The organism is Burkholderia sp. LK4 (assembly GCF_001043615.1).
Taxonomy (GTDB): Bacteria; Pseudomonadota; Gammaproteobacteria; order Burkholderiales; family Burkholderiaceae; genus Burkholderia; species Burkholderia cepacia.
In genome coordinates this window covers 1-230,686 of sequence record NZ_LDUL01000047.1, presented here as the reverse complement: position 1 = coordinate 230,686, position 230,686 = coordinate 1, and the positions used below count along the sequence as shown (strand labels likewise).

Annotated in this window: 200 protein-coding genes, 8 pseudogenes and 2 riboswitches (1 of these 210 cut by a window edge); of the genes and pseudogenes, 122 read left to right on the top strand and 86 right to left on the bottom strand. The window is 66.1% G+C overall.

The annotated features are described in order from the left end of the window. The 4 genes in view from VK92_RS24520 to VK92_RS24505 are tightly spaced (at most 35 nt apart) and all read left to right on the top strand, a layout consistent with a single transcriptional unit that may run on beyond the window. On the top strand, positions 1 to 563 hold the 3' end of the coding sequence (locus VK92_RS24520) for a type VI secretion system Vgr family protein (RefSeq protein WP_048027326.1). It extends 2,218 nt beyond the left edge of the window; the window shows 563 of its 2,781 coding nt (coding positions 2,219-2,781); its start codon lies beyond the left edge, outside the window; its stop codon occupies positions 561 to 563. Positions 564 to 598: 35 nt separating this feature from the next. Then, a complete protein-coding gene (locus VK92_RS24515; RefSeq protein ID WP_048027324.1) occupies positions 599 to 2,536 on the top strand; it encodes an esterase/lipase family protein in 1,938 nt (645 codons plus the stop codon). Continuing rightward, positions 2,533 to 3,570, top strand: a complete 1,038-nt coding sequence (locus VK92_RS42575) for a T6SS immunity protein Tli4 family protein (protein WP_063778365.1) — start codon at positions 2,533 to 2,535, stop codon at positions 3,568 to 3,570. The genes VK92_RS24515 and VK92_RS42575 overlap by 4 nt, the downstream gene beginning before the upstream one ends. Positions 3,571 to 3,581: 11 nt before the next feature. Further along, positions 3,582 to 3,869 (top strand): PAAR domain-containing protein, encoded by a 288-nt coding sequence (locus tag VK92_RS24505; RefSeq protein ID WP_048027322.1) that lies wholly within the window; start codon positions 3,582 to 3,584, stop codon positions 3,867 to 3,869. Between the two features lie 51 nt (positions 3,870 to 3,920). Here VK92_RS24505 and VK92_RS24500 read toward each other — a convergent pair whose 3' ends face one another. Together VK92_RS24500 and VK92_RS42015 are read right to left on the bottom strand one after the other, a co-directional pair. Continuing rightward, complete coding sequence (locus VK92_RS24500; RefSeq protein WP_231616477.1) at positions 3,921 to 4,175, bottom strand: H-NS histone family protein; 255 nt, start codon at positions 4,173 to 4,175, stop codon at positions 3,921 to 3,923. A 116-nt stretch (positions 4,176 to 4,291) separates the two neighbouring features. Then, on the bottom strand, positions 4,292 to 4,459 hold the full coding sequence (locus VK92_RS42015; RefSeq protein WP_155648237.1) for a hypothetical protein: 168 nt from the start codon (positions 4,457 to 4,459) through the stop codon (positions 4,292 to 4,294). On the opposite strand from VK92_RS42015, the gene VK92_RS24495 reads away from it, so the two are divergent. Next, the gene (locus VK92_RS24495) at positions 4,458 to 5,909 is read left to right on the top strand and encodes a DEAD/DEAH box helicase (RefSeq protein ID WP_048027318.1); all 1,452 of its coding nucleotides are present in this window, start codon (positions 4,458 to 4,460) and stop codon (positions 5,907 to 5,909) included. The genes VK92_RS42015 and VK92_RS24495 overlap by 2 nt on opposite strands. Positions 5,910 to 6,073: 164 nt before the next feature. After that, positions 6,074 to 6,673 carry a DJ-1/PfpI family protein gene (locus tag VK92_RS24490; protein ID WP_048027316.1) on the top strand — a complete coding sequence of 200 codons (600 nt, stop codon included), beginning with the start codon at positions 6,074 to 6,076 and terminating at the stop codon, positions 6,671 to 6,673. Between the two features lie 178 nt (positions 6,674 to 6,851). Here the strand turns inward: VK92_RS24490 and VK92_RS24485 are convergent, their stop codons facing one another. Continuing rightward, positions 6,852 to 7,067 (bottom strand): hypothetical protein, encoded by a 216-nt coding sequence (locus VK92_RS24485; RefSeq protein WP_034196292.1) that lies wholly within the window; start codon positions 7,065 to 7,067, stop codon positions 6,852 to 6,854. Between the two features lie 202 nt (positions 7,068 to 7,269). Here VK92_RS24485 and VK92_RS24480 point away from each other — a divergent pair, with 202 nt between their 5' ends. Then, positions 7,270 to 7,584: a hypothetical protein gene (locus tag VK92_RS24480; RefSeq protein WP_042972813.1), complete on the top strand. Its 315-nt coding sequence runs from the start codon at positions 7,270 to 7,272 to the stop codon at positions 7,582 to 7,584. Between the two features lie 14 nt (positions 7,585 to 7,598). Here VK92_RS24480 and VK92_RS24475 read toward each other — a convergent pair whose 3' ends face one another. Then, positions 7,599 to 8,504 carry a helix-turn-helix domain-containing protein gene (locus VK92_RS24475; RefSeq protein WP_048027315.1) on the bottom strand — a complete coding sequence of 302 codons (906 nt, stop codon included), beginning with the start codon at positions 8,502 to 8,504 and terminating at the stop codon, positions 7,599 to 7,601. Between the two features lie 272 nt (positions 8,505 to 8,776). Here VK92_RS24475 and VK92_RS24470 point away from each other — a divergent pair, with 272 nt between their 5' ends. Continuing rightward, the gene (locus VK92_RS24470) at positions 8,777 to 9,724 is read left to right on the top strand and encodes a GlxA family transcriptional regulator (protein WP_048027745.1); all 948 of its coding nucleotides are present in this window, start codon (positions 8,777 to 8,779) and stop codon (positions 9,722 to 9,724) included. Positions 9,725 to 9,816: 92 nt separating this feature from the next. Here VK92_RS24470 and VK92_RS24465 read toward each other — a convergent pair whose 3' ends face one another. The 6 genes from VK92_RS24465 to VK92_RS24440 form a co-directional block, all read right to left on the bottom strand. After that, on the bottom strand, positions 9,817 to 10,302 hold the full coding sequence (locus VK92_RS24465) for a YybH family protein (RefSeq protein WP_021156588.1): 486 nt from the start codon (positions 10,300 to 10,302) through the stop codon (positions 9,817 to 9,819). Between the two features lie 124 nt (positions 10,303 to 10,426). Continuing rightward, the gene (locus VK92_RS24460) at positions 10,427 to 11,281 is read right to left on the bottom strand and encodes a DJ-1/PfpI family protein (protein ID WP_048027744.1); all 855 of its coding nucleotides are present in this window, start codon (positions 11,279 to 11,281) and stop codon (positions 10,427 to 10,429) included. A 151-nt stretch (positions 11,282 to 11,432) separates the two neighbouring features. Then, complete coding sequence (locus VK92_RS24455; protein ID WP_042972815.1) at positions 11,433 to 12,179, bottom strand: SDR family oxidoreductase; 747 nt, start codon at positions 12,177 to 12,179, stop codon at positions 11,433 to 11,435. A 340-nt stretch (positions 12,180 to 12,519) separates the two neighbouring features. Beyond that, positions 12,520 to 13,365, bottom strand: a complete 846-nt coding sequence (locus VK92_RS24450) for an MBL fold metallo-hydrolase (RefSeq protein WP_048027313.1) — start codon at positions 13,363 to 13,365, stop codon at positions 12,520 to 12,522. Positions 13,366 to 13,394: 29 nt separating this feature from the next. After that, positions 13,395 to 13,721, bottom strand: coding sequence for a hypothetical protein (locus VK92_RS24445; protein WP_048027311.1), 327 nt, complete (start codon positions 13,719 to 13,721; stop codon positions 13,395 to 13,397). A gap of 7 nt (positions 13,722 to 13,728) precedes the next feature. Further along, positions 13,729 to 14,271 (bottom strand): hypothetical protein, encoded by a 543-nt coding sequence (locus tag VK92_RS24440; protein ID WP_048027310.1) that lies wholly within the window; start codon positions 14,269 to 14,271, stop codon positions 13,729 to 13,731. Positions 14,272 to 14,437: 166 nt separating this feature from the next. Here VK92_RS24440 and VK92_RS24435 point away from each other — a divergent pair, with 166 nt between their 5' ends. The 10 genes from VK92_RS24435 (at position 14,438) to VK92_RS24390 (ending at position 27,042) form a co-directional block, all read left to right on the top strand. Further along, positions 14,438 to 15,391 (top strand): LysR substrate-binding domain-containing protein, encoded by a 954-nt coding sequence (locus tag VK92_RS24435; RefSeq protein WP_048027308.1) that lies wholly within the window; start codon positions 14,438 to 14,440, stop codon positions 15,389 to 15,391. Between the two features lie 665 nt (positions 15,392 to 16,056). After that, positions 16,057 to 17,148 (top strand): triacylglycerol lipase, encoded by a 1,092-nt coding sequence (locus tag VK92_RS24430; RefSeq protein ID WP_048027743.1) that lies wholly within the window; start codon positions 16,057 to 16,059, stop codon positions 17,146 to 17,148. A 643-nt stretch (positions 17,149 to 17,791) separates the two neighbouring features. Then, complete coding sequence (locus VK92_RS24425) at positions 17,792 to 19,285, top strand: MFS transporter (RefSeq protein WP_053077832.1); 1,494 nt, start codon at positions 17,792 to 17,794, stop codon at positions 19,283 to 19,285. Between the two features lie 9 nt (positions 19,286 to 19,294). Next, on the top strand, positions 19,295 to 19,882 hold the full coding sequence (locus VK92_RS24420; protein ID WP_048027307.1) for an isochorismatase family protein: 588 nt from the start codon (positions 19,295 to 19,297) through the stop codon (positions 19,880 to 19,882). A 58-nt stretch (positions 19,883 to 19,940) separates the two neighbouring features. Beyond that, complete coding sequence (locus VK92_RS24415; RefSeq protein ID WP_027792762.1) at positions 19,941 to 21,104, top strand: quinone oxidoreductase family protein; 1,164 nt, start codon at positions 19,941 to 19,943, stop codon at positions 21,102 to 21,104. A gap of 102 nt (positions 21,105 to 21,206) precedes the next feature. Next, the gene (locus tag VK92_RS24410) at positions 21,207 to 22,445 is read left to right on the top strand and encodes a CaiB/BaiF CoA transferase family protein (RefSeq protein ID WP_122982890.1); all 1,239 of its coding nucleotides are present in this window, start codon (positions 21,207 to 21,209) and stop codon (positions 22,443 to 22,445) included. Further along, on the top strand, positions 22,442 to 23,314 hold the full coding sequence (locus VK92_RS24405) for an HpcH/HpaI aldolase/citrate lyase family protein (protein WP_021156600.1): 873 nt from the start codon (positions 22,442 to 22,444) through the stop codon (positions 23,312 to 23,314). Before VK92_RS24410 ends, VK92_RS24405 begins: the two co-directional genes overlap by 4 nt. Further along, positions 23,311 to 24,804 carry an MmgE/PrpD family protein gene (locus tag VK92_RS24400; protein ID WP_053077831.1) on the top strand — a complete coding sequence of 498 codons (1,494 nt, stop codon included), beginning with the start codon at positions 23,311 to 23,313 and terminating at the stop codon, positions 24,802 to 24,804. Before VK92_RS24405 ends, VK92_RS24400 begins: the two co-directional genes overlap by 4 nt. Then, positions 24,801 to 25,820 (top strand): cyclase family protein, encoded by a 1,020-nt coding sequence (locus tag VK92_RS24395; RefSeq protein WP_048027303.1) that lies wholly within the window; start codon positions 24,801 to 24,803, stop codon positions 25,818 to 25,820. The genes VK92_RS24400 and VK92_RS24395 overlap by 4 nt, the downstream gene beginning before the upstream one ends. Before the next feature lie 292 nt (positions 25,821 to 26,112). Further along, a complete protein-coding gene (locus VK92_RS24390; protein ID WP_048027736.1) occupies positions 26,113 to 27,042 on the top strand; it encodes a LysR family transcriptional regulator in 930 nt (309 codons plus the stop codon). A gap of 16 nt (positions 27,043 to 27,058) precedes the next feature. On the opposite strand, the gene VK92_RS24385 is transcribed toward VK92_RS24390, so the two are convergent. The 3 genes from VK92_RS24385 to VK92_RS24375 all read right to left on the bottom strand — a co-directional run bounded on the left by VK92_RS24385 (position 27,059) and on the right by VK92_RS24375 (position 30,738). Continuing rightward, positions 27,059 to 28,525, bottom strand: a complete 1,467-nt coding sequence (locus VK92_RS24385; protein WP_048027302.1) for an MmgE/PrpD family protein — start codon at positions 28,523 to 28,525, stop codon at positions 27,059 to 27,061. Positions 28,526 to 28,569: 44 nt separating this feature from the next. Further along, positions 28,570 to 29,652, bottom strand: a complete 1,083-nt coding sequence (locus VK92_RS24380; protein WP_048027300.1) for a porin — start codon at positions 29,650 to 29,652, stop codon at positions 28,570 to 28,572. Positions 29,653 to 29,835: 183 nt separating this feature from the next. Next, complete coding sequence (locus VK92_RS24375) at positions 29,836 to 30,738, bottom strand: HpcH/HpaI aldolase/citrate lyase family protein (RefSeq protein ID WP_048027295.1); 903 nt, start codon at positions 30,736 to 30,738, stop codon at positions 29,836 to 29,838. Between the two features lie 242 nt (positions 30,739 to 30,980). Between VK92_RS24375 and VK92_RS24370 the strand changes: the two genes are divergently transcribed. The 7 genes from VK92_RS24370 (at position 30,981) to pntB (ending at position 39,945) form a co-directional block, all read left to right on the top strand. Then, a complete protein-coding gene (locus VK92_RS24370; RefSeq protein WP_048027293.1) occupies positions 30,981 to 31,745 on the top strand; it encodes an IclR family transcriptional regulator in 765 nt (254 codons plus the stop codon). Between the two features lie 92 nt (positions 31,746 to 31,837). Beyond that, on the top strand, positions 31,838 to 33,118 hold the full coding sequence (locus VK92_RS24365) for a CaiB/BaiF CoA transferase family protein (RefSeq protein WP_048027291.1): 1,281 nt from the start codon (positions 31,838 to 31,840) through the stop codon (positions 33,116 to 33,118). Positions 33,119 to 33,191: 73 nt separating this feature from the next. Continuing rightward, positions 33,192 to 34,211 (top strand): cyclase family protein, encoded by a 1,020-nt coding sequence (locus VK92_RS24360; protein ID WP_048027289.1) that lies wholly within the window; start codon positions 33,192 to 33,194, stop codon positions 34,209 to 34,211. A 91-nt stretch (positions 34,212 to 34,302) separates the two neighbouring features. Continuing rightward, on the top strand, positions 34,303 to 35,775 hold the full coding sequence (locus VK92_RS24355; protein ID WP_063778364.1) for an MFS transporter: 1,473 nt from the start codon (positions 34,303 to 34,305) through the stop codon (positions 35,773 to 35,775). Further along, entirely contained in the window at positions 35,753 to 36,337 is a 585-nt protein-coding gene (locus VK92_RS24350; protein ID WP_081071767.1) for a chloramphenicol phosphotransferase CPT family protein, read from the top strand. The genes VK92_RS24355 and VK92_RS24350 overlap by 23 nt, the downstream gene beginning before the upstream one ends. 589 nt (positions 36,338 to 36,926) lie before the next feature. Beyond that, complete coding sequence (locus VK92_RS24345; protein WP_048027287.1) at positions 36,927 to 38,519, top strand: Re/Si-specific NAD(P)(+) transhydrogenase subunit alpha; 1,593 nt, start codon at positions 36,927 to 36,929, stop codon at positions 38,517 to 38,519. Between the two features lie 13 nt (positions 38,520 to 38,532). Beyond that, on the top strand, positions 38,533 to 39,945 hold the full coding sequence (gene pntB, locus VK92_RS24340; protein ID WP_027792749.1) for a Re/Si-specific NAD(P)(+) transhydrogenase subunit beta: 1,413 nt from the start codon (positions 38,533 to 38,535) through the stop codon (positions 39,943 to 39,945). Positions 39,946 to 40,381: 436 nt separating this feature from the next. On the opposite strand, the gene VK92_RS24335 is transcribed toward pntB, so the two are convergent. Both VK92_RS24335 and VK92_RS24330 read right to left on the bottom strand, forming a co-directional pair. Next, positions 40,382 to 41,005 (bottom strand): ABC transporter ATP-binding protein, encoded by a 624-nt coding sequence (locus VK92_RS24335; protein WP_048027285.1) that lies wholly within the window; start codon positions 41,003 to 41,005, stop codon positions 40,382 to 40,384. Between the two features lie 11 nt (positions 41,006 to 41,016). After that, positions 41,017 to 42,336, bottom strand: a complete 1,320-nt coding sequence (locus VK92_RS24330) for a DUF6136 family protein (protein ID WP_131723225.1) — start codon at positions 42,334 to 42,336, stop codon at positions 41,017 to 41,019. 197 nt (positions 42,337 to 42,533) lie between these two features. Here VK92_RS24330 and VK92_RS24325 point away from each other — a divergent pair, with 197 nt between their 5' ends. The 4 genes from VK92_RS24325 to VK92_RS24310 all read left to right on the top strand — a co-directional run bounded on the left by VK92_RS24325 (position 42,534) and on the right by VK92_RS24310 (position 47,086). Beyond that, positions 42,534 to 43,073, top strand: a complete 540-nt coding sequence (locus VK92_RS24325) for a tetratricopeptide repeat protein (RefSeq protein ID WP_226233671.1) — start codon at positions 42,534 to 42,536, stop codon at positions 43,071 to 43,073. Positions 43,074 to 43,187: 114 nt separating this feature from the next. Continuing rightward, a complete protein-coding gene (locus tag VK92_RS24320; protein WP_048027283.1) occupies positions 43,188 to 43,637 on the top strand; it encodes a GNAT family N-acetyltransferase in 450 nt (149 codons plus the stop codon). Between the two features lie 137 nt (positions 43,638 to 43,774). Beyond that, entirely contained in the window at positions 43,775 to 45,193 is a 1,419-nt protein-coding gene (locus tag VK92_RS24315; protein WP_021156619.1) for an HD domain-containing phosphohydrolase, read from the top strand. Positions 45,194 to 45,271: 78 nt separating this feature from the next. After that, positions 45,272 to 47,086: a histidine kinase gene (locus VK92_RS24310; protein ID WP_048027282.1), complete on the top strand. Its 1,815-nt coding sequence runs from the start codon at positions 45,272 to 45,274 to the stop codon at positions 47,084 to 47,086. Here the strand turns inward: VK92_RS24310 and VK92_RS24305 are convergent. From VK92_RS24305 to VK92_RS42010, 3 genes are read right to left on the bottom strand one after another with little or no spacing between them, the layout of a single operon-like run. Then, a complete protein-coding gene (locus VK92_RS24305) occupies positions 47,049 to 48,752 on the bottom strand; it encodes a cobaltochelatase CobT-related protein (protein ID WP_048027281.1) in 1,704 nt (567 codons plus the stop codon). The two genes, VK92_RS24310 and VK92_RS24305, sit on opposite strands and share 38 nt — an antisense overlap. A 4-nt stretch (positions 48,753 to 48,756) precedes the next feature. Beyond that, complete coding sequence (locus tag VK92_RS24300; RefSeq protein ID WP_048027279.1) at positions 48,757 to 49,959, bottom strand: ATP-binding protein; 1,203 nt, start codon at positions 49,957 to 49,959, stop codon at positions 48,757 to 48,759. A 30-nt stretch (positions 49,960 to 49,989) separates the two neighbouring features. Next, entirely contained in the window at positions 49,990 to 50,250 is a 261-nt protein-coding gene (locus VK92_RS42010; protein ID WP_131723224.1) for a hypothetical protein, read from the bottom strand. Between the two features lie 175 nt (positions 50,251 to 50,425). On the opposite strand from VK92_RS42010, the gene VK92_RS24295 reads away from it, so the two are divergent. Next, positions 50,426 to 51,001, top strand: a complete 576-nt coding sequence (locus VK92_RS24295) for a GNAT family N-acetyltransferase (protein ID WP_226233673.1) — start codon at positions 50,426 to 50,428, stop codon at positions 50,999 to 51,001. A 273-nt stretch (positions 51,002 to 51,274) separates the two neighbouring features. Here VK92_RS24295 and VK92_RS24290 read toward each other — a convergent pair whose 3' ends face one another. Continuing rightward, on the bottom strand, positions 51,275 to 52,504 hold the full coding sequence (locus VK92_RS24290; RefSeq protein WP_081070064.1) for an ATP-grasp domain-containing protein: 1,230 nt from the start codon (positions 52,502 to 52,504) through the stop codon (positions 51,275 to 51,277). A 43-nt stretch (positions 52,505 to 52,547) separates the two neighbouring features. Next, positions 52,548 to 53,492, bottom strand: coding sequence for a hypothetical protein (locus VK92_RS24285; RefSeq protein WP_048027277.1), 945 nt, complete (start codon positions 53,490 to 53,492; stop codon positions 52,548 to 52,550). A 167-nt stretch (positions 53,493 to 53,659) separates the two neighbouring features. Between VK92_RS24285 and VK92_RS24280 the strand changes: the two genes are divergently transcribed. Next, positions 53,660 to 54,535: a LysR family transcriptional regulator gene (locus tag VK92_RS24280; RefSeq protein WP_048027276.1), complete on the top strand. Its 876-nt coding sequence runs from the start codon at positions 53,660 to 53,662 to the stop codon at positions 54,533 to 54,535. A gap of 96 nt (positions 54,536 to 54,631) precedes the next feature. Here the strand turns inward: VK92_RS24280 and VK92_RS24275 are convergent, their stop codons facing one another. Then, on the bottom strand, positions 54,632 to 55,900 hold the full coding sequence (locus VK92_RS24275) for an ATP-grasp domain-containing protein (protein ID WP_027792737.1): 1,269 nt from the start codon (positions 55,898 to 55,900) through the stop codon (positions 54,632 to 54,634). Positions 55,901 to 55,951: 51 nt separating this feature from the next. Beyond that, on the bottom strand, positions 55,952 to 57,385 hold the full coding sequence (locus tag VK92_RS24270; RefSeq protein WP_048027274.1) for an MFS transporter: 1,434 nt from the start codon (positions 57,383 to 57,385) through the stop codon (positions 55,952 to 55,954). A gap of 436 nt (positions 57,386 to 57,821) precedes the next feature. Between VK92_RS24270 and VK92_RS24265 the strand changes: the two genes are divergently transcribed. Together VK92_RS24265 and VK92_RS24260 are read left to right on the top strand one after the other, a co-directional pair. Then, positions 57,822 to 58,940 carry a TauD/TfdA family dioxygenase gene (locus tag VK92_RS24265; RefSeq protein ID WP_048027273.1) on the top strand — a complete coding sequence of 373 codons (1,119 nt, stop codon included), beginning with the start codon at positions 57,822 to 57,824 and terminating at the stop codon, positions 58,938 to 58,940. A 109-nt stretch (positions 58,941 to 59,049) separates the two neighbouring features. Next, positions 59,050 to 59,988 carry an ABC transporter substrate-binding protein gene (locus VK92_RS24260; RefSeq protein WP_048027270.1) on the top strand — a complete coding sequence of 313 codons (939 nt, stop codon included), beginning with the start codon at positions 59,050 to 59,052 and terminating at the stop codon, positions 59,986 to 59,988. A gap of 28 nt (positions 59,989 to 60,016) precedes the next feature. On the opposite strand, the gene VK92_RS43095 is transcribed toward VK92_RS24260, so the two are convergent. The 6 genes from VK92_RS43095 to VK92_RS24225 form a co-directional block, all read right to left on the bottom strand. Next, complete coding sequence (locus VK92_RS43095; protein ID WP_082163756.1) at positions 60,017 to 60,907, bottom strand: AidA/PixA family protein; 891 nt, start codon at positions 60,905 to 60,907, stop codon at positions 60,017 to 60,019. Between the two features lie 65 nt (positions 60,908 to 60,972). Continuing rightward, the gene (locus VK92_RS24245; RefSeq protein WP_027792733.1) at positions 60,973 to 61,476 is read right to left on the bottom strand and encodes an inclusion body family protein; all 504 of its coding nucleotides are present in this window, start codon (positions 61,474 to 61,476) and stop codon (positions 60,973 to 60,975) included. A 296-nt stretch (positions 61,477 to 61,772) separates the two neighbouring features. Next, entirely contained in the window at positions 61,773 to 62,156 is a 384-nt protein-coding gene (locus VK92_RS24240; protein ID WP_048027268.1) for a GtrA family protein, read from the bottom strand. Between the two features lie 15 nt (positions 62,157 to 62,171). Then, positions 62,172 to 63,215: a glycosyltransferase family 2 protein gene (locus VK92_RS24235; RefSeq protein WP_021156627.1), complete on the bottom strand. Its 1,044-nt coding sequence runs from the start codon at positions 63,213 to 63,215 to the stop codon at positions 62,172 to 62,174. A gap of 24 nt (positions 63,216 to 63,239) precedes the next feature. Beyond that, positions 63,240 to 64,619: a glycosyltransferase family 87 protein gene (locus VK92_RS24230; protein ID WP_048027266.1), complete on the bottom strand. Its 1,380-nt coding sequence runs from the start codon at positions 64,617 to 64,619 to the stop codon at positions 63,240 to 63,242. Beyond that, positions 64,616 to 65,857 (bottom strand): glycosyltransferase family 87 protein, encoded by a 1,242-nt coding sequence (locus VK92_RS24225; RefSeq protein WP_048027264.1) that lies wholly within the window; start codon positions 65,855 to 65,857, stop codon positions 64,616 to 64,618. The genes VK92_RS24230 and VK92_RS24225 overlap by 4 nt, the downstream gene beginning before the upstream one ends. Before the next feature lie 1,053 nt (positions 65,858 to 66,910). Here VK92_RS24225 and VK92_RS24220 point away from each other — a divergent pair. The 15 genes from VK92_RS24220 to VK92_RS24150 all read left to right on the top strand — a co-directional run bounded on the left by VK92_RS24220 (position 66,911) and on the right by VK92_RS24150 (position 79,847). Further along, positions 66,911 to 67,102: a Flp family type IVb pilin gene (locus VK92_RS24220; protein ID WP_021156631.1), complete on the top strand. Its 192-nt coding sequence runs from the start codon at positions 66,911 to 66,913 to the stop codon at positions 67,100 to 67,102. 140 nt (positions 67,103 to 67,242) lie between these two features. Further along, on the top strand, positions 67,243 to 67,425 hold the full coding sequence (locus VK92_RS24215) for a Flp family type IVb pilin (RefSeq protein ID WP_021156632.1): 183 nt from the start codon (positions 67,243 to 67,245) through the stop codon (positions 67,423 to 67,425). Positions 67,426 to 67,516: 91 nt separating this feature from the next. Next, on the top strand, positions 67,517 to 67,723 hold the full coding sequence (locus tag VK92_RS24210) for a hypothetical protein (RefSeq protein ID WP_048027263.1): 207 nt from the start codon (positions 67,517 to 67,519) through the stop codon (positions 67,721 to 67,723). Between the two features lie 28 nt (positions 67,724 to 67,751). Beyond that, positions 67,752 to 68,291 (top strand): A24 family peptidase, encoded by a 540-nt coding sequence (locus VK92_RS24205; RefSeq protein ID WP_048027262.1) that lies wholly within the window; start codon positions 67,752 to 67,754, stop codon positions 68,289 to 68,291. Positions 68,292 to 68,323: 32 nt separating this feature from the next. Next, positions 68,324 to 69,724 carry an ATP-binding protein gene (locus VK92_RS24200; RefSeq protein ID WP_048027259.1) on the top strand — a complete coding sequence of 467 codons (1,401 nt, stop codon included), beginning with the start codon at positions 68,324 to 68,326 and terminating at the stop codon, positions 69,722 to 69,724. A gap of 35 nt (positions 69,725 to 69,759) precedes the next feature. Next, complete coding sequence (gene cpaB / locus VK92_RS24195; RefSeq protein ID WP_042972805.1) at positions 69,760 to 70,599, top strand: Flp pilus assembly protein CpaB; 840 nt, start codon at positions 69,760 to 69,762, stop codon at positions 70,597 to 70,599. 97 nt (positions 70,600 to 70,696) lie between these two features. Then, complete coding sequence (locus tag VK92_RS24190; RefSeq protein WP_048027258.1) at positions 70,697 to 72,625, top strand: type II and III secretion system protein family protein; 1,929 nt, start codon at positions 70,697 to 70,699, stop codon at positions 72,623 to 72,625. A gap of 20 nt (positions 72,626 to 72,645) precedes the next feature. Further along, on the top strand, positions 72,646 to 72,942 hold the full coding sequence (locus tag VK92_RS24185; protein WP_021158151.1) for a hypothetical protein: 297 nt from the start codon (positions 72,646 to 72,648) through the stop codon (positions 72,940 to 72,942). Between the two features lie 26 nt (positions 72,943 to 72,968). After that, positions 72,969 to 74,234, top strand: coding sequence for a pilus assembly protein TadG-related protein (locus tag VK92_RS24180; RefSeq protein ID WP_048027257.1), 1,266 nt, complete (start codon positions 72,969 to 72,971; stop codon positions 74,232 to 74,234). Positions 74,235 to 74,246: 12 nt separating this feature from the next. Next, the gene (locus VK92_RS24175; RefSeq protein WP_048027255.1) at positions 74,247 to 74,780 is read left to right on the top strand and encodes a TadE/TadG family type IV pilus assembly protein; all 534 of its coding nucleotides are present in this window, start codon (positions 74,247 to 74,249) and stop codon (positions 74,778 to 74,780) included. After that, a complete protein-coding gene (locus VK92_RS24170; RefSeq protein WP_048027253.1) occupies positions 74,777 to 75,220 on the top strand; it encodes a TadE/TadG family type IV pilus assembly protein in 444 nt (147 codons plus the stop codon). The genes VK92_RS24175 and VK92_RS24170 overlap by 4 nt, the downstream gene beginning before the upstream one ends. Positions 75,221 to 75,242: 22 nt before the next feature. Continuing rightward, entirely contained in the window at positions 75,243 to 76,451 is a 1,209-nt protein-coding gene (locus VK92_RS24165) for an AAA family ATPase (protein WP_048027251.1), read from the top strand. A gap of 18 nt (positions 76,452 to 76,469) precedes the next feature. Continuing rightward, a complete protein-coding gene (locus VK92_RS24160) occupies positions 76,470 to 77,837 on the top strand; it encodes a CpaF family protein (protein ID WP_021158146.1) in 1,368 nt (455 codons plus the stop codon). A 33-nt stretch (positions 77,838 to 77,870) separates the two neighbouring features. Further along, positions 77,871 to 78,848 carry a type II secretion system F family protein gene (locus tag VK92_RS24155; RefSeq protein WP_048027249.1) on the top strand — a complete coding sequence of 326 codons (978 nt, stop codon included), beginning with the start codon at positions 77,871 to 77,873 and terminating at the stop codon, positions 78,846 to 78,848. Positions 78,849 to 78,884: 36 nt separating this feature from the next. Beyond that, positions 78,885 to 79,847 (top strand): type II secretion system F family protein, encoded by a 963-nt coding sequence (locus VK92_RS24150; protein ID WP_048027247.1) that lies wholly within the window; start codon positions 78,885 to 78,887, stop codon positions 79,845 to 79,847. 340 nt (positions 79,848 to 80,187) lie between these two features. Here VK92_RS24150 and VK92_RS24145 read toward each other — a convergent pair whose 3' ends face one another. The 5 genes from VK92_RS24145 to VK92_RS24125 all read right to left on the bottom strand — a co-directional run bounded on the left by VK92_RS24145 (position 80,188) and on the right by VK92_RS24125 (position 85,093). Continuing rightward, entirely contained in the window at positions 80,188 to 81,144 is a 957-nt protein-coding gene (locus tag VK92_RS24145) for a SphA family protein (protein WP_048027724.1), read from the bottom strand. 36 nt (positions 81,145 to 81,180) lie between these two features. Next, the gene (locus VK92_RS24140) at positions 81,181 to 81,708 is read right to left on the bottom strand and encodes a flavin reductase family protein (protein WP_021158142.1); all 528 of its coding nucleotides are present in this window, start codon (positions 81,706 to 81,708) and stop codon (positions 81,181 to 81,183) included. A 5-nt stretch (positions 81,709 to 81,713) separates the two neighbouring features. After that, complete coding sequence (locus VK92_RS24135) at positions 81,714 to 82,952, bottom strand: styrene monooxygenase/indole monooxygenase family protein (RefSeq protein ID WP_048027246.1); 1,239 nt, start codon at positions 82,950 to 82,952, stop codon at positions 81,714 to 81,716. A 64-nt stretch (positions 82,953 to 83,016) separates the two neighbouring features. After that, positions 83,017 to 83,805 (bottom strand): SDR family oxidoreductase, encoded by a 789-nt coding sequence (locus VK92_RS24130; protein WP_048027245.1) that lies wholly within the window; start codon positions 83,803 to 83,805, stop codon positions 83,017 to 83,019. 40 nt (positions 83,806 to 83,845) lie between these two features. Next, a complete protein-coding gene (locus VK92_RS24125; protein WP_048027244.1) occupies positions 83,846 to 85,093 on the bottom strand; it encodes a dienelactone hydrolase family protein in 1,248 nt (415 codons plus the stop codon). Positions 85,094 to 85,445: 352 nt separating this feature from the next. On the opposite strand from VK92_RS24125, the gene VK92_RS24120 reads away from it, so the two are divergent. Together VK92_RS24120 and VK92_RS24115 are read left to right on the top strand one after the other, a co-directional pair. Beyond that, complete coding sequence (locus tag VK92_RS24120; RefSeq protein ID WP_048027242.1) at positions 85,446 to 86,471, top strand: AraC family transcriptional regulator; 1,026 nt, start codon at positions 85,446 to 85,448, stop codon at positions 86,469 to 86,471. A 347-nt stretch (positions 86,472 to 86,818) separates the two neighbouring features. After that, positions 86,819 to 88,999, top strand: a complete 2,181-nt coding sequence (locus VK92_RS24115) for a TonB-dependent siderophore receptor (RefSeq protein WP_048027241.1) — start codon at positions 86,819 to 86,821, stop codon at positions 88,997 to 88,999. A 22-nt stretch (positions 89,000 to 89,021) separates the two neighbouring features. On the opposite strand, the gene VK92_RS24110 is transcribed toward VK92_RS24115, so the two are convergent. After that, the gene (locus tag VK92_RS24110; protein ID WP_042973870.1) at positions 89,022 to 89,828 is read right to left on the bottom strand and encodes a response regulator transcription factor; all 807 of its coding nucleotides are present in this window, start codon (positions 89,826 to 89,828) and stop codon (positions 89,022 to 89,024) included. A 1,143-nt stretch (positions 89,829 to 90,971) separates the two neighbouring features. On the opposite strand from VK92_RS24110, the gene VK92_RS24105 reads away from it, so the two are divergent. From VK92_RS24105 to VK92_RS24085, 4 genes are all read left to right on the top strand, one after another. Then, positions 90,972 to 95,306, top strand: a complete 4,335-nt coding sequence (locus tag VK92_RS24105; protein ID WP_048027239.1) for a YadA-like family protein — start codon at positions 90,972 to 90,974, stop codon at positions 95,304 to 95,306. 526 nt (positions 95,307 to 95,832) lie between these two features. Next, positions 95,833 to 96,747, top strand: a complete 915-nt coding sequence (locus VK92_RS24100; RefSeq protein WP_053077830.1) for a hypothetical protein — start codon at positions 95,833 to 95,835, stop codon at positions 96,745 to 96,747. A 321-nt stretch (positions 96,748 to 97,068) separates the two neighbouring features. Continuing rightward, positions 97,069 to 97,476 (top strand): VOC family protein, encoded by a 408-nt coding sequence (locus VK92_RS24090; RefSeq protein WP_027792704.1) that lies wholly within the window; start codon positions 97,069 to 97,071, stop codon positions 97,474 to 97,476. A gap of 237 nt (positions 97,477 to 97,713) precedes the next feature. Beyond that, entirely contained in the window at positions 97,714 to 98,463 is a 750-nt protein-coding gene (locus VK92_RS24085; protein WP_048027719.1) for an SDR family oxidoreductase, read from the top strand. Positions 98,464 to 98,497: 34 nt separating this feature from the next. Here the strand turns inward: VK92_RS24085 and VK92_RS24080 are convergent, their stop codons facing one another. Next, positions 98,498 to 99,028: a toxin gene (locus tag VK92_RS24080; protein ID WP_048027235.1), complete on the bottom strand. Its 531-nt coding sequence runs from the start codon at positions 99,026 to 99,028 to the stop codon at positions 98,498 to 98,500. A 402-nt stretch (positions 99,029 to 99,430) separates the two neighbouring features. On the opposite strand from VK92_RS24080, the gene VK92_RS24075 reads away from it, so the two are divergent. The 5 genes from VK92_RS24075 to VK92_RS24060 all read left to right on the top strand — a co-directional run bounded on the left by VK92_RS24075 (position 99,431) and on the right by VK92_RS24060 (position 108,040). Then, complete coding sequence (locus VK92_RS24075) at positions 99,431 to 100,645, top strand: MFS transporter (RefSeq protein ID WP_231616476.1); 1,215 nt, start codon at positions 99,431 to 99,433, stop codon at positions 100,643 to 100,645. Between the two features lie 98 nt (positions 100,646 to 100,743). Further along, positions 100,744 to 100,947 carry a hypothetical protein gene (locus tag VK92_RS42005; protein WP_131723223.1) on the top strand — a complete coding sequence of 68 codons (204 nt, stop codon included), beginning with the start codon at positions 100,744 to 100,746 and terminating at the stop codon, positions 100,945 to 100,947. A 337-nt stretch (positions 100,948 to 101,284) separates the two neighbouring features. Further along, entirely contained in the window at positions 101,285 to 102,982 is a 1,698-nt protein-coding gene (locus VK92_RS24070) for a M4 family metallopeptidase (RefSeq protein ID WP_048027233.1), read from the top strand. A 571-nt stretch (positions 102,983 to 103,553) separates the two neighbouring features. Beyond that, positions 103,554 to 105,656 carry a putative bifunctional diguanylate cyclase/phosphodiesterase gene (locus tag VK92_RS24065; protein ID WP_048027232.1) on the top strand — a complete coding sequence of 701 codons (2,103 nt, stop codon included), beginning with the start codon at positions 103,554 to 103,556 and terminating at the stop codon, positions 105,654 to 105,656. A 53-nt stretch (positions 105,657 to 105,709) separates the two neighbouring features. Then, complete coding sequence (locus tag VK92_RS24060; protein ID WP_048027230.1) at positions 105,710 to 108,040, top strand: putative bifunctional diguanylate cyclase/phosphodiesterase; 2,331 nt, start codon at positions 105,710 to 105,712, stop codon at positions 108,038 to 108,040. A gap of 204 nt (positions 108,041 to 108,244) precedes the next feature. Here the strand turns inward: VK92_RS24060 and VK92_RS24055 are convergent, their stop codons facing one another. Both VK92_RS24055 and VK92_RS24050 read right to left on the bottom strand, forming a co-directional pair. Further along, on the bottom strand, positions 108,245 to 108,784 hold the full coding sequence (locus tag VK92_RS24055) for a DUF4303 domain-containing protein (RefSeq protein ID WP_048027229.1): 540 nt from the start codon (positions 108,782 to 108,784) through the stop codon (positions 108,245 to 108,247). 24 nt (positions 108,785 to 108,808) lie between these two features. Continuing rightward, the gene (locus VK92_RS24050) at positions 108,809 to 109,105 is read right to left on the bottom strand and encodes a hypothetical protein (RefSeq protein ID WP_053077829.1); all 297 of its coding nucleotides are present in this window, start codon (positions 109,103 to 109,105) and stop codon (positions 108,809 to 108,811) included. A 32-nt stretch (positions 109,106 to 109,137) separates the two neighbouring features. Here VK92_RS24050 and VK92_RS24045 point away from each other — a divergent pair, with 32 nt between their 5' ends. Further along, a complete protein-coding gene (locus VK92_RS24045) occupies positions 109,138 to 110,322 on the top strand; it encodes a WG repeat-containing protein (protein ID WP_165589097.1) in 1,185 nt (394 codons plus the stop codon). An 83-nt stretch (positions 110,323 to 110,405) separates the two neighbouring features. On the opposite strand, the gene VK92_RS24040 is transcribed toward VK92_RS24045, so the two are convergent. Continuing rightward, positions 110,406 to 112,517, bottom strand: coding sequence for a radical SAM protein (locus VK92_RS24040; protein ID WP_048027227.1), 2,112 nt, complete (start codon positions 112,515 to 112,517; stop codon positions 110,406 to 110,408). 616 nt (positions 112,518 to 113,133) lie between these two features. Between VK92_RS24040 and VK92_RS24035 the strand changes: the two genes are divergently transcribed. Then, positions 113,134 to 113,322, top strand: a complete 189-nt coding sequence (locus tag VK92_RS24035; RefSeq protein ID WP_021158119.1) for a hypothetical protein — start codon at positions 113,134 to 113,136, stop codon at positions 113,320 to 113,322. 117 nt (positions 113,323 to 113,439) lie between these two features. On the opposite strand, the gene VK92_RS24030 is transcribed toward VK92_RS24035, so the two are convergent. Continuing rightward, positions 113,440 to 115,584, bottom strand: a complete 2,145-nt coding sequence (locus tag VK92_RS24030; RefSeq protein ID WP_048027226.1) for an FAD-dependent oxidoreductase — start codon at positions 115,582 to 115,584, stop codon at positions 113,440 to 113,442. A gap of 426 nt (positions 115,585 to 116,010) precedes the next feature. Continuing rightward, positions 116,011 to 117,033: an ABC transporter substrate-binding protein gene (locus VK92_RS24025; protein ID WP_048027224.1), complete on the bottom strand. Its 1,023-nt coding sequence runs from the start codon at positions 117,031 to 117,033 to the stop codon at positions 116,011 to 116,013. Positions 117,034 to 117,171: 138 nt separating this feature from the next. Beyond that, positions 117,172 to 117,293, bottom strand: a riboswitch (guanidine-I (ykkC/yxkD leader). Between the two features lie 434 nt (positions 117,294 to 117,727). Continuing rightward, a riboswitch (guanidine-I (ykkC/yxkD leader) is annotated at positions 117,728 to 117,861 on the top strand. 57 nt (positions 117,862 to 117,918) lie between these two features. Between VK92_RS24025 and VK92_RS24020 the strand changes: the two genes are divergently transcribed. From VK92_RS24020 to VK92_RS23925, 22 genes are all read left to right on the top strand, one after another. After that, positions 117,919 to 118,674: an urea amidolyase associated protein UAAP1 gene (locus VK92_RS24020; RefSeq protein ID WP_048027222.1), complete on the top strand. Its 756-nt coding sequence runs from the start codon at positions 117,919 to 117,921 to the stop codon at positions 118,672 to 118,674. An 11-nt stretch (positions 118,675 to 118,685) separates the two neighbouring features. Then, positions 118,686 to 119,342 carry an urea amidolyase associated protein UAAP2 gene (locus tag VK92_RS24015; protein ID WP_027792692.1) on the top strand — a complete coding sequence of 219 codons (657 nt, stop codon included), beginning with the start codon at positions 118,686 to 118,688 and terminating at the stop codon, positions 119,340 to 119,342. Continuing rightward, complete coding sequence (uca, locus tag VK92_RS24010) at positions 119,339 to 122,944, top strand: urea carboxylase (protein WP_048027220.1); 3,606 nt, start codon at positions 119,339 to 119,341, stop codon at positions 122,942 to 122,944. Before VK92_RS24015 ends, uca begins: the two co-directional genes overlap by 4 nt. Then, positions 122,941 to 124,800: an allophanate hydrolase gene (atzF, locus tag VK92_RS24005; protein WP_048027218.1), complete on the top strand. Its 1,860-nt coding sequence runs from the start codon at positions 122,941 to 122,943 to the stop codon at positions 124,798 to 124,800. The genes uca and atzF overlap by 4 nt, the downstream gene beginning before the upstream one ends. A gap of 64 nt (positions 124,801 to 124,864) precedes the next feature. Then, on the top strand, positions 124,865 to 125,839 hold the full coding sequence (locus tag VK92_RS24000) for an ABC transporter permease (RefSeq protein WP_048027216.1): 975 nt from the start codon (positions 124,865 to 124,867) through the stop codon (positions 125,837 to 125,839). A gap of 45 nt (positions 125,840 to 125,884) precedes the next feature. After that, a complete protein-coding gene (locus VK92_RS23995) occupies positions 125,885 to 126,799 on the top strand; it encodes an ABC transporter ATP-binding protein (RefSeq protein ID WP_048027214.1) in 915 nt (304 codons plus the stop codon). 312 nt (positions 126,800 to 127,111) lie between these two features. Beyond that, positions 127,112 to 127,384, top strand: coding sequence for a hypothetical protein (locus tag VK92_RS42000; RefSeq protein ID WP_131723222.1), 273 nt, complete (start codon positions 127,112 to 127,114; stop codon positions 127,382 to 127,384). 697 nt (positions 127,385 to 128,081) lie between these two features. Beyond that, positions 128,082 to 129,167, top strand: coding sequence for a GlxA family transcriptional regulator (locus VK92_RS23990; protein ID WP_375141172.1), 1,086 nt, complete (start codon positions 128,082 to 128,084; stop codon positions 129,165 to 129,167). Positions 129,168 to 129,733: 566 nt separating this feature from the next. After that, positions 129,734 to 129,904 carry a hypothetical protein gene (locus VK92_RS41995; protein ID WP_021158107.1) on the top strand — a complete coding sequence of 57 codons (171 nt, stop codon included), beginning with the start codon at positions 129,734 to 129,736 and terminating at the stop codon, positions 129,902 to 129,904. A gap of 87 nt (positions 129,905 to 129,991) precedes the next feature. Next, positions 129,992 to 131,068: a sugar transferase gene (locus tag VK92_RS23985; protein WP_048027212.1), complete on the top strand. Its 1,077-nt coding sequence runs from the start codon at positions 129,992 to 129,994 to the stop codon at positions 131,066 to 131,068. 189 nt (positions 131,069 to 131,257) lie between these two features. Further along, positions 131,258 to 132,433: a polysaccharide biosynthesis/export family protein gene (locus VK92_RS23980; protein WP_048027211.1), complete on the top strand. Its 1,176-nt coding sequence runs from the start codon at positions 131,258 to 131,260 to the stop codon at positions 132,431 to 132,433. Next, on the top strand, positions 132,430 to 132,864 hold the full coding sequence (locus tag VK92_RS23975; RefSeq protein ID WP_042973863.1) for a low molecular weight protein-tyrosine-phosphatase: 435 nt from the start codon (positions 132,430 to 132,432) through the stop codon (positions 132,862 to 132,864). The genes VK92_RS23980 and VK92_RS23975 overlap by 4 nt, the downstream gene beginning before the upstream one ends. Positions 132,865 to 132,918: 54 nt before the next feature. Continuing rightward, a complete protein-coding gene (locus VK92_RS23970; RefSeq protein WP_048027208.1) occupies positions 132,919 to 135,156 on the top strand; it encodes a polysaccharide biosynthesis tyrosine autokinase in 2,238 nt (745 codons plus the stop codon). A gap of 63 nt (positions 135,157 to 135,219) precedes the next feature. After that, positions 135,220 to 136,452: a lipopolysaccharide biosynthesis protein gene (locus VK92_RS23965; RefSeq protein WP_048027207.1), complete on the top strand. Its 1,233-nt coding sequence runs from the start codon at positions 135,220 to 135,222 to the stop codon at positions 136,450 to 136,452. A 28-nt stretch (positions 136,453 to 136,480) separates the two neighbouring features. After that, entirely contained in the window at positions 136,481 to 137,680 is a 1,200-nt protein-coding gene (locus VK92_RS23960) for a capsular polysaccharide export protein, LipB/KpsS family (RefSeq protein WP_048027205.1), read from the top strand. Position 137,681: 1 nt separating this feature from the next. Then, complete coding sequence (locus VK92_RS23955) at positions 137,682 to 138,212, top strand: serine O-acetyltransferase (protein WP_048027204.1); 531 nt, start codon at positions 137,682 to 137,684, stop codon at positions 138,210 to 138,212. Next, entirely contained in the window at positions 138,209 to 139,183 is a 975-nt protein-coding gene (locus VK92_RS23950; RefSeq protein WP_048027202.1) for a glycosyltransferase, read from the top strand. Before VK92_RS23955 ends, VK92_RS23950 begins: the two co-directional genes overlap by 4 nt. 54 nt (positions 139,184 to 139,237) lie before the next feature. Then, the gene (locus VK92_RS23945) at positions 139,238 to 140,320 is read left to right on the top strand and encodes a glycosyltransferase (RefSeq protein ID WP_048027713.1); all 1,083 of its coding nucleotides are present in this window, start codon (positions 139,238 to 139,240) and stop codon (positions 140,318 to 140,320) included. 93 nt (positions 140,321 to 140,413) lie between these two features. Next, entirely contained in the window at positions 140,414 to 141,259 is an 846-nt protein-coding gene (gene kdsA, locus VK92_RS23940) for a 3-deoxy-8-phosphooctulonate synthase (RefSeq protein ID WP_048027200.1), read from the top strand. After that, positions 141,256 to 141,807, top strand: a complete 552-nt coding sequence (locus tag VK92_RS23935; RefSeq protein ID WP_048027199.1) for a KdsC family phosphatase — start codon at positions 141,256 to 141,258, stop codon at positions 141,805 to 141,807. The genes kdsA and VK92_RS23935 overlap by 4 nt, the downstream gene beginning before the upstream one ends. Continuing rightward, the gene (gene kdsB / locus VK92_RS23930; protein ID WP_048027198.1) at positions 141,791 to 142,606 is read left to right on the top strand and encodes a 3-deoxy-manno-octulosonate cytidylyltransferase; all 816 of its coding nucleotides are present in this window, start codon (positions 141,791 to 141,793) and stop codon (positions 142,604 to 142,606) included. Before VK92_RS23935 ends, kdsB begins: the two co-directional genes overlap by 17 nt. After that, positions 142,584 to 143,519: a KpsF/GutQ family sugar-phosphate isomerase gene (locus VK92_RS23925; protein ID WP_042973858.1), complete on the top strand. Its 936-nt coding sequence runs from the start codon at positions 142,584 to 142,586 to the stop codon at positions 143,517 to 143,519. Before kdsB ends, VK92_RS23925 begins: the two co-directional genes overlap by 23 nt. A gap of 61 nt (positions 143,520 to 143,580) precedes the next feature. Here the strand turns inward: VK92_RS23925 and VK92_RS23920 are convergent, their stop codons facing one another. The 4 genes from VK92_RS23920 to galU all read right to left on the bottom strand — a co-directional run bounded on the left by VK92_RS23920 (position 143,581) and on the right by galU (position 147,807). Further along, positions 143,581 to 144,708: a sialidase family protein gene (locus VK92_RS23920; protein ID WP_048027197.1), complete on the bottom strand. Its 1,128-nt coding sequence runs from the start codon at positions 144,706 to 144,708 to the stop codon at positions 143,581 to 143,583. 80 nt (positions 144,709 to 144,788) lie between these two features. Continuing rightward, a complete protein-coding gene (locus VK92_RS23915) occupies positions 144,789 to 145,982 on the bottom strand; it encodes a hypothetical protein (protein WP_042973881.1) in 1,194 nt (397 codons plus the stop codon). A gap of 311 nt (positions 145,983 to 146,293) precedes the next feature. Continuing rightward, positions 146,294 to 146,893 (bottom strand): phosphatase PAP2 family protein, encoded by a 600-nt coding sequence (locus VK92_RS23910; protein ID WP_048027195.1) that lies wholly within the window; start codon positions 146,891 to 146,893, stop codon positions 146,294 to 146,296. 29 nt (positions 146,894 to 146,922) lie between these two features. After that, the gene (gene galU / locus VK92_RS23905) at positions 146,923 to 147,807 is read right to left on the bottom strand and encodes a UTP--glucose-1-phosphate uridylyltransferase GalU (protein WP_021158092.1); all 885 of its coding nucleotides are present in this window, start codon (positions 147,805 to 147,807) and stop codon (positions 146,923 to 146,925) included. Between the two features lie 356 nt (positions 147,808 to 148,163). Here galU and VK92_RS23900 point away from each other — a divergent pair, with 356 nt between their 5' ends. Both VK92_RS23900 and VK92_RS23895 read left to right on the top strand, forming a co-directional pair. Then, positions 148,164 to 148,397, top strand: a complete 234-nt coding sequence (locus tag VK92_RS23900; protein WP_048027193.1) for a flagellar transcriptional regulator FlhD — start codon at positions 148,164 to 148,166, stop codon at positions 148,395 to 148,397. A gap of 106 nt (positions 148,398 to 148,503) precedes the next feature. After that, the gene (locus VK92_RS23895; RefSeq protein WP_021158089.1) at positions 148,504 to 148,812 is read left to right on the top strand and encodes an H-NS histone family protein; all 309 of its coding nucleotides are present in this window, start codon (positions 148,504 to 148,506) and stop codon (positions 148,810 to 148,812) included. 365 nt (positions 148,813 to 149,177) lie between these two features. Here VK92_RS23895 and VK92_RS23890 read toward each other — a convergent pair whose 3' ends face one another. Next, a complete protein-coding gene (locus VK92_RS23890) occupies positions 149,178 to 149,561 on the bottom strand; it encodes a hypothetical protein (RefSeq protein WP_048027708.1) in 384 nt (127 codons plus the stop codon). A 249-nt stretch (positions 149,562 to 149,810) separates the two neighbouring features. On the opposite strand from VK92_RS23890, the gene VK92_RS23885 reads away from it, so the two are divergent. From VK92_RS23885 to VK92_RS23855, 8 genes are all read left to right on the top strand, one after another. Next, positions 149,811 to 150,251 carry an Hsp20/alpha crystallin family protein gene (locus VK92_RS23885; protein ID WP_048027191.1) on the top strand — a complete coding sequence of 147 codons (441 nt, stop codon included), beginning with the start codon at positions 149,811 to 149,813 and terminating at the stop codon, positions 150,249 to 150,251. Positions 150,252 to 150,266: 15 nt separating this feature from the next. Further along, positions 150,267 to 150,674 carry an Hsp20/alpha crystallin family protein gene (locus VK92_RS23880; protein WP_048027189.1) on the top strand — a complete coding sequence of 136 codons (408 nt, stop codon included), beginning with the start codon at positions 150,267 to 150,269 and terminating at the stop codon, positions 150,672 to 150,674. Between the two features lie 152 nt (positions 150,675 to 150,826). Beyond that, positions 150,827 to 150,997, top strand: a complete 171-nt coding sequence (locus tag VK92_RS23875; protein ID WP_231616475.1) for a hypothetical protein — start codon at positions 150,827 to 150,829, stop codon at positions 150,995 to 150,997. Positions 150,998 to 151,016: 19 nt separating this feature from the next. Beyond that, positions 151,017 to 151,580 carry an Hsp20/alpha crystallin family protein gene (locus VK92_RS23870; protein ID WP_048027187.1) on the top strand — a complete coding sequence of 188 codons (564 nt, stop codon included), beginning with the start codon at positions 151,017 to 151,019 and terminating at the stop codon, positions 151,578 to 151,580. 67 nt (positions 151,581 to 151,647) lie between these two features. After that, positions 151,648 to 151,890 (top strand): hypothetical protein, encoded by a 243-nt coding sequence (locus tag VK92_RS23865; protein ID WP_048027186.1) that lies wholly within the window; start codon positions 151,648 to 151,650, stop codon positions 151,888 to 151,890. Between the two features lie 411 nt (positions 151,891 to 152,301). Continuing rightward, entirely contained in the window at positions 152,302 to 152,775 is a 474-nt protein-coding gene (locus tag VK92_RS43550) for a transposase (protein ID WP_442854672.1), read from the top strand. 194 nt (positions 152,776 to 152,969) lie between these two features. Beyond that, complete coding sequence (locus VK92_RS23860) at positions 152,970 to 153,998, top strand: hypothetical protein (RefSeq protein ID WP_048027185.1); 1,029 nt, start codon at positions 152,970 to 152,972, stop codon at positions 153,996 to 153,998. A gap of 121 nt (positions 153,999 to 154,119) precedes the next feature. Beyond that, positions 154,120 to 154,305 (top strand): hypothetical protein, encoded by a 186-nt coding sequence (locus VK92_RS23855; RefSeq protein ID WP_048027707.1) that lies wholly within the window; start codon positions 154,120 to 154,122, stop codon positions 154,303 to 154,305. Positions 154,306 to 154,484: 179 nt separating this feature from the next. On the opposite strand, the gene VK92_RS23850 is transcribed toward VK92_RS23855, so the two are convergent. Further along, positions 154,485 to 154,799: a hypothetical protein gene (locus VK92_RS23850; RefSeq protein WP_021158081.1), complete on the bottom strand. Its 315-nt coding sequence runs from the start codon at positions 154,797 to 154,799 to the stop codon at positions 154,485 to 154,487. Positions 154,800 to 155,037: 238 nt separating this feature from the next. Between VK92_RS23850 and VK92_RS40500 the strand changes: the two are divergent. Beyond that, positions 155,038 to 155,256 (top strand): annotated as a pseudogene (locus VK92_RS40500) (Fic family protein); the annotation flags it as partial. Positions 155,257 to 155,619: 363 nt separating this feature from the next. Here the strand turns inward: VK92_RS40500 and VK92_RS23840 are convergent. Next, positions 155,620 to 156,558, bottom strand: coding sequence for a response regulator (locus VK92_RS23840; RefSeq protein WP_048027182.1), 939 nt, complete (start codon positions 156,556 to 156,558; stop codon positions 155,620 to 155,622). A 244-nt stretch (positions 156,559 to 156,802) separates the two neighbouring features. On the opposite strand from VK92_RS23840, the gene VK92_RS23835 reads away from it, so the two are divergent. After that, the gene (locus VK92_RS23835) at positions 156,803 to 157,276 is read left to right on the top strand and encodes an acyl-CoA thioesterase (RefSeq protein ID WP_048027180.1); all 474 of its coding nucleotides are present in this window, start codon (positions 156,803 to 156,805) and stop codon (positions 157,274 to 157,276) included. Between the two features lie 13 nt (positions 157,277 to 157,289). Here the strand turns inward: VK92_RS23835 and VK92_RS23830 are convergent, their stop codons facing one another. Continuing rightward, positions 157,290 to 158,732: a sensor histidine kinase gene (locus VK92_RS23830; protein ID WP_042973854.1), complete on the bottom strand. Its 1,443-nt coding sequence runs from the start codon at positions 158,730 to 158,732 to the stop codon at positions 157,290 to 157,292. A gap of 1,081 nt (positions 158,733 to 159,813) precedes the next feature. On the opposite strand from VK92_RS23830, the pseudogene VK92_RS23820 reads away from it, so the two are divergent. Together VK92_RS23820 and VK92_RS23815 are read left to right on the top strand one after the other, a co-directional pair. Continuing rightward, positions 159,814 to 159,909, top strand: a pseudogene (locus VK92_RS23820) (transposase); the annotation flags it as partial. Positions 159,910 to 159,999: 90 nt separating this feature from the next. After that, a pseudogene (locus tag VK92_RS23815) lies at positions 160,000 to 160,305 on the top strand (transposase); the annotation flags it as partial. Positions 160,306 to 160,451: 146 nt separating this feature from the next. Here the strand turns inward: VK92_RS23815 and VK92_RS23810 are convergent. The 4 genes and pseudogenes from VK92_RS23810 to tnpA all read right to left on the bottom strand — a co-directional run bounded on the left by VK92_RS23810 (position 160,452) and on the right by tnpA (position 162,923). Then, a complete protein-coding gene (locus tag VK92_RS23810) occupies positions 160,452 to 160,898 on the bottom strand; it encodes a hypothetical protein (RefSeq protein WP_048027176.1) in 447 nt (148 codons plus the stop codon). Between the two features lie 246 nt (positions 160,899 to 161,144). Next, a pseudogene (tnpC, locus tag VK92_RS23805) lies at positions 161,145 to 162,142 on the bottom strand (IS66 family transposase); the annotation flags it as partial. 29 nt (positions 162,143 to 162,171) lie between these two features. Then, positions 162,172 to 162,519 (bottom strand): IS66 family insertion sequence element accessory protein TnpB, encoded by a 348-nt coding sequence (gene tnpB / locus VK92_RS23800; protein WP_048027174.1) that lies wholly within the window; start codon positions 162,517 to 162,519, stop codon positions 162,172 to 162,174. Next, positions 162,516 to 162,923 (bottom strand): IS66-like element accessory protein TnpA, encoded by a 408-nt coding sequence (tnpA, locus tag VK92_RS40495; protein ID WP_048027172.1) that lies wholly within the window; start codon positions 162,921 to 162,923, stop codon positions 162,516 to 162,518. The genes tnpB and tnpA overlap by 4 nt, the downstream gene beginning before the upstream one ends. 72 nt (positions 162,924 to 162,995) lie before the next feature. On the opposite strand from tnpA, the pseudogene VK92_RS23790 reads away from it, so the two are divergent. Next, a pseudogene (locus tag VK92_RS23790) lies at positions 162,996 to 163,346 on the top strand (integrase core domain-containing protein); the annotation flags it as partial. A 158-nt stretch (positions 163,347 to 163,504) separates the two neighbouring features. Here the strand turns inward: VK92_RS23790 and VK92_RS23785 are convergent. From VK92_RS23785 to VK92_RS23775, 3 genes are all read right to left on the bottom strand, one after another. Beyond that, on the bottom strand, positions 163,505 to 164,383 hold the full coding sequence (locus tag VK92_RS23785; protein WP_048027168.1) for a hypothetical protein: 879 nt from the start codon (positions 164,381 to 164,383) through the stop codon (positions 163,505 to 163,507). 71 nt (positions 164,384 to 164,454) lie between these two features. Further along, positions 164,455 to 165,570 (bottom strand): porin, encoded by a 1,116-nt coding sequence (locus VK92_RS23780; protein WP_048027166.1) that lies wholly within the window; start codon positions 165,568 to 165,570, stop codon positions 164,455 to 164,457. A gap of 76 nt (positions 165,571 to 165,646) precedes the next feature. Further along, positions 165,647 to 167,158, bottom strand: coding sequence for a PTS transporter subunit EIIC (locus VK92_RS23775; RefSeq protein WP_053077827.1), 1,512 nt, complete (start codon positions 167,156 to 167,158; stop codon positions 165,647 to 165,649). Positions 167,159 to 167,512: 354 nt separating this feature from the next. On the opposite strand from VK92_RS23775, the gene murQ reads away from it, so the two are divergent. Together murQ and VK92_RS23765 are read left to right on the top strand one after the other, a co-directional pair. Further along, positions 167,513 to 168,409, top strand: a complete 897-nt coding sequence (gene murQ / locus VK92_RS23770; RefSeq protein ID WP_048027164.1) for an N-acetylmuramic acid 6-phosphate etherase — start codon at positions 167,513 to 167,515, stop codon at positions 168,407 to 168,409. Positions 168,410 to 168,464: 55 nt separating this feature from the next. Continuing rightward, positions 168,465 to 169,271, top strand: a complete 807-nt coding sequence (locus VK92_RS23765) for a GntR family transcriptional regulator (RefSeq protein ID WP_081082856.1) — start codon at positions 168,465 to 168,467, stop codon at positions 169,269 to 169,271. A 78-nt stretch (positions 169,272 to 169,349) separates the two neighbouring features. On the opposite strand, the pseudogene VK92_RS23760 reads toward VK92_RS23765, so the two are convergent. Together VK92_RS23760 and VK92_RS23755 are read right to left on the bottom strand one after the other, a co-directional pair. Then, a pseudogene (locus VK92_RS23760) lies at positions 169,350 to 169,457 on the bottom strand (MoaD/ThiS family protein); the annotation flags it as partial. Positions 169,458 to 169,572: 115 nt separating this feature from the next. Next, positions 169,573 to 171,147: a spinster family MFS transporter gene (locus VK92_RS23755; RefSeq protein ID WP_231616473.1), complete on the bottom strand. Its 1,575-nt coding sequence runs from the start codon at positions 171,145 to 171,147 to the stop codon at positions 169,573 to 169,575. Positions 171,148 to 171,608: 461 nt separating this feature from the next. On the opposite strand from VK92_RS23755, the gene VK92_RS42560 reads away from it, so the two are divergent. Together VK92_RS42560 and VK92_RS23745 are read left to right on the top strand one after the other, a co-directional pair. Continuing rightward, on the top strand, positions 171,609 to 171,971 hold the full coding sequence (locus VK92_RS42560) for a hypothetical protein (protein WP_048027161.1): 363 nt from the start codon (positions 171,609 to 171,611) through the stop codon (positions 171,969 to 171,971). Positions 171,972 to 172,027: 56 nt separating this feature from the next. Further along, positions 172,028 to 173,272 (top strand): aromatic ring-hydroxylating oxygenase subunit alpha, encoded by a 1,245-nt coding sequence (locus VK92_RS23745; RefSeq protein WP_053077824.1) that lies wholly within the window; start codon positions 172,028 to 172,030, stop codon positions 173,270 to 173,272. A 137-nt stretch (positions 173,273 to 173,409) separates the two neighbouring features. Here the strand turns inward: VK92_RS23745 and VK92_RS23740 are convergent, their stop codons facing one another. Genes VK92_RS23740 through VK92_RS23730 form a run of 3 tightly spaced genes read right to left on the bottom strand, consistent with a single transcriptional unit; the run spans position 173,410 to position 177,459 of the window. Beyond that, complete coding sequence (locus tag VK92_RS23740) at positions 173,410 to 175,044, bottom strand: GMC family oxidoreductase (protein ID WP_048027159.1); 1,635 nt, start codon at positions 175,042 to 175,044, stop codon at positions 173,410 to 173,412. Positions 175,045 to 175,047: 3 nt separating this feature from the next. Then, positions 175,048 to 176,544 (bottom strand): aldehyde dehydrogenase family protein, encoded by a 1,497-nt coding sequence (locus tag VK92_RS23735; RefSeq protein ID WP_048027157.1) that lies wholly within the window; start codon positions 176,542 to 176,544, stop codon positions 175,048 to 175,050. A gap of 21 nt (positions 176,545 to 176,565) precedes the next feature. Then, positions 176,566 to 177,459, bottom strand: a complete 894-nt coding sequence (locus tag VK92_RS23730) for an MBL fold metallo-hydrolase (protein ID WP_048027156.1) — start codon at positions 177,457 to 177,459, stop codon at positions 176,566 to 176,568. 521 nt (positions 177,460 to 177,980) lie between these two features. Between VK92_RS23730 and VK92_RS23725 the strand changes: the two genes are divergently transcribed. The 3 genes from VK92_RS23725 to VK92_RS23720 all read left to right on the top strand — a co-directional run bounded on the left by VK92_RS23725 (position 177,981) and on the right by VK92_RS23720 (position 180,691). Further along, on the top strand, positions 177,981 to 179,282 hold the full coding sequence (locus VK92_RS23725; RefSeq protein ID WP_063778363.1) for a methyl-accepting chemotaxis protein: 1,302 nt from the start codon (positions 177,981 to 177,983) through the stop codon (positions 179,280 to 179,282). A gap of 17 nt (positions 179,283 to 179,299) precedes the next feature. Further along, entirely contained in the window at positions 179,300 to 179,635 is a 336-nt protein-coding gene (locus VK92_RS43545) for a hypothetical protein (RefSeq protein WP_442854671.1), read from the top strand. Between the two features lie 276 nt (positions 179,636 to 179,911). Then, complete coding sequence (locus VK92_RS23720) at positions 179,912 to 180,691, top strand: enoyl-CoA hydratase/isomerase family protein (RefSeq protein WP_048027154.1); 780 nt, start codon at positions 179,912 to 179,914, stop codon at positions 180,689 to 180,691. Between the two features lie 28 nt (positions 180,692 to 180,719). Here the strand turns inward: VK92_RS23720 and VK92_RS23715 are convergent, their stop codons facing one another. The 6 genes from VK92_RS23715 to VK92_RS23690 form a co-directional block, all read right to left on the bottom strand. Further along, complete coding sequence (locus VK92_RS23715) at positions 180,720 to 181,712, bottom strand: LysR family transcriptional regulator (protein ID WP_048027152.1); 993 nt, start codon at positions 181,710 to 181,712, stop codon at positions 180,720 to 180,722. A gap of 289 nt (positions 181,713 to 182,001) precedes the next feature. Next, entirely contained in the window at positions 182,002 to 183,183 is a 1,182-nt protein-coding gene (locus VK92_RS23710; RefSeq protein ID WP_048027150.1) for a CaiB/BaiF CoA transferase family protein, read from the bottom strand. A gap of 18 nt (positions 183,184 to 183,201) precedes the next feature. Continuing rightward, on the bottom strand, positions 183,202 to 185,154 hold the full coding sequence (locus VK92_RS23705) for an AMP-binding protein (RefSeq protein ID WP_048027148.1): 1,953 nt from the start codon (positions 185,152 to 185,154) through the stop codon (positions 183,202 to 183,204). A 15-nt stretch (positions 185,155 to 185,169) separates the two neighbouring features. Further along, the gene (locus tag VK92_RS23700) at positions 185,170 to 186,375 is read right to left on the bottom strand and encodes an acetyl-CoA C-acetyltransferase (RefSeq protein ID WP_048027146.1); all 1,206 of its coding nucleotides are present in this window, start codon (positions 186,373 to 186,375) and stop codon (positions 185,170 to 185,172) included. A 95-nt stretch (positions 186,376 to 186,470) separates the two neighbouring features. After that, entirely contained in the window at positions 186,471 to 187,220 is a 750-nt protein-coding gene (locus VK92_RS23695; protein ID WP_048027144.1) for an SDR family NAD(P)-dependent oxidoreductase, read from the bottom strand. A gap of 24 nt (positions 187,221 to 187,244) precedes the next feature. Further along, a complete protein-coding gene (locus VK92_RS23690; RefSeq protein ID WP_048027142.1) occupies positions 187,245 to 188,120 on the bottom strand; it encodes a MaoC/PaaZ C-terminal domain-containing protein in 876 nt (291 codons plus the stop codon). Positions 188,121 to 188,360: 240 nt separating this feature from the next. On the opposite strand from VK92_RS23690, the gene VK92_RS23685 reads away from it, so the two are divergent. From VK92_RS23685 to VK92_RS23655, 7 genes are all read left to right on the top strand, one after another. Further along, positions 188,361 to 189,512: an acyl-CoA dehydrogenase family protein gene (locus VK92_RS23685; protein ID WP_048027140.1), complete on the top strand. Its 1,152-nt coding sequence runs from the start codon at positions 188,361 to 188,363 to the stop codon at positions 189,510 to 189,512. Positions 189,513 to 189,755: 243 nt separating this feature from the next. Then, entirely contained in the window at positions 189,756 to 189,950 is a 195-nt protein-coding gene (locus VK92_RS23680; protein ID WP_048027138.1) for a hypothetical protein, read from the top strand. Positions 189,951 to 190,223: 273 nt separating this feature from the next. Continuing rightward, positions 190,224 to 193,742: a pyruvate carboxylase gene (locus tag VK92_RS23675; protein WP_048027136.1), complete on the top strand. Its 3,519-nt coding sequence runs from the start codon at positions 190,224 to 190,226 to the stop codon at positions 193,740 to 193,742. Positions 193,743 to 194,189: 447 nt separating this feature from the next. Continuing rightward, positions 194,190 to 195,059, top strand: coding sequence for an IclR family transcriptional regulator (locus VK92_RS23670; RefSeq protein WP_053077836.1), 870 nt, complete (start codon positions 194,190 to 194,192; stop codon positions 195,057 to 195,059). 7 nt (positions 195,060 to 195,066) lie between these two features. Further along, a complete protein-coding gene (locus VK92_RS23665) occupies positions 195,067 to 195,855 on the top strand; it encodes an IclR family transcriptional regulator (RefSeq protein WP_048027134.1) in 789 nt (262 codons plus the stop codon). 104 nt (positions 195,856 to 195,959) lie between these two features. Further along, positions 195,960 to 196,673, top strand: coding sequence for a nitroreductase (locus VK92_RS23660; RefSeq protein WP_048027132.1), 714 nt, complete (start codon positions 195,960 to 195,962; stop codon positions 196,671 to 196,673). A 125-nt stretch (positions 196,674 to 196,798) separates the two neighbouring features. After that, on the top strand, positions 196,799 to 197,212 hold the full coding sequence (locus VK92_RS23655) for a YybH family protein (protein WP_048027130.1): 414 nt from the start codon (positions 196,799 to 196,801) through the stop codon (positions 197,210 to 197,212). Positions 197,213 to 197,259: 47 nt separating this feature from the next. Here the strand turns inward: VK92_RS23655 and VK92_RS23650 are convergent, their stop codons facing one another. Further along, positions 197,260 to 198,147 carry an alpha/beta fold hydrolase gene (locus VK92_RS23650; protein ID WP_231616472.1) on the bottom strand — a complete coding sequence of 296 codons (888 nt, stop codon included), beginning with the start codon at positions 198,145 to 198,147 and terminating at the stop codon, positions 197,260 to 197,262. A 573-nt stretch (positions 198,148 to 198,720) separates the two neighbouring features. Between VK92_RS23650 and VK92_RS23645 the strand changes: the two genes are divergently transcribed. Next, on the top strand, positions 198,721 to 199,344 hold the full coding sequence (locus tag VK92_RS23645) for a TetR/AcrR family transcriptional regulator (RefSeq protein WP_048027126.1): 624 nt from the start codon (positions 198,721 to 198,723) through the stop codon (positions 199,342 to 199,344). 51 nt (positions 199,345 to 199,395) lie between these two features. On the opposite strand, the gene VK92_RS23640 is transcribed toward VK92_RS23645, so the two are convergent. The 5 genes and pseudogenes from VK92_RS23640 to VK92_RS23625 all read right to left on the bottom strand — a co-directional run bounded on the left by VK92_RS23640 (position 199,396) and on the right by VK92_RS23625 (position 205,085). Further along, the gene (locus VK92_RS23640) at positions 199,396 to 200,307 is read right to left on the bottom strand and encodes an alpha/beta fold hydrolase (protein WP_082163754.1); all 912 of its coding nucleotides are present in this window, start codon (positions 200,305 to 200,307) and stop codon (positions 199,396 to 199,398) included. Between the two features lie 234 nt (positions 200,308 to 200,541). Beyond that, the gene (locus VK92_RS23635) at positions 200,542 to 201,651 is read right to left on the bottom strand and encodes a porin (RefSeq protein WP_048027123.1); all 1,110 of its coding nucleotides are present in this window, start codon (positions 201,649 to 201,651) and stop codon (positions 200,542 to 200,544) included. Positions 201,652 to 202,415: 764 nt separating this feature from the next. After that, positions 202,416 to 203,237 carry an SDR family NAD(P)-dependent oxidoreductase gene (locus VK92_RS23630; protein WP_165589096.1) on the bottom strand — a complete coding sequence of 274 codons (822 nt, stop codon included), beginning with the start codon at positions 203,235 to 203,237 and terminating at the stop codon, positions 202,416 to 202,418. Between the two features lie 102 nt (positions 203,238 to 203,339). Next, positions 203,340 to 203,495 (bottom strand): annotated as a pseudogene (locus VK92_RS43540) (aldehyde dehydrogenase); the annotation flags it as partial. Between the two features lie 150 nt (positions 203,496 to 203,645). Next, complete coding sequence (locus tag VK92_RS23625; RefSeq protein WP_048027120.1) at positions 203,646 to 205,085, bottom strand: MmgE/PrpD family protein; 1,440 nt, start codon at positions 205,083 to 205,085, stop codon at positions 203,646 to 203,648. Positions 205,086 to 205,405: 320 nt separating this feature from the next. Between VK92_RS23625 and VK92_RS23620 the strand changes: the two genes are divergently transcribed. The 8 genes from VK92_RS23620 (at position 205,406) to VK92_RS23585 (ending at position 215,624) form a co-directional block, all read left to right on the top strand. Then, a complete protein-coding gene (locus VK92_RS23620; RefSeq protein ID WP_048027118.1) occupies positions 205,406 to 206,218 on the top strand; it encodes an enoyl-CoA hydratase/isomerase family protein in 813 nt (270 codons plus the stop codon). Between the two features lie 61 nt (positions 206,219 to 206,279). Beyond that, positions 206,280 to 207,170, top strand: a complete 891-nt coding sequence (locus tag VK92_RS23615) for an SMP-30/gluconolactonase/LRE family protein (RefSeq protein ID WP_048027116.1) — start codon at positions 206,280 to 206,282, stop codon at positions 207,168 to 207,170. Positions 207,171 to 207,199: 29 nt separating this feature from the next. Next, positions 207,200 to 208,690 (top strand): aldehyde dehydrogenase family protein, encoded by a 1,491-nt coding sequence (locus VK92_RS23610; protein WP_048027114.1) that lies wholly within the window; start codon positions 207,200 to 207,202, stop codon positions 208,688 to 208,690. Positions 208,691 to 208,725: 35 nt separating this feature from the next. Further along, entirely contained in the window at positions 208,726 to 210,201 is a 1,476-nt protein-coding gene (locus tag VK92_RS23605) for an aldehyde dehydrogenase family protein (protein WP_231616471.1), read from the top strand. A 43-nt stretch (positions 210,202 to 210,244) separates the two neighbouring features. After that, on the top strand, positions 210,245 to 211,315 hold the full coding sequence (locus VK92_RS23600; RefSeq protein WP_048027112.1) for a zinc-dependent alcohol dehydrogenase family protein: 1,071 nt from the start codon (positions 210,245 to 210,247) through the stop codon (positions 211,313 to 211,315). A gap of 36 nt (positions 211,316 to 211,351) precedes the next feature. Then, positions 211,352 to 212,761, top strand: coding sequence for an MmgE/PrpD family protein (locus tag VK92_RS23595; protein ID WP_048027111.1), 1,410 nt, complete (start codon positions 211,352 to 211,354; stop codon positions 212,759 to 212,761). A gap of 89 nt (positions 212,762 to 212,850) precedes the next feature. Continuing rightward, positions 212,851 to 214,140 carry an MFS transporter gene (locus VK92_RS23590; RefSeq protein ID WP_048027110.1) on the top strand — a complete coding sequence of 430 codons (1,290 nt, stop codon included), beginning with the start codon at positions 212,851 to 212,853 and terminating at the stop codon, positions 214,138 to 214,140. Positions 214,141 to 214,199: 59 nt separating this feature from the next. Then, entirely contained in the window at positions 214,200 to 215,624 is a 1,425-nt protein-coding gene (locus VK92_RS23585) for an MmgE/PrpD family protein (protein WP_048027109.1), read from the top strand. 162 nt (positions 215,625 to 215,786) lie between these two features. Here the strand turns inward: VK92_RS23585 and VK92_RS23580 are convergent, their stop codons facing one another. The 6 genes from VK92_RS23580 to VK92_RS23555 all read right to left on the bottom strand — a co-directional run bounded on the left by VK92_RS23580 (position 215,787) and on the right by VK92_RS23555 (position 221,683). Then, positions 215,787 to 216,638, bottom strand: coding sequence for an HpcH/HpaI aldolase/citrate lyase family protein (locus tag VK92_RS23580; RefSeq protein ID WP_048027108.1), 852 nt, complete (start codon positions 216,636 to 216,638; stop codon positions 215,787 to 215,789). Positions 216,639 to 216,641: 3 nt separating this feature from the next. Next, positions 216,642 to 217,832, bottom strand: coding sequence for a CaiB/BaiF CoA transferase family protein (locus VK92_RS23575; protein ID WP_048027107.1), 1,191 nt, complete (start codon positions 217,830 to 217,832; stop codon positions 216,642 to 216,644). A 10-nt stretch (positions 217,833 to 217,842) separates the two neighbouring features. Further along, positions 217,843 to 218,700 carry an FAS1-like dehydratase domain-containing protein gene (locus tag VK92_RS23570; RefSeq protein WP_048027106.1) on the bottom strand — a complete coding sequence of 286 codons (858 nt, stop codon included), beginning with the start codon at positions 218,698 to 218,700 and terminating at the stop codon, positions 217,843 to 217,845. 79 nt (positions 218,701 to 218,779) lie between these two features. Next, positions 218,780 to 219,724, bottom strand: coding sequence for an electron transfer flavoprotein subunit alpha/FixB family protein (locus VK92_RS23565; protein ID WP_048027105.1), 945 nt, complete (start codon positions 219,722 to 219,724; stop codon positions 218,780 to 218,782). Positions 219,725 to 219,740: 16 nt separating this feature from the next. Then, positions 219,741 to 220,490: an electron transfer flavoprotein subunit beta/FixA family protein gene (locus VK92_RS23560; protein ID WP_048027103.1), complete on the bottom strand. Its 750-nt coding sequence runs from the start codon at positions 220,488 to 220,490 to the stop codon at positions 219,741 to 219,743. A 20-nt stretch (positions 220,491 to 220,510) separates the two neighbouring features. Next, a complete protein-coding gene (locus VK92_RS23555; protein WP_048027101.1) occupies positions 220,511 to 221,683 on the bottom strand; it encodes an acyl-CoA dehydrogenase family protein in 1,173 nt (390 codons plus the stop codon). Between the two features lie 112 nt (positions 221,684 to 221,795). On the opposite strand from VK92_RS23555, the gene VK92_RS23550 reads away from it, so the two are divergent. Next, positions 221,796 to 222,725: a LysR family transcriptional regulator gene (locus tag VK92_RS23550; RefSeq protein WP_048027099.1), complete on the top strand. Its 930-nt coding sequence runs from the start codon at positions 221,796 to 221,798 to the stop codon at positions 222,723 to 222,725. 42 nt (positions 222,726 to 222,767) lie between these two features. Here VK92_RS23550 and VK92_RS23545 read toward each other — a convergent pair whose 3' ends face one another. The 8 genes and pseudogenes from VK92_RS23545 to VK92_RS23510 form a co-directional block, all read right to left on the bottom strand. Beyond that, entirely contained in the window at positions 222,768 to 224,264 is a 1,497-nt protein-coding gene (locus VK92_RS23545; RefSeq protein WP_048027098.1) for a class I adenylate-forming enzyme family protein, read from the bottom strand. 51 nt (positions 224,265 to 224,315) lie between these two features. Next, positions 224,316 to 225,002, bottom strand: coding sequence for a nitroreductase family protein (locus VK92_RS23540; protein WP_048027097.1), 687 nt, complete (start codon positions 225,000 to 225,002; stop codon positions 224,316 to 224,318). Between the two features lie 151 nt (positions 225,003 to 225,153). Continuing rightward, positions 225,154 to 226,320, bottom strand: a complete 1,167-nt coding sequence (locus VK92_RS23535; RefSeq protein WP_048027095.1) for a CaiB/BaiF CoA transferase family protein — start codon at positions 226,318 to 226,320, stop codon at positions 225,154 to 225,156. A gap of 2 nt (positions 226,321 to 226,322) precedes the next feature. Next, positions 226,323 to 227,561, bottom strand: coding sequence for a CaiB/BaiF CoA transferase family protein (locus VK92_RS23530; protein WP_048027094.1), 1,239 nt, complete (start codon positions 227,559 to 227,561; stop codon positions 226,323 to 226,325). 132 nt (positions 227,562 to 227,693) lie between these two features. Beyond that, entirely contained in the window at positions 227,694 to 228,860 is a 1,167-nt protein-coding gene (locus tag VK92_RS23525) for an acyl-CoA dehydrogenase family protein (protein WP_031397798.1), read from the bottom strand. A 25-nt stretch (positions 228,861 to 228,885) separates the two neighbouring features. Further along, on the bottom strand, positions 228,886 to 229,347 hold the full coding sequence (locus VK92_RS23520) for a MaoC family dehydratase (protein ID WP_031397797.1): 462 nt from the start codon (positions 229,345 to 229,347) through the stop codon (positions 228,886 to 228,888). 31 nt (positions 229,348 to 229,378) lie between these two features. Beyond that, positions 229,379 to 230,266, bottom strand: a complete 888-nt coding sequence (locus VK92_RS23515; RefSeq protein WP_048027091.1) for an HpcH/HpaI aldolase/citrate lyase family protein — start codon at positions 230,264 to 230,266, stop codon at positions 229,379 to 229,381. A 206-nt stretch (positions 230,267 to 230,472) separates the two neighbouring features. Continuing rightward, positions 230,473 to 230,686, bottom strand: a pseudogene (locus VK92_RS23510) (TetR/AcrR family transcriptional regulator); the annotation flags it as partial.

Sequence of the window (230,686 nt, the reverse complement as noted above, 5' to 3'; positions counted from 1 at the left end):
TCAGTGGCGAGAACACGCATCTGGGAAGCGGGAAGTCACTGATCGTTGCGGCCGCAGAAAAGATCAGCCTGTTCGTTCACAAGGCCGGCATGAAGCTGTTTGCTGCGAAAGGGAAGGTCGAGATCTCGGCCCACACCGACGACGTGCGCGTGAACGCCGGGAAAGAAGTGAACGTGAAAGCCAAGCGCATCGTGCTCGATGCCGACGAGATCTGGATCAAGGCCGGCGGATCGTACACGCAGTGGTCGGCGTCCGGGATCGAGGACGGCACGCAGGCCGGCCGCACGATCAAGTCGGCGTCCTTCAGTCGGCAGGGGCCGAGCTCGGTGGCCCAGCGAATGAACAGTATGCCGACGGCCAGGTTCAACGACCCGTACGTATTGCGTGATCGCATCACCGGCGAGGTGCTTAAAAACCATCCGTACGAGCTGATTCGTGGCGACGGGACAAAGTTGTCCGGGACGACGGACGAGCTGGGGCAGATCACCGAGCAGAAGAGCGAGGATATCGAGAAGCTGGCGGTACGCGCATTACGGCGCCGGCCGAGCGGTGCTGCTGAGTGAATTCGACAACCGACACGCGAAATAGAACAACGACGATGACTGACAACACGAACGATTCCGCCGGCGGTTCGCCGTTCAGCGATAGTGCAGAACAGGATGTCGTGCGGGTGACCAGCCGCACCGACAAGGACGGCGCGTCGGTCGGGCACTTCACGTTGACGCCGGCGAGCGATACGCGGCAAAAGGAGTTGCTGTGCGACGTCCGTCCGATCATGCCGGTGATCTTCCTGCCGGGCGTGATGGGCTCCCCATTGGTCAACAAGGAGACCGGGGACCCGATCTTTTTCCCACCGAACACGGACGGCATGTTGGGTGACTTTGGGGCACTGCCGGCGCTGCTCGGCATGTGGTTCAAGGGCGCATCCACGCGAGAGACGCGATACGACCCGACCAAGGCAGTCGTGACACCGCTCGGACCTGTTCGTGCGGGCAAGGTCCGGAAGGACGATAGCGAAGACCAGTATGTCGACGAAGCCGAGGCACTCCGACGTGGCTGGGGTTCGGTCTACCGGTCGAGCTACCAGCCGATGCTGGCTTGGCTCGAGGAGCAGCTCAACGAGCCCCGATGCATGGGGAAGAACAAAGGCGCGTGGATCGAGACCGATCCTGACGGCAAGGACTGGACGCTCAAGCCCTTGTTGGGCACCGAGCCCGCCGACTATGGTGCGACGGGCGTGGGTGAGCAAGGCCGGGGGCAGGCGATCACCGAAGACTCGGAAGTCTTCAAACGATTCCTGAAGTACCGCTACCGGGTGTATGCGATCGGCTACAACTGGCTGCAGTCGAATGAACAGTCGGCGAAGGACGTGATCGAGGGATTGACCTTCACGGACAAGAAGAGCGGCAAGACGGCGCGGCTGATGGGGATCAACGAGATCATCGCCGAGAACGACAGCGGCAAGGCGATCATTCTCACCCACTCGATGGGTGGCCTGGTCGCCCGTATGGCTGTCGCGATGCACGGTGCCGAGGGCCTGATGCACGGCGTATTCCACAACGTGCTGCCGGCGACCGGCGCACCGATCGCGGCAAAACGATTTCGCACGGGTGGCGGCAATGAGGGGTTGCTGAACGGGTTCATCAACGGCGCGCTGCTCGGCAGCAACGCGGACGAATTTGTTGCAGTGGCGGCGAACGCGCCTGGCCCGCTGGAACTGCTGCCGATGCCGGACTACCACAACGGAAAGGCGTGGTGGATATTCTCGCAGCTGAACGGTACCCCGGTAATGACGTTGCCCAAGAATGGTGACGCCTATAACGACATCTTTACAAATCCAAACTGGTACGGGTTGGTTCCAAGGCAGTCTACTGGGCTACTTGATCCAGCAGGCATCGTAAAAGAGCGGCTTGGCGCAGACGCCAAAGATAACGACGTCTTCGAAAATTTTGCGGCGACAATGTTTTCCGTTGTGAACAATCAGCTAGAAATCAAGGATTCGTATCACCGAAAGACGTATCTCTCATATGGGGACGGCGCCCTGGTAGCAAAGGGGGCGGTGGACTCGAGCGAGGACGGCCATAAAAGCAAGACGGAGAAAAGCAAAAAACTAGATGACTTGCTGGCGTGGGGTACTGTGATCTGGAAGGGTAATGTGCCGCCGGGTGTGACAGAAGAAGAGTTGAAATCCGCCCGATTTTTGAGCGACTCGCACCGAGGGACGGTACGCGTGCATCTGGATAATCGCAACGTTACCATCGAGTTTGAGGTACAGAAAAAACCTGTATTGCCGGACGGAAGCAAAGTCCCGGATCCGGAAAAGAACGGTATCGTGCCGGGAGACGGAACTGTGCCGGTTTGGTCTGCCGAATCGCCTGCACGTAGTGCAAGTGGCGGAGCGGCTAAGGGTGTCCAAATGATATTCGATCAAGGGGGCTATGTGCACCAGGAAAGCTACAACCATCCGTGGGCACGTTGGGCGTTACTTTATAGTATTGTCCAGATTGCGCAGGACGCACCGGAGCCGAAGAATTGAACCGAATTCGCCATCTTGTACTTCTGGTAGCAGCCCTCTCGGCCTGCTCATTGACCTTTGCGAATGAACTCATCATGACGAATCCATTATTGTCCAAGTCGCGACCCTGGTGCATCGGGCGCTTCGTGTTCGACCGACCAATTTCCAGTGAGTTGACAAATCAAGAGTACAAATTTCGCGGAGAAAAATTGGAGACACAACACAACGCGTCGATGATCAGTTATCAAGCCAAGATCGATGCGTTGGAAAAAGAGTATCGAACGAAAAAGAGATTCGATCCGTCAGATCCGAATGACAAGATGGGGCATGCTTGGCTCGAAAAAGCGTTCTCTCCAAAAAAAGATTCGATGGTTTTCGTCTACCAAAAGGGCGTGGCAAAGGTAGCAAAATTACCGTTCGATACGGAAGGATACATCTACGAGAATTCGACGTTATTTCATACGGTAGGTCGAATTGGTTCAGCTGCGATTGGACGTGCCGAAGATATTTATAACGACACGTATCGGCGAATCAAAGCGCGGGAAAACTGGACGGTTCCGACCGAATCGGGATTTTGCTTTGACGGAGGACTGGTCACGGGGGCATCGACCTATAGCGAAGAAGTAACACAATCGCTTGCCTTGCTGCCTGGAAGGCCTGCGCTACTTGTCATCGAAATGCGAGATTCTGTCAGTTCGGATCAGGGGCGCCCGCTAACCAAGACGCTTCCGGACCTACGCGCGAAGATGGACCAGATATCGAGCGGGAGCTACCGGATCTTGCGACAAGGAAAGCGCACAGTGGCCGGTATGGACGCCGAGGAAGTGCTGTTCGCGTTGAAGGAAGGCGAAGTTACATCTTATCGGTTCTACCTGCTTGCGCCGGGCGATCCGAGCACCTTGGCGAAGCCGCATACGGCCATTCAATTGCTGCTCGGCGCGAGCAGCCCGAACTTGTCACCTGAAGAGGCGACCTCGCCGGTCGATGAGGCAGGCGCACTGCAAACCTGGGAGACGTTGTTGAACAGCCTGCACCTGCGGCCGGGCGCGGTCTAAACGGGGCCGCCATGCGACGCTTCGACATCGTGAAAGGCGACACGACGACGGTGGGCGGCATCGTCCAGGGCGGGGACCATTCGGATCTGATCGGCGGCCGAGAACAAGCCTACGAGCATGATCCGGTCTGGTGTCCCGTCTGCAAGACGCTCGGAAAGATTTCAACCGATGGCCCGCGGATTTCCACGACCGGACCGGATGGTCGGCAGGCAGCGTTAAGCGACGATCTATGCGTGTGCGCATGCCCGACACCGCCGAAACTCGTGGCGTCGCAATCGACGTCGTACATCGACGTGTAGAACAGGGAAACGGGATCTCGACGGGGTACGCTGGCCAGCTCGGACAATCTCTCAGACTTGCGAATCGCGCTCCGGCCACCAGGGCTGCGGTTGCCCACGATCGACCAGCAGCGCGTCGAGACCCTTGCCTTCGATCCACTTCGGCTTGGGGCCGTAGCCGGACCACGATTTGCCTGACTTCGGGTCGCAATACTTTGCCGGCGCCCTGTGCTTTTTCTTCTGGCTGCCGATGTAGCCCAACGCGCTGAGGATTTCTTGCTGCGTAATTCCCCGTTGCTTTACCTGTTCCTCGAGGTTCGAAAGCACGCTTTTCTTTTCCGAACGCCGGCCCCACAGCGCTCATCGCTACCAACCTCCGGCCACGGTCCGTCGAGCGTGGCTGGATTCCGACAATATCGACGCGAGACTCACAGCCTGATTGGCTACGGAATCCCGCCGCAGGTCAAGGCTGGAATCGCTTTTTGCGTTGCGCCCGTGGCGGCTTCCGGTTTGCCGTGTCGTGCCGCGTCGCGGGCTTCCGGCCGGGCGCGGCGGGCCTTGATCCGCCCGGCAAACGCTAGAATTGCGGTTTTAGCCCGGAATACGTCCATGTCTTTTGCCTCGCTCGGCCTGATCGATCCCTTGTTGCGTAACCTGCAGGACCTCAACTACCAGGCTCCTACGCCGGTGCAGGCCAAGGCGATTCCTGCCGTGCTCGGCGGCAAGGACGTGATGGCCGGGGCCCAGACGGGCACCGGCAAGACGGCGGGTTTCGCGCTGCCGCTGTTGCAGCGGCTGGTGCAGCACGGCCCGGCGGTGTCCAGCAACCGCGCGCGCGTCCTGGTGCTGGTGCCCACGCGGGAACTCGCCGAACAGGTGCTGCAAAGCTTCATCGCTTACGGCAAGGGCCTCGACCTGCGATTCCTGGCCGCGTACGGTGGCGTGAGCATCAACCCGCAGATGATGAAGTTGCGCAAGGGCGTGGATGTGCTCGTGGCCACGCCGGGCCGGTTGCTGGATCTCAATCGCCAGAACGCGGTGCAGTTCGATCAGGTGCAAACGCTGGTGCTGGACGAAGCCGACCGCATGCTGGATCTCGGCTTCGCGCGCGAACTGAACGCCGTTTTTGCCGCGTTGCCCGCCCAGCGCCAGACGCTGCTGTTCTCGGCCACGTTCAGCGACGAGATCCGCGCGATGGCGGCGAGCATTCTGCGCGGCCCGGTCAACATCAGCGTCAGCCCGCCCAACGCCACGGCCAGCAAGATCAAGCAGTGGGTGGTGCCGGTGGACAAGCGCAACAAGCCCGACCTCTTCATGCACCTCGTGGCCGAGAACAAGTGGGAGCATGCGCTGGTGTTCGTCAAGACGCGCAACGGCGTCGATTACCTGGCGGCCATGCTGGACGAAGCGGGTTATGCGGTCGACACCATCCACGGCGACAAGCCGCAACCCGCGCGCTTGCGCGCACTGGAGCGCTTCAAGACGGGCGAAGTCCAGATGCTGGTCGCCACCGACGTGGCGGCGCGCGGGCTCGATATCGACGATTTGCCGCTGGTGATCAACGTCGATCTGCCGATCGTCGCGCAAGACTATGTGCACCGGATCGGCCGTACCGGGCGCGCGGGCGCCAGCGGCGTCGCGGTGTCCCTGGTGTGTGCCGACGAAGCGCCGCAACTGGCCGCGATCGAAGCGCTGATCCGGCAAACGCTGCGTCGTGAAGAAGAGCCGGGTTTCGAGGCCGAACACCGCGTGCCGGAAACCAGCGCGACGGGTCAGATCATCAAGAAACCGAAAAAGCCGAAGAAGCCGAAAGTGCAGCAGGCGGCGCCCGTTGCCAGGCCGGTGGCCGGTAAAAAGCCGCGCCCGCCAGCGCAAGGTGGGGAAAGCAGGCACAAGCCTGCGGCGGCGCACGCAAAGCCGGCCGGTAACGAACCGGATTACACCATCGGCAGCCCGTTCAGCGTGCAGAAACCGCGCGGCAAACCGGCGGGCAAGCCGGCTGCGGGATCGCGCAAGCCGGCCGGCAAACCCGCCGGTGGCCGTGGCAAGCGGCAGCCTTGACGTGTCGGGACGAGTCACGCCGGTCATTGAACCTGGCGGGCGGTTCCGGGCCCGCCGGCCGCTTCAAGGAGGTTGCATCGACGGGGTGAATCCGGCGTAACGCCAGGCCGTTCGCGTCGGCGATCTGGCAATATGCACCGACGGACTTCAGACACGGGCACCCCATGCACATCGCGATTCTGACCTTTCAGGGCTTCAACGAACTCGATTCCCTCATCGCACTGGGCGTGCTCAATCGCATCAAGAAGCCCGACTGGCGGGTCACGCTTTCATGCCCGGAGTATTTCGTCACATCGATGAACGGGGTGACCGTGCAGGCGCAGTCGACATTGGCCGACGCCTGCACGGCGGATGCCGTCATTGTCGGGAGCGGCATTCGAACCCGGGAAGTCGTCAACGACGCGACGCTGATGGAGCAGTTGAAACTCGATCCCGCCCGGCAACTGATCGGTGCCCAGTGTTCTGGCACGCTGGTTCTGGCCCGGCTCGGCTTCCTCGACAACGTCCCGGCCTGTACGGACCTCACGACCAAACCCTGGGTAGTCGAGGCGGGCGTCGAAGTCCTCAATCAGCCGTTCTTCGCTCGAGATAACGTCGCGACGGCAGGCGGCTGTTTTGCTTCGCAATACCTGGCCGCGTGGATCATCGCGCGCCTCGAGGGCGAGGAAGCCGCGCGCAGCGCGCTTCATTACGTTGCGCCGGTCGGGGAGAAGGATGAGTACGTTTCCCGTGCGCTGACGAACATCACGCCTTATCTGCCGTAATGCGATAAAAAATCGCACTGCGTTCATCGCGGTCATGCGGTGTTCGCGATGGCGGTTTCTCCGGCGCCCTCGGTTCGCAATCGCGTTGCCGGCGGCAGCCGTGATTTCCGTTTTCCCTTGCTTGCGGGTTCGGATACCACCGAATCGGGAAGCGTGATCGGGGCCCGATCCGCGAGGTTCAATGCACGTCATTTGCGACGATGGACGCCAACGCTCGAGCGCCGTCGTGCTGGGCCGTGTCTTCAGTGGAAAAGATGTGGTGACTGAATGCGATCAGTTTGAAGCCGGACCCCGTGGGACGAGGGACGGTGATACCCCAGTGCCAGCCACCGTCCTGCTGGAACACGTGAAGGGCAGGGGGGGCCTGATTCAGTGCTGATGAAAAAGTCGTCATGGCGTGCTCTCCCGTCATGGGGCGACTGCTGGGCAACGACATCGGATGCGCGAACCCAGTCTACGAGCACTTTTGCTGCAGCGCAATATCCGGATGACGCGAACATGCCGATGTGCGGCGCGCCACAATTTTGAAATACAAATATGCAATGTCGTCGATGGCTGGCATATTGATGTGACGATTAAGAATGTTCGGAGGCTTCATGGACCGCAGTTCGCTTGTGTGGGCGGGGGTACCGCATAACAGCGATGGCGTCGTGTTTCAGGCTCGGGTCGGCCGCGGGCTTCAGCGCTTTCATGTTTCCCGGTTGATCCTCGAGAAGGCATGCGACCTCGAGCGACTGGCATCCGATGCGCGGCAGCTCGAATGCTTTTACGAGCATCTGGCCCCGATCCTGGCAGTCGCCCGGAAGACGCGCTCGAATGCGAAAGCCGATACGGTTTCGCTGAAGGTTTCCGATTTTGCCCGAACGGGCAGCGTGCGTGCCGGGCAGGATGCCCGGGCGGGGATGCGATGAGTATCGCGGGGGCCTCAGATGTTGTCCGCGCGCCAACGACGCGGTGACACGCCGGTAACGCGCGTAAATGTCCTGGTGAAGTGGCTCTGATCCGCGAAGCCGCAGATATCCGAGATCATGTGCAGCGGCATGGATGACGTGCGCATGTACGTGATTGCGCGCTCGATGCGCTGATTGATCAGCCAGCGATGGGGCGGCAACCCGGTCGTCTGATGAAAGGCTTTGACAAAGTAGCCGCGAGACAGGCCGCACGCTTTGGCGACATCGGCAATCGTGACGTTCCCGGTCAGGTGCTCGAGGAGAAACCCTTTCGCCATTCGCTCCTGCCACGCCGTGAGCTTGCCCGTCGACTTCTCCCGCCGCTCGCTGACGCCACCGTACTGGCGCGCGACATGTGCCTGAAAGGCGAGCGCGACGTGGTCGACGAAGAGCTGGGAGGCATGCCCAGGCTGCGCCAAAGCGGGGAGCAGGGCCTGGCCCAGGCGATGAATGATCGGGTCCACCTTGCTCAAATGCGGTGGCAGGTAAAGCTGCGGCCGCTGCCTGCCCCCGAGTTCATCGACTGTCTCCTCCAGCGTTCGGCGGGGGAGGTGAAAATGGATGCAGTCGAACGTTCCCTTCAGGTCGGAAACCCATCTGCGATCGAGGTCATGGATCGTGACGGTTCCTGCTTGATAAGGGACGAAACGAGCGACACGTCCGTCGAGCCACAATTCCTGTTCGCCGAACGCGCGCAATTGCAACACGACGAGATCGGCGTCTTCCAGTTCGTATGGCGCGGTTCGGCCAATATCCCTGCGAGATGTCTTCAGCCGACTGATGCTGACCTGTGAGTGCGGCAACGTCTGCGTGACGACGCTTTGCCTGAGGTCGGCCGGCATGAAATCCGATGATGCGTTGTCCGACTGTGCGGCAGTCATAAGTCCGCGGGAACGTGAAGAATGGGGCGGCGAAGTATATCAAAGCAAAATTTGGCTGGTGTGCGTCGTATGTCGCCGATGTAGTGGCAGAGCGTGAATACGGCGTGATGTGGGCCGCGCTCTTGCCCCGGCCGGGTCGATATCGGCGATTGGACATACGGACAATCGATCAGCGCGTAAAGGACGTTTTTCCCTCGTTTCAGGCGGTATGTCGTTATTTGAGGGTTCCGGATAAAATGCGACTTTCCGGGTTTTCAGTTAGCGACTTCGTCATGCATCGAATCGGATTCTTCGTTTGCCGTGGCTACGATGTGCTCGATCTGGGTGGGCCGCTGTCGGCCTTCAATCAGGTGGCCACCGCGGCGGGCCACACGCCCTATGATCTCCAGGTCATCTCGCAGTCCGGCGGCCCGGTTCCCGGCAATACGGGCGTTTCGATCGAAACGCGGCCGATCGGACGGCGTACGTTCGACACCGTCATTTTCGTGGGCGGGGAGATCGAGCCGATGCGGGCTCAGGAGAACATCGCCGCTGCCAGGAAACTCGGCGCCCGCGCCTCGCGGGTGGCAAGCGTGTGTACGGGGGCGTTTCTGCTGGCCGAAACCGGCTTGCTGGATGGCGTAAGAGCCACGACGCACTGGCTGTACGCGGCCCAGTTGCAGTCGCGCTTCCCGCGCACCCGGGTCGAAGGCGACAGTATCTATATCGAGGAGGGCCGCATCTGGACGTCGGCGGGCATCGCCTCCGGAATCGACCTGGCGCTCGGCATGATTGAACGGGATATGGGTGCGGAGATTGCGCGTGCCGTCTCCCGGTATCTGGTCGTTCCGTATCGCCGACCGGGCGGCCAGTCCCAATTCTCGGCGATGTCGCAGATGGAGCCGGAATCGGACCGGATCCGCATCGCGCTGAATTTTGCCCGGGAGCACCTCGCCGAAGCGTTGCCGGTCGAACGGCTCGCCGATGCCGCACGATTGAGTGTGCGGCAGTTCGGACGCGCATTTCGCCGGGAAACCGGTGAAACACCTGCCAAGGCGGTCGAGCGCCTGCGAGTCGAAGCGGCGCGGCTGCGCCTGCAGAGTGGTAGCGAACCGATCGAGCAGATTGCGCTGGCGGTAGGGTTCACCGATCCGGAGCGGATGCGCAGGGCCTTCATCAAACTGCATGGGCACCCGCCGCAAGCGATTCGACGCGAGAGCCGATCGAACGGCGCGCGCTGATCGGCTGCCGGCCGATCAGCGCATTGCCCATGAATGTCCGTCTGACGGATCAGTCGTGCTTCGTGCAGGTCATGATCCGTTTCGCCGGATGCTCATTGGTCGTTCGTCGGCAGCGGACCGTAATCGTTCCACATGTCGCGATGCAGTTTCCACGCGCCGCCTTGCTTCAGAAAGACGAGCGTCTGCTTGCCGCGGTATTTGAGCTTTCCGTCGTGGTCATGGATCTCCGTATCCGAAACCTCGGTCACGACCCGGTCGTTGCCGTAGAACTCGTAGTTGCTGAACGATACGGTGACAGGCTTCGATCCGGCATACCCTTTGGTAAGGTATTCGGTGATCGCGCGGCTCCCCGTTACCTTGTCGCCGCCGGGCGGCAAGAGGGTGCCGTCGCGGGTATAGAGGCGACCGATTGCTTCGTAGTCGCCTCGCGCGAAGGCATCCGCCCATCGTGCATTCTCGGCTTTGATGGCCGCTTCGGGCGGATGTTGCGAACCACCGGCAGATGCCGGCGTTGCAAACGCGAAAAAGGTGACGCAGGCTGCTGCAAGTGCGGTAGCGAAAGTACGATTCTGTTGCATCGGGTGATTTCCGGTTATAGCTCGAATTGAGAGGACTACGAAAATTGACAGGGCGGGCGGGCAATGCGGGAGCCGGTGATCATCGAGGCCTGCGGATGACCCGCGCACATTGCCTGCCCATGTTTCACCGAACGCCTGGAATGCGTGCGAGCCCCTTGGAGGCGCCGGGCAGTTCCTTGTCGACCATCGCGACGACTTCCGGCCGCGCGTCCCGCGGATGGCCCGAGTGGAACGGCGGCGCGGGATCGTATTCGATCACGAGTTGCGTGAATTCGGCCGCCTGTCGGCCGCGCAGCTTCTCCGCCACGCGAAGCGCGAAGTCGATGCCCGCCGTCACGCCGCCGCCGCTCATGAACCGGCCGTTGTCGTCTTCCACGAAGCGGTCGGGAACGGGAATCGCGCCATATTCGGCCAGCTTGTTGACGAAGGCCCAATGGCACGCGCTTCGCTTGCCCTTGAGCACGCCCGTTGCGGCGAGCACCAGCGATCCGTTGCAGACCGACGTAACGTGCCTGGCGCTTTCCGCCAGGCGCCGGATCTGCGCCTGATACGCGGGTTGCATCGGCGCCGTCAAATTGGACCCGCCGGGGACCAGGAGCACGTCCGTCTTGTCGATGTCGGCCAGCCGCTCGGTCTTGCCGTACACGACGCCGAATTCGAGCGTCACGTTGCCGCCATCGAGGCTCGCGTAGCGAACGTTCGTATTCGGCAGCCGATGGAAGATCTCGCTGGGGCCGGCGAAGTCGAGCAGCGTCCCGCCGTCGTAGTTGACGATCAGGATGTTGAGCGGTTCATTCGGCGCAAGTTCGCCCTTGCTGCCGGCCTGCGCAAGAGCAGGGGTGGTATGCGCGAGCAACGCGCTGCCGCCCAGGATGGCGCCGAGGGTGGCGGCGCCCCCCAGCTTGAGGGCATCGCGGCGCGAACGGCCCGCTCTCGTGAGCGGTGTTCCGGAAGCATTGTTTTCGCTACGGTCGGTCAAGATCGTTTCTCCTTGCACTTCGGCCCCTCTGCGGGCGCAACCAGATTGGGCCGGATTGAATGGCCGCCGCGACGAACGGCGTGGCGGACGTGAGATCGGGATGGGGAGAGCCCGGATGATTTGCAGGGCTCAGGCATTGCGCGCCGCAGGCTTAAAGCTGCGAAGCGCCGCCATCGACGACCAGTTCGGTGCCGACGACATACGACGATTCGTCGCTGGCGAGATAGAGCGCCGCGTACGCGATGTCCATCGCGTGGCCCATGCGGCCCACCGGAATGGTTTCGGCGAATTCGGCCTTGCGCTCGCGAACCCATTCGTCGGGCATGCCCCATTTGGTGAGCAGCGGAGTGTCGATCACACCGGGCGCGATCGCGTTGAAGCGGATCTTGCGGTCGAGAAACTCGTAGGACCAGCTGCGGGCGAGCGATCGTACGGCGGCTTTCGCTGCCGCGGTCAACGAGATGCCATGCTTGCCGGTCTGCGCGACGAACGATGTATTGAGAATGAACGAGGCGCCTGGCCGCAGGTCCGGCAGCACCGCCTGAAGCGTGAACACCACGCCCTTGACGTTGATGTCCATGATCTCGCCATAGAGCGCGTCGTCGATGTCGTTGACCGCGGACGGGAACGCCCAGCCTGCGTTCGCGAATACGACATCCAGGCCGCCGAACGTCTCCTTGACCTCGGCGGCAATCGCCCGCATGTCGTCGAGCGAACGGACGTCGCCCTTGAGAACGAGCGCATGCTCGCCAAGCTCGGCCTTCACGCGCTCGAACACTGTGTCATCGCGGCCCGTCACCGCTACGCGGGCACCTTCCGCAATGAACAGCTTCGCGGTTGCGAGGCCGATGCCGCTGGTACCACCAGTGATCAACACTGACTTGTCTTTAAGCCTCATCTTCTGCTCCATTTTTACGTCGTGACTGATCAGGCCGAAGGCTTCAAACGCGATTGCGTCTGTGTGCCTTTTCCGGCTCGATCTTCCACGTGCAGTATGGAACGCGAGGCGTATGGCGCAAAGGTCGTATAACCCTCAAAAAGCGCCACTCGGTTAAAACGGGTGAATAACGCGGCTCGGTGTTTGGCGGGGGCAATGCCCGTTCGCACGCTTCATGTGGGGTCTCGCTGGCGGCGAGTGGCGTGTGGAGCAGGCGTGCGCGAAGGTCGGACGCGCAGTGGTCGCGATGCGGATGTCCGAGCGGTCGCGGCGAGTGGCCGGTATCTGGAGGCCGTCTGCTTCACTCCTTGCGCTCATAGCGCAAACGGTATCCCCCATTCATTCGCTCGATGCGTGCGAACCCGTGTTCCCCCAGATGCATGCCGGCGATCAACAGCCCCTCCGAACTGACCTGGTCCAGAAGCCGTGACCGCGTAGCAGCGGCCAACGACGCATCGTGATCGAAGGCAATCGACACCTCCGGTCGCTGAATCTGGATATGCGGGAAATGCACCACGTCTCCCCACACAAGAAGCCCCTGATCGCGGGATTCAAGCACATATCCGGTATGTCCATCGGTGTGCCCCGGTATCGGCAGTGCGTCGATGCCGGGGAGCACTTGCCCGTCGTCGAAAAGACGAAGCCGGTCGCCATAAGCATCGAACACCCGACGCGCCACCGCGAAATTTCCGCGTGCCCGTTCGCTGGCGCGACTCAGATTCCCGTCGTCCTGCCAGAACCCGACCTCGCGTCGCTGCACGACCAGTTCCGCATTCGGGAACGCGATCTCTCCTGCACCGTTCACGAGCCCCCCGACATGGTCGGGATGCGCGTGGGTCAGCAGGATGGTGTCGATCGCGGCGGGCTCGATACCGGCAAGCGCGAGGTTCGTCCCGAGTTGGCCGCCCCATTGCCTGAACCCGCCCGCCCCGGCATCGATGAGCACGGTGCGGCCCGCGCCGCGTACGACGTAGCAATTGATGTGCACGGCTTCTGGCGCGTTCTGCCCGGCATCGCGTTGCATGTTCGACGCGTCGGCCGGATCGATATTCGACAGAAAGTCGAGACTCGCGGTGAGGTAGCCATCGCTGATGGCGGTAATCGTGAAATCCCCGACTTGCTGGCCGGGAAAGGTAAGCGTAGCCATCGTGCTTCTCCGGATCGGCGAATGGTGGGTTAGTTGCGGGCGTGAATGTTCGACGCGGTGTAAGCAAAACACCGAATGCGCGCGGTGAGGCCGGTGCGCTGGACGATCGCACGATCCAGCGCTTCCATGAACCGGTCCATGACCGCCGACGTGCGGGGCGTGCCGGCGCGATACCGAATGTCCGCGTAGACAGGATGCCCATGCCCGTGCAGCACCGGCTGAAAAATGACGTGGACGTTCCTGAGCTCGGCGCCGAGCACATGCGTACAGAGCTCGACGCAGTCGCGCGACAGCTCGGCAAGATTTTCGTCAGCGGGCATTCGCTGTGCATCGATCGAGAAAGTGACGTTCGGCATCGTGGGCTTACTCCTGGGCAGTCGAAAGGGCGCGTGCGCTCGTCAGTTGCTCCGTCGTCGGCGCATAAAGGTGAATGCCTTCCGCGCGCTCCTCGACAAGCGGCACGCTGTTGCGCGGCACGACGGCGAGCCAGCGTCGTGCCGGAAACTGCTCCAGCGCGACGGCTTGCATGGCCAGCGGGTCGAGGCCCAACCGGATCAGCGGATCAGGGCCGCCGGCGCACAGCGCGAGGCGTTCGCCTTCCGCCACCGCCGGGGCCAATCCGATATCGCTATAGAGATTGCGATGCCAGTCGGTGATGTGCTGCTGCCATTTCGCAAAATTGCCGCCGCCTTTCCGGCGATATTCGTCGCCGGTCAGCACATCGAGACCGTCGATCGTGTGAATCGCCAGATAGACAGGGCAACCGCTGCCGATCGCCTTGAACCGCTGCGACGTGTGAAACCCCGTCACGGAGATCAGGGCAGGCAGCTTTTCAAGGCTGTAGAAGTCGTTCCATTCGGCTTCGCTGTCGACGTCGGCGAAGCTGCATTCCACGGTGTAGATCATCGGATCGTCCTTTGAGCAAGATGCACGTCCCTCGGCGGGCGCTTGATGGTCAGTGCAGTAACGTAATGCTAAGCTCGCATTTGCACCCCATAAAACGAAATAAAGTCAGCCTTCAGTGATATTTGCTCAAGCTGACGTCGAACCCACCCTGACCGGCGAGCCACACATGCCCCGCAAGATCCCGAGCAATTCCGCGCTGCAGGCGTTCGAAGCCGCGGCCCGACACGGCAGCTTTGCCCGAGCCGCTGATGAACTCGCCCGAACCGAGGGCGCCGTCAGCCGTCAGATCGGCCGGCTGGAGGCGTTCCTGGGTGTCACGCTGTTCGAGCGGATCGGCAACCGGGTACGGCTGGCACCGAACGGTGCGCGGTACGCGGTGCAGGTTCGCGAGATTCTGGATCGGCTGGAACGGGACAGCCTGTACCTGATGGGGCAGCCTGTCGAAGGCGCGAGCATCGATATCGCGGCCATTCCGACCTTCGCCACGCGCTGGCTGATCCCCCGGCTGAAACACTTTCAGGACCGGCATCCGAACGTCACGGTCCATATCGCCGAGCGCATGGAACCGTTCCTGCTGGCCGGGAGCGGTTTCGATGCCGCCATCCATTTCGAGCATCCGGCATGGGCTGGAATGCATCTGCATCCGCTGCTGGAGGAAGTGCTGGTGCCCGTGTGCAGTCCGGCGTTGCTGGCGGACGCCGGGGCGAACCCGTCGCTGGACGCATTGCCACGCCTTCACCGGCGGCAGAACCCGGACGCGTGGCAGGCCTATGCGCAGGAGTCCGGCATCGTGCTGGGCAACTCGGCGATTGGCGCGCGCTACGATCTCCATTCGATGCTGATCGAAGCGGCGCTCGCGGGCCTGGGTGTCGCGCTGGTGCCGCGTCTTTACGTCGACGCGGAGCTCGAGCAAGGGCGGCTGGTCGCACCCTGGCCGGCGGGCAAGTCCGTCACGAAAAACTTCTGCCTCGTCCTGCCCGAACCGATCGAACTGGCCCAGGGGCCGTTGCAGGCGTTCGCGACGTGGATGCTGAATGACGCGCCGGGCCTGGCACCGCACGGTAGCGCCCGACGCACGCCGCGAGTCAGACGTCAGCGCGGTGCTTCCTCTCCACGTTGATTCGCCGCACGCAGGCCGCGATCAGGTACGCCGCGCTCGGCGAGACACCGCCTGCCGAATGCTCCCGTCAGTCGGGCGTATGCGCCCAACCGACGGGCCTGCAAAGCCCCAGGACCGACAGTGCTGCCGGCACTGAAAACCGGTTCCACCCGCGCCACGCGGGTTCTTCCACATGATCGTTTGGTCTCCTTCGCATCCTTGATGACCAATGCTCCATGACGGCAACGCGATAAGGCACGTCCGGCGGGTCGAGGTGCCGGTGCGGTTGTGGCATCCGGCGTTGCGGTCTCCGGTGGCCGGATACGTGTGATCCGCGTGGTGCTTGTCGGTGCAAAGCCGCAACGGCCGGGATCACAAGACGTCGAGGAAGATCGATGGATCTAGTGGTTGATGCACCCGTTGTCAACTGACTGGAGGGCCCTGTCTAACAACCTGCACAGCGTTGTTGAACGTGATTCACTTCGCGTGCTGGTGCGAAAACGTTCGTTTGTGTTCGTTTTTATTCGTTTTCCGGCAACGGAGTCCGTCGTGCCGAGCCGTCGAGTGGGGTACGGCCGACATCCCGCGCGCGGGCGACGCTTCAGTGCCGGAAGCGTCGCTGCATCAGCGATTTCCGCATCCTCATCCTCGAGCAACTGACATGTACGTAAAAAATGGAGAGCAAGATGAGCAGATCGATACGAGCGAAGGCAGTGGCGACCGTGGTGGCGCTCGCCATGAACGCGGCCCCGGCCGCGAGTGTTGGAACCGTTCTGTCGCTGGCCGGCACACAGGCCGCTTCCGCCGCGACGACCGCCGTTGACGACTACGCGGCGACCCGGTACCCGATCATTCTCGTGCACGGGCTGACCGGCACCGACAAGTACGGTGGCGTCGTCGAGTACTGGTATCGCATTCCGGAGGACCTGCGGGCGCACGGTGCGGCGGTATACGTTGCCAACCTGTCCGGCTTCCAGAGCGACGATGGCCCGAGCGGGCGTGGCGAGCAATTGCTTGCGTTCGTGAAGCAGGTGCTCGCGGCAACGGGCGCGCAGAAGGTGAATCTGATCGGCCATAGCCAGGGCGGCCTGACATCGCGTTATGTTGCGTCCGTTGCGCCGGAACTGGTCGCGTCGGTAACGACGATCAGTACCCCGCACTGGGGCTCGCAATTCGCCGACTTCGTCCAGCAACTGTTGCAGACTGACCCGACCGGCCTGTCGTCGACCGTGCTCGGCGCATTCGCGAATGCGCTCGGCACGTTGACGAGCAGCAACTTCAATACGAACCAGAATGCGATTCAGGCGTTGTCGGTGCTGACGACGGCAAAGGCCGCCGCATACAACCAGAAATTCCCGAGCGCCGGTCTCGGTGCGCCGGGCTCGTGTCAAACCGGCGCGCCAACGGAGACTGTCGGCGGCAATACGCACCTGCTTTATTCGTGGGGCGGCACGGCGATCCAGCCGACAGCGACGGTGGCCGGCGTGACAGGGGCCGTCGATACGAGCGTGAGCGGGGTCACCGATCCGGCGAACGCGCTCGATCCGTCGACGCTGGCACTCCTCGGCAGCGGCACGGTGATGATCAATCGCAGCGCAGGTCCGAACGACGGCGTCGTGTCGCAATGCAGCGCGCGGTTTGGCCAGGTGCTCGGCACGTATCACTGGAATCACACCGATGCGATCAACCAGATCCTCGGCGTGCTCGGCGCGAATGTGGAGGATCCGGTTGCGGTAATCCGCACGCACGCGAACCGGTTGAAGAATCAAGGCGTGTAATCGATGACAGGGAGCAAGCGCGGCATCGCGCGACGCCGGCATGTCCGGTGTCGCGCCTGCCGTGATCGAGCGGATCGTCGTGTATCGAGCGATTTCTTTGGCGCGTCGTCGATAACGGTCACCAGGGCGTGGCTTATCCGTGCTTCAGCGCGGTCGAAACGCGCTTCATCCCAGAACCGTTCCAGAGGCGTCGGCGCGCTGTCGTGACAGCGATCGGCCATGCTGCCGCGTCGGTCTCGAACGCGTCAGGATCTCAACCCTGCTGGCGCAGGGCGCAACGACATCGATTACCCCGCACTCGCGGGTGTGGTGCCGGTCTAGAGCCACCGCTCTGAATTCCCGTTGCGCCGCCGCATAAAACGAACATCAGTCGTTGGAAGTACACGGGGAAAATCGCTTCGTACTCCAACTGAAAAATCCGTCTCGATCCGAGAGTATGACCGTCCAGCAAGGAATGCAGGGCGTTTGACGATTTCATTCCCGGCTCGCCGGCGACACGCTCGATCATCGCGGTTCGCGATCCGCATTCAAGCGACGAATGTGTGCATCGCAACAATCCATTTCATTCACGGCAATCGTAACGGTAAGGTGAACGCACGTTCGAATTTGATCGAGCGATGCGAAACCACCCTGTGACGATGCCATGACAACGAACCGCGATCGACCTGCCAAAGTGTCAGCCCCGACTTCCGGTGAAACGCCGGCAGGCGGCAATGCGCGTACGGCGGGCCCGCGCCTGCCGGCCAGGCTGGTGGGCCCGATCGTGCTCGGCACGCTGCTCAACGCGCTGAACTCGTCGATGATCGCGGTCGCGCTCGTCAGCATCCAGCAGGCGTTCAATCCGCACGGGCATGAACGCATCGACACCATGTGGCTCGTGTCGGGCCTTTATCTCGCGACGGCCGTCGGCCAGCCGACGATGGGGCGGCTCGCCGACCGGTTCGGCGCGAAGCGGATCTTCTGCATCGGCCTCGCGATCGTATTGATCGCATCCGCGCTCGCGCCGTTCGCGCCGTCGCTCGGGTGGCTCATCGCGTCGCGCGTCGCGCTCGGCATCGGCACGTCGGCCGCGTATCCGGCCGGCATGGCGATGATCCGCACGTGGTCGCAGCGGCACGCGAACGGCGCGACGCCGACGGGCGGGCTCGGCGCGATCTCGGTGGCGGCACAGGTGGCCGTCGCGTTCGGGCCGCCGCTCGGCGGCGCGCTCGTGCAGTTCGCGGGCTGGCGCGCGATCTTCTGGATCAACGTGCCGATCGTGCTGCTCGCGTTCGTGCTGGCGTGGCTGTGGATTCCGGCCGACGTCGTCCCGCGCGGCGCGCAGCAACGCCGCACGCTGCGGGGCACGCTGAAGGAACTGGACCTGCCGGGCATCGTGCTGTTCGTCCTGACGCTCGCGAGCCTGCTGCTGTTCCTGCAATCGGTCACGCACGATCCCGACTGGCTGCTGCTCGTCGCGACGCTGGTGCTGTGCCCGGTGCTGGTCGGGCACGAGCGGCGGGCCGCGACGCCGCTGATCGACATCCGCATGCTCGGCGACAACCGTGCGCTCACGAGTACGTACCTGCGTTGCGTCGGCACCTACGCGGTGTTCTACGCGATCTTCTATGCGCTGCCGATGTGGCTGCAGGAGGCCAAGCACCTGTCCGCCGCCGACGCCGGCCTCGTGATGCTGCCGGTCGCGGGGATCGGCACCGTGGCGACGATGCTCGCGACCCGCCTCGCACACCGTCACGGCTCGCGGCCGGTGCTGATCATCGGTTCCGCGATGCTGTGCGTCGGCAGCGTCGTGATGAGCCTGCTCACCAGCGCGATGCCGGTCTGGTCGATCGTACTGCTATCGATCGTGTTCGGCGTGCCGAACGGCTTCAACAATCTCGGCAACCAGGCCGCGCTCTACCAGAGTGCGCCGCACGACCGGATCGGCACCGCCTCGGGGCTGTACCGCACTGCGCAGTATGTCGGCGGCAGCCTGTCGTTTGCGCTCGTCGGGCTGGCGCTCGGCCATCCGGCGAGCGATCGCGGCCTGCGCGAGCTGGCCATCGTCCTGGCGGTCATCAGCGTGCTGCTGCTGCTCAACGCAGCGTCGAGCCGGCACCTGGATACCGCCGCTTCTTCCATCCCCCAACAGAAGTGAGGTTTTGACATGTCCACTCCGACGCTCAATCGCACGGTCGCCCTGGTCGCCATCGACCTGCAGAACGGCATCGTGTCGCTGCCGGTCGTGCCCTGCAGCGGCGCGCAGGTCGTGGCGAAGACGGTCGAGCTCGCAACCGCGTTCCGCGCGTTGAAGCTCCCCGTGATCTACGTGCACACGAGCTACCAGCCGGACGGCGGCGTCGCGCTGAAGGTCAGGACGGATGCGCCGTCGGCGCCGCCGAATCTGGACCCCGAATGGAGCGCGTTCGCGCCGGCGCTCGGCGTCGGGCCGTCCGACATCGTCGTGACGAAGCACCAGTGGGGCGCGTTCACCGGCACCGACCTCGACGTGCAGCTGCGCCGGCGCGGCATCACGGACATCGTGCTGACCGGGATCGCAACCAACATCGGCGTCGAATCGACGGCGCGCCAGGCATACGAGAACAACTACAACGTCGTCGTCGTCAGCGACGCGGTCAGCACGTCGTCCACCGACGCGCAGACCTTCGCGCTGACGCAGATCTTCCCGAAGCTCGGGCAGGTCGCCGCGACGGCCGACGTGGAGGCGGCACTGAAGCAGGCGTATTCGCGCTGAACGAAGCGGCGTGTTCGGCGTGCACCATTCAAACAGAGTCATTTAACGAGGCATGACGATGATCAAGACCGATGCATGGGTTCTCTACGCAGGACCGGAACCGAGCAGGAAGCAGGCGCCCGTGGCGGGCGAACTGCGTCGCGAGACCTTCGAATTCTCCGATCTGGAAGCCGACGAGGTGCTGGTCGAGCCGCTGTACGGATCGTGGGAGGCGAACCTCGACCACGCGCTGTCGCGCAATCCGGTCGACATCTGCCGGCAGCGCCGCGAGGACAAGATCGTGCTCGGCAACGGTGCGCTGGTGCGCATCGTCGAGCGCGGCAGCGGCGTGAAGACGCTGAAGGAAGGCGAGATCTGCATGGTGATGCCGTTCGGCAAGCGCGACGAATACGGGTTCGCCGAGCTCGTCTACGCATACGACGCGCCGGGTACGATCGGCGTGATGGCGCAGCGGACCAAGATGCGCGCCGACAACCTCGTGGCGGTGCCGACGGACAGCCGGCATTCGCTGCTGCAATGGGCGACGTATGGCCGCTACTTCACCGCGTGGGACAACTGGAAGGTGGCGTCGACGTGCTGGCGCTCGCAGCTGCCGGACGTCGATCCGGCCGACTACCTGGTGTTCGGCTGGGGCGGCGGCACGACGCTCGCCGAACTGCAGCTCGCGAAGCGCGAGGGTTTTCGCGTCGCGATGACGGCGAGCAACGACCGGCGCCTCGAGGAGCTCGCGAAGCTCGGCATCACGCCGGTCGATCGCCGCAAGTTCCCGAACCTCGCGTATGACGACGAGCGCTACAAGACCGATCCGGAGTACCAGGCGAGCTATCGCGAGTCGGAGCGCGTGTTCGCGGAGACGATCGCGGAGCTGAGCGGCGGCCGCGGCGTCGCGATCTTCCTCGACAACCTCGGCGGCGCACTGTATCGCGCGACGATGCGCGTGGTCGGCCGTACGGGTATCGTCACGACGGTCGGCTGGAAGACCGGGATGCGCCTGTGGAACCTGCGCGCGACGGAATGCATCAACCGCCGCCTGCACATCCACACGCACGCGTGGCGCTACGACGACAGCATCACGATCCGCGATTTCCAGGAAACGAGCGGCTGGATCGGCGAGGAGCCGACCGAGATCTTCGATTTCGACGAGGTGCCGAAGCTCGCGTCCGACTACCTGAACGGGAAGATCCAGACGTATTTCCCGATCTACCGGATCAACGCCGTCTGAGCGGCAGGTCGCGCGCCGCGCCCGCATCGCTGCAAGACGATTAGTCATGCAGATGATGTCGGTGTGCGGCGCGCCGTGCAATCCATCTGACTGGAGAACGGCATGGCCACTGTGGAAATGGGGGGCGTCGACACCGGTGCGGCGTCGGACGCGTCCAAACCGGCGCCGCTCGACGGCATTCGCGTGATCGACGCCGCGACGTTGTTCGCGGGGCCGCTCGCGGCGACGATGCTGGCGGACTACGGCGCCGACGTGATCAAGGTCGAGCATCCGGACGGCGATCCGGCGCGCAAGTACGGCGCGCGTCGCGACGACGTGCCGTTGTGGTGGAAGGTGCTCGCGCGCAACAAGCGGGCCGTCACGCTGAATCTCGGCACGGCCGACGGCCAGCGGATCTTCCGCGAAATGGCGGCGCAGGCGGACGTGGTCGTCGAGAATTTCCGGCCCGGCACGCTCGAACGCTGGGGGCTCGGTTACGACGTGCTGTCCGCGATCAACCCGCGGCTCGTGCTCGTGCGGGTGACGGGCTTCGGGCAGTTCGGCCCGTATGCGAGCCGCCCCGGCTTCGGGACGCTGGCCGAGGCGATGAGCGGGCTCGCGTCGGTCACCGGCGAGGCCGACGGGCCGCCGCTGCTGCCGTCGTTCCCGCTCGCGGACACCGTCGCGGGGCTGAACGCCGCGTTCGCGATCATGACGGCGCTGAAAGCGCGCGAGCACACCGGGCGCGGCCAGGTCGTCGATCTCGCGATCATCGAGACGATGCTTGCCGCGATGGGCGCGCAGGTCGCGAGCTACGACCAGACGGGCCGGGTGCCCGAGCGCACCGGCAATCGTTCGCCGAACAATTCGCCGCGCGGGGTGTACCGCACGTCGGACGGCAAGTGGGTCGCGCTGTCGACGTCGGCGCACAGCATCGCGGAGCGCGTGATGCGCCTCGTCGGCCGTGCGGACCTGATCGACGAACCCTGGTTCGCGAACGGCGCCGAGCGCGCGAAGCATGCGGACGAACTGGATGCGGCGGTCGGCGGCTGGATCGAGCAGCGCTCGCGCGACGACGTGATCGCCGAGTTCGAGCGCGCGCAGGCGGCGGTCGCGCCGATCTACGACGTTGCCGACGTGCTCCGCGATCCGCAGTACGCGGCGCTCGGCTCGGTCGTATCGGTGCCCGATGCGGAGCTCGGCGCGTTCCGCACGCACAACGTGCCGTTCCGGCTGTCCGACACGCCCGGCGCGATCCGCTGGGGCGGGCCGGCGCGCGGCACGCACAACGACGAAGTATTCGGCGCATTGGGGCTGGAGCGGCACGAGATCGCCGATTTGACCGAACGGGGCATTGTATGAAAACCAGCGCAACCTACCGCAGTTACCTCTACGTGCCCGCGCACAAGGCGCAGGTGGTGGACAAGGCGTATGCAAGCGAGGCCGATGCCATCGTGCTCGACCTCGAGGATGCCGTGCCGGCCAGCCACAAGGCCGAAGCACGCGAGGCGGCCGCCGCGATTCTCGCGGAAGGCCCGCCGAAGCCGACCTACGTGCGGATCAACCCGATCGGCAGCCCGTGGTGTCGCGACGACGTCGACGCGATCGCGCAGCCGGCGCTGCAGGCGCTGCGGCTGCCGAAATGCGACCTGCCGCAGCATATCCAGGAAGTGGCGGGCTGGCTCGACGCGCTCGGCAGCGAGGCGGGCATCCAGATCCTGATCGAGTCGGCGTACGGCGTCGAGACGGCTTACCAGCTCGCGACCGCGTCGCCGCGGCTCGAACGGATCGGGCTCGGCGAGAGCGACCTGCGCGCGGACCTGCAGATCGGCGTCGACAACTTCACGCTCGAGGTGTGCCGCGCGCGCTGCGTCGTGGTGTCTCGCGCGGCGGGGCTCGCCGGGCCGATCCAGACCGTCTATCACACGCTGCCCGATCTCGACGGGCTGAGGGAATCGACGTTGCGCGCCAAGTCGATGGGGTTCCTCGGCCGCTTCGCGATTCATCCGTCGCAGCTCGCGGTGATCAACGAGGTGTTCACGCCGTCGGAAGACGAGATCCGCGCAGCCGAGCGGGTGCTCGAGGCGGTCGATGCGGCAGCGGGCAAGGCCTCGGCGTCGTCGGTCTTCGTGCTGCCGGACGGCCGCGTGGTCGCGCCGCCGCTGATCGCCAACGCGCGCGTGACGCTCGCGCTCGCGAACAATCTTCGACTCAGTGGGGCACTGGCATGAGCACACCCGAGACGCTTTCCGCTCCGGCGGCCGCCGCCGATCCGGTGGCACCGGCCCGGCCCGCGCCGCCCGACGGCATCGTCGGCGCGCTCGGCCGCTTTGCGGCGGAGGTGCGCGCCGGAGGGCTGGAATACCGGCTGCGCGTCGAGGCCGCCGCGCGCGTGCTCGACGTGGTCGGCAACAGCCTGATCGCGCACGACGAACCGGTCGTGCAGTCGGTGCTGCAGGTCGCACGGCGCTGGGCGGGCACCGGCCCGGCGAGCGTGATCGGCGCGCCCGACCGGTTGCCGGCCGCGAGTGCCGCGCTCGTCAACGGCACGCTCGCGCATGCGATGGACTTCGACGATTCGCACATGCTGTCGGTGCTGCATCCGAGCGCGTCGGTGATTCCGGCCGCGCTCGCCGCCGCGCAGGCGAGCGGCGCGTCGGGTGCGGCGCTGCTCGATGCGATCACGGTCGGCACCGAGGTGTGCATCCGGCTGGGCGTCGCCGCCTACAACGAGCGGCTCGGCAATTCGGTGTTTTTCGAGCGCGGCCAGCACGCGACGTCGATCTGCGGCACGGTCGGCGCGGCGGCGGCCGCGGCGATGCTGCTCGGGCTCGATGCCGCGCAGATCGCGGCGGCGCTCGGCATTGCCGCGAGCATGGGCGCGGGCCTGCTCGAAGCGAACCGCACCGGCGGCTCGGTGAAGCGGATCCACTGCGGCTGGGCGGCGCATGCGGGCGTGAGCGCGGCGGAACTGGCGGGCGCGGGCGTCACCGCGCCGCCGACCGCGCTCGAAGGCCGCTTCGGCTTCTTCCACGCATGGTGCGGCGACCTCGCCGACGTCGACGCGGTACTGCGCGACCTGGGCGACGAATGGGAGACGAGCCGGATCATCTTCAAGCCGTATCCGTGCAACCACTTCACGCATCCGGGCATCGACGCGGCGCTGCAACTGAAGGCCCAAGGCGTGACGGCGGACGACGTGGTGTCGGCCGAGCTGCGGGTCGCGACGTCGACGCTGCGTACGATCGGCGAGCCGGCCGAGTTGAAGGCGAATCCGCCGAACGGTTATGCGGCGGCGTTCTCGGGGCCGTACACGGTCGCGGCGGCGCTGCTCGGCGGCGGCGGGCTCGGCGTCTGGTTCGACGATTTCGACGATGCGCTTGCGCGGGACCCCGCACGGCGCGCCCTGGCCGCGAAGGTGCGTTGCGTGGCCGATCCATGGTGCGATGCGCGCTTTCCGCATTTCCTGCCGGCCGTGCTGCGCGTCGAGCTGCGCGACGGGCAAGTGCGCGAAGCGTGGATCGAGTCGAGCAAGGGCACGAATTCGCGGCCGCTGACCGAGCAGGAACTCACCGCGAAATTCGTGCTGGCGGCGAGTTCGGCGCTCGGCATGGAGCGTGCGCTCGCGCTGCGCGACGCGGTACGGTCGCTCGCCGACGATGCGCCGCTCGATGCGCTCGCGGCGCTGACGTCGGGCATTGAAGGAGGACACCGATCTTGAATGCACCCCGCTGGAAAAAGCGGCCGCCCGGCTCGAACTGGGGCGACTTCGGTCCCGACGATCAGAAGGGGCGGCTGAACTGGCTGACGCCGGACAAGGTGCGGCAGGGCGCGGCCGAAGTGCGGGAGGGGCTGTCGTTCTCGCTGAGCCTGCCGCTCGACGTGCCGCGCGGCGGCGGGCTGAACGCGCGGCGGCGGCCACCCGCGATCATGCCGGCGCTGCTCGGCGACAAGCCGTATTTCGGTTATCGCGCGGACGAACAGGTTGCGAACGCAACCGATGTGGTCTGCGACGATTCGTTCTGCATGCACTCGCAGTTCTCGACGCAATGGGACGGCCTGTCGCACGTGGGCGGCGTGTTCGACGCGGACGACGACGGCGTGCCTGAAATCGTGTTCTACAACGGCTTCCGGATGGGTGAGCATCTGCGGGTGCCGCAAGAGGGCGACGCGACGGGCGGCGCGCACGCGCTCGGCATCGAGGTGATGGCGCAAACGGGCGTGCAGGGGCGCGGCGTGCTGATCGACCTGCGGCGTCATTTCGGCGACGCGCGCACGAAGGTCGGCTTCGCGGAACTGATGCAGGTGATGGAGGCGGACCGCGTGCAGGTCGAGCGCGGCGACATCGTCTGCATTCACACCGGCTTTGCGGATCTGCTGCTGAACGACGACGGCGGATCGCCGGCGACGGTCGCGAGCGCGTGCGTGCTGGACAGCGGCGATGCGCGGCTGCTGCAATGGATCGACGAATCGGGGCTGGCCGCGCTCGTGGCCGACAACCATGCGATCGAGGAACGTCCGCAACATGCGCAGCCGCTCGCGCAACCGGGCGCGCTGATGCCGCTTCACGAACTGTGCCTGTTCAAGCTCGGCATTCACCTCGGCGAGCTGTGGCACCTGACGCCGCTCGCGAACTGGCTGCATGCACACGGCCGGAACCGGTTTCTGCTGACCGCGCCGCCGCTGCATATCCGCGGCCTGGTCGGCGCACCGGCGAATCCGGTCGCGACCGTTTGAGCTTGCGGGCGGCCGCCGGGGCGGCGTTCGCCCGCATTTTTTTGCAATGCGACCTTTTTTCAAAAATCGCGAATCAAATGACCGATTGGTACGGTATCCGGAAGAATCGACGCGAAACGGACCAACTAATTTAAAAAATTAACCAATACCGCTCGATACCTAAAAATATAGATACGTCAAGATTGGACTATTCTTGTGCATTGCACTAAATATCAGGGGATTGCTCCGATTGCGGAATTTTTCAATCGCAATCGGAGGCGGTGTTTAACCTGTTTAGTGGATGGTCGCAAACATGAATCTACGTTCGATCGATCTGAACCTGCTGGTCATACTCGATGCGCTATTGACGGAGAAACAGGTCACCCGGGCCGGCCAGAAGGTCGGCCTCACGCAGCCGGCCGTCAGCAACGCGCTGGCGCGGCTGCGGTTCCTGTTCAAGGACGAGATCCTGGCGCGCACCGCGGTCGGCATGGAGTTGACGCCGCGCGCACAGGCGCTGGCGATGCCGATTCGACAGATCATGCAACAAATCGAGGAATTATTTGAATCGGATTATCAATTCAATCCTTTTACGTCCGAGCGCCATTTCACGTTGCGCATGTCGGATCTCACCGAATTGCTTTTGCTGCCGGCTCTGCTGCGCTGCATGCGCTTGACCAGCCCGAATATCGGCATGGACGTCGTGCACATGAGTGCCGCCAAGACCGCCGACGCACTCGAATCCGGGCTGCTCGACCTGGCGATCAGTGCCGGCCTCGAACATTCGGGCGCGCTGTCGTCGCAAATCGTGTTTCATGACCGGATGGTCTGCGTGATGAGCCGCAGCCATCCGGAAGCGGGCATGCCGCTGACGCTCGAACGGTTCCTCGCGCTCGACTTCCTCAACGTGACGATCAATCCGGTCGACCACAGCCTGGTCGACAACCTGCTTGCGAACATGAACTGCACGCGGCGCATCGCGCTCAACGTGCCGCACTGGCTCGTCGTGCCGAACATGCTGGATGCGCTGCCGTACGCGGTGATCATGTCGGAGCGGCATGCGCTGAGCCTCGACGACGCGCGGCTCGTGATCCGCGACCTGCCGCTCGCGATGGAGCCCGTCGCGTGGTCGCTGTACTGGCACCGGCGCTACGACGGCAGCAACGCGCACGCGTGGCTGCGCAGCCGCATCGTCGAGGTCGCGGAAGCGCTCGAACGGCACGGCGTCGCGGCGGAAGCTTAGGGTTCGTTCACGTCGGTCAGCCGACGACGAGCAGCGGCGGCAGCGTCGCGATGTCGGGCTGCTCGTCGAGCCGCCACAGGTAATCGAGCGCCGCGCGGATCTGCGCCGGGCTCCAGTGCCGCCGGCAGTTCTTCGTGAACTTCGCGTCGTAGTCGTCGCGCCGCATCGGCCGCGTCGGCGAGCCGGGCAGGTCGTCCACCTGCTTCGTGCAGGTCGACCCGTCTTCGCACACGGCCGTCACCCGGTTCGGCGCGTGCGCGGGATAGCGGGCGGTCAGCGCCGGGTCCTCGCGCACCGTGATCCGCTCGATCAACGCGCGCAGCGCCGGATCGTGCAGCGCGTCGGGCCGGTAGCTCTCGGTCGTGATGTCGCCGTCGAGCATCGCGCGCGCGACGATGTACGGCAGGCTGTGATCGGCGGTCTCGTGCGTCGACGGCGCCCATTTTTCGCGGTCGCGGCCGGCCGTCACATAACCGACTTCGGTCGTGTCGATCTCGATGCGCCGGATGCGGCGCAGGTCGCCGACCTGCGCGGCGACGTCGAGCGCGGCCGGAATCGCGGTCTGCGTGAGCCCTTGCGCGGGATAGAACTTCACGAAGCACTTGCCGATCCGGAACGCGCCGCCGCGCCCGCCGAATTCGCGCGTGTCGACGGCGAACGGCCCGGACACCTGCGGAAAGAATCCCGCCATGCCTTCGAAGATCGGCGCGGGGCCGGTCAGCCCGGCGCGCGCGAGCTGCGTCGAGAACACCGCGTTGCGCGCCGCGTCCGCATCGGCGAGCGCCTTCCAGTTCGACAATTCCTGGACGCGCGTCTGGTTCAGCGCGAGATGGCTGTTGATCGACAGGTTCACCGCCTGCACCAGCTGCGGCGCGGGCATGCGCATCAGCTTGCCCGCGGCGAGCGCGACGGCGGGCAGGCTGTAGCACGTGTGGTCCCAGCCGCGCGGGCTGATCGCGGCGGCGTCCATCAGCCGGCACGCGATCTCGTAGGCGATCGCGATCGACAGGATCAGGTCGCGGCCGTTTGCGTGCTGCGCTTCGGCGACCGCGAGGCACGCGGACATGTTGTCGCTCGGATGGCCGGTCTCCTTGCCGGCGTACGCGTCGTTGAAATCGTAGTAGCGCAGTGCGGTGCCGGTCGCGAACGCGGCGAGATCGGGGCTCGTGCGCTGGTTCGTGCCGACGATCGTCGACACGCCGCCCGGCGACGCGAGCGCCGCGTCGCGCGCGATGCGTACCGGACGTTCGTCGTGCGCGGCGATCGCGCAGCCGAGCGCGTCGATCAGGTGCGCCTTGATCGTCTCGATCGTCGCGGCGTCGAGGTCGCGATACTGCAGCCCGGCCGCGTAGTCGGCGAGCTGCTGCGCGAGATCGGGGCGGCCGGGGGCGGCGGCAACCGGCAGCGCGCCGGCGCGGGCGTGGGCGAACGGCAGCGCGAGCGCCGCGCCGGTCAGCGTGGAAAGGAAGTGGCGGCGGTTCATTGTGCGAAGACTCCGAAGGTTCCTGAAACTGGGGAGAGGCGAGGTCAGAACAGCTTGCGCAGGCCGAGTGCCACGCCCGCACTGCTGGCGCGGTCGCCGGCCAGCGTGTAGTGGAGGAAGTTGTAGTTGTAGTTGTCGAAATCGAGCGCGGCGCGGCGCGCGTAGCCGCCCGCCAGGTACAGCGTGACGGCTTTCGACAGGAAGTAGTTCAGCTGCAGCGTGACCTGCTGCGGGTTGGCCGGGTGCGGCGCGGGTGTCTGCGCGTTCGGCGCATTCTGCGCACGGATGTCCTCGTAATAGAACGCGCCGACCGCCTGCAGGTAAGGGGTGATCGCGTAGCGCACGCCGGCCCACCAGAACGTGTAGCGCGTCACGACCGACGGCGCGGCGACGCCGCTCTGGCCGTACGTGACGCCGGCCAGCAGCTGCGCACGTCCGACGGACGCGATCGCGGCGGCGGCGTAGCGGCGGAAATGCGCGAAGCCGCCCGGCTGCGGGGTGTTGACGTTGTCGAACGCGGCGGCGAACGAGAATGCGCCGCCGGCATAGTCGAAGCCGGCGCCATAAGCGGCGTTCGACTGGAACGCGCCGGGCGTGCCGCCGAACGAATAGTGCGTTTCGAGCGTCAGCGGGCCGATCTTCGCCAGATACTTGGCGACGTTGTTCTCGCGGAAGTTGACGCCGACGATCGCGCCGGCCGGCTCGTACAGCGTCGAGTACGCGCCCGTCGGCGAATAGCGCTCCATCACGTCGAACAGCGTCGTGTACTGGTGGCCGAGCCGCAGCGCGCCCCAGCGCTCGTGCTGCAGCCCGACCCATGCGGAGCGGTCGAAGCCGCCCGCGCCGGTGCCGGTACCGTTGTTCAGGTTGATGCCGCTTTCGAGCCGGAACGCGGCCTGCCAGCCGCCGCCGAGGTCCTCGACGCCCTTCAGGCCCCAGCGCGAGCCGCTCTTGCCGCCCGACGCCATCCGCACGAGCGATGCCGACGACTTGTCGCCGGGCGCGGCCTGATGGGTGAGGAATTCCGTATAGATGTCGGCCACGCCATACAGCGTGATCGTGCTCTGCGCGCAGGCGCCGGCCGATACGAGGCCCAGTCCGCACAGTGCGGACATCCGCTTGCCCATGGTTTGTCTCCTTCCAGGGTTTGTTTTTGTTTGAGTTCGGCGCCGCGCCGGTCGAGCGGTGCGGCGGTACTGCGGGGCGACGCTATCCGGGCCGGGTGGCGAACGGACGGCATCGTGACGGGACGCGTGCGCGCACCGCGCGACACGCGCATGGACGCGCGGCGATGAAGGGCGGTGCCCGCATTACCGGGGCACGCCGTCGGCGCGTGCCTGTACCGCCGCGTGACGCGCGAGCACGCGCTTCGCGCGGGCGACGCCGGGCGCGTCGACCATCCGGCCGTCGACGCGCAGCGCGCCGCGCCCGTTCGCGCGTGCGTCGTCGTAGGCGGCCAGCACCGCGTGTGCGTCGCGCACCGCGGCGTCGTCGGGCCGGAACGCACGGTTGAGCGCGCCGACCTGCAGCGGGTGGATGCAGGTCGCGCCTGCATAACCGAGCTCCGCGGACGCGCGAGCGATGCGCTCGAACGCGTCGAGATCGCGCAGTTCGTCGAGGCCGCCGATGAGGCCGAGCGGCAGGATGCCGGCGGCGCGCGCGGCGATGATCAGCAACTGTTTCGGCACGCGCAGCACATCGGCGCTCGCGCCGCTTTCGCAGTTCAGCGCGAAGTCGCCGCCGCCCAGCATCATCGCGACGACGCGCGGCGACGCCTGCGCGATCCGGTCCATTGCCTGGAACGCGCGCGGCGTTTCGACGATCGCGACGATCCGCGTGCGGCCGGGCAACGCGCCGGCTTCTTCTTCGAGCGCGGCCAGCAGTTCGTCGATCGCCTCGATGTGCGAGCCGCCGCGCACCTTCGGCAGCACGACGCCGTCCACGCCGGCCCGGACGGCCGCGCGCAGGTCGGGCACGAGCAGGTCGAGCGGGCCGTTGGCGCGCACCAGCAGGTCGCGGCCCGGCGCGCGCAGCGCCGGCACGGCGTCGGCCAGCCCGTCGCGGGCGGCCGCCTTGCATGCGGGCGGGACGCTGTCCTCGAGATCGAGGACCAGCGCATCGGCGTCGCTCGCGGCGGCCGATGCGACGAAACGGGGGACGTGCGCGGGGACGTACAGCAGCGAGCGCCAGACGGGTTGTGACGATGAATTCATCTACGGTCTCATAAAATGAAAGTCACTTTCATTTTTGTGGTGGATGACCGCATTCGTCAAGATTATCGTTAACGCCTAGTATCAAGGAACATTGCAGGATGATGACCGAACGAAGCTGTGCGGATTCATGTTGATGTCATCGACGATCTGCGTATAATGAAAGCGACTTTCATTTTTCGATGCCGGCCGCCGTAACGTGGCACCGACCTGACACGAACGGCCCGGCATCGCACGAGGTGGACATGAACAAGGTGGAGACAAGCAGTCCGGCAGAGGGCGGCGTGGCCGCGGTCAACCGCGCGCTGACCGCGCTGCTGGCGTTCGGCAACGCGCCAGGCGGGCTGATGCTCGCGCAGGTGAGCGAGGAGACGGGGCTCAACATGAGCACGCTGTTGCGGATGTTCGAGTCGCTCGAGCAGTTCCGCTTCATCAAGCGCCTGCCGGACGGGCGCTATGTGTTGGGGCCCGCCGTGTTCCAGCTCGGGATGATGTATCGCGAGTCGTTCCAGCTGCGCGAGTACGTGATGCCGATCCTGTCGAGACTGTCGGCGGAAACCGGCGAGACGGCCGCGTTCTACGTGCGTGAAGGCGACCAGCGCGTGTGCCTGTTCCGCATCCAGGCGCAGCGCTCGGTGCGCACGCACCTGCGCGAGGGCGACCGCTTCCCGCTCGACGTCGGCGCGGCCGGGCGTGTGCTGCTTGCGTTCAGCGGCACGCGCGGCGGTGACTACGAGAAGACGGCCGAGCAGGGCTACGCGGTATCGATCGCCGAGCGTGATCCGGAAAGCGCGGCGATCGCGTGCCCGGCATTCGGCGTCGGCCGCGTGCTCAGCGGCGCGATCTCGCTCGGCGTGCCGCGTTACCGCTTCAACAAGAAGGTGCTGGCCGACTACCTGCCGCGCGTGCAGGCGGCCGCCGCCGAGCTGACGCATGCGCTCGGCGGCGATCTGCCCGCTGCCGGCGCGGCATTTCGCGCGGCCGACCAGCTCGGCGCGCTGCTCGAGTAGCGCCGCGCGCGGCTGAGCGCGCCTCGAAGGCCGCCTCGAAGTCCGCCTTGCAGTCCGCCTCGCACGACGCATACACCAACCAGGAGACAAGCATGTTCGTTACCGACCCGCAGGCCGCTCACGCGGCCGGCGCGCACCGTCGCGCGTCCACCGGCCCGATTCATCCGAAACCGTTCGACGCCGGCGCGCAGGGGCCGCTCGCGGGCGTGCGCGTCGTCGACCTGTCGCGCCTGATGGCCGGCAACATGCTGAGCGTGCAGCTCGCCGATTTCGGCGCGGACGTCGTGAAGGTCGAGAGCGAGCGCGGCGATACGCTGCGCGCGGTCGGGGCGGGCGGGATCAGCACGAACTGGAAGGTATACGGGCGCAACAAGCGCAGCGTGTGCGTCGACCTGCGCGCGCCCGAGGGCATCGATATCGTCCGCCGGCTGGTGCGCGACGCGGACGTGTTCGTCGAAAGCTTCAAGCCCGGCGTCGCCGAGAAGATGGGGCTCGGCCCGGACGACCTGCTCGCGATCCGTCCCGAGCTGGTGATCGCGCGGATCTCCGGCTGGGGGCAGACCGGGCCCTACCGTCACAAGCCGGGCTTCGGCACGCTCGCGGAAGGCTATGCGGGGTTCGCGGCGATCAACGGCTTCGCCGATCGCGAGCCGGTGCTGCCGCCGATGTTCCTCGGCGACATGACGGCCGGGCTGTCCGGCGCGATCGCCGTGCTGGTCGCGCTGCATGCGCGCGACGCGCACGGCGCGGCGGGGCAGGTGATCGACGTGTCGCTGTTCGAGCCGCTGCTGTCGATCCTCGGCCCGGCCGCTGCGAACTACGTGATGACCGGCAAGATCAAGGAACGCACCGGCAGCCGCTCGTCGAACACCGCGCCGCGCAACGCGTATCGGGCCCGCGACGGCAAGTGGCTGTGCCTGTCGAGCTCGACGCAGGCGATGGCCGAGCGGCTGTTCCGCGCGATCGGCCGCGCGGAGCTGATCGACGATCCGCGCTACGCGACCAACGTGCAGCGCGTGCAGCACGCGGAGGCGCTCGATGCGATCGTCGGCGAATTCATCGCCGCACGCGATCTCGCTGACAATCTCGCGTTCTTCGAAGAAGCGGGCGTGACGGTCGGGCCGATCCAGGATATCGCGCAGATCGTTCAGGATCACTACGTGATCGAGCGCGAGGCGCTCGTCGAGCTGCCGGACGACGACGTCGGCAGCCTGCCGATGCACAACATCACGCCGCGCCTGTCGGCCACGCCCGGCACGTTTCGCCGGCCCGCGCCCGCGCTCGGCGAGAACAATCGCGAGATCCTGCTGCCGCTGCTCGGCGAACGCGAATACGAGCGGCTCGCGGGGCTGGGCGTGATCCGCACGCGGTAGGCGCGACGTGCGATGTGCGATGCGGCCGCGAAGGACGGCCGCCGCACCCTGGACATTGCATGGAGGAGACACCATGGAACCACGCTGGACCCATCGGCCGCCCGGCTCGAACTGGGGAGATTTCGGCCCGGACGATCAGAAAGGGCGCCTGAACTGGCTGACCGCCGACGCGGTGCTGCGCGGCGTCGCGGAGGTGCGCGAAGGCCGCGTGTTTTCGCTGAGCCTGCCGCTCGACGTGCCGCGCGGCGGCGGGTTGAACGCACGGCGCCGGCCGCCGGCGATCATGCCGGCGCTGCTCGGCGACAAGCCGTATTTCGGCTATCGGGCGGATGAACAGGTTGCGAACGCAACCGATGTCGTCTGCGACGATTCGTTCTGCATGCATTCGCAGTTCTCGACGCAGTGGGATGCGCTGTCGCACGTCGGCTCGCTGTTCGATCCGGCGGGTGACGGCGAGCGGGCCCGCGTGTTCTACAACGGCTACCGGATGGACGAGCACATCCAGGTGCCCGAAGCGGGTGCGCCGCGCGGCGGCGCGCGTGCGCTCGGCATCGAGGTGATGGCGCAGACGGGCGTGCAGGGGCGCGGCGTGCTCGTCGACCTGCGGCGCCACTTCGGCGACGAGCGGCGCAAGATCGGCTACGCGGAGTGGATGGCGGTGCTGCGCGCGGACGACGTGATCGTCGAGCGCGGCGACATCGTGTGCGTGCATACGGGCTTCGCCGATCGCCTGCTCGACGCCGACGCGCGCGGCGAGTCCGGCGCGCCGGACGTGTGCTGCGTGCTCGACGGCAACGACGCGCGCCTGCTCGAATGGATCGACGCGTCGGGGCTCGCCGCGCTCGCGGCGGACAACCACGCGGTCGAGGAGCGGCCGCGCGATGCGCGGGCGCGCGAGCGGCCCGGCGCGCTGATGCCGCTGCACGAGCTGTGCCTGTTCAAGCTCGGCATTCACCTCGGCGAGCTATGGCACCTGACGCCGCTCGCCGACTGGCTGCACGCGCACCGGCGCAACCGCTTCCTGCTGACCGCGCCGCCGCTGCACCTGCGCGGGCTCGTCGGGTCGCCGGTCAATCCGGTCGCCACCGTATGAACGCCGGCGCCGCGCGCATGCCGCGCCGGCGCCGGGTGTGCCGCTTCGCCGCTTCGCGCAGGCCGCGCGGGCGGATCATCGAGGAATCGCCATGTCTCATTCCCATGCGGCGTCGATCGCCGCCCGCATCGACCGCCTGCCCGCGACGGCCACCATCTGGACGCTCGTGCTGTTTCTGAGCGTCGGCGGGTTTTTCGAGGTCTACGACCTGTTCCAGATGACCTATCTGCCGCCCGGGCTGATCCGCGACGGCATCTTTCACGCGGGCTCGCACGGCGTGCTCGGCATGTCGGACCAGGGCGCGCTCGGCGCGGCGACGTTCGCCGGGCTGTTCGTCGGCGAGATGTTCGTGTCGCGTCTCGCGGATCGCTTCGGACGGCGCGCGCTGTTCACCGGCGCGCTGCTGCTCTACACGGCGGCGAGCCTGGCGATGTGCGTGCAGACGCATGCGCTCGGCATCCTCGTGTGCCGTTTCATCGCGGGCTGCGGCATCGGCGCGGAGCTGATCACGATCGGCGCGTTCCTGACCGAGCTGGTGCCGAAGGCGGTGCGCGGCCGCGCGTTCGCGCTGTGCTTCGCGGTCGGCTATCTCGCGATGCCCGTGCTGGCGCTGGTGTCGTGGTTATGGGTGCCGCACGATCCGCTCGGCATGTCGGGATGGCGCTGGGTCGTGCTGTTCGGCGGCAGCGGCGCGGTTTTCGTCTGGTGGCTGCAGTCGCGGTTGCCGGAGTCGCCGCGCTGGCTCGCCCACACGGGCCGCGAGGCCGAGGCCGAAGCCGTGCTGCAGCGGCTCGAGCAGGCCGTCGAGCGGGAATCCGGCCGGCCGCTGCCCGCAGTCCCGACGCCGGTCGCGGCGGCCACGGCCAAGGCCACTGCCGCACAGCGCGCGCCGTCGATGTGGGATGCGCGGCATCGCGGCCGCACGACGATGCTGATCGCGTTCAATGCCTTCCTGAGCATCGGTTTCTTCGGTTTCAGCCAGTGGCTGCCGACGCTGCTCGCCGCGCAGGGCGCGAGCGTCACGAAGAGCCTCTGGTATGCGTTCGTGATCGCGTTCGCGTATCCGGTGTCGCCGTTCGTCGCCGGCCTGCTCGCCGACCGGGTCGAGCGCAAATGGCTGATCGTCGCGTCGGCGTTCGGCGTCGCGCTGTTCGGCACCGCGTTCGCGATGTCGGCGCAGGCGCCGTTCGTGATCGCGTTCGGCCTGCTCGTCACGCTGTCCAACACGGTGCTCGCGAGCAACGGCACCGCGTACCAGTCGGAAGTGTTTCCGACCGAGATCCGCGGGCGCGCGCTCGGCTTCGTGCATTCGATCGGCCGCCTGACGGGGATCGCGAGCAGTTTCATCGTCGCGCTGCTGCTCGAACGGGCGGGGGTGCCGGCCGTGTTCGTGCTGATCGGCGGCAGCATGCTGATCGTGATGGTGTCGATCGGCGTGTTCGGGCCGCGCACCAACAACCGGGCTCTGGACGAGATCGCGGACGGCGCCGGGAACGCGGCGGCGTTGCGCGGGCTCGCCGAAGCGCCGACCGGGCGTGTCGATGGGCGGCGAAAATTGGGCTAGCATCCTGATTCATCGCGGCAACCGGGCACCTCGCCCATCGACCATCGCCATGAAACCCGTTGCCGTCGTATTGCACGGCCCGACCAGTGCAGGGAAGAGCAGCCTGGCCAGGGCGCTCCAGCAAGGGTCGGACGTGCCGACGTTTCACGTCTCGCTCGACGCGTTCGTCGAGATGTCGCGCCGACGTGACATGCGATCGGACGAGGAGCTGAATCAGGCGCTGAGACTCCATCAGCTCAACCTGCAGTCGACGCTCGCACGGATCGCGGCCAGCCATTTCGAGATCGTGCTGGATCTCGTGCTCCGGGATCCGGCCGCGCTCGACGCATGCGTTGCCGCGCTGTCGCCGCGTCAGACCTTCGTCATCGGCGTGACGTGCCCGCTCGACATCCTCGAACAGCGCGAACGCGCGAGGCCCGATCGCGGCGAGGGCATGGCCCGCTCCCAGTTCGGGCATCCGGCTTATTCGCGGCCTTACGCGCTGCGCATCGACACGTCGACATGCACGCCGGAAGAAGGCGCGCGCCGCATCCGTGCCCACGTCGACGCGCAGCGCGAGTGATCGTCGTCGCGCTCGATCGTGACAGGCCGCGTTCTCCCTTAAACTCGCCGGCAACGAATGTCATCGGCCACGCGGATGATGTCGTTCGCACGCGACAAATCGCATTGTGCGGAGAAACGGGACATTCGCGATGAAACCGATTCCGAAGCGTTTGTGCCGATAACCGGTTTTTCATGTTTCGAACGGATTGAAAGCGAATTTCAAGCGGATTTATGCGCCGACAGGCCATGGGGAGCGGTTCCAGCGGGTAAACGCCAGGTTATGGGCCCGCCGTGTCCAGACAGGGGATTCATGGATTGAATGCGCGCCGATTCAAAATATAAATTTCGGAAAGACTTTGGCACGGGATATGCTTCGCAGTTCTTATCCGAATGGATCATGCGCCGGCTATTCGTCGGAAAAATCAGGCAGGAGCATGAACATGAACCGCCCGGATCTGACAAGCCGATTGTTTAGAGGATGAACAGTTTGTGAATTCGGCGCGGCAGTGCGAAGCTGCCCGCGGAACAGCGTCGTACACGGATTGAGTTGGGTGACTTGAAACGCAGGCCGTAACTCCTAGCGACGGCCACTACTGACAGTTCAGGATATGACATTACTGATTGGGGTCCCTCTGGAGACGGCCAACGAGGAACGGCGCGTAGCGACGGTTCCCGACGTGGTCGAAAAGCTGATCAAGCTCGGGTTCTCGGTGGCCGTGCAAAGCGGTGCAGGCACCGGCGCGAACTTCAGCGACGACGACTACCGCAAGGCCGGGGCCGAAGTCGTGGCGACGGCCGCCGATCTGTGGGGCCGCGGCGATATCGTCCTCAAGGTGCGCCCGCCGAGCAGCGAGGAAGTCGCGCTGATGCGTGACGGCAGCACGCTGGTCGGTTTCGTCTGGCCGGCGCAGAACCCCGAACTGATGCAGCAGCTGGCCGCGAAGCGGGCCACGGTGCTGGCGATCGATTCCCTGCCGCGCACGCTGTCGCGCGCGCAGAAGATGGATGCGCTCACGTCGATGGCCGGCGTGAGCGGCTACCGCGCCGTCATCGAGGCGGCCCATGCGTTCGGCCGTTACTTCAACGGGCAGATCACGGCCGCGGGCAAGGTGCCGCCGGCCAAGGTGTTCGTCGCCGGCGCGGGCGTGGCCGGCCTCGCGGCCATCGGCACGGCCGCCGGCCTCGGCGCGATCGTGCGCGCCAACGACACGCGCGCGGAAGTGGCCGACCAGGTCAAGTCGCTCGGCGGCGAATTCGTCAAGGTCGACTACGAGGAAGAAGGCTCGGGCGGCGGCGGTTATGCGAAGGTGATGAGCGAAGGCTTCCAGCAGGCGCAGCGCGCGATGTACGCGCAGCAGGCCAAGGATGCGGACATCATCATCACCACCGCGCTGATTCCGGGCAAGCCGGCACCGAAGCTCATCACGGCCGAGATGGTGCAGTCGATGAAGCCGGGCAGCGTGATCGTCGACATGGCCGGCGAGCAGGGCGGCAACTGCGAGCTGACGGTGCCGGGCGAGGCGGTGGTCCGCCACGGCGTGACGATCGTCGGCTACACGGATCTCGCGTCGCGCCTGGCACGACAGTCGTCGACGCTGTACGCGACCAACCTGCTGCGCGTGATCGAGGAGCTGTGCAAGGCGAAGGACGGCACGATCAACGTCGACTTCAACGACGACGCGATCCGCGGCCTCACGGTCATCAAGGAAGGCAACGTGACCTGGCCGCCGCCGCCGATCCAGCAGCCGGTCGCGGCACCGAAACCCGCCACGCCGCCGGTCGCGGCAGCCGCGTCCAAGGGGCACGGACATGGCAGCGGCGCGCCGATGTCGGCGAAGTCGCTCGCCATCACGTTCGCCGTCGGCGCACTGGCGTTCCTGCTGGTCGGCCAGTTCGCGCCGGCCACGTTCCTGTCGCACTTCACGGTGTTCGTGCTGGCCTGCTTCGTCGGCTACATGGTGATCTGGAACGTCACGCCGTCGCTGCATACGCCGCTGATGAGCGTCACCAACGCGATCTCGTCGATCATCGCGATCGGCGCGCTGGTGCAGGTCGCGCCGCCGCTGGGCGAGGCCGCGGCGGAGGGGCGTCCTTCGGGGCTGATCCTCGGCCTGGCGGTGGGTGCGCTGACGCTCACGGCCGTCAACATGTTCGGCGGCTTCGCGGTGACGCGCCGCATGCTGGCGATGTTCCGCAAGTAAGGAGACGACAACAATGACTTCCAACCTGACTACCGTCTCCTATATCGGCGCGGCCATCCTCTTCATCCTCAGCCTCGGCGGGCTGGCGAACCCCGAGACCGCGCGCCGCGGCAACCTGCTCGGCATGATCGGCATGCTGATCGCCGTGCTCGCCACCGTGCTCGGCCCGCGCGTGTCGGCCGAAGGCATTCCTTATATCGTGGCTGCACTGGTCGTCGGCGGCGCCGTCGGCCTCGTCGCCGCGAAGAAGGTGCAGATGACGCAGATGCCCGAACTGGTTGCGCTGATGCACAGCCTGGTCGGTCTGGCGGCGTGCCTGGTGGGTTTCGCGAGCTACATCGATACGTCGGTTCAGTTCACGGGTGCCGAGCACGCGATCCACGAAGTGGAAATCTACGTAGGCATCCTGATCGGTGCGGTGACCTTCGCGGGCTCGGTCATCGCGTTCGGCAAGCTCTCCGGCAAGATCGGCGGCAAGCCGCTGCTGCTGCCGGCACGGCACTGGCTCAACCTCGCCGCGCTGCTGATCGTGATCTATTACGGTCGTGCGTTCCTGCATGCGGAGACGATCCAGGACGGCATGACGCCGCTCATCGTGATGACGGTGGTGTCGCTGCTGTTCGGCGTGCACATGGTGATGGCGATCGGCGGCGCGGACATGCCCGTCGTGGTGTCGATGCTCAACAGCTACTCGGGCTGGGCGGCGGCGGCCACCGGCTTCATGCTCGGCAACGACCTGCTGATCGTGATCGGCGCGCTGGTGGGCTCGTCGGGTGCGATCCTGTCGTACATCATGTGCCGCGCGATGAACCGCAACTTCATCAGCGTGATCGCGGGCGGCTTCGGCACCGGCAGCGGTGCGCCCGCGGCGGCTGGCGCCGGCGCGCAGCCGGCCGGCGAAGTGGTGGCGGTGAGCGCGCTGGAGACGGCCGAGCTGCTGCGCGATGCCAAGAGCGTGATCATCGTGCCCGGCTACGGGATGGCGGTGGCGCAGGCCCAGCACACGGTGCATGAACTCACGAAGGTGCTGCGCGAGAAGGGCGTCGACGTGCGTTTCGCGATCCATCCGGTGGCCGGCCGCATGCCGGGGCACATGAACGTGCTGCTCGCCGAGGCGAAGGTGCCTTACGACATCGTGATGGAGATGGACGAGATCAACGGCGATTTCCCGGAAGCCGACGTGTCGATGGTGATCGGCGCGAACGACATCGTGAACCCGGCCGCGCAGGAAGATCCGGCCAGCCCGATCGCCGGCATGCCGGTGCTCGAGGTGTGGAAGGCGAAGACCTCGATCGTGATGAAGCGCAGCATGGCGTCAGGTTATGCGGGCGTCGACAATCCGCTGTTCTACAAGGACAACAACCGGATGCTGTTCGGCGATGCCAAGAAGATGCTGGACGAAGTCTTCGGGGCGTTGAAGGCCTGACGATCGGCGCGCACGGGCGTGTGGGTGCGCGGGTCGAACGGTCAGCGGCCGTGGTGTCGAACGGCGGGTTGATCGGGGCCCGGCACGCCCGCCATGCGTATCGGGAAGGTCACGGAAGTGCGAGACGGAATCGGGTGTTTCGCACTTCCGGGGAAAAAGCGCGATCGATCGTCTGTGCGCGGATCGACGAACCACGCGATTGATGCCGTTGGAGCGGGCGGCGGCTCCATCATCGGCATGACGATTGCCAGCACGTGGCCGGCCTCCGGAATGGTGCTGGTCGACCGCAGTCCCGTGTGAAGGTGCTATCGCGCGTAACCGCACGAATCAGGCACCAGATCCTTGCCAGCCGCCGATACCGGCGCCTCTCCTCGTCGTTCCTCATGTCACGCAGCCGCGCCGGTGCTTCCCACACGACCGCGCATGACGATGTCGCCTACCCAGCCGCTCCCAGTTCCGCGAAACTGGTGATCCTCGCGTCGCATGCGCGCGCCAGCGCCAGGTCGTGACTCGAAAAAAAGACGGCACGGTCCGCAGCCAACGTCCTGAACAGGTCGACGAGCACCGCACGCGACGCGGCGTCGAGCCCGTTGCCCGGTTCGTCGGCGATCACGACGGTGGGCGCGCCGAGTGTCGTCGCCGTCAGGAACAGTTTCTTGCGCGTGCCGAGCGACATCTGCTCGAAGCGCTTGTCCATATGCGGGGCGAGCCCGAATCGATCGGCCAGCTCGAGCGTGCGGGTGTCGACGACGGTTTTCTTGGCGGCCGCCACGAGATCGAGAAACGCGCGACCGGTCTGGAACGGATACGTCAGGCAATCGTCGGGTACGTACGCCAGCGCGGATTTCGCCGCGAGCGGCGCGGTGCGCAGCGAATGGCCGCCGAGCCAGACCTCACCTTCGTCCGCGTCGATCGTGCCGGCGAGAATGGCGAGCAACGTCGACTTGCCGCTGCCGTTTTCATCGCACAGCGCCACGCACCCGGCGCCGGATGCGAAGTTGAGCCCTTGGAAGATGACGCGCTTGTCGAAGCGCTTGCCGAGATTGTCGAAGCGGAGCATGGATCGGGTAGTCAAACGAAAACTTGCCAGGCCAGCGTGACCCAGACCACGGTCAGCGCGATGCCCAGCAACACGGATTGTCGGGACGCATAGCGTTGCGGCAGATAGTGTAATGCGACGAGCGGTGCGCCCGAACACACGAGCGCCGCCGCCATCCACGATGACAGCACGCCGTGCGTCACCAGCAACAGCGGCGCGACGGCGGCGAACGGCAGCGCCAGCGCGGCAACGGTCAGCCAGTCGGCCCGGCGCTTCGCAAAGGTCGACAGCGGCAACGATTGCATGAAGTGCGACGCATGCAGGTGCGCCGCTCGCAAATCGCGATAGGTCGTCGCCGCGATCAGCATGATGACGGCCTGCGCGATCAGCGTCAGCGGAACGGCGCGCTGGTCGAACCCCCAGAGCGCAAGCAGGAAGCATGTCGAAGCGGTGACCGCACCCATCATCAGGCAGTGCCCGGCGGTGCTCGCGGCGCGGTCCCGCAGGATGCCGACCTGCAGCCTCGCGATGGGCGGCAGCCCGCTCCGGACACGGACGCGGATCGCATCCGCGATACGACGCGAGAACGCCCCCGGCATTTCCGAACGGGCGGCCCGCGCAGGGGCCGTATGCGCAATCGTGAAACCGGCGAGCAACAATGCCACGGTCAGCCACGCGGGACGTAACGCGCCCTCGGCGTGAAAGCCGCCGATCAGGAAGACATTGGCAACGATCAACGCGATTGCATTGCGCAGGTTGCGCGACAGCGCGGTCAATTGCCATCCGAGCGTGATCAGGAACAGGTCGAGAACGAACAGGTAGTTGATCGCCTTTTGCGGCAGGAAGGCGAGCGCGATGGCGGCGGCAAGCACGGGCAGCAGCAGCGGCGTACTCGCGACGATCACGACGATCGTGTCGATGGCGCGACGGCGGCCGTTGGAGACGGGCAAGGACGCGAGGAAGGTGACGAACGGCCCCCCGGTGATCGCACGACGCTGCGCCAGCACCCACAGGATGCCCACGGCTTCGAGCAGGTGCACCCACGCGAACCGCCATTCGATGCCATGCGACGGTGCCAGTGCCGCGAGTACCGGCGCACCCAGAATTCGCGTCTGCGAAAACACCGGCATCGCCGGCAGCAACAGCATGGCCAGCAGGAGCAGCGCCTGCCAATGCCTGCGCAGCAGGTTTGACGTCGCGAGTGCGTACCACCTGAGTCGGCAAGACAACATCGCTTCCAGCTCCCTTTCACCGAGCAAATGAACCCGGCATCCTGCCACGGTGGTCGTCGCGGCACAACTATCCCTGCCTTTGGCGGCCGGGACGGCACGCGCGAGATCGCCGTGCCGCATGAGACACCGACGCCGCGAATCGCCGTGTCGGCCGCGCAAACGGGTGGGGCACGGTGGCACGAGGCCTTCGTCGGCGTGGCATCGGGATTCACGCGCACGACGCCGACGCGGACCGTTCGGCAGATGCCGGACAGGTGCGCGGCAAGTCGAGACACGCGCGTCATACGGCTCGGGTATGCTGGACGAATGCCGGGCGGATGAGCAGGCAGGACCGCAACACGGCACGCCACACCACACGCGATCGCATCGCAACCACCGGCCGCACCGGGCCGATTTCAACTCAGGAACAGGGATTCGACATGGCGGAACTGGACAACGAGCTGTATGAGCGGATCGGCGCGCTGAGCGACGCGGGCGATGCGTTGATGGAAGACGGCGACTACGAAGGCGCGCTGGAGAAATTCCGGGCGGGATTCGACCTGCTTCCCGAGCCGAAAACGAACTGGGAGGCCGGCACGTGGTTGATGGCCGCGATCGGCGACGCGAATTTCCTTCAAGAGGACTACGCGGCCGGGTGCGAGAATCTCGGCCAGGCGATGCACTTCCCGAACGCGATCGGCAACCCGTTCCTGCATCTGCGGCTCGGCCAGTGCCAGTTCGAACTGGGCAATCTCGACCGCGCGGCCGACGAACTGATGCGCGCATACATGGCGGGCGGGCCGGAGCTGTTCGAGGACGAGGATGCCAGGTACTTGCGATTCCTTGCCACGCGTGCGGAAGGCATCGAGACGCCCTGACGCGCGCCGTGCGTGCCGGCCGGCGGCCGGCATCGCGAGCAGGCTTTGGCGGCCGCGTCGCGTCGCGCTGCCCCGCGATGCCGAGCGTTTTCTCCAAGTGCGCACGACTTGCCCATGAACCTGACCTTTCCCCTCGCCATCCGGGCCGATGCCGAAACGCTGGTCGCGATTCGCATCGCCGCGATGCGCGACAGCCTCGAGCGCATCGGCCGCTTCGATCCGCAGCGTGCGCGCGAGCGTTTTCTCGCGTCGTTCGACCCGGCGCTATGCCGCTTCATCGAAGCCGATGGCGTGAACGCGGGTTTCTTCGTGGTTCGGCCGCAGGAAGACCACTGGTTGCTCGACCATCTGTACATCGTGCCCGCGCACCAGGGAAAGGGCATCGGCGCGGCCGTGCTGCAGCGGATCTTTGCCGAGGCGGACGCGCAGCGCGTGCCCGTGCGTGTCGGCGCGCTGCGCGGCAGCGATTCGAACCGTTTCTATGCGCGGCACGGCTTCGTGCAGGCCGACGAAGCGGAGTGGGACATCTACTACGTGCGCGAACCGGGTTCGGCGACGGCGTAGATCGCACATGCCCGTGCGTCGTGACGACGCATGCGGGGTGTGATCCGGGTGAGCGCATCAGCGTTTTCCCGGATATCGAACGCGCGGCGCATGCCGATGAAGCAGAGAGAATATAACTACATGATCCGAGGCCAATCATGACGACATCTGCAACAAACGGACCGAATGCGGTATCGCCTGAAACGACCGGGGCGGCAGCGACATCCGACGACGCGGATGGCGTGCCGTCGATCCTGCTGGTGGACGACGAGCCGAGCGTGCTGTCGGCGCTCCGGCGCGTGTTCCGGCCCGCCGGCTACGAGATCCTGACCGCGGAAAGCGGCGAGGCCGCCCTCGAGGTGCTGGCGTCGACCGAAGTCGACCTGATCGTGTCCGACATGCGGATGCCCGGCATGAGCGGCGCGGAGTTCCTGGCCCGTGCCCGGGCGCTCTACCCGGACACGATGCGCATCCTGCTGACCGGTTATGCGGAGATCGCGTCGGTCATGCAGGCCGTCAACGAAGGCGGCGTCTATCGTTACCTGAACAAGCCGTGGGACGATCACGACCTGCTGCTGACCATCGAACAGGCGCTGGAGCAGCGCCGTTTGCGGCACGAGGCGGCGCGGCTCGCCGCGCTGACGGAAGCGCAGAACGAAGCGCTGCGCCGCTTCAACACGGAACTCGAAACGCAGGTTCGCGCGCGCACCGAGGAACTCGGCCAGACCGTGATGTTCCTCGAAGCCGCGCAGCGCGACCTGAAAAGCAGCTTCACCGCGATGGTCCAGGTGTGCGCGAGCATGATCGAGCTGCGCTGCGGGTCGGCCAGCGGTCACGCGATGCGGGTCGGCGAGATTGCGCGACGGCTCGCGCTGGCCTCCGGGATGAGCGAGCTGCATGCGCAGGATGTCTACTTCGCGGGGCTGCTGCATGGCATCGGCAAGCTGTCGCTGCCGGACGAATTGCTGCACAAGCCGCTCACACGCATGACGGCGGAAGAGCACGGCCTGTTCCAGCAGCATCCGCTGCGCGCACAGATGGTGCTGACGCCGGTCGCGCAATTGCACAAGGTCGCGTCGATCGTGCTGCACCAGTACGAGCGCTTCAACGGGCGCGGCACGCCGGACGGGCTGGCCGGCGACTCGATCCCGCCCGGCTCGCGGATCGTCGCGATCGCGCGCGATTTCGAGGGGCTGCGCAATGGCGACATCGGTGCGCCGCATTCGGTCGAGCAGGCGCTCGACGCAATGCGTTCGCAGGCCGGCGTGCGTTACGACCCGCGCATCGTCGAAAACCTGGTCGAACTGATGCGGGACCCGGCGAGCCTCGGCATCGCGGCGTCCGTCGCGGAGATCAAGTCCGCGCAGCTGCGCGAGGGGATGCAGCTCGCCGACGATCTGCGCACGCATCGCGGCGTGCTGCTGATGACCAAGGGCAGCGTGATGTCCGCACACCAGATCGAGCTCGTGCGCCGCTTCGAGACGCGCGAGGGGACGGCGTTCGACATCCTCGTGCTGGCCGGCCAGGCGGCGAAGCCGGCGCAGGGCGTGCCGAATGCGGGCGCGGCGCCCGCCTGAGCCCGGACGCGCGGCCTGATAGCCGCGGTGCGCATGCGCGCCGCGGCAACGCACTCACCTCGATTCGGGCGCTCGATCATGCACGGCACCTACAATCTTCCGCTCGTCCTGCTGTCGGTCGCGATCGCGACGCTGGCCTCCTATACGACACTCGACCTCGCCGCCTTCATTTCGCTGCTCGACAACCCGAAGCTCAGGCGCATGTGGCTGGGCGGCGGCGCGGCGGCGATGGGGACGGGCATCTGGTCGATGCATTTCGTCGGCATGCTCGCGTTTTCACTGCCGATTCCGCTCGGCTACGCGTTGCCGGATACGGGCGCGTCGCTGGCGATTGCCGTGCTCGTGTCGTACTTCGCGCTGTATGTCGTCACGCGCGCGCGGCTGGGTTGGCGGCGGCTGCTCGCGGGCGGCGTGCTGATGGGCGGCGGGATCGCCGGCATGCATTACGCGGGGATGGCCGCGATGCGCATGGTGCCCGGGATTCGCTACGATGCCGTGCTGTTCGCCGCGTCGATCGGCATCGCGGTGATCGCGTCGACCGCCGCGTTGTGGATCGCGCAGGCGCTGCGCGCGCGGCAGGCGAGCCATGCGACCGCCCGGCGCGTCGGCGCGGCCGTCGTCATGGGCGTCGCGATCACCGGCATGCACTACACGGCGATGGCGGCCGCGCATTTCGCGCCGGACGCGCGATGCGGGGCCGCGAACGGGGTCGACACGCCGTGGCTCGCGACGACCGTCGCGCTGTTTACGACGGGAACCCTGGTCGTCACGCTGTTGCTCAGCCGGTTCGATGCGCGCACAACCTTCCTGCGCGGGATGACCGATACGCTCGAGCGGCTCGTGCGCTTGCGCACCGCCGAACTGGAGCGCGCGCTGCACCGCTACGAACAGACGACGGCAATGCTGCAGCGTACCCGCGAGAACATGGCGACCGAGATCGACGAACGCAAGGCCGCGCAGGCGCGGCTCGAACAGGAGAAGGAGGAGCAGCGGCGCCTGTTGCATGCGCTCGAGGAAACCCACGTGCAGCTGCTGCAGTCGGAAAAGCTCGCGTCGATCGGTCAGCTCGCGGCCGGTGTCGCGCACGAGATCAACAATCCGATCGGGTTCGTCAGCGCGAACCTCAATACGTTGAAGACGTGGGTGCGCAGCCTGCTCGACGTGATCGCCGCGCATGAAGCCGCGCTGCCGCAGCTCGACCCGGCCGCGCGCGATGCGCTGACGGCACTGGGCCGCTCGGCGGACCTCGACTACGTGCGCGGCGAGATCGCGACGCTGATCGACGAGTCGATCGACGGCGCGCTGCGCGTGCGGCGCATCGTGCAGGACCTGCGCGATTTCTCGCGTCCGGCCAGCGACGAGTGGAGCGTGGTCGATCTTCGCGCAGGGCTGGAAAGCACGCTCAACGTCGTCCACAACGAACTCAAGTACAAGGCCGAGATCGTGCGCGACTACGGCGACGTGCCGCTGGTCGAATGCCTGCCGTCGCAGTTGAACCAGGTCTTCATGAACCTGCTGGTGAACGCGGCGCAAGCGATTCCCGAGCGCGGCGTGATCACGATCCGCACGTCGAGCGACGGCGAGCAGGTGTCGATCGCGATCAGCGACACCGGCACGGGCATGACGCCCGACGTCGTCCGGCGGATCTTCGATCCGTTCTTCACGACGAAGCCGGTCGGGCAGGGCACGGGGCTCGGCTTGTCGGTGTCGCACGGGATCGTCGAGCGCCATCGCGGCACCATCGACGTGACGAGCGAGCCCGGGCGCGGCACGACGTTCTGCGTTCGGCTGCCGATCCGGCGGGCCGGTGGAAGCGTGAACCAAAGCACGAACGAGAACGCGGCCGTGGCGGAGGTTAGCGCCGGTCCAGCAGCGTATCGCTCAGGACACTGAACGCCGCGGCCGGCAGCTCGTGCAGATGCTCCACCACGCTGCTGACCGGATAGAACGCTTCGACCGAATCGTCGAGAATCCCGACGCCGATCAGTTCGACGCGCCGCTCGCGCAGCGCGTCGACGCGTGCGCGCAGGTCGGTGCGCAGGATCGCCGGGTTGCCGTCGCCGGTGGCCGGATAACCGTCCGACAGCACCATCAGGATCCGCCGCCGCGCACGCTGCGCCAGCAGCCGTTCGGCGGCCCAGCTCAACGCCTCGCCGTCGGGATTCTCGTGGCCGCATTCGATGCACGCGAGGCCGCTCGGGTTGTCGGAATCGAACCGCTTGTAGACGCGCAGGTCGAGCCGTTCGACGAAGCGGTTGTAGCCGAACGTGTCGCGGCCGGCGTCGATCCAGCGCTGGTAATGCGCGCGCATCGCGGCGTCTTCGACGGAGCTGTAGCCGAGCGCTTCGCACGCGAAGCCGAGCTGCATCAGCGCATCGCACAGCGCCGCCGCGCACAGCCGGGCGAGCTCGATCTTCCTGCCGGCCATCGACCCGCTGCAATCGATCAGCAGGCCGACGGCCGCGTCGCGCCCGGGCGCGGCACGCCGGACACGAAACGGCGTGCGGTAGCCGGGCGACGTGACGAGGCGGGCGAGCGCCATCCGGTCGAGTTCGCCGCGTTCCTGTTCGCGCTTCCAGCGCGTCTGCTCGTCCACTTTCAACGCGCGTTCGAGTCGCAGCTTGAGCGGCTCGGTCTGCGCGCGGGCCGAGCTTCGCAGGCGGTGCCAGCGCGCCGCGTCGCCCTTGCCGGTGAAGTCCGTCACCGTGTCGAATGCGGTGGTCAGCGGGACCGACAACAGCGGCCGATGGTCCGCGGACAGGCGGATCGTGCCGGGTGTCGCATCGCCCGGCGTCGGTGATGCCGTGGACGATTCCGTGTCGGCGATCGCGGCGGCGCCCGACTCGGCCGAAACCGGCGCACGCGCATCGTCCGGCGCGCCCGTTCCGTCCGAGTCGAATTCGGCGGCGATGCTGTCGCTGTCGATCGTGCTGCCCGGATCGGCCGTGAACATCATGTTGTTCGCACCGGCCGACGCCAGCGCGCGGACGCGCTCGACGATCCGGTGCGCGGCACGGATGCTGTCGGCCGTCGAAGCCGCGGCGCGTGCTTCGTCGACGAGATCGTCCGACGCGGCGAGCGTCGCGTCGAGCGACGGGATGCGCTCGACGGCGGATGGCGGTTCGTCCCACAGCGCACGTTCGATGCGCGATACGAGCCTGTCACGCCACGCCATTTGCGGCCATTTTCGAAGCGTGTCGGTGGCCGACGCCACCCGCATCCGCAGCAGGAACGGCTTCGCGCCGGGATAGTGTGCAACGAGGCAAGCGGCCGCGCGCCGGTCGTCGATCGCCTGCGCAATCGCGCGCACCGCGGGCGAAGCCAGCGCGGCAACGTCATCGATCGCGCCGAAGCGGACCCGCGCCGCATGGAGATCGACGAGGCCGACGATCGTATCGTCGTCGACGCCGCCCGCGAGCAGCGTGTCGGGCAGCACCAGCAGGTCGCGCTGCGCGAGCGGGCCGTGGCGCGCGAACCGTACCTCGATGTCGTGTCGTTGCGCGAGCGTGCGGGCCAGCCGGGTCAGGTGGAGCGAGCGCGCATCGTCGTCGCGGTCCATCGCGTCAGGCCCCGACGTCGATGTAGTGGCGAATGATGCTGCGGATCAGGTCGGCGTCTTCCGCGCCGACCTTCGCATAGATCGTCGGGCCGGCAGCCGCTTCGGGGTCGCCGGTGCGCAGCATCAGGTCGGCCCAGTCGATCAGGCGCCGCGTCGAGAACGCGCTGGCCAGATCCTCGCGGACGAACGCGGCGCGGCAGTCCGCCGCGATCGCCGCGAGCGTGCCGGCCATCGCCTCGGTCATGGCCGCGCCGAACGTGCGCTGCAGCACGCGCGCCTCGTCGGACGGCGGCAGGTAGTCGAGGCGATACACGCGCCAGCGGTCGAGAAACGCCTCGTTCATCACGTTGGCGCCCTGGTAAAGATGGCGGAACTGCCCCATCGCGCCCGCCGCATTGGCGGTCGCGAACAGCCGGAACGACGGATGCGGGACGACGATCTCGTTGCCTTTCTCCTTGAGCAACAGGCGTCCGGCCGGTTCGAGCACGGCGGTGAGCACCGCGAGGATGGCCGGTTCCGCGAAGTCGATCTCGTCGACGATGAGCCACAGCCCCTCGCGCATCGCGGTCGGCAGCACGCCGTCGACCCAGCGGGTCTCGCCGCCCTTGACGGTCCAGAACCCGACGAAGTCGCCGACCGTCGTCTGCCCGTTCATGTTCGAGCGCAGCACGCCGTGGCCGGCCAGCGCGGCGGCTTGCTCGATGAGGCTCGTCTTGCCGGTGCCGGTGTGGCCGATCAACAGGATGCGCCGGTTCTCGACGATGTCTTCCAGCACGTCCGTCGCGCGCGCGGTGAACAGGTAGGCGGGGTTCCGTGGCGGCACGAGCGGCCCGCCCGGGCCGCGCGGCATCGGCACGCCGCCCACCTGCACGACGTGCGCCGCATCGCCGGTGGCCGCCGGTCGCGATGCGTGCGCGTGCCGGAGGTCCTGCATGAACCGGTCGCGATGCGCGGGGGCCGCATGGTCGCCCGTTTCGCGCCGGACGAAACCTTCCTGGATCCACTTGTGCAGCTTCGCATCGAGGTTGTCCGCATCGACGACCGTATCGACCGACGTGCTGCCGTCGGGACGATGATGCTGGATGCGGTACATGTGCGCGCGTTCGGAGCGGCTGACGGTCCATTGGCCGGCGGACGGGTCCGCCAGTTGCCGATAGACGCCGAGCACCGACGCGGCGGAGGGAGTGGGGTCAGCGGGTGCGTTCATGGTGGCGAGCGAGAGTGGGCGGCCGGCGCTTCATGCCTTCGATGCATCGCGACGATTGTATATTTTTGCCGCGAAGTGCGACATTCGCGTGGGAATCGTTTCGTTTCCTTTCGTTTCGATGCGGCGCGGTGCGTAGCAGGCGGCGCGTCGGCCTGCCGTCATCAAGGGATGGCCAGGTGTAACGCGCCGCAGCATGATCGTTCGGCACCCTCGCCACGGAATCGAACCGCTTTTATCGTCCCGATCCGTCTGCAATGCCGCGACGTGTCGCAGTCCGTCGGCAACCTCCATGCGCGTCATCGTCGCTCGACCCCTCGCCTGACGCCGACCTCCCGGGGCGTGCGACGAAGCCAATCCGTCACGTCGGATCGTGGGCCTTCACGCCTTGATCAACAGGGTGGAATTTCAGTACCGTAGCAGGCTTGATCGCCAGGCTCCCATCGCGCCTCCTTGAGTCGCCTGGTGTGTGACATCCAACCATGCGCCGGTCGTCGACTCCGGCGAAGGAGTGTTGAACGTGACGGTGACAGGAACGGACGAGCGGGTGATCCGACGTGCCAGCGCGCTGGATGCGCCGGCCGTCCTGGAGATCTTCGATGACGTGATTGCGTGGTTCGTCGACATCGGCAACGACGGGCAATGGGGCCGCGAGCCCTGGTCGACGCAACCGAAGCGGATTGCGCTCGTGACGGAAGCCTGTGCGCTGCCCGACGCGTGGGTGGCGGAATCGCCCGACGGCCGCATCCTGGGCGCATTGATCCTGGGCGAATCGATGCCCTACGTGCCGCCCGCGACCGAGCCGGAAATCTACGTGAGGGTGCTGGTTGCGTCGCGCGATGCGCGGGCGCGTGGTGTCGGCCGGCGGCTCATGGCCTTTGCGGATGAGCGCGCCCGGGCTGCCGGCGTGGCGCGCTTGCGGGTGGATTGTTATGGGGGCGGGACCGGCGCACTGGTGCGCTTCTACGAGTCTTGCGGGTATGAGCGGCTGTCGACCTTCGACGTGGACGGGTGGCCGGGACAGTTGTTGGGGCGCAATTTGTGACGGTGCGGGTCAGCCGCTTCGCATGCGACGCATCAGCCGACGCTCGATGCGCCGCCCGTGAAAACGCTGCGGTACCGGCCGGCGGTGTAGCATTGCCGAATCCGTCACGTGGTGTTCGCCCGTTTCCGCGCGGCGTGATGTGGACGGGTGGTCGATTCCGCTTTGCAGCCGCCCCGCGGTTTCCAGTGTGATGGCGGTTTGAACGCGCGTGCCGGTTGGCCGGGCAGGCCGGCACGGCGCCTGTCGAGTCGGGCGCTTGTGCCAACCGTTCCGTCAGCCGGAAACGGCCGGTGGTGCGACAGACGCCAAGTGGGCCGACGAGCCGGGATGCGCGGGCGTCTCGTTCACACCATGCGCAACCGGCAGCGCAACCCGCACATAAACAAACGCCCGCCGCTCGCGATCGGGCAACACCTGCGGCCCGTAGCTGATCGTGACCGTGCCGTCGCGGAGCTCGCCCGCCTGCGCGAAACGCCAGGCGCCGGGGTCGCTGTCGAGGAGGAATTCGGCGCGTGCATACGCGAGCGGTTCGAACCGCTCGGGAATCGCGACCGGGCGCCCGTCGAGCTTGTCGAGCAACGCTTCGGCCACGTCGAAGCCGTAGCCGTCGCGCACGATGTCGCAGATGAAGCTGCCGGCGATGCGCGGATTCAGTTCGATCACGTGCGGCACGCCGTCGTGCACGATGCAGTCCAGGTGCACCGGCCCCCACGTCAGCCCGGCGGCCGCCGTTGCGCGCGTACCGACGTCGATCAGCGCGCGCAGCGTCGGCGTGTCGAGATCGAGTTCGGACGTATAGCCGCGTTCGAGAAAGCCGGCGCCATGCCGCTTCAGCTTGCGCATCGCGCCGACATAGCGCCCGTCGAAATACTCGACGCAGTATTCGCTGCCGCCCAGGAATTCCTCGATCACGATGCGCTCGGTCGCAAGCGCCTGTGCATCGGCTCGAACGGCGGCTCGAGCGGCGGCGAGTGCGTCGAGTTGAGCGCGCACGTCGGCGATGTCCTCGCAGCGCCGCACGCCGTCGCTCGCCGAGCCTTCCGACGGCTTGACGACGACCGGGAAACGCAGCGGAGCGGCCGCGGCGGCGAGTGCCGCCCGCGCGGCCAGCGTGCCCGTGACGAATTGCGCAGCCGGGATGCCGTGCGCGGCGAGCAGTGCCTTCTGGTTCGACTTCGACACCGCGTGCGCGACGTGGCGCGCATCGGGGCCGGGCAGGCCGAGCGCGTCGGCGACCCACGCGGCGGTGCGCGCATAGGTGTCGTGCGCGGTCGTCACGCGCAGCGTGTCGATCTCGTCCGGATAGCGCGCGCGCAGCCAGCCGGCGAGCAGCGCGGCATCGGGTTCGAGATGGATCGTCTCGACGCCGTCCGGAAAGACGCCGTCCAGACTGTGACCGGGCGCGGTGATGACGGTCACGGCCACCTGGCGGGCGAGCGCGCCGCGCACGAGCGCGAGGCTGCTGCCGGTGGCGCGTGCGCCGATCACGATGAGTCGCTTCATGCTGGATCCTTGATCGGTGAAGAAGGGGGGCGTCGCGCGCCGGCTAACGTGCACGCCGGCGCAGGCGCTGTGCCTCGAGGCGCGGCAGCAGATGCTGGACGACGCGCGGGAGCGTGTAGATCGGCAACTGCGCGCACGTGAACACGAGCGCCATGGTGGGCGTCGCGGCGAGCCCGAGCGCGGCCCACATCAGACCGACGTTGCGATTGGCGACGATCAGCGCGACATTGAGCCGTGTGCGGACGTCGCCGGGCGTGAGCCCGTACGCGATGATCTGGAAGCCCGCGTTGACGGCGAACGCGAGTGCGATGGCCGTCAACGCGCGGTGCGGCGCGTCGATGATCGATTGCTGCATGCCGGCCATCGTGCCGAGCGCGAACACCAGCAGCGCGGCGACGACGGTCGCATCGATCGGCGTCGCGTAGCGGTCGAGCCGGGAACCCGCGAACCGCCGCACGAGCAGCGCAACGCCCTCGGCGCTGCCGATCAGCAGCGCGAGCCGCAATGCGAGATTCAACGGCGAGATCGACACGGCCGCGTCGTGGCTGAACCAGGCCGTCAGCAGCGGCGCGGTGAGCGGGACGAACACCATCGATGCGAGGGTCGCGACGAGCGCGACGCTGGCGTCGAGCGACAGCATCCGCGCGATCGTCGACGTGCCGCTCGACGGCGGCGCGCAGTACGCGATCACGAGCGCGACGACCCAGTCGTACGGCATGCCGGCGAGCCGCGCGGCGATGCCGAGTGCGACCGGGCACGCGATCATCGTCGCGGCGGGCAGCAGCAGCGACACGGCCGGCCGCCGCGCGACCGCGCGCACGGCGCTCGGCTCGACGCGCAGCAGCGTGCCGAGCACGAACAGGAACACGGTGACGGGCATCAGCGGCCGCGCGAGGTCCGCGAGCGGCGGCACCAGCAGCCCGAGGCCGACGCCGCTCGCGAGCACCGTCGGGCCGCGCCGCACCAGCGCGGCAATCAGCGTGCGCACGAGGGCGCCTCGGGGCGGTGGTGAGCGGCGGCGAAGCCGGGGCAGGCGGCGGATGGCATGCGGTTTCCTCGAAAGGGGGCGGGCCGGTACGGGATATCCGTCAGGCTATTCCTGATTATTGGCGAAGTAAAATGATATAAACTGAATCGGTAACAAGAGATAGTGATATGAACATTCCTCTGCTCGAAACCTTCCGGGCCGTCGTTCAGGAAGGCAGCGCGCTGCGCGCGGCCGAACGGCTCGGCTGCACGCAGTCGAACGTCACCGCGCGCCTGCGCCAGCTCGAGGAGTCGCTCGACGCGCCGCTGTTCGACCGGCACGGCAAGCGGCTGGTGCTGAACGACGCGGGGCGCCGGCTGATTCCGTATTGCGACCGCATCCTGCGCCTCGTCGACGAAGCGACGCAGGTGGTGCGCGAGACGCCGGTCGCGCGCAGCTTCCGGCTCGGCTCGATGGAAAGCACGGCGGCCACGCGGCTGCCGGCGCTCGTCGCCGCGTTGAAGGCGCACGATCCGGCGCTCGGCCTCACGGTGCAGATCGGCAGCGAGCCGGATCTGGCCGACGCGCTGCTGCGCGGCCGGATCGACGCCGCACTGACCGCGCGCGCGGTCGTCCGGCCCGGGTTGCGCTACGAGCCGGCGTTCGCCGAGGAGATGGTGCTGGTGAGCGCCGCCACCGTCACGCGCCGGCAGGTACTGGCCGACAACACGGTGCGGCTGCTCGCGTTTCACGACGGCTGCCCGTATCGCGCGGTGGCGGAGCATTGGCTGAAGGCGCGCGGCATCGCGATCGGGTCGGTGGCGTCGTTCGGCACGTTCGGCGCGATCCTCGGCTGCGTGGCGGCCGGCATGGGCGTCGCGATCCTGCCGAAGCGGATCACGACCGAGCATGTGGCGCGCAAGGAGCTGCGGACGCACGCGTTCGACGATCTCGACAACGTGACGACCTATCTCGTCACGCCCGAAGAAGCGCCCGCGCAGCCCGAGCTCGACGCATTGCGCGCGGTGCTCGGCCGGCAGGCGGGTGCGCTGCTAGCGCGTTAGCGAAGTACAACCCTGGCGCACGGCACGGCACGGCACGGCACGGCACCGCACCGCACCGCACCGCATGCGCGGCGCCGATCGCACCACGTGGAGACACTAGGCCGACTCGACCGCCCGTTCGTCCGCGAAGAAATCGGCCTCGATCTCGCGGATGCGCCGGCAATCCTCGAGCAGGCGCTCGAACGTCGGGCTGTAGAGGCCGACCGTGCCGAGCGCCGTCTGCAGGTCGGTTGTCACGCGCAGCGTGTCGCCCACCTTGGCCCATTGCTTGAGCCCGACGAATGACGGCAGCGCCTGGATCGCCTGCCAGGTGAAGTCCTGCCGGAGCACGCCGTTGCGCGACGACAGCAGCAGCACGTGCCCGCAGTAACCGCGGAAATCGGTCGGCGCGGCGGCTTCGCCGAACAGCCGCTCCGGATGCAGCACGGCCTCGACGGCGGCCGATACATGGTTCTCGCCGCTGACCGCGCTCGTCAGCCGCGGATCGAGGCTGCCGTGCAGCCGCGCGTTCAGCTCGACGATCGTCGGGCCGTCCGCCGTATCGAACAGTTCGAGATGGGTCGGCCCGAAGCGGACTTCCAGCGCGTCGAGCACGTCGGCCGCGTAGTCGAGCAGCGGCGCGTAACGCGGGTCGGCGTGATTCAACACGAGCATCTTGTCGAGCCTTGGTGCATGCGTGCGGTCGCGGTGCACTTCCCACAGGCTGACCACCCGATGGCGGCCTTCGAAGGACACCGAATCGACGATGTATTCCTGTCCCTCCGAATAGCTCTGGATCACGATGTCGTCGTTCGGCTGGTTGTAGAGCGAGCGGGTGGCGAGCACGTCGCGTGCGGCGGCCTCGACCTGGTCGAGTGTCCGGCAGATCTTCACGCCGGCGACGCCCGCGCTGCGGGCCGGCTTCACCACGAGCGGCAGCCTGCCGTGCGCGCGCGCCCATTCGAGCGTGGCGTCGACCGACGTGCTGTGGAAGTGGGCCGGTGCGCGCAGGCCGGCCTGGCGGATGCGCTCGTTCATCGCGTACTTGTCGCGGCGCGCGGCCGAGGTCGCGAGCGGATTGCGGTACGGCACGTCGAGCCGCTCGGCCAGCGTGTCGGCCAGTTCCAGCGCGGCGTCGAGGCCGTGCAGCACCGCGCCGATCCGCAGGTCGGCCAGCTGCGCGAGCGTCGCGTCGAGGTCGCCGCGATGCTGGACCTGGCGGATGTAGTCGGACGGGACGAACTGGTTCCGGTAGATCTCCGGCAGGTCGGGGTCGCTGATCACGTGCGCGCAACGGATGCCGTAGGCGCGAAACGCGGGTGCCAGATAGGCGGCTGTCGACGCGCCGTCGACGATCAGGACGGTATCGATGAAGCGATGCGGCATGGATTCCTCGCTGGGCTGTGGGATCGGTTGAAGGAGGCGGCCGGTGCGGGCTCAGGCTCGCGGGCCGGGTTCGGGCGCATCGCCGGGCCAGCGTGCGGCCAGCACGATGCAGACGGCCACGAGCGCGGCCGCGACGGCGAATGCGCGTGAAGCGCCGGCCACGATCGCGGCGCCCTGGCCCGCGACCAGCGCGCCGAGCGCCGCGACGCCAACCGCTGCGCCCACCTGGCGCGCGGTATTGAGGATCGCCGACGCGGTGGCCGAGCGGCCGGCCTCGACGCTGCCGAGCAGCGTCGACGTCAGCGCGGGAATCGCGATGCCACCGCCGATCGCCATTGCCGCGAGCCCCGGCGCGAGCAGCGCATACGGGGTATGCGCGCCGAGCGTCCGCCAGAGCCACACGTAGCCCGCGAGCGATACCACGAGCCCGACGATGACGGTCGCACGGAATCCGTGGCGCACGACGAGGCGCGCGCTCGCGATGTTGGCGAGCATGATGATCGTGAGCGGCGCGAGTGCGAGCCCCGACTCGGTCGCGGTGAAGCCGCGCGCATTCTGGAAATAGAGGCTCAGCGAGAAAATCAGCCCGTAGAACGCGGCATTCGTGATCGCGCCGATCGCGAGCACGCCCGGCACGCGCGCAATCCGGAAGAACGCGAGCGGCACCATCGGCGCGGCCACACGGCGCTCGATCGCGACGAACAGCGCGCCGAGCACGACCGATGCGGCCAGCGCACCGGCCGCATACGGGTCGCCCGGCCCCTGCGCGCCGGCCCGGATGATCCCGCCCGTCAGCAGCGCGAGCACGAGCACCGCGACGATCTGGCCGGCCGGATCGAACAGCCGCGTGCGGGCGGCGGCCGAGTCCCGCACATGGCGCACCGTGAGCCACAACCCGGCCGCGCAGATCGGCAGGTTGATGAAGAAGATCGCACGCCAGCCGAGCGAATCGATCAGCAGCCCGCCGAGCGTCGGCCCGGCCGCGCTGATCGCGCCGCCGGTCGCGCTCCACCACGCGACGGCCTTTACGCGCGCGGCGGCATCGTTCGCGCACGCATGTGTGATGAGCGCGAGCGACGTGGGCAGGATCATCGCGGCGCCGACGCCCTGCGCGACCCGCGCGGCGATCAGCGCGGCCAGCGACGGCGCGAGCGCGCAGCCTAGCGATGCCAGCAGGAACAGCGCGAGGCCGTACGCGAACAGCCGGCGGCTGCCGAAGCGGTCGGCCAGCGTGCCGGACGTCAGCAGCAGCGCGGCGAACGACAGCGTGTACGCATCGACGATCCACTGCAGCCCGTGGACGCTCGATCCGAATGAATGGCCGAGGCTCGGAATCGCGACGTTGACGACGGTCACGTCGAGCTGAACGATCGCGAAGCCGAGGCTCGCGGCCGCGACGGTCGGAAAGATCGCGCGCAGCGACGTGCGATGCGGCGGTGCGACGGCGGCCGGCGCGCCGCCGAGCGCCGGGGCGCGATCGCTCATTGCGGCCTCCGTACCGCGTGGCGCGCAAGGCAGTACGCGGGCAGGGTCACGTCGTGACCGGACGAACGGCGCAGCAGGCGGAATCGGGTCATCGGGCAGAGTTCCGTAGGGCGGAGGAAGGGCGCCGGCTGCCGATCGACGGCCGGCCGCATCGTCGAATCCGACAGAAAACTAGCATCGACCTGCTAACGAATACAAATAATAACCAGCGATTTTTTAACCACCTTTCGTGTTAAGGCGTGATGCGATCGACGCCGCCTGACGCCGCCGGGATTGCTGAACTTATATCGAAAATTTTTGTTTGCAATCGATTTAATATCATTTCGCAATGCAATGAGGCTCTCCTAGTCTTGTCGAGCGCTGCGCCCCGAGGACGGCAACGCGCAGCGGCGGTGCCATGCCGCTCTTCGAACCCCGATCTTTATACGAGAGACCTATGACCTATCTCGCAGATGAACGTATCGTCTTGACGGCAGCGGAGTCCGGTCACATCCGGAAGACGCTCGGCGCACTGGCCTACGATCCGGCCGGCGGCGCGGGCTACATCAGCGCGGTGCGCAAGCTTGCCTACAACGCGTTTCCCGACCGGATCGTCGACGCGTTCGATCGCGCGAAGGCGCCGACCGCCGACGCGCACGGCTCGATCGAGATCGACAACCTGCCGATCGACGACGACGTGAAGGGCAGCCCGAGGTTCGAGGAGACCGGCCGCTCGTTCAAGGCCGGCGTGTTGAGCGAGAACGTGCTGGTCGCCCTGAGCACGCTGGCCGGCGAGCCGTATTCGATCGCGCACGAAGGCCGCGAGCTCGTGAACAACCTCACGCCGCACAAGACGACCGCACGCGACTACACGGGCCTCGGCTCCGAGGTCGAGCTCGATTTCCATATCGAGAACGCCGCGCAGGCGCACATGCCGGAAGGCGACACGTCGCCGTTCGCGTTGCTGCTTCTCGGCGTGCGCAGCGAAGCCGGCGGCGGCCCGTACACGCGGCTCGCCGACGCGCGCCGCGCGCTGCAGCTGCTGTCGCCGGATGACATCGCGCAACTCTACGGCGAGCACTACATCATCCGCGTGCCGTACCGGTGGCGCGGCGCGGCGCCGACGCCGCGCGACAACACCGACCTGAGCGCGGTGCTGTCGGGCCCGCTCGACGCGCCGCGCGTGACGGTCGCGTTCTATCCGGACATGGTGCTGGCGGTCAATGCGCGCGCGCAGGAGGCGCTGGCCAACCTGTATCGCGCGGTGCGCGAAGTGTCGTTCGGCGTGCAGGTACAGCCCGGCAAGCTGGTGCTGATCAACAACCATTTCACGCTGCATTCGCGCGACCGTTTCGATCCGCAATACGACGAGAACGACCGGGCATTCCGCTGGGTGCAGCGCGTGTTCGTCGCGCGCAGCCTGTGGAACTTCCGCGCGTTCACGCCATTGCAGGCGCGGGTCTTCGATCCGAAGGCGCTGTATGCGGGCGACGCGCATGCAACGCGCCCGTCGCCGGTCGCGCAACCGGCGCCGCAACGCGCGGCCGCCGCAGAACTCGAGGCGGCGCCCGCGTGAGCGGGCCGGGAACGCCGGGAGGAGAAGGGCGGCGAACGGGCGGTGAGCATCGTTCGGCGCCGCCCGCGTTCGGCACACGCTTCGAAAAACATCAAGGAATCCGGAAGACATGAGAAGAACAGCATTTCCCGCAGCACGCATCGCTCGCACGCTGGCCGCCGTCCTGATCGGCGGCAGCGTCGCCGCGCAGGCCGCGACGTTCGACCTGAGCCCCGAGCAGCCGGGCCGGCAGCGCGGCACCGTGAACCCGGCGGTCGAACAGGCATTGCCGGCCGGCTACCGGTTTGCCGAAGCGGGCACGTTGACGATCGGCATCGCGCCGAACCTGCCGCCGCTCAGCACCTATGCGACCGATGCGCGAACGGTCGTCGGCTTCGATCCCGATCTCGCCCAGCTCGTCGCCGACAGCCTCGGCCGCAAGCTGAAGATCGTGCCGCTCTCGTGGGCCGACTGGCCGCTTGCGCTGCAGTCCGGCAAGGTCGATGCGGTGATCTCGAACGTGACGGTGACCGAACAGCGCAAGGAGAAATTCGACTTCTCGACCTACCGGAAGGATCAGCTCGGCTTCTACGTGAAGAACGGCAGCCGGATCGCGTCGATTCGCGAGCCGAAGGACGTTGCCGGGCTGCGCGTCGTGACCGATTCGGGCACGAACCAGGAGAAGATCCTGCTCGAATGGAACCGGCAGAACGTCGCGCGCGGCCTCGCGCCGGTCGAGATCCAGTACTACGCGGATGCGGCGGAGCGCTGGGTCGCGCTGCAGTCGGGGCGCGTCGACACGATCTTCAGCGTGAACTCGATGCTCGCGTACCAGGCGTCGCTGCGCGGCGACGCGAAGCTGATCGGCACCGTGAGCGGCGGCTGGCCGCGCACCGCGGACATCGCGATCACGACGCGCAAGGGCAGCGGCCTCGCCGATCCGCTGACGGTCGCGATCAATGCGCTGATCGCGAACGGCAGCTACCGGAAGGTGCTCGGCCGCTGGAGTCTCGACGCCGAAGCGATCGACCGGTCGCAGACCAATCCGCCGGGGCTGCCGCGCACCTGAACCGCCCGGGCGCCGATCGCCGCGATGCTCAGGTGACCGGCCACTGCAGGATCACGATCCCGTCGTTGTAGTCGGCATCGGCGCCGTCCTCGGCGCCGAGCCAGCCGAGCCAGACGGTGTCGCCCGCGGACAGCGGTGCGAGACGCGCATCGGTCGCGGATTTCCTGCCGTTGGCGGACGCGTCGATCCGGATCTTCCCGCTCTTCGAGTTCAGCGTGAACAGCCTGACGCCGTCGTCGCTGTTGCCGGTAAACGACGCGGCCGGTTCCGGCGCATCGTCGATGAAGAGCCGGAGGTCCTGCCGGTCGGCGGCATTCGCGTAGAAGATCGCCTTGAACGCGGTATCCGGCGGCAGCGTGAAGTTGCCGTTGCGATCCGAAGACGGCTTGAAATCCTGCTGTTTCTCGGCCGGCTGACCGGCGCCGATCTCGATCGACGTTTCCCAGCGGAAATATCCCGACACGGTGCCGTCGCGGTCGAACACGGCGAAATCGGCCGTGCACGTGGTGGCGCCCGCGGCCAGCACGTCGCTGCGCCAGTAGTGGTCCTTCATCGGATGGCACGGCGGATGCAGCAGGTCGTCGGCATCGGGTACCGGCGCGGCCGCGTCGCGTACTTCCGCTTCGAACGGCGCGACGATGCCCGCATCCTTCAACGCGAACCGGACGAACAGCACGCTCGCCTCGGCGCGCAGTGCCAGCGCGGTCTCGCGCAGGCGCAACTGGTCGCCCGGCGACAGCCCGGCAAAGAGCCGGCTGTCGTTGTGGCCGAGCTGCGCGGCGTCGCCGGGGCTCACCACGTAGAGGTGCCGGCCGTCGATCACGGTCGGCGCGTCGGGGTCCCGGCTCGCCTCCGGGTAGGCCGACAGCAGCGTGACGGCGTCGACGATCACGAGCACATCGGAACGAAGACCAGGCATGAGCGCTTCCTCCGCAACAAGGGGTTGATGCGGGCAGCCGCCGTGCGGCCGCCCGCCTGCCGCGATCAGTTATGGATCGAGATGAACGGATCCCACGAGAAGCAGCCCTGGCTCTGGCAGTTGCGATCGATGATCTGGAACTGGAAGTGGTAAGTCACGCGGCCGACCTTCAGGCATTCCGACGACCAGTAGTAGTTCGCGACCTTCTGGCAGGTCGGCACCTCGGGCTTGCTGGTGTTCGGCACCGGGATCGACGCTTCGGCGACGCGCGGCGTCGGCGTCGAAATCAGTTCGTTGCCGACGTTGCCGATGAACTTGTAGAACACCACCTGGTTCTCGAAGCCCAGCGACAGGCTCGTTTCACGCCAGCGGATCAGGTCGCCAACCTGCGCCTTCAGGTCGAGTTCGCCGCCCGCCTGCCCGGACACCACGTTGTCCTGGTTGGTGACCATGTACACGTGCTTCCAGTCGATCAGCGTCGGGCTATTCGGATTCTTGCTGGGATTCGGATATTTCTTGAGGATGGTTTCGGTATCGAAAGAGACGAGCACATCGGTAACGCGTGACATAGAAGCTCCCGTTTGAATGAATGGGAATTATTGTTGCGCGAATTACGTCGCGCAGCCGCCATTGCCTTGTCCTGCAAGGCTCGTCGCCGTTCGATGCCCGTGCTGGCGAGATGGCGAAGGCAGGTTATCCCGTTCGGTTGTTTATGGAAGCTGTAAAAGTAAACAGGGTATTTAATTTGTTTTGGTCGGTAATTTTAAAATCGGAATCAATCGGATTCATGCGTGACATAAATATGCCGACATTGAATCTGTTAATTGAATGGCCGATTATTTTCGGGGGCGGCGGGGAGGGGTGTTCAACGATAGGTCCAGAGCCGGTGCAGCAGGAACGTCGTCGGTGGAATCAGCAACGCGATCGCGACGATGCTCATTGCGCGGGACACGTCGAGCGCTTCGGCCGCACGCGCGAGCAGCAGGGTTTCGACGAAGCCGGCGAGCGTGACCGCGAGAAAGCGCACCGCGTTGCGCGTGCGCACCGTCGACGAAAAGCTCCACAGCGTGTTCGCGAGATACGAGAACGCCGTCGCGCAGAGGAACGCGATCGTGTTCGCCGTCACCAGCGTCGCGTCGAACTGCGCGAACAGCGTCGCCGCGACCAGCGTGTGGATCGCGGTCGAGCAGAGGCCGGACACGCCGAAGCGCACGAGGCGCGTGCGCTCGGCATCGAGCAGGCCGATCATGGCCGTCGCCGCGCGTCAGCGTTCGCCGATTCGCGCACGGGTCGGCTGCACGCGCCGGCGAGCGCTCTGGCGGCGCGCATCGCGCGCGACCCGCAGTTCGACCACCTTGCCGTGCGTCTGGTAGCGGCGGCGGATCAGGTAGACGGGCCGTTGCTTCGACTCGTCGTAGATCCGCCCGATGTATTCGCCGACGACACCGATCCCGATGAGCTCGATGCCGCCGATGAACAGGGTGACCGAGATCAGCGACGCGTAGCCGAGCACCGGATTGCCGAACAGCAGCGTGCGGAGGATGATGAACGCGCCGTACAGGAACGCGAGCGCGGCGATGCCGACGCCGATGTAGGTCCAGCTGCGCAGCGGCACGGTGCTGAAACTGGTGATGCCTTCCAGCGCGAAATTCCACAGCTTCCAGCCGGAAAATTTCGAGTGCCCGGCACTACGCGCGTCACGCTGGTATTCGACGATGACCGTCCGGTAGCCGACCCATGCGAACAGTCCCTTCATGAACCGATGCCGCTCGGGCAGGCTGCGCAGCGCGTTCACGACCTTGCGGTCCATCAGCCGGAAATCGCCGACGTTCTCCGGCAGTTTCACGTCCGACAGCAGGTTGTGCACGCGATAGTAGATCGCGGCCGCGGTGCGCTTCGCGAACGAATCGCACGCGCGGTTGCTGCGCTTCGCGGCGACGACTTCCGCACCGTCGCGCCAGTGTTCGATCATCACCGGAATCAGGCTCGGCGGGTCCTGCAGGTCGGCGTCGAGCGGGATCACCGCATCGCCGAGGGCTTCGTCGAGACCGGCCGTGAGCGCCGCTTCCTTGCCGAAGTTGCGGGTCAGGTCGATCACCCGCACGCGCCGTTCGCCGGTGCCGATCCGGATCAGCCGCTCGAGCGTGTCGTCGCGGCTGCCGTCGTTCACGCAGACGATCTCGAACCGGATGCCGTCGATGGACGTCATCAACGGCATCACGACGTCGAAGAAGCGCTCGACGGCCTCGCCTTCGTTATAGAACGGCACGACCAGCGATACGAGCGGTATATAGAGTGGTTCCCGCATGATGATTTCCCCTGTGATGTCGCTTCACCGATGCGCGCCGATGGTCGGTCGGCCGGTGCGGCGCATTCCGTACGCCGGGCGGTGGTGCGTTCTGGCCGAATGCGTGAACGCTGTGTCGGTCGAGTGATCGCGCGCGTCCGGCATCGACGGCACGTCGCGCCGGTCCCGGGCGATCCGGCTGACGAGCAGCCCGAGCGACGCCAGCGTGACGAGCGGCATGAACTGGAACGACAGATGCGGCACGACCGCGAGGCCCGCGAGCGGCGTCAGCCACAGCAGCGTCAGCCATTCCCGGTCGAAGCGCCGCCAGCCGTGCGTCCACGCATAACGCGCGTACCACGCGATCACGAGGCCGTACCAGGTCAGGTCGTAGTCGTACAGATAGGGGCTGACGAGCAGGCACGCGCACGCGAGCGTCGCGGCGCGCAGCGCGTACGCGCAGTCGCCGCGCCACGCATAGACGACGGCGATCGCGGCGACCGCGGCCGACAGCAGTTGAAGGGCGTTGGCGACGGAAGCGGGCAGGCCTGCCATCGCGGCTAGCGCGAACAGGGTCGGCATCCGCGCGAGCTTCGCATGGCCGGTGCTGATGACCTGGTAGACATCGTGCATCCCGTGTGCGAACGCGATCCACGAGTCGGTGCCGAACGCGAGCGTGGCGAGCGCGACGCAGGCGGCGATCGTCGCGGCCCACGCGGCCAGCGTACGCCACTGGCCGGCGCACAGCAGCGCGAGCGGGAACAGGATGGCGATCTGCGGCTTCATCATCAGCATGCCGAAACAGATCCCGGCCCAGACGGGCCGGCGCTTCAGCAGCAACAGGCCGAGGCCGCCGAGCGTCGCGGTAAACAGGCTCGTTTGCCCGATGACGACGGTGATGAATGCGGCGGGGAAGGCCAGCGCGCACAGCCACGCGGTACCGCGCTGCACGGTCGCCTGCATGACGACGGCGAACAGCACATACGTGACGCCAAGCCAGAGTACGACGGCCGGCGTGTACGGAAGCCAGCCGAGCGGCAGGACCAGCAACAGCATGCTGGGCGGATAGAGCCACAGGAGCATGCCGTCCTCGAGATTCATTCCCGGGACGGCGAGTTGCTGGATCGTGAACAACGCGCTGAAATGCCAGACGTCGGCGGCACGACCGTGCGCGGCGAGCCATGCGGCGCTCCAGATCGGGGAGAAATCCTCCGACAACGGGACCAGCGCGGCGCCATGCTGCAAGTACATTCGGGCGATGTAGATGCCGATGAACAGCAGTTCGCCCAGCAACGCGGCGCCGGCATAAACGCGCACGCGATCGCGATTGAGCCAGTGAGGATAACGGCGCGGGCCGGCGATCGGGAGTTCCGGGTGCGCATCCGTCTCGGGACGGGCGTGGAAAACGGAATGGGGTGCTTTCATCGCGAGCTCCGGGGCGAGTACTGCGCGGTGCGGCGAACGACGACGAACAGCACGGCAAGCAGCACGATCGGGCCGACCTGCGGCAGCTTCATCAGGCGGTTCAGCATTTCGAAGATCGGCAGCAGCCAGGCGAGCACGATCACGGCCTGGTCGCCGGGCAGCCAGCCTTCATCGAAGCCGTGGGCGATCAGGCAGAAGATCGCGATACCGAGCCAGGTCAGCTCGTAGTGCCACAGATACGGTGTAGTCAGCAAGGTGGCGACGGCCAGTACCGCGCCGCGCAGGCGCATGTCGGGCGTGCGCCGCCAGACATCGACGGTTGCCGCGATCGCGAGCAGCGCGATCGCGGCCTGCGCGGCCAGGGCAGCCGACACCGGGAAACCCGAGAGCCGCAGCGCGGCGAACGGCGTCGGCGAAGCGAGCCAGTAGGACGGCAGCATGAAGTGCTGGCCGCGCACCGTCGCCACGGCGTCGCCCAGCCCATGCAGTGCGCCCGTACCGGTCAGCGCGATCCCGGCCGCCGCGAACAGCGTCGCGCTGATTGCCGCCGCTGCGAACGTGCGCCACGCGCGCGCCGCGATCAACGCGAACGGGAACACCACGGCCAGCTGCGGCTTGATCGCGAGCAGCCCGATCAGCACGCCGGCCGCGACCGGGCGCTTGCCGAGCAGATGCAGCGCGAGTGCGGCGAGGCCGGCGGTCAGGATGCTGTTCTGGCCGAACAGCGCGGACATGCACACCGCCGAATACGCGACCACGACGATCGCCGCGGCGTGCGGCACCGGAAGATGCGCGCGCAATCCCGACAACCGCGAGACGGCGAGCGCGTAGCATAAAAGACTGCCCGCGAAAAAGAGGAAATATGCGGGCAGGAAAGGCACAAGGGCAACCGGAGCGATGAACAGCAACATCGTCGGCGGATAGAGCCAGGGAAGCGACCGGTGCTGCAAATACGTGTCGAATTGTGCGAGCTCGGCCTGCAGGAACAAGGAAGGGTCGTAGGCCGATGCGGCATGGCCTTGCAACACCAGGTGCGATGCGGTCCAGAAGACGGAGAAGTCGACGCCCGGGCGCACGGCGGCGTTCGACGTGAAGCCGTTCGTCACGAAGCCCCAGACAATCAGCAACGCGGCGAAGAGCATCAGCATGATGCAGCTGTACGGAACGATCCGGTCGGCTGTGAGCCATTGAGCACAGCGTATTGCGCGAACGCGCGACCCACGATTGGCTGTGTACATGATTCCCCGTATGTGTGTAGAGGCTGCATGGTTTGTCGCAGCCGTTTCATGTTCTGTCGTGCCTGCGGATCGAATCGCACTGAAATCGCGTCGTCCGGTGAATTCATTGTTGAAGAAAAAATCGCGTGATGCAAATCGCCCCCTGAAATCCGGAATCCGGATTGACCGGTGACGCACGTGAAAACCGTGTTTTCAGGTATGAGAAATCGACATTTCCGGATTTCGTGTTTCTGCTGTGAAACATTCGGCCAATTTGACCGGCTCCGCATCCGGCCGGCCACATGAGGCAAAGGTCGTATCGCGTGTGCGGGAAAGTCCCGAGAAAATTTTTTGGGTCCTTGACGGAGCGCGGCGGCAGGCATTCAGGCTTGCAACGCTTGCGCGGAAACCTATATCAGTTTTGAAACATTTCACGCGCCGGGCCCCCGGCCGGGGAACCCGGGCATCGCCGGAACCCTTGATGCGCCTCGATTCCGCTTCGGGTGGCCTGCTCTTTGCGTAAGCGTTGGCACGGCAGTCGACGAGGTGACGACCGGGCGGTTCCGGCAAAAGACAGACGGAACCCGCATCGGAATCACCGGCGGAAAGAAGGGCCGGAGCGCGTCGGGGAACATGCAGCTCCAGGTCGATCAACCGCGCAAGCCTTCGTCGAGTGACCGATGAGCCCCGGTATCGTCAGGGCAATAAAAAGTCGGCATGGCCGAATATGGGGAATAAAAATGAAAGACCACAGCACATCACGGTTCGAGAACCGGATTAAAAACATATTGCAGCTTATCCGGGAGATTGTTTCCCGTTCATCTGGATTCCATGCGTCGAACGGCCGTCGTGCCGTTCCGGTCGACCGGATTGCCCGGCTTGTCCGACCTGTCGCACCGTACGCGCCTCTCTCGCATTCTGCCTCACTGATACCCGTTCGCGCGGACAGGGATGTGCATCCCCGTTCCCGCAGCTGAGCGTCGCGTTCCGATTTTTCGCGTAGTGCCGGTGGTGCCCGTCCCGACGTCGCACAAGACGAAGGGTATTCAATAGCAGTCCGAAAGGAGAGTACTTATGACAAGAGTCATCGAAAAGATCGCCTGGTTCGTCGAGGATCGGGAAGGCGTGACGGCCATCGAGTACGGCCTGATCGCCGCGCTGATCGCACTCGGCATCGTCGTCGCGTTGACGACGATCGGTACGGACCTGTCGACCGTGTTCAGCACGATCGCCTCGAGTCTGGACTCGGCGGTAACAGCACTCTGATGGACGGTACGACGAACGGAACATTCGAATCGCTCGTCGACACCACACGGCAGCAACACCCTGCCTCGACGTATCGATGCACGGTCAACCGACCAGCCGGCACGCGAGGACTTTGAAAGTCACCACGCAAGGAGATCATCATGACCAAGTTCATTCAACAAGCCGCCCGTTTCGTTCGCGACGAAGACGGCGTGACCGCCATCGAATACGGCCTGATCGCAGCACTGATCGCGGTCGGCATCATCGTGGCCGTCACGGCGGTCGGCACGCAGCTGAAGACCGTGTTCACCACGATCGCTGCCGACCTGACCGCGGCCGTGTGAGGCCGTTGAAAAGCAGAGCGTGCGGACGGCTCGGCCGGTGCAGCGATCGAGCCGCTCCCACGCATCGGATGACCGGGAACCGGAGACCATCATGCAAACCAGGGTGCGTGTCGCAGGCCCCAGGATCGGCGCGGAGCAGCGCGCGACGTCGATCGGGTATGCATCCGTCGCGGCGACGTTCGCCGTCGCGGTGCTGGGCAGCGTCGTCACGCCGAAAGGCTCGCTTGCCAATACGTACGCGGTGATCGCAACGGCCGTCACGGCCGCCGTGGCCACTGCGTTGGCAATGGTTTCCTGATCCTTCGATTCGCTCAGCGGGGTTCGCCATGTTGCTCGTTGCGCCGTCTTACCCGATTCCGTTGTGCGTGACGCTGCTCGCGGTATCCGCGGCCGGCACGGACATCGCGGCCCGCCGCATCCCGAACGGCCTCGTCGCGCTCGGACTGGCGGGCGCGCTGGTCGCCCAATGCGTGCTGCACGGCGTCCTGGCAGGCGCACTCGCCTGGCTTGCCGGCGCGGCGACCGGCTTCGCGCTGCTGCTGCCGTTCTACCTGCTGCGCGGGATGGCGGCCGGCGACGTGAAGCTGATGGTCGCGATCGGCGCATGGGTCGGCGCGGAAATGACCTGTTACATCGTGCTGGCCACGTTCCTGGCCGGCGGGATCGGTGCGCTCGCGGTCGTGCTGTTGCGCGGCCGGATGCGCCAGATGTGGACGAACGTCCGCGCGCTGATCGCGCGGCATTCGCGAGGAACGCGCGGGGAGGCCGCCGACGGCCCCGCGGAAATCGTATCGGTCGGCTCGCTGCCGTATGGCGTAGCGATCGCGGCCGGCACGCTGGCCATGCTGTTCGCGTCGCACACCTAGCGCGACGCACCCGCAACGAGGATCGAACGACCATGAACACGAACCAAACCGAACCGAGACGCGACGCGCAGGTGGCCCATCTGCCCGATCCGTTGCCGTCGCGGGAGGCCCGCACGAAGCTGGGCGCGCAATTGCCGGCGGCGCCGCGCTCGCTCGACGAAACGGGACTGAGCAAGACGTTCGTTGCCGGCCTCGTTCTGAAGTCGACGCTGATGCTCGGCCGCCCGTCGTACGGCGACCTGGTCGAGCGGCACTGCCTGCCGCTCGCCGTGCTCGACGACGTCTTTGCATTCCTGGTGCGCGAGCACCTCGTCGAACTCACCCATCGCGGCGCGACCGATCTCGACGTGACGTTCCGCCTGACCGACGCGGGCCGCGTGCTGGCGCTCGAGGAACGGGCGCGCAGCGGCTACAGCGGGCCCGCGCCGGTGACGCTCGACGCGTATCTCGAATGCGTGGCGGCTCATTCGGTGCGCAAGCTGCACATCGGCCAGAGCGACGTGTGGGCCGCCTTCGAAGACATCGTGATCGACACGTCGGTGCTCGACGCGGCGGCCGCGGCGCTCAATGCGGGACGCCCGCTGCTGATCCACGGCCCGGCCGGCAGCGGCAAGACCTTTCTCGCCGAGCGGCTCGGCTCGCTGATGCGCGGTTACGTGCCGGTGCCGCACGCAATCTGCGCGGCCGGCGAGGTGATCCAGGTCTACGACCCGCTCGTGCATGTCGACGCGGCGTCGCAGCCCGGCGGCCAGTCGGTCGATCGCCGCTGGCGCCTGTGCGAGCGGCCGGTCGTGATGTCCGGCGGCGAACTGACGCTCGACGAGCTCGACCTGCGCCGCGACGAAGCCGCGGGCTTCTACCAGGCACCGCCGCACATGAAGGCGAACATGGGCATGTACGTCGTCGACGATCTCGGCCGCCAGCGCGTCGAGCCGCGCGACCTGCTCAACCGCTGGCTACGCCCGCTCGATCGTGGCGTCGATTTCATGACGCTCGAATCCGGCAACCGCTTCGTGATGCCGTTCGACGTCTGGCCCGTGTTCTCGAGCAACCTGGCGCCCGAACAGTTCTGCGACGACGCATTCATGCGTCGCCTCGGCTCGAAGATCCACGTCGGCGCGCTGTCGATCGACAACTACCGCGCGGTGTTCGACGCGGCGTGCGCATCGCTGGGCCTCGTCGCGGCGAGCGATGCCTTCGACTACCTGCTGCACCACCTGCATCTGCCGACCGGCAAGGCGTTTCTCGCGTGCTTCCCGGCAGACCTGCTGCGACTCGTCGCCGCCGGCGCGCGCTATCGCGGCGATCCGGCCGAGGTGACGCACGACGCACTGTACGACGCGTGGGCGAGCTATTTCGGCGCGGGACCTGAACGGGAAGGCGTCCATCCGCCGCCCGTCGAGCGCGGCGGACGCACCTTCATCACCGGTTGAGCCGTTTCTTTCACGATTCGTCGAGGAGCATTGCCATGAAAAACAGTCGAGCGATCCTGATGCTGGTCGTCGCGATGGTCGCGGGTCTTGCCGCGGTCGTGTTCGCGTCCCGCTGGCTGATGCAGACATCCACGAGTTCGGTCACGTCGGTTGCGGTGGCGGCCACCGACCTGAACCTGGGCGAACCGCTCGGGCCGAACCAGATCCGCATGGTGAACTGGCCGTCGGGCAGCGTGCCGGCCGGCGCGTTCACCGATACCAAGGCGCTCGAAGGGCGCGTGGTACGCACCAGCCTGTCGCGCGACGAGCCGGTGATCGAATCGAAGCTCGCGCCGGTCGGCACGAAGGGCGGGCTGTCCGCGGTGATCTCGGACGGCAGCCGCGCGATCACGGTGCGCGTGAACGACGTGGTCGGCGTCGCGGGCTTCGCGCTGCCGGGCAACTACGTCGACGTGATCGTCAACACGCAGGAACAGCAGGGCAAGACCGATGGGCAGAGCATCTCGAAGATCGTGCTCGAGCACATCCTCGTGCTCGCCGTCGCGCAGCAGGTGAGCCGTGACGACACGGCGCCGAAGGTCGTCAACGCGGTGACGCTGGAAGTCACGCCCGACCAGGCCGAACGCCTCGACCTCGCGCGCAGCGTCGGCACGCTGTCGCTCGTGCTGCGCAACCAGATCGACCAGAAGACGCTGAATACAGACGGGGCGACCAAGATGACGCTGCTCGGCAAGGAGCCCGCACCCGAAGCACCCGCGGCGCCCGCTCGCGTCCGGACGGTACGCGTGCACGTCGCATCGCATGCGGCGCCGGAAGCGCGGCGCGACTGCGTCGGCGTGCTGACGGGCGTAAGGGGCAGCGTCGAGTGTTTCTGAAGCAGATCAACACAGTCACATAAACGGCCGCCGGCAACGCGGCGGCCCTGGAAGTCGATAACCGGCACGGAGCCGGTCTCTCGGGGGATCAGACGAAATGAAGATCAAACCGCAATGCACGGATACCGGCCCGCTGCGCACACGCGTCGCACGGGGCACGATGATGGCCGCGATCCTTTGTTCGGGATGGCTGACGGTTTATGGCGCACTCGCGCAGGAAGGCGTCGAGTCGGCGGCGCTGACGAAGGGCGGCGCCAGCGCGCCGGCCGCGGTCGGCAAGGGGCCGATGCAGATGACGATCAGCATGGCGCCGATGGCGGCCGCCGCGCCCGCCGCGTCGGCAGGGCCGCTGCGCGGGCCGAACTGCGTCGGCGCCGTGCGCGAATCGACCAGCGTCAGCGTGCCGCTCGGCAAGTCGCTGCTGGTGCCGATGCCGGAGCCGGTCCGTAACCGGACGATCGGCAATCCGGCCGTCGCGCAGGCCACGATGGTGTCGCCGCAGACGCTGTACATCCTCGGGCTCGCGGTCGGCACGACGAACATGATCGTGCAGGGCAAGAGCGGTGCGTGCCGCGTGATCGATGTGGCAGTCGGCGCGGATGCCGGCGGCCTGCAGGCGTCGTTGCAGCAGCTGATGCCGACCGAGCGCGACATCCGCGTGACGACCGCGGCCGGCACGATCGTGCTGTCGGGCACCGTGTCGAGCTCGCAGGCCGCACAGCAGGCCGTGCAGATCGCGCGCGCCTACGGCGACAGCGCCGGCGACCCGGCCGCTGGCGGCAAGCAAAGCGGCGGCGGCGTGCTGAACATGCTGGCCGTCACGTCGCCGCAGCAGGTGATGCTCGAGGTGAAGGTGGCCGAGGTGTCGAAGACGCTGATGAACCAGATGGGCAGCGCGCTCAACATCCAGGGCGGGTTCGGTTCGTGGAGCGGGGCGCTGGTCACCAACCTGCTCGCGGGCGTCGCGAGCGGCGTCGCGTTCAGCAAGGCGAACAACAAGCCGTTCAACCTCGCGGCCGACGCGCAGAACACCGACAACCTGGTCAAGATCCTCGCGGAGCCGAATCTCGTGACGATCAGCGGCCAGGAAGCGACGTTCCTCGCCGGCGGCAAGATCTTCATCCCGATCCCGCAGAGCAGCGGCAACGGCACGTCGTCGATCACGCTGCAGGAAGAGGAGTTCGGCGTCGCGCTGAAGTTCACGCCGACCGTGCTCGCCAACGGCCGGATCAGCCTGAAGGTGGCGCCGGAAGTGTCGGAGCTGTCGCAGACGGGGGTCACGCTGAGCGCGACCAACATCGGCGGCACGTCGATCCTGCCGCTGATCACGACGCGGCGCGCATCGACGACGGTGCAGATGAGCGACGGCGAATCGTTCGCGATCGGCGGGCTGATCAAGGACAACGTGACGGGCGCGCTGAAGGCGCTCCCGGGCGTGGGTGAGGTGCCGGTGCTCGGCGCGCTGTTCCGCAGCACGTCGTTCCAGCAGGATCGCACCGAGCTGATCTTCCTGATCACGCCGCACCTGGTGAAGCCGCTGCAGACCGCCGACGTGCCGCTGCCGACCGACAGCTTCTCGAAGCCGAACGAAGTCGACGTGTACGCGACGGGCAACATGGAAGGCCGTGGCGGTGTCCGCAAGCCCGGCGCACAGCCGGCGAACGGCGCGGCAGCTGCGCCGCAGGCACCGGCCCAGGCACCGGCTCAGGCACCCGCGCCGGCGCCGCAATCGGATACCCCGGCCGCCGCTGCCGCCGCGCTGCCCGCACCACGTGTGCCGCAAGGCGCGGACGCGCAGCCGCCGGTACCGGCCGAACCGCAGAAGACGCCCGTGCCGGTGGCGGTTGCCGTGCCACGGCCCGACGCAGCCAACGCAGCCAACGCAGCCCGTGTCGCGCGCATCGAAGCCACCGCCGCGCGTCTTGCCGCGGCCGGCCCGGCCACACCGGCCCAGCCGACGCACCGGCTCCCGGTGGCCGCCCATGCGCAGGTCGCCCGCTCGGAATCCGAGTCCACCGATCGTTGATGCCATCCAAGGGGACACTCATGAAATCCGCCTACCTCGTATTCGTGCGCCGCGCGGCGCTCGCCGCACCGCTCGCCTTCGCGCTTGCCGGCTGCATGTCGTCGACCCCGGTGTGGGACACCCGCTTCGGCGAATCGGTCCGCGCCGTGACGCAGGCCCAGATCATCGATCCGCATGCCGCCGAACACGCGGCCGCGACGACGGTGGTCGACGGCGGCGCGGCGGCATCGGCGCTCGACAACTACGAAAAGTCGTTCAAGCAGGTCGATCCGCCCGCCAATGCATTCGTGATCGGCATCGGGAAGGCCACCCAGTAACGACGGCACGCTCAGGGAGAAAAGCCATGAACAGCGCAGCCCGCTATCCGAAAGTCATGCGTCGCAGCCTGCATCGCCAGCGCGGTGCCGTCGCGATCATCGTCGGTCTCGCACTGGCGGTGATGATCGGGTTCGTCGGCCTCGCGCTGGATCTCGGCAAGCTGTACGTCACGCGCAGCGAACTGCAGAACAGCGCCGATGCATGCGCGCTGTCGGCTGCGCGTGACTTGACCGGGGCCATCAGCCTGACCGTGGCCGAGGCCGACGGCATCGCCGCCGGCCACCTGAATTTCGCGTTCTTCCAGAACCAGTCGGTGAAGATGCTGACCGACACGAACGTGACGTTCAGCGATTCGCTGACCAATGCGTTCCTGACGAAGAACTCGGTCACGACGCCGGCGAACGTAAAGTACGTGCAGTGCACCGCGTCGCTGAGCAACATCTCGCACTGGTTCATGGAAGTGCTGAACGTGCTGCCGGGCACCAAGATCGCGAACGCGGCGACCGTGTCGGCCAGCGCGATCGCGACGGTGGGCGGCGGCCAGACGGCATGCGCGATCCCGGTGTTCGTATGCCGGGCAACGGGCGCGCCGTCCTACAACGTCGGCGACTGGATCACGTCGCCGTCCGGTTCGTCTTACGGGCCCGGCAACTTCGGCTGGGCGGCACTCGACGGCTCGACGAACGAGCCGACCATCGCGAGCGAGCTGTCGGGCAATACCTGCAATATCACGAGCCCGCCCGACCTCGGCACCACCGGCCTGAAGTCGGCGTCGTTCCGCGCCTGGAATACGCGCTTCGGCATCTATACGAACGGCGCGAACGGCTCGAGCGGCCAACCCGACTTCACCGGCTACGCGTATGTCGGCCCGAACTACGGGCCGCCCGGAACGGCGGGCATCAAGGGTGATGCGTACACGCAGTTCGTGACCGACCGCTCGAACTTCAAGCCTTACCAGGGCGACGGCGCGCCGCCGTCGGGCAGCGGGATCTCCACCAACGGCACCGTCACGGCGAGCAACTACCAGACCTATGGCGGCGACCGCCGTGTCGCGCTCGCGCCGGAAGGCGACTGCTCGTCGCTGAAGGGGAACAGCGGCAAGGTGCACGTGACGCAATGGGATTGCGTGCTGATGCTCGATCCGCTGCCGTTCAGCTCGGGCAGTGGCCCCGTCATAGCGCACCTCGAATACCTCGGCTCGTCGGTCTCCGGCAACAATCCGTGCGCGACGCACGGCTTGCCCGGCGACGGCAGCGCGTCCGGGGTCCAGGTGCCGATGCTCGTTCAATAGGGAGAGACGATCATGAAAAGGCCCCCGTTTCGCCGTTCGCGCACCCGTGGCGTGGCCGCCGTCGAGTTCGCGATCGTGCTGATTCCGATGATCCTGCTCGCGACCGGCGTGGCCGAGTTCGGCCGCGCGATCTACCAGTACGAGACGCTGACCAAGGCGACCCGCGACGCGGCGCGCTACCTGTCGATCTGGCTGCCGACCGACAGCGCGTATCCGGTGTCGGCGGCGCAGTGCCTCGTCGTCTACGGCAGCACGACGTGCGGCTCGGCCGGCACCGAACTGGTTCCGGGGCTCACGACGTCGATGGTGACCATCTGCGACGCGCAGCATACGACCGGTTGCAGCGACGCGTCCGACCCGGCGCAATTCTCGAACCTGCCGACCTACGACTCGAACAACAATGCGGCGAGCGGCTCGGCGACAGGTGCGATCAATGTCGTCGAGGTGAAGATCAAGGGCTACACGTACCAGCCGATCCCCGCGTATCCGGGGCTGACGTCGATCCCGTTCGGCAACATCGTCACCGTGATGAGGCAAGTGTCATGAGCGCGCGCCCAGCCCCCCTGTCACGCCGGCGCGGCCAACGCGGCTCGACGATCGTCGAGTTCGGGCTCATCGCGTCGGTCCTGGTCATGCTGCTGATCGGCATCTTCGAATTCGGTCGCGTGCTGTTCTACTGGAGTACCGCGAGCGAGGCCGTGCGCCTCGGTGCGCGCACGGCGGTGGTCTGCGACGTCAATGCCGCCGGTGTCGCGAAACGCGTGACGGCGCTGCTGCCGCTGCTGTCGAACGCGAACGTGTCGGTGAACTACTCGCCGGCGAGCTGTACCGTGAACACCTGCGCGTTCGTGACGGTGAGCGTCACGAACGTCACGGTCAAGACGATGATCCCGTTCATGAACGTGTCGGTGAAGATGCCGCCGTTCACGACGACGCTGCCGCGCGAAAGCCTGACTTCCGCGACCGGCGGTGCAAACTGCAATTGATCGAACAGGCGAGGCACACGACATGATCAACATCCTCGTAGCTTCCGACGATACCGCGCGGCTCACGCAGATCGCGCGCCTCGTGACCGACTGCGGACGCTATCGCGCCACACGCGCGACCGGCCGGCCGTCGCAGATCGAGCATCGCACCGACGGGCTCGACGCGTTCGACATCCTGCTGGTCGATGGCACGTCGCTCGACGCGCCCGAGCTGGCGGCCATCGAGCGGATCTGCCGGGTTCACACCGGGCTGACCTGCATCCTCGTGACGGCGGATGCGTCGCCGCACGTGCTGCTCGACGCGATGCGCGCGGGCGCGCGCGACGTGCTGCAATGGCCGCTCGACCTGCAGGCGCTCGGCAATGCGCTCGAACGCGCGGCCGCGCAAAGCACGCGGCGCGACACCGACGATACGCGGATCGTGTCGTTCATGTCGTGCAAGGGCGGGGCCGGCACGAGCTTCGCGGCCAGCAACATCGCTTTCGAGATCGCGGAAGGCTTCAAGCGTCGCGTGCTGCTGATCGACCTGAACCAGCAGTTCGCCGACGCGGCGTTCCTCGTCAGCGACGAAACCCCGCCGTCGACGCTGCCGCAGCTGTGTGCGCAGATCGAGCGGCTCGACAGCGCGTTCCTCGATGCGAGCGTCGCGCGCGTGACGGAGAACTTCCACGTGCTCGCCGGCGCCGGCGACCCGGTCAAGGCCGCCGAGATGCGCGAGGACGCGCTCGAATGGATCCTCGGCGTCGCCGCGCCGCGCTACGACTTCGTGCTCTTCGACCTGGGCGTCTGCATCAATCCGCTGTCGATGGTCGCGCTCGATCGCAGCGACCAGATCCAGCTCGTGATGCAACCCGCGATGCCGCACGTGCGTGCGGGCCGCCGGCTGCTGGAGATCCTCGTGTCGCTCGGTTATTCGACCGACCAGATGCGGCTCGTCCTGAACCGCGCGACGCGCGCGAGCGACCGGACCCGCACCGCGCTCGAGGAAGTGCTCGGCCTGCAGGCGGCCTGCACGATTCCGGACGATGTCGACACCGTGCTCGAAGCGATCAACCAGGGCCACCCGGTGTCGCGTCTCGCGCGCGGCACGACGGTCGCGCGTGCGCTGCAGGGATACGCGAAGCAGCTCGTCGAAGGGGAGGTGCGCGTGGGGCGCGGCACCAAGCACAGCGAACCGCTGATGTCCCGGCTGTTCGGCCGCAAGGCCACGCCGAAGCTCAAGTCCATGTAAATCTTTCGGGGAACCATCATGTCATTGCGCGAACAGATGTCGTTGCACCGGGCCCAGCCGCTGGCGGCGGGCAACGAACCGGCCGGCCCGGCGCATTCGTCGGTACGCGACGCGTACCAGAAGCTGCGCCGCGAAATTCACCTGGCGGTGCTCGAGCGCGTCGAGCTGGAGCGCCTGTCGCGGTTGCAGCAGGATCAGGTCCGGCAGGAAATCGCCGGGCTGATCTCGCGCATCCTCGACGACGAACGGATGCCCGCGAACGACATCGAGCGGCGGCAGCTCGCGATCGACGTGTACGACGAGATGTTCGGCTTCGGTCCGCTCGAAGCGCTGCTGCGCGACCCCGGCATTTCCGACATCCTCGTGAACACGTACCGGCAGGTCTATGTCGAGCGCGCCGGCCAGCTCGAACTGACCGACGTGACGTTCTACGACGATGCGCACCTGATGAAGGTGATCGAGAAGATCGTGTCGCGCGTCGGGCGCCGCATCGACGAATCGAGCCCGATGGTCGACGCACGCCTGCCGGACGGCTCGCGCGTGAACGCGATCATCCCGCCGTCCGCGATCGACGGGCCGCTGATGTCGATCCGGCGCTTCGCGGTCAACCCGCTGAAGATGGACGACCTCGTGCGCTACCACAGCCTGACGCCGCCGATGGCCGAACTGCTCGATGCGCTGTCGCGTGCGAAGGTGAACGTGCTGGTGTCGGGCGGCACCGGCAGCGGCAAGACCACGCTGCTCAACATCCTGTCCGGCTACATTCCGCGCAACGAGCGGATCGTGACGATCGAGGACGCCGCCGAGCTGCAACTGCAGCAGCCGCACGTGCTGCGGCTCGAAACGCGCCCGCCGAACATCGAGGGCAAGGGCGAGATCACGCAGCGCACGCTGGTGCGCAACGCGCTGCGGATGCGCCCCGACCGGATCATCCTCGGCGAAGTGCGCGGCGCCGAAGCGCTCGACATGCTCAATGCGATGAACACCGGCCACGAAGGCTCGCTCGCGACGATCCACGCGAACACGCCGCGCGACGCGCTGACGCGGCTCGAGAACATGATCAGCGTCTCCGGCCTGACGCTGCCGCCGAAGACGATGCGCCAGCAGATCGCATCGGCGATCTCGGTGGTCGTGCAGGCGGCGCGGCTGACGGACGGCAAGCGCAAGATCGTCAGCATCCAGGAGCTGACCGGGATGGAGGGCGACATCATCAACATGCAGGAGATCTTCACGTTCAAGCGCACGGGCGTGGACCGCGACGGCTCGGTACGCGGCCACTTCTGCGCGACCGGCGTGCGGCCGAAGTTCGTCGAGCGGCTGCAGGCGTTCGGCATCAACCTGCCGGATTCGCTGTACGACCCGTCGCAGCGTTACGAGACGAACTGACGACATGGCGCCGCTAACCGCCGGGGAGACCTCATGAACACGATCTTTTACGCCTTTGTGATTCTCATGTTCGTCGCGGTCGTGCTGACGATCGAAGGCACCTATCAATGGTGGAACGCGCGGCACGGCGCTGCCGCGCGCCGGATCGAGTCGCGCATTCGCGCGATGTCGGCCGGCGGCAACGTCCAGCAGGAGCGGCTGTCGATCCTGAAGAAACGGATGCTCGACGAGTCGAAGCCGTTCGACCAGTTGCTGCTGCGCGTGCCGCGCGTGCAGGCGCTCGATCTCCTGATCCAGCAATCGGGCCTCGACTGGACGCTGTCGAAGCTGATCGTGCTCAGCGCGGTGTTTCCGGCGATCGCGTGGGTCGCGCTGAGTTTCGCCACGTTGCCGCAGCTGGCTGCGCTGCCGATCGCGCTATGTGCCGGATGCCTGCCGGCGATGGTCGTGATGCGCGCCCGCCGGCGGCGGATGCGCAAGCTCGAAAGGCAGTTGCCGGACATCTGCGACATGATTTCGCGCGCGCTGCGTTCCGGTCATTCGTTCACGAGCACGCTCGGGATGGTGAGCGAGGAGTTTCCCGATCCGATGGGCGGCGAGTTCCGGGTCACGTTCGACGAGGTCAACTACGGCGTGTCGCTGCACGACGCGTTGATGAATCTCGCGACCCGCGTGCCGGTGCAGGACCTGCGCTATTTCGTGATCGCGGTGCTGATCCAGCGCGAGACCGGCGGCAACCTGGCCGAGCTGCTCGACAGCATCTCCGCGCTGATCCGCGAGCGCTTCAAGCTGTTCGACAAGGTGCGTGTGCTGTCGGCGGAAGGGCGGCTGTCGGCGTGGATCCTCGGGCTGCTGCCGTTCGGTACGGCCGGGGCGATCGCGGTGATGAACCGCGAGTTCCTGTCGGTGCTCTGGGAAGATCCGGCCGGGATCAGGATGGTCGGCACGATGCTGGTGACGATGCTCTTTGGCCTGCTGTGGATCCGCCGCATTGTCCGGATTCGCGTCTGACGCGTGAGCTGAATAACGAACCGTAGCGAGACTGTCATGCAAAACCTGAGCGTAGTCCACGCCGTGATGCTGGGCGGCCTGTTCATCTTCGTGGCCGGCGGCGCCCTGATCGGGATGCTGCTGTTCGCGCCGCGCAATATCCAGCGCCGGATCCAGCAGGCCGGCGGCGCCGGCACGGGCCCCGGCGACAGCGACGACCTGGCATCGCGCTGGGTCGCGAAGCTGGTGGAGCTGTCCACCCCGATCTCCAGGCTGTCGGTGCCGAAGGACGGTTGGGAGAATTCGCCGCTGCGCATCCGGCTCATGAACGCCGGCTGGCGCAACCCGAGCGCGGCGGCGCTGTACTTCACCGCGAAGACGATGCTCGCGCTCGCCGTGCCGTGCGCGGCGCTGCTGGTGCTGATCACGACCCGGCTCGGGGATCAGCGCGAACTCCTGTCGGTCATCCTCGTCGTGCTCGCCGGGATCGGCTACTACATCCCGAACATCGTGTTGTCGCAGCGGATCAAGGTGCGCCAGCAGAAGATCTTCGAGGATTTCCCGGACGCGCTCGACCTGCTCACGGTGTGCGTCGAAGCGGGGCTGGGGCTCGACGCGGCGCTGATGAAGGTGAGCGAGGAGCTGCGGTTCAGCAGCGAGGTGGTCTCGAGCGAACTCGACCTGCTGCTGCTCGAGATGCGCTCCGGCTTCACGAAGGAGACGGCACTGCGCAATCTCGCGTTGCGTACCGGCGTCGAGGACATCGAATCGTTCTGCGCGATGCTGATCCAGGCCGATCGTTTTGGCACGAGCATCAGCGAATCGCTGCGCGTGCTGTCGGACATGCTGCGCACGCGGCGCCGGATGCGCGCGGAGGAGCGGGCCGCGAAGATTGCGTTGAAACTGCTGTTCCCGCTGATCTTCTGCATCTTTCCGTCGCTGATGCTGGTGCTGCTCGGGCCGGCGATGATTCACGTCTATCGCGTGCTGTTGCCGACGTTCGTCGGGATGTCGCAGTAAGCGGCGAACCGGCGTTACGCCGGGATCGGCGGAAACGTCGATGAAGGATTCGCGTGCCGGGCGGCCACCGCCGCCGGCCGGCACGGCAACAGGCTTCATGGAGGCTCCCTCCCCAGGCGGCGCCGCGAGACAGGTTGACCATAGCGACGTCAATGCATCCTGGACCCATGGTCGGCCATGGAACTAGCCGTAGTCCACCGCCTGATCGGCTGCCCCCTACTGCTAACCTGAATGCCGGCGAAGTTTGCCGGCATCACGTTGTACGCGATGCAGCGGAGGTCGCGGATCACGACCGGTGTGCGCGCGGGGGGCACAGCCGCCATTCGCCCGGTCTCGGCCCTCACTGAAAGTGATGCACGTACCGCAGCACCATCCGCGTGCCCTGCGGCCGGTTCCGCGCATAGGTCTCGAAATATGCGTTGAACATCAGGTGATCCTGCTGCGAGAAGCTGTACATGGCCCCCGGGCCGATCGCGAACACGGCCTCCCGCGTGCCCGGCACGTCCTGCCCGTTTTCCTTCATGTCGGTGGTCTGTCGCAGCCAGTAGCCGTTGATCCCCAGCCGCAGGCCGGGCCGCACCTCGTACTCGGTCGCGAAGTTCGCGTGGATCGCCTGGCCGGCCTGCGTCGATGTGACGTCCGGGCCGAGCGACGTGGCCGGCCGATGGTTGGTCGTGTTCCACAGATAGTGCAGCCGCCACGACACGGTCCATTTCGGCGTGAGCCACAGTGTCGCGGCCCAGTACGGATCGAACGACCAGAAATGGCTGCCGGGGTTGATTGCACGCGACGGATCGTACGCGCCGGTCGGCGCGATGAACTGGAATTCCACGCGCTGCGCGAAACGCGGGCCTTGCGCGCCCATCACCGGGTCGAACTGGACGAACGGGCCGATCAGCAGGTCGCCGAAGCCGGCACGCGCATTCAGCGCGACGTTGCCGATGCCGTCGTCGGTCCGCGCCGACGCGATCCACGGCAGGATCACGTCGAGGCCCGGATGCATGCCCGCGAACGTCAGCGGCGACTGATAGACGAGCTGGCTCAGCCCCGCGAACAGGTCGATGTCCTGCTTCGGCAACCCGACCTTGTTGCCCGCGTTGTCGTTGACGCGGCCGGCCGTGTAGTACTGCAGGTACTGCGTGCCGTACCAGCCGGAGCCGGCCGGCGGCATGCCGTCGAGGAAGCTGGTCATGCCGAGGTTGACCGCCGGCAGGTCGGTTGCGCGGGCCGGCGCGCTTGCGGCCATGCCGGCGATCGAGAGGCCCGCGACGACGAGCAGGCGAGAGCCGAATTTCATGTTCACCACCTCCTGGTTATTTATCTGTATAACTAATCAAACGGTGCGAAAAAGATCGGGATGATCGGCGATCGCACGATACTGGCCCGCATGAAACACGAGCGGCGCCTTGCCGAACGCGTCGAACTGTTCGATCTGGCCGATGAAGAGCAGGTGATCGCCGCCTTCGTAGTGGCCGACGTTGCGGCACACGAAGCGCGCGCTCGCGCCGTCGAGGCAGGGCACGCCGCCGGCTTCCGAATCCGCATGCGGCACGCCGTCGAACTTGTCGGCGCTGGGCGTCGCGAAGCGGCGCGACAGGTCGATCTGGTCGTGCGCGAGGATGTTGATCGCGAAATGGGTGGCCGCGACGAAATCCGGGCGGCTCGGCGCGAGCTTGCGAAGGCTCCACAGCACGAGCGGCGGATCGAGCGACAGCGACGAGAACGAATTGGCGGTCAGGCCCACCTTGCGGCCGTCGGCCGCGCACGTGGTGATCACGGTGACGCCGGTCGGGAACTGCCCGAACGCGGCGCGCAGCTGCATCGGGTCGAGGGTCGGGGGGGCGGTAGCGATCGTTTCCATGCCGGTCACTCCGAACGTGCGCTGTGTTCGCGGATGAACGCCGCGCAGGCCGACGGCTCGAACCACCACGGCGAGAACCGGCGCGGATCGTCGAAGCCGTCGACGATCGCCGCGGCGAGCGACGGCAACTGGCCGGCCGCGCCGAGCAGTTCGAGGATGTGCGGCGGCGGCGGGGTGAGCAGCGAGTTGGTCCAGCGCACGACATGCTGCGCATAGGCCCAGTAGCCTTCGAACGTCTGCTGCATCCAGTCTTCACCGAACGGCGCGGCATCGCGGGCGACGATCGCATCGAAATATGCGTTCGCGCATTTCGCGGCGTTGTTCGAGCCTTGCCCGGTGATCGGATCGTTGACGACCACCGCATCGGCCATCCCGAACACCGTGCGGCCCGACGGCAGCCGGAAGAACGGCTTGCGCACCGTCGGCGCGAAGCGCCCGGCCAGCGTGCCGTTCGGATCGGTGAGCTCGACGTCGCGGCAGCGCTCGAATTCCCACGGCACGTATTGCCGCAGGAACGACAGGCTCCGGTCCAGATGCTGCTCGGGCGTCTTCACGTCGGCCCAGCAGTCGAGCGGGCCGCCCGGAATGCCTTCGAACACCATGATTTCGCACGGGCCCGTCGTGGTCAGCGCGGGGAACACGAAATACTCGCCGATGCCGGGCAGCAGGTTGAAGCGCACGCGCGAATACGGCTGGCTCGGCGTCATCCCTTTCACATAGGTGAGGGCCAGCGCACGTTGCGGGCGGTCGAACGCGCTGCGCGCGTCGTCGCGGCCGAGCAAGTTGACGATCTCGCCCTTACCGGCCGCGAGCAGCACGAGGTCGTGGCTGCGCGCCAGTTCCTCGAGTTCGGGCACGCCGATGTCGCCGATGCGCACGTCCGCGCCACGGCGGCGCACGCCGTCGAGCCAGTAGGCCATTTTCACGCGCTGGTCGACCGACTGCGCATAGCGGGTCAGCCGCGACGACCAGTCGATCGCCTTGCGGCCGCCGCCGTCCGGATGCGGCACCGCGATGCCGATTCCTTCGACGGACGGGCACGCTTCCTCCCAGGTGTTCAGGCCGAGGTCGCGCTCGATCTGCAGCGCGGTATGGAACATGCACTGGCTCGACATGACCTTGCCCGTGCGGATCTGTTCGGCGTCGCGGTTGGTCGCGAGCGTCACGTGATAGCCCTGGCCGAGCAGGGCGAAGGCGAGTTGCAGGCCGGACTGGCCGGCGCCGACGATGGCGATGCGTCTCATGGGGTTGTCCTTGGTAGGCCGGAGGCCGGCCGGAATGATTGCGGGAAGGTGTGGCGGGAAACGGTCACTCCGCGAGCCGCGGAATGGCCGGCACCGCCTGTTCGGGGCCCATCGCGGAATAACCGCCATCGACCGCGTAGTCGGCGCCTGTCACGAAGCTCGCCGCGTCGCTGCACAGGAAGGTCACGACCTGCGCGACCTCGGACGGATCGCCGACGCGGCCGAGCAGGTGGAACGGCGCGGCGACGCGATCGGTCTTCGCGCGGTCGCCGTGCGTCAGCTCGTCCATCACGCGCGACCACGTCCATCCCGGCGATACCGAGTTGACGCGAATGCGCTCGGGCGCGAGATCCATCGCCATGCTGCGCGTGAGCTGGCGGATCGCCGCCTTGGACGTCGGGTACAGCCAGCGGCCGGTCTGCGCGCACTCGGCCGAGATCGAGCTGAAGTTCACGATCGCGCCGCCGCCGCGCCGGGCCATGTGCGGATGCACGGCCTTCGCGAGCATCGCGGCCGACACGACGTTGACGTCCATCGCGGCGAGCCAGTCGTTGCGGGTCGCCTGGATGCCGTTGTCGACGTAGCTGCACGCGAGGTTGACGAGCACGTCGATTGCGCCGAACCGCTCGACGATGGCCGATATCGCACGTTCGATCGCGCGATCGTCGGTGATGTCGAGCGCGACGAACATCGCCTTGTCGCCGAGGGAACCCGCGACGCGCGCGCCGTTGTCCGCATCGAGATCGAGGATCGCGACGCATGCACCGGCGCGGCTCAGGTCCTGCGCGACCGCAGCGCCGATCAGCGTGGCGCCGCCGGTGACGATCGCGACTTTGCCAGCAAGGGCAGTCATGGGGTGTCTCCGTGAATCGTGGGGTGAGGGAGGGGGCGCGTCAGTGCGCACCCGTCGACGGCTCGCTGTCCTGCCAGCGGCGCATCAGGCCGTTCGACGGCACGGTTTCGTCGAGCAGCTTGCGGGCCGTCTCGACGCCCGCGACCGGCAGGCCGGCCGGATCGAGCAGGCCGATCTGCACGAGCACGCTCGCCTGGTCCCAGTAGATGTGCTCGTGATAGAGCTTGTCGCCGCGAAACTTGACGATCGCGACGAGTGGAATCTCGACGCGCTTGCCGGTGGGCGCGACGCCCGGCAGCATCCAGTCGATCTCGGTAGTGTGCGTGAAGCAGAACAGCAGCTCGTCGACGACCTGGCTCGCGCCGATCGTGCGCGAGATCGGGGTGATCGTCGTGTCGGGCGGATTCGCATGCACGAAGTGATGCGTGTAGAAGCGCTTGAGCTCGTCGTGGCCGACGCCGCCCGTCAGCGTCGGAACATGGTTGACGTACGGCTCGGCGACCATCGTCGCCATCGTGGCATCGACGTTGCGCGTGGCGAATTCGTGTTCGAGATGCGCTTCCCACAGTGTGGACAGGTCGTAGTGCGGGCCGAGCGCGGCGCGGAACGCGGCGATCGCGCGCTGGTGGGCCATGACCGCGGCGGCCTTGTCGAAATGATCGCCGCCGACGCGGGCGAACGCGTGATCGACGCCCGGGTACACATACACTTCGACGCCGTCGCGGCCGGACAGCGCGTCGGCGATGCGCTGCTGCGCGTCGGGCGGGCAGAAGCGGTCCAGCCCCGCGATCTGCAGCACGAGCCGGCCCTGCAGGTGCGCGGCCTCGTCCAGCGCCTGCTCGATGCCCACGCCGTAGTAGCTGACCGCCGCGGCCACGCCCGGCAGCCGGCACGCGGCGAGATAGGCGAGCTTGCCGCCGAGGCAGTAGCCGAGCACGCCGGCTTCACCCGTGCATTCCGGCTGCTGCCTGAGCGCGTCCAGCGCGGCACCGATGTCCTCGACGCCCTTGTCCTCGTCGAATTCGCGATACAGGGCCATCGCGCGCTCCACATCGGCTGCCGCATGGCCGAGCTCGATCCCCGGCGCCTGGCGCCAGAACAGGTCGGGCACGAGCACCGTATAACCTTCCTCCGCGTAGTAGTCGGCGGCTTCCCGCATCGTCGCGTTCGCGCCGAAGATCTCGTGGCACAGCACGATGCCCGGCCCCTTGCCGCCGGCCGGCGTGCTCAGGTAGGCGCGAAACGTTCCGCCGTCCGGCGACGGAATCTCGATGTGACGTCCTTTCATCTGTCCCTCCGTTGAATTCATTGCTGCGACGAGCCCAGTATTGGCGGACGAAACGTGCGCTTCTATCCGCTTTCTTCGGCCGGTATCCGCGAATTCCGGAAACCTGCGGCACCGGCCGCCGCGCGTGGGCAGGCGCGCGGCCGACTGCGGGTATGTGCGGATGCTGAAAGCCCGCACAGTTTTCTACGATGCGCGAACGGTCCGTTTCTTGCGTCGTTTGCGCGGGACTTGCGTGCTTTGGCGGCCGGACTGTCCGGATACTCCGGGCGCTATCCGGATCGTGCGGCGAATGCCCCCACACCGGGAACGCATGCACGGCGCGAGTGCAACCGAGCATGACGGGAGAACATCGATGGCGCAATTTTCCGGAACGGGCTGGCTGGACGACACCGCCTGTTTCAATCACGACAACCTGCTGCTGCAGTCGAACGATGTCGACGAGGTGCGCGCGCGTGTCGCCGACGTCTTCAAGCCGCACCGGCTCACGCCGACCGGCGAGTCGCGCGCGCTGCACAGCTGCATGCATCATGCGCGCTGGGGCAACCTGTCGTTGAACCTGCTCGATTACGGCGGCGGGGTCAGCATCGAGCCCGGGCCGCTCGAGCACTTCTTCCTGTTGCAGATCCCGTTGCGCGGCGACGCGGAGATCGAGTGCGGATCGGCGCGTTTCGTGTCGTCGCCGGGCACCGCGTCGTTGATCTCGCCGACGCTGCCGCTGAAGATGCGCTGGGGCGACGCGTGCCCGCAAGTCATCCTGCGCATCGAGCGCGAAGTGATGGAGCGCCATGCGCAGCGGCATTTCGGCGACGACCGGCGCGCGCCGGTCGAATTCGAACCGGCATTCAGCCTGTCGTCGTCGCAAGGGGCGTGTCTCGCGCAGTTGCTGCCGGTCCTCGCCGGCGCGATCGCGACGGACGCGCATCCGCTGCGTCATCCGCTCGCGTTCGAGCCGCTCGAATCGACGCTGCTCAACCTGCTGCTGCACGGCCACCCGAACAGCGCGCGCAACGGCACGCGGCACCTGCCGGTGGCGCTCGCGCCGTTCTATGTGCGGCGCGTCGAGGATTACATCCGCGCCCATCTCGACGAGCCGCTGACGATCGAGCGGCTCGCCGAACTCGCCGGCGTGAGCCCGAGCACGCTGTTCGCCGGCTTCCGCCATCGCCACGGGATCACGCCGATGGGCTTCGTGCGGCAGTTGCGGCTGCAACGTGTGCGCGAGGAACTGCTGGCCGACGAGTCGCCGGGGCTCGCATCGGTGACGGACATCGCGCTGAAGTGGGGTTTCGCGCACCTCGGGCGGTTCGCGATCGAGTACAAGCGGGCGTTCGGCGAGTCGCCGTCGGCGACGCTCAGGATGCGGCGCGTGCGCGTTTAGACCCTCCGGCGGCAGCCCACGGCCGCTCCCGGGGCGCATGCAGCCTGGCGTTGCTGTCTTTCACCCGCCTTCCACGAGGGCCGCCGCATGGATCGATCCCGCGCCGGCCCCGCCTCCAAAGCGCCAGACGCCGGCTTTTCCCGCCGGCGCACTTTTTTAAAGACTCCGTTACGTTCGCCCGGTATGATCGCTGCGCTCGCGAACGACGCCATTGGCCGTTGCATGCCGACTCGCGCGCAACCAGCATCGCCGGCATGACAACACAGGGCGGGCGCCGGCGCTGCGTCGCGCCGAGATCGCGCCGCGATCGGGTCGAATCGGCCACCAGCACGACGGAGCATGGAACGATGGTAACGGGGACGGGGGCGGCGAAACGCGCGATGGCGATCGCCGCCGGAGGCGCGTTGTACGTGGCGGCAGCGGGCGGCGCGCACGCGCAGGCATCGGGTGCGGCAGCGGCGCCGCCGGCGGCCGTGCTGCCGGAGATCGACGTGACGGGGAAGGGCGACCGCTCGTCGAGCGGGCTCGTCGGGCTGCGCACCACGGCCGGCACGAAAACCGACACGCCGGTGGCCGAAGTGCCGCAGACGATCAACATCGTGACCGCGCAGCAGATCGAGATGACCGGCGCGACCGACCTGAACCAGGCGCTGCGCTACGTGCCGGGATTCGCGACGTTCGGTGCCGACAGCCGCACCGACTCGTATGCGGCGCTGCGCGGCTTCACGCCGACGCTGTACGTCGACGGCGTGGCCGCGCCGCATACGGCCGTGATCGCGGACTGGCGCGTCGACCCGTACACGATCGACTCGATCGCGGTGCTGCGCGGGCCGACGTCGGTGCTGTACGGCGCGGGCGAGCCCGGCGCGATCGTCGACGCGCACACGAAGCTCGCCGACGGCGAACGCGTCCGTGAAGCCGGCGTGCAGATCGGCAACGACGCGCGCAAGCAATTCATGGTCGATGTCGGCGATACGCTCGACCCGGACGGCCGGTACGCGTATCGCTTCGTCGGCGTGGCGCGCGACGGCAACGCGGAAACCGGCCCGAACGGCGACCGTCGCGTCGCGCTGGCGCCGTCGTTCCGCTGGCGGCCGAACGCCGACACGTCGCTGACGCTCTCGGCGACGTTCCTGCAGGACAGCGGCGATATTTCGTCGAACTTCCTGCCCGCGTCGGGCACGGTGCTGCCGAACCCGAACGGCCGCCTGTCGCAGGACATCTACATGGGCGACCCCGGGTTCAACGACTACCGGAAGAAACAGTGGTCGCTCGGCTACGCGCTGGAGCACCGCGTGAACGCGATCTGGTCGCTGCACCAGGACGTGCGCTGGTCGCACCTGTCGCTCGACGACGCGACGGTGTTCGGCAACGGCTTCGCGCCCCGCAGCACCACCAACATGATGCGTACCGCGGGGCTGTTCCAGCTCAACTATAGCCGGCTCGACATCGACAACCACGCGCAGGCCCGCTTCGGCACGGGGCCGCTCGAACATACGCTGCTGCTCGGCGCGCAATACGACCGGCAGACGACGACCAACAGCGTGTGGCTTGCGATCGCGCCGTCGCTCAACCTGTATCACCCCGTGTACCGGCCCGTCACGGACGCGATTTTCTCCGGCCCGACGTCGCTCGGCCACGTCGACCAGTACACGGCGATGAACACGTTCGGCGTATACGCGCAAGACCAGATCCGCTGGAAGCGCTGGACGCTGACGCTCGGTGGCCGCGAGGATTTCGTCAATGCGCGGTTCGACGACCGGACGGCCGGCAAGCAGGCGCGGCAGGACGTCAGTGCGTTCTCCGGGCGCGTCGGGCTCACCTATCGGGGCGACGCCGGGCTGTCGCCGTATGTGAGCCATTCGACGTCGTTCGATCCCGTCATCGGCGTGCGGCTGTATGGCGGCGGGCTGCCGAAGCCGACACGCGGCACGCAGACGGAAGCCGGGTTGCGCTGGCAGCCGCCGGGCCGGAACCTGATGCTGAGTGCGGCCCTTTACCAGATCGACCAGACCAACGTCGCGACGCCGACGCCGGTCAATCTCGACCCGACCGGCACGACGTCCGTGCAGACCGGCAAGGTCCGCTCGCGCGGGATCGAGCTGAGCGCGGTCGGCAAGGTCACCCGCGAGCTGTCGATCGTCGCGTCGTACGTCCATCAGGACGTCAAGAACGTGCAGGCGAACGACGCGTCGCTGAACCACTGGCCGGTGGCCGTGCCGCTGCCGCGGCAGATGGCTTCGATGTGGGCCGACTGGACCTGGCGCGCGGGCGCGCTGTCGGGCCTCGGGTTCGGCGGCGGCGTGCGTTACCAGAGCGCGTCGGCGGGCGCGCCCGACAACTCGCTGACGGTGCCGAGCGTGACGCTGGTCGACCTGGCGCTGCACTACGAGATGCCGCACTGGCGGTTCGCGCTGAACGTCGCGAACCTGTTCGACCGGCGTTATGTCAGCGGTTGCCAGTCGTACAACGTGTGCGTGTTCGGCAACGAGCGGACCGTGCTCGCCAGCGCGAAATACAACTGGTAGGCGCGAGCGCGCGGAACGCGTCCTACGCGTCGCGTTGCGGCTCCCGGCGCGCGGCGCGTTCACCGGCGTGGCGCTGGCGCCGCCACTCGGTCGGCGTGAGGCCGAAACGTTCGCGGAATGCGGTCGCGAAATTCGCCGGCGTGGAAAAGCCGATCTCCTTCGCGATGCTGGCAATGCTGAGCGACGTCGAATCCAGCAGATCCTGCGCGATCCGCAGCCGCTCGTGCCGCAGATACTCGAACACCGTCTGGCCGAGATTGTCGCGAAACGCCCGCGACAGCCGCTTTTCATGCGTGCCGACCGCGCGTGCCAGTTGTTCCACCGTCGGCGGATCGTTCAGCGTCCGCGCCAGGTGGCGGATGGCCGCGCGCACGATGATGTCGTCGTCCTTGCCGGTCACGAACACGCTTTCCGTGTCGACGGGCCGCTCACGTGTCGCCCGCGCGAGCTGCACGCGAATCCGCGCGAGCACTTCGGCCGGCTCGAACGGCTTCACCACGTAGTCGACGCAGCCGATCTCGAACCCCTCGAGGCGTTCGTGCAACGCGCCCGCCACGGTCAGGAAGATGACCGGAATCGCGCACGTCAGCGGATCGGCGGCCAGCAGCCGGCATGCGGTGAAGCCGTCCATGCGCGGCATCCGGACATCCATCAGGATCAGGTCGGGCATGAGCGCCTGCGCGCGCTGGCACGCCTGCAGCCCGTCGGATGCAATGCTGATCCGGCACCCGGTGCCGCGCAGGATGTCGATCAGCAAGCGAAGCTGGTCGGGCTGATCGTCGACGATCAGGATATGAGCGTCGCCCAATACGGAGGTCGATGGATGCATCGTGCACCTGTTCTGGAATGGCTGCTGGCTGTGTTCCTGCGGGTGGCCGGCCCGGTTCGGATAATCGTTGGAAACTGCTCTATGGCAACGCACAAGCGCATCGATATTCGGATTTCGCGCAAACCGCGCGACAGACGACTGGTCGGCGTAATACCCGGTGTTGCTTGTATTGATCGCTGATCCGGTAAGGACGCGAAGCTTTGCCGTCGCCGCGCGTGGAAAAGGGCGCGGCCGACCGTGTCGATGCGAGCCGAATTGTAGGGGGATATTTCGATTCTTGCCAGACGCATTGACTCTATTTGCTTCATTCCGATTTTATGATTCTTCATCAGGTATTGTGATTTGCGTGAGCGGTATCGCACCTGATGCCTGTCCATTTCCGCCATTTTCATTCTTGCCCGCACGCGATCGTGCGGCTCGGCGGTTTTTCTGCGGAAATATTTTCGCCGGAATTTATTTTTAATCCGTTTCGGCAAAGCATTTGTCCGCCCGACAAAACATCTGGATTAATTTTGGCGCCACGAAATCGTTTGCGAGGTGCGAGTTTTTCACGCAACTTATTGAATGTATTGGATTTTACAATCTATAAAGAATGTCGCCTTCAATAATTCAGATGCGTGTCTCATAATTCGTCCGAACTTTGAATGCAGGGTTGCACGGGGCAGCACAAGGCACGGAGGGGCGTGACGGACGTTGCGTGATTCGGGGGCGTGGCATCAATTGATGCTCATCCGAACGCATGTCCGTAGCGCTCGGGCGCACGTCCGGTTGCCGTCGATGAAATAAGAGAAGCGGGGTTGGTCGCGGTCGGCGCGACATCAAATCAGGGGTGTCCATAACGGCGGTTGAATCTCCGGATTCAGTCGATGGGCGAGTTCGCCCATATCAAACGATATGCATTCCTAATGCATTAACCGAATTAACGGAACGGGCCGTCACACCGACGGCGTGCCCGGGATTTCGAACGTCCCGTCGCTACGGGCGGGCGATGCGTGTCGTCTTCGGCACGCTCGGGCCGGGCATCGGAATCGGGTTCCGCACTGAAGTCGTAATCGTAATTGCAGTCGTAATCGCAGCTGAATCCTTCAAGAAAATTAAGTAGTCCGTATACAAACCAGACGCTACAAAACGGAGCAGAAGACCATGAAGAGGAAGCAGATTTCGGCGCTTGCCGCCGCCATGTTCACAGGCGCAGGTGTCCTGATCGCGGGGGCCGCGCATGCGGACAACTTCGTCGACCGCGGCAACCCGGACAACGCGCTGAACGGCCAGTGCATCGACGGGACGAACCCGCTGTGCGTGTCGACCAAGAGCGGAAGCTACGTGGCGGTGAGCACGGCAAACGTCACGATGGGGACGAACGCCAGGGCCGGTACCAGCGGGATCGCGATCGGCGACCAGTCGAATGCGAGCAGCAAGGGCGGCACCAGCAGCGGCGGCGCGATTGCGATCGGCGTCGGTTCGCAGGCGCTGGCGAACTCGGCCACGGCCATCGGCACGGTAGCCGTCGCGCAAGGCAATACGTCGCTCGCCGTCGGCCGCCAGTCGGCCGCGGTCGGCGATTTCTCGATGGCGCTCGGCAACGTCGCCGATGCGCGCGGCACGAGCTCGATCGCACTCGGCCACTCGGCGCTGGCAAGCGGCGACCGTTCGGTTGCGATCGGCGGTGCGAACCCGACCTCGAGCGACGGCGTGTCGGCCGGCGCGTCGTACGACGCGGCGACACAGACGCGCGCCGGCGGCACGCAATCCGTGGCGATCGGTGCGGGCGCGCAGACGAACGACAACAACCAGGTGGCGATCGGCTCGGGCAGCGTCGGCGCCAACAACGGCGGCACGCCGGTGTTCGGCGGCACGGCCGCGCCGGTCGGCGGCGCGGTGTCGTTCGGCGCGATCGGCGCCGAGCGTCAGCTCAAGAACGTCGCGGCGGGCGCGGCCGATACGGATGCCGTCAACGTCCAGCAGCTGAAGAACGTGAACGGCACGCTCAGCACGAGCATCGCCAACGTCGACGCACGCGTGACGTCGGTCGGCAATTCGCTGTCGACCACGATTTCGAACGTCGACCAGCGTGTGACCAGCGTGGGCAACAGCCTCAGCACCAGTATCGTGACGGCGACGAAGAACGTCGTGAAATACACCGACGATTCGCACGCGGCGATCGCGCTCGACGGCAGCAACGGCACCACGATCGGCGGCGTCGCGGCCGGTGTCGCCGACACCGATGCGGTCAACGTCGGCCAGCTGAAGGGCAGTGTCGCCCCGCTGCAGACGTCCATTTCGACGGCGGCGTCGAACATCACGAACCTGCAGACCAGCGTCACGGGCATCAATACTTCGCTGAGCACGGCAACCACCAACATCAGCAACCTGCAGGCGGCCGACGCACGCAACGTCAAGTACGACGGCCAGAGCGGCTTCGATTCGGTGACGTTCGCCGGCACGAACGGCACGACGCTGCACAACGTCGCGGCCGGTGTCGCCGATACCGATGCGGTGAACGTCGGGCAACTGAACGGCGGCCTGTCGTCACTCAGCACGAGCGTGACGAACAACCTCAGCACGACGCTCGGCAACCTGAGCACGTCGATCACCAGCCAGATCGGCAACGCGACGAAGAACGCGGTGCAGTACGACGACGACGCGCACAGCGGCGTGACGCTCGGCGGCAAGGGCGCGCAGTCGCCGGTCGGCCTGCACAACGTGGCGGACGGCATTGCCGCGAGCGACGCCGTGAACGTCGGCCAGCTCGGCAAGGCGACCGATACGCTGAACCAGTCGATCACGAATGTCGGCAATCAGGTCACGACGAACACGGGCAACATCGCGGCGCTCCAGCAGGACGCGCTTCTGTGGAACGCGAACCTCGGCGCATACGATGCGAGCCACGGCGGCAACGGCCCGCAACGCATCGGCAACGTCGCGGCCGGCGTCGCCGACACCGATGCGGTCAACGTCGGTCAGTTGAACGGCAGCATCGCGCCGCTGCAATCGTCGATCTCGACCGCCGCGTCGAACATCACGAACCTGCAGAGCAACGTCACCGGCATCAACGCATCGCTGAGCACGGCGACCACCAACATCAGCAACCTGCAGGCGGCTGACGCACGCAACGTCAAGTACGACGGCCAGAGCGGCTTCGACTCGGTGACGTTCGCCGGCACGAACGGCACGACGCTGCACAATGTCGCGGCCGGTGTCGCGAACACCGACGCGGTGAACGTCGGGCAACTGAACGGCGGCCTGTCGTCGCTCAGCACGAGCGTGACGAACAACATCAATACGACGCTCGGCAACCTGAGCACGTCGATCAACAACCAGATCGGCAACGCGACGAAGAACGCGGTGCAGTACGACGATGACGCGCACAGCGGCGTGACGCTCGGCGGCAAGGGCGCGCAGTCGCCGGTCGGCCTGCACAACGTGGCGGACGGCACTGCCGCGAGCGACGCCGTGAACGTCGGCCAGCTCGGCAAGGCGACCGATACGCTGAACCAGTCGATTACGAACGTCAGCAACAACGTGACGACGCTCGGCAACCAGGTGACGACGAACACCGGCAACATCGCGGCGCTCCAGCAGGACGCGCTCCAGTGGAACGCGAACCTCGGCACCTACGACGCGAGCCACGGCGGCAACGGCCCGCAACGCATCGGCAACGTCGCGGCCGGCAAGAACGGCACGGACGCGGTCAACGTCGACCAGTTGAACGCGGCGATCCAGGACGGCACGAGCCAGCTCGACGCACTCGCCGTGAAGTACGACGACGCGAGCAAGAAGCAGGTTTCGCTCGGCGCGGGCAACGGCGGGAGCCCGGTGCGCCTGACCAACGTCGCGGAAGGCAACGTCGCGGCCGGCAGCACGGATGCTGTGAACGGCGCGCAACTGCGCCGTGCAACCGACGGCACGGCGGCCGCGCTGGGCGGCGGTGCGACGGCGAATCCGGACGGCTCGATCAGCGCGCCGGACTATAAGGTCGGCGGCGGTTCGTTCAACAATGTCGGCGACGCGCTCACGAATCTCGACGGTCGTGTTCTCAACAATACGACGACGCTCGAGAATCACGAAACGCGTATCGGCAATGCCGAAACGAACATCGCGGGCAACACGGCCGCGATCGCGGGGCTGCAGCAGGATGCGCTGCAGTTCGACCCGACGCTCGGTGCCTACAACGCGGCGCGCGGCGGTGCACCGACGAAGCTGACGAACGTGGCCGACGGCAACGTCGCCGCGGGCAGCACGGACGCGGTGAACGGCGGCCAGTTGTCGGGCGTGAAGTCGTCGCTCGAACAGCAGATCACGCAGGTATCCAACCAGGCGGGCGAGGCCGTGAAGAACGTCGTCAAGTACGACGTCGACGCGAACGGCAACCGAATGAATTCGGTATCGCTCATCGGCGGCGACGCGAACGCGGCCGTCGTGCTGAAGAACGTCGCCGCGGGCACCGCCGATACCGACGCGGTGAACGTCAAGCAGCTGAAGGGCGTGCAGTCGAGCCTCAACCAGCTCGGTGCGCTCGCGGTGCAGTACGACGACGCGTCGAAGAGCTCGATCACGCTCGGTGGCGCGGGTGGCACGCGCATCACCAACGTGCAGGCCGGCACGCTCAGCGCAACCAGCACGGATGCGGTGAACGGCTCGCAGCTCTACGCGACCAACCAGCAAGTCGCGAAGAACACGACCGACATCACGAACCTGCAGGGGAACGTGAACAACATCGCGAACGGCAAGGCCGGCCTCGTGCAGCAGCAGGACCCGAACGGCGCGATCACGGTCGGGAAGGACACCGGCGGCACCAGCGTGAACTTCTCCGGCACGTCGGGCGACCGCGTGCTGACCGGTGTCGCGGCGGGCGTGAAGGACAACGACGCGGTCAACATGGGCCAGTTCAACAACGCGCTGAAGAACGCGGCGGCCAACGACCAGATCCGCGCGGCGGCGACCGATGCGAACACGACGTGGATCGCACGTGCCGATGCGGGTTCGATCGGGTCGACGGCAACCGCAACCGGCAAGAACGCGGTGGCGGTCGGCCAGGGCTCCGTCGCCGATCGCGACAACTCGTTCTCGGTCGGTGCGAAGGGCAGCGAGCGCCAGGTCACGAACGTCGCGGCCGGCACGGCGCCGACCGACGCGGTCAACGTGCAGCAGCTGAACGACAACCTGTCGACCGCCACGTCGCAGGCGAAGGGCTACACCGACCAGCGCATCGGCCAGGTGTACAACTCGTTCAACGACCTGAAGAAGGACATGTACGGCGGCGTGGCATCGGCAATGGCCGTGGCCGGCCTGCCGCAACCGACGGGCGCGGGCCGCTCGATGGTCTCGGCGGCGACGTCGAACTATCACGGCCAGCAGGGTTTCGCCGCCGGGTACTCGTACGTGACGGAAAGCAACCGCTGGGTCGTCAAGGCGTCGGTGACGGGCAACACGCGTTCGGACTTCGGCGCGGTGGTGGGCGCGGGTTACCAGTTCTGACGTTGTCCGCGCAGTATCGATCTAACGGTGGTGTCGGGCAGCGGTCGTGATGCCCGACACCGACGGGAGATCCGTGGCCCGGGGTGAGTCTGTCGACCCCGGGCCGTCGACGCTTGATGCGTCGCGAAAAGCGGTGTGGTTATGCCGGGCCTGTCCGGCAGGCGATGCCTTCGATGGATGATCGATTCGCCGATTGTCGAGATAATCGGCGCTGGCGCAATGCGTTCCGCATTGAGCGTGTCCGAGCACGCCTTCCAGTCCCGTATGGGCGCCGACAACGAAACATGAAAACGATGAAACCCGAGAACAGGATGCTTCCCGCGCAGCGCGTCGCGTTGCCATCGGTTTTGCCGGCCGGTTATGGCGGCAGGTGCCGCTAGCGCCCGGACAATCCGCGCCGTGGGTTCGACAAGAGAACCGGCGCCCGAATCGATCGGCCGGGCAACCGGTATCGAACGGCGATATCAATTGATGCACCCGTGACCGTGCATCGGGTCACTTGAAGACGCATCCGGGGTAAAGGCATATGATCGGGAAAGTTGCATGGCTGTCCGTCGTTTCGCTTCTGGTCGCGGCATGCGGGGATCGTTCCGGCCAGGCCGATACCGCATCGAATGCGCAGCCGGCGGCCGCGTCGGCGACGCAGGCCGTTACCTCGCAGCGCGAAGGGCGCGACTCGCCCGTGCCGCCCAGGCCGGGCCAGGTGCTGGAGGGCATTTACCAGAAGGACGCGCATGGCGAGGCGACGATGGAGATCGCCAATGGAAGCCAGGCCACGTACTGGTACGGCCACGCGTTCGACCTGAACGGCGGCCACTACTTCACCGGCTTCGCCTACGAGACGCCGAACAAGTACGCCGAACAGGAGAACACCGCCGAGCCGGCGCACGATGCCAGGGTGACGATCACGGAGGCGACCTTCGAATGGATCACGGACGGCGGCGTGGCCGGCTGGAACATGGTCGAGTCGGAACGCTCGATCGGCGAGTTTGGCCGCGACGAGAAGGCCGACGCGATCGACGACAACGAATCCGCCGTGAGCACGACCCTGCCGGACGGGCGGATCGTGCTGGCCGTGCCGACCTGGCACCTGGCTTCCGATACCCGGATCAAGTCGTTCGGCATGTTCGTCTATCGGCGCACCGATGCGTCAAGCAATCCTGACGATACCGACTGGACCTATGCCGGTAACGTATTTCGCGGCAACGATAGCGGCGCGGCATGCGATGCCGCGGGTACCGGCAACCGGATACCGTGCGTGGAAGGCTCGTCGACGCTGACGTTCCTGCCGGCAGACGGCAGGAACTGGCCGCGCCTTCGCGTGGCAATGAACGGGACGGGCATCGACAACGCCGGCCGGAAAAAGACCGACGGCGCCGCGGATGTCGTCGAATACCGGTTCAACCAGAAGACGAAGGTTTACGAAGCGGCGAAGACGTAGGGCGGCATGGGGCATGTCGCTTTCAACGATGGTTCCACCTGTCCGGAAAGAGGATCCGATGGAGATGGCTCTCTCGAGAAACAAGGTGGGCGGCTGCTGAAAGTGATGTGGTTCAGCCAGATCGCGGACAAATACAAATGCGAATGGCGCGATCTGCAGCGCTCGCAACCGCGCCCCAATCCGCGATTGCTCGCGGGTTCGCGCGCTGTCGAGCCAGGCGGCGAATGCGAATTGTCGAATGCGAGCCGCGGCTCGTATTCTGGGTGCGTCGGGCGGAACGGCATGGGGCCTCCGCCGATCGACGCATGACGGAGACTCGCAATGACTGCCATGACGCAAACCATGAAGCTCAATCACCTGAGCTTCCCCTCCGCCGACACACTGGCGACGGCCCGATTCTTCGAGCGGCACCTCGGCTTCACGATCGCGGGAAGCTGGGACAAATCCTGGATCCTCAAGCGCCCGGGCTTCGACGTGGTGATCGATCACGCCGGCGACGATGAGACCGCGTGGCCGACGAATTTCCACGTCGGGTTCGAACTGCCGAGCCTCGATGCCGTTCGCACGTTGTTCGAACGCTTCAGGGAAGAGGGCGTCGAGATGGTGACGGACGTCTTCAACAACGGGCGCGGTTCGCGTTTCTTCTGCCGCGCGCCGGGCGGCGTGATGTTCGAGCTGAACACGCGCGCGGATGCCGCACCGGAATATCAAGGCACGTTCGACGACTGACGCCGGCAAGCGTCATACGGCGTTCGGGTGCCGGCGCGGGCCGCCGTTTCAATGACCGTGCAGGGCGGGAAGGCTGCGCATCTCCATCCCGTGCGGATCGCCGCAGCGCGCGACATGGCCGTGCCGCACCACCCGCGATGCCGTCGCACCGGACTTCAACAGCAAGAAACGGAGTGCCTGCCTGCAAACGGTCGCCTACATTGCCGTGACTGACCTCACTCACGGGATGTGAAGAAGATGACCTTACTCGAAGGGAAAGTCGCCATCGTCACCGGTGCCTCCACCGGAATCGGCCGGGCGATCGCACTGATGTTCGCGGCGCATGGCGCGTCGATCATATTGGGCGCGCGAAGCGAATCCACGTTGAACGAGGTGGCCGACGAGATTCGTCGTCACGGCGGGCAGGCGTTCGCCTGCGCCGGCGACGTCTGTCACGCCGATACGCATCGAAGGCTCGTCGCGACGGCGCTGCGCGAGTTCGGCGGTCTCGACATCGCGATCAACAACGCGGGAACAGTCGGGCCGCTCAAACCGCTCGCGGACATCTCGCTCGACGATTGGCAGCACACGCTGTCTACCAATCTGACGGCGGCCTTCCTGGGCGCAAGCAACCAGATTCCCGCGATGCTCGAACGCGGCGGCGGCTCGATCGTCTTCACGTCCAGTTTCGTCGGAACCAGCGTCGGGCTACCCGGCATGTCCGCGTATGGTGCGTCCAAGGCCGGCTTGATGGGACTGGTGAAGGGCATCACCGCGGACTACGCGGCACGGGGGATTCGGGCAAACGCACTGTTGCCGGGCGGTGTGGACACCGCGATGGGGGGAGACCGCGAGCAGAAGGAATGGGCGGCCGGGCTCCACGCGATGAAGCGCATCGCCCGCCCCGACGAGATCGCATCCGCGGCGCTGTTTCTGGCGAGCCCGATGGCCAGTTTCGTTACCGGCTCGGCCCTGTTCGCCGACGGAGGCAATGCGGCCGTGAAGTGAGTTCGCGTCGGCGCAAACGCGCGTCGCGCCGCGCTCAACGGCCGGCGCGAGCCAGCATGTCGATGACCGCGCGGGTGCGCGAAGGCCGCGTGATCTCCGTCCAGTGCAGATGCGCGTATTTCGGGTCGTCGCGCAGGCCGGCGAACTTGACACGATTCCTGGCGAACGTGGTGTACGACCACAGCAGCACCGACTCTCGCGAAAATGCCATCCGCAGAGACTCGCGGTTGCCGTGCGAAAGCTCGGTGCGCATGAGCCCGCGGCTCAACGTGCGCCAGAGCACCCGGGAGAACACCGTCCGCCGCCCGAAGTTGAGCCAGATCACGTGGGTGGCTCTGGACCAGAGCACGTCGCGCACGGCGCCGTAGTTCCCGTCGGCGACCCATCGGTCGCCGGCCGTTGCGGCCCGCACGGCGCGCTCGAACTGTTCCGGCGGCACGGCTGTCCAGTCGGGGCCCCAGTAGAGTCGATCCAGCTCGATGTACGGGCAGCCCGCTGCTTTCGCCAGTGCGCTGGAAAAGGTGGATTTCCCCGCCCCGCTGGTTCCGACGACGACGAAGCGCATGGGTTTGATCGCGGTTGAATGTTGAAGGCGGCTATTGTGCCTCATGCGCGAAGCGGTCGCTCGACGGCGGTTCGTCATTGAGTACCGGCCATGGCCCGGCTTGCCGCACCACACGTCCTGCATTGTCGCGGCGGGCGGCGCAAGGAGCCCCTCGCCGCTCCCCGACGGTCATTTGAATTCGGCGTCTACCACTCGTTTCCCGCACCTTTGTACAATCAGCCGCTTCAGTCTTGCCGCACACGACCGCGGCAAACCCCAAAAAAAAACCGTGAGAGAAGCGATGGCGACCGAACCCGGATTTCAGACGCGCATGTACGCGGATAGCGCCCGCGACGGGCGCCCGTCATGTGCGCCCGAATGGGCAACGACCGGATGCGCGTCCCGATCGGATCGAGGGCTGGCATGAGCGACAAACCCGTTCTTGCCGCCGGTGCGCCGTGCGAACCTGCGGCGTCGGCCGCTCCCCTGATGGCGCTGGCGTGCCTGGTCGTATTCATGGCGCAAATGGCGACGACGGTGTACCTGCCGTCGCTGCCTGTCGTCATGCGCGAGTTGAAGATGACGCAAGGCGGCGCCGAGTTATCCATCTCGGCCTATGTGATCGGTGCAGCGCTGCCGGTGCCATTCTGGGGCGCTGCCGCGGAACGCTGGGGCCGGCGCGGCCCGCTGCTGATTTCGCTGCTGCTGTTCATCGGCAGCAGCCTGCTGCTCGCCGGCTGCACGGCCGCACCGGCGCTGCTCGTGTTGCGCGCCATCCAGGGCATCGGCGGCGGCGGCGCGGCGATCATCGCCCGAATCGTCGTCCGCGACAACTGGCGCGGCGACGAACTGGCGCGACGCCTCTCCGTGTTGTCGATCGCCTTCATCACGGCCCTGGGCGGTGGCCAGTTCATCGGCGGGCTCATCGGCCGATACAGTCATTGGCAAACGGGTTTCGTGCTGATGGCCGTCGTCGCCGCGCTGGCGATCGGGCTGTCTTACACGTTGCCGTTGAAGGCGGGAAGCCGTGCCGCCAAACCGTCGGGCCTGGCCGGTACTTACTGGCTCCTGCTGCGGCGCCCGGGCTTCCTGTGGCCAGCCTGCGCGGGCGGGTTGGGGTTCGCGACGACCGTCACCTTGCAGGAGGTGAGCCCGTTCGTGTTCCAGGAGCATTTCCAGCTGGCCGTGACGAGCTTCGGCAGTATCGGCCTGCTGCTCGGCGTGGCCTATTTCAGCGGGGCGATGCTGGTCAACCGTCTCGTCAGGCGGCTCGGCGGCGTCCGGCTGATGCATGCCGGCGCCGCGTTGCTTGCGTTCGCAACCACGTTGATGCTGGTGTCGTGGTTGAGCGGCCTGCTGACCCATTTCACCGGGCTGTGGATCTTCATCGCGCTGTATTGCCTGGCGATCTTCGGCCAGGCGGTGCTGTTTCCGAACAGCATGGCGACCGCCGTCAGCGATGCGCATGAACATGGCGCGCATGCGATGGCCTTGTGCGGTTTCCTGCAGCAGGGACTGGCGGGCATCGCCGCGACGGCCGCGGTGCTGCAGCACCATGGCGGCACGTGGACGCTCGCCGTATTCGTGCTGGGGGCGCTGACGTGGCTGGTGGTGCGGGTCAAGGTGCGGGGCAGATAGGCGGCCGGCGTCGCAGGATGGTTCATCGGCCGTATGCTTCTCGCGCGAAATCCGCGGTGTGCGGCCGTGCGTCCGCGTCACGCTGCGCGGACAGGGCGATGCGAGAGGCAGTGTGGCGTGCTCATGCTGCCGGCTGTGCCGTGCCGCTCAAACAAATGATTCGTAGAAAACATGTTCTCGCGCGTCGTTTGCGACGCTTTTACTACGAATTAAAAGGCAGTGTCATCAAGGGCGAGAATCGGCAAAGCATTAAAAAGTCAGGCGGAGTGCCTGGAATGGCAATAATCAAAATCAATATTTAATAAATCAAACAGCATCTGCCGCGTTACCTCGAGCTTCACATCTTCTGTCCGCCCGACCCATGCACTGCCTTTCCCCAATAACGGCGGGCTCGGCGCGCGCATTCCGCCGATGCCGCGTTGCCGAAACCGGCATCGCAACCGACGCGATCATTTCAGATTTATAACCAAATCATGACTCGATTAACATCGCCGAAAGAAGTTATTAACCTGTCAGAAAATATCTTGTAATTATAAAAATGACCTCCTAGCATCCCTCTGCAGTTCGTGACATGTCCTGGATCAAAGTCTGTACTTGATGCATTCCTCGAACATCACCCATACATAACCGGGGGATTACATGAAGAAACTGTCTCGCCTGCTGTCCATCACCGCGATTACCGTCGCGAGTCTCAGTGCTTTTGCCCAGGCCGGCGACCAGTCGGCCACGGTCGACAAGGCACTGCAACTGATCCAGCAGAACCCGTCCGCCTTCAGTCTGGCCGCTGGCGGCGCAGCACGCACGTTGAAGTTCGCAGGGCCGCAGGCGAGTGCGCCGACGGACGGCGATCAATTCGAGGTGCGCGACGTGATCGTCGATCCCGACGGCACCGAGCACGTGCGTTTCGACCGCTTCTACGCGGGCCTGCCCGTGATCGGCGGTGACGTGGTCGTCCATTTGAGCAAGGGGCAGTTGAAGCAGGCGAGCGTGACCCAGCTCGCGCCGATCAATCTCGCCGGCACGATCGGCAAGGTCGGAAACCGCTCCGTGATACGCAACGCGCCCGACATCGGCAACGCCCGGGTCAAGCGCATCGCGACCGCGCGTTTCAACTCGGACGTGCGCCGCGTCGACGACGCGGAGCTCGTGGTGTTCGCACGCGACGTCACGCCGACGCTGGCCTATGCGGTGCGCGTATACGGCAAGTCGAACGACGTGCACGGCGATGCGGTGCTGTACTACGTCGACGCACGCACGGGCGCCGTGCTCGATGCGCAGGACCTGATCAAGACCGCCGCCGCGACCGGCACCGGCCGCTCGCTGTACTACGGCAACCTGACGCTGACCACCGACCAGACCGGCACGAACGCGTACCGGATGCTCGATCCGAATCGCGGCGGCGGCTCCGTGTACGACGGCCGCGGACTGATCGCGGAGGACGTCGAGCAGGCGACCGACCTGCCGATCTTCACGAGCAGCACGAACGTGTGGGGCAACAACGCGACCACTGACCGGCAGACCGTCGCCGCCGACATCGATTACGGTCTGGCATTAACTTGGGACTACTACAAAACGACGCACAACCGCAACGGCATCTTCAACGACGGGCGCGGCGTGAAGAGTTTCGCGCACGTGGTGTTCGACACCGGCAGCGGCACGACCGGCGCGAACGCGGCATGGATGCCGTCGCACATCATGGTGTACGGCGACGGCCAGCCGGGCACGAGCCTGCCGAAGCCGGTCGTGTCGGTCGACGTGGCCGGACACGAGATGAGCCACGGCGTGACCGAGGCCACGGCCAACCTGAACTATTCGGGCGACGCGGGTGGGCTGAACGAAGCGACTTCCGACATTTTCGGCACGCTCGTCAAGTACTACGCGAACAACCCGAACGATCCCGGCAACTACGTGATCGGTGCGCGCGTGGTGAGCGGCGGCCTGCGCAAGATGTACAAGCAGGATCTCGACGGCCGGTCGTTCAGCTGTTACCCGTCCGGCGGATTCTCGTGGTCGAATCCGCGCCACGATCCGCATTTCACGTCGGGCGTCGGCAACCGCCTGTTCTACCTGCTGGCGGAAGGCCCGACGGTGCCGTCGACCGATACCGGCCTGACGAAGGCGAAACTGGTCTGCAACGGCGACACGACCTTCAGCGGGCTGGGCCGCGAGAAAGCCGGCAAGATCTGGTATCGGACGCTGACCGTGTATCTGAACGCGAACTCCAGCTATCCGAACGCGCGGCGTGCATCGATCCAGGCGGCGAACGACCTGTACGGCGCGAATTCGGCCGAAAGCGCGACGGTCGCTCGCGCGTGGAGCGCGGTCGGGGTGAATTGATGGCGTGTGGGCCAGTGCGTTGAATGCCCGGGGATCGATCGCGTGGCGGCATTTCGTGTCGGAGAACGGAGAGCCGATCGAGGCCACGCGACGCCCGGGCAAATGACGCACGCGTGTCGATCGACCGCCTGCAATTGCGGGCGGTCGATCCTAGGAATCCGGTTGTTGTCCCGCCAGCCGCATATCCCGCGTTCTTCGGCACGGCGTGCCGACATGGTTGCACCTGCCGCACCTTCCTCGATCACCGCGCTGCGTTCCCGGGCCGTCCGTGACGAACCCGGAAGAAACCCGACGGTGAAGCGCGGCGGAATCCAGCCGTATCACCCATCGCCCACACCCGGCGGTCGATCGGCAAACCATCGGCCGATCCTTCGATATCCCGCCCCGTCTGGTTCCGGCACTTTTTCCAGAAAAAATTTCTTCCGGGCAATCGTTTGCGTGCCGCCGCGCGGCGTTCAGTTTATTCATCGCATGCCGATATCCGGAAGGCGCGCCTGATCGAAGCGGCATCGCCCCGCGGTTTCGATCGGGAACGGCATCCACGCATGCGACGGATAGGGGAAGAAAGGTTTTGGCGACAGTTTTAGGGTGCATCGTTTATCGGCACAATCACTGGCTGGTCCTGCTTGCCGCGCTGTTGTGCGGGGCCGGTTCGTGGGTCACCGCGCGCCTGTTCCAGCGCACGGTGAACACCTCCGGCATGCAGCGGCTCGGCTGGCAGGTGCTGACGGCCATTTCGGCCGGCGTGGCGATCTGGTGCACGCACTTCATCGCGATGCTCGGCTTCGATGCCGGCGCGCCCGTGCAATTCGACCTGCCGCTCACGCTCGTGTCGCTGCTCATCGCGGTCGGCGGCAGCACGATCGGCTTCGCGCTGACGACCTGCCGCATCGTCAGGATCGCGCCCGCGCTCGGCGGCGCGATCGTCGGCGTCGCGATCGTGCTGATGCATTACACCGGCATGCTTGCGTGGCGGGTCGAGGGCATCGTGTCGTGGGACATCGGCTACCTGGTCGCGTCGGTGCTGCTGGCGATGACCCTCGCGGCGCTCGCGCTGCACCTCGCGCTGCGGCCGTCGCCGCACGCGGTCAACCAGATGGCCGGCGTGCTGTCGCTCGCGATCCTCGCGCTGCATTTCACCGGGATGTCCGCGCTGCGCATCACGCCGCTGACGCTCGACGGCGCGTGGACCGACGTGAACACGCTGCGTCCGCTCGCGCTGGCGGTCGCGGGTACGTCGCTCGTGATCGTCTGCACGGGGCTCGTGAGCTACGTGATCGACAGCAATGTACGGGCCGAATCGCTCGAGCACCTGCGCCGGCTGGCACTGAGCGACATGCTGACCGGCCTGCCGAACCGGGCGAGCTTCAACGAGCGGCTGGACCTCGAAATCGCGCTGGCGCAAGAGCAGGGCACGAAGCTCGCGCTGATCGGCATCGACCTGAACCGCTTCAAGGAAATCAACGACCTGCGCGGCCATCACGCCGGCGACGAGGTGCTGCGCATCCTCGCGCGGCGCATGTCGAACGTGCTGCGCGAAGGCGAATTCGTCGCCCGCATCGGCGGCGACGAATTCGCGGCACTCTGCCGGATGGGCGGCGACACCCGCCTGATGGATCTGCTCGAACGGCTCGAGCCGGCGCTCTACAAGCCGGTCAGGCTGGACGACTACGAGGTCGTGCCGGGCGCGAGCTTCGGCGTGGCCATCTACCCGGACGACGCCGCCACCAAGGCGATCCTCATCAACAACGCGGACCTCGCGATGTACCGTGCCAAGGGCAGCGTCGCGCAATCGATCTGCTTCTACGAGCCGGCGATGGACCTGATCGTCCGCGCGCGCCGCAGCCTCGCGGCCGACCTGCGCCGCGCGGTGGCCGACAACCAGCTGAGCATCCACTACCAGGTGCAGACCTCGCTGACGACCGGCGAGATCCGCGGCTACGAGGCGCTGCTGCGCTGGCAGCATGCGACGCTCGGCACGATCCCGCCCACCGAGTTCATTCCGCTCGCCGAGGAGAACGGCGTGATCCTGGAGATCGGCGCATGGGTGCTGCGCGAGGCATGCGCGCGGGCGGCCACGTGGGAGCCGCCCTATACGGTCGCGGTGAACGTATCGGCCGTGCAGTTCATGCACGCGGACCTGACGGCGCTCGTGGCGGACGTGCTCGAGGCAACCGGCCTGCCGGCGTCGCGCCTGCAGCTGGAGCTGACCGAATCGACGATCTTCGCCGGCCGCGAGCGCGCACTGGACACGCTGCGGCAGATCAAGGCGCTGGGCGTGAGCATCGCGCTCGACGATTTCGGTACCGGCTATTCGTCGCTCGACACGCTGCGCTCGTTCCCGTTCGACCGCATCAAGCTCGACCAGTCGTTCGTCGCGGACGCGGAAGCGAAACCGCAGGATCGCGCGATCATCCGCGCCGTGCTCGCGCTCGGGAAGAGCCTGGGCATTCCGATCCTGGCCGAAGGCATCGAGACGCGCGACCAGCTCGTGCTGCTGGCCGACGAAGGCTGCGACGAAGCGCAGGGCTTCCTGCTCGGCAGGCCCGCACCACTCAACGAGATTGTCGGCAGCGGGCAGATCGCGCTGACCGGCAGCAACCGCGCCAGCGCGACGGTTCCCGCGTCCGGATCGGCCGTCACGGCCGAGCTGGATCCGGGCCCGCGCCGGTAACCGACGACGCCGGATACGGCAATCCGAACGCGGGTTGCAGCAGGCAGGCTCACATGAAAACCCACTACGCACGGATGGTCAGACTGGCAAGCATCGCGGCGCCGGCCCGGAACCCGGACCTGCTCGCGGCGCAATTCCGGGTATTCGCCGGCCAGCTCCCGGTGATGTACCTGATCCTCATCCCGAGCACCTGGAGCCTCGCCGTCACGCACCTGCGCAGCACGCCGTGGTGGCTATCGGTCGCGATGCCGGCCGCGATGACGCTCGTGTCGCTCGCGCGGCTGCTGCACTGGCGCCGCGCCCGGCTGGTGGAGCCGACGCCGGACACCGTGTCGCGTGCGCTCACGATGACGAACTGGCTGGTGATCCCGATCGCGGTGACGTTCACCCTCTGGGCGCTGCTGCTGTTCCCGTACGGCGACGCGTGGCAAAAGGCCCAGGTCGCGTTTTACATGGCGATCACGGTGATCGGCTGCATCTTCAGCCTGATGTACCTGCGCACGGCCGCGCTGATCGTGGCCGTGATCGTCAACGCCGCGTTCATCGCGTTCTTCCTCTCGACGGGCCAGCCGACGCTCGTCGCCACCGCGGTCAACATGGCGTTCGTGTCGGCCGCGCTGATCGCCGTCATCTCGGTCAACTACCGGGGTTTCGTGCGCACCGTCGACGCGCAGGCCGAATCGCGGATGCGCGAGCAGGCGCAGACGCGGCTGATGCGGATGATCGACGACATGCCGCTGGCCGTGATGACGGCCGACCCGGAGACGTTCCGCATCAACTACCTGAACACGGCGTCGCGAAACCTGCTGCGCTCGATCGAACATTTGCTGCCGATCCGCGCGGACGATGCGCTCGGCGCGTCGATCGACTTCTTCCATCCGCACCCGCAGCACCAGCGCCGCCTGCTCGCCGATCCGGCGAACCTGCCGCATCGCGGCCGCGTGCGGCTCGGGCCGGAAGTGCTCGACTTCCAGGTCTCGGCGGGGCGCGATGCCGAGGGGCGCTATATCGGCCCGATGCTGTCGTGGTCGATCGTCACGCAGCAGGCCGAGGCGGAAGCGCGCATCCACCAGCTCGCGCATCACGATTCGCTCACCGGCCTGCCGAACCGCGCGACCTTCCTCGCCGAATTCGACGCGAGCCTGCGCCGCTCCGACAAGACGCTCGGGCTGCTCTTCATCGACCTCGACGGCTTCAAGCTGATCAACGACGCGTGCGGGCATTCGGCGGGCGACGAGGTGCTGCGCCAGGTCGCGGAACGCCTTCGCGGGCAGTGTCCCGAGCCGGGGATGATGCTCGGGCGCATCGGCGGCGACGAGTTCGCGGTGCTGCTGCGCGACACCGACGCGGACGGCGCGATGGGCGCGGCCGCGCGGCTCGTCGACACGCTCGTCGCGCCCTATGCGCCGTCGCCCGAGCGGCAGTTCCGCATCGGCGCGTCGATCGGCTGCGTGCTGGCGCCGCATCACGGCAACGACGCCGGCGTGCTGCTGTCACGCGCTGACATGGCGCTCTATGCGGCGAAGAAAGCCGGGAAGGGGACGTACCGGATGTTCTCGCCGGACATGGAAACGCGCGCGCAGGAGCGGATCGCGCTCGAATCGAAGCTGCGCGTCGCGCTGGACGAGAACCAGGGGCTGTACGTGTTCTACCAGCCGATCGTCGATGTCCGGACTCGCCGGGTGACGACGCGCGAGGCCCTGCTGCGCTGGCATCATCCGCGCTCCGGCTGGATTTCGCCGGGCTACTTCATTCCGATGGCCGAGCGCGGCGGCCTGATCGACCGGCTCGGCCGCTTCGTGCTCGACCATGCATGCAGAGAGGCGGCGCGCTGGCCGGACGGCGCGCGTGTCGCCGTCAACGTGTCGGCGGCGCAGCTCGGCCACGGCACGATCGTGCCGGCCTTCGCGGCGGCGCTGGCCGGCGCCGGCCTCACGCCAGACCGGCTGGAAATCGAGGTGACGGAAACCGCGCTGCTGCATGACGAGGGCAAGGCGATCGCGGACCTGCGCGCGCTGCGTTCGATGGGCGTGCGCGTCGCCCTCGACGATTTCGGCACGGGCTTCTCGTCGCTCGCGCATCTGCGCGCGTTTCCGTTCGACAAGATCAAGATCGACGGCAGCTTCGTGCGCGATGCGATCTCGCGACCCGACTGCGCGGCCGTCGTGTGCGCGGTGGCCGATCTCGGCAAGCGTCTCGGCGTGACGACCGTCGCGGAAGGCGTCGAGACGGAGGAGCAACTGGCGTGCATCACCGATGCCGGCTGCCGCGAGGTGCAGGGCTTCCTGATCGGCAGGCCTGCGCCGGGCGAGCACGATGCGCCGGCCATCCGCTGGATCGAGCGGGCCGCGTTGGCGGCGCAGGCTACGGGCAGGCGGGCGTGAGGGGCGGCTGCAACCGGGTGATCGCGTGAGGGTAGCTGCGGTCACCGGTCACCGGTCGATTATCGGATCGTTTCGCGTCGACGAACCCGTGGCGTTGCTTGACGCGCCGCCTCGTAACGAGCGCAGGCGCTGGCATGCCGGGCGGCTGTCTGTCGCGAAGATCAGACCCGCGCGCGCGCACGTCTCGCACTCGCTGTTCCGCTGCTATTCGTAGCGATTGATAAAACGATCAAAGACGGCCGGCGGGTTCAGGACTTTGGCAGATCGGTTCTCCAGTTCCTCGGCCCCGTTGTCATCACTGATCGTGACGAACAGCGTGATCTTCTCGCGCTCTGCGCCGGTGCCGAACAACCCTTCTTGATCGAGCTGTCTGAGTGCCTCGATCATGTCCCGTTGGAGTGCCTTGAAAAACGCGTCGAACCTCGTTTCGGGAATGGTCGAACCGAGTACCGTATCGGCCAGCTTTTTACAGAGCGGATTGAATGAATCGGCCTCGGCGGATTCATACGCCCACTCGGCGGTTGCCCATGTGAACTCCGGCGCTTTCTCGTCGTCGGCGACCTCCATCCGTTCGCGGATCCGCTTCAGCCCTTCGTCGGAATTGGCGGCGGGCACGACCGTCATGGCACCACTGTCGGTGTAGAGGGCGAACGCATAAAAATGTTCGTATGGATGCGCCGCGATAAGCGCTCGATATGTCACTCGCGCCGCGTCGGCAATTTCGCTCGCGAAATTTGGATGCATGCTGTCCTCAACCTCGTCGTATCGTTACCGGGTTTGGCTGGGGAAACGCATCAGGGTGGTGCGAAGCCGTTTCGTCAGCGCGGAGGCGTGGAGGCAGTCGATCGGTGCGGGATCATCCATTGCAGGCACCTTTTCGCGGATCCACTTCTTGTAGCCTGGACCGACCACTTCGTAGACTACCGTCGCGAGGTCGATGTCACCATTGAGTGACCGGGCGAGATCCAGGACTTCTTGTCTGGAGCTTGCCAGCCGATGCAATCGTCGAACTGGCGAGCCGCTATCATAAGCAACCGCGACGCTGAACGCCAACACATCACTCATCACAAGGAACTTCGATGGCGCATCGAATGTACATGTTCAATCTGCAAGACATCGGCCCGGCCGACACGCCATGCCTGAACATGGTGGAGTGGAACTATGACTTCCCGACCGTGTTGAGTCCGCTGCTGGCGGTGGCGCCATTCCTTGCGCGTAATCGTTGCAACGACACCGGCAATGACGATGGAATATATGCCGAAGCGGAAGGCGGCAAGGTGCTGATGGCCAGGTTGTATGCGTTCCTTGAGCGTCACGCCGACCGCCTGATCGACGATCTCGACGCCTTCCGGGAAGCCAAGCGCAAGATACTTGCATTCCTCGGCAATCGCGCGGTTCACCGCTACTTTCACCTGAACGGCTGGGACGTGTTCAACCTGTCGGCGGAGCCGCACGTCGAACTGGCCCGGGCGCTGCTGGCACGCATCGAGCGCGACAACGCGACGATCGAGCGCGCGATCGAGACCGACGATCCCGCCGTACTCGACCAGTGCGAGGGCCTGGCGGAAGAGGAAGTCACCAGCTTTCGCGAACTGATCAACCAGGATCACTACGACTACGGGTGGGAGCCGTTGACGTCGATTTACTACGAACAGGTCGAAGTGTTCGAGCAAGACGGGCAGATGGGCGTCATGGCGATCACGGGCGAGATACTGGTGCCGCCTCGCTACGACGAGATCGGCTTCGATACATGGATGGAAGTTGCCGTCGTCCGACAAGGCGACCGCTATGGACATATCGACAGCCAGGGTAAAGAGATTACACCGGTGCAGTACGAGCGCGTATGGGCGTTCTGGCGCGGGGAATATGCGCGGGTGCTGCACGACGGCAAGTTCGGTGTGGTGGATCGCAACGGGGTACAGGTGATCCCGTGCCGTTATGCGGCGTTGGCCGTGCTGCAACATTCCCGCAGCAGGTGCTGGGCCGCCTGCGAAAACGAGCGATGGGGCGTGCTCGATGCCTCCGCGCAATGGCGTCTGCCGGCCGAGTACGAATCAATCGACGACTCGATCGGCCGGATCGTTGCGACGCGTCCAGGCAACGACGTGCCGGACATCTTTACGTGTCGCTTCGCGAGGCTCGGGACACTGCCGGACGATCAGATCCGGGCATACGAGGTCGAACAGGGCGAGGAAGGTACGGTGTTTCACTATGAAGTGACGCACGCGGATACAGGTGCGATCACCGTGTTCGATGAGGATGGCGTGCAGGTTCGCACCTGATTCAGCGGGGCGGCTACGATTGTTGGCGTAGCACGCGAATTGGCGCCTGGCGATTGCGTGCGCCCGGTGCGTAGCGCCCCAGGTCAGGAATACACGTCCGCGATCACGCGTCGAACGGCAAACGCCAGCGGATCGACCTCGTGCACCCCGATGCCGAGCCTCGCATCGAACGACGCCGCAAGCTGCTCGAGTTGACCGAAAGCATATCCGGGGTCCGCGGTGACGATGTTCACGAAGGCCATACCCCGACGATATCCCGCCTTGACTTCGATGCGAACGCCGCCCGGAAAGCGCTGGTGAAGCGCTTCGCGAACCAGGCCGATATCGATCTCGCCGGGTTCCGCGCGCCGGCCTTTCCGGGGTGCGGCATCACGCACGAAAAACCAGGCGCTGACGCGCACTTCCGGGCCGTCGATGGCGCCGACATGCGCACCCTGCCGATAGGCGAGCACCGCGAGCCGCTTGCGGCGCTCGATTCCCGATACCAGCACACACGTGCCGGCGACGTCGGCCTGGCCTTCCGCGATCATTTGCGCGAATCGAACCGCGCGCTCGGCGGAATCCTCGCGCGAGCCGAAATGCAGTGCAAGCCTTGGCGTTCGACCGATTTCCGCGCCGAGCCGCTTCTTGACCGACAGCATGGCCGAGTCGTCGATGTCGTCGAACACGAGTTCCGCGGCGAGCGGGCGACCGGCGCAATAGTCGGTGAGCAGTTGCCGGATCTCGACGAGTTCACCTGGCGCGCCGTCACCCTGCAGCTCGAGCGTGACGAGGACGACCTCTCCATGCAGCCAGGTCCTGGCGGCGGGATGGGGCTTCCGCGCAGCCAGATCGCGTGCGTCGTCCGCGCCGGACGCACGCACCGCGGCCAGCAGAAACACGTCGTGGGCGTGGATGCCGCCGGGCACCACGTATGCGCCTTTCTTCCAGGCCAGCGCACGCAATTCCGGAAACAGGTCGTCTGCCTCGTATCCCGTCGCGATCACCGAGCGGCCGATCGCCGCCAGCTCGCGAGGCGACCCTCCGCCCGACAAGCCCGGCCCCGCGACCGCTTCTTCCTTGAACAGGCGTTTCCACTCGGACGAATACTCGGCATCGGGCGCCCATGACGGCAGCAGTTGGGCGAGGTAGGCGTCCGCATCCGCGATGGTCTCGAATTTCGCGACCATCACGCACTCACCGCTGTTGTTGCCGGAGAATGCCTGCCACACGCTGACCGGTGGCGTTGACCGGGTTCGACCGGCATCTGCGCCGCGACGTGCGCAACCGCGCCGCGTGCTGGGTTGCTCCAGGTACGCACGCGCGTTGCGCCACCCGTGCAAGATGTCCTCCGCACTGGCGGCAGGCAGGCCGCCGTCCTGGAACGAACAGCCCTGCATGCGCTGATCGGGCGTGATGGAGACGAAGTCGAGCCCCGCGCCGCAGTCGCCACTGCCATCGGCTCCGTCGAACAATCTGGATACGGGCACCGCGTCGCCGAAGCACACCGACAGGCGGCAGACGATCGGCGAATCCTGCACGATGGCCGCGAGCTGCGCGCGCCCCCTCGGCGAAAGGTGCCTGCGCAAATCGGGGCCGATGTAGGACAGCAACGAGACATCCTGACAACCCAGCGCGGCCAGTTCGGCCAGCAGTGCCGGGAGGCCCGGCAGTACCGCGTCGTCGACGATCAGGTTGGCGCCCCACCTTTGCCCGTATTCCGACAGGACCGCGCCCGCGTCGCGCCAGCGCACGTCGTCGTAGAGCGAGACGCGAACCTGGCCGAAGCGGCCCGCGTAGGGCGCAAACGTGTTGCGCCGGATCAGCGTTCCATTGGTCGTGACGTTCAGTGCAAGCGGCGTGGTGTGATGAAGGATGTCGATCAGCTCGGCGAATCCACGGAACGCGAACGGCTCTCCGCCGCCGAAGGCGACTTCCAGCGTTCCCGCTGCGGCGAGGCCGCGGAGGACGTTAGCGGCCGACTCGGCGGACCAGGCGCTGTCGCGCCGCACATCACGCGAGCAGAAATCGCAAGTCAGATTGCACTTGTTCGTTATCCCGAACATCACGACCCGGGGTGCGAGGCGCCGCAAGTGGCGGGTCGACGCATTCTCGATCCGGACGTGCGTTCCTGTCGCGGGGTGAAAGCGCAGCAGCGCGCCGTCCAGCGGATACGCCCTGAATGCGTTGCGGTCAAAACCAGTGGAAACCGGCATCGGCGAGGCCCTCTGTCTTTTTTGTCGAGGATTCCCGTGAACCCGGTGGCAGCACGGGAAACCGTCATATCTGAAGCAACTCGCGCAGTCACCATTCGTTGCCCGGCCGGGCACGAATGGCGGGCGCGGGGAATGGCGCAACGCGCTTCACGCTCGGGGAGAAAGGAATCCTCGAGCGCGTCGCACCCGAAAGGGAAATCATCCCGGCGTGTAGCCGGCAGCCGACAAGCGCGGCCGCGGCAGAGTCGCACCGATTATAACGGCGGCCCGATCAAGGCCCGACCGGCGCGGTCAGATGCGGTCGAAGTTGAACGGCGTCACGTCCGGCAGGCCTTCGCCCTGTTGTACCTCGACGCCGCACCCAGTGCGGAGCGTGTCGATCGTGCGGCGCGCATCGAGTGCCCTCCTTGAAACGACCCATCAAGCCGAACGGCAAGCGGATCGCGGAGAAGTGACCTGCGATGCTTGCTCGAAGTCATTGCGGTGCATGCGCCGCCGCCGTAGGATGGCGGGAGACGTGTGTTTCACATCACGTCATCCTGGCGACATCTTTCTCACGTACATCTATTGCACTTCGCCAGTCGGCGGGGTGCCGATTTTTCAAGGAAGACCGACCATGGCGGCAAAACGCCTCCGCATCAACATGATTACCCGTCGCCAGTCGACGTTCGACGGCCGTCATCTCGACACCGAGGCGGTACGCCGCCACGACGCGCAAGTGCAAGACGCGATTCCCGCCCAATTGAAAGGCACGCAGGGTGCCGAGGCGGAATGGCTGCCGCGCGTGAAGGTGAGCGAGCGCTAATCCGGATACACCGATTCCGCCGTCCGTCCGCGCGCCCTGTTTCGATCGATATGAAACGCGCCCGCCGTGCGGCGGGCGCATGACGACGCGCGACGCGCGCGTCTCTTCGTTCGCGGATTACTTGCTGGTGGCCAGCTCCGCTGCGGGAACCTTCACGACGGGCCGCAAACCGGTCACGAGCGGACGCGCGGCACTGGACAGCGCGTTCACGTCGCCGCGATTGGCGCGCACGATCAGGCCCGCCACCGCATTCATTGCACTCATGAACGCGCCTTCGAGCCAGCCGCCGAGGTGGCTGTAGCTGTCGCTGGCAATGAAGAAGCGGTTGTCGAGCGACGCGGCGAGCGCATGCGTGTGATACCGGAAGCACAGGTTGCTCTGGTGATGGTCGCCGGTCATGTCGAGCTTGAAGCCGCCGGCCGTCTTGTTGGTCGTCCAGTCGAACACAAAGCGGTCCGCCGTGCGTGCTTCCGCGAGCAGCCGATAGAACCACCACGGTTGTGCATCCGACGCGCCCGCGTACTTCACGTACCGATACGCGCGATTCAACATCGTCCGGTACATCCCGTCCGCCGTACCGGCCTCGGTTGCCGGGTTTTGCGGATACAACCCGAAATCGTGCTGAAGCCGGGTCGAATCGTCTTCCCACGTGTAGCTGGCGAGCAGGCTCGAATACTCGGGCGCCTGGCCGCCTTCGACGATGGGGCTCGGCACCACATAACTCGCCGCGAGGCCGCTGTCGGAGACGACGGCCTTGATCGGTTCGCCGCGCCATTGCGGGACCCACGGCTGGTCGAGCGCGGCGGTCTTGACGGTGGCGAACACCTTCGACGAGCGCGCCATGTGAAGCTGGCCGATCGCCGTGACGATCCGGGCGTTCGCGGCGGCGCTGTTATCGCTCAGCAGCAGCGGCGGATAAACCTGGTTGTACGTATGCGTTTCGAGGCCCAGGCCCGCGTCCCCCAGATTCTGGCTGGCCGCATGTTGGAAGCCGCTGCGGCTGACGATCGGCGTCAACTGATCGTGCGGGACAGCGAGAATCACGAAATCGTAGGCTTCGGCGTGGACGGCGTTATGGCTGTCGTATGACAGCAGTTGCGCGCGCGCCGACGCGGTGCCGGAATGGCAGGCGTTCGCGACGCGTTCCTGACGAACCTGGACGGCCAGCTTTCCGGCGCCGACGTCCTGGGCCTTGCGGTACAGATTCCGGATGAACTCGACGTTTTCCGTGACCGGCAGCGTGTATTCGTTCGAATAGTCCCAGAGGATCAACCGCATCATCTCGACCAGCGAGATGTTGTACAGCGGCTTGAAGCCGCCGGTGCCGAAGCCGAAGCGGCCGAACAGCTCGACGTAGTAGCTGATCGATTCATCGACGTCGAGCACACCGTCGACCGGCGGCAGCGTTCCCTTCTCGAACGCAACCGTCACGATCTCGCGGACGGCTGCGCCGAGCGTCAGGCCATCGTATTGCGCGATGAACTCGGGCCAGTACTTCGTCTGAATCCGCTCGAGGGCGTCGGCCGGCGGCGTAGCCGCATTCAGGATCGCCGCGATCTTGGCCGGATCCACGTTGGCGATCGGATACATCGCGACATTCTCGCCTTCCGGGTTGCCCACCAGCCCGCCGGCGACGACACCCAGTACCTTCAACGTCGGCGAATCCGGATCTTCCCAGTCTTTCGGATCGCTCCCGACATAACGATCGACCCGATTGCCGAACACGAATTCGGTCGGCACCTTGCCCGGATTCGGAAATACCTTGATCGGTGCCGCGTCCCCGAATGCGGCGGACGCATAATGCCAGGTCAATCCGGCGATTTCCGGAAAGCGCATCGCGCCGACTTCGTAAATCGTGTCGCCGCTGGCGGGATCGCCGTTGTGAACGAGCGCCGCCGACACTCTTCCGGCCTTGAGCCCGCGTACCTTGATCGCCTTGATTCCCGGCCGGTCATGAAGAAACGAATCGGGATCGGCTTCGTAGATCTGCACGTCGATGCCGCTTCCTGCCGGCAGCGTCGCCGCGAGCCGGCCGAGTTCGTAGAGTGCGGCGATGCCGCCTGCTCCGCCGCCGACGATGGCGATCCTGTAGTTGCCGGCGGGCAGCGTGCCCAACGGCCCGGCGGCGGCGACCGGATAGGACACCAGCGCGGAATCGGGATGCCGGTAGTTGATCCCGCTCAACCGGGCTTCGCCAACGGTGGTGGCAATCTTCTTCTCGTTCTTCAGGCCGAGCAGCCGGGGAATGACGGTAACGCCCATGACGTTTCTCCATCGAGAGAGTGGAAACCGCGCGATATCGATCCCGATTGCCGCTGGCACAGCGCGTCGGGACCGATTCAGGACAACGACAACGCATTGCGAACGAAGCTTGCGCAGTATGCGAATGCGGTTTCGCCAAATCAATCAATTTTTGTTTGAGAAACGATTGGGGAGAATGAGTGAAATGATGGAAAAGAGGCACGTCCCCCTGTTTAAAAAATTCATTCGTGGGGCTGGCCCCCAGAAGGGCCGATCGCCGCGTCGTGCTCCTCGCGAATACGTCGAGTATTCGCTTCGCCCCACGGGGACTTCCGTTGGTCGTCGCAATCCTTGCGCTCGGCCCTTCCGGGCCCAGCGCAAGCCTGCCATCAGCGTGAACAGGCGCTACCCTGAGCGAGCCGTCAAAATTCCGACCGCACGCAACGGTCAGTTCGACATCCCGAATCGCGGATCGATATACGCATCGACATTCTGCGACTGCTTGTACACGCCGTTGCGCACGTTGAACGCATTCGCGTTGCGCGTCGACCCATAGATCGAATCGAGACCGTCGCCCTTGCGGAACACACGCTTCGCGGCTGCTTCGTCGAGCAGGTGCGTGCCTTTCAGCAGCGGCAGGTATTGCTCCGGCGTGAGCCCGACGCGCGCGGACATGATCCTGACCGCATCTGCCTGCGTCTTCGGGTCGTTGATGTACGCGACGCAGCGGTACCAGACCTTGATCACCTTGGCCCAGTCGGCCCGGCGCGCGGCGAGGCTCGCGGGCGCGACCGTGATCGCATCGTAGATCAGCCCCGGCGCGTCGGCCGACGTGAAGATCGCGCGTGCGCCCGGTGCACGCTTCAACGCCTCGTTCGCGTTCGGCTGCCATGCGGCGACGGCGGCGATATCGGCCGACGAGCCGAGCACCTGCGGCAGTTCGTTGGTCTTCGCATTGACCAGCGTCACGTCGCCATCCTTCAATCCGTGCTTCTGCAGCGCGGTCTCGAGCAACAGGTGATCGACGAGGCCGAGCTCGACGCCGACCTTCTTGCCCTTCAGCCCCTCGACGCCGCGCAGCGGCGGCTTGGCGATGATCATGTCGTTACCGGCGGAATAGTCGGTCAGCAGGACCATCACGTTCTTCGCGCCGGATGCGCCCGTCACGAGCGCATCGCCGTTGGTTGCCGCGACCGCGTCGAGCTTGCCCGCGGAAAACGCGTCGAGCGACGCCGAGTAATCGAACCATTCGAAATCGACGTCGACGCCGGCCTCCTTGAACCAGCCCTTGTCGAGCGCGACCTGGAACGCGACCCAGCCGGGCCAGTCGCTGTAGCCGATCTTCAGCGGCGCCGCCGCGTGAACGGCGGGCGCCGCGAGCAGCGCCGCAGCCGTGGCGGCGGCACCCCATGCACGACGGGCGGAACGGAAGGACAGCAGGCGGCGGAGTGCCGAGGCGGGACGGGTCATCGTGTTTCTCCAGGAGACCGGGATCGGGATCGTCGATACGGACCGTGCAGGAGCACGGTCCGGCTGCGTAGCCGGTTCCTGTGGATGCGGAACGAACGAAGCGGCCACGGAGAGGCGCGATGGCCGTTGCCATCGCCAGTCTCCCGGGCTTTTGTCCCGCCGTGTAGCGCGTGCGCGTCCGCTCTCGCGATCGGACGAACCCGTGCCGGGCTGCTCTCGGACCAGACGTTCGATGAACCGGAACCCTAGCACCCCTAAGATGCGACGCCGCCGCACCTCTCGGCGTCATGCCGAGCGAAAACCGTGCCAACGACGTGCGACGAGGGCGGCTCAGCGGCGGCGCGCGGCCCGTTGCAGTTCGATGAAGCGGGCGGAGAAGAGGGCTGTCAGCACGCGCCGGAGCAGGTCGAGCTTGTTCATGAGCGGTCGGATGTCGAGTGAAGGTGCCGCCATCGATGCAATGCCCATGCCACTGCGGATCGTGCCGTGCATGCGCATGCGACACGCACTGCACCGGTGCGGGATCGCGTTCGCCTGGTGCGCGGCACGCCCGCCGCGAGGGCACGGGGCCGCCGCCATGTCGTGCACGCGGCGCACGCGCGGGCCGCCGCACCGCGTTGTGCAGCCGTTTCGTCGAGGCTGGCACGCAACTCGCTAGATCGTTGCCCGAGAGGTGCGAAGCAATTTGCATCATCTTCAGGATCGCTAGGGTTCCGGTCATGCGGCGTTTGCGCCGCACGATGCCTGGTCCGAGAGCAATCCGGTCTTGCCTTCGCCTCGATACGAGGCAACGGCGAGGCTCCACGGAGGGATAAAAGCCCGGGAGGTCGCGATGTCGTTCGGTCGCCCTCTCACGCCTTTTATCCAACCGACCACGGAGCCGCCATGTCGCCGAGCCCCCAAGCCGTCCTCGCCCCACCACCGCACGTCGCGTGGGAAACGCTGATTCCCGCCGGCACCCACTGGTCCGGCATCCTGCGCCGCGGCCTCGCGCTGCGCATCGTCGATGTCGAAGGCGGTGCGAACCTGTCCGCCGTGTTTCATCGCCAGGAAGACCCGCTCGAACGCTACAACATGGCCGATACGCTGAAGGCGCAGCACACCGCGCATCTCACGCGTGGCCATGCGCTGTACACGGACATGGGGCGCGTGATCGCGTCGATCACGGCCGACACGCTCGGCTGGCACGACCCGCTCGGCGGCGTCGGCGACGCGCGCCTGTTCGCACACAAGTACGGCACGACGACGTACCAGGCCGATCGCAACGCGATGATCCGCAACGGCCGCGACAGCCTCGTGCTCGAACTCGCGAAGTACGGGCTGTCGGCGCGCGACCTCGCCGCGAACGTCAATTTCTTCAGCAAGCTCGAGACGGCGGACGACGGCACGCTCGATTTCGTCCCCGGCCATTCGACGGCCGGCAGTGCCGTCGACCTGCGCTTCGAGATGAACACGCTCGCGGCATTCTCGACCGCGCCGCATCCGCTCGATCCGCGCGCGGACTATGCGCCGAAGCCGGTGAAGCTGATCGCATACCGCGCGTATCCGGCGGACGCCGCCGCCCCCGAAGACGATCCGTGCCGGCGCGCGTGCGCCGAGAACATGCGCGGCTTCACCAACACCGACCGCCTGTTCGCGTAAGGAGCCGCACCATGCCGATCATCGAAAGCCGCCTCGACCCGCGCGACGCGATCCACGACATCACGCTGAACGCGGGCGAACCGTGGCTGCACGACCTGAAGCGCGGGCAGGTCTTCCGCATCCTCGACCTCGAAGGCAACCAGGCCGTCGACACGCTGTTCTACCGGTCCGACGACCCCGAGGAGCGCTACAGCGCCCAGGACACGATCCGCGCGCAGCGCAACCTGTACCTGAGCGCCGGCAGCGTGCTGCTGTCGAGCCGGGGCAACGCGATGGCGACGATCGTCGCCGATACGTGCGGGCGTCACGACACGCTCGGCGGCGCATGCGCGGCCGAGAGCAACACGGTGCGTTATGCGCTCGACAAGCGGCACATGCACAACTGCCGCGACAGCTTCCTCAATGCAATCGCGCACTGCACGTGCGGCACGGGCGCGCGGCTCACCAAGCGCGATCTCGTCGGCAACGTCAACTTCTTCATGAACGTACCCGTCACGCCGCTCGGCGGGCTGACGTTCGAGGACGGCATTTCCGCGCCCGGCAAGTACGTCGAGATGCGGGCGGAGATGGACGTCACCGTGCTGATCTCGAACTGCCCGCAGCTGAACAACCCGTGCAACGGCTACAACCCGACGCCCGTGCGTCTCACCGTGTGGGAGGCCGAATGAGATTCGCCAAAGTCCTCGTTGCGAACCGCGGCGAGATCGCGTGCCGCGTGATCCGGACGCTGAAGCGGCTCGGCATTGCGTCGGTCGCGATCTACTCGGACGCCGACCGCGACGCGCGTCACGTGACGCTCGCCGACGAAGCCGTGCGGATCGGCCCCGCGCCGGCGGCGGAGAGCTACCTGAACGTCGCGGCGATCCTCGCCGCCGCGCGCGAGACCGGCGCACAGGCCGTGCATCCCGGCTACGGCTTCCTGTCCGAGCATGCCGGTTTCGCCGATGCATGCGAAGCGGCGGGCGTGCGTTTCATCGGGCCGCGCGGCGACCAGATGCGCGCGTTCGGCCTCAAGCACACCGCGCGCGCGCTCGCGGCCGCGCAGGGTGTCGCGCTGCTGCCGGGCACGGGCCTGCTCGACGACGTGGCGACGGCGCTTGCCGAAGCCGGTGCGATCGGCTATCCGGTGATGCTGAAGAGTACGGCCGGCGGTGGCGGGATCGGCATGTCGTTGTGCCGTGACGCCGCGCAGCTCGAGGCGGCCTTCGAATCCGTCGTGCGGCTCGGCAAGGCGAACTTCGCGCATGCGGGCGTGTATCTCGAGAAATTCGTCGAGCACGCGCGGCATATCGAAGTGCAGATCTTCGGCGATGGCCGCGGCGGCGCGATCGCGCTCGGCGAACGCGATTGCTCCGTGCAGCGCCGTAACCAGAAGGTGATCGAGGAGACACCCGCGCCGGACCTGACCGATGCCGAGCGCGACACGCTGCACGCGAGCGCGGTGCGGCTCGCCCGCGCGGTCGGCTACGCGTCGGCCGGCACGGTCGAGTTCGTGTTCGACGCGAACGCGCGCCGGTTCTATTTCCTGGAAGTGAACACGCGGTTGCAGGTCGAACATTGCGTGACCGAAGCAGTCACCGGCATCGATCTCGTGGAATGGATGATCCTGCAGGCCGAAGGCGACCTGCCGCCGGTCGACACACTCGCCGTCGCGCCGCGCGGCGCGAGCATCCAGGTGCGGCTCTATGCGGAGGATCCGCACAAGCAGTTCCAGCCGAGTGCCGGCGTGCTCACGCATGTCGCCTTTCCGGACGACGTGCGCGTCGACGGCTGGATCGACGCGGGCACCGAGGTCAGCGCGCATTACGATCCGTTGCTCGCGAAGCTGATCGTGCGCGGCGATACGCGCCGCGATGCGCTGGCGGCACTGCAGGCCGCGCTGGCGCGGACCGAGCTGTACGGGATCGAAACCAACCTCGACTACCTGCGCGCGATTGCCGGCTCTGACACATTCGCGCGCGGCGCGCCGACGACGGCGTTCCTGTCGCGCTTCGCATTCGCGCCGCACACGATCGACGTGCTCGACGGGGGCGTGCAGACCACCGTGCAGCAGGCGCCCGGGCGCGTCGGTTACTGGAGCGTCGGCGTGCCGCCGTCCGGTCCGATGGACGATCGCGCGTTCGATCTCGCCAACGCGCTGCTCGGCAACGCACGCGACGCGGCCGGGCTGGAGTTCACGATGGTCGGCGCGACGCTGCGCTTCAATACCGCGACGCTGTTCGTGCTCGGCGGCGCGCCGCTCGCGGCAACGCTCGACGGCGAGCCCGCGCCGTTCTGGCAGGTGCTGCGCGCCCGACCGGGCACGGTACTGAAGCTCGGCGGCGTGACGGGCGCGGGCGTGCGCGCGTGCCTGGCCGTGAAAGGCGGGCTGCAGGTGCCCGACTATCTCGGCAGCAAGGCGACCTTCACGCTCGGCCAGTTCGGCGGTCACGCGGGGCGCTCGCTGCGCAAGGGCGACGTGCTGCATCTGCACGCGGACGCGGGGCGCGGCGACGCCGGCGCGACGCTGGCCGAAGACGACATTCCCGCATTGACGCATGCGTGGACGCTCGGTGTGCTGGACGGCCCGCACGGCGCGCCGGACTTCTTCACGCCGGACGACATCGCGATGCTCTACGGCACGCAGTGGACGGTCCACTACAACTCGAGCCGCACCGGCGTCCGGCTGCTCGGCCCGAAACCGCAATGGGCACGCGCGGACGGCGGCGAGGCCGGCCTGCATCCGTCGAACATCCACGACAACGCGTATGCGATCGGCGCGGTCGATTTCACCGGCGACATGCCGGTGATCCTCGGCCCGGACGGCCCGAGCCTCGGCGGTTTCGTGTGCCCGGTGACGGTCGTGCGCGACGAGCTGTGGAAGCTCGGGCAGTTGCGCCCGGGCGATACCGTGCAGTTCGTGCGCGCGGCCGCGTCGGCCGGGCAGCCGGCTGCTGCGATCGTGCAACCGACGCACGACGTTGCCACTGCTGCCTGCGCCACGCCCGGCGAATGCGTGCTGCATCGCGACCCGTCGGCCGGCGGTATCGGTGTCGTCTACCGGCGCTCGGGCGATCGCAACGTGCTGGTCGAATACGGGCCGCTCGTGCTCGACCTGAACCTGCGCTTTCGCGTGCACGCCCTCATGTGCTGGCTCGACGCGCACCGGTTGCCCGGCATGCTCGACCTGACGCCGGGCATCCGCTCGCTTCAGGTGCAGTTCGATGCACGCGTGCTGCCGCTCGATGCACTGCTCGCGCATCTGCAGACCGCGGAGCGGGAGCTCTCCGACGTGGCCGACATGCGCGTGCCGAACCGCATCGTGCATTTGCCGCTGTCGTGGGACGACCCGTCGACGCGCATCGCGATCGAGCGCTACATGCAGTCGGTGCGGCCCGATGCGCCGTGGTGTCCGAGCAATATCGAGTTCATCCGGCGGATCAACGGGCTGGCGAGCGTCGACGACGTGAAGCGCATCGTGTTCGACGCGCGCTATCTGGTGATGGGGCTTGGCGATGTCTACCTCGGCGCGCCGGTCGCGACGCCGATCGATCCGCGGCACCGGCTCGTGACGACCAAATACAACCCCGCGCGCACCTGGACACCCGAGAACGCGGTCGGCATCGGCGGCGCGTATCTGTGCGTGTACGGCATGGAAGGGCCCGGCGGTTACCAGTTCGTCGGCCGTACCGTCCAGATGTGGAACCGTCACCGCACCACGCGGGAGTTCGAAGCGGGCAAGCCGTGGCTGCTGCGCTTCTTCGACGAGATCCGCTTCTACGAAGTCAGCGAGGCCGAGCTGGCTGCGCTGCGCGCGGATTTCATCGCGGGCCGCGCGTCGTTGAAGATCGAGGAATCCGTGTTCGACCTGGGCGCGTACAACCGCTTTCTGCGCGACGAGGCGGAGTCGATTGCGACGTTCAAGGCCGCGCAGCAAACCGCGTTCGAAGCCGAGCGTGAGCGGTGGCGGGCGGCCGGGCACGCGGAGTACGTCGGCGAAGCGGAGCAGGGCGACGTGCAGGCGGCGCGGGAAACGGCCGCGCTCGACGATACGCAGCGCGCGATTGCCGCGGACGTGTCGGGCAGCGTGTGGAAGGTGCTGGTCGAACCCGGCGAGCGCGTGACCGAAGGGCAGGTCGTCGCGATCGTCGAATCGATGAAGATGGAGGTGGCGGTGACGGCAATGGAAGACGGCACGATCGAGACCATCGATTGCGCACCGGGCGCGGCGGTCGTGGCCGGCCAGCGGCTGATGGTGCAGAAGACCGGCGCCGCCGAGGAGGTCGCATGAGCACGACACAACGTTCGCCGCTGCCCGGGCCGGGCTCGATCGCCGCGCTGCGCGCGCGCTACGAGGCGGGCACCCTGACGCCGCACGCGCTCGTCGACGCGATCGCCGCGCATTTCGACGCGGGCGATCCACACCATGCGTGGATCCGGCCGCTGACGCACGCCGAGATGACGGCCTACGCCGACGCGCTGGCCGGGCGCGACATCGCATCGCTGCCGCTCTACGGCGTACCGTTCGCGATCAAGGACAACATCGACCTCGCCGGCATTCCGACGACGGCGGCCTGTCCGGCCTATGCGTACACGCCGGATCGCAGCGCGCCCGTCGTCGAGCGATTGATCGCGGCCGGCGCGATTCCGGTCGGCAAGACCAATCTCGACCAGTTCGCGACCGGGCTGTCGGGGCAGCGCTCGCCGTACGGCGCGTGCCGCAATGCGCTCGATCCGCGCTACGCGTCGGGCGGATCGAGTTCGGGGTCGGCGGTGGCGGTCGCGCTCGGCGTCGCGGCATTCTCGCTGGGGACCGACACGGCCGGTTCCGGGCGCGTGCCGGCGGCGTTTCACGGGCTCGTCGGACTCAAGCCGACCCGCGGCGTGCTGAGTACGCTCGGCGTCGTGCCGGCTTGCCGGTCGCTCGATTGCGTGTCGGTGTTCGCGCACTCGCCGGACGACGCACGGTCGGTGTTCGCCGTCGCGCAGGGCGTGACCGAAGGCGATCCTTACGGGCGCGCATGGCAGCCGCAGCCGGATGTCGACCGGGTGCGTTCGCTCGGCCGGTCGGGTTTCGGCGTACCGCGTGCCGATCAGCTCGAATTCTTCGGCGACGAATCGTATCGCGCGGCCTGGGGGGCGGCGCTCGAACGCCTGCGGGCGACGGGCGCGCGGATCGTCGAGATCGATTTCAGCCCGTTCCTGGCCGCCGCGCGGCTGCTCTACGAGGGCCCGTGGGTTGCCGAGCGGCTTGCCGCACTCGGCGCATTCGCCGCGCGGGAGCCCGATGCGCTCCATCCGGTGATTCGCACGATCGTCGGCGGCGCGTCGCGCTTCAGCGCGGCCGACGCGTTCGCCGCGTTCGACCGGCTCGCGACGCTGCGCATCGAGGCGGCCCGCGCATGGGCCGGGCTCGACGCGATCGTGATGCCGACCTCGGCCACGACCGCGACCGTGGACGCGCTCGAAGCCGATCCGATCGGCATCAATTCGCGCTTCGGCTACTACACGAACTTCGTCAACCTGCTCGACCTGTCGGCGATCGCGGTGCCTGCCGGCGTCTGCAAGACCGGGGCGCACGTGGGGTTGCCGTTCGGGATCACGTTCGTCGGCCGCGCGCACGACGATGCGTGGCTGCTCGATCTCGCCCAGGCGTGGGGCGACGGCGATCAGGCTGTCCGTGAGGCCGGGGGCGCTGCAACGGCGGACGCGGCGCCGACGGAAGCCACCGGCGTCGTGCGCGTGGCCGTCGTCGGTGCGCATCTGCGAGGCGAGCCGTTGAACGGGCAGCTCACGCAGCGACGCGCGCGTTTCGTCGCGGCGACGACGACGGCGGCCACGTACCGCCTCTACGCGCTGTCCGGCGCGGCATCCGGCGGCAGCGTCGCCAAGCCGGGGCTCGTGCGCGTGCCGGAAGGCGGTGCGCCGATCGCGGTCGAGATCTGGGAGATGCCGGTCGACGCGTACGGCAGCTTCGTCGCGGGCATTGCGGCGCCGCTCGGCATCGGCACGCTGACGCTCGCCGACGGGTCGCGCGTGCAGGGCTTCCTGTGCGAAAGCGCGGCGCTCGACGAGGCGACGGACATCACGCGCTTCGGCGGCTGGCGGGCGTATCGCGCCCACGCCGCGAGCAGCGCCTCGCAATGAACGTCCGGTCGCGCGATGCCACGGGCGCTGCGCGACCGGCACCCGAAACGATACGGAGATCCTCATGTCAATGACCCGCAACACGACCGGATGGCTGGCCGTGCGCCGCGAACTGACGACGCGCGGCAGATGGACGCTCGGCCTGGCGTCCTTCCTGCTGCCGTTCGCCGTCTGGTGCCTGATCAGCTATGTGCCGTTCGTCTGGCATCCGCAGATGCGCATCACGAATCCGGGAAGCGTCGACTATTTCCAGACCGGCATGCAGATCGACCGCGAAGTCTTCGACGACGAGCTCGCGCATGCACGGGAGATGCATACGGCCGTGCCGGAGGGCGTACGCGCGAATCCGGTCTACCTGCCCGCGCCGCACCAGGTGTTGCGCGCGTTCTACACCGCGTTCACGACACCGCCCGCATCCCGCGACGGCGTATGGCTGCACGAGAGCCTGTGGCACAGCATCCGGATCATTTTCTGGGGCTTCGTGATCTCGTCCGCGATCGGTGTGCCGCTCGGCATCGTCTGCGGCACCTTCAGCGCGCTCGCGCGGCTGCAGGAGCCGTTCCTGGAGTTCTTCCGCTACCTGCCCGCGCCGGCGTTCGGCGCGCTGATGGTCGCGATTCTGGGCATCTACGACGCACCGAAGATTGCGATCATCGTGATCGGGACGCTGTTCCAGCAGGTGCTGATCATCGCGAACACGACACGCAAGCTCGAATACGGGCTGTTCGAGGCCGCGATGACGCTCGGCACGAAGAAGCTCAAGCTGCTCACCCACGTCGTGATTCCCGGTGTGCTGCCGGACCTGTATCGCGACCAGCGGATCCTGCTCGGCTGGGCGTGGACTTACCTGATCGTTGCCGAACTCGTCGGCACCAGTTCGGGCATCACGTGGTACATCAGCCAGCAGGCGCGCTACCAGCATTTCGACAACGTGTATGCGGCGATCCTGATGATCGGGGTCATCGGCCTCGGGACCGACATCGTGCTCGGAGTGCTCGGCCGCAAGCTGTTTCCGTGGGACCGCACGCTGAAAGCGTGATGCCCTTCGATTCGCAACCGTCAACCGATTTCCGCAGAGGGCATCATGCAGAATCCGCAAGCCGTTCCCGAATACCTGATGCAGTCCGACGCGGTGCGCGAGCGCTTCGCACGGCTGAAAACCCGCGACGTGATACTCGACGTGCGCCACGTCGGCAAGCGCTTCGCGACGCCGCAGGGCGAGTGCGTCGCGCTCGACGACATCAGCTTCCGTACACACCGCCGCGAATTCGTGTGCGTGATCGGCCCGTCCGGTTGCGGCAAGTCGACGCTGATCCGCATCCTGGCGGGACTCGAAGCGCAGACCAGCGGCGACGTGCTGCTGGACGGCAAGCCCGTGCAGGGGCCGGGCGCCGATCGCGGGATGGTGTTCCAGGGCTATACGCTGTTTCCGTGGCTCACCGTGAAGAAGAACGTGATGTTCGGTCTCCGGATGAACGGGAGCAGCAGCGGCGAGGCCGAACGCGAAGCGCTGCAGTGGCTCGATCTCGTCGGGCTGACGCGTTTCGCCGACGTGTATCCGCACCAGTTGTCCGGCGGGATGAAGCAGCGCGTGGCGATCGCCCGTGCGCTGGCGAACCGCCCGCGCATCCTGCTGATGGACGAGCCGTTCGGTGCGCTCGACGCGCAGACACGTGCGCGGATGCAGACGCATCTGCTCGACATCTGGCGCAATATCGACGTGACGATCCTGTTCATCACGCACGATCTCGACGAGGCGATTTTCCTGGCGGATCGCATTCTCGTCCTCAAGGCGAATCCGGGGGCGGTGCAGGAGCTGATCGAGGTGCCGGTGCCACGGCCGCGCGATTATTCGCAGGTCAATTCGCCGGCGTTCGTCGCGACGAAGGCGCGGCTCGAAGCGCTGATTCATCCGAAGGAGGCCGTGCCTGCCGATGACGACGACGGCGTGAAACCGCACATGATCCGGATGACGGACGTGTCGGACAACGTCGAGTAGACCGGGACGGGGATGGGCCGGGCGATCGGCACGGGCGCGGTCGGGCGCGTGCCTGCGGCGCGGTGTTCGCGCTCCGTCCACGTAGGTAGTCGTAGCCGCCGGCCCAGGGCCGGCGCGTCTGGTCTTGGCCGCCCGCGTCACGGCCAGGATCCTGATCGAGCCGCACCTTGAGGCGTTCGGCACGCGCTTTCCCGCACTCGGCCTCGAACCATCGCGGCCTCGCGCATGTCGCCGCTTGCGGATTCGGCCGCGGGCGCCAAACGCGTGCTTTTCGGCCCCGGTTGTCAACCGGGGCCATGACCTGAGTCGCGCTTGCCGACGAGCATCGAGCGACATGGCGGCGGGGGCGTTCGCCGCATGACCGATTTCCGTGAGTCGGGCATCGACCGTGCCGATGCCGATCCGCGGGCCGATACAGTCGAATGCGTACTGGATTGCGCCGCGTGCGCTACCGTTACCGTCGAAACCCATCCGGACGCAACGCCGCGTCCTTTACCTTTCTCCTGCGACATCGATATGTCGAATATCGCGTCGGCGCGACATTGCCGCACCAATGTCGTGCATTCGTCAGTGGATAGACGCTGATCGAAAGGAAACGTTTGCATGAAGCCATATCGAAATATTCGGTAACTGCACCGATATTCGATCGCCGAATAAGCGCGGGATACTGCACGAATTTCCAATGAAATCGAATGCATAATTCTGCGGCGAACGTTTGCGTGACACCGAAGCGAATTCGAATCGCATGCCGCGCCGCCAATGCGCGTTCAGCAATTGCCGATCAGCGCTCACGCAATTACGTCGATTGCCGTCTGCATTACACCCCGAGCCAGTGCGCGCGACATCGATTTGAACGTGCCGCCGACGTGTATTGCGACTCTGTCAGTTGACGATGGCTAGATCCGAATGCGGGCCGTACTGGACGGCTCGTGGTCGAAGCGGAGGCCACGCCGTCCACGCGCTGGCGCCAAAACATCTCCCCTCATCCTGATCTGCCGGCCGGCATGTGTTAATGCGTCGGGCGGCCCGAATTCCGTCGCAATTAGCCAGAACTGCCGAGGTATCCCGATATCCAGATCGATATCTGCTGTCGATGACTTGCGTCAATTTTTTATCGATTTTTGCGAATGAATTCACATCCGATTCGACCGTTGTCAATAAATAGGGGCGCATCACGGGCTTGATTGATTCCGACAACAACACGGCGGAAACGGACATTGATAAATCGGCTAACAATCACAGCCGCATATGATGCGGCGCAGAAATCAAGAAATGTAAGCAATTGTTAAAGGGCCGCAAGATGCAAACAGTATCGAATCATTCGTCGGCGGGGTTAAGCGTGAATCGTGGTAGAGGCCCCGGAACCGGGCATCAACGGGCAAGCGTGATCGTACTGTTGCTCGAGGGTTTTTCGATTATGCAGATGGGCAAGCTGGCGGCGGTTTTCGAACTCGCCAATCAGCTCGGTCGAGCCGACGGCGTATTCGCCGACCACTACGAATTGCGGCTTTATTCGATCCATGGCGGCCCGGTTCGTTCGTCGTCGGGTGTGGGGATCTGGACGGATGCCACCCGCATGCTCGAGGCAAGCACGGTTCACGCGATGTTCGTCCTGAGCGGAGAGGGCGGGATCGACGCCCTCGACGAGCAATTGATCGCGTGGCTCAGGCACGCGCATCAGCGTGCGCGCGTCGTCAGGGGCAGCGGTGGCGGCCGGAAGCTGTTGACGCAGATTCACCTGGCACAAAAGGAGGTCGAGAAGGTGTTGCCGGCGGCCGACGACAGCGTCGCCTCGCACGCCGGACGCGACGACGTCGAATGTTCCGATGACGAGGACGACGGGCCGTTCTCGGATGCGTTGTCGATCGTGCGCGTCGACATGGGCTACGAAATCGCGCAGGAAATCGTGGCGTGCATGGTGTCCGGTGCGAATCGCAAGCTGACCGACGTGCTGTTCGGCGCACGCGTCGCGCGCGCCAGCACCTTGATCCGGCGCGCGGCACATCACCTGCGCGTCAACAGCGAGAACCGGATCTCCATCGCGGACGAGGCGCAGGCCGCCGCGATGAGCGAGCGCAATTTCCTGCGGCGCTTCAAGAACGAGATCGGTGTGACGCCAACCGAGTTCGTGCTGAGAATCCGCCTCGAAAAGGCCTGCCGCATGCTGATCGAGACGGATCTTCCGGCCGACAAGGTCGCGAGACGAACCGGCCTTGGCAGTGGCGACCGGATGGCCAAGCTGTTTCGCCAGCACTTGCAGACTTCACCGACCGAATACCGGGCCGCCGCTCGAAAAGGCGGCGACGCTTCGGCGGAAATGCTGTATGCGTCGGACCTGAGCAGCTGGATGAACAACACCGCATCGTAGTCACGCGCGCGTCGTTCGTTACTCGAAGGCGATACGTGAATTCATCGTGCCGAGCGTCATGAATATCCGGATAAACGGGATTTCGATCGAATGACGGCGCGCTCGATTCGAATCGAAAAAATCGGATATCGGTCGATCGCAGTGCAACAAAGGTGGATTCGGCCACAATCGTGGCGCCGTCCGACAGCAGCTACCCGAAATGCGTACCCGCTCGATTAAGTTATCGACTGGACTTTCGAGGAGGCGGCACCCCGGTACTCCTCGGAATTTTGCCTGCCGTGTCTTCGTGAGCGCACTGTGCAGGCCTTTTTATTCCTCGAGCCAGTATTCGCGCGGTCGATATCCGCCGATGCTCGCTCGCACGTTCCGTGCGGTATTCGGCGATGAAATCGCGACCTGCCGTGCCGGATGACACCGGCAAGATGAATCAATGCATTGGCTTGAAACGGCGTGTCGTCATCGCGATCCGGATTCGAGAATCCATAAAAAAATCGCGCGTCATTCCGTATGAAACGTTATCCGTCAAATCGTGAAATAGATCGAATAAATCCGGCACGGAATCACCCTTGATTCCATCCGCCATCAACAAGGCGAATTCGGACGCAGGCGATAAAAGCGCGAGTCGCGGTGAATATGATGCACTGCGGCAACACGGAAGTGACGGCATGCCGACGGGCAAACGGATGGGCACGCTGACCGGCACGCGCACTGCAGCGTGCCGCGGCATGGCCGAATGACCGCCTCGGGCGACATTGAATGACAGGCGTGCAGTGCCGGTGCGCAACGCGGACGGGTGCTGAATGACAAATTAGGAGTTCATACCGATGAATTCGTTGATCAATCGAGCGACCGATATCGGGCTGATCGTGCTGGGCGCGTTCATTCCCGCATTGATCGGTGCCACCGGCGGCGCGCGCGGGACGCTGTTCGACGGTGCACTCGTCGCGTTTGCCGCCGCGCTGGCCTTGTCGGTATTTCCCGCCTGCGGCATCTACGAGACGGCGCGCACGCGTTCGGCGCTCCACGTGCTCGGCCGTACCGTGCTCGCGTGGATCGTCGTGCAGGGCATGAGCACGGCGCTCCTGTACATGCTGCATCGTGCGCACGTGCTGTCGAGCGAGTGGTTCGTGTGCTGGACGCTTGCCAGCGGGATCGGTCTGATCGTGTTCCGCGCGCTGACGCTCGCGATCTTCGGAATGATCGAGCGTGCCGGCGATCAGGTGCGTGCGGCGGCCATCGCGCACGCCGACCTGCGCGGCCAGCGCGAGATCGGCCAACGGGCGGCCGGGCGCGTGAAGCGCATGGTCAAGCGCGGCTTCGACCTGGTCGGCGCGTCGTTGCTGCTCCTCCTGCTGGCGCCGGTATTGCTGGGTATCGCGTGGACCGTGCGGCGCGACGGCGGCCCGGCGATCTTCGGGCACGAGCGCGTCGGCCGCAACGGCCGGCGGTTCAAGTGCCTGAAATTCCGCTCGATGGTGACGAACGCCGATGCGGTGCTCAAGGCGCTGCTCGAGCGCGATGCCGACGCCCGCGCGGAATGGGATCGCGAATTCAAGCTGAAGAACGATGTCCGCATCACGCCGATCGGCCGCCTGCTCCGCAAGACGAGCCTCGACGAACTGCCGCAGCTGCTGAACGTGCTGAAGGGCGACATGAGCCTGGTCGGGCCGCGCCCGATCGTCGAGGCCGAACTCGAACGCTACGGCACCGACGTGCGCTACTACCTGATGGCGAAACCGGGCATGACCGGACTCTGGCAGGTCAGCGGCCGCAACGACACCGACTATTCGACGCGCGTGTCGCTCGACGTGTCCTACGTGCGCGAATGGTCGCTGCGCCGCGACATCGGAATCCTGTTCCGGACGATCAACGTGGTGGTGCGCGGTTCGGGTGCGTATTAGCCGCTGCCGCGCGCACGTCGCGAAGGAAACGCGGCGGCGCGTGACGGTAGCAGGCGCGGCGGGCGCGGAGGGGTTCGGCAGTGAGCAGTGGCGGCAGGCATGTCCGGTCTCGACAGGGGTGCTGTACTCGCGCGCGACACGACGCGGGGCGACCGGTGCAATTTCAAATTAAAAGAGTGCGAGGTTGTAATGCAGAGGTTGCGTCAAATGGAGTCGGCGCGCGCGATCGCGCCGCGCCGACCAATGCGCGTCGGTTCGCTCGTGATGATCCTGCCGCTGTGTGCGTTGCTGGGCGCGTGCGGCATCGCGCCGGGCATGCGCATGCAGCAGCCGGCGTCGATTCCGCTGCAAGGCGGTGCGACACCGGCCGAGAGCGCCGCGCTGCCGGTGCCGGTCACCAACATCGACCTGTCGCTGATCCGGCGCATGCGCGACACCGAACGCAGTACGCGCGGCGAAGCGCGCGATATCGTCGCGGCGCCGGATGCGTACACGATCGGGCGCGGCGACGTGCTGCAGATCACCGTCTGGGATCATCCCGAACTCGCGGCGGCGCTCGGCGCGCCTGCGCAGGCCGCGCCGCGCGCGGCGGATGCGCCGCCGGGTTTCGTCGTCGACCAGGACGGCACGCTGCAGTTTCCGTTCGCGGGGCGCCTGCCGGTGGCCGGGCTGACGGCCGAGCAGGTTCAGACTCAACTCACGCGGCGTCTCGACAGGACATTCAGGAATCCGCAGGTCACGGTGCGCATCGCGTCGTTCCGCGCGAAGCAGGTGTATATCGAGGGCGAGGTGCATACGCCGGGCTCGCAGCCCGTGAACGATATCCCGATGACGCTGTACGACGCGATCGGGCGGGCCGGCGGCTTTGCGGCATCCGCCGACCAGAGCCGCATCGTGCTGGTGCGCGACGGCGTCGAACGCCGGATCGACCTGACGGAGATGGCCGAGCAGGGGCGCAACCCGTCGAAGATCGTGCTGCGCAACGGCGATCTCGTGCGTGTGCTGCCGCGCGACGAGAGCGGGGTGTTCGTGATGGGCGAGGTCAACAAGCCCGTGACGGCGTTGCCGATGCGCAATGGCCGGCTGACGCTGAGCGAGGCGATCTCGCAGGCCGGCAGCCTGAACGCGAACACGGCCGATGCGGCGCAGCTCTACGTGGTGCGCGGAATGCAGGACGAGCAGCCGCAGGTCTATCACCTCGATGCGCGCTCGCCGGTCGCGATGGTGCTGGCGAATCAGTTCCAGCTGAAGCCGAAGGATGTCGTGTACGTCGACGGCAACGGGCTCGTCCGCTTCAGCCGCGTGCTCAGCCTGTTGCTGCCGGCCATCAACGCCGGCCTGACCGCGGCGATCGCGACCAAATGATGGAATCGATCCTGATCGTCTGCGAGGGCAACATCTGCCGCAGCCCGATGGCCGAGGCGATGCTGCGTCACGCGATGCCCGGGCGTCGCGTCGCGTCCGCCGGCCTGAATGCACTGGTCGGCCTGCCGGCCGCGCCGTATGCGCAGGACGTCATGCGGATGCGCGGCTTCGACGTGTCGACGCATCGCGCGCAGCAGATCGGCCGCTCGCTGTGTACCGATGCCGACCTGATCCTCGTGATGGACCGTCGCCAGCGCACGTCGCTCGAGAACCAGTTCCCGTTCGTGCGGGGGCGCGTGTTCCGTCTCGGCGAGTACACGGATTTCGACGTGCACGACCCTTACCGCCAGCCCCGATTCGTGTTCGAACGCTGTGCGCGACTGATCGAGCTCGGCGTGTCCGAGTGGTCGAAGCGCCTGCGTATCGTCTGACGCGGCCACAGGTCGATGCCCCACTGGAACCCCATACGCCTCCCCATCGTTGCCATGACCCAACCCTCCGCCCCGCCGCAGCACGCCGCCGAAGACGGCAGCGAGACCGACTTCGTCGCGGTGCTCGACATCCTGCTGGAAAGCCGCTGGCTGATCGCGATCGTCACGTGCGTGCTGCTGGCCGCCGGCCTCGCTTACGCGATTCTCGGCAAGCCCGTGTTCGAAGCCAACATCATGGTCCAGGTCGAGGACAGCCCGGACACGTCGGCCGCCAAGTCGTTGCTCGGCGACGTATCCGCGCTGTTCGACGTGAAGTCGTCGGCCGCCGCCGAGCAGCAGATCCTCGCGTCGCGCCTCGTCGTCGAACGCGCGGTCGACAAGCTCAACCTGTTCATCGATGCCGGGCCGAAGCGTTTTCCGCTGATCGGCGACTGGATCTCACGCCATGCCGACGGCCTGTCCGACCCCGGCCTGGCCGGCTTCGGCGGCTACGCATGGGGCCGCGAACGGATCGACGTGGCGCGCTTCGACGTGCCGCGCAAGAACGAAGGCGATGCGTTCACGCTGACGAGCCTCGGCGGCAAGCGCTATCGGCTCGACGGCGGCGATTTCAATGCGCCGGTCGAGGGCACGGTCGGTACGCTCGAGCATTTCAGCTCGCCGCGCGGCCCGGTCACGCTGCTGGTCGCGTCGATCGCCGCGAAGCCCGGCGCCGCGTTCGTGCTGGTGCGCAACTCGCGTCTGAAGACGATCGAGGACATCCGCGACCGCCTCAACGTGCAGGAGCGCGTGAAGCAATCGGACGTCGTCGTCGCCAGCCTGCAGGACACCGATCCGAAATGGGTCAGCGACACGATGAACGAGATCGGCCGCCAGTACGTGCGGCAGAACATCGAGCGGAAGTCGGCGGAAGCCGCGCAGTCGCTCGAGTTTCTCAGCGGGCAATTGCCGCAGCTCAAGCAGCAGCTGACCGATTCCGAAGCGCGCCTGACGAAGCTGCGCAACGAGCACGGCACGGTCGACCTTACCGAGGAGGCGAAGCTCGCGCTGGCCCAGACCGCCGACGCGAAGACGCGCCTGCTCGAGTTGCAGCAGAAGCGTCAGGAACTGATGTCGCGCTTCACCGAGCGGCATCCGAGCGTCGCGGTGATCGACGAGCAGATCGCTGCGCTGAACGGTTACCGGAATACGGCCGAACAACAGATCCGGCGCCTGCCGGACCTGCAGCAGGATACGGTGCGGCTGATGCTCGACGTGAGGGTCAACACCGACCTCTACACGGCGTTGCTGAACAACATGCAGCAATTGCAGCTCGTGCAGGCCGGCAAGACCGGCAACGTGCGCCTCGTCGACACCGCGGCGGTGCCGGAAGTGGCGGTGCGGCCGAAGAAGGCGCTCGTCGCGCTGGCATCGCTGCTGCTCGGGCTGCTCGCCGGCTGCGGCACCGCGATCGCCCGCTCGATGCTGTTCCATGGCATCTCCGATCACAACGAGATCGAGCGCCGCCTCGGCCTCGCGGTGTACGCGACGGTGCCGATCAGCGACCATCAGCGCGACCTGGCCGAGGAGGCCGCGCGCAAGAGCGGCCACAAGTCGATCCTGTCGATCGACTTCCCGAACGAGCCGGCCGTCGAGTGCCTGCGCAGCCTGCGCACCGCGCTGCAGTTCGCGATGCTCGAGGCGAAGAACAACATCGTGCTGATCGCCGGCCCCGCGCCGGGCGTCGGCAAGACCTTCCTGTCGTCGAACCTCGCGGTCGTGATGGCGAGCGCCGGCAAGCGCGTGCTGCTGATCGACGGCGACATCCGCAAGGGCCGGCTGCACGACTATCTCGGCTTTCCGCGCGGGCGCGGCTTCACCGAGCTGATCGCCGGCAGCGCGCGCGTGGAGGACGTGATTCATCGCGAGGTGGTCGACGGTCTCGACTTCATCTCGACCGGGACGATGCCGAAGAACCCCGCGGAACTGCTGCTGAACCGCAATCTCGCGGCGCTGGTCGACGATCTGTCGTCGCGCTACGACATCGTCGTGATCGACTCGGCGCCGGTGCTCGCCGTGCCCGATACCGGCATTCTCGGCGCGGTCGCCGGCACCGCGCTGCTCGTCACGATGGCGGGCAGGACGAAGCTCGGCGAGATCGCCGAATCCGCGAAGCGCTTCGCGCAGAACGGCGTCCGCCTGAGCGGCGTCATCTTCAACGGGGTCAACCCGCGGCTCGGGCAGTACGGGTACGGGTCGAAGTACGGCGGTTACCGCTACGTCGCGTACGAATACGGGGCGCAGGATGCGTGACGCGCACCACGCTGGCGGCGGCCCGACCCGCGTATCCGGCCGCGCACCGCGCACGGAGGCGAGATGATCAATCCACGGGATTCGATCGTGTCGCTCGCCGGCGTCGTGGTCGGCCAGATCGCGCTGTTCGCCTGCATCTTCGTGATCGGACGGCGCTTCGGGCCCGAGTCGCTCGGCCATTTCAACTATCTGCTCGCGCTCGCGACCTTCGTCGGCACGCTGCTCGCGTTCCGCTACGAACTCGCGTGCGTCGACGACGCGCCGGGCGAGTCGTTCAACGCGTTCGTCAACGTGACGGCGTTGAGCCTGGTCGTGACCGCGGTGTTCGGTTTCGTGATCGCCGTCGCCGGGCGCGGGGATCTCCGTCTCGTCGCCGTCTATGCGCTGGCGACGTTCGTGCAGCTGGCCGCCGGGTCCTACCTGAACAGCCTCCGGCGCTACGGCTGGATCGCGCTGTCGCGCGTGGTGGTCAACGGCCTGTTCCTCGCGGGCCTCGTGCTGTCGCTCGCCAGTTCCGCGTGCGGACGCGTCGACGTGTTCGCGTTGTATGCGTGGGTGACCGCGGCGGTGTCGATCGTGATGGTCGCGGCGATCCTGTACTCAGGCTATCGCGCCGGGTACGCGTTCAGGCTGTCGCGCGCTTTCTTCGTCAGGAACCGCCGTTTCGCGCTGTATATCCTGCCGTCGACGCTGTGCGCATCGGTGCTGACCTACGCGCTGTCGATCGCGATTCCGCACTGGTTCGATGCGCAGAGCGCCGGCTACTTCGCGGCCGCGTACCGGCTCGGTTTCTTTCCCGTATCGCTGATCGCACAGAGCGTCGGCGGCGTATTCCGCCGCGACGCGATCGGTGCGATGGCGCGTCCGGATGCGGGCGCGACGGTGCCGCGCGTGTACCGGACTTACGCCCGCGCGCTCGCTGTACTCGCGGTCGTGTACATGGCCGGCGGGCTGCTGCTGTTCGCGCCGCTCGTGAACCAGTTCTTCGGCGCAAGCTGGCGCGGCTCGGTCGGGTTCTATCACAGCCTGATGCCGTTGTTCGCGCTGCAGCTGATCTACGTGCCGCTGTCGCAGATCTTTCTCGCGACGCGCGCGCAGCGCATCGATTTCCTGTTTCAGCTGACCTGCGGCGTGTGCCTGGCCGGTGCGCTGGGCGTCGCAAGGCTGATGAACCTGTCGGCCCCGGCGAGCGTGCAGGTTTTTTCGCTGACCGGCGCGGTGCTGATGGCGGCCGGCATCGCGCTCACGTACCGGGTCCTCGACACGAACCTGTCCCGATCCCGCGCGCTGGCGTGAGATTTCCGCAACGACGAACGAGCACACCATGATCCTGATCGTCATCGATTCCCTCGAGCGTTACACCTTCGCGACCCGGCTCGTGAACGCGGTGCGGCACGAATACGAGTTCGCGTTCCTGACGAGCGAACCGGTCGCGCATCTCGGCCTGATGCTGGGAGGCTACCGCTCGGTGTACCTGAACCGGCTGATGCCGATCGACGTGCCCGACGGGCAGGCGGCCGACCGCACGCCATACCAGCTGTCGATCGAGGTGCTGAACGGGCAGATGACCGAGGCGCGCGCGAAGCGCGAGTCGGCGGCGATCTTCCATATCGCATCGGAGGTGCTGCGCGGCCTGCGGGTCGAGCAGTGCGTGATGTGGAACGGGCAGCAACTGGTGTGCCGCGCGGTGCGGCAGGCATGCACGGTGTACGGCGTCGCGACCCGCTTCATCGAGATTTCGAACCTGCCGGGCAAGCTGTTCGTCGATTCGCTGGGTGTCAATGCGCTGTCGACGATCAGCCGCAACCCCGAGGCCATCGATCGGCTGCCGCTGCCCGACGAGCACACGCATGCGCGCTGGCTGTCGGCCTACGAGCGCTACAAGCAGATGCCGCTGCCGCAGGCGCGGACGTCGTTCGCGCGCAAGGCCATGTCGGCGGCCAACTACGTGCTGAAGGTGCTCAGCCGCGGTGTCGGCCGCCGGCGCCTGGCGAGCGTGCGGGCGCGCAACGGGATGCCGGCGCCGCGCCAGGCCACGTACATGCCGGTCGACACGCTGGCGGCGAACCGCTATGTGTTCCTGCCGCTGCAGGTGTCCGGCGACACGCAGATCAAGTTGCACTCGGACGTCGACAATCTCGAGGCGATCCGCCATGCGTTCGAGTTCGCGGCGAACGAGAGCGCCGACCTGTTCGTGAAGCTGCATCCGGCCGAGACCGATGCGGCCGAGATCGAAGCGATCGTGCGCCTGCAGGAGACGTATCACTTCGAAATCGTCACGTCGCCGACCACCGACCTGCTGCGGCACGCATATGCGGTCGTCACGATCAATTCGACGGTCGGGCTCGAGGCGATGCTGTACGGCAAGCGCGTGGTGTCGCTCGGCCGTTGCTTCTACAAGGAGTTCGATCGCGAGCGGCTGCTGAAGTACATCCATTCGTTCCTGGTCGACGGTATCGACTACTTCGGCGCCGCGCGCATTCCCGCCGATGCGGCCCGGCGCGTGTTCGCGACGCAGCACTGACATGGGCGTCACGTTGCGACAGACCGCCGAGGCGATCGCCGAAGACTGCCGCCGCAATGCGTTCGTGAAGACGCGCAGCGTGGTGGTCTTCTACCGCGTCGTGCATTACCTCGCGTGCCGGAGCCGGTTCACGCTGCTGGCCGGCGCGCCGTTGATCCTGCTCTACATCGTGCTGTGCGACTGGCTGATGGGCATCGAGATTCCGGTGAAGACGAGGATCGGCAAGGGGCTCGCGCTCTATCACGGCACCGGCCTCGTGATCAACGGCTACGCGGTGATCGGCGACTACTGCACGCTGCGGCACGGCGTGACGATCGGCAACACGATCCGGAAGGACGGCACGCTCGGCGGCGTGCCGACGATCGGCGACCACGTGGAGTTCGGCGTGCACAGCGTCGTGCTCGGCGCGGTGCGGGTCGGCGACGGCGTGCGGATCGGCGCGGGCGCGGTGGTGTTGCGTGACGTGCCGGACCGCTGCGTGGCCGTCGGCGTTCCCGCGCGCATTCTCGACAACGAACAGGAACCCACATGAAAGTGTTCATTCTGCATCCCGGCAAGGCGAACTATCCCGAGATCGCCGCTTACCGCAGCCGCCTGGGCACGCACGGGTTCGAGGTGTTCGACGGCGATCTCGATGCGTACGCGCGTTTTCCCGCTCGGGACGTCTGCATCCTGTGGTGCATCATGGGTTTCTATCGCGCGCTGCCGCCCGCGCGGTTCGTGATTCACGACTACCGGTCGCTGTCGGTCGGCCGGCTCGCGGCCGTCAAGGACGGCGTGAAGCGCATGCTGAACGTGCGGCCCGACTTGCGGATCTTCCAGAACGAGCAGATGCGCGACGCGATGGCGTTTCGCGACGGCGTGCGCGCGCTGCTGTTGCCGATGGGCGTGCCGGACTGGATCTTCGATCGGGCCGATGCGGGCAGCGACCGTGTCGTGCCCGGCGGCGCCGATGCCGCGCCGATTGTGTCCGGCAGGTTCTGCTATATCGGTGAAATGAGCCGCGAGCGCGGTTTTCACAAGGTGCTGGCCGCCTATCGCGACGCGCGGCGCGACGAGTCGGACACGCTCGTGCTGGTCGGCCAGCCGGAGCCCGAAATCCACGCCGAGTTCGTCGATACGCCGGGCATCCGCTTCGTCGGCCGCGTGCCGCAGCCGGACGCGCTGCGGATCGTCCGCGACAGCGAATACGCGGTGTGCTTCTTTCCGTATCACCGGCCGCATTGTTTCCAGACGCCGACGAAGCTGCTCGAATACGCGTCGCTCGGCAAGAAGATCATCTGCAACGATGCGCCGTCGAACGTGCGCACCGCGCACGAACTCGGCATCCAGTGCCACGTCACCGGTGCGGCGATCTTCGACGAACTGTTTCCGCTGTCGCGGATCCGCGCGACCCGTCCCGACCCGGCGGCGATGCAGTCGCTCGAATGGGGGCGCGTGATCGAGCGGTCGGGCGTGCTCGCGTTCATCGATGCGGCCGCGGGGCGTCGTCCGGATGCGTGACGACGTCATTCGCCGTCGGTGCGCGACGGCTCATCCCTCATGGAACGGATTCCGATGAAGATCGTCCACATGGTCGAATCCAGCGCCACGGGCACGTTGTCGATGGTGTGCCTGATCGCGAATCGCCTGGCACGCGACGGCCACGACGTGCATGTCGTCTACTCGGTGCGGCCGGACACGCCGCCCGCCATTGCCGCGATGTTCGACTCGCGGGTGTCGCTGCGCCACGTCCAGATGAAAGGTGTGGGCCTGCTGCGGACCGTCGGCCGGCTCCGCGCGACACTCAACGAGATCGGCCCGGACGTCGTGCATCTGCACTCGTCGTTCGCGGGCTTTCTCGGGCGGCTGTCGACGCTGTTCGCGCTGCCGAAGGCAGCGTTCTTCTACAGCCCGCACTGCATCTCGTTCATGCGCCGCGATATCTCCGGCGTGAAGCGGCTGGCGTTCGTCGGGCTCGAATGGATCGCGTGCGTGCGGAAATGCCTGTACGTCGCGTGCTCGGAAAGCGAGGGCCGCGCGATTCGCGCATGGCTGCGCCAGCCGGTGGTGGTGGTCGAGAATGCGGTAGTCGATACGCCGTCGTCGGCACGGGCGGGCGATGAAGGGCGGCCGGCGGACGGCCCCCTGCGCGTGGTGACCGTCGGCGGCATTCGTGCGCAAAAGAATCCGGCGCTGTTCGCGCAGATCGCGCACGGCCTGCGTGCGCGCGGCGTGCGCTTCGTCTGGATCGGCGACGGCGACGACGCATCGAAGGCGCGGCTGGCCGAGGCAGGCGTCGAGGTGACCGGATGGCTGCCGCACGACGAGGTCGCGCGGCGGCTCGCCGGCACGGACGTGTATCTGTCGACGTCGTCGTGGGAAGGCATGCCGGTGTCGGTCATCGAGGCGATGCTGGCGGGGCGGCCGGTTGTCGTGTCCGGGTGCGCCGGCAACGTGGATGTCGTGCGCCATCTGCAGACCGGCGTGATCTACGCGACGGCGGCCGACGCGGTCGCGTGGCTCGAGCGCCTCGCCGTCGACGGCGCGCTGCGCCGGGACCTGGCCCGGCAGGCGAGCCGCGAGGCGCGGCATCGCTTCGGCGAGGCGCGCTTGTTGGCCGAGCTCGTGCCGCTCTATGCTGCGTGGGTGGCGCGCTGACACCCGCATCCGGCTGCGCCCGACCGGCGCGATCGCGCGGCATTCGCCGCGGCGCAACGCGCCCGACACCGCCCCAATTTCGTGGAGAACTGTATGAATGTAACCCTCAACCCTGACGTCACTGTCGGCAACGACCTGCCGTTCGTCCTGTTCGGCGGCCTCAACGTGCTCGAAAGCCTCGACTTCACGCTCGACGTCTGCGGCACGTTCGTCGAGGTCACGCGCCGTCTCGGCATTCCGCTGGTGTTCAAGGCGTCCTTCGACAAGGCCAACCGCTCGTCGATCCACTCGTATCGCGGCGTCGGATTCGACGAGGGGCTGCGGATATTCGACGAGGTCAAGCGCCGGTTCGGCGTGCCCGTGATCACCGACGTGCATGAAACGTGGCAGGCCGAGCCGGCGTCGAAGGTCGTCGACGTGCTGCAGGTGCCGGCGTTCCTCGCGCGACAGACCGACCTCGTGGTCGCGATCGCGCGGACCGGCAACGCGGTCAACATCAAGAAGCCGCAGTTCATGAGCCCGACGCAGATCGAGCACGTCGTGTCGAAGTGCCGCGAAGCCGGCAACGACCGCGTGATCCTGTGCGAGCGCGGCTCGTCGTTCGGTTATGACAATCTCGTCGTCGACATGCTCGGCTTCCGCCAGATGCGTGACACGACGGGCGACTGCCCGGTGATCTTCGACGTCACGCACAGTCTGCAGATGCGCGATCCGGGCGGCGCGGCGTCGGGCGGACGGCGGCGCCAGGTGCTCGACCTCGCGCGCGCCGGGATGGCGGTCGGGCTGGCCGGGCTGTTCCTCGAAGCGCATCCCGACCCCGACCGCGCGCGCTGCGACGGCCCGAGCGCGCTGCCGCTCGCGCTGCTCGCCCCGTTCCTGCAGCAGGTGAAGGCGGTGGACGACCTGGTCAAGCGGCTGCCGCCGCTCGATATCCGGTGAGCGGCGCGACGTATCGCGGGCCCGTGCGGCTGGTGCTGTTCGACGTCGACGGCGTGCTGACCGACGGCCTGCTGCACGTGACGCACGAAGGCGAGTTCATGAAGAGCTTTCACGCGCACGACGGCGTCGCGGTCGCGCTGCTGCGCGCGCACGGCATCCGCACCGGCATCCTGTCGGGCAAGCACAGCGGCGCATTGACGTGGCGCGCGGCGCAGCTCGGTGTCGACGTGCTCGTGAGCGGCTGCGACGACAAGGGCGCAGGTTATGCGGACATCAAGGCGCGGCAACGGGTCGACGATCACGAGGTCGCGTATGTCGGCGACGACGTGAACGATCTCGCGGTCATCGAGCGCGTCGGCGTGTCGTATGCGCCGGCCGATGCGCATCGGCTCGTCCGCGCGCGCGTCGACCATGTCGCGTGCACGGCCGGCGGCCGCGGCGTCGCGCGCGAAGTGGCCGAGCATCTGCTGATGGATGCCGGGTTGTCGCTCGACGACGTGTACCGGCCGTTGCTCGAACAATGGAGCGGTCATGACGTCGTTCAATAACGGGCGGACGGTGCGCGTCGTGATTCCGGCGCGGTACGGGTCGGCGCGGCTGCCGGGCAAGCCGCTCGTCGATCTGGACGGCGAGCCGATGATCGTCCGCGTGCATGCGCGCGTGCGCCGCGCGCTGCCCGATACCGACATCGTCGTCGCGATCGACGACGCACGCATTGCCGACGTGCTCGATGCACGCGGCATCCGGTTCGCGATGACCGATGCCGGTCATGCGTCCGGCACCGACCGTTCGGCGGAAGTCGCGCGGGTGTTGGGCTGGCCCGGCACCGATGCGGTAATCAACGTGCAGGGCGACGAACCGCTCGTGCCGACGGCACTGCTGAAGGCGTTCGCCGGGTTCTGCGGCGCGGCGCCGGATCTTGGTGTCGCGACGGTTGCTTGCCCGGTGGGGGAAGTCGCGCTGCTCGACGAGCCGGCGATCGTCAAGCTCGTCGTCGATCACCGCAGCCGCGCGCTGTACTTCTCGCGCGCGGCGATCCCGTTCTGCCGCGACGGGCGGCCGGCGGAGGCGGAAGGTGCGAACGGCTCGATCGGCGGCGTGTTCCTGCGTCACATCGGCCTGTACGGTTACGCGAATGCGACGTTGCAGGCGCTGGCGAGCGCGGCACCGTGCGAACTCGAGCAACTGGAAAAGCTCGAGCAGTTGCGCGCGCTGTGGCTCGGCATGCCGATCGACGTGATGCGCTGGCCCGACGCGCCGCCCGCCGGCATCGATACGCCCGACGACGTCGCCCGTGTCGTCTCCCTTCTCAAACGGCAAACCCATGATGCGACAGAACCATATTGAATCCGCCCGGCAGGTCTTCGAGATCGAGTCGCGGGCATTGGCCGGCGTGGCCGCGCGGCTCGACGCGAATTTCGAGCAGGCGGTCGAGATCGTCCTCGCGTCGAGCGGCCGCGTCGTCGTCTGCGGGATGGGCAAGTCCGGCATCGTCGGCCGGAAGATCGCCGCGACGCTGTCGAGCACGGGCACGCCGGCTTTCTTCATGCATCCGGGCGAGGCCTATCACGGCGACCTCGGCATGGTGACGCCGGCCGACACGTTTCTCGCGATTTCGAATTCCGGCGAAACGGATGAAGTGATCAAGCTGATCCCGTTCCTGCGCGGCAACGGCAACGACCTGATCGCGCTGACCGGCAACCCGGCGTCGACGCTCGCGAGCGCCGCGCGGGTTCATCTGGACATCGGTGTCGAGCGCGAGGCGTGCCCGCTGCAGCTCGCACCGACCGCGTCGACGACGGCAACGCTCGCGATGGGCGATGCGCTGGCGGTCACGCTGATGCGGGCGCGCGGCTTCCAGCCGGAACACTTCGCGCGCTTCCATCCGGGCGGCTCGCTCGGCCGCCGGCTGCTGTCGACGGTCGACGATGAAATGGCGCGCGGCAACCTGCCGTTCGTCACGGAGGACATGTCGACGCTCGACGTGCTGGATGCGATGACGCGAGGGCGGCTCGGGCTCGCGATCGTGAGGCGCGCCGCCGGCTGGGGCATCGTGACCGACGGCGACATCCGCCGCGCGATCGAGCGGCATGGCGACGGCGTACTGCGGCGCACGGCCGCCGACATGATGTCGATCGAGCCGTCGACGGTGCGGCCCGGCACGCGGGTCGAGGATGCGTTGCTGCTGATGCAGCAGCAGCGGATCGGCGCGTTGCTGGTGGTCGACGGCGGCGACGTCGTCGGCGTGTTCAAGAAATAGCGAACGGGCGGCTCCCGCGGCGTCGGGTGACGCGCGGGAAGCGTGCCGGCACACCGGCGCGCTATTGCAGGCTTTGCGTCAGCGCGCCGGATGCCGCGTCCTGGCGGAACCGGCGCACGCGCAGGAACGTGATGAAATTCGAGTCGTGCTGGCTTGCCGCGCCGCCTTCCGGGTCGTCGAACGCGACACGCAGCACCGCGACGAGGTCGCTGCCGTCGAATTGCCAGTCGACGTACTGGAAACCGTGCCGTTTCGTGTCGGCGTGCTGCAACACGACGCGCCGCGCGGTCCACTGCCGCAGATCGGGCGACGACAGCAGCACCAGCGTGTTGCGCATACGTTCGAGGTTCATCCGCCCGGCGCGCTTCGGCACCGCGTTCGTGATCGTCCAGTATTGCTTCGACTGCGGATCGAAGCGGATCGTGAATTTCTTGCCGGCGCCGGGCAGGTCGACGAAATCGCGTGCAGGGTCGAACGACAGCGTGCGGCCGTCGTTGCCCGTCGCCACCAGCGCGGCCTTCTCCGGGCCGTTCGCGGTGTTTACGCGCAGCACGACGGCGGGCGCGGCGCCTTGCCGGCCGACCACGTTGCCTTCTTCCCATGACTGGAACTTGCCGTCGAGCCAGCGCTTGTCCGACGGCAGGTGCGCGGACACGCGCCAGTTGCGCGCGTCGAGCAGGTCGCGATCGACCGGCGCGGACAGGACCAGCGCGCGCAGGTCGCCGTCCTCGACGCTTTCATACGCGCGCCACACGCGTCCGCGATCGACGAGCACCGGCACCGGCCCGGTGATGTAGCGCCCCGCATACGGCAGCAACCCGGTGGACGCGTCGACCGGCGTGGTCCAGGTTTCGCCGCCGTCGTCGGAGCGGCGAATCGTCGGCGTGCCCATCGAGCGGTTGGTGCCCATCAGGTACAGCGCACCGTTCAGCACGAACAGCGACGACCAGTACTGATCCGGCACGTCGCCGAGCTTCGACCAGGTCGTGCCCTTGTCGTGCGACGTGAACACGGACACCTCGTTCTGCGCCGACGCGGCGCCGAACGTATCGAAGCTCGCGACGTAGTCGCCGTTCGGCAGCACGGCCAGCGACGGCGAGCCGAGATACACGCGCGTGGCGGCCCGGCTGTGCGCGATCACCTCGCCGGGCGGCGCGGGCACGGCTTGCGCGTGCGCCGCCGTCGCCATGCAGCCCACGCAGCCCACGCACAGCGCGGCGATCAGCGACCGTTTCAGCGCGTGGAACGTCGAAGCAGGTCGAAGTGAGTTCATGTCAGGTGCGCGAGCGGCTTGCCGCCGGACGCGTTCGGGATGGGACGGGCAACCGTGCGCCGGTACGGCGCGTCCTGGTCGGCCAGCACGACGAACAGCAGGATGGTGAGCCAGAGCATGCCATAGAGCACGTGATACTTGAACAGCAGGATAGGCAGCAGATAGAGCAGATACTTGCGCCGGCCCTTGCGGCGAAACAGCATGACGAGCGTACCGAGGAACACGACGGAACCGGCGATGCCCGCGGCGAACACGAGGTAGACGTAGAACGAGCTGTCCCGCACCTGGTAGCCGCGCAGATGCGTTTTCCCGACGTTGTTGCGCTCGTCCCAGAACAGGCCGCCGCCGAACACGCCCGCGACGACGTCGCGCTCGGTCAGCTCGGTCAGCACGAGCGTCCGGCTGCCGACCGCATCGTAGTCGACCGACTGGTTCACCCGCTGGTCGTACACGCTGTAGAGCCAGGGCACGCATGCGAGCGCGACGACGACGACGGCGATCCGGGTTCGCAGCCGCCCGCGCCCGGTGAGCACGTGCAGCCCGCACAGCGCCGCGCAGACGGCCATCGACGCGACCGAGAAGCTGAGCAGCGCGGTGGCGAATCCGACGACCGGCGCGAGCGTGATGCGCCGCTTCGACAACAGCAGGATCACCGCGCTCGGGACGACCGTCATCGCATAGAACGACGGTTCGGAATACAGGCCCAGCGCGCGGATCGAAATCAGGCTGTCGGACAGCGCCTTGGTCGCGTAGAGCGCTTCGGAGTCGGCTTCGCGCACATAGCTGTCGAAGTCGATGAAGGTGCCGGTTCCGAGGTAGAAGACGAGCTGGAACGTGAAGAATGCGGCGTGCACGTAGATCAGCGTCTTGCACGCGGTGTCGAGCGATGCCCGCGTGAGTACGCCGCCGGCAAACATCCAGTAGCTCAGCGCGATGTACGTCTGGATCAGCACGAACTTGATGAAGAAGTTCACGTAGAAATCGCCGAACGCGGACAGGATGAACGCGAGGCTGGTGCTGATCAGCCAGTACGTGCAAACGGGAAACAGGTGGCGCTGCCGGTTCATCAGCGTCGGCGCGCGCAGGAAGGCGAGCGCGCAGAGCAGCACATACGCGGCGAAGGTCGCCCGCACGCTGAACGCGTTGAGCGAGAAGAACAGTACGCTGGCTGAAAAGAGCAAGGTCGACATGCGTGTGCCCGATCGGAGGCTCCGGATCCGCTGCGTGCCGGCCGTGCCGGCGCCGCGCGGCGAGATGTCGTGCAACGCGCGGCAAGATGCCTGCCGGGAGGGCAGGCTTGCGTGCCGCGTCGCACGCGGAATGCGCGTCCGTCGTCCGGGACGAAGCGCTTCGGCGACCGAGGATAGACGACGGGACGGCCAGGCGAGCCGGGATGTCGGATCCGGGCGACATTCTGTCCGTTCCCGGCGGGGTCGGCCGAGCGGGGCACGTGCCGGAGGCGGACGACGGGCGTTCACACGGCGCCGTCCGGGCGCAGCTTTCAGGGCTGAAACGCGAATCGCCCGCACAAGAACGGCGAATACAGCTCGATCGCCGCCTGAATCGGCGCGTGGCGCCCATAGGCGGCGGCCGACACGGCCAGCAGCGAGCCGGCGACGAGCGCGCGGTAGCGTGCGTCGACGCGCGGCGTGCCGTGCCGCCACATGAACGCCAGCGCGACCGCCGAGCCGACGAGCCAGCCGGCGACGACTTCCGACGGCGTGTGCGCGTCGTCGAACACGCGCGCGGCGCCGATCAGCGCGCCGAGCGCGAGACCGACCCCGAGCGGCAGCGATCGCGACGAACTCGCCCGCGGTTGCGCGCCGCCGCTCAGCGCCAGCACGCACACCATCGGCCAGACTGCCGACGCGAGCATCGTGTGCCCGCTGATCACGCGGAAATGTATCGGGCGGATCTGGATTCCGCAGCCGGCGTACAGCATCTTGGTCGCGCCGACGAGCGCCATGCCGGCCGCGAGCATCAGCGCCCACGATGCCGCGTGACGCCGTCCAGCCGTCGAGCGTGTGAGCCAGGCGATGCACACGACGGCCAGCGGCAGCGTCATCGCCGCGTCGCCGAGATCGCTGACGGCGGTCCACATGACCGGGTTCGCGATCGATGCCCGCCTGGTCAGGCGACCAGCAGCGCCGACATGCGCGTGGCCAGGTAGCTTTCGAAATCCGCGGCCACTTCAGGGTGCCGCAGCGCGAACTCGACCGTCGCCTTCAGATATCCGAGCTTGCTGCCGCAGTCGAAACGGGTGCCGTCGTAGCGATGGGCGAGCACCTGCTCATCCGACAGCAACGACTGGATCGCGTCCGTCAGCTGCAATTCGCCGCCGGCACCGGGCCGCAGTGCGCGCAGATGCTCGAACACCTTCGGCTTCAGCACGTAACGGCCCACCACGCCGAAATTCGACGGCGCCTTGGCCGGCTCCGGCTTCTCGACGATGCCGGACAGCTTGAACAGGTTGTCCTCCCAGCGCTTGCCTTCGATCACGCCGTACGACCTCGATGCGTCGGGCGCGATTTCCTCCACGCCGATCACCGACGCGTGATAGTGATCGAACACGTCGATCATCTGGCGCAGCACGGGCGTCGGGCCGTCGAGCAGGTCGTCGGCGAGGATCACCGCGAACGGCTGGTCGCCGACCAGCTTCTCCGCGCACAGCACGGCATGGCCGAGCCCCAGCGCTTCGGCCTGACGCACGTAGAAGCAGTCGACGTGGCTCGGCTTGATGCCGCGCACCAGCGACAGCAGCTTTTCCTTGCCGCGCGCTTCGAGCTCGGCCTCGATCTCGTAGGACTTGTCGAAGTGGTCCTCGATCGCGCGCTTGCTGCGCCCGGTCACGAAAATCATTTCGGTGATGCCCGCGTCGATCGCTTCCTCGACCGCATACTGGATCAGCGGCTTGTCCACGACCGGCAGCATTTCTTTCGGACTGGCTTTGGTCGCCGGCAGAAATCGCGTACCGAGACCGGCAACCGGAAATACGGCTTTCGTCACTTTCAACATGATTTTCGAATTCCATCCGTTCAGGATCAGGCATCAACAATGCCGAGGGAAGGTGGCGATGCGCGCATGCAATCGTCGCTCGCCGGTGCCATATCGTTCGCGCGGCCGGACCCGCGCCGTTCGACAATCGTATGGGCGTTCCCGTTTCGAGTGGCGACCGAATCTAGGCCGAATCCGACAGGGATGAATGGCGAATGGTGAATTGCAATTGCCGATTTCGAATATGTCGGATGCCATCTAGGAATTGTCGGCATGACGTCGATTGCCTGACATAGATTCAGGCATCCATTACTGGACGGCTGGTCGCGGCGCCGCGCGTGCGGCATGCGACGACCGCCGTCGGCTCAGGAGCAGTCATGACCGGACAGGGCGATATCTTCGATGCAATTGCGGAATTCAACCGGGCGTATCTCGTGCTCGCGCAGCGCATATTGCGTATCGATTACGAACAGGGCAAGCGGCAATTGGGTATCTCGGATGCCATTGCTGCATCGATCGACGCGTTGACGCTGGATCAGATCGATGAACTCGCGGCCGGCGGCGAGCTGGTTTGTGGATTTCGTGCCGAAAACGCGCCGGGCCGCGCGTGATTCGTTTTCCGGTTTTCCAGAATGGATGTTCCGGTCGCGCCTTTTCACGAGATTGCACCGTCGCGGCCGTTCGTCTTTTTACATCAAGAGAATGTGGAGGAATTGCATGCCCGGTTATCGCGAATTGAAGGCGCAAGCCGATGAATTGATGAAGCGCGTCGAGGAAGCCCGGCTCGCCGAACTCGAGGCCGTCATACAGGAGATTCGCACCCGGGTCGCCGAATATGGGCTGACCGCCGGGCAGATATTCGGCCGCCACGGCGGCGCGGCGAAAGCGATGCCGCGAAAGAGCGCATCGGCGCCGCGCTATCGCGACCCGAAGACCGGCGCGACCTGGAGCGGGCGCGGGCGCGAGCCGGCCTGGATCAAAGGCGGCCGTCGCGACCGGTTCCTGATCGAGCGCAACGCCGGCTGAGCGTGACGACTTTCGAATCCCGCTTTCCGGCAGCGGAGCAGCCGCTTGCGACGTGTGGGCCTGGAGATGCCGCGACGTGTGCATGGGAGACCGGCGTTGCCGGTCTCCCGATACACGCTGAGCTGCGGTGATCCCATCGAGATGGTGCGCTTCGTCGTCCCGCGCCGGTCGAAACGATGCCCGTGGATCATACGTCGGCGCAAACTGGATTCCGGAATCCGGGCAGGTAATGCGTCCTTCACTACGCCCCGCTGGTTCGGACACGGCAACAGCAGCAAGTGCCCGGTCCTGCCCGCCTCGCGTCCAGCCGAGCTGAATGTCGGCCACGACGCTGCTGACGCGCGGTGGAGCGCTGCACCGATCGGTCAGCGGGTCGGCGGAGCCGTACTCAGCTTCTCCGACAGCATCCGCTCGTACACGCCAAAGTGCAGATCGACCTCCTTTTGCGTGACCGGGGTGACCGTGATGTTGATCTGGTCGGGCAACAGGCCCAGCACAACCGCAACCGCGGTTTCAAGTTGCGGTGCACAAACCTTGTCCTCCGCCATCGTCGTGCCGACCAGCACGTCGTAGGTCTGTTCGTGCCGGCAGACGACCTCGACGAGTCGCGCCCGCGCGCTCATGTTGTTGTCGATCGCGAGCCTGACGACCTCGGTCACAGTACGCATCGTCTCGGTCGGAAAGCCCTTCGTCGAGCGTAGCCGGATACGATGCCTGCCCAGCGTAAGCCAGTCCGTGTCGAATTCCATGGCGTCCTCCGCATGCAGTTCCAAGCCGCTGCGATGATAGGTTCCAGTACCGGAATTTCAAGTGCAAAAATCTGCCGACGGACCTTGAAATTTTTCGCAGAGTGTCTATCTTGAGTTTCGCTCAGGCAGACGCGCGGGCCTCCGGATTCCGCGCGCTGCGTGTTTCGATTTGTTTGCCGACAGTCTGGCAGGCGAACTGGAGCGCGTAGGCCCGTTCGCCTCCCGGCTGCATTCAAGGAGGATACGATCATGAGCGATCTTTACTTCGGAACCGACCTCTTCAGCGAATTAGACCGCCTGCAGCAGCAGATGGCGCAACGCTTCGGCGGCTTCCCGTCCAGCATCCGCGCTGGCCGGCTGGGCGCGTTTCCTCAGATCAATATCGGTGCGACCGACGAGTCGATCGAGATCGTCGCCTTTGCCCCGGGTATCAACGCCACCGAACTCGACGTATCGATCGACAAGGGCTTGCTGACCATCAGCGGCGAACGCAAATCGACACAGCCCGACACGGGAAGCGAGACGCGTACGTATGCGCAGGAGCGCTTTGCCGGCGCCTTCAGGCGCGTCATCGAGCTGCCCGATACCGCCGATCCCGACAAGGTCCAGGCGCGCTACGAAAATGGCTGCCTGTCGATCAGTGTCGGCAGGCGCGAATCGTCCAGGCCGCGCGCCATCACTATCCGGTAATCCGAGGAGCCGATCATGAATGACACGACCCAACTGGCCGAACGCGACCCGTCCACCGTCGCACGTCGCGGCACCGAACAACCCAGGCGCCGGATCACGCTCGTCCCGGCCGTCGACATATACGAGGACAGCCAGGTCGTCACGCTATGGGCGGATCTGCCCGGCGTGACGAGGGACAAGCTGGACGTCAAGGTTCACGACAACAGCCTCTCGATCGAGGCCGAGGCGGCGGTGCCGACGCCGGCAAATCTGCGGCTGCAGCATGCCGAGGTCCGCGAACCGCACTTCGCCCGGACGTTCACGCTGTCACCGGACTTCGATACGTCAAGGATCGAGGCGAGCCTCCAGGACGGGGTGCTGAAGCTGACAATCCCGCGCCGCGACGAGGCGCGCCCACGGCGCGTTGAAGTCAGGACCAGCTGACCCGTCGGCAACGGCAGGTCGGCAACCAGGGCGGCGGCGATCGCGCTGCCGCCTGCGCGAACCGGGAGCAGGGGCGGCGGGTGTCCGATGTTATGCAGGAGTCCTGTAAAGGACACGCGATCGATCTCCACGCGATTCCCGTATGACGGATCGTGACCCGCCTGTCCGCACTGGACGGCTACGTCGCCATCGTCCGGATAGTCCGGATCGCACGGAACGATGAGGTGTTGACCGACCGGCATCTGCCGCGTTCCAGCGAACGCTGGACAAGCGCGACCGAAGCGCGGCGCGATGCGGTCGAGTATGCGGTGAAATCAGATTGAAGCTGAATCGGAGGACGCCATGAATACCGATTTGAAAAAGTGGAATCCCTTCAAGTTCCTTCGCGGAGCTGCCCGCAAGTCCGATGCGGAAGGCATGGAAAGCCCACCGACAGGCGAACAGTGGCGGGCTTCGTGGCCTGACATCCCGCGAATGTTCTCACGCGATCCGTGGCGTGCAATGGAGGCGTTCTTTCACGACCCGTTTGCCGGCCGTGGCGCGCTCGAACGCTGGTTGGGCGACTTCAGTTCATCGCGCTTCCAGCCGCGTATCGACGTCGTCGATGAGGGGCTGGTGCTGCGCGTGACCGCCGAACTGCCAGGAATGGAGCGCGAAGATCTGAAGCTGAGCGTCGAGGATGGGGCAATCGTGCTGCGCGGAGAGAAAAAGCAGGATGTGCGCAGCGAGGAAAACGGCTGCTACCGGCTGGAGCGCGCTCATGGAAGCTTCATGCGCACGATCCCGATGCCGGAAAACGCCGACCCCGAACACACCCTGGCAAAGTTTGACAACGGTGTACTCACGTTGACCGTGCCGAAATCGGAACCGGTGCAGTCCGCCAGTCGCACGATCGATATCGGCTAGGGCAAGCACGCAAAGATCCCGCATCGCCGGGCTCGCTTCGGGCGCAACACGCTGCAGGAGGTGTCATATGCAAACGGACAACGTCATCGCGTATCACGGCTGCGAGGTCCGGCCGGTGGTAACCGCCACCGGAAACAACCGCTACGCAGCAGCGGCCATGGTCACCGACCGGGACGGCGAAACACGCACGCTCGGTGTCGATGGCGATTTCGCCAACGCCCAGGAGGCACGCGATGAAGCGCTGGAGCTTGCCGTCGCATGGATCCAGCAACGCTCGGTCGTTTCGGAGTGGTATGTCCGGTGGAGCTAGCGTGCCGGTCGAAAGCCGAGGGCCGGGTGCGAAGCAGGCACCTGCGGAAGTGATGGTCGATTCGTTCACGGTCCCGATGGCTACGGCCGGTTAGCGACCGTGAATACAAGCGACGAGAAAGGGTAGGGTCGATGCCGGGCCGATAACAAGAGATTTCCTGACGTCACGGCTTATGATAGGGAATTGCGCTTACCTTGCTCATGCCCCTGACAGGGCGCCTCAATGGATTGCGGGAGCAAAGAAGCGCGACCGTTTTTTGATCAAACAATGAGTCGAGTCGTCGATTGAGCACAAAGCCGCTAACCCTGGAAAACGGGAAATACTGGGCGACGTGTCGCGAGCGAACGGTTTTCGCTGCCACGGCAAATGGATATGGTGACGTCTTTCCCGGTGCAGAGGTGATCGTCAAGGATGGATGGGCTACCTTCACCCGCGACGGCGTCGAGGTGTGGAACTGCAGTGCACGTTATGCAGCTGCACACTTCGACGTTCAGGCTGCTTAGGGGCTGTCGACAAAACGCAACGAGACGACGTCCGGCGCTGTCACCTTCAACGGCAATCTGTTTACATCCTGTCTTTTGCGAGGCGGGCATGGTGCGGAGGCTGTTGCGAGGTGACCAATACGAACACATTGTGCAGTTGCTGCCCGGCAAGGCGGGAGGCCGAGGCCGACCGGCAATCGACAACCAGGAATTTGTCGAGGCTGTTTCGTGGATTGCCCGCACAGGAAGCCCGTGGCGCGACCTCCCAGAAGAATTCGGGCGCTGGAACAGCATATACAAGCGATTCGCGCGCGGGTCCCAGGCCGGCATGCTCCCGCAATCTGGTCGAACGGTTCCTTGTTCGAATCAAACAGTTCCGTCGCATGGCTACCCGATACGATAAATTGTCCCGGCGCTACGCGTCCTTCGTTGCTGCAGCCGCTTCGTTCATATGGCTTGTTTAATTCACGGTCGGATAACGCGCGACGCTGAGTAAGTGCCACCAGCGTTCGCAATATCGAGCAGGCTTCAGGAGGCGCTAAGATGTGGCCCGTAGCCATCTAATGACGTGGCTATTAACGAATAACGGGGGAGTGCATGCTGCAGGTAGACCGTGGACGGGTTACCGACCCGAAAACGCTTTCGCCGATCGAGATCGCGGAGGCCTGCGGGGAGCACGGGCAGTTGGTTGTCCAGTTCAGCACGCCCGAAGCCTACAACCCGGTGATCCTGCAATCGCTGAACGAAGCTTGCCGGCTAGCCGGGGACCGCCTTCAGGTCCGGTTCTACGGGCACTACCGGACGCCGTTCGATGCGGCCTCGCTGCGCGATTTGCCCGAAATACGCGACCTTGCAGTCGATTGCCTTTCCGAGATCGTCCATGAAGAAGAAGTCGGCCTGCTTCCAAAGCTGAAACGCCTGAGCTTCGGGGTATTCAAGCTGAATCGGCCCGACTTCCTCGACACGATCGACGTTGGCCGACTTGAGCGGCTTGTGCTGGCTGAAAACCATAAGCGGAATTTCGATCTGTCGCCTCTAGCGCGGTGCGGATCGCTGACCGAACTATTCATCCAAGGCCACTCAAAGGATATCGACGCGATCGCAGGTCTATCCCGCCTGCGCAAGCTGACGCTCAGTTCCTATGCAAAAAAGCATCCGCTCGGCTTCATCTCGGCCATCTCGAACTTGAGGGAAATGACGCTGATCCTGGGCGGTCGCGATGACATCGACGACCTGTCTAGTACAACCATCGAGATGCTGCAAATCCTGCGCGTGCGCGGGCTTTCCACGTTGGGCGACCTATCACGCTTGCCCTCGCTTTCTGCCCTGCGCATCGAGGACCAGTTGCAGCTTTCGAGGCTGGACCTGTGCGGCGCGAAGTTGGAACGGCTGTCGCTGTTCAATTGCCGGAACCTGGCCGAATTACCCGGACTAGACGTGCAGGACCGGTTGCGGGAGTTTCGCGCTTCGGGCGTGGCGCTTGACCTGAATGCATTGCGTGACCGGGATTGGTCTCCGGTTACTCGTTCTGTCAGCCTGTTTTCGGGCAGCATGAAATGGAACGACGACGCCGAGGTCCGCCTGGCTGCGCGTGGGTTAGGCGAGAAGGGTAGCCTCTGGCCATGATTTACCGTTAGGGCCTGCCGCAACTCAAGGCGGCAGTAGTGGATATCCGTAGCGCGCGTGCTTCCCCGATCCTTGATTTCGTTTGCTTGATATTGTCAACAGGCTCCAGGAGAATCCGCAGATGAGCCAGCTTGTTCAGATTGCGCCCGGGGTTGTGTTCTCATCGGATGTGCTTGGCGTCGATTGGGCGCGGAAATATCGACAGGACGACGGCGATGCACAGTCCGCGGACCGGCAGGACCTGGCGGTAAAGGAAAGCGATCAGGCAGGTCGCACAAGCATGCCGGCTCAGTTGTCGTTGTTGTAGAGAACCGCCCATCGCAGGCACCTTGCGCCTGTCGCGCCTTCGCGTTGCCGCCGACGTTCGCTCCTGCGCCGATGCCCGACGCAGGCACCGGTTTCTTCCGCGAGTGAGTGCCGGGCCTGACCAAACGTCAACGGGAAGCGCGCGCGAGCGCGAGGTCGCGCTTCCGTTCCGACCGCCTCTTACGCGTCTTTCAGCCAGGGCATTTCCACGGGTGACACGACCAGCTGCCGGAATTCGCGTTTCAGATCGAAGATGAACCCGACCAGGATCATGGATTCGGCGTAAGGAATCGGAAAGACATGCGGATTTTCCGGAGTCCGCAGGGGGCGCTCGGGCGTGTCGGCGGTCGCTGCGGCGTTCTCGCGAACGCTTTCCAGTTCGTCAGCCATGGCCGGGTCACCGACTTTCAACACACGGTTGCGCAGGTCGCTGAAGGGCTCGATGCGCGCAGCGTCTTCGTGGTATTCGGGTACTTCGTAAACGAACCAGGACATTTTCGTCTCCCATGAGAAGGGGCGCTATTCTAACGCTGCCCGAGGATCCACCGAAAATCGGCCATGTCGTGCGATGGCTGTGGGCGCTGTGAGGAAGTGGGCCTTCGAGGTGTGATCACCGATGCGTCTCCCTGAATCACCCGAAAACCGCGCGGCCCTGAACCGATACGTCGAATGGCGCTGGAAGCGCAGCAAAGCAACGACACCCGACCGGAGCAGGTGGCGGGGACTATGGTCGAAGGGCATCGATGCTGAAGAAGCGGGCCGGTATCGCCGCGAAAACGTGGTGATCGCGGGTGCGAGTACAACCCCGCCGGATTTCATGCATCTGCCTGCTGAAATGGCCGCGCTGATCGACCGGTATGAAGCGGCTGGAGACATGCATCCGGTCGAGCGGGCGGCGGAGCTGCACACGCGATTCGCGAAGATCCATCCGTTCATTGATGGTCGACCGCGATGGGCGCCGGATCCGGAAACGTGCCGCCGACCGATCGAGGTCGCGCGGGGATATCAGGGAGCCTTGATTTTGCTGCGTTTTATCGGCGTAGATCGAACCAGATCCGCCAAGGCTTGCCAAGCGGCACCTGAAACAATACTCAGCGGTATCAGTCGCTTGCTGAATGGCCCTTCCGCGCCTCTGATACCTGCCCTGAATGAATGTGCCACCTGATTGGAATAGTGGGTGGCCCTCGGAATAGGGCGCTATTGAAACAAAAGTCGGCGCCGCCGATAACTGTCAACATTGACAGGGATTGCTTCAAATCGAGTGCTTGCCGACTCGACGACAGCACGACCTGATTGAAGACAGGCGGATGATCCGTCAAGCGTGACGCCATTTTGCCAACGTGGGCAGTTCGCGTTCGGTGGCCGTATCGTCCAGGCGGGTCCAGCTGTAAAACGTGCCATTCCATCCCGGAACGGGCAGGGGCGCCGCGCATTTGACGTCGGCGAGGCCCGGCCGATAGGCCTGCGATGGCCAGAACAGCGGCATGATGCTGCGCGCCTCCATGCCTTGACGCAATTCGGCCGGACCGTTCGCGTCGGACACGATATCGCAGTGAAACGACCAGTCCTCCTCATTCCAGGCGAGAAATACACTCGGCGCGCCCGCGGCGTCGAACATCAGCACCGCGTCCTGATTGGGGCGCCAGTAGTATTCGACGATGCCTTCCCGCGCGGCCACCTCGTCGATCAGTTTGACGATCCTCGGATCCCGGTAGGTCGACCCTGCTTCATGCAGGCTGATGTGCCCGCGAGCTGCGCAGTGCTTGCGTTTCGCGTTGTCCAGCACGGTTGCCAGCTTGCGCGGCATCTCGACGTCGGTTTTCTTCAGAAAGCAATCGATCAGTCCGGCGTTGAACGCGTCCACCGCCTCGCGCTCGTCGGCAACGCCGGTGAGCAGGATTTTCATGCAGTTTGCGTTGCGGATGGAGGAAAGAAGCTGGATGCCGTCGACCTCCGGCATCGAAAAGTCCACGACCACCGCGCCCACCGCCTCGAATCGGGCGGGATCGGTGAGCGCGTCCTCGCCGATCGCATTGCCGCCTTTTTTCTCCGCACCGAAATAGTCCGCGGCCGTTGGCGGCATCTCCACGTCACGCGACGACACGAAGTCGAGCGCCACCCGGGGTTGCGTAAAAAAGCGGTTCAGGTGTTCATCCGGAAATGCGCCCCGCAGCGCCTGCAGGAAATCCGGGTTGTCGTCGACAAACACCACGGACACGGGATAAAGCACCGGCTGCCTGACGAAGGTTTGCATACGAGTGTCGATAAATCAGCAGAAAAAGATTCGATAACGGAGACGCGTTTCCAAAAATGACGGCCGCGTTGCATGACCGGGCCAATTATCCGGCGAAAGTGGGATTTGCATCAACCATTTGTCAACCACTAATTTGGCATGTATTGACCGAAGCGCTCAACAGAATTGCACGGCGAGAATCTGGCCATTCCTTCTCGTTGAAGGAATGCGCCGCTACCGCCAGTAGCGATTCAAGGAGTTATCCATGTTGACGCAAGACGCGATTCTTCACGTCCTTTCAAACGAAACGGCACATCAGTCCGAAAAAACCTTCCACCACGTGGTCGACATTTACCTCAAGGATTCCAATGCCTTCATGAATACCTATTTCGCACGCTACTTCGAATGGCAGGGCGTGTGCCGTGAACGCTGGTTTCACGAATGCATCCACAACAACCTGCTGGCGGCCGGCGGTTCGTTCGTGACGAAGCGCGCGCATCAGGAATACGTTCAGGAGACGTTTCCGTTCCAGCGGGTCGACTGCTTCCTCAATACGTTCGAGGTTCGGCAGTGTTCGGCGTATCTGCTGTTTCGCTTCTACGTCGACGGGCGACAGGTGTCGCTGGGGTACCAGCAGATCGTGTTCGCCGGTCCCGACAAGCGGATCAGCCGGTTTCCGGCGGGCATCATCGAGCGCGTCAAGGCATATGAACTGATCCTGCCGTCCGCCGTGAACTGAAGGTGAGACTGCCTTACCCGATGCGATAGTGCCGGGTGGGCGCCGGCGGATCGCGCAATGCCTGGTCCGCCGGCGAGCCGGGCTCCGGCAGCCGAATCGTGAACGTGGTCCGGACGCCGGGGATGGATTCACACGCGATGGCGCCGCCGAGCGCTTCGCATGCGCGGCGACAGAAGCTCAGGCCCATGCCCGCGCCGCACCCGTGCGACTTGGTCGAGAAGAAGGCGTCGAAGATTTGAGGAAGCACCTCGGGCGCGATGCCCGGGCCCGTGTCGCTGAAACGCACCACGCAATAACCGTTGCTGCGATGCGCGTCGATCTCGATCTGCCCACGGCCGCTTGCGTCGATCGCATACAGGGCGTTTTTCAGCAGGTTGAAGATGACGAAGATCACGAGCGAGTCGGTTCCGGAGAACCGGAGGTCCGGATCGATCGCGCCGACCGACACGCGGTCGCGTTCTCCCGGACGGAAGGGAAAGCGATCCACCGCGGCGTCGACACAGGCCCGTATCGGATAGGCCGCGAAGCCGTGGCGATCGAGGCGGTCCAGCGTAAAGGACGCCAGGGACATTTCGACCACGGTGCTCGTGGTGTCGACCTGGCGCCGGATCGACGATGCGAGTGTCGGCAGCCGGTCCAGCTGCCCCGGATACAAGCTGTCGGCGCACAACCGGTGCTCCACCGCCAGCCGATACCCGCGCAGCAGCGCCGGCAGGACGTTGCGCAGCTCGTCCGCGTGCAGGCCGATCGCCGCCAGCGGCGTGGCCACTTCGTGCGCGACCGTCGCGGCCAGGAGATAGGGGCCCATCAGGCCATAGCGGACGATCGACGTCGCGAGAATCCCGAGACTCATCGCAATGAACAGCACCCCCACCGGATAGAACTCGACGCCGTAGTTCACCGCGTAGTCGGTGGCCGCGAGCGAGTAGAGGCCCAGGCTGACGAGACATTGCGTGAGCAGTTGCCGGACATCACGCGCGCGCGTCTGTCGTCGTGCCTCGATCAGGAGCCAGCCGCTGCGGCCGACCAGGAGGACGGTCTGCACGACGTGCAGCGGATGCAGGGGGCCCGCGTTGGGATACGGGCCGAAGAAATGCAGGCGGAATCCATCGACGACCCCATTGCCCGTGACCAGCAGCACGGCCAGCAGCACGCAAAGGCCGTAGGAGGCGAACATGAACGGCCGCTCGTCCCGACGCGACACGATCTCCGTCACGAAATGATAGAAGGTCGTCGGCAGGAACAGGATGAACAGATAGCCAGCCTTGACCAGCAAGTTGGCGACGTCCGCGTCGGTCGTCTGGAACAGGAAGGCCCACGTTCCCTGCCAGACGAAGGTCGCCGCGCACATCAAGGCGAACGGGACGGATACCCGCGTGAGGCCCTTGGTGGCCAGCACGTAGAGGCCGAACCCGAGAAACAACGCAGAGACGAACGCGGGCAAGATCGAGTACATGATGCGTGAATCCACAATGTTCACTGGTCGCGCACCACTGTACTGTCCTGGCCGGTGCCGGTTGCGAGAGTAGCACGCAGCGGCAGGCGAGCGAGCGCGGGCGGGTTGGTCCACGAGGGTTTCGCGCATCTCGATTGCGGATCGTGCGCGTGGCGGATCCTGAATAGGATAATCGATCGCCGTCGTGATCAGGAACTGGCCATGGGCCAAAACTTTGCCGCATGCGAACCATGCATTCACGATTGCATTCGTTATTGCGATCGCGCGAACTATCGCCATGACAAATGCCGGGAACCGCGCAGTAACAGATGCTGCGACCGATCGGGTGAAGCGGGAATTCGAACAATGCAACAATTTGCCGCAGCCAACTGCTCGATCAGTGGATGAACCGTTCTCGATTTTCAAGCGATTTTTCGAAGCAATCGCGTCGATCGAACACGAAATCCAGAATAATCGACCGGCCCGATACATCTTTCCGGGAACCCGAGTTCCCTGTCACGGAAAAATGACGTCAGCCGGATAACAGATTCACGCTTGCGGTAAACACCGCGGGCCACGCATTAACACCGATTTTCACGAATATAGTGCTCCGGAGTAAAACTGTGTGTATACGGATCTAGCTGGGGAGCGGCTTTTCGGGCGATAGGGCACTGGGGCCGCATAGAATTCCGACCGCACAGAATTTCCGTCTTCAGCACGTTTGACTTGGTGGAGGAAGCAAATCTATGCGGTTGGGATATGGCATGATTTTTGCCAAAATATATGTATGTGGTTCGGATGTAAGTGCGCTTTGACGCAGAAAGTCTATGTGGTTGGAGTTTGGACGTGACCCACATGGTCGCAGCTGCTACCTCGTGTGGAGCCAGTAAACCATCAGCAAAGCGCTCAACTTGTGATCGCATGCAAGGCAGTAGTAGTTGTCGAGGACGTTCTCTTCGAGTGCGTCGCCGATGGCCCACCCGGCCGCGCATCCTGCGGTACTACCCACGACGCCAGCGATGAATGAGGCGGTGACATGAGACGTTTCTTGTAGCGATTCGGCAAGTGAGTTCTCTTTTATCCTAGAGGCAAGGAGAACTCGATGAAGAAGCGATTTACCGACGAGCAAATCATCCGCATCTTGCGCGAGGCCGAGAGCCGGGATGAGCCGGTGAAGGATCTATGCAAGCGCCATGGAGCAGCCCCCTGAAACGCCGGACACAGTCACCCACTTACAATAACGGGTAGGCATAAGACTGTGTTTTTGACTAACACCAGGCAGGAAGTGATGGAAGTGTTGACGGGCCCGGAGCGCCGGCGGCGCTGGACGGCGGAGCAGAAGCTGGCGATGGTTCGCGAGAGTTTCGAGCCGGGGAAATCGGTTTCGATGGTTGCGCGCCAGCGCGGCGTGAATCCGAACCAACTGTTCCACTGGCGCAAGCTGTACCAGGATGGGAGCCTGTCAGCGGTTAAAGCTGGCGAGGAGGTGGTTCCGGCCTCGGAACTGGCCGATGCGCTCAAGCAGATTCGTGAGCTGCAACGGATGCTCGGCAAGAAGACCATGGAGAACGAGATTCTCCGCGAAGCAGTCGAGTAGGCTTCTCGAACGAGCAGAAGAAACTTGAGCTGCTCGACGAACTTCACGCTCAGCAGACGAAGATAAGCGAATCGAAGCAGGTTCTGGACGATCTCGTCGCATCACGCAAGCGGGAAGAGCAAAAGCTTGCTGCAGCGCAGGAACTATCGCAAGTCATGTGGGCGGACATTGACACGGTGTCGGTTGCGCTTCAACTGCAGCGTTTGCAGGTTCAGTTGGAGGACGCTCAGCGAGCTCATCCGGAAGTTCGGGAACTCGATACGCAAATTGAAGCGCAGCGACAGACGGTCAGCGATGCGCAGGGAGCGCGCGGATCGGAGTCTGACAAATACGACCGTTCCGTGGAGCAGATGGCCACGCTGAGCCGTGAGCTTGAAGCGACGCCCGCGGAGCTTCAGGTGCCACCGCCCGATGCTGGCGAGCTCCAGGAACTGTTCGGAAAGGTGGATCGCCTCACACTGGACAATCTCGAGTCGAGACGAGAGCGTGCACGCGGTGATTTGAAGGAGCAACGAGGGCAAGCCGACAAGGATCGGTCGAATGCAAGAAAGGATCTCGAGGAGGCTTTGCGGACGTTTCGACGCAATCATCCATTGGCGGCGGCGGATATGGGTGAGACGTTGGACGACTGGCCAGACTATGCGCGCGTGCTTGTGCGCATCGAGCAGGATGATCTGCCTCGCTTCGAAGAGCGGTTCTTTCGGTTACTCAACGAGCAGAGCGATCGCCACATCGCCAAGCTGAGGCAACGACTCGTCACGGAAAAGGAAGAGATCCGTGGTCGCATGAACATCGTCAATGATGCCCTGTCACAATCCCAGTTCAATCCGGGAACCTACCCGCCCGGTTTCGTAAATCGCCTGATATCCGCCGTAGGCATCCGCCTGCAGCGTGCCGTTGAACGATTCGAGATGCTGCTGCGGATGGACGCCCTTGCGGTCGGCCGTATAGGCGAACCAGACGGCCGGCGGCGTCATGTCGCCCGAGTTCCGGTCGTCGCGCACGTAGACCCACAGCCGTCCGGTTTTCGTCTTGCCATTGCCCGGCGCGAGCACAGGCACTGGCGTATCGTCGGCATGCAGTTTGATGGCTGCCATGACGTGCCGGCGTAAGGTGTCGACCAGCGGTTGCATCAGGCTCGCGCCATGACCCACCCATTTCGCCAGCAACGAGCGATCCAGATCGACACCCTCGCGCGCATAGATCGCCGACTGGCGGTACAGCGGCAGATGATCCGCGAACTTCGAGACCAGCACATGGGCCAGCAAGCCCGGGCCAGCCAGGCTACGCTCGATGGGGCGGCTCGGCGCAGCAGCTTGTGTAATGTGGTCGCAGCACGTGCATGCCAGTTTCGGGCGCATATGGCGGATCACGCGGAAGCTGGCCGGTACATATTCCAGCTGCTCGGAGATGTCCTCGCCGAGTTGCTTCATGGCACCGCCGCACGCCGTGCAGGTTTTGCCCGATTCCGGCCAGTACGTCAGGATCTCGCGTGGCAGATGCTCGGGGAGCGGTTTGCGCGGCGCTTGTTCCGGTGCGATACGCGGCGTCTTCGGAATCTCGATGGGGGCAGCGCCTTCGTCGGCCTCGAGCTCCTCCAGTCGCAACTCGAGCTGCTCGATCTGACGGTCGAGCTTCTCGGAGCTCCGGCCGAACTGCATGCGGCGCAGTTTCGCGATCAGCAGCTTCAGATGCTCGATCTCGGCCTTGGCAGTAGCGTTCGCGCCTTGTGCGATTCGACAACATTTTCCAGATGTCCAATGCGTGCATCGCGCTCAAGCAGCATGGCCTTGAGCGCTTCGATGTCGTCCGGATAGACGTTTGCCGTGGTCATGCCGGCAGTCTACGCGGCGGCCGGCAGGTTTACAACGCCGATGTCGGCTCCGCCGTGCGTACAGGCTGCCGCCAGTCGATACCTTCGAGCAGCATCGACAGTTGCGCCTGGCTCAGGCACACCACGCCACCATCGGCACGTGGCCACACGAACCGACCGCGCTCCAGGCGTTTCATCAGTAGACACATGCCGTCGCCGCTCCACCACAACACTTTGACCAGATCGCCACGCGTGCCGCGGAACACGAACACGTGGCCGCTGAACGGATCTCGCTCCAGCACGATCTGGACCTTCGCAGCCAAGCTATTGAAGCCCGAGCGCATGTCGGTCACGCCGGCGGCCAGCCAGATCTTCGTGTGGCTGGGTAGTCCGATCATGCTGTCGGTCCCGACGTGCCGCGCAACGTACGGAGCACCAGCAACAGCGTGGCCTCATGCGGCGAGCCTTCGATGCGTACTCGGGTGTTGCCTACACTGATCTCGATGGCGCCCGCCGGAGCGGCACTGGCGACCGGCGCCGGGGCCGGTTGCTCGATCTCTTGCGCTGGTGCCTCCACGGTCACGGGCAGCAAATCCACCGGATCGTATTCGCCGGCACGCAATGCTCGACGCCATTTGAACACCAGGTTCGGATTCACCCCATGCTCCATCGCCAGACGCGCCACCGATACGTCCGGCTCGCAGGCCAGCTTGGCCAGATGCCGTCGAAATTCGATCGGGTGATTCGGGATGCCTTTGCGTGAAGTTCTCTTCGGCGTATCTGTTGCCACTTTGGTCCCCACTACTTTGGTGGGGACTACTCTGGCAACTTCCTTTCACATCGTCGAGACGGTGCTGGGGACACGCTTACGCATCGTCCGCTTCCTCGCTATATCAAGGCGGACAATGGCAGCGAATTTATTTCGAAGGCGCTCGACAAATGGGCGTACGAGAGTGGCGTGGAGATTGACTTCTCGCGTCCGGGCAAGCCGACCGACAATGCGAAGAATGAATCCTTCAACGGACGTTTTCGGGAGGAACGCCTCAACGCACATTGGTTCTTGTCGCTCGAGGATGCCAGACGCAAAATCGAAGTCTGGCGCGAGTCCTATAACGAGGCGCGTCCTCACTCTGCGCTGCAGTGGATGACGCCGGCGGAATTCGCCCGTCAGTGCACCGATCGGGCCGGTTCGGCCCGCCCCGAAGAGCCGGAATTTTCCAGCTAAGACCGGGACGGAAATTGGGCCAGCCTCACCGCATCCCCAACTTCTTGCTGTACGTGGAATCGGGGCAGGGTCACTTTTCCGTTGCATGAAGGGCCCCCGCGAAGGAACGCCTGTGAGGTGGGCTCGGACCGGCAACGGTGCTGGCAATATCCGCTCGGTCAGAGGCTGTCCAGAAATGCCTGCGTGACCGCGACCCACGGGCCGTTCCCGTCGTTGTTCGCATCGTATTCGACAGCGGGATTCTGGCCGCCCCAGATGATCAGGCCGGCCGCGGTGGTGCTGCGGATCGTGTTCAACATGCTCTGCCAGATCGAAGCCGGGATCAGCGTCGTGTTCTGGTCGTAGTATTGCGGCCAGATGTACGCAAAGACCGGATGCGTGCCCGTGCTGCTCTGCCGGTCGATCGTTCCCGTCGTCGCGAGGTCGGTGTTGAGCTGAGGCGCCCATGCCGCGCCGGTATACGGCGACGTGCCGTTGGCCTTCACGTATTCGCTCGGGAAGTACGCTGTCCTGCCGTTGTTGAGGTCCATCAGCTGAGCGATGTCGCGATACGCGGTGGCCGGATCCACGGTGCTGATGTTGGCCGCGTTCGCGAGCCCGTACCACCCGAGCACGCGATTGGGGCGAATCGCCTGGGTCCACTGCTGGAGCTGCTTGAGGATCGCGAACCGGTTGGCAATCGTCGCCGTGCTGCCGGTCAAGTACAGTTTTTCGCAGTCGAGCACGAGATAGCCGGGCGAGTCGGCCTGCGTCGGGTCGTAGGTATTGACGAGAGCCTCCCAGTCGCTCTGCGACGGAAGCTTGACCTTGCCCGTCGACGCGTCGTACGTAAGCGGCTCGCAGTATCGGGCGGGGATGAAATTGGTCTTGACCGAGCCGTGCCCGAGGGAAACATCGGCGTATGCGGTGTTGTCCAGCACGGTAAACGACGGCGCGGCATCGACCGCGAGCGGATGGGTGAGCCCAAGCGTGAGCAGTGCGGTGGCGCCGACGCTTGCTGCGACCGGATTGCGCGGGCGGATGGATGTGGATTGCATGGTTCGACTCCTGGTTGGCAAAGTGGAAGAGCGTGGCGTGTGCACACTTGCCGTGCAGCCAGCCACGCCGGCTAGAACACCGTCTCGATGCCGGCATAGACGCCGGTTTGTCCATGGCCCGGCGCCGGGTTCGTGCCCCAGCCGGCGTTCATCGGCCCGAGGCCGGGGCTCTGCGGGTTGACGCCGAAATTCGCGTTGGCGCTGTTGAACACGTGCGCGGCCATGCTGTACAGGAACGTCCGCTTCGACAGGTCGTACATGCAGCCAACGCCGACCATCGTCACGCGCGATTCGCCGTCGTGATCGGCCGTCCACTTGCCGGGGCCGACCTTCATTGTGTAGGCCGCTCCCTGCAGATGGAAAAAGGGGTTCACGTCGTAGGTGAGGCCGGCCCACCAGAGATCGGCGCGGTCGGACAGCCCCGCCGGCGTATCCGGCGCGGAGTAATGCGTATAGGCGGCCTGCACGCGAAACGGGCCGAACCGGTCGCGTACGCCGATGAACAGTTCGCGCGAGTAGCTGAACAGGTTGTTCTCGATGCCCTGCGCATTGCGGATCTCGTCCCAGACCACGCGCACCTGGAAATCGCCGTGCGTGTAGGCGCCGCTGAAGCCGTCCGCGCGCCCGGCCTTGCCCGCATTACCCGGGTCGCCCGCGTTGAAGCTCGTCGGGCTGTTGCCCAGGTTCAGCTCCGCATCGAACGAGAAGCCATGCAGGTCGGGCGACAGGTAGCGGATGCCGTTGGACAGGCGCGAGCCGTTCCGGTACGCGACGAACGATTGCGCGCCGAAGTTTTCCTCGAGCAACGGGTCATATTCCCACACGTAGTTGTTGAGCATGGGCCCCTGGCCGAACCGGATCGTGCCGAACGTGTCGTTCTTCAACCCGACCCAGGCCGCGCGCTGGAAGATCAGCCCCGCGACCAGCGAGCCGGTCGGCGTGAACGCCGATTCGAGCCAGAACAGCGCGTGGTTCCCGTTCCCCAGATCTTCCGTACCCTTCAGCCCGATGATATTGACGCCCCAGTCGCTGCCCTGCGACCAGCGGGACGCGGGTCCGCGCGGCGTCTGTACACCGCTTGTGTACTGGACGTCGCCGCCCAGGCGTCCCCACAGCAGGACGCTCGATTGCGCATGCGCGAGCGTCGTCGCGAAGCACGCGATCGCGAGGGCCATTCCCCTTTTCATTTAATTAGCTATCCATATTTAGACGGACGATAAGGAGGCGGCCTGCCGCTGGCATGGCCGCCGTTCCGCAAGCCGCTCAGCGCGGCTGCTGCACCGGCAGCGGCCCGTCCGCACGCGGCCCGATGCGGCGCGATGCAGGCCGGACGAACTGTCGCCGCTGATCCTGCGTGAGCCCGAAGAACCAGGTGAGCACGAACGCCGATGCATAGGCCGTCGCCGTCGCGACGCAATAGGCCGCGACGCTGCTGCCGAGTCCCATCGGGCCCGTGACGAGCGGGATCAGCATCAGGTTGGCGGGGCCGATCGTGGTCGCGCCCACGAAATCGCCGTGACTGGCGAGGTATCCGAGCACGAGCGCGCCGATGCCGCCGCCGATCGACGACGTGACGAGCGGGCGGCCGAGCGGCAGCGTGACGCTGTAGAGCAGCGGTTCGGACACGCCCAGCATGCAGGTCGGCAACGTGTCGCGGATCCGCTGTTTCAGTCCCGCGTCCTTGACGCGGAAATACAGCGCGAAGGCGGCGCCGGCTTGCCCGCAGCCGGACATCGCGAGGATCGGGAACAGCGCGGTGAAACCGTATTGCGCGATGAGCTGCGCATGAATCGGGATCAGCGCCTGATGCAGGCCGAACATCAGCAGCACCACGAACGACGCGGCGAGCACGAACGCGGCCGGCATGCCGCCGACATTCAGCAGGCGCGTGGTGAGCGCGCTGACGCCGTTCGTCAGCACGTCGGCTACCGGCATGAGCACGAACAGCGTCGCGACGCCCGCGACGAGCAGCGACACGGTTGGCGTCACCAGCGTCTCGATCGCTGGCGGGATTCGCGTGCGCAGCTTGCGTTCGAGCAGCGCGACCAGCACGCCGGCCAGCAGCGCGCCCATCAGCCCGCCCTGGCCGGGCCGCAGCACGATCTCGCCCAGCAGCGGCAGCGTGAACGCATGGAGCTTGGTCAGCGCCGGCACGATCATCACGCTCGCGGCCGCGCCGCCAAGGCTCGGCGTGCCGTCGAATTCGCGCGCGGCGTTCATGCCGACCTGGATGACCAGGAACGCGAAGAACGCCGAGCCGATCGTCGACGCGACGGTCGCGAGAAAGGTCAGGTCGCTCGCGCTGTCGGCCGGCGAGTGCCGGGCCCAGAGCAGCAGCAGGCCGCCCAGCGCGTTGATCAGCCCCGCGCCGACCAGCGCGGGGATCAGCGGCGTGAAGATCGACGCGATGCGGCGCAGGAAGCCGCGTACCGCGTGGTTGCCGCGCCTGGCCGCGGCGGGCGGCTTCGCGGCCGGCGCATCGTCTGTCGGATCCGCGTCGCCTGCATCGTGTTCACTCAACGCCTGCGCGAACGCGCTCCAAACCTGCTTGACCGCGCCGGGGCCGATCACCACCTGGAGCGGATCGCCGGCCACCAAGCCCAGCACGCCCGGCAGTTGCCGCAGCGCGGCCGGATCGGCGAGCGCGGGATCGACGAGGTTGACGCGCAGTCGCGTCATGCAATGCGTGTGATTGCGCACGTTCCGTGCGCCGCCGATCGCATCGAGAATCGCCCGGGCCAGTGTCCCGAACCGCTCTGTCGTGTCCGCCGCCATGCTTGGCTCCCATGAAAGACCGCATCGCCCCTGTCGAGAGGCGGGTACGTTGAATTGTCGGTAAATTGGAACGTACCAATTCGAATATTGGTTGGCAATAGGTAGTTTTTTAGAAGCTGTCCAGCGGTTGAGTGGATAGCTTTCCAGTCTTGAAGATAACGGGGCCAGAATCTTTTGGCGGACCCTTGTGGTATGAAAATATAATAATTATCAGTGGCTTGACGATGCTTCTATACAGGGGGTAGCGGAGTTGACGCTTTCAAGGATGAGACGTTCGATGAATCTGCGATTTACAACCAATTCCATACCAATTAAGATCTAGCCCATCTTTCGCCCAACCCGTGGAGTGCCGCCATGCCGCTGGATCGTCTGATCACCGAGCAGCCCAACGTCTTCAGCGCCAACCTCGATCAGCTCAGCATCGAGGAAGGCGTGGCGTTGATGAATCGCGAGGACGCGTTCATCGCGCCGTGCGTGGCGCGCGCGTTGCCCGCCATCGCGGCGGGGGTGCGGATGGTCGCGCAGGCGCTTCGCGCGGGCGGCCGGCTCGTCTACATCGGTGCCGGCAACAGCGGGCGGATCGGCTATCTCGATGCGCTGGAGTGCCAGCCTACCTTCGGCATGTCGCCGCAGGGAGTCGTGGGCATCGTCGCCGGCGGTTTCGTCGGGATGTCCGAGGGCATCGAGGATTCCGCGGCAAGCGGGCAGGCGGATCTGGAGACCATCGCGCTGCGGCGCGAGGACGTCGTGGTCGGCCTCAGTGCGAGCGGCCGCACGCCCTATGTGATCGGCGCGCTTCGCCATGCGCGGCAAACCGGCTGTCCGACGGTCTCGGTGGCCTGCAACAGCGGGAGCGAGGTCGGTGCCGTGGCCGATGTCGCGATCGAAGTGGACTGCGGCCCGGAGATCCTGGCCGGCTCCACGCGCCTGAAGGCGGGGACCGTGCAGAAGATGGTCTGTAACATGCTGTCGACGTTGTCGATGGTTGCGCTCGGCAAGACCTATGGCAACCTGATGGTCGACCTGCAGGTGCACAATCACAAGCTGCAGCTTCGCGCGCAATCGATCGTCGCGCTGGCGACGGGGGTCGCGCCGGACGTCGCGGCGCGCACGCTCGCGGAAGCGGGCAACCGCCCGCGGATCGCGATACTGATGCTGCTGGCCGGTTTGAGCCGCGGTGAAGCGGAAGCGTTGTCCGTCGAGCATGGCGGGTCGATCCATCACGCGCTGCAGTCGCGCAAGCCGTCCTGATGCCGTGCATCGCACCGTATCGCCTGTCCAATCCTGACCCATTTCTAGTGTATCGATGACGGAACGCAGCCTGGATGCCCCTCTCTCCCGCGACCCACAACCGGGTGCGCACCTGTTCGACGCGGCGCAGGTCGCCGAACTGCATGCGCCGTCGGCGGGCGGCGCGCGCATGCCGATTGCGTCGCGACTCGCGCGGATGCTGCGTGCGACGATCGTCGACGGCTCGATGAAGACCGGCGAGAGCTTTCCGCCCGAGCGGGAGCTGGCCGCCCAGTTGCAGGTGTCGCGCGACACCGTGCGTCGCGCGATCGAGGAGCTGATCCGCCAGGGGCTCGTTGAAGCGCGGCAGGGCGCCGGGACGTTCGTCGCCGCGCGCGTCGAGCAACCGTTGACCGAGATCACCAGTTTCTCGGACGACATGCTCCGCCGCGGCTTCCGTCCGGGGTCGCACTGGGTCAAGCGCGAACTGCGTCGCCCGACGCCGGAGGAGTCGCTCGCACTGGGCCTCGCGCCGGATTCGGTCGTCATGCACCTGGAGCGCGTCAGGACGGCGGATGCCGTGCCGATGGCGATCGAGCGCGCGGTGCTGGCCGCCGACCTGCTCGGCGGCAACCTGGAGTTCGGCGATTCGCTGTACGGGGCGTTGAATGCCGCCGGCATTTGCCCGGTCAAGGCGCTCCAGCGGCTGCGCGCGGAACTGGCGTCCGCGCCGGATGCCGATTTGCTCGGCATCCGCGGCGGCGATCCGGTGCTGCATATCGAGCGGCGGTCGTTTTCGGTCGAGGGCCGGCCGCTCGAGCTGACGCGGTCGTTTTATCGTGGCGATCGTTACGATTACCTCGCCGTGATGGGCAAGGCGTGATTGCCGGAATGATGGACGACGGCACATTCAGCGTACCGGCCCGTATCCGGCACCGGCGGGATTCCTCCCCTCGCGACGTCACCCGCCCGTCACCGACGGGAAAAACGCGACCTCGCTGTCCTCCCGCACGACGAATTCGCCCGTCACCATCTCGAGATTGACGGCCGTGCGCACGGGCCGGTCCAAGATTCCTAAAGCGGATCACCCGCCCGGCGGCGGGTTATGCTCGTCCGCATCGAAAATCTTGCAGCAGCGCGCGACGTCGGCCGCAGCGCTTACTGAACCCGTCCCAATCCCACAGTCACCCCACCTGCGTGCCACGCTCCTCCGCAAGCAATCGACGATAGTGAGGCAGCGCGCCAAACAGCAACCATACGGCGAGCGCGGCCGCGATCGTGCAAACGATCCCGATCGAATCGCCGACCATCTTCGGATTGCCGAACACACGATCGGTGAAGAGCGCGATCAGCGTCGGCCCGAGCCCGAAACCGATCAACTGCGCGAAGAACGAGTAGAGCGCGCCAACGGTACCGCGCATGCGGCTGGGCGCGACGAGTTGCAGCGCCGCAGCCATGCACCCGGTCGGCAGCGTGAAGAAGAACACGGTGCCGCCGGCCGCGATCAGCGTCCCTGTCGCGCCGGGCGCAAACGGGATGCTCGCGCAGCACAACAACATCGGGATCATCGCGAACGCGGCCGTGCGCAACGGTGCGTCTTCGTAGCCGCGCTTTTCAAGCCGGCGTACGGCCCAGGGGCCCACCAGTGCGCCTGCAATCCCGCAGCAGACCACCAGCGCGCCGAAACGAAACCCGACCAGCGCCGCGGGCATCCCGTGTGAACGGATCAGGTAGGTCGGCATCCACGCGGGCATCCCGAGCACGACGATGGCGAGCATGCCGACGCCGAGCAGGATGCGCGCGTAGAACCCGCGCCGCGCCCACAGAAATGCAGCGGATTCGCGGGTCGAAAACTGCCGATCGTCCGCGCTTCCGCTGGCGACCTTGCTGCGCATCGGTTCGCGCACCGTCAGCCAAACCAGCAACGCAAACAGCATGCCGGGCAGCCCGATCAGCACGAAAGCAAGCTGCCAGGTCTCGAACCCGGCGAGCATCGGAAACTGCTGATGAACGTCGCGGGCGAACGAGATGACCAGGCCGCCGGCGACGAGCGAGAGTCCGCCGCCGAGCATCGGGCCGAGAATGAACACGCTCATCGCACGCGGCATCTGCTTCGCCGAAAAGCAGTCGGCGATCATCGACAGCGCGATCGGAAACACGCAGGCTTCGCTGGCTCCGACGCCGAAGCGCGCGAGGAACAGCCCCTGGAACGTCGTGGCCTTGCCGCACAGGGCCGTGAAGATGCACCACAGGCAAATACCGACCAGCAGGATGTTGCGCCGGTTGGTGACGTCGACGAGCCGGCCGAACAGCGGCGACGCGATCAGGTACGCGGAAATGAACGCGATGCCCTGAACGAGACTGAGCTGCGTGTCGGATATGGCAAGCGAATGCCGGATCGGATCGACGAGCAGGTTGAGAAGCTGGCGGTCGATGTACGCGAGCGAATACGCGAACGTGATGATGCCCAGGATGTACCACGACCGGAGGCTGTCATGGACGACCCTCGACGAGGTTCGTCCCGATAGCGCGTCGTCCAGGCCGCCGACGGGCGGCACTTCATTCATGGCATTCCTCATCTTGTCTCCGATACGATCGTCTGATGCTTGTGAAAGGGGATGTCCATGACCGGCATGCCGCTTGTGCGTCAGGCCGGTCATGGACATCCGGTAAGCCTGGTTGGTCGTTCGACGCATCGACGATTTCGCCGCCACGCATTCGATTGCCAAACTATCGTTAGGTAGTTTGGCGTGACGCAATGTGATGTGCCATGAGTGTTATCCATTAAGCACGGCCGCCGCGAGCCGCGAATCGTGTGGCGGCTGTCGCGCGCTGCGCGCCGACATGCCGTTCGCAGCATTCGGCGCGTTCGTCGTCGATACGCATGTGCGCCGTCATCCTGCTGGAACCGGCATCTGCGTCCGGGTTAGACCGGATGGAGCGATCGCCTGCATAGACTCAATCTACCGTTAGTTAGGTAAACGGGCGACGCCGAAGATGCCGTATCCGCTTGCAATCCGTTCCGTGTTTCGAAGTACGGAATGCGAAGTGTGTCCGGTGGAACACGAATTCGCTCGCGTTGCCGGTCGACACCCGAGAAGAGGCCGTACGAACGGCTCGGTGCCGATGCCGCGAGGTCACGTATCACGCTGTGACACGACGCAATGCGATGCGGCCCATTCCGGGCGCAGGCGTTGCGATCCGGAACTGGAGGAGCACGATGACTGACGATGTATCACGCGATTCGCAGCGCTTGCCGGAAGGCTTCGAGGCGCTCGAACCGTTTCTCGACCGATGGAATGCGCCGACGTCGCACGCGCGCTGGATCCATCGCGCGGCCACGCCGTATGCGGAGATCGTGGCGTTCTACGAAGCGATGTCCGGGCGGGCGGAGGAGGCGACCGTTTATCTCGAGCAGTTTCCGCTCGACGACATGCCGGCGCCCGCGCAGAACCTGTTTCGCCTGCTGCTCGCGATGTGCCATGCGGCGATCGCCGTCGAAATGCACGAGGCGTCGGGCATCCGGCATGCGCCGCCCGTTCACGCACTGACGATCGCGACCGGCTTTCAGCCGCACGGCTGATCGCACATCGTCGGGTCGATCAGGACCCGCCGTCCCCATTCCTTTCAGGAGCTGGCATGAACCACCCCGGTGAACTCAAACCGAGCTTGACCGAATCCGTCGGCCTGTCGACGAGGCCGATGCCGACCACGCTGTACACGGATCCGGCGCAATACGAAATCGAACGCGAGCGGATCTTTCGTCGCGCCTGGCTGATGGTGGGCCGCGTCGAGCGGATCCCGAAACCGGGCGATTTCTTCGTCAAGGATCTTGTGGTCGCCAAGGCATCCGTGATCGTCGCGCGTTCGGAGGACGGTAAGGTCCGCGCGTTTCACAACGTCTGCGCGCATCGCGCGAATATCGTCGAGCACCGTCCGAGCGGGAATGCGAAGCGTTTTGTCTGCCGTTATCACAGCTGGGGTTACAACAACGCGGGCGAGCTGGCGAACGTGCCCGACGAGGCCGGGTTCTTCCATCTCGACCGGAAGAAATGCGGTCTGACGCCCGTCGCGCTCGACGTGTGGGACGGCTGGATCTTCGTCAACCTGGCGCCGGCGCCCGAGATCGGTCTCGCGGAATTCCTCGGACCCATGGCCGACGCGCTGTCCGGCATCGACTATCCGGACGCCGACAACGCGATCGTGCTGCGCGGCGAGTTCAGGGCGAACTGGAAGGCGGTGGCCGAAAACTTCAGCGAGGTGTATCACATCGCGTCGATCCACCCGAAGACGTTCGGGCCGATCTACACGGGCAAGGAAAATCCGTTCGGGCGGCCGCTGGGCGCGAACCTGCGCGGTGCCCACCGCTCGTTCTCGCTGTGGCTGAACCAGAGTGTCAAGGTGCCGGAGCACGCGAAGGTGATGCGCTGGCTGTTCTCGGCCGGCGAGACGGTGACCGGCACGCGCAACGTCGCGCAGGCCAATCCGCTCACCGAGCACCGCGGCGTGAACCCCGAGCGGCATCCGGACTGGTCGCAGGACGTGAACTGGTTCTTTCCGAACTGGCATCTGCAGATCTCGGCGAACCAGTTCTGGACGCACGAATTCTGGCCGACGTCGGCGAACACGACTGTCTGGGAAGCGCGCTTCTACAACAAGAAACCGAAGAGCGTGCGGGAGCGTCTGCAACTCGAGCATTTCACGTCGCACATCTCCGACGGCATGCTCGAGGATCTCGGCAACATCGAGTCGATGCAGGCTGGCATGGAGACGGGCGCAAAGCCGTTCGTTTATTTCAACGAGAGCGAGATCCTGTGCCGGCACGGGCTCGAGCAAGTGGTGCGGTGGTCGTCCGCGTCGACTGTGAAGGACGCGATCGCGTAGCGCCCGCGTCGGCGATCGGCTGCCGCTGATCGCCGATGCATTGGCCTGCCTGCTTTTACCGACGCGCGAACGCAGCAACGCGCGCTTGCCGGGCCTGCCCGCGGCCGCCCGGCGTGACGCTATGTGCAAACGCGTGCTCAGCGCGCCGCTTTCGCATCCTGTACCAGCATGTCGGCCGCCTTCTCGCCGATCATGATCGTGGCGGCATTGGTCGCACCCGAGATCGGCATCGGCATCACGGACGCATCGGCGACGCGCAGGCCCTGCACGCCGCGCACGCGCAGCCGCGCATCGACCACCGCCATCGGGTCGCTGTCGGGCCCCATGCGCGCGGTGCCGTTGTGGTGGTAGACGGTGCCGCCGCGCTGGCGCGCGAACGCGAGAATCTCGTCGTCGGTGCGTACGTCCTTGCCGGGGAACATCTCATCGACGTAGTACGGCGCGAACGGCCGCGCCTGCAACACGGCTCGCGCCATCTTCACTACGGCCACCATCGCGCGCTGGTCCGATTCGTCGGTCAGGTAGTTCGGTTGCACTTCGGGCAGCTCGTCGATGTTCGCGGAGCGTGCGCGGACCCAGCCGCGACTGTCCGGGCGCTGCTTGTGGCCGCCCAGCGTCATGCCCCGGTAGTGATCGAGCAGGCCGGGCAACCCTTCCTGATAGCTGCCGGGCGTGAACGACACCTGCAGGTCGGGGCGCGCCAGCGAGGGTTCGGAGCGGAAGAAGAAGCGCATCGGCACCGGGCCCATGCTCAGGATGCTCGGCCGGCCGAGGAAATACCGGACGATCTCGCGGGCAAGCGGCAGCCCGCGCCCGCGCTCGTTGATGGTGGCGACGTCCTTCACCTTGACGGCCACGCGCAGGTTGAAGTGATCGACGAGGTTGGCACCCACGCCGGGCAGGTCGACCTGCGGTTGCACGCCGATGGCGCGCAGATGCGCGCTGTCGCCGATGCCGGAGATCTGCAGCAGGCGCGGGGTGTTCAGCGCACCCGCCGCGACGATCACCTCGCGGTTGGCGCGCACCTCGCGCTCGGGTGCGCCGGTGCCGCCTGCCCGATACCGCGCGCCCACCGCGCGGTGGCCGTCCAGCAGCACGCGCGTCGCGGGGCTGTCGGTGCGCAGCGCGACACGTCCCTTCCTGATGGCCGGATGCAGGTAGGCCCGCGCGGCGCTCCAGCGCCGCGGCATGCGGCCGCGCGTGTCGATCATGAAATGCCACGGGCCGACGCCGTCCTGCGCTTCGGCATTCGAGTCGGCCACATAGGGATAACCGAGGCTCTCGACCGCTTCGATGAACAGGTCGCACAGCGGCGCCGGCATGATCGGGTCGGTCACGATTAATGGGCCGTTGCGGCCGCGATAGCGGTCGTCGCCGGGCCCGATGCGCGTCTCGGCCTTCCGGAAGAACGGCAGCACGTCGTCGTAGCCCCAGCCCGGGTTACCGAGCGCGGCCCAGCCGTCGAAATCGGCATGTTGCCCGCGGTTGTAGACCATGCCGTTGATCGAGCCCGATCCGCCCACGACCTTGCCCTGGGTCAGTTCGATAGTGCGCCCGTCCGTACCGGCGATCGGCCCGCTGCGAAAGCGCCACACCAGCCGGTCGTTGAACAGGTTCTTGATGTAGCCCGCCGGAATGTGGATGAACGGGTTGGTATCGGGCGGCCCGGCTTCCAGCACGCACACGGTATGGCCGGCTTCGGCCAGTCGCGCGGCCACCACGCTGCCGCCGCTGCCCGCGCCGACGACCACATAGTCGAAGGATTCGCTCATTGATCAGGCATCCAGATTGAAATTGACGGTCTTCAGCTCGGTGAACGCCTCAATCGTCGACCAGCCGCCTTCGCGCCCCACGCCCGAGCGCTTGATGCCGCCGAACGGCGCGTTCGGAATGCTGGCGAAGCCGTTGACGCCGATCGAGCCGCTCTTCACCGCGCGCGCGACGCGAAACGCGCGGCTGACATCCGTGGTGTATACGCAGCCGGCGAGACCGTATTCGCTGTCGTTGGCGATGCGTACGGCTTCCTCCTCGGTTTCGAACGGAATCACCGAGAGCACGGGGCCGAAGATTTCCTCCTGCGCAATCCGCATGTCGTTGCGCACGTTCGCGAAAAGCGCCGGCTCGACCCAGTTGCCATTGGCGAATGCGCCGCCCGGCACACCGCCGCCGGCCAGCAGCGTCGCGCCTTGCTGCCGGCCGCTTTCGACGTATTCGAGCACGCGCGCCCGGTGGCGCTGAGAAATCATCGGCGCGGACGTGGTGGCGGCGTCGAACGGATCGCCGAACCGCACCTTCGCGAGCTGTTCCAGTGCGTGATGCAGGAACTCGTCCATGATCGAACGATGCACGAGCGCGCGGGAAGGCGTGGTGCAGACCTGTCCCGACAGGAAGGTGGAACAGAGGCCCATGATCGCCTGCGCCGTGGCCGGCACGCTGCGCGTGTCGGGAAAGACCAGCGCCGCGCTTTTGCCGCCCAGCTCCAGCGACAGGCGTTTCATGGTCGGCGCGCTCGCCACCGTGATACGTTCGCCGACGAGCGGGCTGCCGGTGAACGTCACCTTGTCGACGCCGGGGTGGGACGTGAGCGCCGTGCCCGTTTCGGTCGCGCCGGTCACGAGGTTGAACACGCCGGGCGGCAAATCGCTGTCGGCGAGGATCTGCGCGAGCCGGCTCACGGCCAGGTTGGTGAGTTCGGACGGCTTGACGACGACGGTACAACCGCAGGCCAGCGCCGGCGCCACTTTCATCGCGAACGTCATCACCGGGCCGTTGTAAGGCAGGATCGCCGCGACGACGCCAACCGGGTCGCGGAACGTCATGTACTGCATGTTCGACGCGCCCGAGAAGATCGGCAGCGTGTCGCCGTTGATCTTGTCGATCCAGCCGAGGAAATGGTCGAAGATGTCGGCGGCGGCTTTCGCCGACACGCGCGAGTTGCGGCTGAACGTGTACGGAATGCCGTTGTCGAGCGTCTGCAGCCGGGCGATTTCGTCTTCGGCCGCATACAGCCGCTCGACGATGGGCTGCAGCAGGCGCTTGCGATCCTGCGCGCGCATGCGCGGCCACGGGCCTTCGTCGAACGCCTTGCGTGCCGCGGCGACCGCGAGCGCGACGCCGCGCGTGCCGGCCTCGGCGCAGCTGGTCATGACCTCGTTCGTGCAGGGGTTGATCTGGTCGAAACGCGCATCGGGCCAGTCGAGCCACTGGCCGTCGATGAAAAGGCGGCCGGGGCTGACATTCAGCGCATCGAGCTGGGAAGCGAGACTGAGCATGGGTTCAGAGAGGTAAGGGGGTTACTTCGGCACCCCGGTGAATACGTAGTCGCCGTCCGGATCCTTGCTGATCAACCCGAACGACGGCGAACAGAAATGGGTGCAGGTAAACAGCGTGGGGCTGCCGTCGAGGCGCGACAGCAGCGTGTGCCGCGTGGCCGCCGACTGCGCGTTGTCGTAGTCCAGCACCAGCGCCATGTCCGGCCTGGCGACCTGCACCGGATGATGCATCGCGTCGCCGCCGATGATGAATTTTTCCGTGCCCGCGTCGACCTCGATCGCGATGTGGCCGATCGAGTGACCGGGCGTGGAGAACACGGAGATGCCATCGCCCAGGTCGGTGTCGCGGTCGATGAAGTTCGCGAGCCCCGCATCGACGACCGGCTTGATGGACTCATGGAACGAAATGTCCTGCGCGTCGTACATCGCGTCGTTAGGGTCGCCCTGTTGCGCAAACGCGTATTCCGTCTTGCCGAAGTGGTAGGTCGCGTTGGGAAAGGTGGGCAGCCACCGGCCGTCCTGCTTGTACGTGTTCCAGCCGACGTGATCGAAATGCAGGTGCGTGCACAGCACGTCGGTGACCGCATGGCGGTCGATGCCGGCCTGTTCCAGCGTCGGCAGGAATTCCAGCCGCAGATCGGCGAACGCGTCGAAGCCCGCGACGTGCTTGTCGTTGCCGACACAGGTGTCGACCACCAGCACGCGCTTGCCGGTCGTGACGATGAAGCACTGGCTGACGGCGCGCATGCGGTGTTCGTCGTCCACGTAGGGGGGCTTCATCCACGGAATGGACTTCATCACATCGGGCGTGGCCTCGGGCAACAGCGCGCCCAGAATGCCGCTGATGTCCATCTCGACGATCTGCACGATTTCCGCATGGCCGATCCGGGAACGAATGGTATGCAGCAGCGGCATGGCATTTTTTCCTTGGAGAGGGTTGGGATGAGCGCTTTGCCGAATGGTGCGCCTGTAGATCGACCGAATTCCGCCTTCGAGAAAGGTCTTGTGTCTGTCCGTACGTGAATATCCGATTCAATCACGACGCGCGTCGTTACAGTCGCGCTTGCCGTCCTCTGTTCCGTACATCGGAGCATGCGGGCGTGATCCGCGTTTCGTTCATGCAACGCGACCTGATCGGCGCGAAATGCATTTGCCGACGATGGCCATCCAGCCAGAGCACATGAATGCAGCGCGTTCACCAATGTACGGAACACTAAATAATGAAAAATTGACGATTAATTATTGCAATAAGTAGCATGGGTCTCGCTGTTTGTCGTTGATTTCCGATGGCGGCTCCGCTCGTATGTTCATCACAGCGCTCGTATGGCAGGCGCGGGCGCAAGTGGGGGGAGGGCAACGCAACGCTATGGGGTCGACCGGATGGATCTGCGCCCGATGCGAAAGACATATCGATAACAACGAGGAGATGCCACGACATGAAGTTGTCATTCAAGCAGAGGCTCGGGTTGCCGTTGGTGCTGAGCTTGCTCTGCCTGGCTCTGCTGTCCGTCACCGATGCGTACCGCAGTCGCGAGATGCGTCTCGACGAGCGCAAGTCCGATCTCGTGCATGCCACCGAGATCGCGCTTGCCACGGTTGATTTCTATGCGAAACGGGTTTTCGCGGGAGAGCTGAGCGCCGAACAAGCGCAAAAGCAGGCAATGGATGTGATTCGCGTCATGCGTTACGGTGAAGCAGGCAGCGGCTATTTTTCGATCGTTAATTCGAAGGGCGTGGTGTTGATGTACCCATTCGACGCGTCGATTCAGAACAAGTCGTTAAGCGAACTGAACCAGAAGACCGCTGCGATCGTCCAGCAACAGATCGATCTGGTCGCGCGAACCGGCAGCGGATTCCAGCGCTTCGACTATCCGAAGGAAACGTCCGGGGTGACGACCAACGCTGCCCGGATCGCATACATCGACACCTATCGTCCGTGGGACTGGATCATCAATACCAGCCTGTTCGTCGACGACATCGATACCGCGTTTCGTGCAAGCCTGCTGCAAAGTATCGGCCTTTGTGCGCTGATCGCGCTGGTGATGACCAGCATCGTCGTGGTGCTCAATCGCGGTATCGCCCGGACGATGGGCGGGGATCCGGGTTATGCAGTCGAGATTGCCGGACGAATCGCGGCCAACGATTTCACGGCGGCCATCGTGACTGCGCCGAACGACCGCGGTAGCCTGCTTTACTCGATGAAGCGCATGCAGGCGAATCTGTCCGGTGCAATCAACGGCATCAAGGTGAGCGCCCATTCGATTGCATCGGCGGCCGCGCAGATATCGGCCGGCGATCAGGATCTGTCCCGGCGTACGGAGATGCAGGCCGCTTCGCTGCAGGAGACCGCTGCGAGCATGGCCGAACTCGCGTCGAGAGTCGGCCGGAACACCGACAACGTCCGGCAGGCAAGCCAGGTCGCGGTGCAGGCCGTGCGGGTGGCCGAGCGCTGCAACGGCGTCGTCGAGCAGGTGGTCGATGCGATGGGCAGTATCGATGCGAGCTCCGGCCGGATCGCCGAGATCGTGGGCATCATCGAAGGCATCGCGTTCCAGACCAACATCCTGGCGCTCAACGCTGCCGTGGAAGCGGCGCGAGCCGGCGAGCAGGGGCGCGGCTTCGCGGTCGTCGCGTCGGAGGTGCGTTCGCTCGCTCAGCGCTCTTCATCGGCGTCGAAGGAAATACAGGGCTTGATTCACGAATCCGTCGGGCGCGTCAGGGGGGCGTGGAACTCGTGAACACGGCAGGTGCATCGATGGCCGAGATCATGCAGGCGATTTCGCGCGTGACCGACCTGATGGAAGAAATCGCAGCCGCGTCGGTCGAACAAGGCCACGGCATCGATCAGGTCAATCAGGCCGTGTCGGAAATGGACCGGGCAACGCAGCACAATGCCGCGTATGTCGAAGAAGTGGCCGCCGCTGCGCAGTCGCTGGACGATCAGAGCAAGCAGCTCGTTACGATGATTTCGAGTTTCATCGTTCGCGAAGACGAAGCGTCGCCGGTGCATGAGGCGCCCGGTGCGCGGCGGTATGGCTCGCCTGCGATCGAGTCGAGACCGGTTTCGGCGAGCGAGTCGTATGCGGGGTAACGCGGGATGCAATACCGCTATCGCATCGCAGCCCCGTCGCGGGTGACGGCCGTGTGCGGACGTCGGAACAGGCCGCCGCAATGCCGCGCGAAACGCACGCGTTTTCAGCTAACGGAACAACGCGTGCGCCGCATGGCGGATTCCAACGGAACGGGTTTTTAATGCAGGCACGGAAATCGTGCGACGGATGAACGACGGTTCCGGCCGACGACGCGTTCCGGAAGAAATGTGGCGCGCCGGCCGGCCCGGATCGATTCGTTCGGATCAGGAGACAACATGACGAACACGCTGCTGACAGACGACTCGACGCCCGGCATCCGCGTCATTACGCTGAATCGTGCCGAACGGATGAATGCGCTGGATGGCGCGACGCTCGCGGCACTGAACGACGCGGTACTCACGGCCGCCGATCTGGCCCGCGATATCCGCGTAATCGTGATTCGCGGCAGCGGCCGCGCATTCTGCGCGGGCAACGACCTGAAGTGGCTCGCGAGCGGCGTGCTCGCCGATTCTGCCGCGCACATGCGGCACCAGGACCTGATGCAGGACACGTTCGCGCTGATGGAGGCGTCGCGGCAGATCGTGATCGCGTCGGTCAACGGTTTTGCGGTGGCGGGCGGGTTCGAACTGGCGCTGGCATCCGACATCATGGTCGTAGACGAAAACGCGGAACTGGGCGACGCGCATCTGCAGCGCAACCTGCTGCCGAGCGGCGGCGGTTCGCAGCGGCTGCCGCGCAAGATCGGGCTCGCGCGCGCGATGTACTACCTCGTCACGGGGCGGCGCATGACAGGCCGCGACGCGGAGCGGATGGGGCTCGCGTCGCTCGCGGTGAGCGGCGATGCGCTCGACGTCGCGACGATGCAGCTCGCGCGCGAGATCGCGCGAACCGATGCCGATGCGCTGGCCGCCATGAAGTACATGACCCGCCGCGCACTGGAAATGCCGCTGAACGACGGGCTGTCGATGGAGCGGTGGATGCAGTACCGCTATCGCGTCGAATCGCCGACGCTGGTGGCATCCGTGCACGATTTCGCGCAGCGCGACAAAGACTGACCGGCGCCGCATCGCGATACGTGGCCACTCATGCCCGCGCGGCGCGCGGCTTGCGTGGCTTCGGCTCGGCGGGCTTCGCCGGTTTGACCGCACGCCTGGCGCTGTCGACGGCCAGATGTTCGCGTTTCTCAACGAGGAAATCCATCAGCGCGCGCACCTTCGCGGGCATCTGTTCGCGCGACGGCGTGTACAGGTAGTACCCGGGAAACGGCTTGCACCACGGTTCGAGCACGCGCACCAGCGTACCGGCATCCAGGTGTTCGCGCAACGCGATGTCCTGATGCTGGATCAGGCCAATGCCCTGCAGTGCCGCGCGAATCATGCCGTCGTCGTCGTTCGTGACCACGCTGCCGTGCGGTTCCACTTCGAACGCATGCCCCTCGATCTCGGGCGACGTGAACTCCCAGCGATAGATCGCGCCGCTCGTCGTATGCCGATAGCATAGGCAGTTGTGCCCGATCAGGTCTGCGGGCGTGGCCGGCGTGCCGTGGCGCGCGAAATAGTCGGGCGAGCCGGCCACGGCCATTTCGAGCATCGGCGTGATAGGCACGGCCACCATGTGTTCGGCGAGGCTTTCGCCGAGCCGGATGCCGGCGTCGTAGCCGTCGGCGATGATGTTCGACAGTCCGTCGTCCATCACGAGCTCCACGCGCAGCAACGGATAGCGCGCCATGAATTCGCCCAGGTGCGGTTCGACCAGTTTTCGCGCGGCCACCCGCGACGTGTTGATGCGCAGCAGCCCGGACGGCTCGTGCCGGACTTCGTGCAGGTTGCGGATCGCCAGCGCGATCGAGCCGAATGCCGGCCGCAGCGTGTCGTAGAGCCGTTGACCGTCCTCGGTCAGCGACATGTCGCGCGTGGTCCGGTAAAGCAGCTTCACGTTGAGCTGCCGTTCGAGCGCCTTCAGGTTCTGCGACAGCGCGGCGCGCGACACGCCCATTTCGGCGGCGGCCTTGGTGAAACTGAGATGGTGCGCGATGTGCACGAACCACGCGAGGGAAGGGAGCTGCGATGGGTCCATGATTTGATTGTCAAGTGTGGCTAACGAATATAGTCGATATTTGATTTTCCGGTAATTGGCGAAATGCCGGTGTCGGCCGTGCAGCGGCATGCGGCATGAGCCGTCGCGGCGCGTCGATGCGCCGGGCGACAAACGGGAAAGGCGAGGGCGGGCGGCCGCACGCTACGTCAACGGGCGATGCGGGCATGCGGGTGCACAAGGGCCGCTTGGGGCGCGGCGCAGGCAAAGGAGGGCGCGCGCACCGGCCGTCGTGGCGACGGCGGTGCGCGCGACAAGGCGAGCGGTTCCGTCAGACGATCTTGCGCGATCGCAGATCTGCCACCGCGCGCGCATCGAGCCCGATGCCGGCGAGGATTTCATCCGTATGCTCGCCGGTCAGCGGCGGACGCGTATGGATTTCCGGCGGCGTGCGCGACAGCGAAACCGGCGTCGCGAAGATCGGCACCGGCTTCGGCGCGCCGGGATAATCCATCCAGCGGATCACGTCGGCGGCCTTGATGGTTTCGTCCTCCAGCGCCTGGCGCGGCGAGTTGACGGGGCTGGCAGGGATGCGCGCCTGTTCCAGTTCGCCGAGCGCCTCGGCCAGCGTCTTGTCCGCGCACCATGCGCTCATCAGTTCGCTCAGCAGCGCGCCGTTCTCGCCGCGTAACGTATCGTCGGCGAAGCGCGGATCGTCGAGCAGTTCCGGTCGGCCCACGAGCTGCGTCCAGCGCTTGAACATCGGCCGGCCGATGACCTGCGTGATGAACCAGCCGTCCGTCGCTTTGAAGATGTCGGACGGCGCATAGCCGGATGCGCGGTTCAGCGTGGCCTGGCGATCCAGCCCGAGCAGCGCTTCCTCGATCAGCGCGCCGCTGGCCATGTTCAGGCCCGTGCACAGCAGCGACGCGCTGACTTCCTGGCCCATGCCGCTGCGCTGGCGTTCGTAGAGCGCCAGCATCACGCCGAGCGCGCACGAAAACGCCGTGGCGAAGTCCACCACCGGCACCATCGCCTTTTGCGGCCGGTCGGGCGTGCCCGCCATGTACACCGCGCCGCTCAGCGCCTGCCCGACGCCGTCGAAGCCCACGCGGTCGCGCACGGCTTCGCTGTTGCCGAACGCGTTGGACGCGACGAGGATGACGTCGGGCTTGATCGCGCGCAGGCTGTCGTAGTCGAGCCCGAGGCTCTTGAGCGTGCGGGGCGGCATGTTGGCGATCACCACGTCGGCATCGGCGACCAGCTTGCGCACGATCTCGCGCCCCTCGGGGCTGTCGAGATCGAGCGTCATCGAACGCTTGTTGCGGTTGACCTGGAGGAACAGCGCGCCTTCGCCGTGTTCGGTCACGGGCACGATGAAGCGGTCCTCGCCGCCGCCGACGCGGTCGATGCGGATGACGTCCGCACCATAGTCGGCGAGCAGCGCCGAACAGAACGGCCCGGCGATGAAGCGGCCGAAATCGAGGACCTTGATGCCTTCGAGTACTTTCATGTTGCGTTCACGGTTGGGTCAGGCGGAGGTCGCGGCCGCGCGCACTTCGTCGAGCGCGCCGGGATTATCGAGCGACGACAGGTCGCCCGGCGGCTGGCCGCAGTACACGCTGCGGATCACGCGCCGCATGATCTTGGAGCTGCGTGTTTTCGGCAGTTGCGCGACCACGTGCACGCGGCCGGGCCGGAACGGACGGCCCAGGCGCTTGTCGACGTGGCCCGACACGACGGCTTCCAGATCGGCGGCCGCGACGCCGGCGCCGGGTTTCGGCACGATGAACACGACCAGCTTCTGCCCCTTGTCCGCATCGGCCACGCCGATCGCGGCCGCCTCGGCCACGTCGGGCAGCTCCAGCACGACTTCCTCGACCTCGGCCGGCCCCAGGCGCTTGCCGGCGACCTTCAGCGTGTCGTCGGAGCGGCCCATCATGAAGTGGTTGCCGTCGGGCGTGCGCAGCGCGAGATCGCCGTGCACCCAGAAGCCCGGGATGGTCTGCCAGTAGGTTTCCAGGTAGCGTTCGTCGTCGCGCCAGAACGATTGCGTCATGCCGACGAACGGCGCACGGATCGCCAGCTCGCCGACTTCGCCGGTCACGCTTTGGCCGTCGGCATTCACGACGTCCACGGCCACGCCGGGCGATACCGTGTTGAAGCCGCTCGGCGGAATCGGCCGGATCGGGACGCTCGCGAGCAGCGCACCCGACGCTTCGGTGCCGCCCGTGTAGTTGATGACGGGTGCCGTGCCGTCGCCGAAGCGCTGCAGGAACCAGTTGAAATGCTCGGGCGCGATGCCTTCGCCCGCCGTGATCAGCAGGCGCACCGTGGAGCGGTCGCCCGCGAGCGCGAGCGCTTCGTGGCTGGCCATCCCGCGGATCAGCGTGGGCGCTGAGCCGAAGTGCGTGACGTGGTGGCGTTCCACCACGCGCGACATGCGCGACCAGTCGGGGTAATCGGGCGCGCCGTCGTAGCACACCAGCGTCGCGCCGCGCAGCAGCGCGCAGCCGAGCACCAGCGTGCCGGCTATCCAGCCCATGTCGGCGGGCCAGCAGTAGACGTCGCCGGGATGCACGTCGAAGTGGATCAGCGAATCGTGCGCGATCTTGATCGGGAAGCTGCCGTGCGTGTGCACGACGCCCTTGGGCTTGCCCGTGGTGCCCGACGTATAGATCACCATGAACGGCGTATCGGGCGTGACGGATACCGGCGCAATGTCCTGGCCGCGTGCGATGCTCGCCGTTTCCTGCCAGTCGAGATCGCGCGCGTCCTGCGCGGTGTCGTCTTCGCCGCGCTTCCAGATCACGTGTTCGAGCAGCGGCAACTGGCGCCATGCGTCGCGCAGCGCGCCCTGGACGTCCACGCGCTTGGTGCGGCGCGAGAAGCCGGTGGACGCGATCACGATGCGCGCCTCGGCCGCCGACAGGCGCGCTACGATCGCATCGACGCCGAAACCGCTGAACAACGGCACGACCAGCGCGCCCAGATGCACGATGGCCAGCAGCGAGATGGTCGCCTCGACGCCGTTTTCCATCAGCAGGCCGACGCGGTCACCTTGCTTGACGCCGCGCTGCGCGAGGCCCGCCGCGAAGTCGCTCACGCGCTGCTCCAGCTCCGCGTAGGTCAGCTCGCTGACGCTGCCGTCCTCGCGTTCGGCGACCACAGCCTTCTGCTGCGCGGTGGCTGGGTTGCGCGCCCAGCCGTAAATCGTGTTGACCCAGTTGAGCCGGCCGCCGGGGAACCAGCTCGGAAACTGCGGGCCGCGCGACAGGTCGACATAACCGGTGGGCGGCGCGTCCCACGCGATCGCGCATTCGCGCATCACGGTGTTCCAGTAGCGTTCGGGCTCGGCGATCGACACGCGCATCAGTTCGTCATACGACGGCACGTCCAGCGCGCGCATCAGCTTTACGATGCCGGCGTTCTGCAGCTCGCGCTCGCCGGGTTGCCAGGTCTGGCCGGATTCAGGGTTGCTCATGGTCGGTCTCCAGCCTTATGCGCGTTCTACGATCATCGCGATGCCCTGGCCGCCGCCGATGCACATCGTTTCCAGCCCATAGCGTGCCTGGCGGCGCTGCATTTCGTGCAGCAGCGTGGTCATGATGCGCCCGCCCGTCGCGCCCACCGGGTGGCCCAGCGAGATGCCGGAGCCGTTCACGTTGAGTTTGTCCTCGAGCGCGTCCATCGAGCTGCCCCAGCCCTTCACGCAGGCCAGCGCCTGGCACGCGAACGCTTCGTTGAGCTCGATCAGGTCCATCTGGCCGAACGTCAGGCCCGTGCGCGCCAGCACCTTCTGCACGGCGGGCACGGGGCCGATGCCCATGCGGGCCGGATCGCAGCCGGCGGCGGCCCAGCCGACCAGCCAGCCGATCGGCGTGAGGCCGAGCTCGTCGAGCTTGTCCTCGGCCACGATCAGGCACGCGGCGGCCGCGTCGTTCTGCTGGCACGCGTTGCCGGCCGTGACAACGCCGCCCTTCATGATGGTGCGCAGTTTCGCGAGGCTGTCGGGCGTCGTGTCGCCGCGCACGCCTTCGTCCTGCGCGACGATCAGCGCATCGCCTTTGCGCTGCGGCACGGCGACCGGAACGATCTCCGCATCGAAATGGCCGGCCTGCTGCGCGGCGGCGGCGCGCTGGTGGCTGCGCGCGGCGAAGCGGTCCGATGCTTCGCGCGTGATGCCGTACTCGCGTGCCAGCGTCTCGGCGGTTTCGATCATGCCGCTGATGCGGCCGAAACGGCTTTCCGGCTGCGAGCGCTCGCGGCCGCGGTCGAGCCGGTCGTGCATCGTGACCGAACCCGCGCGCTTGCCCCAGCGCATGTCGGTCGTATAGAACTCGACGTTGCTCATGCTTTCGACGCCGCCGGCCATCACCACGTCGGCCGCGCCGGTCTGCACCATCATCGCGGCCGTGGCCAGCGCCTGCACGCCGCCGCCGCAGCGCCGGTCCAGCTGCATGCCCGCGACTTCGATCGGGAAGCCCGCCTGCAGCGCCACCCAGCGCCCGGTACACGGCGTCTCGCCGCTCGCATAGCTTTGCGCGAACACGACGTCGTCGATGCGGGCGGGATCGAGCCCGGTACGTTCGACGACGGCGCGCGCGACGGTCGCGCCGAGTTCCTCGACGGGAACGCCCTTCAACGTTCCGCCGAATGCGCCCACGGGAGTGCGCAGCGGGGCGACGATGGCTGCTCGTTTCATTTCGAATGCCTCTTGAATGTCATCAATCTTCTGCCGCCCTTGCTCGCGTGTCACGCGCCGGCAGCTATCGTGTGCGGTGTGGTGCGGTTGCCCGATCAGCCGTAGCGGCCGCCGGTGACGTGCAGCACTTCGCCGCTGATGAAGCCGGCCCGCTCGCTGGCGAGGAAGGCCACCGCGTCGGCGATGTCGTCCGGACGCCCGACGCGCTTGATCGGCTGCGCGGCCACCGCGCGGTCCTTGATCGTTTCGTAGGTCGGCAGCGCCTGCACCATTTCCGTTTCCATGAAGCCCGGCGCCACGCAGTTCGCGGTGATCCCGTAGCGGCCTTCCTCCATCGACAGCGCCTTGGCCATGCCGATCAGGCCGGCCTTCGCGGCCGAGTAGTTGGCCTGAGTCGGGTTGCCCAGGTGCGCGCGCGAGCTGATGTTGATCAGCCGGCCCCAGCCCTGCTCGATGAAGTGCGGCATTACCGCGCGGGCGGCGAGGAACGCGCCCTTGAGCATCACCGTCATCACGAAATCCCAGTCGTCCTCGCTCATCTTCACGAGGTACTTGTCGCGCGGCGCGCCGGCGTTGTTCACGAGAATGTGCACGCCGCCGAAATGCGCGACCGTTTCGTCGACGAGGCGCTGCACGTCGGCCGCCTTCGTGATGTCGCCCACGACGCAGTGCGCGGCGAGGCCTTCGTCACGCAGCGCTTGCGCCGTGGCCTGCGCCAGTTCGGCGTTGATGTCGGTGACGACGACGCTCGCGCCTTCCTGCGCGAGCCGGCGCGCGGTGGCGGCGCCGAGGCCGCGTGCCGAGCCGGTGACGATGGCAACCTTGCCGCTCAAACCCAGATCCATGTGTGTCTCCTGAAGAATTGCGATTCAGCGCAGGTCGACCCGCGCGTTGGTCAAAACCACCACGTTGCGCTCCACGGCCGTGACGCGCAGTGAAACCGTGTCGCCGCGCACCCACATCTCGGTGCGCAGCGTGTCGCCGGGCCACGCCGGCGCGGTAAAGCGCACGCGCATGCCCGCGAAGCGCGTGTCGTCGTAGGCCAGCACCATGCGCAGCACCGCGTGCGCGGCCACGCCCATCAGCGCCATGCCGTGCAGGATGGGGCGCGCAAAACCGGCCGCGGAGGCGACCGACGGGTCGGCATGCAATGGATTCAGGTCGCCGCTCAGCCGGTAGATCAGCGCCAGTTGCGCGGGCGTGGTCAGCTCGCAGACGTGATCGGGCTCGCCGTCGGGCATCGCATGGGGCACCGGCAGCGGCTCGGTACTGCCGCCTTCGCCGAAGCCGCCGTCGCCGCGCAACAGGCTCAGTTGCACGACGGTCGCGAGCAGGCGGCCCGTGTCGGCATCGGCGATCTCGCGCGTCTGCTGCAGGAACGCGCCCTTGTTTTCGCCCTTGTCCCACAGGCCGGTGATGCGCGTCGTCCCCGTGACGCGGCCGCTGGCCGGCAAAGGCGCGTGAATCCTGATTTCCTGCTCCGCGTGCAGGATCTTTTGCCACGTGATGCCGGTATCCGCCTCGCGCGCCCAGAAGCCCGGGTACGCGAGCACGTTCGCCATGGTCGGCAGCGCGCGCAGCGACGTGCCGTCCCGGCCTTCGTAGACGTAACGCAATTGCCCCGCGTCGAGCGGATCGGCGCCGAAGCCCAGGCCGAGCGCGTAGAGCTGCGTATCGCGCAGCGAATACGCATGCTCGATGGGGGGGAACGGGCGGGACAGCAGATGATCGGGCTGGAGCGGCATGACGAACGTGACGGCAGTGGAGTTGAGTGCCTACGATGGAACCGCCCGGTTGGCCGGTCAACGGATCGGCCGACTTTGTTCCGTACCTTGGCAGACGACCGGGCCGCCGCGCTCGCCGGGCCAATACCGGCCTCGCCGGCGCGATTTCATCCTCCGGAACGTTTTTGGCCGGGCGGTTGTTTCGCGCCGGCCGCCGGCGCAGCATCGGGTCGTTTTCTCCATCTTTTCAGGCGTACCGACATGATTCGCGATCAAGAAACGCTCAACGGACTGCTCGACTCCATCTCCCGGTTCGTGCGTGAGCGACTCGTGCCCAACGAGGAGCACGTGGCCGAAACCGACGAGATTCCCGACGACATCGTCGCCGACATGAAGGCGATGGGCCTGTTCGGCCTCACTATTCCGGAGCGCTTCGGGGGCCTGGAGTTGACGATGGAGGAGGAGGTGCTGGCGGTGTTCGAGCTGTGCCAGGCTTCGCCAGTGTTCCGCTCGCTGCTGGGTACCACCGTGGGCATCGGCTCGCAGGGCATCCTGTTCGACGGCACGCCCGAGCAGCAAGAGAAGTACCTGCCGCGCCTCGCGACCGGCGAGCTGATCGCCTCGTTCGCGCTGACCGAGCCGGAAGCCGGCTCCGATGCGGCGTCGCTGCGCACCACCGCGATTCGCGACGGCGACGACTACGTGGTGAACGGCACCAAGCGCTTCATCACGAACGCGCCGCATGCGGGGATCTTCACGCTGATGGCCCGTACCAATCCGGAGGACAAGGGCGCGAGCGGTATCTCGGCGTTCATCGTCGACGCGAAGACGCCCGGCATCAGCTTCGGCAAACGTGACAAGAAAATGGGGCAGAAGGGCGCCCATACGTGCGACGTGATTTTCGACAACGTGCGCGTACCGGCCGCGAACCTGATCGGCGGGAAAGAGGGACAGGGTTTCAAGACGGCGATGAAGGTGCTCGACAAGGGCCGCATCCATATCGCCGCGGTGTGCGTGGCCGTGGCCGAGCGGATGCTGTCGATGGCGCTGTCGTATGCGATGGAGCGCAAGCAGTTCGGCAAGCCGATCGCCGATTTCCAGCTCGTGCAGGCGATGCTCGCCGACAGCAAGGCCGAGATTTATGCGGCCCGCTGCATGGTGGTCGATGCCGCACGCCGGCGCGACGACAAGCTGCCGGTCAGCACCGAGGCGTCGTGCGCGAAGCTGTTCGCGTCCGAGATGTGCGGCCGGGTGGCCGATCGCGCGGTGCAGATTTTCGGCGGCGCCGGCTACATGTCCGAATACGCGATCGAACGCTTCTACCGCGATGTGCGCCTGTTCCGCATCTACGAAGGCACGACCCAGATCCAGCAGATCGTGATCGCCCGCAACATGGTGCGCGACGCGCAATAACGCGCGGCACGCCGCGTCGCAATTTCAAAATCAGAACCTCAATTTCAGAATTGAACGAATTTTGAAACCGCGTTTGAACGATTTCACCGTGTATCGCGGCCGTCCGTTCGAGATCCGATGTGGCCTGCTTTTTGCGTAATTGAACCTCGACGCATTCGGCGGCCGTCGGTCACGCAGGAAATTCCCTGAGCCGGACGGGCCTGGCCGAAGTACGAAAAGCTTCCATAAACGTAAGGTGATGCAATGACTGGCTACCAAAAGCGAAACGGCGTACCGCAGGACGACGTGCACGGGCTCAGGCTCGAGCAGAGGGCCGAGCGCGTTCGAGCGACGGCGCAGCCCGGCGACCGGCCCCGCGATGCGAACTGGGCGTGGGCGAAATCCGGGGCAGGTTACGACTGGATGGATCACGCGCCGCTGTTCGAGCACCGCGACTGATGTCGTGGCGGGCCGCGTCGTGGCGCGGGCCCGCCGTGTCCCGATCGAAGACCGGCCGGCCAGTCTTCTGTTCGTCTGCCCGGTTGGTCGGCTGGATGCTGTTCGTCGTCGCGATGTCGATAGCGGCTATCGGGCGATATGACGAAGATGTTGACTGGCGAAAGCCGGGACGATGCAACAGTGCATGACCGACGCGACGATCCGCCCGCCGCCCCGTGAATCGGGCAGGCGAAGATGGCGCGTCGGCGAACCTCATACAACCATTCACACTCCATGGCTGCCGTGACGCCTATCCCCATCCAGTCCATCCTGATCGCGAACCGCTCGGAAATCTCGATCCGCGTGATGCGCGCCGCCGCCGAGCTGAACATGCGCACGGTGGCCGTGTATTCGAAGGAAGACCGCCTCGCGCTGCATCGTTTCAAGGCAGACGAAAGCTACCTGATCGGCGAAGGCAAGAAGCCGCTCGCCGCGTATCTCGACATCGACGACATCCTGCGTGTCGCGCGGCAGGCCAAGGTCGACGCGATCCATCCCGGCTACGGCTTCCTGTCTGAGAACCCCGATTTCGCGCAGGCCGTGATCGACGCCGGCATCCGCTGGATCGGCCCGTCGCCGGAAGTGATGCGCACGCTCGGCAACAAGGTGGCCGCGCGCAACGCGGCGATCGCGGCTGGCGTGCCGGTGATGCCGGCGACCTCGCCGCTGCCGGACGACGTCGATGCTTGCAAGGCGCTGGCCGCGGAAGTCGGCTATCCGCTGATGCTGAAGGCGAGTTGGGGCGGCGGCGGGCGCGGGATGCGCGTACTGGAAAACGCCCAGGATCTCGAGACGCTGCTGCCGGTTGCGCGCCGCGAAGCGCTGGCCGCGTTCGGCAACGACGAGGTGTATGTCGAGAAGCTCGTGCGCAACGCGCGGCACGTCGAGGTGCAGGTGCTCGGCGATCTGCACGGCACGGTCGTGCACCTGTACGAGCGCGACTGCACGGTGCAGCGGCGCAACCAGAAGGTGGTCGAGCGAGCGCCGGCCCCGTATCTCGACGACGCGGGCCGGCACGCGCTGTGCGAATCGGCGCTGCGCCTGATGCGCGCGGTCGGTTATACGCATGCGGGCACCGTCGAATTCCTGATGGACGCCGACACCGGCCAGTTCTACTTCATCGAGGTGAACCCGCGCATCCAGGTCGAGCACACGGTGACCGAAATGATCACCGGCATCGACATCGTGAAGGCGCAGATCCGCATTACCGAAGGCGGCCGGATCGGGCTCGCCGACGATGCGACGGATGGCGACGGCACACTCGTCGCGCGCGCGGCCGGCGTGCCGGAACAGCACGCGATTCCGCTGAACGGCAACGCGCTGCAATGCCGGATCACGACCGAGGACCCGGAGAACGACTTCCTCCCCGACTACGGACGGCTCACCGCGTACCGCAGCGCGGCGGGCTTCGGCGTGCGGCTCGACGCGGGCACCGCGTATGGCGGCGCGGTGATCACGCCATATTACGACTCGCTGCTCGTCAAGGTGACGACCTGGGCGCCGACGGCCGCCGAATCGATTCACCGGATGGATCGCGCGCTGCGCGAGTTCCGGATTCGCGGCGTCACGTCGAACCTGCAGTTCCTCGAAAACGTGATCAACCACCCGGCGTTCATCACCGGCGACGTGACGACGCGCTTCATCGACAAGACACCGGAGCTGCTCGAATTCGCGAAGCGCGGCGATCGCGCGACGAAGCTGCTGCGCTACCTCGGCGAGCTGAACGTGAACGGCAACGCCGAGATGAACGGCCGCACGCTGCCGGCGCTGCCGCTGTCGAAGCCGGTGCTGCCGAAGATCGATACGACCGCGGCGATTCCGGCCGGCACGCGCGATCGGCTGCGTGAACTCGGGCCGGAGAAGTTCGCGCGCTGGATGCTCGACCAGAAGCAGGTGCTGCTGACCGACACGACGATGCGCGACGCGCACCAGTCGCTGTTCGCGACGCGCATGCGTACCGCCGACATGCTGCCGATCGCGCCGTTCTACGCGCGAGAGCTGTCGCGGTTGTTCTCGCTCGAATGCTGGGGCGGCGCGACCTTCGACGTCGCGCTGCGCTTCCTGAAGGAAGACCCGTGGGAACGCCTTGCGCTGCTGCGCGAGCGTGTGCCGAACATCCTGTTCCAGATGCTGCTGCGCGGCTCGAACGCGGTCGGCTATACGAACTACGCGGACAACGTCGTGCGCTTCTTCGTGCAGCAGGCCGCGAGCGCGGGCGTCGACGTGTTCCGCGTATTCGATTCGCTGAACTGGGTGCGCAACATGCGCGTGGCGATCGATGCGGTGGGCGAGAGCGGGATGCTGTGCGAAGGCGCGATCTGCTACACGGGCGACCTGTTCGACACGTCGCGTTCGAAATACGACCTCAAGTACTACGTCGGCATCGCGCGCGAACTGCAGCAGGCCGGCGTGCACGTGCTGGGCATCAAGGACATGGCCGGCATCTGCCGTCCGCAGGCGGTCGCCACGCTCGTGAAGGCGCTCAAGGAAGAAACCGGGCTGCCCGTGCATTTCCATACGCACGACACGAGCGGCATCGCCGCAGCGTCGGTGCTCGCGGCGGTCGAAGCCGGCTGCGACGCGGTGGACGGCGCGCTCGATGCGATGAGCGGGCTCACGTCGCAGCCGAACCTGTCGAGCATCGCGGCGGCGCTGGCCGGCAGCGAACGCGATCCCGGGCTGGATCAGGATCGCCTGCACGAAGCGTCGATGTACTGGGAAGGCGTGCGCCGTTATTACGCGCCGTTCGAATCAGAGATCCGCGCGGGTACGGCCGACGTCTATCGTCACGAGATGCCCGGCGGCCAGTACACGAACCTGCGCGAGCAGGCGCGCTCGCTCGGCATCGATCATCGCTGGACCGAGGTGTCGCGCGCGTATGCGGACGTGAACCGCCTGTTCGGCGACATCGTGAAGGTCACGCCGACGTCGAAGGTGGTCGGCGACATGGCGCTGATGATGGTCGCGAACGACCTCGGCGTGGACGACGTGCGCAATCCGGACAAGGACATCGCGTTCCCCGAGTCGGTCGTGTCGCTGTTCAAGGGCGAGCTGGGTTTCCCGCCCGACGGCTTCCCGCCGGACCTGTCGCGCAAGGTGCTCAAGAGCGAGCCGCCCGCGCCGTATCGCCCCGGCGACCAGATTCCGCCGGTCGATCTCGACGCGGTGCGCACGCAGGCCGAGGCCGCCTGCGAGCAGCCGCTCGACGACCGGCAACTCGCGTCCTACCTGATGTATCCGAAGCAGACGGTCGACTATTACGCGCACGTTCGCGCCTACAGCGACACGTCGGTCGTGCCGACGCCGGCGTTCCTGTACGGGCTGCAGCCGCAGGAAGAAGTGGCGATCGACATCGAGCCGGGCAAGACGCTGCTCGTGTCGCTGCAGGGGCAGCACGCCGATGCGCAGGACGGCATCGTGAGGGTGCTGTTCGAACTGAACGGCCAGTCGCGCTCCGCGCTGGTCGAGCAAAAGAGCGTCGTGCAGGCGGGCAAGGAGCGTCACGGCCTGCAGTGTGCCGATCCGGCGAATCCGCTGCACATCGCCGCGCCGATGCCGGGCTCGGTGGTGACGGTCGCCGTCCAGCCGGGGCAGCGCGTGATGGCCGGCACGACGCTGCTCGCGCTCGAGGCGATGAAGATGGAAACGCACATCGCGGCGGAGCGCGACTGCGAGATCGCGGCCGTGCATGTGAAGCCGGGTGATCGGGTCGCGGCGAAGGATCTGCTGATCGAGCTGAAGGGCGCGGCGTAACGCGCGCCGCGCCGCTTGCGTCATCGGGCCTCGACACGACGGCCTGCCGCGCGGCACGGCTCGAATCGACGCGACTCGATCGGTTTCGAATCGAGCCGGTTCCGGGGCGGGCCGGCCGGGCACCGGCCGCCACGCCGCGATGCGCTTCGGGGGTCGATTCCGTGTTCCGTACATTGGCGGATGCCTGCGCACGCGTTCCGTCTCGACATCGTCGGAAAAGCCCTGCCTCAGACCGCGGGCGTTCGATCGCCGCGTCAATGTCTGTTTCAAAGTACGGAACATATCGGCGCTACAATTGACTCGCTTCCCGGTTGGCTCGTGTAATGAAGCCCATCAGACGGTCGCATCGGTGAGCGTCGCCACCGCGCGTGGCGTCCCGCCCCGACCGATCGGGACAGGCAGTTCATGGCCGCTTCCAGAGCCAGATCGAGACAAATGGAGCAATCGATGTCGCCGCACGCAAACCGGGCAGCGGTGCCCCTGTCAGGACAGGAAGACGCGGGTTGGCACGACGCGCCGATCGGAGACAGCGAGCGCCCGGACGGCGGGCAGGCGTCCGGCGCGATGGTCGTGCCGCTGGCGCGAAGCCTCGCGATCCTGGCCGCGTTCTCGCCGCACGAACCGTGGCTCGGCAATCAGGAGCTCGTGATCGAAACGGGCATCCCCGCACCGACGGTGTCGCGCATGGTGCGCTCGCTCGTCGCGCTCGGTTATGTTCACTACTCGCCGCAGCGCCGCAAGTACCGGCTGGCGGCCCCCGTGCTGTCGCTCGGTTATGCGGCGATCGCGCATTCCAACGTTCAATTGCTCGCGCGACTCGAAATGCAGGCGTTCGCGAACATGAACGACACCTACGTGATGCTCGGCACGCGCGACCGTCTCGACGTGATCGTGCTGGAAACGTGCGCGGGCAAGCCGGCGTCGGTCGACCTGAAGCTGTACGCCGGCACGCGCCTGCGCATCGCGTCGTCGCCGATGGGCTGGGCGTTGCTGGCCGCGTTGCCGGAACTCGAACGCTTCTACCTGCTCGGCAACATCGAACGCAAGACGGGCCGCGACTGGCCCAACCAGCGCCGCCGCATCAGCGAGGGCATTTCGCAGGTGCACAACGTCGGTTATTGCATGTCGCTCGGCGAGTGGGAGCCGGACCTGACGATTCTCGCGGTGCCGCTGGTGGTCCAGGATCACACGCCGCTCGTGCTCGCCTGTATCGGGCGCAGCGCGCGGCTCGGGCGCGCGCGGGTCGAACGCGAACTCGGGCCCCGGCTGGTGGCGGCGGCCCAGCATCTGCAGGAGCAGGCGGTCGTCATCGACTGACACGAACATGAACCGGACCGACAAGCAACAGGGCGTCACGCTGACCGTCGAGCGCGGGCTCGAGGTACTCCACGCATTCCGCGCGGCGCGCGCGCCGCTGTCCAACGCGGAACTGGTGCGGCGCACCGGCCTGCCGAAAGCCACGGTGTCGCGCCTGACCACCACGCTGATCTCGATCGGCTACCTGCGCAGGGTGGGCGGCGGGCGTCAGTTCGAACTCAGTGCCGGCGCGTTGAGCATCGGCCACGCGTATCTGGAAGCGAATCCCGTCACGCGCCTCGTCACGCCCGTGATGCAGAAGCTGGCCGACAAGCTGAACCTGTCGGTCGCGCTCGCCGTCCCGCACCGGCTCGACATGGTGTATATCGCATGGCGCGCGAGCGCCCGGATCGCGACGCTGCGCCTCGGCGTCGGTTCGCTGCTGCCGATGGCGACGACTTCGGTCGGGCGCGCGTATCTGTACGGGCTGCCGGACGCGATGCGCGAGCCGTTGATGGCCGAACTGCTCGACGCGGCGGGGGACGATGCGGGCACCGTCCGCGAGAACCTCGATGCCGCGTTCGAGGACCTGAAGCAGACGGGCGTATGCATGTCGGTCGGCGAATATCAGCGCAACGCCTACGGCGTCGCATTGCCGATCGTGGTCGGCCGGACCCGCACGCTGATGGCGCTGAATTGCGGGGCCGTGGAACTGGAACCGGACATGACGGCGATCCGCCAGCGTGTGACGCCCGAATTGAAGGTGGCGGCCGAGACGCTGTCCTTCATTCTGAGCGACGTCGACTGCGAGCCCTGAAAATCAGGCGCGGACGCGGGTGTTGGCCGGCTTCTTTAACTAACTAATGATCGTTACATTTGAGGGATGCGGTACCGTCAGGTGCCGGTAACCGGAGACGTTTCATGCAAGCGCAAACCGAGTACGAGGATTCGGGCGTTCGGTCGATCGCCGACGCGGAAGCGATCGACCGACTTTCGTCCGAGCGATTCACCTGCCGCGCGTATCTGCCGGATGCGGTTCCGGCAGACGTGATCGAGCGTATCGTCGACGTCGCGAAACGCGCGGCGTCGTGGTGCAACGTGCAACCGTGGCACGCGACCGTGACGTCCCGCGACACGACCGAACGCTTTCGCGAGGCGCTCGTCGCGCATGCGGCGCAGCATCCCGGGATCGATTCCGACCTGCCGTTCCCGGACGAATATCGCGGCGTGTACGGCGAGCGGCGCAGGGAAGTCGGCTATGCGCTTTATGCGGCGCTCGGCATCGCGCGCAGCGACAGGCCGGCGCGCGAGCGGCAGGTCGCGGAGAACTTCCGGCTGTTCGGCGCGCCGCATGTCGCGTTGCTGACGATACCGGCCGAGCTGGGGCCGTATGCGGCGCTCGACTGCGGCGCGTTCGTCGCGTCGTTCATGCTGGCGGCGCGGGCGCACGGTATCGCGACGACGGCACAGGCGGCGCTCGCGCATCACGCGCGATTCATCCGCCGCTATTTCGGGATCGGCGACGAGCGGAACTTCGTCTGCGGCATCGGGTTCGGTTATGCCGACATGGCGCATCCGGCGAACGCGTTCCGTTCCACTCGCGTGGCCACGGCGGACGTGATGCGGATGGTCTGACCGGTGCCGCTCCGGTCGGCATCCGTCGTGCCCATGCGCGACGGCAACGGCGGCGCGGATCGGCGCGAACACACTCACTCGGCAATGGCGCCGCGCGGCGGCGCAGGAAAGGAGAGGACACGATAATGGTTGGAACGAACGACACGCCCGGCCCCGCGCTGGCCATCGTGCAGGCCGCGTGGAACGCGGCCGCGCGCGACTGGAATCCCGACGCGCTGACGGACATCTACACGGCGGATGCGCTGTTCTTCGGCGGCCGACCCGGCCATTCGGCCGGACGCGACGCGATCCGTGCGTATTTCGCGTCGTACGACGGCGTGATTCGCTCGGCCACGCTGGCGCTGGTCGAGCAGCACTTCATCCGCTTGGGCGACGACTGCTTTCTCGCGCAAGGCTACGGGGAATTCGCGTTCGTCCTCGGTGACGGCAACACGTCGCGCTCGCGTTTGCGCACGACGCTCGTGATCGCGTTGCAGCAGGGCGAATGGAAAGTCCGCCAGCACCATTTTTCGACTTCGCCCGACACCCCGCCGATCTGAATCGGCCGATCCGCATGCGCGGACGCTCGCGCGTCCGCGCGTCACGGTCATGCAGCGGGTACATGGCGCGCGAGAAACTGCGCGGCAGCCTGGCCGAACACGTCGTTGCGGTCGCCGGCGACCATGTGTCCCGCCGCGGCGACATTCACGTATTCCGCATGCGGGCAGAGTTCGAGAAACTCGCGAACGCCGGCTTCGCTGACCACGTCGGAACTGCCGCCGCGCACCAGCAGCGTGGGGAGCGCGAGGTTGCGCGCGCAGGCCGAGAAGCGCGCGTGACGGGCAGCAAGATCCGTCGTTCCCGACAGGAAGCGCGGGTCCCAGTGCCAACGGTAGCGGCCGTCGTCGCCGAGCCGGACATTCTTCGACAGGCCGGCATGACTGCCCGGACGCGGCGGGCTCGAGCGGTAGCGGCCGATTGCGTCGGCGACTTCGTCGAGCGAGCCGAAGCCGTCGGGATTCTGCTGCATGAACGTCCTGATGCGCGCGACGCCGGCCGGCTCGGTGTACGGCACGATATCGACCAGGATCAGCGCGCGTGCGTCGATCCGGCGTTCTCCGATCGCGACAAGACTGGTGCCGCCGCCCAGCGATGCGCCGATGAGTACCGGACGGCGCCCGCCCAGCGCGCCGACGACGTGCAGCAAGTCGTCGACGAACGCGTCCTGGCTGTAGTCGCCCGCGGCGCTCCAGTCCGAGTCGCCATGTCCGCGCGCATCGTACGCGACGGCGAAGTAGCCAGCGCTGCCCAGCAACGCGCCCGTGCCGCCCCATGCGTGACGCGTCTGGCCGCCGCCGTGGAGCAGCACGACGAGCGGCGCGTCGGGATGCCCCCACGTATCGCCCGCGAGCCGCACGCCGTCCGCGGTGCGCCACAGGTGCGCGGGATCGGGGGTGCCGGGCAGCCGGTTTCCCGGTTTGGCGGGGGCTCGCAAGACGGATTCGGTTGATGAAGGCATGACGGGACGATGATCGACGGATGGAGAAGGGCGGGCTGCTCGCGCGGGCCGCCGTGCCCTCGAACTTCGCCGGTGGGCGCATGCGTGTCAACGCGAGCGGCCACGGTGTTCCGTACAGTGAGCGCGCGGACGCTGCATGGTTCGACGCCATCGTGCGAACGCTGCGCAACGTCGAACCGCCGACGAGAGATTCAGGCAATCGTGCGGCCGGCGAACCCCGCGCGGCAGGCGTGCCGACGGTGTTTTGGCTTACTGGCTCGCGCCCTGAAAATAGGCTACCCTCTCAAACATTAGTTTTGTGCCGCCACGTGGCGGCATGCGAGAGGATCAGGCAGTACCCGGGGAGACGGAGACACGCCGCCGGCCGCCACCGGCGAGCCGGAACGGCAACGGGATGATCATGCGGGCGGCGCCCTCCACGACGCCGCGCGGCCGGGCACTGCGCATGCGGCATCCGGATCTCTTCACTTCATCTTGATAACAGCGGACGGCTGATACACGAACGTGCGAAAGCGAAATGTAAATCCCAGCGCGGATACCCGGGAAACCTTGCTGCGGCTGGCCGCGCGCTCCTTTGCGACGCAGGGCTATGCCGCGACGACGATGCGCGCCATCGCCGACCAGGCCGGCATCGAGGCGGCCAGCATCTACTATCACTTCTCGTCGAAGGAAGAACTGGTCGACGTCGTGATGGAGCACGGTGCGGACAGCATCGTGCAGCACATCAAGGAACACTTCGACGCGCTGCCGCCCGATGCGACGGCCGACGCGCGCTTCAGGGCAGCGCTGGTCGGGCAGATGAGCGCGCTGATCAAGTTCGGCGACTACGCGCTCGCGCATGGCCGGCTGCTGACCCAGCTTCCGGACAAGGTGCGGGAGCGTCAGGTCAAGCGGCGCGAGCGCCACCAGCAGCTGTGGACCGCGGTGTTCGACGACTTGCGCACCGAAGGTTTCCTGCGCGAGGACGTCGACATCGCGCTGTGCCGCGTGTTCGTCCTCGGTTGCATCAACTCCGTCCAGACCTGGTTCGACCCGAAGAAGGGCTCGCTGGACAAGGTCGCCGACCAGCTCGCCACGATGTTCTTCGAAGGCGTGAAGCCCGCGGCAGGCGCGAAGCCCGCGGCGAAAGCCAGGCGCGGCAGCCGCAAGGCCGAACTGGCCGCATCGTCCTGACGCCGCGCGGCTGAGCGGCCGGCGGCGCGCTGCACGGCGCGCGCAACCGGCTCACGCGACCGCGCGATCGCGCAGCGCCGGGCCTCGCGGAAGCCGCCGTTCGAGAAAATCGAGCACGGTATGGACGAACCGGTCGTTGTGTTCCCCCGCGACCGTGTGGCCGGCATCCCGCACGTCCGCATATTCCGCGTGCGGGCACAGGTCGAGGAACTCGCGCGCACCCGCCTTGCTGACGATTTCCGACTCCTCCCCGCGCACGAGCAGCGTCGGCAGCTTCAGGCGGCGCGTGCTGGCCGCAAAGCGCGTATGGCGTCGCGCCAGGTCGCGCGGCCACGCGAGAAAGTGCGGATCCCAATGCCAGCGATACTTCCCGTCGTCGTAGCGCAGGCTGCGGGCGAGGCTTTCCTGCGTGAACGCATGCGCCGGGCGCGCGCGATAGTTGCGGATCGCGTCGGCCGCTTCGTCCGGTGATCCGAAACCGTCCGGCGGCTGCCGCATGAACGACTGCAGGCGCAACACGCCTGCCGGTTCGATGTACGGTGCGATGTTGACGAGCACGAGCGCTTCGGCGTCGACATACCCTTCGCCGACCGCGAGCAGGCTCGTCCCGCCGCCGAGCCCCGCGCCAACGAGTACCGGCCGCCGGCCTTCGAACATCGCGGCGACACGCTCGAGGTCGCGGATCATCGCCCCCTGACTGTAGTTGCCGGTCGGCGACCAGTCCGATTCTCCATGTCCGCGCGCATCGAACGCCACGGCATGAAAGCCCGCCGCGCCGAGCGTACGGCCCATGCCGCTCCACGCATGGCGCGTCTGCCCGCTGCCGTGCAGCAGCACGACGGGCGTGCCGTCGGGGTCACCCCACGAGCGGCCCGCGAGCCGGATTCCGTCGGCGCCTTTCCAGGTGTGCGTGGTGCCGGCCGGGCCGACCGCACGTGTTCCCGTCGTCATCGCATGGTTCATGATCCGATTGCATTCGCGTTGCGCAGCCCCGGCCGGAGCGCCGGCCATTGATGATCCTCGTCCGGCCGGCTTCCGGCGCTGCATTGCCGAAATGTCATGCATGCCGAACGGAATTCGGCGCGCCCGTGCATACGTTCGCGCCAGTTGGCAATCGAGTCAATCGACGCGGCCGGAATGTTCCGTACTCCGGCCGAATGGGGCGAGGCACATCGCATCGTGCCCCATGGGGCACCGTTAGAACCGCTTGTTGATCCCGATGATCGCGCCGATCGTCGTGCCGGGCGCGCCGTACAGCGCGTTGTCGATCGACAGGCCGAATTTTTGCCGGCCGTGATTGTTCACCGCGCCGACCTCCGCATACAGCGAGGTTGCCTTCGACAGGAAGTAGCGCGTCGTCAGCGCACCGAGCAGCGTGTGATTGTTCGCATCCTGCGGATCGCGGATGTACCACACGCCCGAGTTGATGTCGAGCTGCGGCAGCGGATAGTAATCGAAGCCGAGATTCCAGACGTTGTTGGTGCCGCCGTTCGTCACCCCGCCGGCGACCGTCGTCGGCAGCTTGTAGCTGGTGAACGAGCCCTTCACCGCGAACGTGCCGAAGTGGTAGCTGAGCCCGAGCATCCGGCCCAGGAACGGCTGCTGGAAGATCGTCAGCCCCGCGGAATTCCTGGCCGAACTCGAGTCGTACATTGCGGCGTTCACGACCAGCCCGCGAAACTCGTAGCGCGCGCTGACCGAATACTGCTGCGCCGCGCGGTAGTCGCCCGGTATGCCGCCGAATGCATACATCGCGCTGGCGGAAAACCCGGCGAACTTCGGGCTCGTATAGGTAATCGCATTCGGATTGAAACTGCCGACGAAGGTATTGGCGCCGTAGACGGAAAACGCCGTGCCGAACTGGCCGGCGTTGCGCGGGTCGGCCTCGTAGATCGCCAGCACGAACGGCGAATACTGCACGCCGGCCTTCAGCTGACCGAAGTTGCCGTCGACGGCCAGCCAGGCCTGGCGACCGAAGAAATTGCCGTTGCTGTTGTCGAAGCCGCCGTTGACGACGCTCACGCCGCTTTCCAGCCTGAAGGTCGCCTTCAGTCCGCCACCGAGGTCTTCCTGCCCGAACAGGCCGAAATTGGAGGGTTCCAGCCCGCCGTTGATGAGGCTGACCTGCTTGCCGCCGTTCGTACCGGTCGTCGGGTTGTGCGTCTTGCTGGTGAACAGCAGGCCCGTATCGAGCGTGCCGTACAGCGTGACGCTGCTTTGCGCCCAAGACCATGCGGGCAGGAGAGCGACGCCAAGCGCGAGGATCGTCTTCTTCGTGCCCAACCCTGATGATCGGCTTACATTCATTTCGGTATCCGAATTTAATGAGAAGTGAAGGAGCGGAATGTGTCGAATTGCCGAGGCTGTGCGGCGGATTCAGGACCGGACGGATGGGCCGGTTCGTTCTCGATGTCCGGGTGCGGACAGTCGTCTTTTAGTACGACGACAATCTAACGTTAGGTAGATTGAGGGGCGTGACATCGAATCTCCATCGGGTATAACCCGAGGCGGATTCGTGCTTTCAGGCAATGATCCGTTGGCTGAATACCGGCGTTCCGTACTTCAACTTATTCAATCGATCGCGGCGCTGGGAAACATGATCCGTTCTACGTAATAAAGCGCGTGGAAGCGTTCCCATACGGGTGTTGGAGGTCGTGTTTACTCGATTCGGAGGCGATGTCGCTGTCGAACGGCGTTTTACCCGACGGAACGAAATTTTTCAGGTTCGCCGTCGCTGCAAGTGCAGCTCGATCCGGAAATCGGCGCGCTCGTCCATGGACGGAGCGTTCATCGCATGCATCGAGGCGCAATCCATACCGTGCGCAGCTTCGTCGAAGGTCGGATGGACGTGCGGATTAGCGCGGCCGATGCAACGTGTCGTGGGAGAGATGGAGCGGAGAGAGCGTCGTCAGCCGCGATCCGGGCCCGCACGCGGGGGATCAGGCGGAGGTGCCTGCAACCTGGTCATTCGCGTCGGGTGATGCGGGCAATGCGTGCAATGCGTGCGAACGCTGGCGGTGAAGGCCCGGGCGAGCCCTCGCCGCACACGGCGCACCTGCTTCGCGGCGCGCTTACTTGCCCATCGGCTTCGCGAACATCATGTGCGACATGCCGCCGTCGCATGCGATTGCCTGGGCCGTGATGTAGCCGGCCGCGGGCGACGCAAGATACACGATCAGGTCGGCGACTTCGTCCGGCTGGCCGACCCGGCTCATCGGCAGCATCGCCGCAAGCTGGTCGAGCAGTTCCTGTGGTACCGAGCCGCGCGCCATCGGCGTGTCGATCACGCCTGGCAGCACGACATTCACGCGCACGCCGTAGGATGCCCACTCGTGTGCCATCTGCCGGCTGAGCGTGATGAGCGCCGCCTTGCTCGGGCCGTAGGCGCCGCCCTGCGAATAGCCGTGCACGCCCGCCAGCGAAGCCGTGTTCACGATCGCCGCATGCGGGCTCTGCTTCAGGTGCGGCAGCGCGCTGCGCGCGAGCATCAGCGCACCGTCCACGTTGACCTGGAAGCCGCTGCGCCATTCGTCGATCGACACGTCCTCGAGCATCCCGGAACGAACCAGCGCGGCCGTGTTGATGACGACGTCGAGCCGTCCGAAGCGCTCGACCGTCCTGGCGATGGCCGCGTCGATGTCCGACTGTTTCGATACGTCGAGGCCGAGCGCCAGCGCCTGGCCGTCGCGTCGCGCGATCTCGCCAGCCACGCGTTCAGCGTTGCCCGCGTTCAGGTCGGCGACGGCGACCGCACCGCCGTTCGCCGCGAAGGTTTTCGCACTGGCCTCGCCCATGCCGCTGCCGGCGCCGACCACCAGCGCGACCAGCCCCTTGATGCGAGAATGGATCATCCAGTCGTGCGGTGCTGCGTTGTTGAATTCGGTTTTGCTCATCGGTTGCTCCTCCAGATGTTTGTTCATGCGCCGGCACGCATTCGGCCGACGGTCCAGTACGACGGTCTTGACTTCGGGAAACGCTTCGAGGCCACCCGCGCCCGATTGCTTGAAGCCGCCACAACCGATGGAGAAATCGGTGCGAGACCTGTTGTCTCCCACCAACCCCGCACGCAGCGGCCGCGCGACGCACAGTGCCCGCTCTGTGTCGTGCGCGAACAACGTCGCATTGAACCTGAAGATCGTGTCGTTCGATATGGTTGCGTGCGCATCCAGTTAATCGGTCGCTCAATTGAACGCGGCACAGGTGTCAGTGCACGAGAGCGCCACCCAGCGACCGCCGATGCAAAGGCGATCCGCGTGCGGCATGACGGGTCATGAGGTGGTTTTTCAGGTTGCTGTCGCTGCTTAGTGGCCGGACGACCGAACCAACTGGCGGATGATGGTGCCGAAGTCCTCCACCTTCTCGAGATTCAGTACGCTGTCGACGACCTGCTCGACAGTCGATACCGGCAGCAGGCCGTCGACGAACGTGCGGAACTTGTTCACCAGTTCATCGGTGGTCATGTAGGTCGCGGGGTCCACCGACGGCGTGCCTTTGGGGAACATCTTCTCGCCGGCGAAGACCTGGCCGCGCGCACGCACTTCGACGCGCGACGGGCGGCTGGTGATGTCCGCCGAGATCGACTGGAAATAGGTCGGATGGGTTTCCAGCGACACGCGATTCATCAGCGCCATCACGGACGGATCGAACACGACGGCCGGGTCCTGCCAGCGCGGGCCGGGCGGAATGCGATGGGCCGCGACGGCCAGGCCGTGCGAGAAGCAGAACTGCGCGTCGTGCACCTCCAGGATTTCGCGGTTGGTGAAGCAGGGCAGCACATAGGCCCAGCCTTCGCCGAACGATGTGATGCCGTCGATCTCGTGGGGCTTCAAATCGTGTTGCGTGACGATGTCGATCAGCAGGTCGAGCGGCGCGTGCATCACGCGGCAGTGCGGATACGGCTTGAACATCTGGAAGCCTGGAAAACGCCACTCGTCGCCCAGATCCCGCGTGATGATCTCGGGCATCCAGCGGTCGGTACCGATGAAACTCGCGTAACCGTTGACCGCATCATCGAGGATGCGCACATCGCCGCGATGGCCCAATTCGCCCAGGTCGGCGGCCGTGAGCGCGATGTTGGTCAGGCCGCCGGCCAGCTGGTACTTGATGGTGGCGGTGGGCGCGTGCGTGAACCACGCGCGCTGCGCATTCACCGGTGCCGATGCAGCGGCCAGGCCTAGTGCGTTGGCCAGTTGCGCCGCCGACAGCCGCTTGAGCTTGCCCGCGGACGCGGTCGCGCCGAACACAGTGCTGCTGTAGCCCACGACCGATGCGGGATTGGCCGACTTGCCGTCCTTGGTGTCGCGGTAGCCGCTCATCGCGGCGCCGAAGCGATACGACATCTCGTGCGACACCGCCACAGCGGCGATCAGGTCGCGGCCGGCACGCCGGTGCGTCTCGGCCGTCGCGAATGCGCCGGGCAACACGTACGGGCTCACGTGGCCCGGCAACAGCACCGAGTCCGCATCCAGCGCGTTCAGCAATTCGCTGTTGGCGAACGCGGCACCGTAGGCGGTCGAGCGTTCGCCGGTGCCGATGATGGTCGCGTCGCCCGCGCGGCCGCCGATGCGGCGGCCCGTTTCGATGCCGATGCGTCCCCTCGGATGATCGATCCCCGCCAGCGCGACACCCAGCGAATCGAGAATGTCGCGCTTGCACTCCTGCACGACGATGTCGGGTAGCCGGGCGATGTCGACGCCGGCCGAGAAGTCGGCCAGTTGCTGGATGAGGGTCGGGTGACTCATGTGTCTCGCTCCTTGTTCTGATTCTGTTCCTGCGAATGCCTTCAGGTTTGGCGCTGAACCCGCCGCACGCAACGTTTGTGTCGAAAACGTTCCGCGCGTCGAAACGCGCGCGCCGGAAGGCGCGCGTTTGACTCGCGGCATGCGGGGATTCCCTGATGGGAAATCCCCGCAAGCAAAATAGAATAACAACTGTTAGTTAGATTGCAGGATATCCTGACGGTCCCTTGCGCTTTCCCCGGTACCGCGAACCGCCGCCGGTCACTTCATCGGCGGGCGTCGACACACGCCGCCCGCCGTTCCAGACAATCCCAGGGCCCAGCATGAAATACGAAGATTTCCAGTTCCTCCTGTTCGATCGCCGGCCGGACGGCGTTCTGCTCGTCACGCTCAATCGTCCGGAGGTCATGAATGCCACGAACAACCGGATGCACTGGGAATTGACCAAGGTCTGGGGCGTCGTCGGCGACGATCCGAACGTGAAGGTGGTCGTCGTGACGGGCGCCGGCGATCGCGCGTTCTCGGCCGGCGGCGATCTGTCCGTGGTCGAGGAAATGGCCGCCAGCCAGGAGGCCACGATGCGCGTGATGAAGGAGGCGTCCGACATCGTCTACAACATGCTCACGTGCGACAAGCCGATCATCTCCGCGATCAACGGCACGGCCGTCGGCGCGGGCCTCGTCGTCGCGCTGCTGGCGGACGTGAGCGTGATGGCCGAGGATGCGAAATTGACCGATGGACATGCGCGCCTCGGCGTGTCGGCGGGCGACCATGCGGCGATTGTGTGGCCGCTGTTGTGCGGGATGGCCAAGGCCAAGTATTACCTGATGACCGCGGATTTCGTCGATGGCAAGGAAGCCGAACGGATCGGCCTGGTCAGCTTTTGCGCGCCGCGCGCCGAGGTGCTGTCGCGATCGCTGGCCATTGCCGCCAACCTCGCGCGCGGCAGCCAGACCGCGATTCGCGCGACCAAGAAATCGCTTAACAACTGGATGCGCGTGGCGGGGCCGGTCTTCGACAACTCGCTCGCGCTGGAGATGCTGTGTTTCCTGGGGCCGGACGTCAAGGAAGGCGTCGCCGCATTGCGCGGCAAGCGCCAACCCGAATTTCCGTCGGCCCTGCTGCCGCAGTCGTGACCGGTCGGACGCGCGTATCCCGATCGCACTGCATCCTTCAATCTAACTAACGACAGGTTAAATGAGACAGCTCACCCTGCTTCTCGACGGCATGACGCATACCGAAGCCGCGCGCTGGCACGACGGCCGCTTCTGGTTCAGCGATCTCTACACCGAATGCGTGTACTCGATCCGCGAGGACGGCAGCAACCTCTGCGAGGAGATGCACGTTCCCGAATGTCCGTCCGGCATCGGCTGGCTACCCGACGGGCGGCTGATCGTCGTGTCGATGCACGACCGCGCGCTGTTGCGGCGCGAGCACGACGGGTCGGTCGTGCGCCATGCCGACCTGTCGCCGCACCTGGAATTCGAACCCAACGACATGGTGGTGGACGCGCAAGGCCGCGTGTGGGTCGGCAACCTGGGTTTCGACGTGATGAAGCTTGCGCCGCGCCGCCCGGGCCGGCTCGCGCGCGTCGATCCGGACGGCACGGTCACGATGGTGAGCGAGCCGCTGCACTTCGCGAACGGCGCGACGATCATCGACGGGCGCACGCTGGTGGTGTCCGAATCCTGGGGCAACCGGATGTCGGCGTTCGACATCCAGCCAGACGGTTCGCTCTCCGCGCGTCGCGACTGGGCGACCTTCGGCCCGGTGCCGCAGGACGAGGACGTGATCCGGTCGATGGGCGAAATCGTCGTGGCGCCGGACGGCATCTCGCAGGTCGATGCCGAGGGCGCGATCTGGGTCGCGGATTTCACGAAGACGCGCGTACTGCGCGTGGCGCCCGGCGGAAAGATTCTCGAGGAGATCCAGACCGGCGAGCGCAACTGCTACGCCTGCGCGCTGGGCGGCGAGGATCGACGCACGCTGTTCATGTGCGTGACGCCTGCGGATTTCAATCCGCAAGTGCGCCGCGCCAACCCGCTGAGTGCAGTGCTGTCGACACGCGTCGACGTGCCGCTGGCCTGATGCATCACGCCACCCCAACTGGAGCATTCATGACGACTATCACGGACACCGCACAAGCCGCGCGCGCAAAAGCGCTCGCGTGGATTGGGCAGGGCGCGAAGCGCCTGCTGATCGGCGGGCAATGGGTCGACGCCGCATCGGGCAAGACGTTCGAGACGATCAATCCCGCGACCGAACAATTGCTTTGCCGCGTCGCCGAGGCCGACAGCGCCGATGTGGACGCCGCGGTGATCGCCGCCCGCAAGGCGTTCGAAGCGCCGTCGTGGTCCGCGTTGTCGCCGCACGCCCGCACGCGCGCGCTGCTGAAGATCGCGGACAAGATCGAGGCCCACATCGACGAACTGGCCGCGATCGAGTCGCTCGACAACGGCATGCCGCTGTGGTTCGCGCAGGGCGCGGTGACGGCCACGGTGGACATCGTGCGCTACTACGCGGGCTGGTGTTCGAAGGTGCTCGGCACCACGATCCCGTCGGACGGCAGCACGCTGATCTATACATTGCGCGAACCGCTCGGCGTATGCGGCCAGATCATCCCGTGGAACGTACCGATCCTGATGGCCGCGATCAAGTTCGCCAACGCGCTGTGCTGCGGCAACACGGTGATCCTCAAGCCCGCCGAGCTGGCCTGCCTCACGTCGATCCGCCTCGCGGAGCTGATCCAGGAAACCGACCTGCCGCCGGGCGTGATCAACGTGCTGCCGGGCTTCGGTGCGACGGCGGGCGCGGCGCTGGCGCAGCACCCTGGCGTGGACAAGATCGCGTTCACGGGCTCGACGGCGGTCGGCAAGCAGATCACGCGCGATGCCACGGGAAACCTGAAGAAAGTGACGCTGGAACTCGGCGGCAAGGCGCCCAACGTGGTGTTTGCCGACGCCGACATCGAGAAGGCCGTGCAAGCCGCCGTGAAGACCTTCTGCGGCAACTCCGGCCAGGTGTGCTCGGCCGGCACGCGGCTGTTCGTGCAGGAGAGCATCCACGAGCAGGTCGCGGAGCGCGTGGCGCAGGTGGCGGCCGCATGGAAGGCCGGCGATCCGTTCGCGGCCGACACGAAGATCGGCCCGCTGATTTCGGCGACGCAGCGCGAGCGCGTGCGGTCGTACATCGGCGTGGGCCAGGAGGGCGGCGCGACGTTGCGGCTCGGCGGCCAGCCGTGGAGCGGCGCCGGCTACTTCGTCGAGCCGACGGTGTTCGACAACGTGCGCAACGGCATGCGGATCGCACAGGAAGAGATCTTCGGACCGGTGCTGTCGATCATCCCGTTCAAGGACGAGGACGATGCGGTGCTGCAGGCCAACGACACGACCTACGGCCTGTCCGCAGCGGTATGGACGCGCGACGTGGCGCGCGCGCACAAGGTCGTGCGTGCGCTCAAGGCCGGGCGGCTGTGGATCAACACCTTCGGCGAATCCGATCCGGCCATGGCGTTCGGCGGCTACAAGCAATCGGGGTGGGGGCGCGAATTCGGCCAGGAGTCGATCGAGGCCTACACGCAGACCAAGTCGATCATGCTCCGCATGTAACTTCGTCATCCAGAACAATTCAGAAGGAGACGCTCTTGAGCATCAACCCGAGCATGCCGGATTTCGTACGTGGCACCAAGAAGCTGCTGATCGGCGGGGAATGGGTCGACCCCGCCGGCGGCGAACGCATCGAGGCCATCAACCCCGCGACCGGCGAAGTGATGTGTCATATCGCGCAGGGCAACGCGCAGGACGTTGCCCGCGCCGTGGTTGCCGCGCGCCGCGCGTTCGAGGGGCCGTGGAGCCGCTTCACGCCGCATGAGCGGCGCAAGCTGCTGCTGCGCGTGCACGACGTCATCCTCGATCATTTCGACGAGCTCGCGCTGATCGAGACGCTCGACATGGGCGCGCCGCTCGCGCGCACGCGCGGCTACAAGGAATGGCTGTCGCAACTGCTGCAGTTCTACGCATCGCAAACCGGCGCCGGCGCGGTGGAAACACCGCCGATGTCGATCGCGCCCGGTTTCACGGCGCTCAAGCAGTTGATGCCGGTGGGCGTGGTCGGCGGGATCATCCCGTGGAACGGCCCGCTGATGGGGCTGTGGTGGATCTACGGCCCGGCGCTTGCCACAGGTTGCACGGCCGTGCTGAAGCCGGCCGAGGATGCGTCGCTGTCGTCGCTGCGCGTGTCGGAACTGATGATGGAAGCCGGCGTGCCCGAAGGCGTGATCAACGTCGTGACCGGCTACGGCAAGGACGTCGGCCAGGCGCTGGCCGAGCATCCGGACGTCGATCGCGTGGCTTTCACGGGGTCGGTGGGCACCGCGCAGGCCATCGTGCACGCGTCGGCCGGCAACCTGAAGCGGCTGCAGCTCGAACTCGGCGGCAAGTCGCCCGACATCGTGTTCGCCGATGCCGATCTCGACAAGGCCGTGCCCGGCGCGGCGATGGGCGTGTTCACGAACACCGGCCAGGTCTGCGTGGCCGGCACGCGCATCTTCGTGCAGCGCGCGATCCACGACGAATTCGTGCAGCGCATGGCCGCGTTCGCCGGCACCGTCCGGATCGGCGACGGCCGCGATCCCGATACGCAGATTGGCCCGCTGATCTCGCGGCGCCAGCTCGATCGCGTGATGCATTACGTGGACATCGGCGGCAAGGAGGCGCGGCTCGTGCACGGCGGCCAGCGCCCCGGCGGCGCGCCGGCCGGCGGCTTCTTCGTCGAGCCGACGGTGTTTGCCGACGTGCGCAACGACATGACGATTGCCCGCGAAGAAATTTTCGGGCCCGTCGCGTCGGTGATCCCGTTCGACACGATGGACGAAGCGTTGCAGCTCGCGAACGACACGCCGTACGGCCTCGCCGGCGGCGTGTGGACCAGCAGCCTGTCGACCGCGCACAAGGTGTCGCAGGGAATTCGCTCGGGCACCGTCTGGGTCAACTGCTACGGCGTGATCGACCCGGCCGTGGGCTTCGGCGGCACGAAGATGAGCGGCTACGGATGGAAGGGCGGGAAGGAGCACGTCGAGAGCTTCCTGTACCCGAAGGCCACCTATATCAATCTGGTCTGAGCCGGCACTACGCCGCTGCTCGACCGAACAGGAGACACAAGACATGAAGGGCGTAGTTTTCAGAGGTGAACGCACGCTGGAGATCCTGGATTTCGACGACCCGACGCCTGGCCCGGGCGAGGCCGTGATCGAGATGAAGGCATCCGGCATGTGCGGCAGCGACCTGCATTTCTATCGCAACAAGCCGGCCGACGTGATCCGCTCGCTGGGTTTCAAGGATCTCGCGTCGCGCGGGATGTCGGAGGACACGCCGATCATCGGCGGTCACGAGCCGTGCGGCCAGGTGGTCGCGGTCGGCGCGGGCGTCGATCCGCGTGCATTCAAGGCCGGCGACCGCGTCGCGGTGTTCCACTACGAAGGCTGCATGCACTGCGATCACTGCCGCACCGGCTGGACGCAGATGTGCAGCCACGGCGCGGATATCCACGGCGTCATCAAGCACGGCGGCCATGCGCACTACATGAAGGTGCCCGTGACATCGCTGGTCCACCTGCCCGACGAAGTGTCGTATGCCACCGGCGCCGCGATTTCCTGCGGCACGGGAACGGCGTGGGGCGCGCTGCTGCGCCTCGACATCAGCGCGCGCGACACGCTCGCGGTGTTCGGCCTCGGCCCGGTCGGGCTGTCGGCCGTGCAGCTGGCCGCGGCGATGGGCGTGGAAGTGATCGGCATCGACATCGCCGCCGACCGCGTCGCGCGCGCGAAGGAATTCGGCGCGACCCATGTGATCGACGGCAGCAAGCAGGACCCGATCGAGGAAATCCACAAGCTCACCGGCGGCCTGGGCGTGACCTGCGCGATCGATTGCGCGGGCGGCGACGTGCCCAAGCAGCAGGCCGTGCGCAGCACGCGCCCGTGGGGCCGTATCGCGCTGGTGGCCGTGGGCGGCAACCTCAACGTCGACGGCATGAAGGACGTGATCGGCAAGCAGCGCACCATCATCGGCTCCTACACGTTCTCGGAAGTCGGGATGAAGGACTGCATCCACTTCGTCGCGAAACACGGCGTGGACGTCGACAAGCTGTTCACCGACCACTGGAAACTCGAGCAGGCCGACGAGGCTTACCGGCAGTTCGACGCGCAGGCGGGCGGCAAGGGCGTGTTCCTGTTCTGAGCACGCCAAGGCATCCCGCGACCAGGAGACGGAACGATGGCGAAATTTGAACGGCAAGGGGTCGAAGACCCGATGGCCACGCTGTGCCGGATGGCGCTCCACACGCAGTACGCCGACCTGCCGGTCGGCGTCGCGCGCCATGCGAAGCAGACGCTGCTCGACGCGATGGGCGTCACCATCGGCGGCTCGGCGATGGAAGGCATTCCCGAGATCGTCTCGCTCGTGAAGGAGCGCGGCGGCAACCCGCAGACGCCGCTGCCGTTCTACGGCGGCCGCGTGCCGGCCCACGAGGCGGCGCTCGTGCTCGGCCCGATGCCGCGCGCGATGGATTGCGGCGACCTGCACGAAGAAGCCGGCCACGTGACCGAATACGTGGTGCCGACGCTGCTGGCCGCCACCGGCCTGCGCGGCAAGGTGTCGGGAAAGGAATTCCTCGCGGCGATGGCGGTCGGGCAGGAAATCCTGGTGCGGCTCGGCACGGCCTACAAGGTCATCAACCGCGCGATCAAGCATCACGAATGCGGCGGCCACTACATCTTCGGCGCGGTGGCTGCCGTGGGCAAGCTTCTCGGGCTGACGCAGGACCAGCTCGAAAACGCGCAGGGCATCGCGCGGACCATGACGCAACCCAACACGATGGGCATCTATTCGCCGGCCACGCTGATGGTGCGCATGCATCACGGGCTGGTGAGCCAGGCCGCGATCACGTGCTGCCAGCTGGCTCAGCGCGGCATCACGGGCCCGCGCGCCGAGGTGCTGACCGGGCCCAAGGGCTATCTGAGCACGGCGCGCTGGGAGACCGATCCCGACTTCATCCTGCACGCGCTCGGCGAGCACTGGGAGATGGAGAACATCATCACCAAGGGCTACAGCGCCTGCTATTTCTCGCATTCGTCGATCGACGCCATCCGCGAGTTGATGAAGGCGCACCGGTTCGGTGCGGCCGACATCGCCGGTATCCACATCGAGACGTCCACGCCGAGCTGGCGCGCGGTGTGCGAGCCGCAGGAGAAGAAGTGGCACCCGGTCACGGTGCCCGAGTGCCAGTTCAGTCTGCCTTACGTGGTGGCCATTGCCGCGTTAGACGACAAGGTGTTCCTCGAGTCGTACAACGAGGAGGCGCGCAACCGGCCCGAGGTGCGCGAGCTGATGACGCGCATCACCGCCGAGGAAAAACCCGAAGTATCCGACTGGGGGGCGCGCCTCGCCGTCACGCTGCGCGACGGCCGCGTGCTGAAGCAGGAATGCGTGTACGTGAAGGGCCACCCGCGCAACCCGTTCACGGAAGAAGACTTCATCGCCAAGTTCAGGCTCTGCGTGCCGTATGCCGCGATCGAGCTGTCGAAGCAGACGGTCGACAACATGATCGGCGACATCCTGCACCTCGACGAAGTGGACGACGTGGCCGCCGCGCTGCTCGATCCGCTCGTGCCGTCCGGGCACTGATCGATACACGGACGAAACCGGCGCGGAACGTTCGTGCCGGGCGAATCGCGGTGATCGCCCGGCACCATAAAAACATGTGAGGAGACCTCATGCATTCGCTCGAGCAGGTCACGATGGCCAAGGTGTTTCGGCGCCTCGTCCCGTTTTTCATGCTGTGTTATTTCATCTCGTTCCTGGATCGCGTCAACGTCGGCTTCGCCAGCCTGCAGATGAACGACGCGATCGGCCTCACGCCCGCGCAGTACGGCCTGGGCTCGGGGCTGTTCTTCCTGCTCTATTTCCTGTTCGAGGTGCCGTCCAACCTGTTGCTGGTGCGGGTCGGCACCCGCATCTGGATCGCCCGCATCCTGATTACCTGGGGGCTGATCTCGGGCGCCACGGCCTTCGTGACCGGCCCATGGAGCTTCTATGCCGTGCGCCTGCTGCTGGGCCTCGCCGAAGCTGGGTTCTTCCCCGGTGTCGCCTATTGCATCACGCTGTGGTTCCCATCGGCCTACCGTGCGCGCGTGATGGGCTATCTGCTGGTGGCCGCGCCGCTGTCGTCGGTGATCGGCTCGCCGATCTCGGGCATGTTGCTGGGGCTGCGCGCGCTCGACGGCCTGGGCGGGTTGCAAGGCTGGCAGTGGATGTTCCTGATCGAGGCGGCGCCCGCCGTGATCCTGGGCTTCGTCACGCTGCGCTACCTGACGGGTTCGCCGCGCGACGCGCACTGGCTGCAGCCGGACGAGCGCGCGTGGCTCGCCGCGCGCATGACGAGCGAGGACACCCGGCGCCGCGACGAACACAACATCCCGGTGGTGCGCGTGTTCAGCGACCGGCGCGTGTGGATGCTGGCGGCGATGGCGTTTGGCTTCTTCCTGACGATTTACGGCATCGGCTTTTTCCTGCCGCAGATCGTCAAATCGTTCGGCCTGACCAACGTGCAGACCGGCTTCGTCACGGCGATCCCTTACGTGATCGGCTCGGCGAGCCTGGTGTTCTGGGCGCGCCGCGCCGACCGCACCGGCGAGCGGCGCTGGAACATCGCGATTCCCGCGCTGATCGCCGCCGCGGCGCTGGTGGGGGCCGGCCTGATCGATGCGCCGGTGCTCAAGCTCGGCTGCTTCTGCGTGTTGGCCTTCGGCGTGTTCGGCGCGCTGCCCGCGTTCTGGGCGATCAATACCGACCTGCTGTCCGGGGCGGCCGCCGCGGCCAGCATCGCGTGGATCGGCGCGGTGGGCAACCTGGGCGGTTTCGCCGGGCCGTACCTGCTCGGCGTGACCAAGGCCCGGACCGGCGGCTACACGGCGGCGCTGCTGCTGATGGCCGTCGTCGCCTTGCTTGCAGCGGGTATCGCACTTTCGGTGGGGCGCCGCCGCCGCGCCTATCGCCCCGCATGAACCGACGTGGCCCGCACGCATGCCGGGCCATTCATCTTTCGATCATCAAGGAGACTGTCATGATCGACACCCGTGACACCCGGCCGGTTGCGCCGGACAACTGCCCGCCGCTCGAGCAAGCGGTGGTGCGCTTCATCCAGGAACTGAAATACGAGCATCTCGACGCGCGCGCTCATGCCGGCATCAGCCGGTTGATGCGCGACCAGATCGCGTTGCAGGTCGGCATTTCGAAACTGCCCTGGTCCGAGCAACTACTCGCGTATGCGACGGCCCAGCAGCGCCCGGGCAACAGCCGCGTGAGCGCGTCGGCGCTGACGATGAGCGCGGCCGACGCCGCGTTCGTCAATGGCTCGTACGGGCACGGCTTCGAGTACGACGACGCGCACGGCCCCAGCTATAGCCACCCCGGCAGCTGCGTGATTCCGGCCGCGCTCGCAATCGGCGAGGAGCTGGGTTCGTCGCTCGAGGAGATCATCGTCGCGATGGTGGCCGGCTACGAGGTTTATGCGCGCATCGGCATGCTGGCCGCGCCCGAACTGCTGCAGCGCGGTTATCACCCGCACGGCACGCTATCCAATTTCGGCGCGGCGGCCGTGGCCGCCAAGTTGCGCGGGTTCGACGCCGAGACGACACTGCACGCGCTGGCGATCGCGCTGAGCCACGTGTCGGGCACGACCGAGTACACATCGACCGGCGGCTCGATCAAGCGCATCCATGCGGGCATCGGCACGCGCAACGGGATGGTGGCGGCCGACATGGCCCGCGCCGGCATCACCGGCCCGCGCGCGTTCCTGAGCGGCAACAAGGGCTTCTTCCGCACCTTCCTGCAACGCACGGCCGGGGACAACGCCGAACAGCGCTTCGTCATCGACCGGCCGTTCGAGATCGGCACGGTGTGGCTGAAGGCGTATTGCGCGTGCTACTGCACGCACGCGTACATCGATGCGCTGCGGCCGTTCGCGGCGCGTCGCGCCGACATCGCCGACATCCACCTGAAGATCACGCCGCACTTCAACGTCGTCGTCGGCACGGCCAATGTCAACGCATACGCACCGAAGAACATCGAACACGTGCAGTTCAGCCTGCCGATCCAGGCCGCGTTCACGCTGCTCGGCAAGGGCAACGGCTACCCGGTACATCGCGACTACCTGGCCGGCAAGGTGGACATGGCGCCCGTGATCGACATCGCGCGCGGCATCCGCATCAGCGAGGAACCCGAGCTGGAGAAGCAGCATCCCGGCAAGTTCGTGGCCGACGTGACCGTCACGTTCAAGGACGGCCGCACCGAGCATGTGTTCGTCGGCGACCCGATCGGCACCGACACGAATCCGATGCCGGAGCACGAGCAGGATGCGAAGTTCATGGACCTGACCACGGACGTGCTGGGCACCGAACGGGCGCGCGCGCTGCTGGCCGCGCTGCGCGAGCTGAAGCCGGCGACGAAGGCGGCCGAGCTGACCGCGATGTGGGCCGTCGAAGGCTGACGGTGACACCCGTCCGGGGCGCCATGTGCGTCCCTGGGCGGGCGCAACACAAGACAATGGGCGGCGCCGGAATACCGGACGCCGCCCATTTTTTCATTGACCTTCCTGCGGACACCGGCCGTCGAAGCCGGGCGTGAACCACGAAGCTCCGTTGGGCCGCGCCTATTTCCGCACGCCGGCGACGATCGCCTCGGCCGCGCGGATCACCGGGAGATCGACCATGCGGCCGTCGAGGTTGAACACCGCGCCGCCGTGTTTCGCGGCTTCGTCGATTACGCGGCGCGCCCATGCCTGTTCTTCATCCGAATAGCCCAATGCGTCGTTCACGCCGGCGACCTGCGCCGGGTGGATGCACAGCTTGCCGCCGAAGCCGAACGCGCGCGCACGCCGGGCATCTGCCGCGAGGCGCTCGGCGTCGTCGGTGCGAACGGTCACGCCGTCGATCGGCGCGGGCAGCCGCGCGCGGCGCGAGGCGGCCACGAGCGCGTTGCGCGCAAAGGCCAGTTCAGGTTCTTCCGCCGATGCGCGCATGCCGAGGTCGAGCTGGAAATCCAGATGACCGAATGCGAGCCGAATGACCTGCGGATCGCGCGCCAGCGCATCGGCTGCATCGAGCCCGGCCAGCGATTCGATCAGCGCGACGATGCGCGCTGTGTCGCCGAGTTGTTGCGCGACGCGGCTCAGCGCATTCGCGTCTTCGGACTTCGGCAGCATCACGACGATGCCCTGCCGTGTCCAGTCGCGCAGCAATGCGATGTCCGCGTCGTGCCACGGCGTACCGACGGCATTCACGCGCACGACGGTGCGTGAGCGCTGTTCCGGCGTCAGGAGCGGCAGGTGCTGCGCGAGCTGATCGCGCGCGGCGTCCTTGCTGTCCATGGCGACCGCATCCTCGAGATCGATGACGATGCAGTCGGCGGCCGAATCGAGCGCCTTCGCGAAACGTTCGGGCCGGGTGGCCGGCACGAACAGGAAACTGCGCGCGTGATGAACGGGAGAAGAGGGCGTAGACATGGTTCAGATCGCGCCCGCGGCGCGCAGTTGTTCGATATCGGCGTCGGAGCGCCCGAGTTCGCGCAGAATCGCCATGCTGTGCTCGCCGAGCGCCGGCACCGCGTCCATGCGGACGTCGAAGCTGTCGATCGTGGCCGGCGGCAGCAACGCCTGAAGTTCGCCGGCTGGCGAATCGATGGTGCGGAAGCGCTCGCGCGCATGCAGTTGCGGGTGCGTCCACAGGTCGCTCACCTGGTTGACGGCCGCGTTCGCGATCTGTGCGTCGTCCAGGCGTGCAATGACTTCCTGCGCGGTGAGGCCCGCAAACGCCGCCTCGATCACGGCCTTCAGTTCGGCCCGATGTTCCGAGCGCCGGACGTTGGCGTCGAACCGCGGGTCGGTTGCCAGCGCCGGGTCGCGCAGCACGGTGTCGCAGAACGCTTTCCACTCGCGCTCGTTCTGCAGGCCGAGCATCACGACGCGGCCGTCGCCCGCCGTGAACGGGCCGTACGGGTAGATCGTCGCGTGCGCCGCACCGTTGCGGCCCGGCGGCTGCTGGCCGTCGTACGCGTAGTACATCGGGAAGCCCATCCACTCGGCCAGCGCTTCGAGCATCGAGATTTCCACGTGCGAGCCTTCGCCCGTCACGCCGCGCTGCAGGAGCGCACTGAGAATGCCCGTGTACGCATACATGCCGGCCGCGATATCCGCGATCGAGTTGCCGGCCTTGCTCGGTTCGTCGGGCGTGCCGGTGATCGACAGGAACGCGGCCTCGCTCTGGATCAGCAGGTCGTACGCTTTTTTGTCGCGATAGGGGCCGTCGCCGCCGTAGCCGGAGATGTCGCACACGATGAGGCGCGGATATTTCACGTGCAACGCGTCGAACGACAGCCCCATGCGCGCGGCTGCGCCCGGTGCGAGGTTCTGCACCAGCACGTCGGCCTGCGCGACGAGCTCGCCCAGCACGTCCTGGGCGGCGGGCTGCTTCAGGTCCAGCGTCAAGCTTTCCTTCGAGCGGTTGGTCCAGACGAAGTGCGACGCGAGTCCGCGCGTACGGTGATCGTAGGCACGCGCGAAATCGCCGACGCCGGGGCGTTCCACCTTGATCACGCGCGCGCCGAGGTCGGCGAGCTGGCGGGTGCAGAAGGGCGCGGCGATCGCGTGTTCGAGCGTGACGACGGTCATCCCGCTCAGGGGGCCTTTTCGAGCTTGCATGGTCGGATCGTTATTCCAGTTCGGCGCTGGCCTGCATGGCCAGCTGTCCTTGCGGGCCGCGTGCCCACACGCGGGCGGTATGGCCTTCGAGCGCGCCGTTCACCGTGAAAGGCGCGGTGTCGAACAGCGGGCTGACCGCCTTGAATTCGAAGTGGCGGACGGTCTTGCCGGGGTGCGTGCGGCGCAACTCCTCCATCAGCAGCATCGCGATCAGCGGGCCGTGCACCACCAGGCCCGGATAACCTTCTTCCTGCATCGCATACGGACGATCGTAGTGGATCCGGTGGCCGTTGAAGGTCAGGGCGGAAAAGCGCATCAGCAGCACCGGGTCGGGCGTGATGGTGCGCGAATACTGTTCGTCGACCGGTGCCGGCTGCGGAGCCGGTGCCGGCGCGCCGGGCGAAGCGGTCGGCGGTGCGTCGCGATACACGATGTCCTGTTCCTCGCGGATCGCCACGCCTTGCGCGTCGCTGATTTCATGCAGCACGGTCACGAACACGAGCTGGCCGCTACGGCCGGACTTGCTCTGCACGTTCATGATCGTGGAACGGCGTTGCATGGGCGCATCGACGGCCAGCGGGCGCAAGAACTGCAGCCGTCCGCCGGCCCACATGCGTCGCGGCAGCGCGACCGGCGGCAGGAAACCGCCGCGCCGCGGGTGGCCGTCTGCACCGATGTTCGACTGGCGCTCGCCGGGGAGGAAATACAGCCAGTGCCACAGCGGCGGCAGGGCGTCCGGCAGCGCGGACGCATCCGAGTAGTCCAGCGTAGCTTGCAGGAGCCGGATCGGCGCCTGGGTAATCCGGTCCGCGCTTTCTTCGCTGCGGCCGACCCACGCGTCGAATGATTCGGGTTGTTCGACACTCATGTCGTTTCGCGCTCTTGAAATGTGAAGCGTCGTGAAGGCTGCAAGGGCTCGCGCAAGCGTGCCGTTGCAGCCGTTCCCGTCAGAGTTCGCCGACCAGTTCCGGCACGAGCGTGAACAGGTCGCCGACGAGGCCATAGTCGGCCACGCTGAAGATCGGCGCTTCCGGATCCTTGTTGATCGCGACGATCACCTTCGAATCCTTCATGCCGGCCAGATGCTGGATCGCACCCGAGATGCCCACCGCGATGTACAACTGCGGTGCGACGATCTTGCCGGTCTGGCCGACCTGGTAGTCGTTCGGCACGTAGCCGGCGTCGACTGCCGCGCGCGAGGCGCCGAGCGCTGCCGACAGCTTGTCGGCCAGCGGCTCCAGCACCTTCGTGTAGTTCTCGCCGCTGCCCAGACCACGGCCGCCCGACACGATGATCTTCGCGCTGGTGAGCTCCGGACGGTCCAGCTTCGTCACTTCACGGCTGACGAACTGCGACTTGCCCGCGTCTGCCGCCGCCTCGATCTTCTCGACCGACGCGCTGCCGCCTTCCGCTGCCACCGGATCGAAGCCCGTCGCGCGCACCGTGATGACCTTGATCGGGTCGCTCGACTGCACCGTCGCGATCGCGTTGCCCGCGTAGATCGGGCGCTCGAACGTGTCGGCACTGTCAACCGCCGTGATGTCCGAGATCTGCGCGACGTCCAGCTTCGCGGCGATACGCGGCGCGATGTTCTTGCCGTAGGCCGTCGCCGGCGCGAGGATGTGCGAGTAGTCCTTCGCGATGTTCAGCGCGGTCGCTTCGACGTTTTCCGCGAGGCCCGCTTCGAGTTGCGGCGCATCGGCCAGCAACACCTTCGACACACCTGCGATCTTCGCTGCGGCATCGGCCGCCGCTTGCGCATTGTGGCCCGCGACCAGCACGTGAATGTCGCCACCGACGAATTTGCCAACCTCGGCTGCCGCCGCCACCGTGTTCAGCGTCGCGGCCTTGATCGACGCGTTGTCGTGTTCTGCAATCACCAGAATCGTCATTTCTTTCCGCTCCCTCTTACAGCACCTTGGCTTCGGTCTTCAGCTTCTCGACCAGCGTCTTCACGTCCGGCACCTTCACGCCGGCTGCGCGCTTCGGCGGCTCGACGACCTTCAGCGTCTTCAGACGCGGCGCGACATCCACGCCGAGGTCTTCCGGCTTCACGGTTTCCAGTGGCTTCTTCTTCGCCTTCATGATGTTCGGCAGCGTCACGTAGCGCGGCTCGTTCAGGCGCAGGTCCGTGGTGATCACCGCCGGCAGCGTCAGCGACAGCGTTTCCGCGCCGCCGTCGACTTCACGTGCCACCGTTGCCTTGCCGTCGGCCACCGTCACCTTCGATGCGAACGTCGCTTGCGGGAGACCGGCCAGCGCGGCCAGCATCTGGCCCGTCTGGTTCGAATCGTCGTCGATCGCCTGCTTGCCGAGGATCACCAGTTGCGGCTGTTCCTTGTCGACCAGCGCTTTCAGGATCTTCGCGACGGCCAGCGGCTCGACGCTGTCGTTCGATTCGACGAGGATCGCGCGATCCGCGCCGATCGCCAGCGCCGTGCGCAGCGTTTCCTGCGCTTGCGTGACACCCACCGACACCGCGATCACTTCGGTCGCCACGCCCGCTTCCTTCAGGCGTACCGCTTCTTCAACGGCGATTTCGTCGAACGGGTTCATCGACATCTTCACGTTCGCGATGTCGACACCGGATTGATCGGACTTCACGCCGACCTTCACGTTTGCGTCGACCACGCGCTTGACGGGTACGAGAATCTTCATGAAAAGGTTTCCTTCGGAAATCAGTAGGAACGGGGCAGTTGCAGCACGTGCTCGGCTACGTGGCCCAGAATCATGTTGGTGGAGATCGGCGCGACCTGGTACAGGCGCGTTTCTCGGAATTTGCGTTCGACGTCGTATTCGCAGGCGAAACCGAACCCGCCGTGCGTCTGCAGGCAGGCATTCGCCGCTTCCCAGCTCGCCTTCGCGGCCAGGTACTTGGCCATGTTGGCCTCGACACCCGCGTTCTGGCGCGCGTCGATCTTCTCGCACGCGCGCCAGCGCATCAGGTTCGCGGCTTCCAGCTCAATGAACGATTCGGCCAGCGGAAACTGGATCCCCTGGTTCTGCCCGATCGGGCGGCCGAACACCTTGCGCTCGATCGCATAGTCGCGCGCCTTCTCCAGGAACCAGTAACCGTCGCCGATGCACTCGGCGGCGATCAGCGTGCGTTCGGCGTTCAGGCCGTCGAAGATCACCTTCAGCCCCTTGCCCTCGGTGCCCAGCAGCGCGTCTTCCGGCAGTTCGAGATTGTCGAAGAACAGTTCGTTGGTCTCGTGATTGACCATGTTGAGAATCGGGCGCACGGTGAGGCCGTTGCCGATCGCCTTGTCCAGCTCGACGATGAAGCACGACAGGCCGTCGCTCTTCTTCTGCACCTGGTCCAGCGGCGTGGTGCGCGCGAGCAGGATCAGCAGGTCGCTGTGCTGCACGCGCGAGATCCAGACCTTCTGGCCGTTGATGACCCAGCGGCCGTCCTTCTTCACGGCAGTGGTCTTGAGCTTGGTGGTATCGCTGCCGGTGGTGGGCTCGGTCACGCCCATCGACTGCACACGCAGTTCGCCCGACGCGATGCGCGGCAGGTAACGCCGCTTCTGCGCTTCGGTGCCGCTGAACACGATGGTGTTCATCACGTACATCTGGCCGTGGCAGGCGCCGGAATTGCCGCCGGAACGGTTGATCTCTTCCATGATGACCGACGCTTCCGCCATCGACAGGCCAGGGCCGTCGTATTCCTGCGGGATCAGCGCGGCCAGCCAGCCGGCCTGCGTAAGCGCGGTGACGAACGCCTCGGGATACCCGCGCTCCTCGTCGATCTTGCGGTGGTATTCGGCCGGAAACTGGCTGCACAGGCCGCGCACCGCGTCGCGGATTTCCTGGTATTGGTCGGGGGCGGAAAAAATGGAGGCGCTCATGAATCCTGTCTCGTTTTTGGCTTGAGTTAGGTCCATAATAAGTTTTGATGGATTCGTTAAAAAATAGAATTTTTTGATCGATGTATCAGTTTTCGGTATCGAGGACTCTGCGATGGATCTCAAGCAACTGCGCGCCTTCGTCACCGTGGCCGAGACCGGCAACGTCACGCGTGCGTCGACCCTGCTGAATCTCGTGCAGCCGGCCGTATCGCGCCAGCTGCGCCTGCTCGAGGAGGACATGGGCACCGAGCTGTTCGAGCGCGGCCGTCACGGCATGCAGCTCACGCCGTCGGGCAAGACGATGCTCGAGTACGCGCGGCGTATCCTCAACGAGGTGGCACGCGCCAAGGCCGAGATTCAGCCTACCGACGGGCCGGTTGCCGGCATCGTCAGCATCGGCCTGCTGGCCAGCACGTCGGACCTGCTGGCCACGCGGCTGGCGAGCGAGGTGGCGCGGCGTTACCCGCACATCCGCCTGCGGCTCACGATCGGTTACGCGGGGCACCTGCAAGACTGGCTCGAAGCTGGCGACGTGGACGCCGCGCTGTTGTACGGGCAGAAGGAAACGCCCGCGCTGCACGTCAAGGCGCTGATCGAGGAAAACCTGTGGGCGGTAGCGGCGCCATCCGCCGGGCTGTCGCGCAAGCGGCCGCTCGCGTTGTCGCTCGTGGCGAGCGAGCCGTTCATCCTGCCGTCCGCGCCGCAGGGCCTGCGCGCGGCGATCGAGCACGCGGCGGCCGAGGCCGACGTGACGCTGCGGGTCGTCACCGAAACCAATGCGCTGAGCGTGCAGAAGGACCTGGTCGCGCAAGGCCACGGCTGGACGATCCTGCCGGCCGTCGGCGTCACGCGGGAAGTCGAGCAGGGCACGCTGTGCGCGGCGCCGCTCGCGGCCCCGGGCATCAAGCGCACGATCGTGCTGGCCGCGCCCAGCAGCCGGCAGGCCACGGCGCCGGTGCGGTGTGTGGTGGGTGTGCTGCTCGACTGCGTGAAGGCCACGTTCGACGAGGGCCACTGGCCCGATGCGCGCTGGCTGGGCTAGGGCCCGCGCAAGCCCGTCATTGGCATGAACGGGCCCGGGGAACTAGAGCCGTTCCAGCAATTGCCGCCTCATGAGCTTGCCGTTGCTATTGAACGGCAGTTTGTCGACGGGGATGATGCGCGCCGGATGCTTGTACGGCGCGAGTTGTTCGCGCAAGTACCGGCGCAACGCGCTTTCGTCCAGCGGATGCGCGGCATCGAGCTCGACGAATGCGATGACGGCCTCGTTGCCGTCCGTCTCTTTCTGCCCGACGACGGCCGAGTTCAGGATGCCCGGGAAGCGGTTGAGCGCCTGTTCCACTTCGCCCGGATACACGTTGAACCCGGAGCGGATGATCATCTCCTTGAGTCGCCCGACGATGAACAGCGCGCCGTCGTCGTGCAGTTCGCCCAGATCGCCCGATGCGTACCAGCCGCCATCGCGCATCACGTCGGCGGTGGCCTGCGGGTCGCGGAAATAGCCGGGCATCAGGCCCGTGCCGCGCAGCCAGATTTCACCGCGCGCGCCGGCGGGCAACGTCCGGCCGGTGGCGGGATCGACAATGCGCAACTCCGCGCCCGGGAAGGCGTAGCCCGCGCTGGTGTCGCCGCGCGTTTCGCCGAGGCGGGTGGCGTGCAGCGAACCCGCGTATTCCGACAGGCCATAACCGTGATGCAGCGTCTGCGCGAACAACGCCTCGACCTGCTGCTTGAGCGCCAGGTCGAGCGGCCCGGCGCCGGCGTAGAGATAGCGCAGGCAGGGCGCCTCGGGTCGGACGATGCCTTGCTCCGCGCAATATCGCAGCAGCCGGGAGAACAGCATCGGCGGCCCCTGTACCTGGCTCACGCGCCGGTGTGCCAGCGCGTCGAACAACTCCGCCGGTTCGAACTGCGGCCGCATTTCCAGTGCCGCGCCCGCGTGCAGCGATGCCATCAGCACCGTGCCGAGGCCGAAGATGTGCGTCATCGGCGCATACGCGTAGACGCGGTCGTCGGGGCCGAGCGCGCGCGATTCGGCCGACACGCGTGCGAAATGCAGCACACCGCGGTGGGTCATCATCACGCCCTTGGGCGCGCCGGCGGTCCCGGACGTGAAGATGACGGCCGCCACGTCGCTCGCCAGCGGTTCCGGCTCGATGCGCGCCGCCACGTGCACGGCGCTGCGCGCGAGGCCGTTCACGCACGACGGACGGGCGTCGTGCCGCGCCGCATGCGCGCCGGCCGCCGGCGAAACGCCTGACGTGAAGTACAGCACGCGCGCATCGGCCTTGCCCGCGAACGCGTCGACTTCGCCCGGCGCCATGCGCGCATTGACGCCGCACGACCACGCGCCGACGCGGCTGCACGCGATCAGCAGCGCGGCATGTTCGGCGCAGTTCTCGGCCACGACCAGCACGCGGTCGCCGCTGCGTACGCCGTCGTCCCGCAGTTCGCGTTCGAGCGCATCGGCCAGCGCGCCGACGTCCGCATAGCTCAGGCTGCGGTCGGGGAGATGGATGAACGGGCGCGCGGGGGCCTCGGACAGCCAGCGATCCAGCAGTTCATGAATGCGTGCGGTCATGCTCGATGCTCCTCGTCCCTTACTGCGATACGCATGCGACGGCTGGCCGGCTCAGGCGAAGCGCATCAGGTCGTCCACGTCGGCACGCGTGGTGCGGAACTGGTTGACCGGATGCGCGTCTTCCGCGTAGCCAAACGAGATGCCGCAAATCATGTGCTGCGTATCGGGAATGTCGAAATACTCGCGCACGAACCGGGCATGACGCGCCAGCGCGCCCTGCGGCGTAGTCGCCACGCCGTGCGCATAGGCCGCGATCAGGAACGACGACACGAAGCCGCCGGCATCGACGAGCGCATAGGGGCCCAGTTCCGCCGGCACCGTGATGATCGCCACGTGCGGCGCGTCGAACATGCGGAAGTTGCGGAACGCCTGCTCGGCGCTGCGCTCGGTGTCCTTCGGGCCGATACCCAGCGACGAATACAGCGCAATGCCCGCGCCGCGCCGGCGTTCGCGGTAAATGCCTTCATAGCTCGGCGGGAAGGGCAGGTCCGATTCGTTTTCCGGATGATCGTTGACCCGCTGCATCAGCGCCTGCCGAAAACGTTCGGTGCTCTCGGGCGTTTCGGTGATGACCAGTTGCCACGGTTGCACGTTGCACCACGAAGCCGAGCGGCCAGCCATGCCGACGATGCTGCGGATCAGTTCGAGGTCCAGCGCCTGGTGCCGGTACGCGCGGCAGGTCGAGCGGCCGCTCGTCAGGCGATCCAGTGCCGCGAGTTCGGAGATGGGGGATGTCATGTCAGTTGCGTCCTTGCCAGTTGCCCGGCCCGCGCGCCTCGGCGGCGCGACGGTCGCGAGCGGAAAACCGCTGCGGGGAACACGCTCGCCGATTGCGCCGGCGGCCGCAGGGCGGTGCACGTGACGCTGTCGGCGGTCGTGTTCGCCCGCATCAGATGAACGTGCCGTGTGCGCGCAAGGCGTCGATGCGCGCGTCGGGCAACCAGTCCTGCAGTGCGGCGATCGCGTTGTCGGTCGTCGGCGGCGCAGGCGGTTCGGGTTGAGCCGCGGGCGTACGCGAAAAGCGCGGGCCGGGCGCCGGATGCGTGACGCCGTTCAGGTCGACGAAGGTGCCGCGCGCCTTCACGTGCGGATGGTCGGGCGCTTCGTCGAAGTCGAGCACGGGCGCCACGCAGACGTCGAGATGGCCGAGCTGTTGCGCCCATTCGTCGCGCGTGCGTTCCCTGAACTTCTCGGCGAGGATCTGCTTGGCTTCGGGCCATTGCGCGCGGTCCATCTGCGCCTGCAGCAGCGGATGGTCCTGCAACCCGAGCTGTTCGAGCAGCAGCCGGTAGAACTTGCCCTCGATGGGGCCGACGCTGACGTACTTGCCGTCGGCGCACGCGTACACCTCGTAGAACGGCGCGCCTGTGTCGAGCAGGTTCGTGCCGCGCGCCTTGTCGAGCATGCCGGCCGCATGCAGGCCCATCGTCACCGTCATGATCGAGGCCACGCCGTCGACCATTGCGGCGTCCACCACCTGGCCCTGCCCGGAACCGCGCGCTTCGAGGATGCCCGCGAGCAGCCCGAAGGCCAGGTACAGCGAGCCGCCCGCATAGTCGCCCAGCACGTTGAGCGGCGGCGTCGGCGCCTGCCCGACGCGGCCCATCGCATGGAGCGCGCCGGTGATCGAGATGTAGTTCAGGTCGTGCCCGGCCACTTGCGACAGCGGGCCGTCCTGCCCCCAGCCGGTCACGCGGCCGTAGACGAGGCGCGGGTTGCGCGCGAGGGACGGCTCGGGACCGAGACCGAGGCGCTCCATCACGCCGGGGCGAAAGCCCTCGATCAGGCCGTCGGCTCGCTCGATCAGTTCGAGCACCATTTCGACGGCGGCGGGATCTTTCAGGTCGACGCGCACGGACTTGCGATTGCGCAGGCCGAGGTCGAATTCGACGGGGCGCGGCGCGCCGAGCCCCGAAGGCTCCTTGCGGTCCACGCGGATGACGGTCGCGCCCAGGTCGGCCAGGAACATCGCGGCCAGCGGCCCGGGGCCGATGCCCGCGATCTCGACGATCCGGATGCCCGCGAGCGGGCCGCGACGGGGTGGCACGGCGGGCATGGTCAGATCACTCCCTGTTCGCGCAGTTGCTGCAGGCGATCCTCGGACAGCTTGAGCAGCCCACGGTAGATTTCGTCGTTGGCGGCGCCGAGTTCCTGCGCCGGCTGGTCGAACTGCACGGGCGTCTGCGACAGCTTGATCGGCAGCCCCATGCCCATCGCGTCGACGTCGGCCAGCCCCGGGTGCTCCAGCTTGACCACCGCGCCGCGCGCCTGCAGCACCGGGTCTTTCAGCACATCGAGCGGCGAGCGCACGGGCGCGGCCGGCACGCCGCGTCGAACCTGCAGTTCGGCGATGACTTCCTCGGTGCTGTGGCGGCTCGTCCAGTCCTCGATGATCGCGTTGATCTCGGCGGCATGCTTCATGCGCGGGCCGCGCGTCGCGTAGCGCGGGTCCGAGACGATCTCCGGCCGGCCCACGGCTTCCATCAGATTCTGAAACCAGTCGGGCTGGAACGCGACCATCGCCACGTGGCCGTCGAGCGTGCCGTAGACGCCGAACGGCACCAGCCGGTCCTGGAAATTGCCCGAGCGCTTCGAGTAGCCGTGCTCCAGGAACACGTCGAAATGCTCTTCGGCGACCAGCGACGACAGGCAGTCGAGCATCGACACCTGCACGCACTGGCCCACGCCGGTGCGGCCACGGTGAATCAGCGCGGCGAGGATGCCGTTGACGGCGTACAACGGCGTGATCAGGTCGGCGATCGGCAGGCCGGAGCGGGTCGGCGGGCCGTCTGCGAAACCGGTCACGTCCATGATCCCCGACAGCGCCTGGACGATGATGTCCATGCCCTTCAGGTTCTTGTACGGGCTCGGTTCGCCGAACGCCTTGATCGATGCATAGACGATTCGCGGATTGACCTGGCGCACGCTCTCGTAATCCACGCCCAGGCGCGCCGTCACGCCCTCGCTGGCGTTTTCGATGACGACGTCGGATTCCTTGACCAGTTCCATGAACAGCGCCTTGCCCTGTTCCGATTTCAGGTCGAGCGTGATGCTTTTCTTGTTGCGCGCGCGGTTGAGGATGGTCAGCGACACCTCGTCGTCGCCCTTGACGCCGAAGTGGACGCCGTCCTTGCCGACATAGGGGGGATTGTTGCGCGCGATGTCGCCGCCGCCCGGCGATTCGACGCGGATCACTTCGGCACCCATGCCACCCAGCAGCAGCGATCCGTACGGGCCGGCCAGGGCCACAGTCAGATCGAGCACTCGGATACCTTCCAACGGTCTTGCAGCTGACATGCTTGTCTCCTGAAACTGGCCTGCGGCCGGTGCGCAGCCCGAATGCGCCGGGCGCGGCTCGCAGACAGCTCTTTATGCCTGTTCGATGCCCGACGTTTCCCGAACCGGGAAAACGTCGGCGGATTACCGGATTCAGTAAGACTTCGGCAACCCGAGCTTGCGCTCGGCAATGTTCGACAGAATGAGTTGCGGAGTGACAGGGGCAATGTAGCCGATCCACGCCTCGCGCATGAACCGCTCGACGTGATACTCCTTCGCATAACCGAAGCCGCCATGCGTGAGGATCGACGTCTGGCATGCATTCATGCACGCCTCGGAAGCCAGCAGCTTCGCCGCGTTCGCCTCCGAGCCGCACGGTTGCCCCCGGTCGTACAAGTCCGCCGCCGCGAAGATCATGTGGTTCGCCGCTTCCAGCTCCGCCCAGTTGCGCGCGAGCGGATGCTGCACGCCCTGGTTTTGCCCGATCGGGCGGCCGAACACGACACGCTCCTTCGCATATTGCGTCGCGAGGTTGAGCACCGCGCGGCCGATGCCGACCTGCTCGACGGCCACCAGCACGCGCTCGGCGTTCATCCCGTGGAAGATGTAGCTCAGGCCCTTGCCTTCCTCGCCGATCAGTTCGTCCTTCGACACCGGCAGATCGTCGATGAACAGCTCGTTGGTATCGACCGCCGCGCGGCCGAGCTTGTCGATCTCGCGGATGTCGACATACCGACGGTCGAGCTTCGTGTAGAACAGGCTCAGCCCTTCGCTGTGCTTCTTCACTTCCTCGATCGGCGTGGTGCGCGCGAGGATCAGCATGTGGTCGGCCACCTGCGCGGTCGAGATGAAGACCTTTTTGCCCGAGATCAGGTAATTGCCGTCGGGCTGCTTCTTCGCGACCACCTTGAGCTTCGTGGTGTCGAGGCCCGTGTCGGGCTCGGTCACCGCGAAACAGGCCTTGTGTTCGCCGCGCGCGAACGGCGGCAGCCACGCCTTCTTCTGCGCGTCCGTGCCGAAATGCACGACCGGCTGCAGCCCGAAGATGTTCATGTGGATGGTCGACGCGGCCGCCTGCCCGCCGCATTCGGCGACCGTGCGCATGAACAGCGCCGCTTCCGTCACACCGAGGTTCGCGCCGCCCACGTCCTCCGGCATGCAGATGCCGAGCCAGCCGCCGCTCGCGACGGCCGTGAAGAACTCGTGCGGGAATTCGTGGTTCTTGTCCTTGTTGCGCCAGTATTCGAGTGGAAAGTCCGCGCAGATCTTCTGCGCGGCATCGACGATCGCGACCTGGTCGGGGCTCAGTTGGTAGTCCATGTCCGGTTCTCCTGCGGAAACGAGGTCAAGCCTGTCCGGCCGGGCGCAGCATCATCAGGCCCGTGCGCACGGCCGTACACACGATCTCGTCGCGCTGGTTGCGGGCCACGTGCTTGAAGGTGACGATGCCCGAGTCGGTGCGGCTCTTCGACAGGCGCGCCTCGACGATCTCGGTCTCGACGCGGATGGTGTCGCCGTGGAAGGTCGGCTTCGGGAACGCGATTTCGCCGAAGCCGAGATTGCCGAGCGTCGTGCCAAGCGTGGTCTCGTACACGGTGATGCCGGCCACCAGCGCGAGCAGGAACATGCTGTTCACGAGGCGCTGGCCGTACATCGTGTTCTTGCTGTATTCGGCGTCGATGTGCAGCGGCGCGCAGTTGTAGGTCATCGCCGAGAACAGCACGTTGTCGGTCTCGGTCACCGTGCGGCGGATCGCATGCTCGATCACCATGCCTGGCTTGAATTCTTCGAAGTAGAGGCCTGCCATTTTGTGTCTCCTGACGTATTCGGGTGGGTAATCAGCGGTTGAAAGACTGCGCGAGCGCGATGATTTCGCGTGCCGTTTTCGCGTGGGCGATGTCGATGTGCTCGCCGTCATAGATGCACGACGCGCGGCCTTCCGCCTGGGCCTGGTCGAGCGCGTCGATCATCCCCTGGTAGAACGCGACTTCCTCTTCAGTGGGGCTGTAGGTGCGGTTGACGATCTCGACGTTCGACGGGTGCAGCACCAGCTCGCCGCTCATGCCGAGCTGGCGATCGTTCGCCGACGAGACCATGAGGCCGTCGAGGTCGTGCACCTGCTGCCACACGCCGCCGATCGGCAGCTTGCCGGCGGCGCGTGCGGCCATCACGATGCGCGACTTCAGGAACTGGGTTTCGCGGCCTTCGAGCGACCAGACGGTCTTCAGCGCGCGCGCCACGTCGGCGTTCTTGGCTGTCGCGCCCACGATCGCGGGCACCCGTTCGTGCTGCGCGATTTCATACGCGAGTTGCAGCGAGCGGGCGGTTTCCAGCAGCGGAATCACCTTGGTGTGACCGACCTCGACGCCGGCACGGTACTCGGCTTCGGCCAGCATCGACGCCACGGTGTGGATGTCTTCCGGCCCGCACGGCTTCGAGATCACGATGCCCTCGACCACCGGGTTCACGATGGCCAGGATGTCGTCGAAGTCGTACAGGTGCGCGCTGCGATTGATGCGCACCCAGACGCGCTGTTTTTGCTCGGCCAGCCAGGCCAGCTTGGAGCGGACGATCTCGCGCGCCTCGACTTTCTGCGCCGGCGGCACGCTGTCCTCGAGGTCGAGGATCAGCGCATCGGCGCCGGACTGAATGGATTTCTCGATCCAGGTCGGCTTGTTGCCCGGAACGAAAAGGAAGGAACGGATCGGTTTCATCTGCGTCGTCATGACTGTCTCGGCCTGTTGATGGGGGGCATCGGATACATGCGTCAGGTTTTACCTAACAACTGGTAGTTAGTTTGATGCGCAAATGCCGAGACCGTCATTGGGGTTTATACCGAGGCGCAGACGCTGTGGTGCTGCGGCGCGCACGCCGGTTCCGGGTTCGAGGGCGGCGCACGGTGGGGGGGCGGCTGCGGGCCAGGGCGCGGCAATCAGCGCGACGCTGGCCCCGCGCCGGAGAAGAACAGGGTGCAAAGCTGGTCGGCGACCCGCTCCAGCGAGCCCTTTTGCGGGTTGAACCACGACTGGATCGAGTTGATGCTGCCCAGGATGTGGATGCGCGCGAGGGGAATGTCCACGTCGTCGCGGAGCCTGCCTTCGGCACGCAGGTCTTCCAGCAACCCGTTCCAGAGCGTCTGGTGATGT

Coding starts and splice junctions, on each gene's coding strand:
- VK92_RS24260 (WP_048027270.1), top strand. CDS start 59,050: ATGAGAAGAACAGCATTTCCCGCAGCACGCATCGCTCGCACGCTGGCC.
- VK92_RS24145 (WP_048027724.1), bottom strand. CDS start 81,144: ATGAAATTCGGCTCTCGCCTGCTCGTCGTCGCGGGCCTCTCGATCGCC.
- VK92_RS24485 (WP_034196292.1), bottom strand. CDS start 7,067: ATGACGACTTTTTCATCAGCACTGAATCAGGCCCCCCCTGCCCTTCAC.
- VK92_RS24470 (WP_048027745.1), top strand. CDS start 8,777: ATGCATCGAATCGGATTCTTCGTTTGCCGTGGCTACGATGTGCTCGAT.
- VK92_RS24030 (WP_048027226.1), bottom strand. CDS start 115,584: ATGGGCGTTACCGTCATTCCCCGGCTGCTCGGCCTGAAGAACGAGAAG.
- VK92_RS24300 (WP_048027279.1), bottom strand. CDS start 49,959: ATGAACGCACCCGCTGACCCCACTCCCTCCGCCGCGTCGGTGCTCGGC.
- VK92_RS23850 (WP_021158081.1), bottom strand. CDS start 154,799: ATGTCCTGGTTCGTTTACGAAGTACCCGAATACCACGAAGACGCTGCG.
- VK92_RS24515 (WP_048027324.1), top strand. CDS start 599: ATGACTGACAACACGAACGATTCCGCCGGCGGTTCGCCGTTCAGCGAT.
- VK92_RS23710 (WP_048027150.1), bottom strand. CDS start 183,183: ATGAAAGTACTCGAAGGCATCAAGGTCCTCGATTTCGGCCGCTTCATC.
- VK92_RS24420 (WP_048027307.1), top strand. CDS start 19,295: ATGTCCACTCCGACGCTCAATCGCACGGTCGCCCTGGTCGCCATCGAC.
- VK92_RS24035 (WP_021158119.1), top strand. CDS start 113,134: ATGGCGGCAAAACGCCTCCGCATCAACATGATTACCCGTCGCCAGTCG.
- VK92_RS24160 (WP_021158146.1), top strand. CDS start 76,470: ATGTCATTGCGCGAACAGATGTCGTTGCACCGGGCCCAGCCGCTGGCG.
- galU (WP_021158092.1), bottom strand. CDS start 147,807: ATGTTGAAAGTGACGAAAGCCGTATTTCCGGTTGCCGGTCTCGGTACG.
- VK92_RS24125 (WP_048027244.1), bottom strand. CDS start 85,093: ATGAAAGGACGTCACATCGAGATTCCGTCGCCGGACGGCGGAACGTTT.
- VK92_RS24445 (WP_048027311.1), bottom strand. CDS start 13,721: ATGCCGAACGTCACTTTCTCGATCGATGCACAGCGAATGCCCGCTGAC.
- VK92_RS24240 (WP_048027268.1), bottom strand. CDS start 62,156: ATGATCGGCCTGCTCGATGCCGAGCGCACGCGCCTCGTGCGCTTCGGC.
- VK92_RS24135 (WP_048027246.1), bottom strand. CDS start 82,952: ATGAGACGCATCGCCATCGTCGGCGCCGGCCAGTCCGGCCTGCAACTC.
- VK92_RS24280 (WP_048027276.1), top strand. CDS start 53,660: ATGAACATTCCTCTGCTCGAAACCTTCCGGGCCGTCGTTCAGGAAGGC.
- VK92_RS24115 (WP_048027241.1), top strand. CDS start 86,819: ATGGTAACGGGGACGGGGGCGGCGAAACGCGCGATGGCGATCGCCGCC.
- VK92_RS23560 (WP_048027103.1), bottom strand. CDS start 220,490: ATGAAGATTCTCGTACCCGTCAAGCGCGTGGTCGACGCAAACGTGAAG.
- VK92_RS24150 (WP_048027247.1), top strand. CDS start 78,885: ATGCAAAACCTGAGCGTAGTCCACGCCGTGATGCTGGGCGGCCTGTTC.
- VK92_RS23620 (WP_048027118.1), top strand. CDS start 205,406: ATGAAATACGAAGATTTCCAGTTCCTCCTGTTCGATCGCCGGCCGGAC.
- VK92_RS24170 (WP_048027253.1), top strand. CDS start 74,777: ATGAGCGCGCGCCCAGCCCCCCTGTCACGCCGGCGCGGCCAACGCGGC.
- VK92_RS24375 (WP_048027295.1), bottom strand. CDS start 30,738: ATGAATTCATCGTCACAACCCGTCTGGCGCTCGCTGCTGTACGTCCCC.
- VK92_RS24245 (WP_027792733.1), bottom strand. CDS start 61,476: ATGTCACGCGTTACCGATGTGCTCGTCTCTTTCGATACCGAAACCATC.
- VK92_RS23995 (WP_048027214.1), top strand. CDS start 125,885: ATGCAGAATCCGCAAGCCGTTCCCGAATACCTGATGCAGTCCGACGCG.
- VK92_RS23890 (WP_048027708.1), bottom strand. CDS start 149,561: ATGGAATTCGACACGGACTGGCTTACGCTGGGCAGGCATCGTATCCGG.
- VK92_RS23900 (WP_048027193.1), top strand. CDS start 148,164: ATGACCGGACAGGGCGATATCTTCGATGCAATTGCGGAATTCAACCGG.
- VK92_RS23540 (WP_048027097.1), bottom strand. CDS start 225,002: ATGACATCCCCCATCTCCGAACTCGCGGCACTGGATCGCCTGACGAGC.
- VK92_RS24495 (WP_048027318.1), top strand. CDS start 4,458: ATGTCTTTTGCCTCGCTCGGCCTGATCGATCCCTTGTTGCGTAACCTG.
- VK92_RS24100 (WP_053077830.1), top strand. CDS start 95,833: ATGATCGGGAAAGTTGCATGGCTGTCCGTCGTTTCGCTTCTGGTCGCG.
- VK92_RS24415 (WP_027792762.1), top strand. CDS start 19,941: ATGATCAAGACCGATGCATGGGTTCTCTACGCAGGACCGGAACCGAGC.
- VK92_RS23865 (WP_048027186.1), top strand. CDS start 151,648: ATGCAAACGGACAACGTCATCGCGTATCACGGCTGCGAGGTCCGGCCG.
- tnpB (WP_048027174.1), bottom strand. CDS start 162,519: ATGATCGGACTACCCAGCCACACGAAGATCTGGCTGGCCGCCGGCGTG.
- VK92_RS24330 (WP_131723225.1), bottom strand. CDS start 42,336: ATGCGGCACGGCGATCTCGCGCGTGCCGTCCCGGCCGCCAAAGGCAGG.
- VK92_RS24345 (WP_048027287.1), top strand. CDS start 36,927: ATGACATTACTGATTGGGGTCCCTCTGGAGACGGCCAACGAGGAACGG.
- VK92_RS23515 (WP_048027091.1), bottom strand. CDS start 230,266: ATGACGACGCAGATGAAACCGATCCGTTCCTTCCTTTTCGTTCCGGGC.
- VK92_RS23860 (WP_048027185.1), top strand. CDS start 152,970: ATGCTGCAGGTAGACCGTGGACGGGTTACCGACCCGAAAACGCTTTCG.
- murQ (WP_048027164.1), top strand. CDS start 167,513: ATGCCGCTGGATCGTCTGATCACCGAGCAGCCCAACGTCTTCAGCGCC.
- VK92_RS24355 (WP_063778364.1), top strand. CDS start 34,303: ATGTCTCATTCCCATGCGGCGTCGATCGCCGCCCGCATCGACCGCCTG.
- VK92_RS24220 (WP_021156631.1), top strand. CDS start 66,911: ATGACAAGAGTCATCGAAAAGATCGCCTGGTTCGTCGAGGATCGGGAA.
- VK92_RS24425 (WP_053077832.1), top strand. CDS start 17,792: ATGACAACGAACCGCGATCGACCTGCCAAAGTGTCAGCCCCGACTTCC.
- VK92_RS24000 (WP_048027216.1), top strand. CDS start 124,865: ATGTCAATGACCCGCAACACGACCGGATGGCTGGCCGTGCGCCGCGAA.
- VK92_RS23975 (WP_042973863.1), top strand. CDS start 132,430: ATGATGGAATCGATCCTGATCGTCTGCGAGGGCAACATCTGCCGCAGC.
- VK92_RS23735 (WP_048027157.1), bottom strand. CDS start 176,544: ATGCTCAGTCTCGCTTCCCAGCTCGATGCGCTGAATGTCAGCCCCGGC.
- VK92_RS23915 (WP_042973881.1), bottom strand. CDS start 145,982: ATGTCGACCTTGCTCTTTTCAGCCAGCGTACTGTTCTTCTCGCTCAAC.
- kdsB (WP_048027198.1), top strand. CDS start 141,791: ATGACGTCGTTCAATAACGGGCGGACGGTGCGCGTCGTGATTCCGGCG.
- VK92_RS23835 (WP_048027180.1), top strand. CDS start 156,803: ATGTTGACGCAAGACGCGATTCTTCACGTCCTTTCAAACGAAACGGCA.
- VK92_RS24110 (WP_042973870.1), bottom strand. CDS start 89,828: ATGCATCCATCGACCTCCGTATTGGGCGACGCTCATATCCTGATCGTC.
- uca (WP_048027220.1), top strand. CDS start 119,339: ATGAGATTCGCCAAAGTCCTCGTTGCGAACCGCGGCGAGATCGCGTGC.
- VK92_RS23970 (WP_048027208.1), top strand. CDS start 132,919: ATGACCCAACCCTCCGCCCCGCCGCAGCACGCCGCCGAAGACGGCAGC.
- VK92_RS23965 (WP_048027207.1), top strand. CDS start 135,220: ATGATCAATCCACGGGATTCGATCGTGTCGCTCGCCGGCGTCGTGGTC.
- VK92_RS24130 (WP_048027245.1), bottom strand. CDS start 83,805: ATGACTGCCCTTGCTGGCAAAGTCGCGATCGTCACCGGCGGCGCCACG.
- VK92_RS24045 (WP_165589097.1), top strand. CDS start 109,138: ATGTTCAATCTGCAAGACATCGGCCCGGCCGACACGCCATGCCTGAAC.
- VK92_RS24385 (WP_048027302.1), bottom strand. CDS start 28,525: ATGAACCGCCGCCACTTCCTTTCCACGCTGACCGGCGCGGCGCTCGCG.
- VK92_RS23600 (WP_048027112.1), top strand. CDS start 210,245: ATGAAGGGCGTAGTTTTCAGAGGTGAACGCACGCTGGAGATCCTGGAT.
- VK92_RS24120 (WP_048027242.1), top strand. CDS start 85,446: ATGGCGCAATTTTCCGGAACGGGCTGGCTGGACGACACCGCCTGTTTC.
- VK92_RS23655 (WP_048027130.1), top strand. CDS start 196,799: ATGGTTGGAACGAACGACACGCCCGGCCCCGCGCTGGCCATCGTGCAG.
- VK92_RS43550 (WP_442854672.1), top strand. CDS start 152,302: ATGGATGGGCTACCTTCACCCGCGACGGCGTCGAGGTGTGGAACTGCA.
- VK92_RS24365 (WP_048027291.1), top strand. CDS start 31,838: ATGTTCGTTACCGACCCGCAGGCCGCTCACGCGGCCGGCGCGCACCGT.
- VK92_RS24200 (WP_048027259.1), top strand. CDS start 68,324: ATGAACACGAACCAAACCGAACCGAGACGCGACGCGCAGGTGGCCCAT.
- VK92_RS24275 (WP_027792737.1), bottom strand. CDS start 55,900: ATGCCGCATCGCTTCATCGATACCGTCCTGATCGTCGACGGCGCGTCG.
- VK92_RS24325 (WP_226233671.1), top strand. CDS start 42,534: ATGAGCAGGCAGGACCGCAACACGGCACGCCACACCACACGCGATCGC.
- VK92_RS23670 (WP_053077836.1), top strand. CDS start 194,190: ATGTCGCCGCACGCAAACCGGGCAGCGGTGCCCCTGTCAGGACAGGAA.
- VK92_RS23525 (WP_031397798.1), bottom strand. CDS start 228,860: ATGGACTACCAACTGAGCCCCGACCAGGTCGCGATCGTCGATGCCGCG.
- VK92_RS23885 (WP_048027191.1), top strand. CDS start 149,811: ATGAGCGATCTTTACTTCGGAACCGACCTCTTCAGCGAATTAGACCGC.
- VK92_RS23780 (WP_048027166.1), bottom strand. CDS start 165,570: ATGAAAAGGGGAATGGCCCTCGCGATCGCGTGCTTCGCGACGACGCTC.
- VK92_RS24430 (WP_048027743.1), top strand. CDS start 16,057: ATGAGCAGATCGATACGAGCGAAGGCAGTGGCGACCGTGGTGGCGCTC.
- VK92_RS24025 (WP_048027224.1), bottom strand. CDS start 117,033: ATGACCCGTCCCGCCTCGGCACTCCGCCGCCTGCTGTCCTTCCGTTCC.
- cpaB (WP_042972805.1), top strand. CDS start 69,760: ATGAAAAACAGTCGAGCGATCCTGATGCTGGTCGTCGCGATGGTCGCG.
- VK92_RS23980 (WP_048027211.1), top strand. CDS start 131,258: ATGCAGAGGTTGCGTCAAATGGAGTCGGCGCGCGCGATCGCGCCGCGC.
- pntB (WP_027792749.1), top strand. CDS start 38,533: ATGACTTCCAACCTGACTACCGTCTCCTATATCGGCGCGGCCATCCTC.
- VK92_RS23840 (WP_048027182.1), bottom strand. CDS start 156,558: ATGCAAACCTTCGTCAGGCAGCCGGTGCTTTATCCCGTGTCCGTGGTG.
- VK92_RS23880 (WP_048027189.1), top strand. CDS start 150,267: ATGAATGACACGACCCAACTGGCCGAACGCGACCCGTCCACCGTCGCA.
- VK92_RS23575 (WP_048027107.1), bottom strand. CDS start 217,832: ATGCAAGCTCGAAAAGGCCCCCTGAGCGGGATGACCGTCGTCACGCTC.
- VK92_RS23950 (WP_048027202.1), top strand. CDS start 138,209: ATGAAAGTGTTCATTCTGCATCCCGGCAAGGCGAACTATCCCGAGATC.
- VK92_RS24180 (WP_048027257.1), top strand. CDS start 72,969: ATGAACAGCGCAGCCCGCTATCCGAAAGTCATGCGTCGCAGCCTGCAT.
- VK92_RS24060 (WP_048027230.1), top strand. CDS start 105,710: ATGAAAACCCACTACGCACGGATGGTCAGACTGGCAAGCATCGCGGCG.
- VK92_RS24290 (WP_081070064.1), bottom strand. CDS start 52,504: ATGAAGCGACTCATCGTGATCGGCGCACGCGCCACCGGCAGCAGCCTC.
- VK92_RS24480 (WP_042972813.1), top strand. CDS start 7,270: ATGGACCGCAGTTCGCTTGTGTGGGCGGGGGTACCGCATAACAGCGAT.
- VK92_RS24140 (WP_021158142.1), bottom strand. CDS start 81,708: ATGGAAACGATCGCTACCGCCCCCCCGACCCTCGACCCGATGCAGCTG.
- atzF (WP_048027218.1), top strand. CDS start 122,941: ATGAGCACGACACAACGTTCGCCGCTGCCCGGGCCGGGCTCGATCGCC.
- VK92_RS24400 (WP_053077831.1), top strand. CDS start 23,311: ATGAGCACACCCGAGACGCTTTCCGCTCCGGCGGCCGCCGCCGATCCG.
- VK92_RS24405 (WP_021156600.1), top strand. CDS start 22,442: ATGAAAACCAGCGCAACCTACCGCAGTTACCTCTACGTGCCCGCGCAC.
- VK92_RS23685 (WP_048027140.1), top strand. CDS start 188,361: ATGATTCGCGATCAAGAAACGCTCAACGGACTGCTCGACTCCATCTCC.
- VK92_RS24075 (WP_231616476.1), top strand. CDS start 99,431: ATGAGCGACAAACCCGTTCTTGCCGCCGGTGCGCCGTGCGAACCTGCG.
- VK92_RS23830 (WP_042973854.1), bottom strand. CDS start 158,732: ATGTACTCGATCTTGCCCGCGTTCGTCTCTGCGTTGTTTCTCGGGTTC.
- VK92_RS24465 (WP_021156588.1), bottom strand. CDS start 10,302: ATGCAACAGAATCGTACTTTCGCTACCGCACTTGCAGCAGCCTGCGTC.
- kdsA (WP_048027200.1), top strand. CDS start 140,414: ATGAATGTAACCCTCAACCCTGACGTCACTGTCGGCAACGACCTGCCG.
- VK92_RS23955 (WP_048027204.1), top strand. CDS start 137,682: ATGGGCGTCACGTTGCGACAGACCGCCGAGGCGATCGCCGAAGACTGC.
- VK92_RS23550 (WP_048027099.1), top strand. CDS start 221,796: ATGGATCTCAAGCAACTGCGCGCCTTCGTCACCGTGGCCGAGACCGGC.
- VK92_RS24070 (WP_048027233.1), top strand. CDS start 101,285: ATGAAGAAACTGTCTCGCCTGCTGTCCATCACCGCGATTACCGTCGCG.
- VK92_RS24455 (WP_042972815.1), bottom strand. CDS start 12,179: ATGAGGCTTAAAGACAAGTCAGTGTTGATCACTGGTGGTACCAGCGGC.
- VK92_RS24505 (WP_048027322.1), top strand. CDS start 3,582: ATGCGACGCTTCGACATCGTGAAAGGCGACACGACGACGGTGGGCGGC.
- VK92_RS43095 (WP_082163756.1), bottom strand. CDS start 60,907: ATGCCTGGTCTTCGTTCCGATGTGCTCGTGATCGTCGACGCCGTCACG.
- VK92_RS24440 (WP_048027310.1), bottom strand. CDS start 14,271: ATGATCTACACCGTGGAATGCAGCTTCGCCGACGTCGACAGCGAAGCC.
- VK92_RS24490 (WP_048027316.1), top strand. CDS start 6,074: ATGCACATCGCGATTCTGACCTTTCAGGGCTTCAACGAACTCGATTCC.
- VK92_RS24225 (WP_048027264.1), bottom strand. CDS start 65,857: ATGTACACAGCCAATCGTGGGTCGCGCGTTCGCGCAATACGCTGTGCT.
- VK92_RS23530 (WP_048027094.1), bottom strand. CDS start 227,561: ATGTCAGCTGCAAGACCGTTGGAAGGTATCCGAGTGCTCGATCTGACT.
- VK92_RS23640 (WP_082163754.1), bottom strand. CDS start 200,307: ATGAACCATGCGATGACGACGGGAACACGTGCGGTCGGCCCGGCCGGC.
- VK92_RS24055 (WP_048027229.1), bottom strand. CDS start 108,784: ATGCATCCAAATTTCGCGAGCGAAATTGCCGACGCGGCGCGAGTGACA.
- VK92_RS24370 (WP_048027293.1), top strand. CDS start 30,981: ATGAACAAGGTGGAGACAAGCAGTCCGGCAGAGGGCGGCGTGGCCGCG.
- VK92_RS23635 (WP_048027123.1), bottom strand. CDS start 201,651: ATGAATGTAAGCCGATCATCAGGGTTGGGCACGAAGAAGACGATCCTC.
- VK92_RS24040 (WP_048027227.1), bottom strand. CDS start 112,517: ATGCCGGTTTCCACTGGTTTTGACCGCAACGCATTCAGGGCGTATCCG.
- VK92_RS24305 (WP_048027281.1), bottom strand. CDS start 48,752: ATGGACCGCGACGACGATGCGCGCTCGCTCCACCTGACCCGGCTGGCC.
- VK92_RS24335 (WP_048027285.1), bottom strand. CDS start 41,005: ATGCTCCGCTTCGACAATCTCGGCAAGCGCTTCGACAAGCGCGTCATC.
- VK92_RS24360 (WP_048027289.1), top strand. CDS start 33,192: ATGGAACCACGCTGGACCCATCGGCCGCCCGGCTCGAACTGGGGAGAT.
- VK92_RS24435 (WP_048027308.1), top strand. CDS start 14,438: ATGCCCCGCAAGATCCCGAGCAATTCCGCGCTGCAGGCGTTCGAAGCC.
- VK92_RS24310 (WP_048027282.1), top strand. CDS start 45,272: ATGCACGGCACCTACAATCTTCCGCTCGTCCTGCTGTCGGTCGCGATC.
- VK92_RS23720 (WP_048027154.1), top strand. CDS start 179,912: ATGACGAACACGCTGCTGACAGACGACTCGACGCCCGGCATCCGCGTC.
- VK92_RS24270 (WP_048027274.1), bottom strand. CDS start 57,385: ATGAGCGATCGCGCCCCGGCGCTCGGCGGCGCGCCGGCCGCCGTCGCA.
- VK92_RS23680 (WP_048027138.1), top strand. CDS start 189,756: ATGACTGGCTACCAAAAGCGAAACGGCGTACCGCAGGACGACGTGCAC.
- VK92_RS23695 (WP_048027144.1), bottom strand. CDS start 187,220: ATGGATCTGGGTTTGAGCGGCAAGGTTGCCATCGTCACCGGCTCGGCA.
- VK92_RS23920 (WP_048027197.1), bottom strand. CDS start 144,708: ATGGCGACGGCGGCGCACGCGCAAGCCGTGCCCGCGCCGCCCGGCGAG.
- VK92_RS24450 (WP_048027313.1), bottom strand. CDS start 13,365: ATGGCTACGCTTACCTTTCCCGGCCAGCAAGTCGGGGATTTCACGATT.
- VK92_RS24320 (WP_048027283.1), top strand. CDS start 43,188: ATGAACCTGACCTTTCCCCTCGCCATCCGGGCCGATGCCGAAACGCTG.
- VK92_RS23625 (WP_048027120.1), bottom strand. CDS start 205,085: ATGAGTCACCCGACCCTCATCCAGCAACTGGCCGACTTCTCGGCCGGC.
- VK92_RS23870 (WP_048027187.1), top strand. CDS start 151,017: ATGAATACCGATTTGAAAAAGTGGAATCCCTTCAAGTTCCTTCGCGGA.
- VK92_RS23615 (WP_048027116.1), top strand. CDS start 206,280: ATGAGACAGCTCACCCTGCTTCTCGACGGCATGACGCATACCGAAGCC.
- VK92_RS23910 (WP_048027195.1), bottom strand. CDS start 146,893: ATGTGGACCGCCGTCAGCGATCTCGGCGACGCGGCGATGACGCTGCCG.
- VK92_RS23725 (WP_063778363.1), top strand. CDS start 177,981: ATGAAGTTGTCATTCAAGCAGAGGCTCGGGTTGCCGTTGGTGCTGAGC.
- VK92_RS23715 (WP_048027152.1), bottom strand. CDS start 181,712: ATGGACCCATCGCAGCTCCCTTCCCTCGCGTGGTTCGTGCACATCGCG.
- VK92_RS23775 (WP_053077827.1), bottom strand. CDS start 167,158: ATGGCGGCGGACACGACAGAGCGGTTCGGGACACTGGCCCGGGCGATT.
- VK92_RS23675 (WP_048027136.1), top strand. CDS start 190,224: ATGGCTGCCGTGACGCCTATCCCCATCCAGTCCATCCTGATCGCGAAC.
- VK92_RS24105 (WP_048027239.1), top strand. CDS start 90,972: ATGAAGAGGAAGCAGATTTCGGCGCTTGCCGCCGCCATGTTCACAGGC.
- VK92_RS43545 (WP_442854671.1), top strand. CDS start 179,300: ATGGCCGAGATCATGCAGGCGATTTCGCGCGTGACCGACCTGATGGAA.
- VK92_RS24185 (WP_021158151.1), top strand. CDS start 72,646: ATGAAATCCGCCTACCTCGTATTCGTGCGCCGCGCGGCGCTCGCCGCA.
- VK92_RS42015 (WP_155648237.1), bottom strand. CDS start 4,459: ATGGACGTATTCCGGGCTAAAACCGCAATTCTAGCGTTTGCCGGGCGG.
- VK92_RS24210 (WP_048027263.1), top strand. CDS start 67,517: ATGCAAACCAGGGTGCGTGTCGCAGGCCCCAGGATCGGCGCGGAGCAG.
- VK92_RS24165 (WP_048027251.1), top strand. CDS start 75,243: ATGATCAACATCCTCGTAGCTTCCGACGATACCGCGCGGCTCACGCAG.
- VK92_RS24050 (WP_053077829.1), bottom strand. CDS start 109,105: ATGAGTGATGTGTTGGCGTTCAGCGTCGCGGTTGCTTATGATAGCGGC.
- VK92_RS23985 (WP_048027212.1), top strand. CDS start 129,992: ATGAATTCGTTGATCAATCGAGCGACCGATATCGGGCTGATCGTGCTG.
- VK92_RS23960 (WP_048027205.1), top strand. CDS start 136,481: ATGATCCTGATCGTCATCGATTCCCTCGAGCGTTACACCTTCGCGACC.
- VK92_RS23555 (WP_048027101.1), bottom strand. CDS start 221,683: ATGAGCGCCTCCATTTTTTCCGCCCCCGACCAATACCAGGAAATCCGC.
- VK92_RS24475 (WP_048027315.1), bottom strand. CDS start 8,504: ATGACTGCCGCACAGTCGGACAACGCATCATCGGATTTCATGCCGGCC.
- VK92_RS23545 (WP_048027098.1), bottom strand. CDS start 224,264: ATGACCGCACGCATTCATGAACTGCTGGATCGCTGGCTGTCCGAGGCC.
- VK92_RS24380 (WP_048027300.1), bottom strand. CDS start 29,652: ATGGGCAAGCGGATGTCCGCACTGTGCGGACTGGGCCTCGTATCGGCC.
- VK92_RS23585 (WP_048027109.1), top strand. CDS start 214,200: ATGATCGACACCCGTGACACCCGGCCGGTTGCGCCGGACAACTGCCCG.
- VK92_RS24410 (WP_122982890.1), top strand. CDS start 21,207: ATGGCCACTGTGGAAATGGGGGGCGTCGACACCGGTGCGGCGTCGGAC.
- VK92_RS24090 (WP_027792704.1), top strand. CDS start 97,069: ATGACTGCCATGACGCAAACCATGAAGCTCAATCACCTGAGCTTCCCC.
- VK92_RS42560 (WP_048027161.1), top strand. CDS start 171,609: ATGACTGACGATGTATCACGCGATTCGCAGCGCTTGCCGGAAGGCTTC.
- VK92_RS23740 (WP_048027159.1), bottom strand. CDS start 175,044: ATGAGCGAATCCTTCGACTATGTGGTCGTCGGCGCGGGCAGCGGCGGC.
- VK92_RS24235 (WP_021156627.1), bottom strand. CDS start 63,215: ATGCGGGAACCACTCTATATACCGCTCGTATCGCTGGTCGTGCCGTTC.
- VK92_RS23855 (WP_048027707.1), top strand. CDS start 154,120: ATGAGCCAGCTTGTTCAGATTGCGCCCGGGGTTGTGTTCTCATCGGAT.
- VK92_RS42005 (WP_131723223.1), top strand. CDS start 100,744: ATGCGAGAGGCAGTGTGGCGTGCTCATGCTGCCGGCTGTGCCGTGCCG.
- VK92_RS24230 (WP_048027266.1), bottom strand. CDS start 64,619: ATGAAAGCACCCCATTCCGTTTTCCACGCCCGTCCCGAGACGGATGCG.
- VK92_RS23520 (WP_031397797.1), bottom strand. CDS start 229,347: ATGGCAGGCCTCTACTTCGAAGAATTCAAGCCAGGCATGGTGATCGAG.
- VK92_RS23580 (WP_048027108.1), bottom strand. CDS start 216,638: ATGTCTACGCCCTCTTCTCCCGTTCATCACGCGCGCAGTTTCCTGTTC.
- VK92_RS23745 (WP_053077824.1), top strand. CDS start 172,028: ATGAACCACCCCGGTGAACTCAAACCGAGCTTGACCGAATCCGTCGGC.
- VK92_RS24205 (WP_048027262.1), top strand. CDS start 67,752: ATGTTGCTCGTTGCGCCGTCTTACCCGATTCCGTTGTGCGTGACGCTG.
- VK92_RS24190 (WP_048027258.1), top strand. CDS start 70,697: ATGAAGATCAAACCGCAATGCACGGATACCGGCCCGCTGCGCACACGC.
- VK92_RS23705 (WP_048027148.1), bottom strand. CDS start 185,154: ATGAGCAACCCTGAATCCGGCCAGACCTGGCAACCCGGCGAGCGCGAG.
- VK92_RS23945 (WP_048027713.1), top strand. CDS start 139,238: ATGAAGATCGTCCACATGGTCGAATCCAGCGCCACGGGCACGTTGTCG.
- VK92_RS23660 (WP_048027132.1), top strand. CDS start 195,960: ATGCAAGCGCAAACCGAGTACGAGGATTCGGGCGTTCGGTCGATCGCC.
- VK92_RS24085 (WP_048027719.1), top strand. CDS start 97,714: ATGACCTTACTCGAAGGGAAAGTCGCCATCGTCACCGGTGCCTCCACC.
- VK92_RS23810 (WP_048027176.1), bottom strand. CDS start 160,898: ATGATTGCGTCGAAACGTCCGCAAAGCCTCCTCGAGATCCTTTCTTGC.
- VK92_RS23590 (WP_048027110.1), top strand. CDS start 212,851: ATGCATTCGCTCGAGCAGGTCACGATGGCCAAGGTGTTTCGGCGCCTC.
- VK92_RS23570 (WP_048027106.1), bottom strand. CDS start 218,700: ATGAGTGTCGAACAACCCGAATCATTCGACGCGTGGGTCGGCCGCAGC.
- VK92_RS23690 (WP_048027142.1), bottom strand. CDS start 188,120: ATGCCGCTCCAGCCCGATCATCTGCTGTCCCGCCCGTTCCCCCCCATC.
- VK92_RS23700 (WP_048027146.1), bottom strand. CDS start 186,375: ATGAAACGAGCAGCCATCGTCGCCCCGCTGCGCACTCCCGTGGGCGCA.
- VK92_RS23765 (WP_081082856.1), top strand. CDS start 168,465: ATGACGGAACGCAGCCTGGATGCCCCTCTCTCCCGCGACCCACAACCG.
- VK92_RS24350 (WP_081071767.1), top strand. CDS start 35,753: ATGGGCGGCGAAAATTGGGCTAGCATCCTGATTCATCGCGGCAACCGG.
- VK92_RS24175 (WP_048027255.1), top strand. CDS start 74,247: ATGAAAAGGCCCCCGTTTCGCCGTTCGCGCACCCGTGGCGTGGCCGCC.
- VK92_RS23785 (WP_048027168.1), bottom strand. CDS start 164,383: ATGCAATCCACATCCATCCGCCCGCGCAATCCGGTCGCAGCAAGCGTC.
- VK92_RS42010 (WP_131723224.1), bottom strand. CDS start 50,250: ATGGAGGTTGCCGACGGACTGCGACACGTCGCGGCATTGCAGACGGAT.
- VK92_RS23895 (WP_021158089.1), top strand. CDS start 148,504: ATGCCCGGTTATCGCGAATTGAAGGCGCAAGCCGATGAATTGATGAAG.
- VK92_RS24390 (WP_048027736.1), top strand. CDS start 26,113: ATGAATCTACGTTCGATCGATCTGAACCTGCTGGTCATACTCGATGCG.
- VK92_RS24315 (WP_021156619.1), top strand. CDS start 43,775: ATGACGACATCTGCAACAAACGGACCGAATGCGGTATCGCCTGAAACG.
- VK92_RS23565 (WP_048027105.1), bottom strand. CDS start 219,724: ATGACGATTCTGGTGATTGCAGAACACGACAACGCGTCGATCAAGGCC.
- VK92_RS24155 (WP_048027249.1), top strand. CDS start 77,871: ATGAACACGATCTTTTACGCCTTTGTGATTCTCATGTTCGTCGCGGTC.
- VK92_RS24265 (WP_048027273.1), top strand. CDS start 57,822: ATGACCTATCTCGCAGATGAACGTATCGTCTTGACGGCAGCGGAGTCC.
- VK92_RS23730 (WP_048027156.1), bottom strand. CDS start 177,459: ATGCCGCTGCTGCATACCATTCGTTCCCGGATCGGCCATGCGGAAATC.
- VK92_RS24020 (WP_048027222.1), top strand. CDS start 117,919: ATGTCGCCGAGCCCCCAAGCCGTCCTCGCCCCACCACCGCACGTCGCG.
- VK92_RS23610 (WP_048027114.1), top strand. CDS start 207,200: ATGACGACTATCACGGACACCGCACAAGCCGCGCGCGCAAAAGCGCTC.
- VK92_RS24080 (WP_048027235.1), bottom strand. CDS start 99,028: ATGCGCTTCGTCGTCGTCGGAACCAGCGGGGCGGGGAAATCCACCTTT.
- VK92_RS23630 (WP_165589096.1), bottom strand. CDS start 203,237: ATGAGCAAAACCGAATTCAACAACGCAGCACCGCACGACTGGATGATC.
- VK92_RS23595 (WP_048027111.1), top strand. CDS start 211,352: ATGGCGAAATTTGAACGGCAAGGGGTCGAAGACCCGATGGCCACGCTG.
- VK92_RS24015 (WP_027792692.1), top strand. CDS start 118,686: ATGCCGATCATCGAAAGCCGCCTCGACCCGCGCGACGCGATCCACGAC.
- VK92_RS23535 (WP_048027095.1), bottom strand. CDS start 226,320: ATGCCCGCCGTGCCACCCCGTCGCGGCCCGCTCGCGGGCATCCGGATC.
- VK92_RS23925 (WP_042973858.1), top strand. CDS start 142,584: ATGATGCGACAGAACCATATTGAATCCGCCCGGCAGGTCTTCGAGATC.
- VK92_RS23665 (WP_048027134.1), top strand. CDS start 195,067: ATGAACCGGACCGACAAGCAACAGGGCGTCACGCTGACCGTCGAGCGC.
- VK92_RS24215 (WP_021156632.1), top strand. CDS start 67,243: ATGACCAAGTTCATTCAACAAGCCGCCCGTTTCGTTCGCGACGAAGAC.